223 protein-coding genes, 1 tRNA gene, 1 other RNA gene and 5 pseudogenes (2 of these 230 only partly in view) are annotated in these 227,887 nt (G+C 67.3%); 103 read left to right on the forward strand and 127 right to left on the reverse strand.

The window, feature by feature from the left end:
• From G6N25_RS02915 to G6N25_RS02945, 7 genes are all read right to left on the reverse strand, one after another.
• On the reverse strand, positions 1-65 hold the beginning of the coding sequence (locus G6N25_RS02915) for an SDR family NAD(P)-dependent oxidoreductase (RefSeq protein WP_158084895.1). 670 nt of this gene lie to the left of the window's left edge; the window shows 65 of its 735 coding nt (coding positions 1-65); the start codon lies at positions 63-65; its stop codon lies beyond the left edge, outside the window.
• 47 nt (positions 66-112) lie between these two features.
• Entirely contained in the window at positions 113-1,144 is a 1,032-nt protein-coding gene (locus G6N25_RS02920) for a phosphotransferase (protein ID WP_062906589.1), read from the reverse strand.
• Between the two features lie 70 nt (positions 1,145-1,214).
• Positions 1,215-2,714, reverse strand: a complete 1,500-nt coding sequence (locus tag G6N25_RS02925; RefSeq protein WP_083074721.1) for an aldehyde dehydrogenase family protein — start codon at positions 2,712-2,714, stop codon at positions 1,215-1,217.
• A 47-nt stretch (positions 2,715-2,761) separates the two neighbouring features.
• A complete protein-coding gene (locus G6N25_RS02930) occupies positions 2,762-3,604 on the reverse strand; it encodes an NAD(P)-dependent oxidoreductase (RefSeq protein WP_062906554.1) in 843 nt (280 codons plus the stop codon).
• The gene (locus G6N25_RS02935) at positions 3,601-4,398 is read right to left on the reverse strand and encodes an SDR family NAD(P)-dependent oxidoreductase (protein ID WP_062906555.1); all 798 of its coding nucleotides are present in this window, start codon (positions 4,396-4,398) and stop codon (positions 3,601-3,603) included. Before G6N25_RS02935 ends, G6N25_RS02930 begins: the two co-directional genes overlap by 4 nt.
• A complete protein-coding gene (locus G6N25_RS02940) occupies positions 4,398-5,213 on the reverse strand; it encodes a carboxymuconolactone decarboxylase family protein (protein WP_062906556.1) in 816 nt (271 codons plus the stop codon). The genes G6N25_RS02935 and G6N25_RS02940 overlap by 1 nt, the downstream gene beginning before the upstream one ends.
• Before the next feature lie 40 nt (positions 5,214-5,253).
• Positions 5,254-6,159 carry an SDR family oxidoreductase gene (locus G6N25_RS02945; protein WP_232065686.1) on the reverse strand — a complete coding sequence of 302 codons (906 nt, stop codon included), beginning with the start codon at positions 6,157-6,159 and terminating at the stop codon, positions 5,254-5,256.
• A 9-nt stretch (positions 6,160-6,168) separates the two neighbouring features.
• On the opposite strand from G6N25_RS02945, the gene G6N25_RS02950 reads away from it, so the two are divergent.
• Positions 6,169-6,789, forward strand: a complete 621-nt coding sequence (locus G6N25_RS02950; RefSeq protein WP_062906558.1) for a TetR family transcriptional regulator — start codon at positions 6,169-6,171, stop codon at positions 6,787-6,789.
• 173 nt (positions 6,790-6,962) lie between these two features.
• Here the strand turns inward: G6N25_RS02950 and G6N25_RS02955 are convergent, their stop codons facing one another.
• Positions 6,963-8,492, reverse strand: a complete 1,530-nt coding sequence (locus tag G6N25_RS02955) for a CoA-acylating methylmalonate-semialdehyde dehydrogenase (RefSeq protein WP_062906559.1) — start codon at positions 8,490-8,492, stop codon at positions 6,963-6,965.
• 382 nt (positions 8,493-8,874) lie between these two features.
• Between G6N25_RS02955 and G6N25_RS02960 the strand changes: the two genes are divergently transcribed.
• Entirely contained in the window at positions 8,875-10,317 is a 1,443-nt protein-coding gene (locus G6N25_RS02960) for an adenylate/guanylate cyclase domain-containing protein (protein ID WP_372506911.1), read from the forward strand.
• Between the two features lie 2 nt (positions 10,318-10,319).
• Here the strand turns inward: G6N25_RS02960 and G6N25_RS02965 are convergent, their stop codons facing one another.
• The 4 genes from G6N25_RS02965 to G6N25_RS02980 form a co-directional block, all read right to left on the reverse strand.
• Positions 10,320-11,096, reverse strand: a complete 777-nt coding sequence (locus tag G6N25_RS02965) for an SDR family oxidoreductase (RefSeq protein ID WP_062906561.1) — start codon at positions 11,094-11,096, stop codon at positions 10,320-10,322.
• A gap of 9 nt (positions 11,097-11,105) precedes the next feature.
• A complete protein-coding gene (locus G6N25_RS02970; RefSeq protein ID WP_062906583.1) occupies positions 11,106-11,621 on the reverse strand; it encodes a hypothetical protein in 516 nt (171 codons plus the stop codon).
• A 117-nt stretch (positions 11,622-11,738) separates the two neighbouring features.
• Entirely contained in the window at positions 11,739-12,956 is a 1,218-nt protein-coding gene (locus G6N25_RS02975) for a cytochrome P450 (RefSeq protein WP_071509974.1), read from the reverse strand.
• Positions 12,957-12,986: 30 nt separating this feature from the next.
• A complete protein-coding gene (locus G6N25_RS02980; RefSeq protein ID WP_232065687.1) occupies positions 12,987-14,102 on the reverse strand; it encodes a cytochrome P450 in 1,116 nt (371 codons plus the stop codon).
• Between the two features lie 350 nt (positions 14,103-14,452).
• Between G6N25_RS02980 and G6N25_RS02985 the strand changes: the two genes are divergently transcribed.
• On the forward strand, positions 14,453-15,028 hold the full coding sequence (locus G6N25_RS02985) for a hypothetical protein (RefSeq protein WP_231111495.1): 576 nt from the start codon (positions 14,453-14,455) through the stop codon (positions 15,026-15,028).
• Positions 15,029-15,038: 10 nt separating this feature from the next.
• Positions 15,039-16,106: an NHL repeat-containing protein gene (locus G6N25_RS02990; RefSeq protein WP_232065688.1), complete on the forward strand. Its 1,068-nt coding sequence runs from the start codon at positions 15,039-15,041 to the stop codon at positions 16,104-16,106.
• 14 nt (positions 16,107-16,120) lie between these two features.
• Here G6N25_RS02990 and G6N25_RS02995 read toward each other — a convergent pair whose 3' ends face one another.
• From G6N25_RS02995 to G6N25_RS03005, 3 genes are read right to left on the reverse strand one after another with little or no spacing between them, the layout of a single operon-like run.
• Positions 16,121-17,281 (reverse strand): thiolase family protein, encoded by a 1,161-nt coding sequence (locus G6N25_RS02995; RefSeq protein ID WP_062906565.1) that lies wholly within the window; start codon positions 17,279-17,281, stop codon positions 16,121-16,123.
• Between the two features lie 58 nt (positions 17,282-17,339).
• Positions 17,340-17,531 (reverse strand): hypothetical protein, encoded by a 192-nt coding sequence (locus G6N25_RS03000; protein ID WP_062906566.1) that lies wholly within the window; start codon positions 17,529-17,531, stop codon positions 17,340-17,342.
• Positions 17,532-17,562: 31 nt separating this feature from the next.
• Positions 17,563-18,690 (reverse strand): amidohydrolase family protein, encoded by a 1,128-nt coding sequence (locus G6N25_RS03005; protein WP_062906567.1) that lies wholly within the window; start codon positions 18,688-18,690, stop codon positions 17,563-17,565.
• Between the two features lie 490 nt (positions 18,691-19,180).
• On the opposite strand from G6N25_RS03005, the gene G6N25_RS03010 reads away from it, so the two are divergent.
• The gene (locus G6N25_RS03010) at positions 19,181-19,969 is read left to right on the forward strand and encodes an SDR family oxidoreductase (protein WP_232065909.1); all 789 of its coding nucleotides are present in this window, start codon (positions 19,181-19,183) and stop codon (positions 19,967-19,969) included.
• On the forward strand, positions 19,966-20,907 hold the full coding sequence (locus G6N25_RS03015) for an alpha/beta hydrolase (protein ID WP_071509973.1): 942 nt from the start codon (positions 19,966-19,968) through the stop codon (positions 20,905-20,907). The genes G6N25_RS03010 and G6N25_RS03015 overlap by 4 nt, the downstream gene beginning before the upstream one ends.
• On the opposite strand, the gene G6N25_RS03020 is transcribed toward G6N25_RS03015, so the two are convergent.
• From G6N25_RS03020 to G6N25_RS03030, 3 genes are read right to left on the reverse strand one after another with little or no spacing between them, the layout of a single operon-like run.
• Positions 20,904-22,037, reverse strand: a complete 1,134-nt coding sequence (locus G6N25_RS03020; protein ID WP_062906570.1) for an acyl-CoA dehydrogenase family protein — start codon at positions 22,035-22,037, stop codon at positions 20,904-20,906. The two genes, G6N25_RS03015 and G6N25_RS03020, sit on opposite strands and share 4 nt — an antisense overlap.
• 18 nt (positions 22,038-22,055) lie before the next feature.
• Complete coding sequence (locus G6N25_RS03025; protein ID WP_062906571.1) at positions 22,056-23,255, reverse strand: acyl-CoA dehydrogenase family protein; 1,200 nt, start codon at positions 23,253-23,255, stop codon at positions 22,056-22,058.
• A gap of 16 nt (positions 23,256-23,271) precedes the next feature.
• On the reverse strand, positions 23,272-24,942 hold the full coding sequence (locus tag G6N25_RS03030; protein ID WP_062906572.1) for a thiolase C-terminal domain-containing protein: 1,671 nt from the start codon (positions 24,940-24,942) through the stop codon (positions 23,272-23,274).
• 154 nt (positions 24,943-25,096) lie between these two features.
• Here G6N25_RS03030 and G6N25_RS03035 point away from each other — a divergent pair, with 154 nt between their 5' ends.
• Both G6N25_RS03035 and G6N25_RS03040 read left to right on the forward strand, forming a co-directional pair.
• A complete protein-coding gene (locus G6N25_RS03035; protein WP_062906573.1) occupies positions 25,097-25,861 on the forward strand; it encodes an SDR family NAD(P)-dependent oxidoreductase in 765 nt (254 codons plus the stop codon).
• Positions 25,862-25,873: 12 nt separating this feature from the next.
• A complete protein-coding gene (locus G6N25_RS03040) occupies positions 25,874-26,668 on the forward strand; it encodes an SDR family NAD(P)-dependent oxidoreductase (protein WP_062906584.1) in 795 nt (264 codons plus the stop codon).
• A gap of 21 nt (positions 26,669-26,689) precedes the next feature.
• On the opposite strand, the gene G6N25_RS03045 is transcribed toward G6N25_RS03040, so the two are convergent.
• A complete protein-coding gene (locus G6N25_RS03045) occupies positions 26,690-27,856 on the reverse strand; it encodes an acyl-CoA dehydrogenase family protein (RefSeq protein WP_062906574.1) in 1,167 nt (388 codons plus the stop codon).
• A gap of 4 nt (positions 27,857-27,860) precedes the next feature.
• Entirely contained in the window at positions 27,861-28,895 is a 1,035-nt protein-coding gene (locus G6N25_RS03050; protein ID WP_062906575.1) for an acyl-CoA dehydrogenase family protein, read from the reverse strand.
• Positions 28,896-29,126: 231 nt separating this feature from the next.
• Here G6N25_RS03050 and G6N25_RS03055 point away from each other — a divergent pair, with 231 nt between their 5' ends.
• Genes G6N25_RS03055 through G6N25_RS03070 form a run of 4 tightly spaced genes read left to right on the forward strand, consistent with a single transcriptional unit; the run spans position 29,127 to position 33,619 of the window.
• Positions 29,127-30,266: an amidohydrolase family protein gene (locus G6N25_RS03055; protein WP_372506912.1), complete on the forward strand. Its 1,140-nt coding sequence runs from the start codon at positions 29,127-29,129 to the stop codon at positions 30,264-30,266.
• A gap of 1 nt (position 30,267) precedes the next feature.
• A complete protein-coding gene (locus G6N25_RS03060) occupies positions 30,268-31,512 on the forward strand; it encodes a cytochrome P450 (protein WP_062906577.1) in 1,245 nt (414 codons plus the stop codon).
• Positions 31,512-33,152 carry a class I adenylate-forming enzyme family protein gene (locus tag G6N25_RS03065; protein ID WP_062906578.1) on the forward strand — a complete coding sequence of 547 codons (1,641 nt, stop codon included), beginning with the start codon at positions 31,512-31,514 and terminating at the stop codon, positions 33,150-33,152. The genes G6N25_RS03060 and G6N25_RS03065 overlap by 1 nt, the downstream gene beginning before the upstream one ends.
• A 23-nt stretch (positions 33,153-33,175) precedes the next feature.
• A complete protein-coding gene (locus tag G6N25_RS03070) occupies positions 33,176-33,619 on the forward strand; it encodes a pyridoxamine 5'-phosphate oxidase family protein (RefSeq protein WP_062906579.1) in 444 nt (147 codons plus the stop codon).
• Here G6N25_RS03070 and G6N25_RS03075 read toward each other — a convergent pair.
• From G6N25_RS03075 to G6N25_RS03085, 3 genes are all read right to left on the reverse strand, one after another.
• Entirely contained in the window at positions 33,616-34,113 is a 498-nt protein-coding gene (locus G6N25_RS03075) for a Dps family protein (RefSeq protein WP_062906580.1), read from the reverse strand. The two genes, G6N25_RS03070 and G6N25_RS03075, sit on opposite strands and share 4 nt — an antisense overlap.
• Positions 34,114-34,807: 694 nt before the next feature.
• The gene (locus G6N25_RS03080; RefSeq protein WP_062906581.1) at positions 34,808-35,371 is read right to left on the reverse strand and encodes a MarR family winged helix-turn-helix transcriptional regulator; all 564 of its coding nucleotides are present in this window, start codon (positions 35,369-35,371) and stop codon (positions 34,808-34,810) included.
• Between the two features lie 85 nt (positions 35,372-35,456).
• Entirely contained in the window at positions 35,457-36,119 is a 663-nt protein-coding gene (locus G6N25_RS03085; protein ID WP_071509972.1) for a TetR/AcrR family transcriptional regulator, read from the reverse strand.
• Positions 36,120-36,173: 54 nt separating this feature from the next.
• Between G6N25_RS03085 and G6N25_RS03090 the strand changes: the two genes are divergently transcribed.
• From G6N25_RS03090 to G6N25_RS03105, 4 genes are read left to right on the forward strand one after another with little or no spacing between them, the layout of a single operon-like run.
• Positions 36,174-36,776 carry a pyridoxamine 5'-phosphate oxidase family protein gene (locus G6N25_RS03090; protein ID WP_081235445.1) on the forward strand — a complete coding sequence of 201 codons (603 nt, stop codon included), beginning with the start codon at positions 36,174-36,176 and terminating at the stop codon, positions 36,774-36,776.
• Positions 36,776-37,453 carry a class I SAM-dependent methyltransferase gene (locus tag G6N25_RS03095; RefSeq protein ID WP_062906622.1) on the forward strand — a complete coding sequence of 226 codons (678 nt, stop codon included), beginning with the start codon at positions 36,776-36,778 and terminating at the stop codon, positions 37,451-37,453. The genes G6N25_RS03090 and G6N25_RS03095 overlap by 1 nt, the downstream gene beginning before the upstream one ends.
• Positions 37,450-37,590: a hypothetical protein gene (locus tag G6N25_RS03100; RefSeq protein WP_158084894.1), complete on the forward strand. Its 141-nt coding sequence runs from the start codon at positions 37,450-37,452 to the stop codon at positions 37,588-37,590. Before G6N25_RS03095 ends, G6N25_RS03100 begins: the two co-directional genes overlap by 4 nt.
• Complete coding sequence (locus G6N25_RS03105; RefSeq protein WP_158084893.1) at positions 37,580-38,074, forward strand: YceI family protein; 495 nt, start codon at positions 37,580-37,582, stop codon at positions 38,072-38,074. The genes G6N25_RS03100 and G6N25_RS03105 overlap by 11 nt, the downstream gene beginning before the upstream one ends.
• Positions 38,075-38,104: 30 nt before the next feature.
• Here the strand turns inward: G6N25_RS03105 and G6N25_RS03110 are convergent, their stop codons facing one another.
• The 8 genes from G6N25_RS03110 to G6N25_RS03145 are packed head-to-tail and all read right to left on the reverse strand — an operon-like array spanning position 38,105 to position 46,071.
• Positions 38,105-38,944 (reverse strand): enoyl-CoA hydratase, encoded by an 840-nt coding sequence (locus G6N25_RS03110; RefSeq protein WP_062906390.1) that lies wholly within the window; start codon positions 38,942-38,944, stop codon positions 38,105-38,107.
• Positions 38,941-39,765: an acyl-CoA thioesterase gene (locus G6N25_RS03115; RefSeq protein WP_081235403.1), complete on the reverse strand. Its 825-nt coding sequence runs from the start codon at positions 39,763-39,765 to the stop codon at positions 38,941-38,943. Before G6N25_RS03115 ends, G6N25_RS03110 begins: the two co-directional genes overlap by 4 nt.
• Positions 39,762-41,414 (reverse strand): AMP-binding protein, encoded by a 1,653-nt coding sequence (locus G6N25_RS03120; protein WP_071509270.1) that lies wholly within the window; start codon positions 41,412-41,414, stop codon positions 39,762-39,764. The genes G6N25_RS03115 and G6N25_RS03120 overlap by 4 nt, the downstream gene beginning before the upstream one ends.
• Positions 41,411-42,151, reverse strand: a complete 741-nt coding sequence (locus G6N25_RS03125) for an SDR family NAD(P)-dependent oxidoreductase (RefSeq protein WP_071509269.1) — start codon at positions 42,149-42,151, stop codon at positions 41,411-41,413. Before G6N25_RS03125 ends, G6N25_RS03120 begins: the two co-directional genes overlap by 4 nt.
• Positions 42,151-42,951, reverse strand: a complete 801-nt coding sequence (locus G6N25_RS03130) for an enoyl-CoA hydratase/isomerase family protein (protein WP_071509268.1) — start codon at positions 42,949-42,951, stop codon at positions 42,151-42,153. The genes G6N25_RS03125 and G6N25_RS03130 overlap by 1 nt, the downstream gene beginning before the upstream one ends.
• Positions 42,948-43,943, reverse strand: a complete 996-nt coding sequence (locus G6N25_RS03135; protein WP_231111474.1) for an acyl-CoA dehydrogenase family protein — start codon at positions 43,941-43,943, stop codon at positions 42,948-42,950. Before G6N25_RS03135 ends, G6N25_RS03130 begins: the two co-directional genes overlap by 4 nt.
• Positions 43,936-45,057: an acyl-CoA dehydrogenase family protein gene (locus tag G6N25_RS03140; RefSeq protein WP_062906317.1), complete on the reverse strand. Its 1,122-nt coding sequence runs from the start codon at positions 45,055-45,057 to the stop codon at positions 43,936-43,938. The genes G6N25_RS03135 and G6N25_RS03140 overlap by 8 nt, the downstream gene beginning before the upstream one ends.
• A 15-nt stretch (positions 45,058-45,072) precedes the next feature.
• Positions 45,073-46,071 carry a dihydrodipicolinate synthase family protein gene (locus G6N25_RS03145; RefSeq protein WP_232065689.1) on the reverse strand — a complete coding sequence of 333 codons (999 nt, stop codon included), beginning with the start codon at positions 46,069-46,071 and terminating at the stop codon, positions 45,073-45,075.
• Between the two features lie 176 nt (positions 46,072-46,247).
• On the opposite strand from G6N25_RS03145, the gene G6N25_RS03150 reads away from it, so the two are divergent.
• A complete protein-coding gene (locus tag G6N25_RS03150) occupies positions 46,248-47,009 on the forward strand; it encodes an SDR family oxidoreductase (RefSeq protein ID WP_062906319.1) in 762 nt (253 codons plus the stop codon).
• 72 nt (positions 47,010-47,081) lie between these two features.
• Complete coding sequence (locus tag G6N25_RS03155; protein ID WP_081235395.1) at positions 47,082-48,293, forward strand: CaiB/BaiF CoA transferase family protein; 1,212 nt, start codon at positions 47,082-47,084, stop codon at positions 48,291-48,293.
• Between the two features lie 17 nt (positions 48,294-48,310).
• On the opposite strand, the gene G6N25_RS03160 is transcribed toward G6N25_RS03155, so the two are convergent.
• The 3 genes from G6N25_RS03160 to G6N25_RS03170 all read right to left on the reverse strand — a co-directional run bounded on the left by G6N25_RS03160 (position 48,311) and on the right by G6N25_RS03170 (position 51,544).
• Positions 48,311-49,000: a TetR/AcrR family transcriptional regulator gene (locus G6N25_RS03160; protein WP_062906342.1), complete on the reverse strand. Its 690-nt coding sequence runs from the start codon at positions 48,998-49,000 to the stop codon at positions 48,311-48,313.
• Positions 48,984-49,778: an alpha/beta fold hydrolase gene (locus G6N25_RS03165; RefSeq protein WP_062906343.1), complete on the reverse strand. Its 795-nt coding sequence runs from the start codon at positions 49,776-49,778 to the stop codon at positions 48,984-48,986. The genes G6N25_RS03160 and G6N25_RS03165 overlap by 17 nt, the downstream gene beginning before the upstream one ends.
• Before the next feature lie 236 nt (positions 49,779-50,014).
• Complete coding sequence (locus tag G6N25_RS03170) at positions 50,015-51,544, reverse strand: aldehyde dehydrogenase family protein (protein WP_062906344.1); 1,530 nt, start codon at positions 51,542-51,544, stop codon at positions 50,015-50,017.
• 170 nt (positions 51,545-51,714) lie between these two features.
• Here G6N25_RS03170 and G6N25_RS03175 point away from each other — a divergent pair, with 170 nt between their 5' ends.
• Together G6N25_RS03175 and G6N25_RS03180 are read left to right on the forward strand one after the other, a co-directional pair.
• Complete coding sequence (locus G6N25_RS03175) at positions 51,715-52,557, forward strand: coniferyl-alcohol dehydrogenase (RefSeq protein WP_062906345.1); 843 nt, start codon at positions 51,715-51,717, stop codon at positions 52,555-52,557.
• A 23-nt stretch (positions 52,558-52,580) separates the two neighbouring features.
• Positions 52,581-53,663: an NAD(P)H-dependent amine dehydrogenase family protein gene (locus G6N25_RS03180; RefSeq protein WP_071509273.1), complete on the forward strand. Its 1,083-nt coding sequence runs from the start codon at positions 52,581-52,583 to the stop codon at positions 53,661-53,663.
• Here G6N25_RS03180 and G6N25_RS03185 read toward each other — a convergent pair.
• From G6N25_RS03185 to G6N25_RS03195, 3 genes are all read right to left on the reverse strand, one after another.
• Positions 53,638-53,880 (reverse strand): hypothetical protein, encoded by a 243-nt coding sequence (locus G6N25_RS03185; RefSeq protein ID WP_062906347.1) that lies wholly within the window; start codon positions 53,878-53,880, stop codon positions 53,638-53,640. The genes G6N25_RS03180 and G6N25_RS03185 overlap by 26 nt on opposite strands.
• Positions 53,874-54,119 (reverse strand): hypothetical protein, encoded by a 246-nt coding sequence (locus G6N25_RS03190; RefSeq protein WP_139825136.1) that lies wholly within the window; start codon positions 54,117-54,119, stop codon positions 53,874-53,876. The genes G6N25_RS03185 and G6N25_RS03190 overlap by 7 nt, the downstream gene beginning before the upstream one ends.
• Before the next feature lie 2,055 nt (positions 54,120-56,174).
• Positions 56,175-56,504, reverse strand: a complete 330-nt coding sequence (locus tag G6N25_RS03195; RefSeq protein WP_139825137.1) for a hypothetical protein — start codon at positions 56,502-56,504, stop codon at positions 56,175-56,177.
• A gap of 746 nt (positions 56,505-57,250) precedes the next feature.
• Here G6N25_RS03195 and G6N25_RS03200 point away from each other — a divergent pair.
• Positions 57,251-57,430 carry a helix-turn-helix domain-containing protein gene (locus tag G6N25_RS03200; protein ID WP_232065910.1) on the forward strand — a complete coding sequence of 60 codons (180 nt, stop codon included), beginning with the start codon at positions 57,251-57,253 and terminating at the stop codon, positions 57,428-57,430.
• A gap of 104 nt (positions 57,431-57,534) precedes the next feature.
• Positions 57,535-58,716: a tyrosine-type recombinase/integrase gene (locus G6N25_RS03205; protein ID WP_062906211.1), complete on the forward strand. Its 1,182-nt coding sequence runs from the start codon at positions 57,535-57,537 to the stop codon at positions 58,714-58,716.
• A gap of 87 nt (positions 58,717-58,803) precedes the next feature.
• On the opposite strand, the gene G6N25_RS03210 is transcribed toward G6N25_RS03205, so the two are convergent.
• Both G6N25_RS03210 and pgm read right to left on the reverse strand, forming a co-directional pair.
• Positions 58,804-58,879, reverse strand: a tRNA-Ala gene (locus G6N25_RS03210).
• A 65-nt stretch (positions 58,880-58,944) separates the two neighbouring features.
• A complete protein-coding gene (gene pgm, locus G6N25_RS03215; RefSeq protein ID WP_083074718.1) occupies positions 58,945-60,585 on the reverse strand; it encodes a phosphoglucomutase (alpha-D-glucose-1,6-bisphosphate-dependent) in 1,641 nt (546 codons plus the stop codon).
• A gap of 136 nt (positions 60,586-60,721) precedes the next feature.
• On the opposite strand from pgm, the gene crcB (G6N25_RS03220) reads away from it, so the two are divergent.
• Genes crcB (G6N25_RS03220) through G6N25_RS03230 form a run of 3 tightly spaced genes read left to right on the forward strand, consistent with a single transcriptional unit; the run spans position 60,722 to position 62,597 of the window.
• Positions 60,722-61,117 carry a fluoride efflux transporter CrcB gene (gene crcB, locus G6N25_RS03220; RefSeq protein WP_083074717.1) on the forward strand — a complete coding sequence of 132 codons (396 nt, stop codon included), beginning with the start codon at positions 60,722-60,724 and terminating at the stop codon, positions 61,115-61,117.
• The gene (gene crcB, locus G6N25_RS03225; protein WP_083074716.1) at positions 61,114-61,500 is read left to right on the forward strand and encodes a fluoride efflux transporter CrcB; all 387 of its coding nucleotides are present in this window, start codon (positions 61,114-61,116) and stop codon (positions 61,498-61,500) included. Before crcB (G6N25_RS03220) ends, crcB (G6N25_RS03225) begins: the two co-directional genes overlap by 4 nt.
• Positions 61,497-62,597: a DUF190 domain-containing protein gene (locus G6N25_RS03230; protein ID WP_083074715.1), complete on the forward strand. Its 1,101-nt coding sequence runs from the start codon at positions 61,497-61,499 to the stop codon at positions 62,595-62,597. The genes crcB (G6N25_RS03225) and G6N25_RS03230 overlap by 4 nt, the downstream gene beginning before the upstream one ends.
• Positions 62,598-62,629: 32 nt before the next feature.
• On the opposite strand, the gene G6N25_RS03235 is transcribed toward G6N25_RS03230, so the two are convergent.
• Positions 62,630-63,502, reverse strand: a complete 873-nt coding sequence (locus G6N25_RS03235) for an LLM class F420-dependent oxidoreductase (RefSeq protein WP_083074714.1) — start codon at positions 63,500-63,502, stop codon at positions 62,630-62,632.
• 17 nt (positions 63,503-63,519) lie between these two features.
• Positions 63,520-63,879: a DUF488 domain-containing protein gene (locus tag G6N25_RS03240; protein ID WP_083074713.1), complete on the reverse strand. Its 360-nt coding sequence runs from the start codon at positions 63,877-63,879 to the stop codon at positions 63,520-63,522.
• A gap of 88 nt (positions 63,880-63,967) precedes the next feature.
• Here G6N25_RS03240 and G6N25_RS03245 point away from each other — a divergent pair.
• A pseudogene (locus tag G6N25_RS03245) lies at positions 63,968-64,992 on the forward strand (IS1595 family transposase).
• A gap of 35 nt (positions 64,993-65,027) precedes the next feature.
• Positions 65,028-66,305 (forward strand): HNH endonuclease, encoded by a 1,278-nt coding sequence (locus G6N25_RS03250; RefSeq protein ID WP_083077319.1) that lies wholly within the window; start codon positions 65,028-65,030, stop codon positions 66,303-66,305.
• 18 nt (positions 66,306-66,323) lie between these two features.
• Here G6N25_RS03250 and G6N25_RS03255 read toward each other — a convergent pair whose 3' ends face one another.
• On the reverse strand, positions 66,324-67,241 hold the full coding sequence (locus tag G6N25_RS03255; RefSeq protein WP_083077317.1) for an HpcH/HpaI aldolase/citrate lyase family protein: 918 nt from the start codon (positions 67,239-67,241) through the stop codon (positions 66,324-66,326).
• Between the two features lie 114 nt (positions 67,242-67,355).
• On the opposite strand from G6N25_RS03255, the gene G6N25_RS03260 reads away from it, so the two are divergent.
• The gene (locus G6N25_RS03260) at positions 67,356-68,819 is read left to right on the forward strand and encodes a protein adenylyltransferase SelO (protein ID WP_083077316.1); all 1,464 of its coding nucleotides are present in this window, start codon (positions 67,356-67,358) and stop codon (positions 68,817-68,819) included.
• On the opposite strand, the gene G6N25_RS03265 is transcribed toward G6N25_RS03260, so the two are convergent.
• Positions 68,816-69,229 (reverse strand): DUF4267 domain-containing protein, encoded by a 414-nt coding sequence (locus G6N25_RS03265; RefSeq protein ID WP_083077314.1) that lies wholly within the window; start codon positions 69,227-69,229, stop codon positions 68,816-68,818. The genes G6N25_RS03260 and G6N25_RS03265 overlap by 4 nt on opposite strands.
• Before the next feature lie 132 nt (positions 69,230-69,361).
• Between G6N25_RS03265 and G6N25_RS03270 the strand changes: the two genes are divergently transcribed.
• The gene (locus G6N25_RS03270) at positions 69,362-70,063 is read left to right on the forward strand and encodes a TetR/AcrR family transcriptional regulator (RefSeq protein ID WP_083077313.1); all 702 of its coding nucleotides are present in this window, start codon (positions 69,362-69,364) and stop codon (positions 70,061-70,063) included.
• Positions 70,064-70,182: 119 nt separating this feature from the next.
• Entirely contained in the window at positions 70,183-70,845 is a 663-nt protein-coding gene (locus G6N25_RS03275) for a TetR/AcrR family transcriptional regulator (protein WP_083077311.1), read from the forward strand.
• Between the two features lie 11 nt (positions 70,846-70,856).
• Here the strand turns inward: G6N25_RS03275 and G6N25_RS03280 are convergent, their stop codons facing one another.
• Positions 70,857-71,108, reverse strand: a complete 252-nt coding sequence (locus G6N25_RS03280; RefSeq protein WP_372506942.1) for a hypothetical protein — start codon at positions 71,106-71,108, stop codon at positions 70,857-70,859.
• A gap of 163 nt (positions 71,109-71,271) precedes the next feature.
• Between G6N25_RS03280 and G6N25_RS03285 the strand changes: the two genes are divergently transcribed.
• The 3 genes from G6N25_RS03285 (at position 71,272) to G6N25_RS03295 (ending at position 72,800) form a co-directional block, all read left to right on the forward strand.
• Positions 71,272-71,781 (forward strand): DUF732 domain-containing protein, encoded by a 510-nt coding sequence (locus G6N25_RS03285; RefSeq protein ID WP_158084938.1) that lies wholly within the window; start codon positions 71,272-71,274, stop codon positions 71,779-71,781.
• 130 nt (positions 71,782-71,911) lie between these two features.
• Entirely contained in the window at positions 71,912-72,400 is a 489-nt protein-coding gene (locus G6N25_RS03290; RefSeq protein ID WP_083077308.1) for a DUF732 domain-containing protein, read from the forward strand.
• Between the two features lie 64 nt (positions 72,401-72,464).
• Positions 72,465-72,800 (forward strand): hypothetical protein, encoded by a 336-nt coding sequence (locus G6N25_RS03295; RefSeq protein WP_083077307.1) that lies wholly within the window; start codon positions 72,465-72,467, stop codon positions 72,798-72,800.
• Positions 72,801-72,814: 14 nt separating this feature from the next.
• Here the strand turns inward: G6N25_RS03295 and G6N25_RS03300 are convergent, their stop codons facing one another.
• Both G6N25_RS03300 and G6N25_RS03305 read right to left on the reverse strand, forming a co-directional pair.
• Positions 72,815-73,963 carry a PPE family protein gene (locus tag G6N25_RS03300; protein WP_083077305.1) on the reverse strand — a complete coding sequence of 383 codons (1,149 nt, stop codon included), beginning with the start codon at positions 73,961-73,963 and terminating at the stop codon, positions 72,815-72,817.
• A 44-nt stretch (positions 73,964-74,007) separates the two neighbouring features.
• On the reverse strand, positions 74,008-74,829 hold the full coding sequence (locus G6N25_RS03305) for a PPE family protein, SVP subgroup (protein ID WP_083077321.1): 822 nt from the start codon (positions 74,827-74,829) through the stop codon (positions 74,008-74,010).
• Positions 74,830-75,127: 298 nt separating this feature from the next.
• Here G6N25_RS03305 and G6N25_RS03310 point away from each other — a divergent pair.
• Positions 75,128-75,380 (forward strand): annotated as a pseudogene (locus tag G6N25_RS03310) (SDR family oxidoreductase); the annotation flags it as partial.
• A gap of 135 nt (positions 75,381-75,515) precedes the next feature.
• Here the strand turns inward: G6N25_RS03310 and G6N25_RS03315 are convergent.
• Both G6N25_RS03315 and G6N25_RS03320 read right to left on the reverse strand, forming a co-directional pair.
• A complete protein-coding gene (locus G6N25_RS03315; protein ID WP_142272874.1) occupies positions 75,516-76,757 on the reverse strand; it encodes a hypothetical protein in 1,242 nt (413 codons plus the stop codon).
• Between the two features lie 1,237 nt (positions 76,758-77,994).
• A pseudogene (locus G6N25_RS03320) lies at positions 77,995-78,344 on the reverse strand (hypothetical protein); the annotation flags it as partial.
• Between G6N25_RS03320 and pemK the strand changes: the two are divergent.
• Positions 78,288-78,608 carry a type II toxin-antitoxin system toxin endoribonuclease PemK gene (gene pemK, locus G6N25_RS03325; protein ID WP_083077301.1) on the forward strand — a complete coding sequence of 107 codons (321 nt, stop codon included), beginning with the start codon at positions 78,288-78,290 and terminating at the stop codon, positions 78,606-78,608. The pseudogene G6N25_RS03320 and the gene pemK overlap by 57 nt on opposite strands.
• A 54-nt stretch (positions 78,609-78,662) precedes the next feature.
• On the opposite strand, the gene G6N25_RS03330 is transcribed toward pemK, so the two are convergent.
• From G6N25_RS03330 to G6N25_RS03370, 10 genes are all read right to left on the reverse strand, one after another.
• On the reverse strand, positions 78,663-79,283 hold the full coding sequence (locus G6N25_RS03330) for a Fic family protein (protein WP_232065690.1): 621 nt from the start codon (positions 79,281-79,283) through the stop codon (positions 78,663-78,665).
• A gap of 45 nt (positions 79,284-79,328) precedes the next feature.
• The gene (locus G6N25_RS03335; protein ID WP_142272873.1) at positions 79,329-80,348 is read right to left on the reverse strand and encodes an HNH endonuclease signature motif containing protein; all 1,020 of its coding nucleotides are present in this window, start codon (positions 80,346-80,348) and stop codon (positions 79,329-79,331) included.
• 622 nt (positions 80,349-80,970) lie between these two features.
• Positions 80,971-81,912 (reverse strand): DUF6602 domain-containing protein, encoded by a 942-nt coding sequence (locus G6N25_RS03340; protein WP_083077299.1) that lies wholly within the window; start codon positions 81,910-81,912, stop codon positions 80,971-80,973.
• A gap of 90 nt (positions 81,913-82,002) precedes the next feature.
• A complete protein-coding gene (locus tag G6N25_RS03345; protein WP_083077298.1) occupies positions 82,003-82,686 on the reverse strand; it encodes a hypothetical protein in 684 nt (227 codons plus the stop codon).
• An 18-nt stretch (positions 82,687-82,704) separates the two neighbouring features.
• Positions 82,705-82,803 carry a helix-turn-helix domain-containing protein gene (locus G6N25_RS23685; RefSeq protein ID WP_232065911.1) on the reverse strand — a complete coding sequence of 33 codons (99 nt, stop codon included), beginning with the start codon at positions 82,801-82,803 and terminating at the stop codon, positions 82,705-82,707.
• Between the two features lie 64 nt (positions 82,804-82,867).
• Positions 82,868-83,305 carry a recombinase family protein gene (locus G6N25_RS03350; protein WP_232065691.1) on the reverse strand — a complete coding sequence of 146 codons (438 nt, stop codon included), beginning with the start codon at positions 83,303-83,305 and terminating at the stop codon, positions 82,868-82,870.
• Between the two features lie 670 nt (positions 83,306-83,975).
• Entirely contained in the window at positions 83,976-84,401 is a 426-nt protein-coding gene (locus tag G6N25_RS03355) for a DUF732 domain-containing protein (protein ID WP_083077296.1), read from the reverse strand.
• Between the two features lie 113 nt (positions 84,402-84,514).
• Positions 84,515-85,105, reverse strand: a complete 591-nt coding sequence (locus tag G6N25_RS24385; RefSeq protein WP_083077294.1) for a DUF732 domain-containing protein — start codon at positions 85,103-85,105, stop codon at positions 84,515-84,517.
• A 109-nt stretch (positions 85,106-85,214) separates the two neighbouring features.
• Positions 85,215-85,757, reverse strand: coding sequence for a PE family protein (locus G6N25_RS03365; protein WP_083077293.1), 543 nt, complete (start codon positions 85,755-85,757; stop codon positions 85,215-85,217).
• A gap of 55 nt (positions 85,758-85,812) precedes the next feature.
• Positions 85,813-87,447: a PE family protein gene (locus G6N25_RS03370; protein ID WP_163672346.1), complete on the reverse strand. Its 1,635-nt coding sequence runs from the start codon at positions 87,445-87,447 to the stop codon at positions 85,813-85,815.
• 362 nt (positions 87,448-87,809) lie between these two features.
• Between G6N25_RS03370 and G6N25_RS03375 the strand changes: the two genes are divergently transcribed.
• Positions 87,810-88,169: a helix-turn-helix domain-containing protein gene (locus G6N25_RS03375; RefSeq protein ID WP_083073906.1), complete on the forward strand. Its 360-nt coding sequence runs from the start codon at positions 87,810-87,812 to the stop codon at positions 88,167-88,169.
• A gap of 240 nt (positions 88,170-88,409) precedes the next feature.
• Here the strand turns inward: G6N25_RS03375 and ssrA are convergent.
• The 9 genes from ssrA to prfB form a co-directional block, all read right to left on the reverse strand.
• Positions 88,410-88,777: a transfer-messenger RNA gene (gene ssrA, locus G6N25_RS03380) on the reverse strand.
• Positions 88,778-88,867: 90 nt separating this feature from the next.
• Positions 88,868-89,713, reverse strand: coding sequence for a maleylpyruvate isomerase family mycothiol-dependent enzyme (locus tag G6N25_RS03385; protein WP_083073905.1), 846 nt, complete (start codon positions 89,711-89,713; stop codon positions 88,868-88,870).
• Between the two features lie 25 nt (positions 89,714-89,738).
• A complete protein-coding gene (locus G6N25_RS03390; protein WP_179961698.1) occupies positions 89,739-90,488 on the reverse strand; it encodes an EamA family transporter in 750 nt (249 codons plus the stop codon).
• 92 nt (positions 90,489-90,580) lie between these two features.
• Positions 90,581-91,090, reverse strand: a complete 510-nt coding sequence (gene smpB / locus G6N25_RS03395) for an SsrA-binding protein SmpB (RefSeq protein ID WP_083073903.1) — start codon at positions 91,088-91,090, stop codon at positions 90,581-90,583.
• Positions 91,091-91,092: 2 nt separating this feature from the next.
• Positions 91,093-91,986 carry a permease-like cell division protein FtsX gene (gene ftsX, locus G6N25_RS03400; RefSeq protein WP_083073902.1) on the reverse strand — a complete coding sequence of 298 codons (894 nt, stop codon included), beginning with the start codon at positions 91,984-91,986 and terminating at the stop codon, positions 91,093-91,095.
• Complete coding sequence (ftsE, locus tag G6N25_RS03405) at positions 91,987-92,676, reverse strand: cell division ATP-binding protein FtsE (protein ID WP_083073917.1); 690 nt, start codon at positions 92,674-92,676, stop codon at positions 91,987-91,989.
• A 44-nt stretch (positions 92,677-92,720) separates the two neighbouring features.
• Positions 92,721-93,197, reverse strand: a complete 477-nt coding sequence (locus tag G6N25_RS03410) for a hypothetical protein (protein WP_083073901.1) — start codon at positions 93,195-93,197, stop codon at positions 92,721-92,723.
• Positions 93,194-94,165, reverse strand: a complete 972-nt coding sequence (locus tag G6N25_RS03415) for a mechanosensitive ion channel family protein (RefSeq protein ID WP_083073900.1) — start codon at positions 94,163-94,165, stop codon at positions 93,194-93,196. The genes G6N25_RS03410 and G6N25_RS03415 overlap by 4 nt, the downstream gene beginning before the upstream one ends.
• Positions 94,155-95,285 carry a peptide chain release factor 2 gene (gene prfB / locus G6N25_RS03420; RefSeq protein ID WP_083073899.1) on the reverse strand — a complete coding sequence of 377 codons (1,131 nt, stop codon included), beginning with the start codon at positions 95,283-95,285 and terminating at the stop codon, positions 94,155-94,157. The genes G6N25_RS03415 and prfB overlap by 11 nt, the downstream gene beginning before the upstream one ends.
• A 162-nt stretch (positions 95,286-95,447) precedes the next feature.
• Here prfB and G6N25_RS03425 point away from each other — a divergent pair, with 162 nt between their 5' ends.
• From G6N25_RS03425 to G6N25_RS03435, 3 genes are all read left to right on the forward strand, one after another.
• The gene (locus tag G6N25_RS03425; protein WP_083073898.1) at positions 95,448-96,827 is read left to right on the forward strand and encodes an FAD-dependent oxidoreductase; all 1,380 of its coding nucleotides are present in this window, start codon (positions 95,448-95,450) and stop codon (positions 96,825-96,827) included.
• Between the two features lie 251 nt (positions 96,828-97,078).
• Positions 97,079-98,206, forward strand: a complete 1,128-nt coding sequence (locus G6N25_RS03430; protein WP_083073897.1) for a PPE family protein — start codon at positions 97,079-97,081, stop codon at positions 98,204-98,206.
• A gap of 82 nt (positions 98,207-98,288) precedes the next feature.
• The gene (locus G6N25_RS03435) at positions 98,289-99,320 is read left to right on the forward strand and encodes a PPE family protein (RefSeq protein WP_083073896.1); all 1,032 of its coding nucleotides are present in this window, start codon (positions 98,289-98,291) and stop codon (positions 99,318-99,320) included.
• Positions 99,321-99,328: 8 nt separating this feature from the next.
• Here the strand turns inward: G6N25_RS03435 and G6N25_RS03440 are convergent, their stop codons facing one another.
• Positions 99,329-99,658: a hypothetical protein gene (locus G6N25_RS03440; protein WP_083073895.1), complete on the reverse strand. Its 330-nt coding sequence runs from the start codon at positions 99,656-99,658 to the stop codon at positions 99,329-99,331.
• 23 nt (positions 99,659-99,681) lie between these two features.
• Here G6N25_RS03440 and hisN point away from each other — a divergent pair, with 23 nt between their 5' ends.
• The 3 genes from hisN (at position 99,682) to G6N25_RS03455 (ending at position 103,183) form a co-directional block, all read left to right on the forward strand.
• On the forward strand, positions 99,682-100,470 hold the full coding sequence (gene hisN / locus G6N25_RS03445) for a histidinol-phosphatase (RefSeq protein ID WP_083073894.1): 789 nt from the start codon (positions 99,682-99,684) through the stop codon (positions 100,468-100,470).
• Between the two features lie 79 nt (positions 100,471-100,549).
• A complete protein-coding gene (locus G6N25_RS03450; RefSeq protein ID WP_083073893.1) occupies positions 100,550-101,947 on the forward strand; it encodes an acyl-CoA dehydrogenase family protein in 1,398 nt (465 codons plus the stop codon).
• A gap of 27 nt (positions 101,948-101,974) precedes the next feature.
• The gene (locus G6N25_RS03455) at positions 101,975-103,183 is read left to right on the forward strand and encodes an acyl-CoA dehydrogenase family protein (protein ID WP_083073892.1); all 1,209 of its coding nucleotides are present in this window, start codon (positions 101,975-101,977) and stop codon (positions 103,181-103,183) included.
• Here the strand turns inward: G6N25_RS03455 and G6N25_RS03460 are convergent.
• Positions 103,160-103,699, reverse strand: a complete 540-nt coding sequence (locus G6N25_RS03460; protein WP_083073891.1) for a GNAT family N-acetyltransferase — start codon at positions 103,697-103,699, stop codon at positions 103,160-103,162. The genes G6N25_RS03455 and G6N25_RS03460 overlap by 24 nt on opposite strands.
• Before the next feature lie 48 nt (positions 103,700-103,747).
• On the opposite strand from G6N25_RS03460, the gene G6N25_RS03465 reads away from it, so the two are divergent.
• The 7 genes from G6N25_RS03465 (at position 103,748) to G6N25_RS03495 (ending at position 110,707) form a co-directional block, all read left to right on the forward strand.
• Positions 103,748-104,746, forward strand: a complete 999-nt coding sequence (locus G6N25_RS03465; RefSeq protein ID WP_083073890.1) for an acrylyl-CoA reductase family protein — start codon at positions 103,748-103,750, stop codon at positions 104,744-104,746.
• A 22-nt stretch (positions 104,747-104,768) separates the two neighbouring features.
• Positions 104,769-105,740 (forward strand): NADPH:quinone oxidoreductase family protein, encoded by a 972-nt coding sequence (locus G6N25_RS03470; RefSeq protein ID WP_071511048.1) that lies wholly within the window; start codon positions 104,769-104,771, stop codon positions 105,738-105,740.
• Positions 105,741-106,009: 269 nt separating this feature from the next.
• Complete coding sequence (locus G6N25_RS03475) at positions 106,010-107,236, forward strand: CaiB/BaiF CoA transferase family protein (RefSeq protein WP_083073889.1); 1,227 nt, start codon at positions 106,010-106,012, stop codon at positions 107,234-107,236.
• On the forward strand, positions 107,233-108,129 hold the full coding sequence (locus G6N25_RS03480; protein ID WP_083073888.1) for a hydroxymethylglutaryl-CoA lyase: 897 nt from the start codon (positions 107,233-107,235) through the stop codon (positions 108,127-108,129). The genes G6N25_RS03475 and G6N25_RS03480 overlap by 4 nt, the downstream gene beginning before the upstream one ends.
• Positions 108,130-108,150: 21 nt before the next feature.
• Positions 108,151-109,386: an acyl-CoA dehydrogenase family protein gene (locus tag G6N25_RS03485; protein ID WP_083073887.1), complete on the forward strand. Its 1,236-nt coding sequence runs from the start codon at positions 108,151-108,153 to the stop codon at positions 109,384-109,386.
• Positions 109,383-110,372 carry a phosphotransferase family protein gene (locus tag G6N25_RS03490; RefSeq protein WP_083073886.1) on the forward strand — a complete coding sequence of 330 codons (990 nt, stop codon included), beginning with the start codon at positions 109,383-109,385 and terminating at the stop codon, positions 110,370-110,372. The genes G6N25_RS03485 and G6N25_RS03490 overlap by 4 nt, the downstream gene beginning before the upstream one ends.
• The gene (locus G6N25_RS03495) at positions 110,369-110,707 is read left to right on the forward strand and encodes a DUF6285 domain-containing protein (protein WP_083073885.1); all 339 of its coding nucleotides are present in this window, start codon (positions 110,369-110,371) and stop codon (positions 110,705-110,707) included. The genes G6N25_RS03490 and G6N25_RS03495 overlap by 4 nt, the downstream gene beginning before the upstream one ends.
• 19 nt (positions 110,708-110,726) lie before the next feature.
• On the opposite strand, the gene G6N25_RS03500 is transcribed toward G6N25_RS03495, so the two are convergent.
• The 3 genes from G6N25_RS03500 to G6N25_RS03510 are packed head-to-tail and all read right to left on the reverse strand — an operon-like array spanning position 110,727 to position 113,795.
• Positions 110,727-112,265, reverse strand: coding sequence for an FAD-dependent monooxygenase (locus G6N25_RS03500; RefSeq protein ID WP_083073884.1), 1,539 nt, complete (start codon positions 112,263-112,265; stop codon positions 110,727-110,729).
• Positions 112,262-112,894, reverse strand: coding sequence for a TetR/AcrR family transcriptional regulator (locus tag G6N25_RS03505; RefSeq protein WP_083073883.1), 633 nt, complete (start codon positions 112,892-112,894; stop codon positions 112,262-112,264). Before G6N25_RS03505 ends, G6N25_RS03500 begins: the two co-directional genes overlap by 4 nt.
• A gap of 1 nt (position 112,895) precedes the next feature.
• On the reverse strand, positions 112,896-113,795 hold the full coding sequence (locus tag G6N25_RS03510; RefSeq protein WP_083073916.1) for a class I SAM-dependent methyltransferase: 900 nt from the start codon (positions 113,793-113,795) through the stop codon (positions 112,896-112,898).
• 155 nt (positions 113,796-113,950) lie between these two features.
• Here G6N25_RS03510 and G6N25_RS03515 point away from each other — a divergent pair, with 155 nt between their 5' ends.
• The 16 genes from G6N25_RS03515 to nuoN all read left to right on the forward strand — a co-directional run bounded on the left by G6N25_RS03515 (position 113,951) and on the right by nuoN (position 130,735).
• The gene (locus G6N25_RS03515) at positions 113,951-114,487 is read left to right on the forward strand and encodes a YceI family protein (protein ID WP_083073915.1); all 537 of its coding nucleotides are present in this window, start codon (positions 113,951-113,953) and stop codon (positions 114,485-114,487) included.
• A 29-nt stretch (positions 114,488-114,516) separates the two neighbouring features.
• Positions 114,517-114,918 carry an Rv3143 family two-component system response regulator gene (locus G6N25_RS03520; protein WP_083073882.1) on the forward strand — a complete coding sequence of 134 codons (402 nt, stop codon included), beginning with the start codon at positions 114,517-114,519 and terminating at the stop codon, positions 114,916-114,918.
• Positions 114,919-115,219: 301 nt separating this feature from the next.
• Positions 115,220-115,597 (forward strand): NADH-quinone oxidoreductase subunit A, encoded by a 378-nt coding sequence (locus tag G6N25_RS03525; protein WP_083073881.1) that lies wholly within the window; start codon positions 115,220-115,222, stop codon positions 115,595-115,597.
• A gap of 8 nt (positions 115,598-115,605) precedes the next feature.
• On the forward strand, positions 115,606-116,160 hold the full coding sequence (locus tag G6N25_RS03530) for a NuoB/complex I 20 kDa subunit family protein (protein ID WP_071511040.1): 555 nt from the start codon (positions 115,606-115,608) through the stop codon (positions 116,158-116,160).
• On the forward strand, positions 116,157-116,864 hold the full coding sequence (locus G6N25_RS03535; protein WP_083073880.1) for an NADH-quinone oxidoreductase subunit C: 708 nt from the start codon (positions 116,157-116,159) through the stop codon (positions 116,862-116,864). Before G6N25_RS03530 ends, G6N25_RS03535 begins: the two co-directional genes overlap by 4 nt.
• Positions 116,864-118,162, forward strand: a complete 1,299-nt coding sequence (gene nuoD, locus G6N25_RS03540; RefSeq protein ID WP_083073879.1) for an NADH dehydrogenase (quinone) subunit D — start codon at positions 116,864-116,866, stop codon at positions 118,160-118,162. The genes G6N25_RS03535 and nuoD overlap by 1 nt, the downstream gene beginning before the upstream one ends.
• Positions 118,159-118,917: an NADH-quinone oxidoreductase subunit NuoE gene (gene nuoE / locus G6N25_RS03545; RefSeq protein ID WP_083073878.1), complete on the forward strand. Its 759-nt coding sequence runs from the start codon at positions 118,159-118,161 to the stop codon at positions 118,915-118,917. The genes nuoD and nuoE overlap by 4 nt, the downstream gene beginning before the upstream one ends.
• Positions 118,914-120,263 carry an NADH-quinone oxidoreductase subunit NuoF gene (gene nuoF / locus G6N25_RS03550; protein WP_083073877.1) on the forward strand — a complete coding sequence of 450 codons (1,350 nt, stop codon included), beginning with the start codon at positions 118,914-118,916 and terminating at the stop codon, positions 120,261-120,263. Before nuoE ends, nuoF begins: the two co-directional genes overlap by 4 nt.
• The gene (locus G6N25_RS03555) at positions 120,260-122,671 is read left to right on the forward strand and encodes an NADH-quinone oxidoreductase subunit G (protein ID WP_083073876.1); all 2,412 of its coding nucleotides are present in this window, start codon (positions 120,260-120,262) and stop codon (positions 122,669-122,671) included. The genes nuoF and G6N25_RS03555 overlap by 4 nt, the downstream gene beginning before the upstream one ends.
• 112 nt (positions 122,672-122,783) lie before the next feature.
• Positions 122,784-124,043, forward strand: coding sequence for an NADH-quinone oxidoreductase subunit NuoH (nuoH, locus tag G6N25_RS03560; RefSeq protein WP_142272614.1), 1,260 nt, complete (start codon positions 122,784-122,786; stop codon positions 124,041-124,043).
• A complete protein-coding gene (nuoI, locus tag G6N25_RS03565) occupies positions 124,015-124,581 on the forward strand; it encodes an NADH-quinone oxidoreductase subunit NuoI (protein WP_232065693.1) in 567 nt (188 codons plus the stop codon). Before nuoH ends, nuoI begins: the two co-directional genes overlap by 29 nt.
• A gap of 8 nt (positions 124,582-124,589) precedes the next feature.
• The gene (locus tag G6N25_RS03570; protein ID WP_142272613.1) at positions 124,590-125,366 is read left to right on the forward strand and encodes an NADH-quinone oxidoreductase subunit J; all 777 of its coding nucleotides are present in this window, start codon (positions 124,590-124,592) and stop codon (positions 125,364-125,366) included.
• Positions 125,363-125,662 carry an NADH-quinone oxidoreductase subunit NuoK gene (gene nuoK / locus G6N25_RS03575; RefSeq protein WP_008259456.1) on the forward strand — a complete coding sequence of 100 codons (300 nt, stop codon included), beginning with the start codon at positions 125,363-125,365 and terminating at the stop codon, positions 125,660-125,662. The genes G6N25_RS03570 and nuoK overlap by 4 nt, the downstream gene beginning before the upstream one ends.
• Positions 125,663-125,673: 11 nt before the next feature.
• Positions 125,674-127,563 (forward strand): NADH-quinone oxidoreductase subunit L, encoded by a 1,890-nt coding sequence (gene nuoL / locus G6N25_RS03580; protein WP_083073874.1) that lies wholly within the window; start codon positions 125,674-125,676, stop codon positions 127,561-127,563.
• The gene (locus tag G6N25_RS03585) at positions 127,557-129,158 is read left to right on the forward strand and encodes an NADH-quinone oxidoreductase subunit M (RefSeq protein ID WP_083073873.1); all 1,602 of its coding nucleotides are present in this window, start codon (positions 127,557-127,559) and stop codon (positions 129,156-129,158) included. Before nuoL ends, G6N25_RS03585 begins: the two co-directional genes overlap by 7 nt.
• The gene (gene nuoN / locus G6N25_RS03590) at positions 129,155-130,735 is read left to right on the forward strand and encodes an NADH-quinone oxidoreductase subunit NuoN (protein WP_083073872.1); all 1,581 of its coding nucleotides are present in this window, start codon (positions 129,155-129,157) and stop codon (positions 130,733-130,735) included. The genes G6N25_RS03585 and nuoN overlap by 4 nt, the downstream gene beginning before the upstream one ends.
• Positions 130,736-131,157: 422 nt before the next feature.
• On the opposite strand, the pseudogene G6N25_RS23690 reads toward nuoN, so the two are convergent.
• The 7 genes and pseudogenes from G6N25_RS23690 to G6N25_RS03625 form a co-directional block, all read right to left on the reverse strand.
• Positions 131,158-131,685: pseudogene (locus G6N25_RS23690) on the reverse strand (PPE family protein); the annotation flags it as partial.
• 221 nt (positions 131,686-131,906) lie between these two features.
• A complete protein-coding gene (locus G6N25_RS03600) occupies positions 131,907-134,177 on the reverse strand; it encodes a PPE family protein (RefSeq protein WP_083073870.1) in 2,271 nt (756 codons plus the stop codon).
• Positions 134,178-134,363: 186 nt separating this feature from the next.
• Positions 134,364-134,813, reverse strand: a complete 450-nt coding sequence (locus G6N25_RS03605) for a hypothetical protein (protein ID WP_083073869.1) — start codon at positions 134,811-134,813, stop codon at positions 134,364-134,366.
• Between the two features lie 7 nt (positions 134,814-134,820).
• Positions 134,821-136,080 (reverse strand): DUF58 domain-containing protein, encoded by a 1,260-nt coding sequence (locus tag G6N25_RS03610; RefSeq protein ID WP_083073868.1) that lies wholly within the window; start codon positions 136,078-136,080, stop codon positions 134,821-134,823.
• Positions 136,081-136,087: 7 nt separating this feature from the next.
• Entirely contained in the window at positions 136,088-137,059 is a 972-nt protein-coding gene (locus G6N25_RS03615; RefSeq protein ID WP_372506963.1) for an AAA family ATPase, read from the reverse strand.
• A 14-nt stretch (positions 137,060-137,073) separates the two neighbouring features.
• Complete coding sequence (locus tag G6N25_RS03620; protein WP_083073866.1) at positions 137,074-137,556, reverse strand: hypothetical protein; 483 nt, start codon at positions 137,554-137,556, stop codon at positions 137,074-137,076.
• Positions 137,553-138,491, reverse strand: coding sequence for a DUF4129 domain-containing protein (locus G6N25_RS03625; protein WP_083073913.1), 939 nt, complete (start codon positions 138,489-138,491; stop codon positions 137,553-137,555). Before G6N25_RS03625 ends, G6N25_RS03620 begins: the two co-directional genes overlap by 4 nt.
• A 201-nt stretch (positions 138,492-138,692) precedes the next feature.
• Between G6N25_RS03625 and G6N25_RS03630 the strand changes: the two genes are divergently transcribed.
• Together G6N25_RS03630 and G6N25_RS03635 are read left to right on the forward strand one after the other, a co-directional pair.
• Positions 138,693-140,102 carry a 13E12 repeat family protein gene (locus G6N25_RS03630; protein WP_083073865.1) on the forward strand — a complete coding sequence of 470 codons (1,410 nt, stop codon included), beginning with the start codon at positions 138,693-138,695 and terminating at the stop codon, positions 140,100-140,102.
• Positions 140,103-140,132: 30 nt separating this feature from the next.
• Positions 140,133-140,756, forward strand: coding sequence for a class I SAM-dependent methyltransferase (locus G6N25_RS03635; RefSeq protein ID WP_158084870.1), 624 nt, complete (start codon positions 140,133-140,135; stop codon positions 140,754-140,756).
• Here the strand turns inward: G6N25_RS03635 and G6N25_RS03640 are convergent.
• Both G6N25_RS03640 and G6N25_RS03645 read right to left on the reverse strand, forming a co-directional pair.
• On the reverse strand, positions 140,743-141,267 hold the full coding sequence (locus tag G6N25_RS03640) for an SDR family oxidoreductase (RefSeq protein WP_083073863.1): 525 nt from the start codon (positions 141,265-141,267) through the stop codon (positions 140,743-140,745). The two genes, G6N25_RS03635 and G6N25_RS03640, sit on opposite strands and share 14 nt — an antisense overlap.
• On the reverse strand, positions 141,264-141,866 hold the full coding sequence (locus G6N25_RS03645) for a TetR/AcrR family transcriptional regulator (RefSeq protein ID WP_083073862.1): 603 nt from the start codon (positions 141,864-141,866) through the stop codon (positions 141,264-141,266). Before G6N25_RS03645 ends, G6N25_RS03640 begins: the two co-directional genes overlap by 4 nt.
• 58 nt (positions 141,867-141,924) lie before the next feature.
• Between G6N25_RS03645 and G6N25_RS03650 the strand changes: the two genes are divergently transcribed.
• Entirely contained in the window at positions 141,925-143,067 is a 1,143-nt protein-coding gene (locus tag G6N25_RS03650; RefSeq protein ID WP_083073861.1) for a phosphotransferase family protein, read from the forward strand.
• Positions 143,061-144,176: a hypothetical protein gene (locus G6N25_RS03655; RefSeq protein ID WP_083073860.1), complete on the forward strand. Its 1,116-nt coding sequence runs from the start codon at positions 143,061-143,063 to the stop codon at positions 144,174-144,176. Before G6N25_RS03650 ends, G6N25_RS03655 begins: the two co-directional genes overlap by 7 nt.
• Here G6N25_RS03655 and G6N25_RS03660 read toward each other — a convergent pair.
• A complete protein-coding gene (locus G6N25_RS03660; RefSeq protein ID WP_083073859.1) occupies positions 144,173-145,162 on the reverse strand; it encodes a TIGR03617 family F420-dependent LLM class oxidoreductase in 990 nt (329 codons plus the stop codon). The two genes, G6N25_RS03655 and G6N25_RS03660, sit on opposite strands and share 4 nt — an antisense overlap.
• Positions 145,163-145,239: 77 nt before the next feature.
• Here G6N25_RS03660 and G6N25_RS03665 point away from each other — a divergent pair, with 77 nt between their 5' ends.
• On the forward strand, positions 145,240-146,586 hold the full coding sequence (locus G6N25_RS03665) for a flavin monoamine oxidase family protein (RefSeq protein ID WP_083073858.1): 1,347 nt from the start codon (positions 145,240-145,242) through the stop codon (positions 146,584-146,586).
• On the opposite strand, the gene G6N25_RS03670 is transcribed toward G6N25_RS03665, so the two are convergent.
• Positions 146,581-147,546 (reverse strand): alpha/beta fold hydrolase, encoded by a 966-nt coding sequence (locus G6N25_RS03670; protein ID WP_083073912.1) that lies wholly within the window; start codon positions 147,544-147,546, stop codon positions 146,581-146,583. The genes G6N25_RS03665 and G6N25_RS03670 overlap by 6 nt on opposite strands.
• 146 nt (positions 147,547-147,692) lie before the next feature.
• On the opposite strand from G6N25_RS03670, the gene G6N25_RS03675 reads away from it, so the two are divergent.
• A complete protein-coding gene (locus G6N25_RS03675; RefSeq protein ID WP_232065694.1) occupies positions 147,693-149,033 on the forward strand; it encodes a flavin monoamine oxidase family protein in 1,341 nt (446 codons plus the stop codon).
• Between the two features lie 42 nt (positions 149,034-149,075).
• Here the strand turns inward: G6N25_RS03675 and G6N25_RS03680 are convergent, their stop codons facing one another.
• Positions 149,076-149,510 carry an SRPBCC family protein gene (locus G6N25_RS03680; protein ID WP_083073856.1) on the reverse strand — a complete coding sequence of 145 codons (435 nt, stop codon included), beginning with the start codon at positions 149,508-149,510 and terminating at the stop codon, positions 149,076-149,078.
• Positions 149,511-149,598: 88 nt separating this feature from the next.
• Entirely contained in the window at positions 149,599-150,684 is a 1,086-nt protein-coding gene (locus tag G6N25_RS03685) for a helix-turn-helix transcriptional regulator (RefSeq protein ID WP_083073855.1), read from the reverse strand.
• 329 nt (positions 150,685-151,013) lie between these two features.
• Between G6N25_RS03685 and G6N25_RS03690 the strand changes: the two genes are divergently transcribed.
• The 4 genes from G6N25_RS03690 (at position 151,014) to G6N25_RS03705 (ending at position 155,380) form a co-directional block, all read left to right on the forward strand.
• Complete coding sequence (locus tag G6N25_RS03690) at positions 151,014-153,134, forward strand: catalase (RefSeq protein WP_083073911.1); 2,121 nt, start codon at positions 151,014-151,016, stop codon at positions 153,132-153,134.
• A gap of 78 nt (positions 153,135-153,212) precedes the next feature.
• Positions 153,213-153,470 carry a DUF7218 family protein gene (locus G6N25_RS03695; protein ID WP_083073854.1) on the forward strand — a complete coding sequence of 86 codons (258 nt, stop codon included), beginning with the start codon at positions 153,213-153,215 and terminating at the stop codon, positions 153,468-153,470.
• A gap of 189 nt (positions 153,471-153,659) precedes the next feature.
• Positions 153,660-154,616 carry an acyl-CoA dehydrogenase family protein gene (locus G6N25_RS03700; protein ID WP_083073853.1) on the forward strand — a complete coding sequence of 319 codons (957 nt, stop codon included), beginning with the start codon at positions 153,660-153,662 and terminating at the stop codon, positions 154,614-154,616.
• Positions 154,613-155,380 carry a PIG-L deacetylase family protein gene (locus G6N25_RS03705; protein ID WP_083073852.1) on the forward strand — a complete coding sequence of 256 codons (768 nt, stop codon included), beginning with the start codon at positions 154,613-154,615 and terminating at the stop codon, positions 155,378-155,380. Before G6N25_RS03700 ends, G6N25_RS03705 begins: the two co-directional genes overlap by 4 nt.
• A 20-nt stretch (positions 155,381-155,400) precedes the next feature.
• On the opposite strand, the gene G6N25_RS03710 is transcribed toward G6N25_RS03705, so the two are convergent.
• The gene (locus tag G6N25_RS03710; protein WP_083073851.1) at positions 155,401-155,691 is read right to left on the reverse strand and encodes a DUF3349 domain-containing protein; all 291 of its coding nucleotides are present in this window, start codon (positions 155,689-155,691) and stop codon (positions 155,401-155,403) included.
• Positions 155,692-155,904: 213 nt separating this feature from the next.
• Positions 155,905-156,141, reverse strand: coding sequence for a microaggregate-binding protein 1 (mbp1, locus tag G6N25_RS03715; protein ID WP_083073850.1), 237 nt, complete (start codon positions 156,139-156,141; stop codon positions 155,905-155,907).
• A gap of 194 nt (positions 156,142-156,335) precedes the next feature.
• On the opposite strand from mbp1, the gene G6N25_RS03720 reads away from it, so the two are divergent.
• The 4 genes from G6N25_RS03720 to G6N25_RS03735 all read left to right on the forward strand — a co-directional run bounded on the left by G6N25_RS03720 (position 156,336) and on the right by G6N25_RS03735 (position 162,624).
• The gene (locus G6N25_RS03720) at positions 156,336-156,947 is read left to right on the forward strand and encodes a hypothetical protein (RefSeq protein ID WP_083073849.1); all 612 of its coding nucleotides are present in this window, start codon (positions 156,336-156,338) and stop codon (positions 156,945-156,947) included.
• A gap of 317 nt (positions 156,948-157,264) precedes the next feature.
• Positions 157,265-157,663 (forward strand): heme-binding protein, encoded by a 399-nt coding sequence (locus G6N25_RS03725; RefSeq protein WP_083073848.1) that lies wholly within the window; start codon positions 157,265-157,267, stop codon positions 157,661-157,663.
• A gap of 223 nt (positions 157,664-157,886) precedes the next feature.
• Complete coding sequence (locus G6N25_RS03730) at positions 157,887-159,680, forward strand: thiamine pyrophosphate-requiring protein (RefSeq protein WP_083073847.1); 1,794 nt, start codon at positions 157,887-157,889, stop codon at positions 159,678-159,680.
• Between the two features lie 16 nt (positions 159,681-159,696).
• Positions 159,697-162,624 carry an FAD-binding and (Fe-S)-binding domain-containing protein gene (locus G6N25_RS03735; RefSeq protein ID WP_083073846.1) on the forward strand — a complete coding sequence of 976 codons (2,928 nt, stop codon included), beginning with the start codon at positions 159,697-159,699 and terminating at the stop codon, positions 162,622-162,624.
• Positions 162,625-162,691: 67 nt separating this feature from the next.
• Here the strand turns inward: G6N25_RS03735 and G6N25_RS03740 are convergent, their stop codons facing one another.
• Positions 162,692-163,330 (reverse strand): UdgX family uracil-DNA binding protein, encoded by a 639-nt coding sequence (locus tag G6N25_RS03740; protein ID WP_083073845.1) that lies wholly within the window; start codon positions 163,328-163,330, stop codon positions 162,692-162,694.
• Between the two features lie 2 nt (positions 163,331-163,332).
• Positions 163,333-163,890: a hemerythrin domain-containing protein gene (locus tag G6N25_RS03745; RefSeq protein WP_083073844.1), complete on the reverse strand. Its 558-nt coding sequence runs from the start codon at positions 163,888-163,890 to the stop codon at positions 163,333-163,335.
• A gap of 198 nt (positions 163,891-164,088) precedes the next feature.
• On the opposite strand from G6N25_RS03745, the gene G6N25_RS03750 reads away from it, so the two are divergent.
• Positions 164,089-164,460, forward strand: a complete 372-nt coding sequence (locus G6N25_RS03750; protein WP_083073843.1) for a hypothetical protein — start codon at positions 164,089-164,091, stop codon at positions 164,458-164,460.
• Here G6N25_RS03750 and G6N25_RS03755 read toward each other — a convergent pair.
• From G6N25_RS03755 to G6N25_RS03765, 3 genes are read right to left on the reverse strand one after another with little or no spacing between them, the layout of a single operon-like run.
• On the reverse strand, positions 164,399-164,728 hold the full coding sequence (locus tag G6N25_RS03755; protein WP_083073842.1) for a hypothetical protein: 330 nt from the start codon (positions 164,726-164,728) through the stop codon (positions 164,399-164,401). The genes G6N25_RS03750 and G6N25_RS03755 overlap by 62 nt on opposite strands.
• A gap of 1 nt (position 164,729) precedes the next feature.
• Complete coding sequence (locus G6N25_RS03760; protein ID WP_083073841.1) at positions 164,730-166,214, reverse strand: molybdopterin-dependent oxidoreductase; 1,485 nt, start codon at positions 166,212-166,214, stop codon at positions 164,730-164,732.
• A gap of 8 nt (positions 166,215-166,222) precedes the next feature.
• Complete coding sequence (locus tag G6N25_RS03765; protein ID WP_083073840.1) at positions 166,223-166,669, reverse strand: oxidoreductase; 447 nt, start codon at positions 166,667-166,669, stop codon at positions 166,223-166,225.
• Positions 166,670-166,785: 116 nt separating this feature from the next.
• Here G6N25_RS03765 and G6N25_RS03770 point away from each other — a divergent pair, with 116 nt between their 5' ends.
• Positions 166,786-167,772 carry a sensor domain-containing protein gene (locus G6N25_RS03770; protein WP_083073839.1) on the forward strand — a complete coding sequence of 329 codons (987 nt, stop codon included), beginning with the start codon at positions 166,786-166,788 and terminating at the stop codon, positions 167,770-167,772.
• 22 nt (positions 167,773-167,794) lie between these two features.
• Here G6N25_RS03770 and G6N25_RS03775 read toward each other — a convergent pair whose 3' ends face one another.
• From G6N25_RS03775 to G6N25_RS03790, 4 genes are all read right to left on the reverse strand, one after another.
• Positions 167,795-168,562 (reverse strand): SDR family oxidoreductase, encoded by a 768-nt coding sequence (locus tag G6N25_RS03775; protein ID WP_083073838.1) that lies wholly within the window; start codon positions 168,560-168,562, stop codon positions 167,795-167,797.
• 95 nt (positions 168,563-168,657) lie between these two features.
• Positions 168,658-170,817, reverse strand: coding sequence for a glycogen debranching protein GlgX (gene glgX, locus G6N25_RS03780; protein ID WP_163672349.1), 2,160 nt, complete (start codon positions 170,815-170,817; stop codon positions 168,658-168,660).
• Between the two features lie 80 nt (positions 170,818-170,897).
• The gene (locus tag G6N25_RS03785; RefSeq protein ID WP_083073836.1) at positions 170,898-172,079 is read right to left on the reverse strand and encodes a zinc-dependent alcohol dehydrogenase; all 1,182 of its coding nucleotides are present in this window, start codon (positions 172,077-172,079) and stop codon (positions 170,898-170,900) included.
• Positions 172,080-172,150: 71 nt separating this feature from the next.
• The gene (locus G6N25_RS03790; RefSeq protein ID WP_083073835.1) at positions 172,151-172,873 is read right to left on the reverse strand and encodes a GAF and ANTAR domain-containing protein; all 723 of its coding nucleotides are present in this window, start codon (positions 172,871-172,873) and stop codon (positions 172,151-172,153) included.
• A 305-nt stretch (positions 172,874-173,178) separates the two neighbouring features.
• Between G6N25_RS03790 and G6N25_RS03795 the strand changes: the two genes are divergently transcribed.
• A complete protein-coding gene (locus G6N25_RS03795; RefSeq protein WP_083073834.1) occupies positions 173,179-174,489 on the forward strand; it encodes an NAD(P)/FAD-dependent oxidoreductase in 1,311 nt (436 codons plus the stop codon).
• Between the two features lie 6 nt (positions 174,490-174,495).
• On the opposite strand, the gene G6N25_RS03800 is transcribed toward G6N25_RS03795, so the two are convergent.
• Positions 174,496-174,879 (reverse strand): MerR family transcriptional regulator, encoded by a 384-nt coding sequence (locus G6N25_RS03800; protein WP_083073833.1) that lies wholly within the window; start codon positions 174,877-174,879, stop codon positions 174,496-174,498.
• 146 nt (positions 174,880-175,025) lie between these two features.
• Here G6N25_RS03800 and G6N25_RS03805 point away from each other — a divergent pair, with 146 nt between their 5' ends.
• On the forward strand, positions 175,026-175,472 hold the full coding sequence (locus G6N25_RS03805; protein WP_083073910.1) for an Hsp20/alpha crystallin family protein: 447 nt from the start codon (positions 175,026-175,028) through the stop codon (positions 175,470-175,472).
• Here G6N25_RS03805 and ppsA read toward each other — a convergent pair whose 3' ends face one another.
• From ppsA to G6N25_RS03820, 3 genes are read right to left on the reverse strand one after another with little or no spacing between them, the layout of a single operon-like run.
• A complete protein-coding gene (gene ppsA / locus G6N25_RS03810; protein ID WP_083073832.1) occupies positions 175,473-177,782 on the reverse strand; it encodes a phosphoenolpyruvate synthase in 2,310 nt (769 codons plus the stop codon).
• A gap of 16 nt (positions 177,783-177,798) precedes the next feature.
• Complete coding sequence (locus G6N25_RS03815; protein WP_083073831.1) at positions 177,799-179,292, reverse strand: bifunctional aminoglycoside phosphotransferase/ATP-binding protein; 1,494 nt, start codon at positions 179,290-179,292, stop codon at positions 177,799-177,801.
• A 12-nt stretch (positions 179,293-179,304) separates the two neighbouring features.
• A complete protein-coding gene (locus G6N25_RS03820; protein WP_083073830.1) occupies positions 179,305-180,192 on the reverse strand; it encodes a universal stress protein in 888 nt (295 codons plus the stop codon).
• 190 nt (positions 180,193-180,382) lie between these two features.
• On the opposite strand from G6N25_RS03820, the gene otsB reads away from it, so the two are divergent.
• Both otsB and G6N25_RS03830 read left to right on the forward strand, forming a co-directional pair.
• A complete protein-coding gene (otsB, locus tag G6N25_RS03825) occupies positions 180,383-184,021 on the forward strand; it encodes a trehalose-phosphatase (protein WP_276005525.1) in 3,639 nt (1,212 codons plus the stop codon).
• 128 nt (positions 184,022-184,149) lie between these two features.
• Positions 184,150-184,962, forward strand: coding sequence for a universal stress protein (locus tag G6N25_RS03830; protein ID WP_083073828.1), 813 nt, complete (start codon positions 184,150-184,152; stop codon positions 184,960-184,962).
• Here the strand turns inward: G6N25_RS03830 and G6N25_RS03835 are convergent.
• The 9 genes from G6N25_RS03835 to G6N25_RS03875 all read right to left on the reverse strand — a co-directional run bounded on the left by G6N25_RS03835 (position 184,959) and on the right by G6N25_RS03875 (position 195,290).
• On the reverse strand, positions 184,959-185,840 hold the full coding sequence (locus G6N25_RS03835; protein WP_083073827.1) for a universal stress protein: 882 nt from the start codon (positions 185,838-185,840) through the stop codon (positions 184,959-184,961). The two genes, G6N25_RS03830 and G6N25_RS03835, sit on opposite strands and share 4 nt — an antisense overlap.
• Positions 185,833-186,408: a GNAT family N-acetyltransferase gene (locus tag G6N25_RS03840; protein ID WP_158084869.1), complete on the reverse strand. Its 576-nt coding sequence runs from the start codon at positions 186,406-186,408 to the stop codon at positions 185,833-185,835. Before G6N25_RS03840 ends, G6N25_RS03835 begins: the two co-directional genes overlap by 8 nt.
• Positions 186,409-186,533: 125 nt before the next feature.
• The gene (locus G6N25_RS03845) at positions 186,534-188,183 is read right to left on the reverse strand and encodes a sensor histidine kinase (RefSeq protein WP_232065914.1); all 1,650 of its coding nucleotides are present in this window, start codon (positions 188,181-188,183) and stop codon (positions 186,534-186,536) included.
• Between the two features lie 238 nt (positions 188,184-188,421).
• Complete coding sequence (gene dosR / locus G6N25_RS03850; protein WP_083073824.1) at positions 188,422-189,096, reverse strand: hypoxia response regulator transcription factor DosR/DevR; 675 nt, start codon at positions 189,094-189,096, stop codon at positions 188,422-188,424.
• An 83-nt stretch (positions 189,097-189,179) separates the two neighbouring features.
• Positions 189,180-190,040 (reverse strand): universal stress protein, encoded by an 861-nt coding sequence (locus tag G6N25_RS03855; protein WP_083073823.1) that lies wholly within the window; start codon positions 190,038-190,040, stop codon positions 189,180-189,182.
• Positions 190,041-190,056: 16 nt separating this feature from the next.
• Entirely contained in the window at positions 190,057-190,827 is a 771-nt protein-coding gene (locus tag G6N25_RS03860) for a universal stress protein (protein WP_083073822.1), read from the reverse strand.
• Positions 190,828-190,946: 119 nt separating this feature from the next.
• Positions 190,947-191,924, reverse strand: a complete 978-nt coding sequence (locus G6N25_RS03865; protein WP_083073821.1) for a 1-phosphofructokinase family hexose kinase — start codon at positions 191,922-191,924, stop codon at positions 190,947-190,949.
• A 25-nt stretch (positions 191,925-191,949) separates the two neighbouring features.
• Positions 191,950-193,992, reverse strand: coding sequence for an erythromycin esterase family protein (locus G6N25_RS03870; RefSeq protein WP_083073820.1), 2,043 nt, complete (start codon positions 193,990-193,992; stop codon positions 191,950-191,952).
• Between the two features lie 311 nt (positions 193,993-194,303).
• Complete coding sequence (locus G6N25_RS03875; protein WP_083073819.1) at positions 194,304-195,290, reverse strand: Acg family FMN-binding oxidoreductase; 987 nt, start codon at positions 195,288-195,290, stop codon at positions 194,304-194,306.
• A 228-nt stretch (positions 195,291-195,518) separates the two neighbouring features.
• Here G6N25_RS03875 and G6N25_RS03880 point away from each other — a divergent pair, with 228 nt between their 5' ends.
• Together G6N25_RS03880 and G6N25_RS03885 are read left to right on the forward strand one after the other, a co-directional pair.
• Positions 195,519-196,496 carry an Acg family FMN-binding oxidoreductase gene (locus G6N25_RS03880; protein ID WP_083073818.1) on the forward strand — a complete coding sequence of 326 codons (978 nt, stop codon included), beginning with the start codon at positions 195,519-195,521 and terminating at the stop codon, positions 196,494-196,496.
• Positions 196,497-196,618: 122 nt separating this feature from the next.
• Positions 196,619-197,044, forward strand: a complete 426-nt coding sequence (locus G6N25_RS03885) for a pyridoxamine 5'-phosphate oxidase family protein (RefSeq protein ID WP_083073817.1) — start codon at positions 196,619-196,621, stop codon at positions 197,042-197,044.
• Here G6N25_RS03885 and G6N25_RS03890 read toward each other — a convergent pair.
• From G6N25_RS03890 to G6N25_RS03900, 3 genes are all read right to left on the reverse strand, one after another.
• Positions 196,995-198,407 carry a bifunctional lysylphosphatidylglycerol flippase/synthetase MprF gene (locus G6N25_RS03890; protein WP_083073909.1) on the reverse strand — a complete coding sequence of 471 codons (1,413 nt, stop codon included), beginning with the start codon at positions 198,405-198,407 and terminating at the stop codon, positions 196,995-196,997. The genes G6N25_RS03885 and G6N25_RS03890 overlap by 50 nt on opposite strands.
• An 8-nt stretch (positions 198,408-198,415) precedes the next feature.
• On the reverse strand, positions 198,416-199,600 hold the full coding sequence (locus G6N25_RS03895; protein ID WP_083073816.1) for a site-2 protease family protein: 1,185 nt from the start codon (positions 199,598-199,600) through the stop codon (positions 198,416-198,418).
• Positions 199,601-199,667: 67 nt separating this feature from the next.
• Complete coding sequence (locus G6N25_RS03900) at positions 199,668-200,159, reverse strand: flavodoxin family protein (RefSeq protein ID WP_308204607.1); 492 nt, start codon at positions 200,157-200,159, stop codon at positions 199,668-199,670.
• A 267-nt stretch (positions 200,160-200,426) separates the two neighbouring features.
• Between G6N25_RS03900 and G6N25_RS03905 the strand changes: the two genes are divergently transcribed.
• On the forward strand, positions 200,427-202,265 hold the full coding sequence (locus G6N25_RS03905) for an AMP-dependent synthetase/ligase (RefSeq protein WP_083073815.1): 1,839 nt from the start codon (positions 200,427-200,429) through the stop codon (positions 202,263-202,265).
• Positions 202,266-202,426: 161 nt separating this feature from the next.
• Positions 202,427-203,548, forward strand: a complete 1,122-nt coding sequence (locus tag G6N25_RS03910; RefSeq protein ID WP_083073814.1) for an Rv2629 family ribosome hibernation factor — start codon at positions 202,427-202,429, stop codon at positions 203,546-203,548.
• On the opposite strand, the gene G6N25_RS03915 is transcribed toward G6N25_RS03910, so the two are convergent.
• The 9 genes from G6N25_RS03915 to G6N25_RS03955 all read right to left on the reverse strand — a co-directional run bounded on the left by G6N25_RS03915 (position 203,453) and on the right by G6N25_RS03955 (position 211,234).
• Complete coding sequence (locus tag G6N25_RS03915) at positions 203,453-204,016, reverse strand: hydrogenase maturation protease (RefSeq protein WP_083073813.1); 564 nt, start codon at positions 204,014-204,016, stop codon at positions 203,453-203,455. The two genes, G6N25_RS03910 and G6N25_RS03915, sit on opposite strands and share 96 nt — an antisense overlap.
• On the reverse strand, positions 204,013-205,305 hold the full coding sequence (locus G6N25_RS03920) for a Ni/Fe hydrogenase subunit alpha (protein WP_083073812.1): 1,293 nt from the start codon (positions 205,303-205,305) through the stop codon (positions 204,013-204,015). The genes G6N25_RS03915 and G6N25_RS03920 overlap by 4 nt, the downstream gene beginning before the upstream one ends.
• On the reverse strand, positions 205,302-206,060 hold the full coding sequence (locus G6N25_RS03925) for an NADH-quinone oxidoreductase subunit B family protein (RefSeq protein WP_083073811.1): 759 nt from the start codon (positions 206,058-206,060) through the stop codon (positions 205,302-205,304). Before G6N25_RS03925 ends, G6N25_RS03920 begins: the two co-directional genes overlap by 4 nt.
• Positions 206,061-206,894 (reverse strand): FAD/NAD(P)-binding protein, encoded by an 834-nt coding sequence (locus G6N25_RS03930; RefSeq protein WP_083073810.1) that lies wholly within the window; start codon positions 206,892-206,894, stop codon positions 206,061-206,063.
• The gene (locus tag G6N25_RS03935) at positions 206,887-208,011 is read right to left on the reverse strand and encodes a 4Fe-4S dicluster domain-containing protein (RefSeq protein ID WP_083073907.1); all 1,125 of its coding nucleotides are present in this window, start codon (positions 208,009-208,011) and stop codon (positions 206,887-206,889) included. The genes G6N25_RS03930 and G6N25_RS03935 overlap by 8 nt, the downstream gene beginning before the upstream one ends.
• Positions 208,012-208,061: 50 nt before the next feature.
• Positions 208,062-209,054 carry an Acg family FMN-binding oxidoreductase gene (locus tag G6N25_RS03940; RefSeq protein ID WP_083073809.1) on the reverse strand — a complete coding sequence of 331 codons (993 nt, stop codon included), beginning with the start codon at positions 209,052-209,054 and terminating at the stop codon, positions 208,062-208,064.
• Positions 209,055-209,171: 117 nt separating this feature from the next.
• Positions 209,172-210,347, reverse strand: coding sequence for a cation:proton antiporter (locus G6N25_RS03945; protein WP_083073808.1), 1,176 nt, complete (start codon positions 210,345-210,347; stop codon positions 209,172-209,174).
• Positions 210,348-210,644: 297 nt separating this feature from the next.
• The gene (locus G6N25_RS03950; protein WP_276005534.1) at positions 210,645-210,980 is read right to left on the reverse strand and encodes a type II toxin-antitoxin system PemK/MazF family toxin; all 336 of its coding nucleotides are present in this window, start codon (positions 210,978-210,980) and stop codon (positions 210,645-210,647) included.
• Positions 210,977-211,234, reverse strand: a complete 258-nt coding sequence (locus G6N25_RS03955; RefSeq protein ID WP_083073806.1) for an AbrB/MazE/SpoVT family DNA-binding domain-containing protein — start codon at positions 211,232-211,234, stop codon at positions 210,977-210,979. The genes G6N25_RS03950 and G6N25_RS03955 overlap by 4 nt, the downstream gene beginning before the upstream one ends.
• 174 nt (positions 211,235-211,408) lie before the next feature.
• Here G6N25_RS03955 and G6N25_RS03960 point away from each other — a divergent pair, with 174 nt between their 5' ends.
• The 4 genes from G6N25_RS03960 (at position 211,409) to G6N25_RS03975 (ending at position 214,760) form a co-directional block, all read left to right on the forward strand.
• Complete coding sequence (locus tag G6N25_RS03960) at positions 211,409-211,660, forward strand: helix-turn-helix domain-containing protein (protein ID WP_083073805.1); 252 nt, start codon at positions 211,409-211,411, stop codon at positions 211,658-211,660.
• Positions 211,657-213,027: a HipA domain-containing protein gene (locus G6N25_RS03965; protein ID WP_083073804.1), complete on the forward strand. Its 1,371-nt coding sequence runs from the start codon at positions 211,657-211,659 to the stop codon at positions 213,025-213,027. The genes G6N25_RS03960 and G6N25_RS03965 overlap by 4 nt, the downstream gene beginning before the upstream one ends.
• Before the next feature lie 81 nt (positions 213,028-213,108).
• The gene (locus G6N25_RS03970) at positions 213,109-213,426 is read left to right on the forward strand and encodes a hypothetical protein (RefSeq protein ID WP_083073803.1); all 318 of its coding nucleotides are present in this window, start codon (positions 213,109-213,111) and stop codon (positions 213,424-213,426) included.
• Positions 213,423-214,760 (forward strand): helicase-associated domain-containing protein, encoded by a 1,338-nt coding sequence (locus G6N25_RS03975; protein ID WP_083073802.1) that lies wholly within the window; start codon positions 213,423-213,425, stop codon positions 214,758-214,760. The genes G6N25_RS03970 and G6N25_RS03975 overlap by 4 nt, the downstream gene beginning before the upstream one ends.
• Positions 214,761-215,670: 910 nt before the next feature.
• On the opposite strand, the pseudogene G6N25_RS03980 reads toward G6N25_RS03975, so the two are convergent.
• Positions 215,671-217,307, reverse strand: a pseudogene (locus tag G6N25_RS03980) (IS1634 family transposase).
• 224 nt (positions 217,308-217,531) lie between these two features.
• Between G6N25_RS03980 and G6N25_RS03985 the strand changes: the two are divergent.
• On the forward strand, positions 217,532-218,617 hold the full coding sequence (locus G6N25_RS03985; RefSeq protein ID WP_083077664.1) for an IS630 family transposase: 1,086 nt from the start codon (positions 217,532-217,534) through the stop codon (positions 218,615-218,617).
• A 66-nt stretch (positions 218,618-218,683) separates the two neighbouring features.
• Here the strand turns inward: G6N25_RS03985 and G6N25_RS03990 are convergent, their stop codons facing one another.
• The 4 genes from G6N25_RS03990 to G6N25_RS04005 form a co-directional block, all read right to left on the reverse strand.
• Positions 218,684-219,784 carry a Shedu immune nuclease family protein gene (locus G6N25_RS03990; RefSeq protein WP_142272529.1) on the reverse strand — a complete coding sequence of 367 codons (1,101 nt, stop codon included), beginning with the start codon at positions 219,782-219,784 and terminating at the stop codon, positions 218,684-218,686.
• 10 nt (positions 219,785-219,794) lie between these two features.
• Positions 219,795-220,355, reverse strand: coding sequence for a hypothetical protein (locus G6N25_RS23600; protein ID WP_179961645.1), 561 nt, complete (start codon positions 220,353-220,355; stop codon positions 219,795-219,797).
• Between the two features lie 229 nt (positions 220,356-220,584).
• The gene (locus tag G6N25_RS04000) at positions 220,585-221,304 is read right to left on the reverse strand and encodes an ImmA/IrrE family metallo-endopeptidase (RefSeq protein WP_158084856.1); all 720 of its coding nucleotides are present in this window, start codon (positions 221,302-221,304) and stop codon (positions 220,585-220,587) included.
• A 2-nt stretch (positions 221,305-221,306) separates the two neighbouring features.
• Positions 221,307-221,684, reverse strand: a complete 378-nt coding sequence (locus G6N25_RS04005; protein ID WP_083073113.1) for a helix-turn-helix domain-containing protein — start codon at positions 221,682-221,684, stop codon at positions 221,307-221,309.
• 242 nt (positions 221,685-221,926) lie between these two features.
• Here G6N25_RS04005 and G6N25_RS04010 point away from each other — a divergent pair, with 242 nt between their 5' ends.
• The 3 genes from G6N25_RS04010 to G6N25_RS04020 are packed head-to-tail and all read left to right on the forward strand — an operon-like array spanning position 221,927 to position 223,595.
• Positions 221,927-222,394, forward strand: coding sequence for a TIR domain-containing protein (locus G6N25_RS04010; protein WP_083073114.1), 468 nt, complete (start codon positions 221,927-221,929; stop codon positions 222,392-222,394).
• Positions 222,391-222,969, forward strand: a complete 579-nt coding sequence (locus G6N25_RS04015; protein ID WP_083073115.1) for a TIR domain-containing protein — start codon at positions 222,391-222,393, stop codon at positions 222,967-222,969. Before G6N25_RS04010 ends, G6N25_RS04015 begins: the two co-directional genes overlap by 4 nt.
• Positions 222,966-223,595 carry a hypothetical protein gene (locus G6N25_RS04020; protein ID WP_142272531.1) on the forward strand — a complete coding sequence of 210 codons (630 nt, stop codon included), beginning with the start codon at positions 222,966-222,968 and terminating at the stop codon, positions 223,593-223,595. The genes G6N25_RS04015 and G6N25_RS04020 overlap by 4 nt, the downstream gene beginning before the upstream one ends.
• On the opposite strand, the gene G6N25_RS24390 is transcribed toward G6N25_RS04020, so the two are convergent.
• Entirely contained in the window at positions 223,586-224,029 is a 444-nt protein-coding gene (locus G6N25_RS24390; RefSeq protein WP_372506901.1) for an HIT family protein, read from the reverse strand. The genes G6N25_RS04020 and G6N25_RS24390 overlap by 10 nt on opposite strands.
• Positions 224,030-224,409: 380 nt before the next feature.
• Here G6N25_RS24390 and G6N25_RS23695 point away from each other — a divergent pair, with 380 nt between their 5' ends.
• The 6 genes from G6N25_RS23695 to G6N25_RS04055 form a co-directional block, all read left to right on the forward strand.
• Positions 224,410-224,589 carry a hypothetical protein gene (locus G6N25_RS23695; RefSeq protein ID WP_158084858.1) on the forward strand — a complete coding sequence of 60 codons (180 nt, stop codon included), beginning with the start codon at positions 224,410-224,412 and terminating at the stop codon, positions 224,587-224,589.
• Entirely contained in the window at positions 224,586-224,981 is a 396-nt protein-coding gene (locus tag G6N25_RS04035) for a type II toxin-antitoxin system VapC family toxin (RefSeq protein ID WP_142272533.1), read from the forward strand. Before G6N25_RS23695 ends, G6N25_RS04035 begins: the two co-directional genes overlap by 4 nt.
• Positions 224,982-225,349: 368 nt before the next feature.
• A complete protein-coding gene (locus G6N25_RS04040; RefSeq protein WP_232065697.1) occupies positions 225,350-225,721 on the forward strand; it encodes a hypothetical protein in 372 nt (123 codons plus the stop codon).
• Between the two features lie 345 nt (positions 225,722-226,066).
• Entirely contained in the window at positions 226,067-226,888 is an 822-nt protein-coding gene (locus G6N25_RS24395) for a helix-turn-helix domain-containing protein (RefSeq protein ID WP_083073119.1), read from the forward strand.
• 6 nt (positions 226,889-226,894) lie between these two features.
• Positions 226,895-227,077 (forward strand): helix-turn-helix domain-containing protein, encoded by a 183-nt coding sequence (locus G6N25_RS04050; protein ID WP_232065698.1) that lies wholly within the window; start codon positions 226,895-226,897, stop codon positions 227,075-227,077.
• Positions 227,074-227,887 carry the 5' portion of a site-specific integrase gene (locus G6N25_RS04055; protein ID WP_142272534.1) on the forward strand. 521 nt of this gene lie beyond the right edge of the window, so 814 of the gene's 1,335 nt are visible here — the first part of the coding sequence; it begins with the start codon at positions 227,074-227,076; its stop codon lies beyond the right edge, outside the window. The genes G6N25_RS04050 and G6N25_RS04055 overlap by 4 nt, the downstream gene beginning before the upstream one ends.

Consider the following 227,887-nt stretch of genomic DNA (forward strand, 5'->3'; position numbering starts at 1 on the left):
GAGGCCCCTTCGCCGGCAAGGCGTTCCACGATACCGCGCCCGATTCCGGTGGTCCCTCCGGTCACGATCGCGACCCGGCCCCGGTAGCGCTCAATGCTAATCCGGGACGCCGTCACAGCAGAGACATCGCGTCTAGATCACGGATCGCCGCCGACGCCCGCTCGGCCATGATGGGGAACATCCGGTCGCCCCGTTCGGTGGGCTGGGCGACGGATGCGCCCAACACGGTGATGAGCGGGCCTTGGAACAACCCGTAGCGGTAGTCCTCCCAACACTGTTCGGCGCCGTAGCCGTCGACTCCGAGCGCCACGAGGCGATGGTGGTAAGCCTCGACGATCCCCTTCTCGCCGACACGACGGCTTTCCGTCGACAGACCAGTGCCAACCAGGAAGGCGACATCGCGCAGCGGGCACCCGACGGTGACGACCTGCCAATCGACCGCGACCACCGGGCGGGGCGCATCGGATCGCGCGAAGAGCAGATTATCCAGCCGGTAGTCACTGTGCAGCATGGCGAACGGCTCGGGCCGCCGAGTTGCCCACTCCACGAACCGATCAGCGAAGCCGCGCAGCGTGGCCGCGGTGTCCGGGGTTACCTCATAACGGTCCAGAAACTGCGCGGTGGCGTCCACCAGGAACGCGGCAGCCATTTCTGGGTACGCCCCGAGATCTGGTATGAGCCAGTCGAGTTCACGAACCGCCGGGTCGTTCCATGTCGGCGCGTGCAATCCGGCGACGTTGACCGCGGCCGCACGAGCCTGATCCAGAGAGCAACCGGCGATCTGGTCGCCGGCCTCGGCGGGTGAGAGGTCCTCCAGCACGAGCGTGAATCCGTCGCCGCGCTCGTTCATCCCGGCGAAGAAGCACCGAGGAGTGTCGAGATGCACCCGATTGGCGACCTCACGGTAAAACGTCGTCTCGCACCGGTAGCCGAGCTGGCCGGCGGCGCGGCTTGCCGGATCGGTGGCCGGCAGCTTCACGATCAGCCGGTCCGGACCATCACCGGCGTCATACGCAATGAACAGCCGATAACACGAACCCATCTGCCCGTTGCCGACCGGCTCCGTGATCACGCGGCAGACGGTGGTCACGATGCCGTTCTGCGCGAGGACAGCTGTCATCCACTCCGGGTTGACATCGTCCACCGACTCTAGTGCCGCAGCTTCCATCAGCTATCCAGCTCCAACGCCTTCGTGTCGCAGGTGCAGATAGACCTTAGATCCGGATGAACACATTTTTGGTGCGCAGGAACTCGAAGAGTCCTTCCCGGCCGCCTTCGCGGCCGTACCCACTCTGCTTGTAGCCACCGAACGGCGCCGCCGGTGGGAGCCCGGATGTCCCGTTGACCGAGATCGTTCCCGCCTGCAGTAGCGGTGCGATGCGGTGCACGCGGGCGATGTCGCGGGTCTGTACGAACGCGCCCAGGCCGTAGGGGGTTGCGTTGGCGATGTCGACGGCCTGGTCCTCGGTGTCGAACGGCGTGATGGCCAGCACCGGGCCGAACAATTCCTCTTGCGCGACAGGGCTTTCGGGATCGACGTCAACGAGCAGGGTCGGTTCGATGTAGTAGCCTCCGGCAATGTCGGGGGCGAGCTTATCCGGTGGCGCGGCGTGTCCCCCGCTGATCAGGCGCGCGGCGGCGCCGGTTTGTGCGCGTTGTATTGCCGTGAGCACGCGCGCGTAAGCCGCCTCGTTCACCACGGGGCCCAGGGTCGTTTCGGAGGCAAACGGGTCGCCCAGACGCAGCCCCGATATAGCTTCCGCGGTCGCTGCGACCACCTCGTCGTAAACAGATCGGTGCACCAACATGCGGGTTGCCAGGACGCAGCCCTGCCCGGCCATCGTGAAACAGGACTGCACCGACAGCGCTGCGGCCGCGTTAAGGTCGGCGTCGGGGAAAACAAGGTTGGCCGACTTGCCGCCGAGTTCGAGCACGACGGGTTTTACGGTGTGCCTGGCGGCGTCGAGGATGTTTTTCGCGGTGGCGATTCCGCCGGTGAATGAGATTTTTCCGACGTCGGGATGCCGGACCAGGGCTTCGCCGGCCGCGGCGCCGCCGGGCAACACCTGCAGCACTCCTGGTGGCACACCGGCTTCCAGGGCGATTTCGGCGAACCGGGCCACCGTATATGGGGCAAGATCGGGCGTTTTTAACACCACGCAGTTGCCCGCGGCCAGGGCGGGAGCGACCTTCATGCCCACCGAGACCATCGGTCCGTTCCAGGTCAGGATGATTCCGACGACACCGTAGGGTTCGGCCAGGGTGTAGTCGAAGCCGGCGTTGAACGCCGGGGTCAGTGGAATGGTGGCGCCCTCGATTTTGTCTGACCAGCCGGCGTAGTACCCGAACCAGGCGGCGCACATGTAGGACAGGCTCATCGAGGTGGTCAACGGGTGGCCTAATTCGGCGGTCGTGCGCCTGCCCAACTCCGGCAGGTCGGCCTCCACCAATTCCTCGATGCGCTGCAAGATGCGCCGGCGTTTGTCCGCAGACAGCGCCCGCCACCCCGGATACGCCCGTTTGGCCGCGGCGACGGCGGCCTCGACTTCCTCGGGGCCGCACATTGCGATGGTGCCGTTGACCCTTCCGGTGGCGGGATCGGTGTGGTCCACCTCGCCGAGGGACGTCTGGTCAAGCCATGCCCCGTCGATGAGTGGCCGGGCGATGCCGAGTTGGCGCCGCTTGGCCAGCGGGTCATCGATGAGTGTGGTCATAGCTGCGCGTCTCCTTTGATCCGTTGATGTGTTCGGTGCTGTCGAGGTCACACGCAGAGGTCGTGTCCCATCGCCGCCAGCATCCGGTGGGCGGCGGTCAGCAAATGATCACCGCCGGTGGCGTTTTCGGCGAGGTCTCGGGCGATGGCGACGTCTTTGCCGAGCAAGCCCGCGACGGTGCGCACGCGAGCCGACGGTGGCCGAAGGTCTCCGAGTAGCCCGGCGTACATCTGCACCGCGAAGCTGCGTCCGCTGGCGTGCTGCAGGATGCTCAGCAGGGCGGTCTCGTTCACGCCCAAATCAGCGGCGAGCTCGACAGTCTCATGTGCCAAACCGAGCGTTGCCGTAAACAGCAGGTTGTTGAGGAGTTTGGCGAGCTGGCCGGAGCCCAGGGCTCCGACGTGCACGACAGGGTTGCCGAAAGCGGACAGCACGGGCGCGACCCTGGTGTAAACGTCGTGATCGCCGCCCACCATCACGAGCAGGCGCCGAGCACGGGCCGCCCCGCCGCCGCCGCTGACCGGTGCGTCTAGTACGTCGGCGCCTCGTTCGCTGAAGCGGTCGCCCAGTTGCCGGCAGGTTGTGGGGTGCACGGTGCTGTGAATCAGCACCGACGTTCCCGGCGTGATCCCGGCCAACAATCCGTTCGGGCGCAGCGCCACCTCGACCACATCGTCGTCATTGAGCACGCAGATGCCGACCACATCGGCCAGTTCAGCGAGTTCGGCGGGGTTGGATGCTATGCGCGCGGTGTTGGCGAACGGCTCGAGGGCCTCGGGTCGGCGGGCCCACAACACGGTGTCGTGACCCGCGTCGATGAGTGCCTGGGCCATCGGCGCGCCCTGGCTTCCGAGGCCGATGAATCCGACGGTCGGCTTGGCGGCGGTCATGGGCCGGCCAACGCGGCGATCTGGGCGTCCAGGAAGGCGTCGATGTCGTCGGCCCGCTTGCGCACGATGTCGGCAACTTCGTGGTGGGTGGTGAGGAAAAAGGTGTCGTTCTTGATGGCGTCGACGACGAGCCGTCCCACTTCGGTGGCCTCAATGGGCGCAAGGCTGGGCGCCCGTATCGATTTCGGGGTGCCGAACACGGTGACCTGTTCGGCGATGGCTGTCCGCACGGGTCCGGGGCATAGGCATGTGACTCCCACCCCGCGGGGACGGGTATAGAGCGCCAGCGACTCGGACAGTGTCACGACGGCGCCCTTGCTGGCGGCATAGGGAAGACGGTCGTAGCCGTAGGGCCACAACGCCGACGTCGATGCGGTGTTGACGATGTGACCGCGGCCCTGGGCCAGCAGTCCCGGCAGGAAGACCCGCAGGCTGCGGGCGATCGACAGCACGTTGGTGTCGAAGGTGTGCGCCCACGCCGACAGCGGCAGGTCTTCAGGCGCCCCGACTGCGATGACACCGACGTTGTTCATGACGATGTCGACGGCGCCGTACTCGGCCAGCGCCGCGTCCTGCAGGCGCTGGACGTCCGCATCGCGGGTCACGTCACAGCCCACGGCGTGGGCGCTGCCCCCCCGGGAGGCGATCTGCTCAGCGGTTCCCGACGCTCGTTCGAGGTCGATATCGGATACGACTATCCGGGTCCCTTCTGCGGCCAGCGCCAACGCGCACGCGCGACCGATGCCGCTGCCGGCACCGGTGATGACCGCGACCGCGCCGGTGAGGTCACGCATTACCGTGCTGCCTCTGCGGCGCCACGCTGGATGCCCGCCCAGCTCTCACTGACCACCTCGTCGAGGAACTCGGCTTTGGCGAAGCCCGAATAGACGGCGAAATGCAGTATCAGCTCGCGCATCTCGTCGATGGTGACGTCGCCGCTTTTGAGCGCGGAGTAAAAGTGCGACCTGATCGGTCCGACGGTGTCGTCGAGACCGACACAGGCCAACGTGATGAATCGGCGGTCGCGCGTCGTCAGCCCGGGGCGTTGCCACACCTCGCCGAACACGAAGTTCAGAATGCCGGCGGTGCGGTATGCCGTCGTTCGGCCCGGATAGGGGACGCAGTTGACCGCGGCGAAACACTGCTCGCCGTTGCTGATTCGCGTCTCGGGATCCATCCCGGCACTCCAGACATCCCAGGGTCGGCCGTCGGGCCCGGGCTCTCCGCGCTCGGCGGCGACGCGGGACTGTTGGCGCCAGACCACTTCGTCGAGGAACGAGGCCTTGGGCCAGCCGCAGTAGACGGCGAAATGCAGAACGAACTCCTGCATTTGCTCGAAGGTCATGTCGCCACTGCGCAGCGCGGCGTACACGTGGGCTTCAATGGGTGCGACGGTATCGGCTGCGCCCACGCAGGCCAGGGTGATCCACCGTCGGTCCCGTCGGCTAAGGCCGGGGCGCGCCCACACTTCGGGGAAGACGAAGTCGAGCAGTCCGGCATCGCGGTAGGGGCTGGCATCCAAGGCGCTGGGGACGGTCATGACGTCGCTGAAGACCGCCTCGCCTCGTCGGCGCCGTTCCGCGCTGTCGGTGGCTAATTCTGATGTCATGTGGTTGGCCTCCCGCTGACCGTTTCCGGTATGTCGATGACTAAAAGCGCATGATCCAGCCGCCGTCGACACTGATGGTTTGGCCAGTAATCCACCCGCCGGCCGCCGACACCAAAAGCAGTAGGGTGCCAACCAGATCCTCAGGGGGACCTTCGACATGGGTTTTGAGTGGGATCGGCGCTTTGATCGATTCCCGGATCGGCCCGTCTGGGAGCGCCCGCATGCCGGCCTCGTCGGCGACCAGACCGGGCGCGATCGCGTTCACCGTGATGCCTTTGGCGCCCAGCTGAGCCGCGAGGTTCATCGTCAATCCCACCAGGGCGTACTTGCTGACTCCGTAAACGCCGGCGGGCTGGAAGGCGCCCGCCGAGACCATGTTCACGATCCGGCCGCCGCCGCGCGCAGCCATCGCCGGCGTCGCGGCCTGCGTGCACAGCAGCGGTCCGGTCAGGTTTACCGCGATGACTCGCTCCCACCAGTCCAACGGGAAGGTGTCCAGGGGGCCGAAGGGGATTTCTGCCATCAAGGCGGCGCTGTTGATCAGGATGTCCAGCCCACCCCAGCGCTCCGTCGTATCGGCGACGACCGCCTTCGTCGAATCGGGGTTGGTCACGTCGAGTCCGACGCCGATGGCCGCGCCGCCATCGGCGGCAATGGAGTCGGCCACCTTGGCCGCGCGTTCATGGTCGAGGTCTGCCAGCACCACCGAAGCGCCCTGCTCGGCGAGCGCGCGGCCGAACACCGCCCCAATACCGCCCGCACCGCCAGTGATGATCGCGACTTTGCCCGCTAGATCGGTGTGCACCCACACAGACTCGGGCATCGCAGTGTCTAATGTCAATCGAGTGCCATATTTTTCCCTTCGCAGCACATCCGGACGAGCGGCCGTTGTGCGAGGCGTCGGGACACAGCGATCGACATTGCAGACGGTGCCGGGGGGTGTCACTCTAGTGACATGTTTCCCTTGAGTGTCGTAACTGGCGAGGAGACTGCGGCCACGAGCCGACGTGACCGGAACAAGTTGCGCACCCGGTTTCGGTTGCAGCGTGCCGCACTGGAGCTGTTCGCAACCCATGGTTATGACGCGACGACCATCGCCCAAATCACCGAGGCCGCCGACGTTTCGCTCCGGACGTTTTTTCGGTATTTCGACGCGAAGGATGAGGTGCTGTTCGCCTGCGATGAGGGTGAGCCGCCGTTCTTTCAACTACTACGCGACCAACCACTTGATGTCGACGACATCGCGGCCGTGCGAGGCGCGCTTGCGGCCCTGTTGCCCCAGTCCCGCGCCGAGGAGGAGCGTACTCTGCTCCTCAAGCGCGCACTGGTCTCAACACCGGCTCTGGAAGGCCGAAACTTGGCGATTCAGCGCGACTTTCAGAACAGGATCGCCCTGACTCTTGCCCAGCGGCGGGGTCTCAGCCAACCCGACGATGCGTCGCTGGTCGCTGCAGCGATCACGCAGGCGGTGATGCACTTGGCGTTCGATCGCTGGGCCGCCAGCGGCGGACGCGAGGACCTTCAGGCAGACCTAGGCACGTTATTCGACCTGGTTACGTCTATACCGTCGGGATAGGTCAGGCGCTGAATGCCGGAAACCGAAGCGCTGCAACAGCTTATGACGTTGAGGGCGACAATATAGCCAACCTCGATACAACCCCGTCGAGCAGTCCGGCGACATGGGCCGGGGTCGAGGTTAGTTCCCCGACTGCCTCGGCAACCGAAAGTGGTTGCCCGTCAAGGGCTCGCCTAATTCATTGTGGGGATGACGAATTCGGCGCCGTCCTTGATGCCGGACGGCCACCGTGAGGTGACGGTTTTGGTTTTGGTGTAGAACTGGATCGACGCCGGCCCGTGCTGGTTCAGGTCGCCGAAGCCGGAGCGCTTCCACCCGCCGAAGGTGTGGTAGGCCACCGGCACGGGGATGGGCACGTTGACGCCGACCATGCCCACCTGCACGCGCGAGACGAAGTCGCGGGCGGTGTCGCCGTCGCGGGTGAAGACCGCCACGCCGTTGCCGTACTCGTGCTCAGACGGCAGCCGCAACGCCTCTTCGTAGTCGTGGGCGCGCACGATGCACAGCACCGGCCCGAAGATCTCGTCGGTGTAGATCGACATGTCCGGGGTGACGTGGTCGAACAGCGTGGGGCCGATGAAGAACCCGCCCTGCAGGTTGGCGTCACCGAAAGTCAGGTCGTCGCTGGCCCGCTCGCGCCCGTCGATCACCAATTCCGCGCCCGCCTCGACGCCCTGGCCGATGTAGTCGCGCACCCGGGCCAGGGCGGCCTCGGTGACCAGGGGGCCGTAGTCGGCCTTGGGGTCCAGGCTGTGCCCGACGCGCAGGTTGTTGATCCGCTCGATGAGCCGGGCGCGCAACCGGTCCGCGGTCGCCTCGCCGACGGGCACCGCGACGCTGATCGCCATGCAGCGCTCCCCGGCGCTGCCGTACCCGGCGCCGATCAGCGCGTCGACGGCCTGATCCAGGTCGGCGTCGGGCATCACGATCATGTGGTTCTTGGCGCCGCCGAAGCATTGCGAGCGCTTGCCGGTGGCCGCGGCGGTGGAATAGATGTAGTGCGCGATGTCGGAGCTGCCGACGAAGCCGACGGCCTGGATGTCGCGGTGGTGCAGGATCGCGTCGACGGCCTCCTTGTCGCCGTGCACGACCTGGAAGACGCCGGGCGGCAGGCCGGCTTGCAGGAACAGCTCGGCCAGGCGCACCGGCACCGACGGGTCGCGCTCGCTGGGCTTGAGCACGAACGCGTTTCCGCACGCCAGGGCCGGTCCGGCCTTCCACAGCGGGATCATGGCCGGGAAGTTGAACGGCGTGATGCCCGCGACCACGCCCAGCGGCTGGCGCAGCGAGTAGACGTCGATGCCCGGGCCGGCGCCCTCGCTGTACTCGCCCTTGAGCAGATGCGGAATCCCGATGGCGAACTCGATCACCTCGATGCCGCGCTGGACGTCGCCCCGCGAGTCGGCCACCGTCTTGCCATGCTCAACAGACAACAGCTCGGCCAGCTCGTCCATGTGGTCGTTGACCAGCTGCACAAACCGCATCATCACCCGGGCGCGGCGCTGCGGATTCCACGCCGCCCAACCCTTTTGGGCCTCGACGGCCGAGGCAACCGCCGCGTCGACATCGGCCTTGCCGGCCATCGGCACCTGCGCCTGCACCTCGCCGGTGCTCGGGTTGAAGACGTCGGCGGTGCGGCCGGACTGGCCCGCGGTGCGCTTCCCATCGATGAAGTGCGGGATCTGTCTCGTTAGCGCGTTCATTGTTTCGTCCTGCGTTTGTGTTTCGGGTCGAACTGGCATGACGCTTCATCATTCGGCCGCAGGACAGTGCGGCGGATACAGACTCGGCGGCATAGTGCGGCGTGTGCTCTGAGCACCCTATTGCGGCGGCGTGACCCCGTGGCGGGGGCACGGGAATGACCGAGACCACGACGGCACCATTGCAGAAGTAGAGTATCTGATGCTCAGTAGAATAGTCATTGGTCGCGTGAATAGAAGGTGATGTTCTACCTATGAATCACATGATGGTTCCTCCGGACGTCACGGAGACCGCCTGGCCATCGACCCCGCCGTTCCGGAACCAAGACGGATGACGAGCAGGCGCATCGCAGCCATTCGGACTGGAGCCAGTTATGCGGCTGCGTTGACTTCCGCGCATATCTTGGCGGCCGGCGCGGTCTCGTTGGTAGTCGTCTCGCTCACCCGAAACACCAGCGGCGACCCTTCCGCCCTCTCCACCAGCAGGAACCTGATCGCCTTGTGCGGTCTGGCCGCAATCTCGGCGACCGTCGGTGCGATGGCGGGCGTCTTGAACATGGTCCCGTCCTTCCGTTGGTTCGCCGACGGCTCCGAACCGACCCGCGCTCAACAGCGCGCGGCCATGCGCATAGCCCCCCGCCAAACCGTCGTCCAGTTCGGTATCTGGGTCGCCTGCGGGGCGGTATTTGTCGTGGTCAACCTACGTGCCGGGGCCGCCGTCGCGTTGGTGATCGGTACCGCCATTCTGTTCGGCGGTGCCGCCACCGCCTCGATGGGCTACCTGATAACTCAACGGGTCCTGCGGCCCATCCTTGCGGCATCGATGAAGACCGCAACACCGACCGGCGCAATGCCGGGTGTGCTTGCACGCCTGATGATTACGTGGATTCTCTTCAGCGCGTTGCCCACCGCCGGGATTGCGTTGATCGCCCTCTCACGCTCCAACGGCTGGCTCGTACGGAAGTCAGCGCCGATCGAGACGCCGATTGTGGTGCTCGCCGCGGTATCGCTCGCGTTGGGATTGCGGGCGATGATCCTGGTTGCACGGTCGATCTCGGACCCCGTTCGTCAAGTCGTCGTCGCGATGACCGAGGTGGAACACGGTGACGCCGGCGCGCTCGTCGAGGTTTACGAGCCCTCCGAAATCGGGCGACTCCAGGTTGGGTTCAACCGGATGGTGGCGGGACTTCAGGAGCGTGAACGGCTGCGGGACCTCTTCGGGCGCCACGTTGGTGCCGACGTGGCGCGCCAGGCACTCGAACAGGACGGTTCCCTCTCGGGTGAGGTTCGAGACGTCGCCATACTCTTCATCGATCTGGTGGGGTCCACAGCGATTGCCGCCTCCCGGCCGCCAGGGGAAGTGGCGGAGATCCTGAACGACTTCTTCCGCATAGTGGTTGCTGCCGTGCATGATCGGCGCGGCCTGATCAACAAGTTCGAAGGTGACGCCGTCCTGGCGGTGTTTGGGGCACCCATCGGTATCGATGAACCGACGTCGGCGGCGCTCGCGACGGCTCGTGTCCTCGGAACGGAACTGAGGAAGCTGCCACTCGTGGACTTCGGCATCGGGGTGACCGCCGGTGCGGTGTTCGCGGGCAATATCGGCGCGGAGAACCGCTACGAATACACGGTGGTCGGAGACGCCGTCAACGAGGCCGCGCGCTTGGCCGATCATGCCAAGAAGTGGGGCTCCAGAATCTTGGCGTCCGGCAATGCACTTGCCGGCGCCGACACCCGGGAACGGAAGCACTGGGTGACGCGGGGGTTCGCTACGCTTCGGGGCCGATCGGCGATTACCGAGCTGGCAGAACCGTTGCTGAACGACTGAGACTATTTCGGGGGCATCCTGATCCCGCCGTCCACCCGGATAACCTCAGCATTCATGTAGGAGTTGGTCACCAGTTCGACAACCATCGAGGCCAACTCTTCGGGATCGCCCAGGCGGTGTGGGAACAGCACGGACTCGCCCAACTTCGCCTTGAAGGCTTCTGACCCCTCCCCCTCACCGTAGATCGGGGTGTCGATCAGGCCGGGCGCGATGGTGTTGACCCGGATCCCGACCGCGGAGAGGTCACGCGCAACCGGCAGCGTCATGCCCACGACGCCGCCCTTGGACGACGAGTACGCGGCTTGTCCGATCTGTCCGTCGAAGGCGGCAACGCTGGCCATCGACACGATCGCGCCACGCTCGCCGCCGGCCAGCGGCTCGGTGCGGCCCATCGCGGTTGCGGCCAACCGGATACAGTCGAAGGTGCCGATCAGGTTGATGGCGATGACCTTCTTGTAGGCGTCGAGGTTGTGCGCCGAATCGAACTGACCGTCTTTGCCGATCGTGCGCTGTGCCCAGCCGATGCCGGCGGAGTTGACCAGAACGCGCAGCGGCCCGAGGTCGACTGCCTCATTCACGGCCGCCTCGATCTGCGCCGTATCAGTGACATCGACGCTGACGAACGTGCCACCGATACTTTCGGCAAGCTCTGCCCCGCGGTCTGCCTGCAGATCGGCGACGACAACCTTCGCGCCCCGCGCGGCTAACAGGCGGGCAGATGCCGCGCCGATGCCCGACGCGCCACCGGTGACTATTGCGCTAGCTCCGTTGATTTCCACGACGACAGGTTAGCTAACCGGGCCACCGGCCGGGACGAGGTCGGCGACCAAAGCGCACCCGCTCGACCGGCTGCGGAACGTCTCGGTCATGCCGACCGGCGCGTTCGGGGCCGCGGCCGCCGCGAGGGCCTGCGCCTTGAAGACCCGCGCCGCCGCGCTCAAATGATGCCGCACCGAATCCGTGGTTTCGTCGAGTTCCGCCGACCGTGCTTCACCCCACAGCGTCACCTCGGTCAGCTCGCGACCAAGTGCCTTCAGCACACCCCTGCGCACGCGCAGGTCGCTGCCGAATAGATCACTCGCGACCGCGAGGGCCTGCGGACGCGGACGGTCGTCCCGCGATATGAAGGCGGCGTCGAGGCTGAGGGTCTGGGTTCCGAGGATCTGCAACGGCCGCACGTCGGAGTGGTCGGCGACGAAAACAGTAACGTCCCACCCGGCCATCACCCGGTCGAACAACCACCCGCCGGCGTGGGTCACCACCTCGAGCACGCTCGGGGCAACGACATCGAGCCGATATCTGATATTCAGCCCGTCGGCGCCAGGTCGTGCGCGATCGACCCCGCGTGCTGCTTGAACACCCGGATCAATGGTGCCTAGGGATTGAGCGGTCATTTAGTTTCCATTCCGTTGATAGAGACCTCACTGTGGGCTGGCGCAGAGGTGGAGCTGAGCGTGCCGGCGAACCAGCAGGCTGTCCACCCACCGCGGGGGGCGGACCGGGTCGATCCAGAAGTCGCGGGTTTGCTCGAGGATTGCGGTGAGCACCGCGCGGGCCTCGATGCGCGCGAGCGCGGCGCCGACGCAGAAATGGATGCCGTGCCCGAACGCGAGATGGCGTTTAGGGGAATCGCGCGCCAGGTCGATTTCGTCCGGGTGGTCGAACTGCGCGGGATCTCGGTTCCCAGCCGCGAAGAAGAGCAAGACCGTGGAACCCGAGGCGATGTGGACGCCACCCAGCGTGGTGTCGTGCGGGACGCTGCGCATCATTTGCCGAAACGGCGACTCGAGCCGCAGGGCCTCCTCAACGAATACATCGATGTCCTCCGGCTTTTCACGCAGCCGCTGCTGCAACTCGGGATTTTCGGCGAGCATCCGGACCGCATTGCCCAGCAGGCTGGTCGTGGATTCCCCGCCGGCGCTCAACAGGGTGTGCAGGATGATGCTGGACTCGCCCATCTGCAGGTTGCCGGCGTCCAGCGCCCGGCGCACGGCTAGCAAGATCCCCTCGTCTGCGCCCTCTTCGGTGTGCGCGATCTGGTCGGCGATCCACGCCTCGACTGTCTCGGTGCGGGCGACGAGCGCGTTCAGCTGATCCAGCGACATCGTGCCGCCAATCATCGTGGTGGTCTCGAATGCCGCTTCCAGCAGCTGCATCGGGTCGATATCGCGGAAGCCGATCAGCCTGGCCACCACCGTGATTGGCACGACGTTGCCGATCGTCGCCATGAAGTCGAACCCGTCGTCACTCAGGGCCAGCTTGATGGCGGACGCGGACAGCGCGCGGATGTCGTCCTCCAGGGAGCGCATCCGCCGTGCCACCAGTTCCGGGAAGACTGCGCGCCGATGCACCGTGTGCACGGGAGGGTCCGCGGTCGCCAGTGTCGGCATGGCCGCCGCACCGAAGTCAAGGCGGGCGGGCAACCCGTCCCGGTCGCGGTGCAGCAGACAATGCATGGTGGAGGAGAAGTCCTCGGGCCGCGCCACGGCCTCCGACAACAGCTCGAAGGTACTGACCGCGACGATGTCCGTGCCGGGCACCACCCAGACCGGTGCCTGCTTCCTCAGCGTCGCGTAGAAGTCGTAGGGGTCCTGCAGGACCGCCGGGTCCAACAGCATCGAGGCCGTCAACATGGTCATCGGCCCGCGTTCACCGTGGTGTCCCCTGCACTAAGAGACCCACGCCAGTTCGATCCGTTGCCACCCGTTGAGCAGTGCCGTCGGATTGCGTTGCAGTGGCGCGCCGGTCAATTTCAGGCGGTCAAGGTAGGGCAGTAACCCGCCGATGGCCGTCCGCGCTTCCTGACCGGCCAGATGAGCGCCCAGACAAAAGTGGATGCCGTGGCCGAACGAGAGGTTCTTGGTGGCGGGACGGGTGATCAGAAATCGGTCCGGGTCCTCGAAGCGCCGGGGATCGCGATTGGCGGCGGCCATATGCAGCGCGACGATGGCACCCTTCGGGATCGTCGTTCCGGCAACCTCGGTCTCTTCGGTCGCCTCACGAAACGCGAACTGGATCGGCGCCGTAAGCCGATTCGCTTCGTCGACCGCATTGGGCAGCAATGACGGATCGTCGAGCAATAGTTGGAGCTGATCGGGGTTGGCGAGCAGTTCGACCACGGTGTTGCCGATGAGGTTGGTAGTCGTCTCGTTGCCGGCGACCATGATGGTGATCGCCATCATCAACGTTTCGACGGTGCTCAGCGACTCGTTGTCGATCGCCCCGACCATCGCGCTGACCAGGTCACTCCTCGGCTCCACGCGCCGCGCTTCGATCAACGGCACAAAGTATGTGCCGAACTCCTTGACGGTGCTCAGCATCAGCTCGTTGCGTTCGACGGGACTGCTGAACACGCCGCCGGCAGCGGCGGCGAACGCGTCGGACCAGCGCTTGGCGCGGCCGTACTCGCTTCGGTCAATGCCGAGAATGTGACAGATCATCTCCACCGGCAACGGGACGGCCAGCCGCTCGACAAGATCGAAGCTGGGCAGGTCGCGGATGCCGCTCAGGCAGCGGTCGACGATCTCGCTGATCGCGGTGGCCATCTCTTTGATTCGCGGCGGCGTGAACCCCCTGCTCACTATCCTGCGCATCCGGGTGTGTTGGGGCGGGTCCGCGGCGGCGATGGTCTTCGCGGACGCCATCTCGTTCAAATCGACGGGGATCCCCGCGGTCAGGGCCATGAGTCGCTCGATGACCTCGGGTTTCATCTCGGCATCCGGCGGCGGCGAATCCCCTTCATAGGGGTTGGGGCGCGACGAGAACGCAGCAGGGTTCGACTGCACGGCCTTCACGTCATCAAATCGGGATATCACCCAGATGTTCGAACTGGTCCGGTAGACGGGAAATCGCTCTCGCAGCGCCGCGTAAAGCTCTGGCAACCGCTCAGGCGGACCGGGACTGAACGGCTCGAACTCCAACACTCTTCCGTCGGCCGACAATGTCTCTCCTGTTCACTGGCGAATGCCGCAAGCCGTTGTCTCGCACACCGGACGGCGGCTCCCCCGGCACAGAGTATGTTCGTCATAGTAGGACGTGATTTGCGTATGAAGCAAGGATCGGTAGAGTTTTAGAGCACCTAACGTCATCAGCCGCTGGGGTCGCTCACGGGTGCAGGCGTCGATGAGGAGATGAGATGGTGTTCGCTACTCGCGTCGCGAAGGCGGTGGTCGCCCTGGCGAAGGGCGTCGAAAGCGCCGCGCCACCGCGCCAGGTAACGATCTATCGGACGCCGGTGGCGTTGCTAGGCCCGCGGATCTGGGCCGTGACCGTGGTGAATCACGGCAGCTCTTTAGCCGTCGACCTGCAGGTCTCCGTGGACGCGGTCGACTCCAGGGGCCACGGTGTGCCGGGCGGGGCCACACGCTCCACCCAGACCGTCGCCGATGTCTTCGCCAGGCTGAGCGCCGGTCGCTGGCCAGACGCGCATCACCCACTGCTCGAACCGGGCGGGGTGTTACCAACTCGGCGGCCGGCATTCCTGGCCAACCGGATGGACCTTATTGCTGCCCACAATGCGGTGAACTTCCCGCGCTGGCTACGGCCAAACCAACACGCTTCCGCCCTTTACCGGTTGGAATCCAACGCATCTCTGAACGTGCGGATCCAATACGAGGACGAGACGGGCACGGTGTGGTCCAGGGCGAACGATGCAGAGCGCGAGAGGGTTTCGTCGATATCGCCCGGCCGCCGTTCAGTAGACCGGCGATAAGGCTCGCGTCGTGACGTCAAGGACCTTTAGGCCCCCCAATATCCCGCCCTACGAGGTGGTCGGTGGTTGGGCGGATCTGTCCGCGGTGCCGGGCGCCTCGTCCTGTTGGGTGCACAACGCCATCGCCGCCACCGACGACGGGGAGATAATCGGTTTCCACGCCGGACAACTCGTCGCGTTCGACACCGAAGGCCATCTGCTCCGCGTGGCCGAGACGGGCCTCACCGAAGGTCACGGCATCACCCTCGTCCGCGAGGGCGATGACGAGTTCCTCTGGGTGAGCGATCCCGGATTCGTGTTCAGCTGCGGCGCCGACGACGGCGACCCCGACTGGGCTCCCTTGTTCGGCAAGGGAGTCCACTGCCAGACCCAGGCACCCCGCGTGGTGAAGATGACCCTGGACGGTCAGATCCGTTCCGAGTTGCCTATCCCCCCGCGGGATCCGGAAATCCCGGCCGGTCCGATGGGGCCGTACTGCCCGTGTGGATGTGCCGTGGACGAGGAGCGGTTCGGCGGACAAGGCGACGTCTGGGTGGCGGACGGGTACGGGTCGGGCGTCGTGCACCGCTTCGACAAGCATGGGAACCATCGCTCCACGCTGACCGGCGACGAAGCCGGCCAACGACTGGCGTGCCCGCACGCAATCTTCATCGATCGCCGCAAAACGGCCCCGGAGCTCTATATCGCCGACCGGGTCAGCACCCGCGTGCTCGTCTACGATCTCGACGGCCGCTACCTGCGGAGCTTCGGTGAGCAGATCCTCCACAGCCCCAGCGATTTTGCGCAGTGGGGCGACCTGCTGGTCGTCGCCGAGCTCTATGGGCGAGTGGCCGTACTCGATCCCGAGGACCAGCTGCTCGGGTACATCGGCGACGACCCGGCCGCGGTCCAAGGGTGGCCGTCCCGGCCGGGATGGCCCAATGCGCTAACCGATCACGGGCGCACCGAGCGACCCCACCTGCCCCGGCACGATCGCTTCAATTCCCCGCACGCTGTCGCAACGGACGCCGACGGAAACCTCTATGTGTCCGAATGGTTGTTGGGCGGGCGTTACACGAAGCTCACCGTCCTCCGCTGAGGCGACGGTGCGAGCTAGATCCGTTCGACGACCAACGCGGAGCCCATCCCTCCCCCGGCGCACATCGCCACCACCCCGATGCGCGAATCACGGCGTGCGAGTTCATGAACGATCGACACCACCATCCGGGCGCCCGTCGCCGCGATCGGGTGACCGAGGCTGATGCCGCTGCCGTTCACGTTCACGACTGACTCGTCCAAGCCGAGGTCACGCGTGCACGCCACGGCCATCGTGGCGAACGCCTCGTTGATCTCGAAGAGGTCCACGTCGCCCAATGTGAGACCACTGCGCTTGAGCGCCAACGGGATTGCGGTCACCGGGGCCATACCGGTGTGCTCGACCGGCACGCCGACGGATGCCCAGCCCCGGATTCGTGCCAGCGGTGCCAGGCCGCGACTGGCCGCGAAATCGGGGCTGGCGATCACCAGAGCGGCGGCGGCATCGTTGATGCCTGCGGAGTTTCCAGCGGTGACAACGGCATCCGGCATCTCCGGGTGGAGGACCTTCAGCCCGGCGAGCGTTTCGGGGGTGGTGTCCCGCGGGTGCTCGTCGGTATCAAACAGGACTTCGCCGTGGTTGAGGGGGACGGCGACGATCTCGTCGTCGAAGTACCCCTTGGCAATCGCGTTGAGCGCTCGCTGCTGTGAGCGTGCGGACCAGGCGTCGGCTTGCTCGCGGGTGACGTGGTGTAGTCGGGCGGTGTTCTCGCCGATGGTGACCGACATGTCGAAGGCCGGCACGCCCGGGGCGTCGGGGTGGCTCTGCGGCGACCATCGGCTGGGTTCCTCAGCACCGGGCAGCACTTTTGTCAGCCGCGGCATTGTGCTCGCGCTTTCCGTCCCGCCGGCAACGATCGCGTCTGCCATGCCGGCCATGATGGTGGCGGCCGCCAACTGCACGGCGGTGGCGCCCGAGGCGCAGTGCCGATTGATCGCCACCCCGGGCACGTTGGTCATGCCGAGGCGCACCGCGATGTTGCGGCCGATCACCCCTCCGCCCTGCAGGGACTCCGCCAGAAACAGGTCGTCGAGGTCTGCTACCGGGAGCTGTGACCGTTCGACGGCCGCAGTGACGGCGACCTCGGCGAGCTCGTAGGCGTCCACTGATGTCAGGGATCCCTTGCGGGCCCGCCCGATTGGCGTTCTAGCGGCCGAGAGGATGAGCGCGTCAGACATCGTTGTCGCTTCCGTCGAAGGTTTCCAGCAGTGTCAGAACAGTCACCGACCGCATCCGTCAGTCCGACGCCGGTAGCGCATTGGGCGCCTTGGTGGTGAGCTGCCGCCCGTCGGCGCTGAGTACACCCCGTCCGGCCTTGGTGCACAACACTTCTAGCCCGCTCTCGGTGTCGACGTAGCGCTTACCGAGCACGGTGTCCTTCTCGGCGGTCGACGCGCCCGAGGCCCCCGCCGTCGGGTTCTGTGTCATCGGTTACCTTTCGAGCGACGCAGCGGAATGTTCAGGTCCAGAAGTTGTACAGGGTGCGGGCGTTGAGCTCGACGATCTTGCGTGCTTCGTCGTCGGGCACGTCGACCAGGTGCTCGGCGAGCAGCTTGCGGGTGTGCGGCCAGTTGGAATCCGAGTGTGGGTAGTCGCTTTCGAACATGATGTTGTCGACGCCGATGCGGTGACGCTGCTCGATCCCGGACTGGTCGGAGATGAAGCACCCATAGATGTGCTCACGGAACAGCTCCGAGGGCAGCTTGTCGGCGTTGATGTTGCACCAGTACTTGTGCCGGCCGAACGAGTAGTCGACGCGTTCCAACAGGTAGGGCATCCATCCGATACCGCCCTCGGACAGCGCGACCTTGAGTTTGGGGAACTTGTAGAACACCTCCGACATCAGCAGGTCGACGGTGGCCATCATCGAGTTCAACCCGAACAACGCGATGCCGATGAACAGGTCGCCGTCGGGGGCGAGGCCCTGCGGCATGCCACCGGAGCCGAAGTGCATGGACAGCGGCAGTCCGGCTTCCTCGCAGACGCGCAGCAGCGGATCCCAATGGTCGGTGTGAAACGACGGCAGTCCGATCTTGTGCGGCGCCTCGATGAAGGAGATGGACTTCGCGCCCTTGGCTGCGGTGCGCTCGACTTCGGCGACCGAGGCCTCGATGTCCCAGAACGGGACCATCATCAGGGGGATCTGGCGCGCGGGAGCATAGGCGCACCATTCATCGAGGATGAAGTCGTTGTAGGCGCTGATGCACAGCTTGGCGAAGTCCTTGTCGTTGGCCTTATGGAAGGTGCTGCCGGCGAACCCGCCAAAGTTGGGAAAGCACAGCTGGGCCCATACGCCCTCGATGTCCATGTCCTTGATGCGGTCGGCGATCTCATGACACCCCGGCAGCATGTCGTCGTAGCTTCGCGGGTCCATCCCGAAGTCGCGGGGATGCTTGCCGGCGACGGCGTTGAGGGCAAAGTTGCCCGACTGGCTGCCCTCATAGAGCCAGGTGTCGTTGCCGTCGGGCAACTTGACGATGCGCGGAGCCACCTCGGCGTACTTGGCGGGCACGCGGTCCAGCCAGACGCGGGGGTGCTCGATGACGTGGTCGTCGACGGAAATGATCTTGGCGTCGTCGGGCAACATGGGGATTCCCTTCTGGAAGACCGGTACGCGAGCGATCACATAGTCCGTGATCCGACCTCTCCCCAGAGTAGAACGATAAGTTCGATTTCTGCAATGCAGGTGTGCCATTGTTGGAGCCGATGACCCTCGCGGTCAGTCCGCAATTATCCGTGAGGCCGCTGACTCCATCGCTAACGGCGGTTCCCGAAGGAGGCCGCCTAGGACGTCGTCGTCGATCAGATCGAAGACTGGGGGTGCTGCTGCCGCGCACAACGCGTGGGCTTCACGCAGGCCTGGTCGGCGATCAGCTTAACGCACCGTGTAGACGGTCACATTCTTTTTGTGACAACCTAGGTCTCTCGTATTGCGTAGCATAAGTTACTTCCGTGGCACACTTCCGTCTGTTGAATCATGCGTCAGGCGGCTGGGCCGGTAGCGATTCCACCCTGAGAGGACCCCGATAACTGTGGACAACGTTCTGGTGATCACAGGAGGTGCGGGCGGGATGGGAATGGCCTGCGCCCGTGCACTGGCCAGCCGCGGGCGTCTCCTCCTCGTAGACGTGCGCGAGGACCTACTCGACCAGGCGCGCAAGGCCCTGAGCGCGCACGGGACGCACGTCGAGACGCTGCGCTGCGACATCACCTCCCCGGCTGATGTCGCCGCGGTCGCCGATCGGGTACACGAGCTTGGCCGTCTACGCTGCCTCGTGCACACCGCGGGTGTCTCGCCGGAAATGGCCGACGCGGCCACGGTGCTCGACGTGGACCTGGCCGGATCGGTGCGCATCACCGACGCCTTGTTCCCTTTGGTTAACCCCGGCAGCTCCGCGATCCTGATCGGATCGATCGCCGGATATAGCGACGTCCCCGCCGCCGTGGAACCGTTGCTCGACGACCCGCTTGCCGATGGCTTCCTGGCCGCGGTCGAACAGGCCATGGGCGACGCCCTCGACAGTGCCACGGCCTACGTCCTGGCCAAACGCGGCGTGACCCGTCTGGCCGAACGCCTCGCCACGCCGTGGGGCAAAAGGGGCGGCCGCACGGTCGCGATCTCGCCCGGCCTGATCGACACGCCGATGGGCAGGCTGGAACTGGATCGTCAGGAGATCATCCCGGTGATGATCGAGGTGACCCCGGTCAAGCGCCCGGACCGGCCGCTGCCGGGGCGCCCAGAGGACATCGCCGCCGCGGTGGCCTTCCTGGAATCCGACGCCGCAGCGTTCATCTCCGGCTGCGACATTCGAGTCGACGGTGGACTCGTGGGGGCGGGCAAGCACCTGATGGGTGTCGGCGGATGACGGAGACCAATTCCGTGTGGATCGACCCGGAGATCTGTGAAAGTGTGCGCGGATTCCCCGATTTCGACTTCTCGCTCGACGCACTTCCGGCCATGCGCAGCGGGTCGATGTTCGAGCCGCAGTCGGCACCGGACGTCGAGCGCGTCGAGCTGGCCACGGAACGCGGCGGCGTCGCGCTGTCGGTGCTGCGACCCGTCGAATCCGCGGCCGAGCCGCCCGTCCTGTTCTGGATGCACGGCGGGGGGATGGTGATCGGCAACCGGCACATGGACGATGCGCGCCTGATCGAGTGGTGCCGCTCGTTGGGTTGCGTCTGCGTCAGCGTCGAATACCGGCTGGCGCCCGAATCGCCTTATCCCACACCGCTGGACGACTGCGAGGCCGGGCTGCGCTTCGTCGTCGAGCACGCCGATGATCTGCGCATCGACGCGCGACGGGTCGGGGTCGGCGGACGCAGTGCCGGTGGGGCACTCGCCGCGGGTCTGGCCATGCGGTGGCGTGACCACGCGAACGCCCCGCTCGCTTTCCTATACCTGGAGTATCCGATGCTCGATGACCGCGGCCTCACCCCGTCGAGCCAACTCGACGGCTTGCCGATATGGTCCCGCGAATCCAACACGTTCGGCTGGCGCAGTTATCTCGGCGACCGGTACGGCACGGACCACGTGCCGGGGGATGCGGCACCGGCGCGGGCGACCGAATTGGGCGGCCTGCCATCGACATTCATCGGCATCGGCACGGCGGACTGCCTGCGCGACGAGTCGATCGATTTCGCCGCGCGGCTGTGCCGGGCGGCGGTACCCACCGAACTGCACGTCTACGCCGGCGCCGTGCACGGCTTCGACATGTTCGCCGACACCTCGGTCGCCCGGACCGCAGCGCGCGACAGCGCGGACTGGCTGGCTCGCCAGTTCGGCTTGCCCACGGTCAACTCTTAGGCGGTAGCCGCTTCCAGCGCCGCCGCGAGTCGCTCGTGGTGCAAATAGGGATCGCCGAACAGGACCTGGTTCGCCTTGGCCCGGCGGTGATAAAGATGCAGGTCGTGTTCCCAGGTGAAGCCGATACCGCCGTGCACCTGAAGAGCTTCACTCGTCAGAGCGGCGATCGCCGACGACGTGTAAGCCTTCGCGACGCTGGCGGCTTCCTCGGCGTCGTCCGCATCGGCCGCCACCGACATCGCGGCGTAGTAGGTGGCGGCCTTCGAGGCTTGCAGCCACATTCGCATCGTTGCGCATTTGTGTTTGACGGCCTGGAAGCTGCCGATGGCGCGCCCGAACTGGACCCGCAGCTTTGCGTACTGAACGGTCATCTCCAGCACGGCCTCGCCGACGCCGATGTCGTCGGCGCTGACAAGCACAGCGCCGCAACGGTTCTGGTGTGCGAGCGCGGCTTCGGCAGCTTCGCCGACGTACAGCAGCGCCGAAGGCGCCACCACCACATCCTCCAGGGCAACCTCGTCGAGGCGCCTGGTGATGTCGAGGGTGCGCTGTCGGCGCACAAGCAGTCCTGGGGCCCGCCGGTCGACAAGGAACTGCGCCAGGCGGCCTCCGAGGCGCGTGGTGACCAAGATCCAGCGAGCGTTATCGGCGTCTTGCACGGCGGTCTTGATGCCCTCCAGCCGGTAGCCGTCGGCGTGGTCACGGGCTGCCGTGCAAATGGCGTCGGCTTCCCACGGCTGGCGCGCCTCGGCGAATGCCCATCCTGCGACGGCCTCGCCGCCGGCCAGTAGCGGCAGTACCTGCGAGCACAGGTCGTCACGTCCCGATTGTGAGATCGCCACAGCCGCAAGGGTGTTGCCGATGAGTGGCCCCGGCTGCACCGTCCTGCCGTGTTCTTCGGCGATCAGGGCGACGTCCACCAGATCGCGCCCCAGACCGTCGTATTCCTCGGCGATAAGCAATCCCGCCCACCCCAGTTCCGCGCCGCGCTGCCAGACGCGCTCGTCGTAGCCGCGGTCATCATCGGAATCGGCGAGTTCGCGCACGCGGCTGATCGGCGATTCGCGTGCCAGCAATTTGCGGCTGCTTTCGACGAGCATCCGTTGTTCGTCACTCACGGTGAAATCCACGACTTACCTCCGAAGACGTCAGGAACCGCGCGGTTCCCTGGGCAATCCGAGCGAGCGCTCGGCAATGATGTTGCGCAACACCTCGTTGGTGCCACCGGCGATCGTCAGAGCTCGCGAATACAGGAACGCGTCCTGCCACCAACCGCCGGCGATCGCCTCGGGGTCGTCGTCGGTGAGCAGCGCGTCGGTGCCTTGGAGTCCGAGTCCGAACTCGGTGAGCGCGAGATTGCTTTCGCTGTAGAGCACCTTGGCCAAAGGGGCGTCGCCGGGATCGGCCTCGCCACTCAACGCGCGCGACAGGTTGTATTGGCCCAGCCGAACGTTGACCCGCGCGGCCGCGTAGAGCCGGCCGATGTCTTGGCGGACCGCATCGTTGTCCAGCGCGGCGCGGGATCCGCGCCGCAGTGACCGCGCCATCGTTACCGCATCGCGCACCGCGCGCAGCATGACGATGCCCGCGGTGCCCACACTGGAGCGCTCCTCGACGAGGCTGGTGGTGGCGACCTTCCAGCCTTCGTCGACTTCGCCGAGCACGTTGTCCTTCGGTATCCGGACGCCGTCGAAGAAGACTTCGTTGAAGTCACTGGTGCCGGTGATCTCGCGGAGCGGCCGCACGTCGACGCCCGGACTGGTCATGTCCAGGATGAACGCGGTGATGCCCGCGTGCTTGGGAACATCGGGGTTGGTTCGAGCCAACAGGTAGCCGAGCTGGGCGTGTTGGCCGTTCGTGGTCCAGACCTTTTGGCCGTCGACGACGAAGTCATCGCCGTCGCGACGCGCGCGGGTGGACAGGCCGGCCAGGTCGCTGCCCGCGCTGGGCTCGCTGAACAGCTGGCACCAGATGTCCTCGCCGGTCCGGATCCGGGGCAGGTAGCGCTGCTGCTGGTCGTGGCGCCCGCAGTGGATGAGGGCCGCGGCCGCCAGCAGGCCGGCGCCGATCGGCGTGGGCACCCGCGCCCGCGCCATCTCCTCACCCACGACGGTCGCGCGGAGCGCGTCCTTGGCGCCGACACCGCCCCATTCGGAGGGCCAGTCAGCACCCACGTATCCGGCTTCGAAAAGCCGGGCGGTCCATGACCGGAGGGCGGGGATGTCCTCGGCTTCGGGTGCGCGGGTCCCAGCTCTGCCCTTCGTGCGCACCGCTGGGCGGTGTTTCTCGAGGAAACCTCTGACCTCCGCGCGGAACTGATCGATCTCAGGATCCTGTTCCAGCTTCATACGTCCGTCCTTCGCATCAGTGCGCCCGTCGCAGCAGCAATGCGCCCCCGGGGGTGCCGCCGCCGGTGGTGACGACCGCAACCCGGGCGTCGGCGACCTGGCGCTCGGCCGCCTCGCCGCGCAATTGCGCGATGGCCTCGGCCACGAAGCCGAAGCCGTGGGTCCGTCCCGCCGACAGCTGACCGCCATGGGTATTCAGCGGTAACTTCCCGTCCAGCGCGATCGTCCTTCCGCCGTCGAGGAAATCCGCGGCCTCTCCGAGACCGCAGAAGCCGAGCGCCTCCAGCCACGACACGGCGTTGAAGGTGAATCCGTCGTAAAGCTCGGCGACGTCGACATCGTCGGGCCGCAGGCTGGTTCTGGTCCACAGATGCGCGGCGGGTCCAAAGACCTGCGGCTCGTGCGTGAGAGTGTCCTGGTCCCAAGAGATTCGGTCGAGCACCTGGGTGCCGACCGCTTCGACCAGCACCGCGGGTTTCGGTCGGTCCGCTGCCGTGTCGATCGACGACACGATCACGGCGATCGCCCCGTCGCACGGCACGTCGCAGTCGTAGAGGCCGAACGGCGAGCTGATCATCCGCGCCGACAAATAATCGTCCAGGGTGAGAGGGTCGCGGTAGATCGCGGCCGGATTTCGCGACGCGTTCGCGCGCGCGGTCAGGGCGATGGGTGCCAACGTCGAGGCGCGGTCGCCGCCGTAGCGCCAAAAGTAGTGTGAGGCGTTGACCCCGATCCAGTTGGCGGCCGACATGGCGCCGAACGGTGCCCGCCATTCGAACATGCCCGACGCCCGGCCCGCCCCGGCCGCGGACTTCGCGCGCCTGGCGAGGGTCGTGTGCGTCGATTCCCACACGGTCCGAAAACACAACACATGCCGGCACAGCCCGGCCGCGACGGCGAGCATGGCGGACACGACACTGCCGCTGGGCCCGGGCACTTCAGCCCCGCCGCAGATCCAGGTGGGTCGAATGCGCAGCGCCTCCTCGACGGCGGTGACCCCGCCCTCCGACATCCCGCCGGCGAGTCCTCCCGGATAGGTGGCCAGGCCGTCGATGTCGGCCAGGCTCAGCCCCGCGTCCGCGACGGCGCGCAGGCACGCCGTCATTGTCAGTGACAGCGGATCTACCATCAGGCGACGCCCGATCGTCGAGCTGCCGACCCCGGTGAGCGCCACCTTGTCTTCGAATTTGTGGGGCGACGACATGGGCCGCACGTGGGAAGTTAGGTCACCCGGGCCTGGGACCGGTCCGGGCCCGGATGCCTCGGAATCCGGTTCGAACAGTGGGATCCAGATGTCGTCGTGCGGCTCGAACACCACCTTGACCCGCAGGCCGATGGCGACGTCGTCGGGTTCGCAGCCAACGATGTTCGTGGTGAGCCGGGCCGAGGGGTCTTCGGCGATGGCGACCACGGCGACGACGTAGGGCGGCGGGAAGCCCGGCAGCCACTGCTGGTGGTTCACGGTGAAACCGGCGACCGTGGCGCGTCCGGATACGGGCGTCATCGCCACCTCGATGCTGCGGCACTGCGGACAGATCGGGCTCGGTGGGTGGTGGAATCGGCTGCACGATTGGCATTGGGCGACCCTGAGCCGGCCGTCGGCTCCGCTGGTCCAGAACGACTCGGTGCTGATGCTCGCGTGGGGCAAGGGACGCGCAACCGGCTCGGCGTGCCCGCGCACTGTCATCGCACCTCCGGGTCGCAACCGACGAATAAACAACACGAACCGTAGCAGATTACGAATATTAGATCCGCCGTTATGGTAGAGGGAGACTCTACTTATGTGTACTGTGATGACCTCGTAACACGACAATCCGTCATCGCAGCAGACAGGGGTTCGCGTGAGGGTCAAGGACAGCGCCGCCGTGGTCGTTGGAGGCGCCTCGGGCATGGGACGGGCGACCGCCGAGCGGCTGGCCGAGCGTGGCGCAAAGGTCGCCGTGCTGGACCTACCGAGGTCGGACGGAGCCGCCGTGGTCAGGGAACTGGGCGCCGGTGCGTCGTTTCACCCATGCGACGCGACCGATTGCGACGGCGCGGAGGCCGCGTTAGCGGAGGCCGTCGAAAACCTGGGTGCCCTGCACATCGCCGTCAACACGGCCGGGGGCGGGGTATCGGCGCGAACGCTGTCCAAGAGCGGACCACACCCTTTGGACGCCTTTCGGTCGGTGATCGAGCTCAACCTGATCGCCACCTTCAACCTGAACCGGTTACAGGCTTGGCACATGAGCCGAAATGAGCCCGTCGACGACGAACGCGGCGTCATCGTCAACACGTCCTCGATTGCCGCGTTCGAAGGGCAGATCGGCCAGGTCGCCTACAGCGCCGCCAAGGCCGCGATCGCCGGCATGAGTTTGACGATGGCACGTGATCTCGGCAGCCTCGGCATCCGGGTCACCGCCGTCGCGCCTAGCCTGTTCGCGACCGGGATCACATCGCGGATTCCGGAGAAAATGGCTGGTGAGCTGACCCGCGACGCGGCCTTCCCGCGTCGGATGGGAAAGCCCGACGAGTACGCCTCCTTGGCGCTGTCCATTGTCGAGAACCAGATGCTCAACGGGTCGACCATCCGACTCGACGCCGGCCAACGGTTCGCGCCGAAGTAGCCGGTGACCATCGTGGACCTTGGATTCGCCGACGCGACCGCGGTGATTGCCGGGGGCACCCGCGGCATCGGACTTGCGACCGCATTGTGCCTGGCCGAACAGGGCGCCCGGGTCGGCGTCATCGGCAGGAACGAAGCCCGGCTGACGGAGACCGCAGCGAAATTGGCAGCCGCCGGCAGTCCGGAGGTGCTGCCGTTGAACGCGGATCTGGGCTCGGCGTCGGACGTCGAGGCCATCTTCGCGACGGTTGGTGTGCGGTGGGGCGCACTCAACGTGCTGGTCAATGCCGCCGGTCCAACGGGGGCCGGTTGCTTCGAGGACCTTGGCGACGCGCAGTGGACAGCGGCGTTCGACGATGGGGTGTTGTGCGCAGTGCGCTGCGTGCGTGCGGCGTTGCCGCTGCTGCGAGCCGCGGAGTGGGCCCGGGTGGTGAACGTGACGGCGATGTCGGTGCAGCACCAGTCGGCGGGGTTGGTGAGCTACACCGCGGCAAAGAGCGCGCTACTGAGCGTGACGAAGAACCTCGCCCGCAGTCTGGCGAGCGACGCCATCTTGGTCAACGCCGTCGCCCCGGGGCCGATCCTCACCGATTGGGCGCGACCGGTGCTCGCCTCCGCCGGGATTGCGACGGATGACCCAGTGGGTGCCTTCGCATTGCTGGGGCGCGGCCACGGCATGTCGGTGGACCTGGGTCGGCTCGGGCTGCCTCACGAGGTTGCCGCGGTCATCGCGTTCTGCGCCTCACCCGACAACACGTACATGACCGGAGCCCACATCAACGTCGACGGTGGCAGCGACTTCCTCTGAGGGCGTTGCCTTCTCAGTGTGTCACCGCCGTGGACGGCTGCGCGGCAACCCCAGCCGGTTCTCCACGATGAGGCTGCGCAGCACCTCGCTGGATCCACCGTAGATTGTTGTCGCGACGGCACTCCGATAGTGCGCGTCCAGGCTGCCATCCACCGCGCTCTGCGGATCGGTCCAGTCGATCATGCCCGCGGCCCCCGCGATGTCGATCGCCGCGGCTGACGCGCGCACGTAACTTTCCGGCCCGAAGAGCGCCGACACCGGGCCCGGCTTGTCCCCTTCCGCGTCAAGGAAGGCCACTCGCAAATCCAGCAGGTCGGCCACCTCGGCTTCCATTGCCATCCGGGCCAGGCGTTCGCGGACCAGGACATCGGTGATCAGCTCGGTGCCGTCGGGTCCGCAGTGCGTGCGCGCGAACTCTAGCGCATCGTCAGCGACCCACCCGGTGCGTGAACCGGGGGCAACATTCTGTTCGGCCTCGAGCGCCGCCCGCATCACGGCGAAGCCTTGGTGTGCCTCGCCGACTCGGTTCGCATCGGCCACCCGCACGTCGTTGTAGAACACGATATTGGTGCGCTCGTGACCCATGGTGCGCACCGCCTGGATCTCGATGCCGGGCGTGTCCAGCGGTACCAGCAGCATCGTCAGGCCCCGCGGCCCCGCCGACCCGGACTGCGAGCGGGTGAGCAGGAAGCAGTAGTCCGCGAGATGCGCGAACGTCGTGAAGATCTTCTGCCCGTTGACGATCCACTCCTCGCCGTCGCGCTGAGACCGGGTCGCGCAGGCGAACACATCCGAGCCCCCTGCCGGCTCGGTGTAGCCCAGACAGATCAGGATTTCACCGGCGGCGACGCCTGGCAGGATTCTGGCCTTGAGTTCAGCGGAGCCGGTGGCGCGGATGGCGTTCGCCGGCAGCATGGTCGTTCCCGGGCCCGCGGTCGGCACGCCTCCCTTGCGCAATGCGTTCCACAGCGCGGCCGCCTCGAACGGATCCAGTCCGGCGCCACCCTCGACGACCGGCCACCCCGACGCGATCCAGCCGCGCTCCCCCAGCTTCCGGGTCAGCGCTCGATCAACGCCGTCGCCGGTCCGGCGCTCATGCTCGATCACCTCGCGAGTGACGTGTTCGGCGGTGAAGTGCTCTGCCTCGCGGCGGATCCGGGCCCAGTTCTCGGGTTCGCTGAAGTCCATCGAGTCACCGACCTCCGGTCGTCACGGGCCCGAACCGTCGGTCGGCGACAGTGAGCAGCTCGCGTCGCGGGTCGGCGAACGCCGCCGCCCACGCTTTGGCTCTGCGGTAATACAACTGGATGTCGTATTCCTCCATGAACCCGTATCCGCCCTGGACATGCAGGCTGTGCGTCGCCGCGTGATAGGCCGCTTCGGAGGCGAACACGAACGCCATCGCCGCCAGCGCGCCGGCATCGTCCTGCGCGGAATCCATTGCCCAACAGGCCTTGCGGACCAGCAGCTGGGAACCATCCAGGGCGGTGATCGCGTCGGCGAACGGATGCGCGACCGCTTGGTACATTCCGATCGGCTGGCCGAAGGCCTCGCGAACGATCGCGTACCGGGAACCGATCCCTACCGCCTCGGAGGCCAACCCGACGAGCGCGGCCGCGCGCAGCACCCGTACCTCGTCGACCGCGGTGTCGAAGATCGCGCGCGCTTCACTGCCTTCGGCGAGCACGGTGGTCGGGCCCGGCGCGTGCCACCGGGCCAGCGAAAGCCCGCCGAGGTTGCGGTGCGCCGTCTTGGGCAGGCCAGCCGGGCGGTTCACGTATACGAGGGAGTCTCCGTCGAGGGCCAGCACCGCGTCAGCGATTGCGCCGTCGACCAGCAACTGCTGTGCCGCCGGGCCGGGCCGCGTGGCCAGTGACACGATGACCGATCCGCTCAGAACTGGCACCAGCAGTTCTTTTTCGCGAAGGCGACCCAGCAGTCGGGCTGCGGCCGCGGTCTCGGCGACCGGGATCGGGGCGAGACGTCGGCCGGCTTCCTCAGCCACCAGCGCGACTTCGAGGAGACCGCCGTCCCCACCCCCGCAGTCCGAGGGCACGCCAATACCCAGCGCACCGATGTCGGCATAGTGCTGCCAGAGCAGCTCGTCGAAGCCTATGGACGGGCCCTGCTCCGCTCGGCGCACCCGTTCTGGCGTGGCCTGTTTCCCGAACAAGGCGGCGAACGCGTCGCGGACCGCGCGTTGCTCCCTGGTCAGCGATAGATCCACCTAGTTCCTCCTCACAGCCGCCACAGAAGGCACGTTACCCGTAAACGGATTGATGCACGACGAAAAAGTAAACCTATATCCTCTTTTCTAGCACTCGATGCTAGAGTCAGCCGCATATATGATTGTCGCACTGTGGAGTAGCGGCCGTTCTGCGATGCAGCTATGGCCGGCAGGAGGAGGAGTTCAATGACATCGCGGTTGGGATTTCCGGTCTTCGATGGTGATAACCACATGTACGAGACACGCGATGCCCTCACCAAGTTCTTGCCGCCCGAGTACCACGGCGCCATCCGCTACGTGGAAGTCGATGGACGCACCAAGATCGCCACTTTGGGACAGATCAGCGAGTACATTCCCAACCCGACGTTCGACAAGGTCGCCGCTCCGGGGGCCCAGGAGGACTACTTCCACAACGGCAACCCCGAAGGCAAATCCCATCGCGAAATCCTTGGTAAAGCGATCGAGGCAACTCCCGCGATGCGTGAACCGGCGCCCCGCCTGGCGCTCCTCGACGAGCAAGGCATCGACAAGTCGATGATGTACCCGACGCTGGCAAGCCTGGTGGAAGAGCGCTTCCGCGAGCACCCCGAGGCGACTCACACGATCATCCACGCGCTGAACCAGTGGTTACACGAGACGTGGCAATTCGACTACAAGGGCCGCATCTTCACGACCCCGATCATCACCTTGCCCATAGTGGACAACGCCATCGAGGAGCTGAACTGGGTGGTCGAGCGCGGCGCCCGAGCAATTCTCATCCGCCCGGCTCCGGTGCCCGGGCTGCACGGCCCGCGGTCATTCGCGCTGCCCGAATTCGACCCGTTCTGGAAGCGGGTCGTCGAGACCGGGGTGCTGGTCATCATGCACGCCTCCGACAGCGGGTACTCGCGCTACGCCAACGACTGGGAGGGTTCCGGCGAGTTCCGGCCGTTCCAGCCGTCGCCGTTCCGCTCCTATTACAGCCTGGCGCGCAACCCGGCAGAGGATGCGGTTGCGGCGCTGGCCTGCCACGGACTCCTGACGCGGTTTCCCGAGCTGCGGATCGGCATGGTGGAGAACGGAACGACCTGGCTGCCGCGGCTGCTGGAGAACCTCAAGGACACCCGCAAGAAGATGCCGCAGCTCTACAGCGAGGATCCGGTGGAGGCCATCCAACGGTGCATCTACTTCAATCCCTTCTGGGAGGAGAACGTGGCCGAGCTCGCGAAGCTGGTGCCCATCGATCACCTGTTCTTCGGCTCGGACTACCCGCATCCCGAGGGTCTGGCCGATCCGCTCAGCTACCCCGAGCGGCACCCAGAGCTGAGCGACGACGAGATCGCGATGGTGATGGGCGGCACGCTGTCGAGCATGATGCGGATCGACGCCTGACATGTCGACTGATCATGGGGCGGTATCGGCCACCAAACCGCGCGAGGACGGCTCCCCGATGGAGTTCAATCCGTACTCCGACAGCTTCTTCGACGACCCGTACGAGACCTACCGCTGGATGCGCGACGAGGCGCCCGTGTATTACAGCGAGCGGTGGGATTTCTATGCCCTGAGCAGGTATGAGGACGTCGTGGCCGCCCATCGGGATTGGGAGACGTTCAGCAGCTCCTATGGGGTCACCCTGGATGCGTTGTCAATGCGCCGGAAGTTCGACGAACTCAATATGTTGATCCTCCTGGATCCTCCCGAACACGAGCGGCTGCGCAAGCTGGTGCGCCAGGTGTTCACCAAGGCGGCGATCGCCAACCTCGAGCCACTGGTGACCGACGTCGTGACCTCTTACGTCCAGGCCTTGGCGGGCAAAGAGGACTTCGACGTGGTGGCCGACTTCGCGGCGCTGTTCCCGGTGGAAATCATCTCCTCGATGCTCGGTGTCCCTCCGGGCGAGCGCCAGCAGATCCGGCTGTGGACCGATGCGTTCCTGCACCGCGAGAAGAACAATCCCTTCGCCACCGAGAGCGGAGTGGCTGCCTCGATGGCGATGGGCGAGTACTTCCTGGACCTGGCCCGCGAGAAGCGCCGCCGGCCCGACGACCTGATCATCAGCCGCCTGGTGACCGCGAGCTACGAGGACGAGACCGGTGTGACGCACCGGCTCACCGACGAGGACATCGCCACGTTCGCGGTGCTGATCGCGGCGGCGGGCAGTGAAACGGTGACCAAGCTGGTGGGCAACGGCGTCATGGCCTTCCACCACAATCCCGATCAATGGGAGCTGGTGCTCGCCGATCCCGGACTGATCCCCGGCGCGATCGAGGAGATGCTGCGGCTCAACCCGCCCTCGCAATATCAGGGCCGGTTCGCCACCCGCGACGTGGTACTCGACAGCGGCACCATCCCGGCGGGAAACCCGACGCTGCTGGTCACCGGCGCGGCGACCCGCGACCCGCGCGCCTACGACCGGCCCGACGCTTTCGACATCAGGCGGGGCGGCGCCACCACCCTGGCCTTCGGGTACGGCGCCCACAGCTGCCTGGGTTCCTGGCTGGCGCGACTCGAGACCCGGGTCGCCCTGCACGCGATCCGCGAGCACTGGCCGCGTTTCGCCGTCAACCCCGACGGTTTGCAGCGGGTGACGATGTCCAACGTGGCCGGCTATTCGCACATTCCGGTGCACGTCGGCTGATGGCCGCGGCGCCGACCGCGTCGGACAAATCGGCACCCGCCGACCTGCCGGGCAGTGTCCCCGAACTGCTGTCGCGGCGGCGCGCGCAGCCCGACGGCGAGTTCCTGGTCACCGACGACGAGCGGCTGAGTTTCGCCGAGGCCGACGCGCAGTCCAGGACACTCGCCGATGCGCTGTTGGCCTCGGGCGTGGGCAAGGGAACCCGTGTCGGCATCCTGTTCCCCAACTGCGCCCAGTGGCTCATCGCGTGGTTGGCCGCGGCACGCATCGGCGCGCTCACGGTCCCATTGTCGACCTTCGCACCGGGCGCCGAACTCGCCCGGCTGCTGCGCCACACCGACACCCAGGTGCTCCTGATGGGCCGCTCGATCGCCGGCCGCGACCTCGTCGCCCGAGTCGCCGACGCCCTGCCCGGCCTGGCCGACGGCGACCCCGCGATCGCCCTCCAGGCCGTCCCCTACCTGCGGCGGGTGCACGTGTGGCCCGACTGCGACCGGGAGTGGACGACGCCCTGGCCCACCAGCTTTGGTCCCGTCGCGCCGCTGACCGGCTCGGCTGAGCAAGAGGTCCGCCCCGCCGACGAGCTCGTGCTGGTCACGACGTCCGGGACCACGGCACTCCCGAAATCCGTCGCGCACACCCACGGCAGCCTGGTGCGCCATGCAGCCATCCTGGCCCGCCACCGCGGCGTCACCGCCACCGACCGCATCTACTCCCCGATGCCGTTCTTTTGGGTGGGCGGACTGACCATGGTGGTGTTGCAGGCGCTCTCCACCGGAGCAGCGATCCTGGCCCAAGATGTCTTCGACGCCGGTGCCACGCTGGCGCTGTTGGAACGCGAGCGGGCCACGTTCATCTCGTGCTGGGCGCAGGCCAGTCAAGCCATGGCCGACCATCCCGACTTCGCCAAGCGCGACCTGTCCAGCGTCAGGGGCGGCACCATGCTGGAGGCGCTGCCGCCCGAACGTCGGCCCAGCGAACCCGAGTTGACCCCCAACCTGCTCGGCATGACCGAGACCGGCGGCCCGCACACCATGGTCGAGGTGCCCGACACCCCGCTACCGCCAGAACGCCGCGGCTCGTTCGGGATCCCACTGCCCGGGGTCGTGCAGCACCGGATCGTGGACGCCGCAGGCCTCGAGGTTGCGCCGGGGCAAGAGGGCGAGATCCAAGTGCGCGGCCCGATCGTGATGAGCGGCATCTACAAGCAGGAACGCCACGAGGTGTTCACCACCGACGGTTGGTATGACACCGGGGACCGTGGCTGGTTCGACGACGCCGGGCATCTGCACTTCACGGGCCGCGCCAGCGCCCTGATCAAAACCGCTGGGTCGAATGTCTCACCGGCCGAGGTCGAATCGGTACTGGACGCCATGCCCGGCGTGCTGCACAGCTTCGTCGTCGCCCTGCCCCATCCGGTGCGCGGCGAGATCGTCGCCGCCGCCGTCGTACCCGCACACGGGGCCCAGCTGTCCACCGAGGCCGTCGCCGCCCACGCCCGCGCCAATCTCTCCGGGTTCAAGGTGCCGACCATCGTCACGGTTCTCGCCGAGAACGAACTGCCGATGCTGCCCACCGGCAAGCTCGACCGCCAGGAGCTGGTCCGGGTGTTGGCGGCGGACCGGCTTCGGCGCGACTAGGACTTGACGAGGAAGGGAAAGCCATGGATTTCACGGCCTTCCGACTGACTGATGACGAGCGAACGCAACTGCTCGCGGTGCAGACCGAGTGCGCCGTCGGGTGGCTCAACAGCGACGGCTGGCCGGTATCGACGTTCCTCACCTACGTGTTTGAGCGCGATGCCTTCTGGGTGACGTCCTTCCGCGACCGTCCCCGGGTCGCCTGCCTGGTCGCGGACCCCCGAAGCACGGTCGCAGTGTCCAGCGCAGGTAAACCACTCGGCCATGGCCGGATGATCAGTGCCCGGACGTTGGCGGTCGTGCACGACGACGTGTCCACAGCCGAATGGTTCTACCCGCGGTTCTGCCAAATGGCGGGCCTGGACGCCGCGGCGTTGGCCCGGCAGGACCGCGTCGTCATCGAGCTTCGTCCGCGAGCGTGGAACAGCTTCGACGCCAAGCGAATGCTCCACCCTCTCAGTTATTAAATCTTTCGATTCTCGGACCTGATCATCCACGCGAGCTTCTCCAGTGAGTGGATGATCTCGTGGAGCAGATCGCTCGTGCTGGGCTCTTCGGCGTCGACGGCGTCGTGCACGTCACGGATGGTGTCGACCGTTGCGTACGTCCGCGCGGTCACCAGATCGACGACGTCACCGGTGTTTACCTGGTCGGCCGGGAATTGCGGCAGGCTTGTCGTCGCTGCGACCGTGTCGGACCGGCCGTCGGGAACGGCGTCGAGGGCACGCATCCGCTCGGCGATGGTGTCGCTGGCGTCGCGCGCGGCGTCAACGAGCTCGTCGAGCTGCAGGTGCAGATCGCGGAAGTTTGAGCCGATGACGTTCCAGTGTGCTTGCTTGCCTTGCAGGTGCAGTTCGATGAGGTCGACTAGCACGCGCTGCAGATTGGCGGCCAGCCGTGGGGACGCCGTGAAGTTCACGATGTCGTCGGCAAAACGACGATTGCCTCGCCGATCGGTCATGGGGGCTGCGGTCATGGGTCACCTATTCTTCCCGATAATTTGCTTGCGCTCGCAAGTTTATGCTTGCTGGCGCCAACAAACAAGGGCTAATGCCGGAGGCCGATCGGTGACGTCGCTTACAGTCAACGAAGCGCGAGCGATGCCAAGAAGGCCCGCAACGACCCATGGTGAGCGCTGGTGGCCTGCTCACGACCCGGCTACAGAAGTCGAAGCCTGCTCGGCGGCACATGCTTTCGAGTGCCGTGGCGAGGGATGCGCAGATCGAAGCATGGCATGCCTGCTGACCATCGATTGCTTGTACGCGCAAGCAAGTATAGGCTGGCGTAGGCAAGTCAGACGGTCACCGCGACGAGGCGTCCGTTTTCATCTCGAGGAAAGAGGACGACATGACGACTCAGCACCGCCGAGTGATCACCAAAATAGCGGTCAGCGCCGCGATTGCTCTCGGCTCCATTGTTGGGGCGGCAGCACCGGCCAACGCCGACTCGAACGCGGTCGGCGGCGCCGGCCCGAACCCGTTTGGCGGCCTCAGCTGTAGCTGCCAGAAGACCACCCCACCCGCTGGCAGCCCGGCGGCAGGGATAGAGGCGGGGATCCGGGAGGGTCTCGCTGCGCGGGTGCCGGGACTACCGCCACCGCCCCAGCCCGGGCAACCACGTCGAAATTGAAGTCTCCAACGCGGCGTCGCTGCCGTTCAGCCCGTGATGTATCGCCCAACCGGGGTGTCTGGTGATGGTTGATCGGGAACCGCGTGAGGGTCTCCACTAGCGGCGGCCGCGATGCTTGCGAATGCATTGCCGATGGCTTTGAGGTCGACGCCGTCGAGGTGATCGAATAGGTGGCGACGCAGACTGACGACGTGGGTTGGGACGGCTTGCTCCAATCGGGTGAGCCCTTCATCGGTGAGCACAGCGTTGTAAGCGCGGGCGTCCTGCGATGACTGCTCACGGCGGACCAACGCCTGGGCCTCCAACCGCCCGATGGTGCGGCTGATCGCGCTCAACGACTGCTGGCAGCGCCGAGCCAGTTCGCTGAGCCCCAGCGTGCGGTCGGAAGCCTCGGACAAAAACATCAACGCGACGAATTCCGCGTGCGACATACGATGCTCGCGCTGCAAGTCAGCATCGAGCTGCCGCATCATGGTCACAAAACCCGGGTGCAGTGCTCGAATCACCTTGACTTCACCCGCGGTAAGCGGAGTTACCCCTTCTTGCTTCGTCCTTCGTGCTCTCTTGCCGCCCGGCTTCCCAGCTGCCACGAGGCTTACATTACGGAATATCTGTTCGCGCGAGCAAGTAAAGCAAGCTGGCTCCAGCCCGGCCGCGCCGACTGCCACGCGGGTATCAGCCGGCGGCTAACCCCGGCAGCAGGATGGCGACCAATCCGTCGGCGTGAGCCCGAATCCAGGTGGCGCTACTGGGATCCCGCCCGGTGAGAAGGCGGACTTCAGGGGCATTCACGTAGGGCAGCGATGCCGCGCCAATGAGCACGTAGTACAGGATCTCGCTGTCGATGGGTGCAGCAACGCCGGCTTTGCGAAGCACTCGCCAGGCCGGTCGGATACCGTCGAAGAACGGCTTTACATGCGTTTCGATCATCCACTTCAACCGGTCGGTCTCTGCGGTGCCCTCATGAACCATGATCTGGTTGAGCTCGGGGTGCTCGGCGGCAAATGCTACGAATCGACGTATCCCGTCGGCAAAGGCGGTAGCCAGTGCCGACACTTCAACGCCGGTGGGCGTCGCAGGGATGGCGCCGTCGAATGCCTCGCGCAACAGCGCGAACAGGTGATCCACCGCGGCGGTCCACAGGGCCGTTTTCGACTCGAAGTGATAGTTGATCTGCGGCTGATGCGCCTGCACGCGGGATGCGATCGTCCGCGTCGACGCGCCGTCGAAGCCCTTGGCCCCGAACTCGACTAGCGCCGACTCCAGCAGCGCCTGGCGGATGTCGGTCCTCGCCCGGCGCAGGCGCACCGTGGTCGGCGTTGGGGCCTTGCGTTCCATCGCTGAAAGTGTACCGTTATTATCAGTCGATAATAACGGTGAAAGGCCCGATCCATGAGCACTGCCCGCGAGACCCACGACGGAGTCGCCGCACCGGCGCGTCTGTTGCCGCTGTCGAAGGCCCCGTTTCAAGCGCCGACGGATCGCGACATGCTGCCCTCGGAGCGGCGGGAATTCGTCCGGACCCACCGCACCTGCGTATTCGGCTACGGCCGCCGAGCGGACGGCCCGGCGATGTCGATCGTCTATTACGTCCCAGATGGCAACAACGACCTGCTGGTGGCGACCATGGCCGGTCGCGCCAAGGCGAAAGCCGTGGCCCGCAACGGCAAAGTCAGTCTCTGTGTACTAGACGAGACCTGGCCGTTCGCCTACCTGCAGGTCTATTGCGATGCGGTGATCGACGACGACGAGGAAACCCTGATCGACGTGATGATGGCAGTGGCCGAACGCATGTCGGGTGAGCCAGTATCCGCCGAGCTACGCCCCGCGGTCAAAGCTGTCGCAGAGCAGGAAGGCCGGGTGCTGGTGCGCTGCCGACCGTACGCGACGTTCGTGACGCCGCCACGACACTTGCACAGCAACGAACAGCAGGAACTGGCCCACTGGGTCTCGGGGTCGCTGCCCTGGGACGCTCCCGACACGCACGCCGAGTGATGACCGACGTCACCGAGAAATGGCGCTCTGATCGTGTCACAGCGGCCATTTACGACGCCGGCGTCAAGCACGACAGTGTCGCAAGGCTCGGCGCCTGGGCGATGTGGGGCGCCGACCTGCGGCGGATGTTCACCGACATCGCGCGACTCGCCGATGCCCCGGTCGGCGCCTCGGTACTCGACATCCCGTGCGGGGGTGGCCTGGCCTTCCGCGGTCTGCGAACCGGTCAAGCCGTGCATTACGTCGCGGCCGACATATCGCCGTACATGCTCCAGCGCGCGCGCCGGGAGGCGGACCGACGGGCGGTACACGACGCGATCGAGTTCGTCCAAGCCGATGTGACCGCACTTCAATTCGCCGACGCCAGCTTTGATCTGTGCCTGACCTACAACGGGCTGCACTGTCTGCCGGATCCGCGCGCGGCGCTGGCCGAACTTGTTCGAGTGCTGCGGCCGGGCGGGACCCTGCGGGGAACGTCATGCGTTATCGGTCGGGGTCCGCGCCAGGATGCCCTGATCGCGATGCTGCGTCGCGCCGGTGTGTTCGGAAACACTGCGCGCACAGGCGAAATCGAGGAATGGCTAAAGGAATTCGGCCTGGATGTCGTCACACTTGAACGCAGCGGAGCGGTCGAGTTCTTCGAGGCGCGGTTGCCATTTCGCAACGAGGCGCATTGACGGGCGGCCGTGTTGTCGGCGGCCCACACACCGTCGAGGCCACCGTGGCAACCGATGACGCGGCAATCGACCTCGGCGGGCAGCGCACCGTCGTCAAGTACGCGTCAAAGGAGAGGATGGTGCGTTGTGAACCCTGAATTGAGCGTCGGCGAGTGGATCTTGGATAGCGCGGCGACGTCAATCGGTTTTCGGGCTAAGGCGGTCTTTGGCATAAAGGTGAACGGCCGGTTCGACCGCTACGAATCGGTGATCACCGTGGGGCCCGCGGTGGCCGCATCCGCGATCTCGGCCGTGATATGGACCAACAGCGTGGACACCGGCATGAAGCTTCGCGACGAGCACCTCAGGGCCGATAACGTGTTTGCGACCGCACGGTTTCCTACCATGAACTTCCGCAGCACCGCCATCGTCGAAACGCCCACCGGGCTCAACGTCACCGGCACCCTCCGCATCCGAGACATCGGCCAGTCGGTCACCTTTCACGCGACGCGGTCGACTACAGCGGGACCGCCCCGCTACAAGGCCACGGTGGTCCTGTCGCCCATGGACTACGGGATCAGCCGACGGGGCACCACAAAGCCCGTCAAGGTCATCCTCGACGTCACCCTCAAGCGGGCCTGACAGACCGCTGGGCCTTGCCGGCAAACCATTTCACTTTCCGCGGCCCGCGGCCTTCATCCGTTCCAGGTCGGCCATCACGACGGTCTGCCCGTTGGTCGCGGCCAGCGCCCGGGTGTGGCCGAGATGATGCATGTCGAAACATGACGCGATCGCCGTCGAGAAGCCCATGGTGTCCAGGGTGTGGTTGACCGCGCGCTTGGCCATGCGCAGCGCCCAGGGGTCGGTCTGGGCGATGCGATGAGCGAGCGTCATGGTGGCCGACCGTAAATCCTCAAGCGGCACAACGTGATTGACCATCCCGCAGCGCAGCGCCTCTTCGGCGGTCACCGAACCGGCAGTGAACAGCATCTCCTTGGCCTTGCGGGGCCCGAGTTCCCAAGTGTGCGCGTGGTATTCGACGCCCATGATGCCCATCAGGCCGACCGGGTCGGAGAATTGCGCGTTGTCCGCGGCGACGATGAGGTCGCATGGCCAGCACAGCATCAGCCCGGCCGCGATGCACTTGCCCTGAACCGCGGCGATGGACGGCTTGGGGATGTCGCGCCAGCGCTTCGCGTACTCCAGGTAGCCGCGGGTCTCCCAGTCGTAGTAGGTGTCCGCGAGGAGCTTGCCGTCGGTGCGCCGCGGGCTCAGGCTGCGCCCGTCAGCCGACGGATCGGTGCCCGACATGTCGTGCCCGGCGGAGAAGTGCTTGCCGGAGGTCTGTAAAACGATGACCCGCACCTCGGGGTCCTCGTCGGCGTGCCGCCAGGCCTCATCGAGATCCTTCAAGATGCCCGGTGTCTGGGCGTTGGCGGCGTCGGCGCGGTCCAGGGTGATGACCGCGACCCGATCCTCGACGTCGTAGCGGACGAAGTGTTGCGCTGTCATGGCTGCATTCCTTTCGGTGGGGTCCGTATGACACTTTCCTGCGCGAAGGACGCGACATGTGTTCCGGACTGGGTGTAGACGTTGCCGGTGCCGAAGCCGCGGCCACCGACCAATCGCACGCCGTGGATTTGCACCAGCAGCCACTCCGCGACGTCGAACTCTTGGTGAAACCACACCGAATGGGTCACCACGCCGGTTTGGACGCTGACGTGGGCGTCGCGCTGGCTTACCCCAGGCACCGCTTTGAGCAGGGTGCCTATCAGGGGCCAGTCCGAGATGTAGGCGATGACGGGTTGGGCAAGCGCGGTATCGGTGAAGTCCGGGCAGCGCATCCAGAACCCGAGCTCCGCGGACACCGCATCCTCGACGTCCAGTCCGTCGCCGATCAGGCGGGCTTCGCCCGGGATCACAGCGAAGTCAATTGGCTTGCCCGCCATCGGATCACCGGCCTCGGCGGTGCTGTACTGGTAGTCGTAGCTGTCGTCGGCGCGGTCGAGAAGGATCGACGCGGTCGCGACCACGCGGCGGTCGGTCTGCTGGCCCTGCCACGCCACGGCACGTCGATGTCCCAGCGAGCGCCCGTCGTGGGTTTGCTCCAGGTCCAGGTACAACGGCTCGGCGGCGCGTCCGGCGCGAGGGAACGCGATTTGCAGTGACTTCACCGTTTTGGCCGATCCCGGCGGCGCGGCGGCAACGATGAGCTGCGCCATGATTTGCCCGCCGAAGATCCGCTCGACGCTCGGGTCCGGAACCGGCAGCACCGTGCGGCCCTCGGCGTCGCCACCCAGGGTGAGCATGGCGCGAAATTGATCGAGATTCATCGTTGCCTTCCCGCGGCGGCGACGGTATCGATGGTTGCGGCCAGCTCGAACTTCTTGACCTTGCCCGACGGTGTCATCGGTAGAGCGTCCACGAAATGCCATGCGACGGGGGTCTTTTGGCGTGCCAGACCGGTGGCGCGCAGGTGCCCCGACAGCTCTTCGGCGGACGCCTCACCCGGCCGATCCAACACAACGAACGCCACCGGAACCTCACCGAACCTCGCGTCGGGTCCGGGCACCACGGCGGCGTGGCGCACCGCGGGGTGTTTGACGAGCAGGTCTTCGATGTCGCGGGCGGAGAACTTCTCGCCGCCCCGGTTGATCACATCCTTGACACGCCCGGTGATGGTGACGAAGCGCGCGCCGTCGACGAGACCGACGTCTCCGGTTGAGAACCATCCTGCGTCGTCGATTGCGGCCCGGTTGGCCTCAGGGTCAAGGTAGCCGAGCATCTGCTCGGGTCCGCGCACCAGCAGTTCGCCGGCGCAGCCCGCGGGCAGTGGCTCGCCGTCCGACCCGACGACGCGGACCTGCACTCCCGGGGCGATCGCGCCGTCGGTCTCCGCCCGCAGGTCGAACGGATAGGCGCGGTTCATTACCGTCGCGGTTGGAAGCTCGGTCATGCCGTACACCCGCGCTGCCGGAATTCCTTGTTCTTCGCTGCGTTCCATCACTGCGCGTGGGACCGCCGCCCCGCCGCAGGCGAACATGCGCAGCGGCAGGTGAACGTGGGCGGCGCGGGCAGCGTCGGTCAATTCCTGCAGGAACACCGTCGCCCCGGCCGAATAGGTCACGCGGTGACGCATGATGTCGGTCACCGCGACATCAGCTTCCCACCGTTCGGCCAGCACCGCGGAGGCGCCGACCAGCAGGGGGATGGTCATCGCGTTGAGCACGCCGGTGATGTGTTGCAAAGGGGCGGCCATGTATGCGACGTCCTCCCAGGACAGGCCCCACGCATCGGCGAGCTGCCGGGTTTCGGCGAGCAACGTGCGCGACGAGTGCACCGCGGCTTTGGCACCCGACGTAGTCCCCGAAGTGAAGAGGATCAGGCACGGATCATCGGCCTCGACGACGGCGGATTCTTGGCGGCGACCGTGCGCGATGACCGCATCGAACGGTGCCCAGCCCCGCGGGGTTCCCCGCAGCACGATACGGGCGACGTCACCGAGACCGGCTTCGGCGAGGACGTCGTCGAACGCTTCGGCGTGGGCGAAGCCGCGAAACGACTCGGCGGTCACCACAGCGGCCGGCCGTACCTGCTCGATGACTTGGCGCAGCTCGTGTTCCCGGTAGAACGGGGCGATCGGGCAGCTCACCGCGCCGGCATGCCAAATCGCCAGACCCAGCACGTGGGCCTCCCACCAGTTCGGCGTCTGCCAGCAGACCACGTCACCCGGGCCGATACCGGCTCCGCCCAGCCACGCGGCAGCACGTTCGACCACCTCGAGCAGCTCCTGGTAGGTCAGCTGGTGGCCGCCCTGGATGACGGCCGGCTGTGAGCCCCACTGACAGGCGGCGCGGACGACCGAAGCCGACATCGTCTGGTCGCTGACGTAGCCGAAGCGGCGGTATTCCGCGAGGCGATCCGGGGCCACCGGCGGCGCCACGATATCGGCCGCGGTGAGTCGGGTTCGGTTTATCCTCATCCACCCATGCTCATTCCGCCGTCGACGGTCAGGACCGCTCCGGTGACGTAGGACGCGAGGTCGTCGAGCAGAAACGCGACGGCGTGCGCCAGCTCCTCGGGCCGACCCCACCGCCCAACCGGGATCATCGACGTCACCGCGTCTCGGTCCGTGTACACCAATTCGGCGGACAGATCGGTGTCGAAGCTGCCGGGGATCACGCAGTTCACGGTGATGCCCTTGCGGGCGACGGCGCGAGCACAGGATCTGGTCAGGCCGACGATGCCGCCCTTGGCGGCGCCATAAGCGACCTGCACGGGGCTGCCCAGCAGCGCCGTGACCGAGCCGATGTTGACCACTCGGCCGAAACGCTGCTGGGTCATGTGCGCCAAGGCCGCCTGGCTGAGGAAAAATGCCGCAGACAGATTCACTGCGAGCTGGCGGTGCCAGTCCTCGGGGCTGACCTCGGCGAGCCGTTGCTCGTTGACCATCCCCGCGTTGTTGACCAGATAATCCAGCCGCCCGTGCTGCTCGAGGACCTCGGCGACCAGCCGCTGGCAGGAAGCCGGTTCCCCGACATCGGCCTGGTGCGGGGTCACGGTCGCCCCGCACCGCGCGGCGTCGTCGCGCACCGCGTTCGCCGCCGCGTCGTCGCGGGCATATGCCGCGGCGACCACGACGCCGGATCCGCTCAGCCGGTCGGTGATAGCACGACCGATCCCCCGGGTTCCGCCCGTGACCAGTGCGACACGGCCCATCACGGGGTGCTCGCGTTCTTCGCCGCCACCCGTGCGCTCAGACGTTCCAGCAGCGCGCGGTGCTCCTCGGTGTCAAAACACTCGATTTCCGCGCGGGCGCACTGTGGCAGTAACGCGGCGACCCGATCGATGTGAAAGTTCAGCAGCTGGCGCGCCTGCCGGGCGGCCTGCGGCGGGAGCGCGCCGAGGCGCTTAGCCAGCTGCAGTGCCTCCTCCAGCACGTCGGATGCCGGTACCGCTCGGTTGGCCAGCCCCAGGCGATGGGCTTCGACGCCTCTGACCCGGTCTCCCAGGAGTAGATGTTCCTTGGCGGCGGACAGGCTGGTCAGCAACGGCCAGAGCAGCAACCCGCCGGCGCCGTCGAGCAGCCCGAGCGACACCCGGGGATCGCTGAGGAAGGTGTCTTCGGCCATCACGACCAGGTCGCACAGCAGCGCCACCGTGACGCCGGCACCGACCGCGGGGCCATTGACCGCGGCCACGGTCGGAAAAGGCAGTTGCGTCATTGCCCAGAACAGTTCCTGGTGGGCGGCCAAGACTTTCTCGCGCAGCTGGCGGTCGGCACGCATCGCGCGGATGGTCTCGAAGTCCCCGCCGGCGCTGAAGGCGCCGCCCTGACCGGTGAGCACCATTGCGCGGACATCGGGGTCGTCATGCAGCGCCAGGACCGCCGCGAGTAGGGCATCGGTGATCTCGGCATCCATGGCGTTGGCCTTCTCGGGCCGGGCCAAAGTCACGCACGCCACCGGCCCGTGCCGGTCGACGACGACGGCCGGGTGCGCGTGGGACGGGTCGCTCACAGGTCCACCAGCCGCGGTATCTTCCCCGCCGAGATGAGGTGGGCGCCGATCACTGCGGGCAGTTGGCTGGCCGAACCCAGCACCGAATCCAGCACCATCGCGCGCGCCAAGAATCGGTGGAAGGGATGCTCGGCGGTGAAGCCGATGCCGGCCAGCACCTGCTGGCAGTGGGTGGCGGCGATGCGGGCCGCGCGCCCCGCCAACGATTTCGCCAGCAGACCCGCCAGAACGGGGTCGTCCGCGGCCCAGGCCGAGGCGAGGGCCGCGGCGGCACCCTCGCGGGCGACGTGCGCGTCGGCCAGGCGAGTTCGAACGGCCTGAAACGAGCCAATGGGCCGGCCGAATTGCACTCGGCTGCGGGCATGTTCGACGGCAAGGTCGATCATCTGCCCGACTGCACCGATGATCTGATATCCCAGTGCCAGCCGGCCCCCCGTCGCCACCGCTTCCCAGGCGGCGACGGCCGGCTTCCCCGCTACGAGCATGTCGGCCGTCACGTCGACGCCGGTGACTTCGGTGATCGCCAACGCCGGATCAAGGCCGTCGACCCGCCGCGTCGAGATCCCCGAGGACTCCTGCAGGTCGATCCAGGCCAGCTCACCGCGGATCGCGACCGGCGCCAGATACCTCAGGGCCGGACGCGCCCCGATCACCAGGCCGTGCACCGCCAGCGGCTCGCCGTCAGTCGCGCCAACCAGGTCGGCGCCGATGCCGGGCAGCACGACGTTGCAGTCCGTCGTCGCCGCCGGCAGGTACGCGGCCAGCGGTTGCAGCAGGACGTCCTGCAGAGACGTCGACATCGAGCCGGCGCGACCGAGCGCGGTGAACAGCGCCGACACCGCATCCCGGGGCGCCTCGGCGAGCAGCTCGGCGAATCCGAACGCATCGAGTGCCTGCGCGAGCTCGGTCCCGTCCAGCTCCTCGGCCAGTCCGCGGACCGTCGCCGCCATCAGGGCACGCTCCGCGGCGTCGATAGTGCGGGCCTCAGTCACGCGCTCTCGGCAATCCGAGCAGCCGCGACGCCACGATGTCCTTCTGGATCTCACTGGTGCCTCCGTAGATGGTGGCCGCTCGCGAGTACGCCCACTCGCGCCGCCATGCCCGGCTGCGCGCGGTGTCACTGGTTTCCATGTCGCCGCGCAGCAGATCGCGCGCCGCATCGAACACGGCCTGGTCGGCGGCAGCGATCATGATCTTGTCCACCGAGGCTTCGGGCCCGGGCAGATCACCCGCAGCGATGCGCTCCTGGGTGCTCTTCGATGTGGCGCGAAAGGCCCACAACAGTTGATAGGCCTCACCGAGCGCCGACATGGACGCTCCGTCGCCTGCGGTGCCCAGGAGGAGGCCGAGATGGTGAGCGAGCCAGGCGCCGCGCTGCCAGAAGATCGGGCCGCGTTCACAGGCCAAGATGAACTGCGCGACGCGCCAGCCGGCGTCGAGCTCACCGAGCAGACGCCGCGCGGGGACCTCGACGTCGACAAACGACGTCGAGCAGAATTCGTCGACGCCGGCCATGGTTTCCAATGGGCTCGCGGTCACCCCCGGTGTGTCCATGTCCACCAGAAAGGCGCTGATACCCCGTGAACCGGGACCGGCGGTACGGGCCAACACAACGCACCGGGTGGCGTGGTGAGCCCAGCTGGTCCACAATTTCTCTCCATTGATAACCCAACCGTCGTGGATGGGGCGCGCGGTCGTCCGCATCGATCCCAGATCGCTGCCCGCGTCGGGCTCGGAGAACCCCTGACACCAGAATTCGTCGCCACGCAACAGCCGCGGGAAGATGTCCTCGACCAGGTCGGGCCGGCCGAATTCGGCCACCGCCGGTCCGAGCACCTCGTGCATCGACCAGGACGTGGTGTGCACCAGCGCTCGACTGGTGAGCTCCTCGCCGAGGACGGCGCGCAGGATGGGCGAGCCCCCCAGACCACCGACACGAGCCGGCCATCCCCAGCGCATCCAACCGGCGTCGAACAGCAACTGCTGCACGCGACGTTGGTGATCTAACTGCGCCTCGACACTCTGGTCCTCGACCGCCGGGACCAGCGACGCTCCGAACTCGTCGATCCAGGCCCGTACCCCCGCGCGAAATTCGCGCACCTCCACGACAGCCGCCCGTTCTTAAGATTCGATGAACCCAGAGGCGACGTAGGCCTGACGGATCGGCGGCTTCAGATCGTCGGGGAACGCAGTCTGCGGGGGTCGGGCGGGGTGGTCGCCGACGGGCAGTCCGAGCAACGAGGCGCCGAATTTGAATCCGGCTCCCCAGTGGGTGAACATTCCGGGCCGGGCGGGATGCGACTGATAGCGGCGGCTTGCCTCACGCATGGCGGTCAAGCCGGTCTCGGCGGCGAAGCTGTCGGCGCGCTCGAAATCGCCTTGCACCAGCAGTTCTCGCCATTCTCTGAACAGCAATGCGCCCGGCTTCTCGTAAAGGTAGAGCGCAGAACCGAGCGCCCCAGGATGGGGTATCCCCAACCGGATCCCGGCCTCGTCGGCCGCTTCCCAGATGACCATTTCCGGGGCCAGCTGATGGATCGCCAGACTGTGCTGCGCGTCGAGCAGCCCGTTCTTGAGCCCACACAGTGCCGGAACTTCGTGGTAGAGCTCGACGCATTCCTCGGGGGTTAGTACCAGCCCTGTCGAGTGGGAGTTGAAGAAGCCCAGCGGCATGTCGGTGCGGTCGGCGACGTAGCGGATGTACTCCAGCACGCCGGGCTTGCCGGAGCACTCGAAGTAGGGCGTCAGAATGTAGCAGATGTCGGCGCCCAACTCTTGGGCGTTCAGCGTGAGCTCGACGGCCTGCTTAGCCGTGTCGGTGCTCGACATCACCTGCAGCAGCGCGCCGGGTTTGATCCGTCGGGCCTCCTCGATGGCAACCCGGGCTACTTCTTTGAGTTCGTCGGTGGTCAGCGACCAGAATTCGGCGATTCCGCCGGTCAGCCAGATGCCGTCCTGATCCAGGTCGATCAGGCAGTGCCGCACCAACGCGCGAAGCGCCTCGTAGTCGATTTCGTCGCCGTCGAGACCGCGGAACGGGGTGTAGAGCGAGCTGCAGTTGCCCCACAGGTGTTCTGACGCCCAGTCCTTCGCTTCTTTGCCGGTGACACCGGTGACCACAAGCGACTCCTTCAGCACTGTTACCGGACACGAGCTTCTCGGGACCAGGTGATGACTATCACGTACGCGTCATGGTAGAACGATATGTGCATTGATTGCAAGGAACGAGTGCACTGCGCACGCACGACGATGGCGGATGTCGATATGGCCGCGCCTGGCAAAACACGAGGAGCTTGATGTCGCAGAGCATGGGGGGCCGGGTCGCCGTGGTCGCCGGCGCATCGATGGGCGTCGGCCGGGCCACCGCAATTCGGCTCGCGCAGGATGGCGCGACGGTTGTGCTGCTCGCCCGCCGCAAACTGCTCCTCGACGAGGTCGTGGAGATCATCGGGCCCAGCGCCGTCCCGATCGTCACCGATGTCACCAGCAGCCACGATGTGCACGCCGCGTTCGATCAGATCGCAGCGCAGTTCGGCCGCATCGACGTCCTGATCAACTCCGCAGGGGCTAGCCGGATTCGGCTGATCGAGGAAGCCAGCGACGAAGACATCGCCGTCACGATCAACACCAACCTGGTGGCTCCCATCTACACCACGCGCTCGGCGATTCCGCTGCTGCGCGCGGCCGGCGGCGGCGACATCATGAACATCTCCTCGGAGATCACCCTCGACGACATGCCGATGATGACCCTCTACGCCGCCACCAAGCGCGGCCTCAACGGGTTCACCGGAGCCATGAGCAAGGAGCTGCGACGAGACGGCATCCGGGTGACCCTGGTCATCCTCGGCGCGGTCGGAGATACCGGAATTCACGAGAACTTCGGCCCGGGCGACCTCGAAAAGGCCTGGCCCCTTTGGGAAGCCGACGGCTACCTGACCCGAATGAGTGGCACCCACCTCCTCACCTCGACGACCGTCGCCAACGTGCTGCACGACGTCATCACCCGGCCGCGCGAAGTGATGATGGACGTGATCCACGTCCGTCCAGCAAGCAGCTGACCCGGCGCCGACGCGAATGAGCTTCTCCCAGGCCAACATTGAAATTGCAGAGGAGGAATAGTGATCCGACCGATGGACGGCGTCCGGGTACTGGAGGTGGCACAGTTCACCTTCGTCCCGTCCGCGGGTGCGGTCTTGGCCGACTGGGGCGCCGACGTCATCAAGGTCGAACACGCCGAAAAGGGCGACGCCCAGCGTGGCCTGAGCGCCCTGATGGGCATGCCGGTCGGCAGCGGATCCTTCGCACCGTTGATGGAACACCCCAATCGGGGCAAGCGCAGCCTCGGCCTGGCGCTCGAGCAGCCCGGGGCGATGGAGGTCCTACACGAACTGATCCGCACCAGCGACGTGTTCCTGACCAACTTCCTGCCCGCGGCGCGCCGGCGGCTGGGCATCGAGCTCGACGACGTCCGCTGCGTCAACCCCGACATCATCTACGTGCGCGGATCGGCTTTCGGCGCCAACGGGCCCGACAGCGAAAAAGGCGGGTATGACAGCACCGCCTTCTGGGCTCGAGCCGGCAGCGCGGTGGGCACCACCCCGGTGGACTACGACGGCCTGTGCAAGATGCCGGCCGGCGCCTACGGTGATTCGCTGGGTGGCATGACCATCGCCGGGGGTATCGCCGCCGCTCTGTTCGCCCGGCAGCGCACCGGTGAGACTTCTGTCGTCGACGTATCCCTGCTAGGGGTCGGCGCCTGGGCCAACGCGCTCCCGGTGGGTTTCGCATTGTTAGAGGGCGGCCCGCCGGCGCCCCGCGCCCCCGGCAACTCGGCGCCGACGAACCCACTGGTCGGCAATTACCGGACCGCCGACGACCGTTGGCTCGTCCTGGCCATGCTCCAACCCGGCCGGTACTGGCCCGAGTTCTGCCGGCACATCGACCGCGAGGACCTCATCACCGACGAGCGCTTCGCCACCGCCGAGGCGCTGATGGGCAACGCGGCGGTAGCGGCCGAGGTCGTGCAGGGTGTGCTCGCCACGCGGCCCCTCGCCGAATGGGTTTCCCGGTTCGCCGGCATGGAAGGCCAGTGGGCCATCGCGCAGGATGCGTGGGAAGTGGGCCATGACCCGGATTTACGGGCCAACGGCCTGATCTCCGAAGTGCTCGACAGCGAGGGCACTGCGCGCGAACTGGTCGCCAACCCGGTCCAGTTCGACGAGAAGCCGGTACAGCTCACGCGGGCACCACAATTCGCCGAGCACACCGACGACATTCTGCGGGCTCTCGGCAAGTCCGACGACGAGCTGATCGACCTCAAGATCAGTGGCGCGGTGACCTGAGGGAGCGCCCTCGCGCGTCAGGACGTCGTGCGCAGGATCGCCGCCGAGCAAAACGCCCAGAGGTGGTCCACGCTGGTCGACCGCCCGCCGGACAAGACCGCGGAGTGCGCGGTCGCCAGCAGCAGTTCCTGAAGTAGCGCGGCCTGGCTGGCGAGCGGGACATCGTCCCGGAGCAGGCCGGCGTCGGCGACGTCTCCGAGCAGCTCAACGATGAAGGAGTGCAGCGGTTCCAGGGCGTAGGCCAGGTCATTGGGCCGGGACTCGGCCAGCCGCAGGTGCAAGACGCTGAGCCCGCGCGCCAGTCGGGCCGGCATCGCGGTGATTTCGGAGAGGGCCTCCATGAGGGTCCGCAGCCGCAGCACCGGATCGGTGATGCCTTCGCACCGCTCGCGCATCATCGGCATCGCTGTGGTCCGCAGGATCGTCTCGTACACCGCCAACAGCAGGCTGTCCTTGCCGTCGAAGAAGGTGTAGAAGGTCCGCTGGGACATGTTGGACTTGTCGACGACATCCTGGATGGTGAAGTCGCTTTCGTCTCGCTCCCCGAGGAGTTCTATTGCAGCTGAGACGAAGCGGTCGCTGCGGGCCTGGGCGCGCGCGCGGGCGTTGCGCAGCGACCGATCGACACTGTCCCTCTGCCAACTCGGTACGGGCGCCTCCGCCGGCTCATGATTTTTTTTCGCCTTCAGCTCAGTTGACCGCGCCATGACGCTCCGCTCTCTCAAGGTCGACTTCGGCCAGGAATTCACCGATAACTCCCCTGACCGTATCTGGGCACTTCTGGTGGGCCGAATGCGCCGCGCCCGCGATCTCGACGAAGCGGGCTCGCGGATTGACTTGCGCGAACCGCCGACCCTGCTGCCGACGCGTCGCTTCGTCCCGCTCGCCTGCCATCAACAGAATCGGGCACGCGACGCCGGCCAACGTGTCATCGCTCAATTCGGGCCAAGACACGCTGTCGTCATGCAGCGCCGTGACAAGGTCGCGCCAGTGCTCGAGCCCATGGGCGGCCTCGTGCAGGCGTCGCAGCGCGAAGGGCCACGTGCGGTGTAGATGCTCGAGCCGCGGCGCGCGGTAGTCGTCGGGGCGTCCCGTCCCGGGAGAAATGAGGATCAACGACTGCGCCGTTCCCGGGTTCTCCAGCTCCAGGGTCAGGGCGATCTCCGCGCCGTAGGAGAACCCCACGATGTGCGGGGGCCCCAGGTCCAGGTAGTCGATGAGATAGCGCAGGTCCGAGCGGACCGCGGCCCCCGTCATGGCCGTCGGCCGGAATTCCGACCGACCATGGCCGCGTAGATCGGGCAGGATGCAGCGATAGTCCGGCCCCATGGCGGCGGCCAGGTCGGCCCACTCGAATTCGCCGGTCGCGGTCGCGCCGTGGACGAACAACATCGGCTGAGGCCCGTCGCCGACCACTGCATAGGCCAACGTCAACCCGTCATGTTGATAGGTGAAGGCACCGGGCATGCCCAGGTCCTCAGTCATGCGCTCCCCTCAACAAGGTTGTTCTCGTTCACTGGCAGACGATAGGTCCGTTCGGAGACAGATGAATGCAATTGAGCGCTCATTCGTCTCCCTCACGCCGTCGGCTGCCGGGTACCGAGTTCTTGCGTTACGGGCATCACGTTCTCGGAGGACGAAACGCTTAGGTGCCGTGGTACGAGGTTAACATGCTAAAGGCAGGCCAGCGTGCCGATCGGATGTGTGACGGTCATTGCCACTCAGCTCCAGGCAATGGATTTGAGCTCGGTGAACTCCTCGATCCCGTGGTGCCCCCACTCCCTGCCGATGCCGCTCTGCTTGAATCCGCCGAAGACACCCGTGATGCCCACCCCGCTGGGCTGTTCGGCCGACCAGCCAGGACCGGAGCTGCCCAGCGCCTCGGCGTTGACGGTTGGCGAGCCCGCCGTCTGCACCGAAACATTTCCGGCCCGGATCTGACGGGCGACGTTGAAGCCACGCGCGGTATTGCCGGCGAGGACGCCGCCCCCAAGTCCGTAGATCGAGTCATTGGCGATGCGAATCGCTTCCTCTTCGGTCTTGTAGGTGATCACGGTGAGGACCGGACCAAAGATTTCCTCCTGAGCAATCCGCATGTCATTGCGGGCGTTGATGAACAGCGTCGGCTCGTAGAAGAACCCCTTGGTCAGGTGCCCGGGACGCTTGCCCCCGAATACCAGCTCCGCCCCCTCATCGAGACCGGACCGCACGTACGCCTCCACTCGGGCTCGCTGCTGCTCCCGGATCAACGGGCCGATGAGGGTGTCGGGCTCCCGGGGATCGCCCACCTTGAGCGACAATGCCGACTTCTTGGCGCCGTCGACGTACGCGTCGAGCAGGTGCTCGGGCAGCAACAGCCTCGTCTGTATGGCGCAGCCCTGGCCGGCGTGGATCATCGAGCTGATGATTCCCATGTTGGCGACGTGGTCTTCGGGGACATCGTCGAGGACGATCGATGCGCTTTTGCCGCCGAGCTCGAGCTGCAGGCGTTTGACCGTGGGCGCCGCGGCCGCCATGATCGTTCGTCCGGTCGCGGTGGAACCGGTGAAAGTCACCATGTCGACCATGGGATGAGTGGTCATCTCCTCGCCGACTTCAGGGCCCCCGGCGATCACGTTGAGCACGCCGGGCGGAAGGCCGGCATCCTCAGCGGCTTTGGCGATTTCGAAGGCGTCCAGCGGCGTCCACTGGTGCGGCTTGAGCACCACGGTGCAGCCGGCCGCCAACGCCGGCACGACCTTCACAATGTTGAGGAAGAACGGGAAGTTGAACGGGGTAATGGCGGCCACCACGCCGACCGGTTCCCGGACCACGGCGTGCCCGGCCATGCCGGTCGGACCCCCGGCCGGCGGCGACACTTCGGTCCAGCGCACCGCGAGTTCCATGGCCTCGGCGATCCACTGCGCGATGTCGATCGCGCCACGCACCTGGATGATGTCGGCGAGAAAGCCGACCGACCCCGACTCGGCCATCACCAGCTTCTTGAGGAAATCGTGGCGCTCATCAAGGATTCCGGCGAATCGGCGTAGCACGACGGCGCGTTCCCGCGGCGAGGTCCGCGGCCACGGCCCGTCGTCGAAGGCCCGTCGGGCGGCCGCGATCGCGGCGTGAGTGGCCTTGAGGCCCGCGTCGGGAACCGTGCCGATGACCTCCTCGGTGGCCGGGTCGATGACTTCGATGACCCCCACCGTGTCGTCCGCCGTCCAGGCGCCGTCGATGAACACCGCGTCGTAATCCCACCGGTCACTCACCGCGCACTACCTCCAATTCCCAGATTCGACCCCGCTGCACCGCGTGGGTCCAGATGTCAGATGACGCTAGCAGCCTATTCCTATAGCGAGGACGTTATGTTTCGCTTACAGCACCTGTTATATCTTCAGATAGCAGACAGCATCATCGCTACATCATGGTCGGAGGAAGCATGGAAGACGTACTGGGATATGCGGGGCGCCACGTGGTGGTCACCGGTGCCGCGTCCGGAATGGGCGCAGCGACGGCGACGATCCTGACCAAGCTGGGGGCTCGGGTCACCCCGCTCGACGTCCGCCCCACCGCGGTTCCGGTCGACCGGGTGCTCGAAGCGGACCTGCGCGACCGCGCATCCATCGAGCGGGCCGCCGAGTCCATCGACGGGCCGGTCCACGCCTATTTCGGCTGCGCGGGCCTACCGGGGCCGCCGTTTTCCGGTCTGGACGTGATGCTGGTCAACTTCGTGGGCGCCCGGCACCTGGTGAACCTGATCCTGCCCAAGATTCCCGCCGGCGGAGCGATCGCGGTGGTCGCATCCAACGCCGCCATGGGCTGGCAGCTGGAGCTCGAGCAGCTGATGGAACTGGTGTCCACCGACGGATTCGACGAGGGCAAGCGATGGTGTGAGGCCCATGACGACATCGGGGCGGTCGGCGCGTACCCGTTTTCGAAGAAGGCGATCAACGCCTGGGTCGCGTCGCGGGCGGCCACGCTGATCACCGATGGCGTCCGGCTCAACTGCATCAACCCCGGACCGACGGACACCGCCATGCTGCCCCACTTCGTGGAGTTCGCGGGACAGAACATCATCGACGCCTTCGTCGGCCCGATCCGGCGGCGCTCAACCGCCGAGGAACAGGCGTGGCCGCTGATCTTCCTCAACAGCCCCCGCTCGAGCTACATCAACGGCGAGGCACTTGTCACCGACGGCGGATTCTTCGGCGCCGTGCAGTCCGGCCAGCTCGACCTGACCAAGTTGTTCGACACCTCGGACAGCAGCGCCAGCGGATCGTGACCAGTCGACAAGGCGCTCCCGCCTTGCCCTATCGAGTGATCCAATGGGGTACCGGCAACACCGGGGCGCACACGCTGCGCTTCCTGCTCCAGGACACGGCTTTTGACGTCGTCGGGGTATGGGTGAAACGGGAGCAGAATGTGGGGCGCACCGCCGGCGAGCTGGCCCGGTTGGTGACCGGTGGCCCGCGCGCCACCCATGACATCGATGATCTCGTCGCCCTGGACGCCGACTGCGTCGTGTACATGGCTGCGGAGCCCTCCGGGTCTCCCAAGGAGGCCGGCACCGACGGGTGGGAAAGCGTCGACACGATGTGCCGACTCCTGGCCAGCGGCAAGAACGTCGTGGCTACCGGCATCTCCGGGCTGACCAACCCGCGGGCGTTCGGCGACGACGTCTACGAACGCCTGCGCCTGGCGGCCGAATCCGGGGGGACCACGTTCTTCGGCACCGGCATCGAACCGGGCTTCATGTGCGATGCGCTGGCGCTCAGCTTGAGCAGCATCTCCCGCGGCATCAGGTCGATCCGCGCCCAGGAGTGCCTCAGCTACGCGACGTATGACCAGCCCAACTACCACGTCTCGCACGGCGGGATCTGGGGGGCGCCCTGTGACCCGAGCTATGGCGACGCGTTCGCCGAACACATCCTCGCCGCTGGCATGGGCGGCCCGGTGCTCCTGCTCGCCGACGCCCTCGGCGTGACACTCGACGACCTGACGGCCGTGGTCGACCTCGCCGCCGCCGACGAGGACTTCGAGGTCCCCATGGGACCGATCGGGAAGGGCACCGTCGCCGGATACCGCTTCGAGCTACTCGGCATCGTCGGCGCGGAGACCAGGATCGCCGTCGAACACATCACCCGGATCCATCGGGACGTGGCGCCACAGTGGCCGTCGATCGGTTCCGGCGGCTTCCGGGTGATGGTCGAGGGCACGCCATCGTTCACCGCGGAAGTCATCTTCGACGAGGACGACCCGACCACGGCGGGTTGCGTGGCCACGGCGGCGCGCGTCGTGAACTCGATCCCCATCGTGTGTGCCGCTCCGTCGGGCGTCTGCTCGTTTCTGGATCTGCCCACAATCAGCGCCGCAGGGTCGTTCGCCTGAATCGGGCGGTGCGCATGTCGGCAGCCGTCAGAGCAGGCCGCGCACCGTGCGGCGGAAGATCCAGGTAGGTCAGTACCCCGGCAGGCGCCGCGCAGACCGCGGGAATGGCGGTGGTGACCTGCGTGACAGCGACGACGTAGCCGGCGTGGGTGCTGTCGCCGAAGTCCGAGGTGAGCGACATGTCGACCCTGATGTTGGGCTCACCGTCGATCACCACCCGGTAACAATCGTCAAAGCCGTGCTCGGGAAAGGAAAGTCCTCACGACGTAATTTGGTGATGTGCTCGATCACGACGCGTGCCTCGCCGTCGACCATTCCCCTGATTTTGAACGACATGCCTGACACGGTCCCCTTGGCGATGCGCCCCGAAGCGATCTCGACGTCCTCTTTGGCGTGGATGAGGCGATGCGCCTCGTCGATGCCGTCGAGCGTCACGCCAATCGCGTCGGCCAGCATGGCCACGGAGGGTCCCCAAATCCTGGCCGTCACACCGGGCATCAGAATCATCGGGAAAGAGACGGCCAAGCATTCCCGGTGCTGCAAACGCTGTAACCGGCCACGCCGGCAATCGGGGCCGGCCAGTTCGCCAATCAACGGGGCGGCCGGGCCCCCTTTTCTTCCGCTACCCCGGCGCCCGGCCGCCAGACCGCCACGGCCCGCTACCCGGGCGACACTCCTCGCCAAGCCAGCGATCCCGTCGCCGCGGACCGCCATGGTCGCCCCTGAAATCATCCCAATTCCCCACCAGCGCCCCGGCACGTCGACAGCGCCCGTGAGCGCGCCGCCACGGCCCCGCGCCTGATGCCCGCCCCAGCCGCGCCGACTACCCCGCACCGCACACCACCATGTGGTGCTCCGCCAGCACACGCCAGGTCATGACAATCGTCGACCCCAACAACCGTGGCGCGCGCGCTTCGCGCAGCGCCACCGCACGGGCCCTCGCGCCTTCACATGGTTATAGCCACGGCGTACCGCCACGCGACCGCGCCCGCGGCCCGCTCGAGCCATCGTCTCCATGCCGTCGCGCGCTGCCAGCCGGGCACAACAGAATGCGGACCCATCCGCTCCCACCAATCTCACCCGAACGCATGCCGTGTTATTTGCAGCCGTGCAGCGCTATCACCGACTGCTCCAGCGGAGCACCATCCGCGGCTGCGGCCAACGCATAGCGGTTGGGCTGCATCATGATCCGCACGCCACCCGGGTAGAACCAAAATCGACCGTACCCATAGGCACCCAGGGCCGACCTCCAGACCGCGAAAGCATTTGCCTGTGATCCGCGAACCATGTTGGCCTCAATACGCCGCCACTCCTCGGCGTGCAGGCGCCTCTAGCATCGACCACGCATCCAAAGCCAGCGCGACTTAGGGAACCCTAATTTCACACCCTCCCCGAACATCACACCTCTTGCACACAGGTCTCGGGATGGCAACATTTCGTCAGGACGATTTAATATGGGCGGTATGGATGCTGAGGGCGCGGGGCCTGCGTGCCCGCGCTGTGGTCTGCCGGTACCTACGTCACTACCCGGCGACAGTCCGCGCCGAGGTCGGCGCAGAATCTGGTGCTCAACTGCCTGCCGGCGGGCGGCACACGCCGAGCGCACTGCCGCTGCACGCACCGGAACCGCGATCCGCGTCGTCGAGGTTCCCCGGCTCTCCCCGGCGGTTGTTCGGCCGGTGATTGTGCCTCGCCCACCGACGACTGAAGACATCGAAATACACGTACTCAACGACCCCGACCACTGCGCCTGGGTGCTCGCTCAGATCACTGCCAGAGCCCGCAGAAAGGAGCTCGATAAACGAGTGTTGCGAGCGGCCAGGGAGCTCGCGCAGGTAATACTTCCGAACGCCACAAGGTACTAAAACCCGCGTCGGGCCCAACGCCTCAGGGACGGATTCGACAGGATCCGCATGCAAGCTGCGGCACTGCTAACGAGTACCTTGCTCGGCGCGTGTTTCGGTCGGCGATCCGCATCGTGGGAGATGCCGCGGCTTGACCTCGCAACACAGCAAAGCAAGCCAAGCAGGCGGCAAGAAAACCACATTCGCCGCGGGCAGCAGCGCCCATTGGCGCACACGGCGCAGACCTCGAGCGAACACCGGCCGACTGACCGGAACGCCAGGCCTACCGCACCGCGAGCGAGTGCTGACACGCACTGGATGACCGACTCAAGAAACCAGCCCTCGGCGACCCGAGCAGTCAGCCCCAACAACGAGCCACGCTTCGCCGCGCACGCGGCGTCGCAGTGATGCTCAGGATCCACTACTACGGGGCTAGCACAGCCGATGCCGCAGCGCAGAAGAGATCGCCAATGCGGCCGCCCATCCGCTGCGGACGAAAGCACCGATGCGACACCCCGGAAGAGGTTCAACTCCTTCCAATTTGGAATTGAACGCTTGTCGTTAGCGTGGTGGCTGGCCTGGCTCCGTGGCCATAATGGCCGCCGAAACAAGCCTCTCGAACATCATGCTCGCAGGATTGCAGGGCTTTCGGGCGTTTCTGTCGAGATCAGACTTCAGGCAACCTGCACTGCTCCGATTCGCTTAGCCCACGCAGGTTGACCCACCCCGCATGAGCATCATCGGCATCGATACTGAATTGATTTGTGGGGTTATAAAGCGAGAGATAGATGTCTTCCAAATCGGCAGCCCGCTCAACGCTTTCATGACGACGTTCGAAGTCTGCCAACGCCTTCAGCGCGATCCGGTACCTGGCGAGGTGAGATACCACGTCGGTGAGGAGCACGGCCCGCTTGCGCGCAGTCTCGACAACGTTCGGCAGAGGCGAAACTGGGTACGGCCGCCGGCGCGGATCCAGCTGTTCTGCTTCCCTCGCCACCTTCCGAATGTAACGACTGTCGCCACAGTTATGCCGCAGTCAAGGCTTAGCATTTCGAGACGCAATCGAGCCTCGCGTTCCGGATCTCTCACGAGGTGCCGCCAGACCGGGAAACAGCGGGAAATACTGGTGGGCAGCGATTTAAAGTCTGTGCTGCACGCCTCGACACGCAGGCGAAAAACTTTCCTCTGACCGTCGCCTTAGCTCTTCAGCCTTCGTACAGTGAATCAATGAGCACCTGCATTAGTCGGCATGACCCAGTCGACCCGGTCAACCCGACCGCCCGCGCACAACTGCTGACTGTCAAAGACGTCATCAACGCAAGACTTGCACACACCTGTGCAAATGTGCCATGCAGAATCTTGGGGTGGCGATACATAAGGGACACAGTGATGCGCGTGAGTGTAAGTGAAACGGGAACAGTGCATTTGAGATGTTACGGAAAGAATTGAAACTGTGGATAGCAGAGAGGTTGGGAAGGGCGGAGTGTTCGAGTGCGCCGGGGGGTTCCACCGGTTTGCGCGAGCGCATTGAAGCGCGCAGAGCCAGCGCCGAGCGAACTCATAAGGCGGAACGCAAAAGTATTGCACGAAGCGTCACCGCAGAGAATTACAGTGGTGTTGGGACCCTCCGTGAGACCGAGGCGATCAACGGCCCTCCGAAGCGCGAAGCCGACCGGGCTCGACAATCTCATAGATCCGACAGCGCCCCATCCCAACACGATCCCTCGGAGGGTGGTGATGAAAATGGAAGACAACGCGTTCAACGATCTGCCCCTTCTGCTCGCAGTACCACGGGCCGCGCAGCTGCTCGGGATAAGCCGGGCGGCAGCCTACCGACTGGCGGCCTCCGGCGACCTGCCAGTCCGCCGGCTCGGCGGCCGCGTCTACGTGGTAACCGCCGGCCTTCGTGAACTAGCCTCATGAAAGGCTCTGTGTACCAGCGGGGTTCCAAATAGATGGATGGCCGAGGCCAAGCGACGCGGCTACCTTCGCCGCGACTGGAGCACGACCACCGAGGAGACCGGCCGATGAGCACCGACACCCCACTGGCCGAGCACCCCAGGAAGCGCGGCGAGCGTACCGACAGCTCAATCAAGAAGCTGCCCAACGGGAAAGGGTGGCGCGCCCGGCCCACTCTTGGCACCGATCCGGTGACCGGCCGACAGGTCCGGCCAACCAAGGTGTTCGCCACCAAGAAGGCCGCGCAGGACTGGGTGACCGAGCAACGTCAGCAGTGGAGCACCGCCACATGGGCGCCGAAGTCCGCGCGCACGTTCGATGAGGTCGCCGACCATTGGATGACGCTGCGCGAGGCCGACCCGTCCCTCGGCCCGAATACCGTTCGCGCTGACCGCGAGTCGCTGGCCTACGCACGCAGAGCGTTCGGTGCGTTGCCGGTGCAGAAGCTCACGCCCGCCGCGCTGGCGAACTGGTCGGCCAAACTGACCGGCAAGGGTGGCGCGACGCTAGCGCCGGCCACCAAGCGCCGCGCGATCGTCCGACTCAAGTCGGTCCTGGCGCACGCGCGCAAGATGCGCTGGCTGACCTATGACCCCTCGGCCGATCTCGAATCACCCGAACAGAAGGCCATCACCGCCACCGCAGCCGATGACATCTGGACCCCCGAGCAGATGAGCACGTTCCTCGATCACGTCGCGGCTCATCGCCTCGGCGGGTGCTTCGGGCTCACCCTGCTCGGCCTTCGCCGCGAGGAGGTCGGCGGGCTGCGCTGGTCAGACGTCGCCCTGGAGGCCGGCACGTTGCGTATCCGTCAGGCCCGTGTTGATGTGAACGGCCGCGACACCATCGTGGCGACCAAGACTGAACGCAGCGCCCGCGATCTGCCGTTGCCGCCCCGCGAACTGGCGATGCTGAAGGCGATGCGCACTGCCCACCTGCGTGAGCGCCTGGCGGTGGGCCGACCTTTCGCCGACGATGACCTGTTGCTTTCGCGGGTCGACGGCACTTGGTTGCCGGTTCGCGAATACTCCCGCGAGTTCACCGCTCAGCGCAAGGCGGCAGGGCTCAAGGCAATCACGCTCGGCAAGCTGCGGCACTCGAATATCTCCCGGATGCGCGCGGCGGGTATCGCCGCCGATGTGGTCGCTGCCTGGCATGGCCACACCGAACGCATGACACAGGCGGTCTACGGGCGGGTCACCGACGACCGCCTGACCGCTGCGTCGGCGGTGTTCTCGGCAGCGTGGTAGGACAAAGTTAGGACAAATGGCGTTCGCCTCGTCAACATCCGCAAACGACAAAACCCGCTCTGACACCAGTTCAAAGCGGGTTTCTCCTGGTGGAGCTAAGGGGACTCGAACCCCTGACCCCCACACTGCCAGTGTGGTGCGCTACCAGCTGCGCCATAGCCCCGCAAAGTTGTGCCCATCGAAGCTACACCACCGGCAAGATCCGTTCAAAGCGCCTGGTCAGGCGCCTTACCCGATGACCTGGCTCACCACCTCGCGGGCGGTCTTTTGCACCTCGGCCAGATGCTCGGGCCCGAGGAAGGACTCCGCGTAGATCTTGTAGACGTCCTCGGTGCCCGAGGGCCGTGCGGCAAACCACGCGTTGGCCGTCGTCACCTTCAGTCCACCCAGCGGCGCCCCGTTGCCCGGCGCGGCGGTCAGCTTCGCGGTGATCGGCTCCCCGGCCAACTCGGTGGCGGTCACCTCGTCGGGCGAGAGCTTGGCCAGCCGGGCCTTCTGATCGCGGTCGGCGGGCGCGTCGACCCGCGCGTAGAACGGCGTGCCGTATTCGTCGGTCAGCTCCTGGTAGCGCTGCGAGGGGCTCAAACCGGTGACGGCCAGGATCTCGGACGCCAGCAGCGCCAGGATGATGCCGTCCTTGTCGGTCGTCCACACCGATCCGTCGCGGCGCAGGAAGGACGCGCCGGCCGACTCCTCGCCGCCGAAACCGATGGTGCCGCCGATCAGCCCGTCGACGAACCACTTGAATCCGACCGGCACCTCGACGAGCTTGCGGCCGATGCCGGCGACCACCCGATCGATGATCGACGAACTGACCGCCGTCTTGCCCACGGCGATGCCGGCCGGCCACGACGGCCGGTGGGTGTACAGATAGTCGATCGCCACCGCCAGATAGTGATTCGGATTCATCAGCCCCGCATCGGGTGTGACGATGCCGTGGCGGTCGGAGTCGGCGTCGTTGCCGGTGGCGATCTGGTAGCGGTCCGAGTTGGCGATTACCGTAATGAGCCCCGCCATCGCGTCCGGCGAACTGCAATCCATCCGGATCTTGCCGTCGTGGTCGAGCGTCATGAACCGCCACGTCGCGTCGACCAGCGGATTGACCACCGTCAGGTCCAGCCCATGGCGCTCGGCAATAGCGGCCCAGTAGTCCACGCTGGCCCCGCCGAGCGGGTCGGCGCCGATGCGCACCCCGGCCCCGCGGATCGCGTCGACGTCGACCACATTGGGCAGGTCGTCGACATAGTTGCCCAGATAGTCGTGACGCTGGACGGTCCCCAGGGCGCGCGCCAGCGGCACCCGCCTCACCGCCGAAACCCCGTCGCGCAGAATCTCGTTGGCGCGCTTGGCGATTGCGTTGGTGGCGTCGGTGTCGGCCGGACCGCCGTTGGGCGGGTTGTACTTGAAACCGCCGTCGGACGGCGGATTGTGCGACGGGGTCACGACGATCCCGTCGGCCAGGGCTTCGGCGCGGCCATGATTATAAGTCAGGATGGCGTGGCTGATCGCCGGCGTGGGCGTGTAGCGGTCGCGCGAGTCGATCATGGCGACCACATCGTTGGCGGCCAGCACCTCCAGCGCCGACACCCAGGCCGGCTCCGAAAGGCCATGCGTGTCACGGCCGATGAACAACGGCCCGGTGGTGCCGTGGGCGGCGCGATATTCGACGATGGCCTGGGTGATGGCCAGGATGTGGGCCTCGTTGAACGCCCCGGCCAGGGCCGAGCCGCGGTGACCCGACGTGCCGAACGCCACCTGCTGGGCGACGTCGTCGGGGTCGGGTTCGATCGAGTAATACGACGTAATCAGATGGGGCAGGTCGACAAGGTCTTCGGGCTGGGCCGGCTGACCGGCACGCGGGTGGGCCATGGTTACCAATTCTGCCCGCGCCGCGCGTCGCTGACTTCTCAGGTATTTTTCTGACGTCTCGGGTTTACCGACCTGTAAGTGACCCCGACGCCGCGACGCGCATCCCGGCGAAGGGCGCAAAGCGGAAGGATCACGCGTGGCGCACGACTATCGCGAGTTGGCCGCGGTTTTCGCGGGCGGGGCGCTGGGGGCCCTGGCCCGTGCGGTCCTGAGCGCGCTCGCCGTCGATGACCCGGCGAGGTGGCCCTGGCGGACGTTCACGGTCAACATCGTCGGCGCCTTCCTGGTGGGTTACTTCACGACCCGGCTGCTGGAGCGGTTGCCGCTGTCAAACTATCGACGCCCCCTGCTCGGCACCGGATTGTGCGGCGGATTAACCACTTTCTCCACGATGCAGGTCGAGACGCTAAAGATGGTCGAACACGGCCACTGGGGCTTGGCCGCCGGCTACACCGTGACGAGCATCGCGCTGGGGTTGCTGGCGGTGCACGTGGCCACCGCGTTGGTGCGCAGGGTACGGGTGCGCCGGTGACGGTCACGACGGTCTTGGTGTGGGCCGGCGTCGTGCTCCTCGGCGGCGTCGGTTCGGTGGCCCGTTTTGTGGTGGATCGCGCGGTGGCCCGACGGGTGGCCCGGCCGTTTCCGTTCGGGACGCTGGCGGTGAACATCAGCGGCGCCACGGCGTTGGGCGTGATCGGCGGCCTGGCGCTGAGCAAGGACGCGGCCCTGCTGGCCGGCACCGCGTTCGTCGGCGCCTACACGACCTTCTCCACCTGGATGCTGGAAACGCAGCGGCTGTCCGAGGAGCGCCAAACCTGGGCGGCGCTCGCCAATGTCGTCGTCAGCGTCGCGCTGGGCATGGCCGCGGCTTTTCTCGGACAATGGGTCTCGCAATGGGTCCTGGTGCAGATATGAACCAGCCGTGCTTGAAGCTGACAGCATACTTCGGCGAGCGGCAACGGGCCGCGGGCGGCGGCGCTCGGTTTCTGGCCGACGCGATGTTCGATTTGTTCGGCGGGGCCGACGTCGCAACCAGCGTAATGCTGCGTGGGATCGCCAGTTTCGGGCCGGGCCACGAGCTGCGCAGCGACATCTCGCTGACCCTGTCCGAGGATCCGGCGGTGGCGATCGCCGCGGTCGACGTCGAGCCGAAGATCCGTTCCCTGCTCGACGACGTCGCCGCGATGACCGGCCACGGGTTGATGACTCTGGAGCGGGCGCGGCTGGTCACCCGGCCGCTGGGCGCCGACGCGCTTGACGACGCGCACGGACCGGACGACGGGGATGCCGCGAAGCTCACCGTGTATGTCGGCCGGCAGGAGCGCATCGCCGGGAAGCTGGCGTATTACGCGGTCTGCGACCTGCTGCATCGACGCGGATTCGCCGGTGCCATAGCGCTTCTCGGCGTCGACGGCACGGCGCACGGGCAGCGCTGCCGGGCCCACTTCTTCGGCCGCAACGTCAATGTGCCGCTGATGATCATCGCCATCGGGTCGGCCGCGCAAGTAGCCGCCGCCGCAACCGAACTCGCCGCCGTGGTGCCCAACCCGTTGCTGACCGTCGAACGGGTGCGGCTGTGCAAGCGCGACGGCGAACGATACGCGCGCCCGCCACAGCTGCCGATGACCGACGGCCAAGGACGCGCCCTGTGGCAAAAGCTGATGGTGTACACCGCCGAAGCGACCACGCACGACGGGTTGCCGATCCACCGCGCGCTTGTCCAAAGGCTGCTGCGATCCGGGACGGCGCGCGGGGCGACGGTGCTGCGCGGCATCTGGGGATTTCACGGAGACCATAAACCGCACGGCGACAAGCTGTTTCAGCTCGCGCGCCGGGTTCCGGTGACCACCATCATCGTCGATACGCCGGATTCGATCGCGCGCAGTTTCGACATCGTCGACGAGATCACCGAACGGCATGGGCTGGTGACCAGTGAAATGGTTCCGGCGGCGCTCTCGCTCGAGGGGACACAGCGGCTCGGCGACATCAGGCTGGGGCAGCACGACTACTGAAGGGCGGGTTCGCGTTTGGGCAGCCCACCGTTCTAGCCGAGCGCTCCCCTCCACGTGTCGGCCAGCGCCGAGACCCACCCGGTGGCGGCGTCCGGGCGATCCGGTGGCGCCCCCACAAGGACCAATTCGTCGACGCCCGACTCGGCGAGCGCGCCGATATCGCCGACGCTCGGTTTTCGCAGCGCCACGCAGAGCCGCAACTCGGCACGGTCGCGCCCCGACTCGGCGCACAGCCGTTCCAGCGTGTCGATCCGCTCGCGCACCGCGGCCACCCCGTCGACGTTGAACCCATACCAGCCGTCCGCCCAGGTGGCCACGCGCCGCAGCGCCGCATCGCTGTTGCCCCCGACCACAATCGGGATGCGACGGTCGCGCACGGGTTTGGGGTTGACCCGGATCGCCTCGAAGCCGACGAAGCGCCCGTCGAACGAGGCGACGTCGTCGCGCCACAACGTGCGCATCGCCGCCACATATTCGGCGGTGCGGGCCGCTCGGTGCTCGAATGGCACCCCGAGAGCGTCGAATTCGTCTTTGGACCACCCGACGCCGACGCCGAGCGTCAGCCGACCGCCGCTCAGCCGATCCAGGCTCGCGGCCTGCTTGGCCACCACCACCGGGTTGTGCTCGGGCAGCAGCAGCACGCCCGTCGCGACGCCGATCCGCGACGTGGCCGCGGCGGCGAAGCTCAACGCGACCATCGGGTCAAGCCAATCCGCCTGTGCCGGAACGGCAATGACGCCGTCGTCGGAGTATGGGTATTGCGACGCGGGCCGGTCCACCATGACGACGTGTTCGCCCGCCCATAGGGTGGCGAAGCCGCAGCGGTCGGCGGCCGACGCGACGGCGTCGATCACCGCCCGGTCGGCGCCCGCCCCGATTCCGAGCGCGTGCAATCCCAGCCGCATCGCACGATCGTCTCACGCTAAGCGGAGGCGCTCAGGACCTTTGCGAGGACGGCCGCCTGGCTGATGTCGAGTTCGCGGGTCGCCGTGACGAGGGTGACGACGCCGCGTTTGGTCAGCTTGCGCAGCTCCTCCAGCGCGGGGCTGTCCCGCAATTCGGCCTTGTAGCGCGACGCGAATTCGTCGAACCGTTCGGGCTTGTGCTGATACCACTCGCGCAGTTCCTTCGACGGCGCCACGTCCTTGCACCAGATGCCCACCCGCGGGTCGTCCTTGCGGAGCCCACGCGGCCAGATGCGGTCGACGAGGACGCGCTGGCCGTCGTCGGGGCTGGCGTCGTCGTACACGCGCGCCGTCCGGATCCGGCTTTTGGCGCTCATCCCGTCAGGGTAGCGGGAGTGTCGGTGGGCCTGTTATACTCGAACAGATGTACTGCTTATCTGCTTAAGTGGACTTATGCTGGTCAGCATGTACTTAGCTGACGAGAGTCCGGTCGGCGGAGTGGACTATCCCCGGACGTATCAGGAATTTCGGGCGTGGTTTCCCGATGATGCATCGTGTGTGGCATATCTGGCGCTTTTGCGCTGGCCAGAGGGCTTCCGGTGTCCGGTGTGTGGCGGCGAGCGGGCCTGGCAGACCTCGACGGCACATTGGAAGTGCGCCGGCTGTGGGCGCAAGACGTCGGTGACAGCGGGAACGATCTTTCATCGCACGCGTACCCCGCTGAGCACGTGGTTCGCCGCGATCTGGTTGGTGACCTCGCAGAAGAACGGGGCCTCGGCGCAGAACCTGCATGACATGCTCGGCCTGGGCTCTTACGAGACGGCCTGGGTGTGGCTGCACAAGCTGCGCCGGGCGATGGTGCGTCCAGAGCGCGAGTTACTCTGCGGCGTGGTCGAAGTCGATGAGTCCTTTGTTGGCGGACGCGCCGCGGGCCGAGACGGAGCTTCCACTGAAAAAGTACCTGTGATGATCGCGGTGGAAAATGTTGGTATACAGGTGAATCGGAAACTAAAGCTGGGTCGGGTGCGACTTGGTGTTGCTGATGCCCCAGGTTCCAAACAACTGGTGGAGTTCGCCCGCACGACCGCCGAGCCAGGCTCGCTGATCCGCACCGACGGCGCTCGGATGTTTCGAGTGCTGGCCGATGAGGGTTACCGCCACGAATACACCTCGGGTTACAGCTCGCCGGAGCCTGGGCACGTGACCCTGCCCGGCCGCACCGCGTGGCGTCCCTGCTCAAACGGTGGAACGCCGGCACCCACCACTACCGCGTGGAACGCGAGCACCTGCCCTACTACCTCGACGAGTTCACCTTCAGGTTCAATCGCCGCAGGTCAAAGGCACGCGGAATGCTCTTCTACCGGCTCCTGCAACAAAGCATGAACACCGATCCTCACCCACTGACCGAAATCATCGGCGGCAAACCCCGCCAGCAAACTCAGCTATTGACCGCTCAATCACTGCCTAGCAACACATTCGACGAATTCTAAGGAATCAAGTCCACTTAAGCAGATAAGCAGTACAGATGTTCGATAGATTGGTGGGGGTCGACCCCCTGGCCGACGAATCGGCGCTGATCGCGCGCATCACCGAGCTCGAGCGACTCAAATCCGCCGCGGCCGCCGCTGGCCAGGCGCGGGCGGCCGCCGCACTCGACGCGCTGCGCCGCTCGAACGAGGCCGACGCTGGAGTGCCCGCCGCCCAGCGGGCACGTGGTCTAGCCAGCGAGATCGCCCTAGCGCGGCGGGACTCACCCACCCGGGGCGGCAGACACCTCGGCTTCGCCAAGGCCTTGGTGCACGAAATGCCCCACACCCTGGCCGCCCTGGAATCCGGGGCGCTCTCCGAATGGCGGGCCACCCTGATCGTGCGCGAAAGCGCCTGCCTCGACGTCGAGGACCGCCGCACCCTGGACACCGAACTATGCGCCGACCCGGCGGGGCTGGACGGCATGGGCGACGCGCGGATCACCGCGGCCGCCAAAGCCATCGCCTACCGGCTCGACCCCCGAGCCGTCGTCGACCGCGCCACCAAAGCCGAAAACGAACGCACCGTCACCATCCGCCCCGCACCCGACACCATGACCTACCTAACCGCGCTGCTACCCGTGGCCCAAGGAGTATCGGTCTACGCGGCGCTCCGCCGCCAGGCCGACACCCGCTGCGACGGGCGCTCGCGCGGGCAGGTGATGGCCGACACCCTCGTCGAACGGGTCACCGGCCACGACCCGGCGGTTCCCGTTCCGGTCGCGGTCAATCTGGTCCTCTCCGATGAAACGCTGCTCGGCGGCGACAACAGCCCCGCCGAAATCCGCGGCTACGGCCCCATCCCAGCGGCCGTCGCCCGCGCCATGGTCGCCACCGCCGTCACCGACCAACGCTCCCGAGCCACACTGCGCAGGCTCTACACCCACCCCCAAGCCGGGGCACTGGTCGCCATGGAATCACGGGCACGGCTCTTCCCACGCGGCCTGGCCAACTTCATCGAATCGCGAGACCAACGCTGCCGCACCCCCTACTGCGACGCCCCGATCCGCCACCGCGACCACGCCCAGCCGTGGGCCCAGGGCGGCGCCACCACCGCGGACAACGGTCTCGGCTTGTGCGAGCGCTGCAACTACACCAAAGAAACCACCGGATGGCGAGTCACCACAGGCGTCGACGACACCCACACCCACACCGCCGAATTCACCACGCCAACGGGCACAACCTACCGGTCGGCGGCGCCGCCGCGCGCACCCACAATCGCCTTCAGCCGCGTCGAACTACGAATCGGCGTCGCGCTCGCAAAGCACGCCGCATAGGCGGTCTTGATCCTCGACTCAGTAGTGATAGGTGTCCGACGGCGCCGGCGAGTGGACCCGTTCGTCGTCGAAGTCGGACGCCTCGATGCCGTAAGCGCGGGCCAGCTCGAGGATCCTGGTCGCCCGGGCGATGCGCGGCAGGTCGGAGCCGTTGCGGATCTCTCCCCCGTCACGCTCGAACTCGGTGAAAAACTCTTTGGCCCAAGAGATTTCGTCCTGGGACGGGGACAGTCCCTCGTTCACGACGGCGCACTGGTCCGGCGTCAGGCAGATCTTGCCCGTCATTCCGAACTCGACGGAAACGGCGGTGGCCTCGATGAGCTTCAGCGCGTTGGAGCCGATCGTCGGCCCGTCGATCGCGCTGGGCAGGTTGGCCGCCTTGGCCGCGATCGTGAAGCGCGACCGCGCGTAGGCCAGCGTCGTCGGATCTTCGCCGAACCCGGTGTCGCGGCGGAAATCGCCGATGCCGAAGGCGAGCCGGAAGGTGCCCTTGGCGGCGGCGATTTCGGTGATGCGCTCCAGGCCCCGGGCCGTTTCGACCAGCGCCACGACGGGCACGTTCGGCAGCCGCCGCGCGGTCTCGGTGACGTGGTCCACCGATTCGACCATCGCCAGCATCACCCCGCCGACCGGCGTGCCGGACAGCGCCGCTATGTCGTCGGCCCACCACGGGGTGCCGAAGCCGTTGATGCGGACCCAGTCGGTGTTTTCGGCGCCGAGCCACCGCACGACGTTGTCGCGGGCGGCCTGCTTGTCCTTCGGCGCGACCGCATCCTCGATGTCGAGAACGACGATGTCGGCGCGGGAATGCGCCGCGGGCTGGAACCGGTCGGCGTGCGCGCCGTTGACCAACAGCCAACTGCGGGCGAGGACAGGATCGATGCGCGAGCCGATGTCGGCGGGATCCGGCGCGTGGCCGTCGACCTGTTCATACATTGCGTGATCCGCCGTCATCGTCGTTCCGTGGGTATAGCTCACCGTAGCGGCATCGCACAGCGGGACGCCCGCAGCTCCGCCGCGATCGACCGGACCTTCCGTAGTCTCGGTGAAGTGAGCGTTACCCCGGATGTGACCGTCGCCCTGCACAACCGGTTTTTCCGCGAGCTGCCGGAGCTGGCTGCCCGCTGGCAAGCCGAGGCGGCCCCCGATCCGCGACTGCTCGCCCTCAACGAGCGGCTGGCCGCCGAGCTCGGCCTCGACGCCGCCTGGTTGCGCAGCCCGGACGGCTTGCGCTTCCTGGTGGGCAACCTGGTCCCCAGCGGCGCGGCCCCGGTAGCCCAGGCCTACGCCGGGCATCAGTTCGGCGGGTACGTCCCGCGATTGGGCGACGGGCGCGCACTCCTGCTGGGCGAACTCGTCGACGACGACGGGCGGATGCGCGACATCCACCTCAAAGGCTCCGGCCCCACGCCGTTCGCTCGCGCCGGCGACGGCCTGGCGGCGGTGGGACCGATGCTGCGCGAATACGTTGTCAGCGAAGCGATGCACGCCCTGGGAGTCCCGACGACACGGTCCCTGGCCGTCGTGGCCACCGGTCGCCCCGTGCAGCGCGAGACGCCGCTGCCCGGCGCCGTGCTCACCCGCGTCGCCAGCAGTCACCTGCGCGTAGGGACCTTCCAATACGCCGCATCCACCGGCGACATGGACCTGCTGCGGCGCCTCGCCGACCATGCGATCGCCCGCCACCATCCGCGTGCGTCCGACGCCGAGCGGCCCTACCTGGCGCTGTTCGACGCGGTGGTCGCCGTCCAGGCGTCGCTGATCGCCCGATGGATGCTGATCGGGTTCGTCCATGGCGTGATGAACACCGACAACATGACGATCTCCGGCGAAACCATCGACTACGGACCCTGCGCCTTCATGGAGGCCTACGACCCCGACACCGTCTTCAGCTCGATCGATTCCTGGGGGCGCTACGCCTACGGCAACCAACCGCCCGTCGCGGGGTGGAACCTCGCCCGGTTCGCCGAGACGCTTCTTCCGCTGCTTTCCGACGACGTTGAGGAGGCGGTCGCGCTGGCGGAGGAGTCGTTCGGGGCGTTCCGGCCCACGTACGACGCCGTGTGGTCGTCCGGCATGCGCGCCAAGCTCGGGTTATCCGCGGACGTCGAAGCGCGAGCGGTCACGCCGTTGGTCGACGAGTTGCTCGTCCTGCTGAAGAAGAGCCGCGTCGATTACACCTCGTTCTTCCGCCATCTCGGCCAGGCGGCACGGGGCGACTCCGAACCCGCGCGCGGATTATTCGTCAACCTCGCCGGATTCGACGACTGGATGTCGCGCTGGCGAGCGCTGAGTCCGGACGCCGAATCGATGGACCGCACCAACCCCGTCTACATTCCGCGCAACCACCTGGTCGAGGAGGCCCTGACCGCGGCGACGGCCGGCGACCTCGATCCGTTCGAACGACTCCTTGACGCCGTCACCTCCCCATACGAGCGACGACCCGGCCTGGAGCGCTACGCCGGTCCCGCCCCGGAGGACTTCGGCGCGTACCAGACCTTCTGCGGCACTTAGCCTTTCGCTAGTCTCGCGAACTCCGCCCGCCTGTCGGGTCTCCCCCGCCGCCGCGCCGCGCCCCAGAGCCCGACACCGATCCCGACGGCGGCGCCGCCCAGGCCGATAAGCCGCTGGGCGGGCTTCAGCTCGTGATGAACGCTCAGGCCGCCGAGCAGGTCGGCCGCGTCGGCGCCGCCGGAGGCGAGGAACCAGCCGCGGGTGTCCTTGCCGCGCAGCGCCGCCGCCGCAAGCAGCCCGCCGATCAGCGCATCGCGGTAACCCATCGACCGCAGCAACAGTCGCGCCGTCGGCGTCGGCTCGTCCGGATCGCCCCAGAGCCGGTTCGCCCGAAGGGGGTCGACGAGAAAGGAGATACCCGACACGAGTCGAATAGCGCCCGCGAGGAACGCAGCCCGATCGATTGACATGGCCTGCAGCCTAAGGGAAAACCGCGGCGAACTGAAAGCGTCGTTCTCAGATGACGGGCCTCACAGCCCGCCGCAAAAAAGGCTTCACGAAAGGGGTGTGGACGAACGGCTAACGCATTATTTTGCTTAACTATGACGGAACAGGGGGATCCGCTCGCATACGCGCGCGCATACGTCGACTATCAGGTCACAACACGACGAAAAAAGCTTGCTCCCGACCCAGATGTTCGCCGCGCCATCGTGGATGCCGCGTCGAAATCTGTTCGCGAGCAGGGCGTTCGAGGTCTCAGCGTCGCGGCGGTGCTTGAGCACGCCCAGCTGAGCACCCGCGCGTTCTACCGACACTTCGAATCGAAGGACCACCTGGTCGCGGCGGTGTTTCTCGAGATCACCCGCGCGGAGGTGCGGCGGCTGAGGCAAAGGATGGCCGAAGCCACCGACCCGATTGAGGCCGTGGCGGCTTGGATCGATGAACGACTCGACCTGGCATTCGACGAGGAGATCAAAGCGGAGCTGCGCCAGGTGTCGCTCGAGGCCGAGTCGACAGCGTTGTCCACCCGGGAGATGGTTGCGCCCGCGTGCGGCGCGATTCTCGAACCACTCGTCGAGCAGCTTCAGCGTGGGCTGGACGTCGGGGTGTTCAAAGACATCGTTCCCATGACCGCGGCGAAGTCGATACACGGCGTGGTGTGGGCCGGCACTCAGCGGCAGTGGACAACGAATCATTGGAACCGCGACGAGGTTCGCGAGCGCGCGGTGCGGTTCTGCCTGCGGGGACTGGGCGTGGCACCAGGCACGATCGAACAGGCCACGGGGGACCCGCCCGCGGGCTAGGTCCGGATGCCGCCTTCCCGACAGCGACTTGGCGGCAAAGAGTTTTCGCGACCGGCTTCGCGGGGTACCTAGGCTGCTATGACACACCTGTATAGGCCGATCGTCCGCGGGGGACACACATGAGCGGCCCATTATCGCGTCGACGGAACAAGCTCGCTCCGGATCCGGACGTTCGTTGCGCCATCTTGACCGCGGCATCTCAGTCCGTGCACGATCAGGGGGTTCGGGGCCTCAGCATCGCGACCGTCCTCGAACGCGCCCACCTGAGCACTCGCGCGTTCTACCGACACTTCGAATCGAAGGACCACCTGGTCGCGGCGGTCTTTCTGGAGCTGGCCCGCCTCGAAACGCAAAGGCTAAGAGGCAAAATGGCGGACACCACCAGCCCCGTGGAAGCGGTGGTCGCGTGGATCGACGGGCGACTCGACCTCGTATTCGGCGAGAACACCGGGTTTGATCTACGCCGGCCGTTCCTGGAGGCGCAATGGAGCGCGTCGTCCGCCCCCGAGTTGGTTTCGCCCGCCTACAGCGTGATACTCGAGCCGCTCGTCGAGCAGCTTCGGCGCGGCCTGGAACTTGGCGTGTTCCAAGACATCATGCCGGTGGCCGCGGCGAAGTCGATACACGGTGTGCTGTGGGCGAGCACCCAGCGGCAATGGGCAACGCGTCATTGGGACCGAACCGAAGTCCGCGAACGTGCGCTCCGGTTCTGCCTTCGAGGGCTGGGCGTGGCGCCGGAAGCCATCGAAGAAATCACCCGATGCGCGGTCGTGGGCCTCTAGCCGGCTGACCGTCACGCCGGTGGGCACGCGTCGGCGATCTGGATCAAAGCCGGCCACAACGCCGCCGTCAATCCGAAGGCCGCGAGGTCGGCGCCCGCCGGTAATACGTTTTCCAGCCGCGCCTGAATTCGCTGAGTCTGTTCGGTGTGCAGGAGCGCCCAGACGAAGCCGATGGACAGGTAGGGAATCGCGAGCCACAACGCCATCTCGATCAGCGCCCCGATACTGACCCGGTGTTGCAGCACGCGGCGAAGCAGATTCATCGCGCGACCCATTAGGTTTGCACCGTCGTCGGGGTCGCGGGAACCGGACATAGTGGCAACTCCCCAACAAGGCAGAGACTTTCAACGGCGCAGCGATGTGAGGCTCTCACATCGCCGTCGGGAAATGCAATGGTCAGCGCGGCCCATCGCTACCATGATCCTCATGGCCGAGCCGTCCCCGGCTGCCGCAGCCGATCACGCGGCTTCGCACGACGCTGAACCGGCGGCCGAACGCCAATCGTGGAGCGCTACCTGGCGCAAGGCCGGCGCGCTGCTCCTGGGCGGTCTGGCGCTGGCGGGGGCCATCGTTCTTGGTTTTTGGCTGTTAAGCCCCGACACCAAGGGCCCGCAGGCGGCGCCTCCTCCGACCACCCCGTCGTCGGCCTCGGCGCCGGCCGCCGCCCCGTCGTCCATCGCGTCCACACCCGATCAGGACAACAAGTACGTCCAGGACCTCAACGACCACGGCATCTCGTTCGCCAACCCCGAGGCCGCGATCTACAACGGCAAGATGGTGTGCGACGACATTCGTCAGGGGATGACGGTGCCGCAGATAGCCGCCGCATTCCGCGCGAGCAATCCGGCGCTCGCGGGCAACGCCGACACGTACGTGGCCATCTCCGTTCGCGCGTACTGTGCGCAAAACGGCAATCTGGTCAGCGGGGGGTCGTGACTTGCGGTGCGCGGCCCCTGACGTCGCCTGGCCCGCTCGCGTATCGTCATAAGTCGGCGACGCCTAGCGAACTGCGAAAATCGCAATCGTGGCGGCGTAGCGGCCATCCGGGAGTCAAAGGAGGCAGCCCATGACTGTCGAGGGCCGCGCTGCCCCGCCCGGATCGGCGAGGCGGACGCCCGTCGGGGTCCTTGTCGTGGCGGCGGCCTTCGCGGTGACCGTCCTGGCCGGGCTCAGCGGGGTCGGCATCTACTTATCGCGGGATAAGACCGCGACATCGCCCGGGCCGCAAACGATAACGGTCAGCGCATCGACGAGAGCGGCGAATCCGGCCGACGGAGCCGACGGTCTCTTCCTGTCCACGTTGACCAGCTACGGCATCGCGGACAACGGCGCCGAGGCCGTCCGCCAGCGGTTCATGGAATTGGGCCATCACACCTGCTTTCTGCTGCTGCCGCCGCGGCCGCAGTCGCTCGAGTCGACGGTAGGCAACATCCTGGCCGCCGAGAATCACGACATCGCGGCCGGCAATCCGTCGTCGCCGCGATTCACTCATGACGACGCCGAGCATCTGGCACAAGCCGCGATCACCGCCTATTGCCCCAATGCGTCGAAGTAGGAGCGCGGTCGCCGCGGCCGTAGTTGCGATAGCGGCGGCCGCACCCGCGTCCGCCGCACCGGAGATGATCGGCGACTACGTCTTGACCGAGACCGGCCCAGCCGGCCAAACCCACATCACCAATTGGAACGTCAATCCCTGCGGCGAGGGATGCATCGACATCAAGGCTGGCGCCGGAACCAGCCGAGCGCAGCTGATCGATGGTCAATGGGTGATCGACATGTTCGAGAACATACGTTGCTCGGACGGCACTCGAATTCCCTACGCCGCGAACGCCCACATCACGTGGGATCCGAATACCCTTGCGGGCACGGATCAACAGGTTTACACGCAGGCGGCCTGCGGAAAACCGGCCGGATACACGCTGACCAATCAGATACAGCTCAGACGGGCATCTTGACCCCTTCGCGCCCGTCATACGAAGACCGATTTGGGCATCACGGTGGGTTTGAATCCGTACCGCGGCCCACCGAAGCCGAGGGATTTCCCGGCCGTGGCCATCGACATCCCCGCCGGCACCGCCGTCACCGGCGCCGTCTCCTCCGGGGCAACGGCCCAGCCCGAGCCCGCTAACGCCGAAGCGCCAGAACCCACCGCCGGGGTGGCCGCAGACCAACCGGCCGGCACGGACAAACCACCGACCGTGGACGCCTGGCCCAAACCCGCCAGCACCGACGCCCCACCGAATCCGGCGGAGCCGGCCGGCCCCACCGCGCCGGCCAAGCCCCCCACGACGCTCTGGGCACCGGCGGCTGCGGCAATAGTCGCCGGGGCGCTGTTCATCGCGTGGCCCAGCAACACCGAGGTCGGGATGCCGTTCATCACCCACCAGGCGACGGCGTCCACTGCCCCGTTGATCGCGTTCGTTACGAACGGGATGCTCAGCAGGTTGGGCGGATCGGCGGCCGCGGCAAGCGGAGAGGCAAGTGCGGCAACCGCATTGGGCAAGTTCGAGATCGTCTGTATCAGCCCCGCCTGCGTGCCGGTAGTGGCGCCGGCTTGGGTGACCGCGGCGGCCTGGCCGGCTAGCCCGGCCGGGTTGGCGGTCGGCGCCGGGGGCGTCATCGGGGTCAACGTCCCGGCACTCGCCGAGGAGGCCGCGTAGCCGTACATGGCGGCGGCGTCTTGGGCCCACATCTCGCCGTAGTGGGCCTCGGTGGCCATGATCGCGGGCGTGTTGATGCCCAGGAGGTTGGTCGCGACCAGTGCCGCGAGCTGAGCTCTGTTGGCCGCGATCGCCGCCGGGGGCACCGTCGCCCCGAAGGCCGCCTCGAAAGCGGCCGCGGAAGCCGTGGCCTGCGCGGCCGCATGCTGGGCGTGCGCCGCGGTGACGTTCATCCACGCCACGTACGGCTGGACCGCCGCGGCCATCGATGCCGACGCCGAACCCAGCCACTGCTCGCCGGTGAGCTCGGTGATCACCGATTCGTATCCGGCTGCCGCGGAACTCAATTCGGCGGCCAGGGTGTTCCACGCCGTCGCGGCGGCCATCATCGGTTGCGCGCCCGGACCCGCGTACATGCGTCCGGAGTTGATCTCTGGGGGTAGTGCTCCGAAATCCATTTCTGTATCCCTGTCCTTTGAGGAAATCCCGCTTGTTTGCTTGCCTAGACCACCGTCGGCCGTCCCATCACGGTGGGCTTGACGCCGTACCGCGGCGCGCCCAGGCCGGCCGCCTTCCCGGCCGTCGCCACCGCGGGCATCCCGGCCGGCACGGTTGTCACCGGCGCGCTTTGCGGCGCCGGGGCGGTCCAGCCCGCCGTCGTGAGTGCGCCGGGGCTCGCCGCAGGGGCAGGCCCCACGGCCCAACTGGGGGGCACCGACAACCGGCCGATCGAGGGCGCCTGGCCCAGTCCCCCCGACATCGGAACCCCGCCGAGGCCTGAAGGGCCCGTCGCGCCCGTCAGGACCGTTCCATCCAAGCCAGCCGCCGCTCCGCCGGCATCGGTGACGTCGCCGGCCTCGTTGGCGGCGGGAAGGATGCCGCCCTGGGCCATATCGAGCAGGTCCGACGCGGCGGCCGACCAGTTCCCGCCGCCGATGTTGATGAGGTTGGCAAGGTTGCCACCCGGCGGGTCAGCGCTGGCGGCGGCGGGACTGAGCAGACTCGAGATCATCCCCGTCAGTGGCGAAGAAGTGGTCGCGGAGTTGGCGGACTCAGTGGCCGCGTACGAACCCGCGCTGGCCCCCAAGGTGTGAACGAAGAGCTCGTGAATCGCTGCGGCTTGGGCGTTGACCGACTGGTACAGGCTGCCGTACGCCCCGAAAATTGCCGCCTGCAGCGCCGATACCTCGTCAGCGGCCGCGGGGACCACTCCCGTGGTCGGCTCGGCCGCGGCCGCACTCTCGGCGGCCATCGCGGAGCCGAGAGTCTGCAGCTTGCCCGCCGCATAGGCCAACGCTTCAGGTTGTGCGGTCACGAAAGACATGGACGTCTCCTTCAGGCGTGTGTCGGGGTTGTGTGTTCTTTCCCGCCCCGTGGGCGTGAAAGCCAATCGAGCGCAGACGTCGCCCGGCTGACTCGGCTCGTGGGTCATGCCAGACGCTCACGTTTGAGTCCTTTGGCGAGGGACGTTAGGACGGCTCTGATTTCATGCTCTAGTGCGCCACAACCGCACACAAGGGGCTTTGCGCCATCCAGGTCGACCTGCGTGATCCGGCGTCGATCGCCGCCGGGGTGGCCGAGGGGCCGGACCTGATCTACGGCTTTTCCAAGCAGGCGGCCAACCGCTGGCCCAATCCAACGCCCACTTGTGGCTCACCTTCGCCCAGGATTATCGCGAGGAGACCGGCCCCCAGGTGCATACCCCCGAGCAGATGGGCGATGTCATGGCGTTCCTGAACAGTGCGGCCGCGTTCGGCATCAACGGGGATCGCGCTGCTGGTGGACTACGGACACACGATGGTCTCGCTCACCGGGGCATACCCACCCGGCAAGCCCATCATCGATCTGATCATGGGGCGGGTCTCGCTGAGCTAGACACCCGTTACCGACACCAACTTCGGTGGGCGACAATCGAAGTCACCAACAATCGGCCCCCTCCGCCAAATAACGCGCGAAGGGGGCCAATCGCCGTTGGCGGTCGCCGGCTCGCATCGGCGACCGTTAGCGGACTCAGAGCAACCTGAGCAGGGCGGCGATCCACGACCCGATCTGACCCGCTACCAATCCGCCCGCGTTGCTCAACACCGACGGAATACTCGACAGGACCGTCGGGATGTTTTGCAGCACCTGGGTCAATGCGCCACCCAATTCGTTGACAACAGGAGTCAGCGACGGCCACCCGTTGATGAGCTGGTTACCAAAGTTTTGGACCGCGGTCGCCAGGCTGCCACCATTTCCGATGTTCTGGGCACCGTCCGCGACCATGCTCTCCGCGACTTTTGCGTTGACGACGTTAAGCAATTGGCTGACCAGGCCTCCGCCGGACGTGCCTAAGGCGGTCTTATAGCTGAGCAAGCCGCCACTGTAACCAGTGACACCTCTGACAGTCGCTGGCCCCCCGTTGAGGAAATAATTCGCCATGATGCCAGGGGTGTTGAGCAAGTTGGTCACTGCTCCCAACTGATCTCCGGCTTGCCACGAGTTATACGCTGCTTGCAGACCTTTACCGAGCCCATTCTGGATGAGCTCGAGCGGCAGCTCAACACCCGCATATTGACCAATTGTTATCAGGCCGGGGCCAGTGAGATAATTTGTTGCCCCCGCCAGGTTGGTTGTCCAGCCGCCGAGAAGATTCCCCGGGATAGATTCTAGTTGAAAACCGATATCTTCGAGTGGATTTGTGTAGAGGGCCTGGAACCACTGCGTCACCCCTGTGCTGATCTTCCCTGCCAGCATGCTGCTCCAACCCTTTTGCATTAGGGGCACAAAACTGGTTGCCGTGGTTCCGCCGAAGAAATTGACGCCGCTCATCGCGGCCTTTTGATATGCCCCGACATAGTCGCTGGCGTATTGCGCCCAGTTCGCGGCGACTTGTTGCGGGATCACGAATGGAGTCTGGGCCCATTCACTGGCAATTCCTTGGGCTTGAGTTGCCGCAAGTTCGAAAGTGTTAAGCCATGTTTGGACAATCAGGTTCTGCGTGGGGTCAATAGCGGCGCTTGCCACGCCCGCCGGCACTGCGGCGGCGCTCGCCCCGCCGGCGAGTGAAGCGAGTGAGTTTTCCACGCCGGCGAACAGGTCGACCATGCTGCTGGCGGCGTCGGTGAGGTTGATGTCGGACACACTCGCCGTGGGCCGGTGTTGGGACAGCCGAAGGTCGGGTAGGTGTTGGGCCATCGGGCCGGCGGCCAGGACGGCGGCGCTGGCCAGGGCGACTGCGGCGGTGATGTGGGGGCGGGCTGCGAGGTCCACGACCATCTCCTTCATACAATTCTGGATAACGACGAATTGAATGTACCTGCGAAATATTGCGAACCAATCGTGACAACAAAGATCGACAATTCACCCCGGCGATATACATACACAGCAAAAACCTGCGCGAAATACACAAACACCATTATCCGAACTGGGATAAATAGAAGGTCCCGCCAAAATCATTTATCGACAGCATCGAAGTAGCGCGACAAAGTGTCGTTGCCGGGTGTGGACACGCCATGATGTGAACGTCTCGATCCGTTCCTGTCCGGGCAGTCGGCCCTGCTTCAACGTGCCGGTGGATTCACCGCGCGGCGCCACAGCGGGGGTGAGGCAAGCGGGTGGGAAAACGGTCGTGCGGCTTGTCCGCACCGCCGCAGCACAAGCAGGAACCCGAGGTGGATTCGCAGACAAGCCTGGCGGGTCAGCGCCCGCCAGACCGGATAGTGCCGGTATACGCTTGGGGCACAAGCCAATACCGACCATGCCCGGTGACCGGGCACACCACATCCACCCCTTTCTTGGGGTGGGCCGTAAAACGGTGCGCACGGGGGCGGCCCCGGCGATCACGGCGGGGTGGCAGTCGGGCGGGTCAGCCACCTCGAAGCAGCAGTGGGGCCCGGTGGGTGCGGGACGGGTTGTCCTGGCCGGCGGCGACCTGGCTGTGGCGGATCAGGTGGGCTGCAGGTCGAGGTGCCTCGCGAGGTCATCGTGGCATGGCACATTGGGGGCGGTGCCGCGGCGACAAACGCGGCCTGGCCGCGTCGGTGTCGGCGGTGAAGCGCTATCCGTCAGCAAACACAGGAGTGTCCACTATGCGCTGGCAAACAATTGGATTGCCGCGGTAATAGCTATCCTAGGTATGAGGGTGAATGCAGACCGGCCTGTTACTGATGGGTAGTTTCGTATTTAACTATTATTCCGCCGTATCGCGTTTGCTATGCAACGTGCTTTCAGCATAGTTAGCAGGGATTCTTGGGCTCCACGACGATTGCGGAGCCATACATTCCTGAAGCGATCGCCCAAAACCCCGCGAAAGTGCCACGGGCTCAGGTTCTTCGCAGGTACGTCCAGCTCATCGACCCTCTGACGTCGACTCCACACCGCGGTCACATCCGACGTCAGCCGGGCAAGAGCGTCACCTCGGGCATGGAAGCGTGGCGATTGCCTTCAGAGCACGACCGCCCCGCAGTATTGGGCGATTCGTGAGACTAAGGCCCTCCACAGCCTCGACGTCAACAAGGAATGCGGCGGCGAACGCAGCCGTCGGAGCGCCGATGGCATGTCGAACAATTGCTCGACGATTGTGCAACATCGGCGTACCTTCGTACTCATGACTGCGACCATCGGCTTCCGACCTACTGAAAAAGATGAACAGATCATCAGGGCCGCAATGCGCAGCGGCGAGCGCAAGAGCGATGTCATCCGGCGGGCACTACAGCTGCTCGAACGGGAAGTGTGGATCAAGCAGGCTCGCACCGACGCTGAGCGGCTTCGAGACGAGGACGTCTCCACCGAACCGGACGCGTGGTGATTCGGGGAGCGGTCTACAGGGTCGACTTCGGCGATGCGAAACGAGGGCACGAGCAACGCGGGCGGCGCTACGCCGTGGTCATCAGTCCCGGCTCGATGCCGTGGAGCGTCGTAACTGTAGTACCGACCTCGACAAGCGCCCAACCTGCGGTCTTCCGCCCAGAGCTGGAAATCATGGGAACAAAGACACGGTTCCTGGTCGACCAGATCAGGACGATCGACATCGTCTATGTGCACGGCGATCCGGTCGACTACCTGGACCGTGACGAAATGGCCAAGGTGGAACACGCCGTGGCGCGATACCTTGGTCTGTGATGGCTGCCAGACCGCAGTCAGTTTCCGTGATTTGGCTCTATATGGCGACAGCGGTCAGCCTCGCCGCCCGGCGCGTTCGGCGAAAGCGTCGAGCGCGGCGAGCACTTCAGGGGAACGCCACACCCGGTCGCGGGATCCACTGGTCGTCTCGACGAGGATTCCCGCTTCGGTGAGCGGGTTGAGGTAGCGGTGAGCGTTGGTGGACTCGATGCCCAGCTCCTGCGCCAGGAGCGCGGCGTTCACGACCGGACGGCGGATCAACAAATCGGCGACCTTCCACACCGCCGAGTCGGACCGCGCGGTGATCACGTCGTTCCAGTGCTTTCGGATATCGCGAAGGTCGGCGACCAGCTGACGCCCGTTTGCGATAGCCAGGACGCTGGCCTGCGAGAAACGCTCGACGATTGGCGCGGCGTCACCGTCGCGATAGCTGGTCAACGCGGCGAAGTATGTGCCCGTGTCGGCCAGCAGCCCCGCCGAGACCGGCACCATCACCTGGCGCGTTAGGCCTTTGTTGCGCAGCATGGCTTGTACCAGTGCGCGGCCCGTGCGCCCGTTCCCGTCGGTAAAGGGGTGAATGGTTTCGAACTGTGCATGGGCCACCGCGATCTGCGGCAGCGCTGGAACGTCGGCGCGCTGCGTGAAGGCGATGAGGTCGCCAATCGCGCCGGGCAAAGACCCATACCCGCCTAAAGGATGGCCCTGGCACGCCCTATCGCTTCAGATTGGGTCGGCCCTGTGAAACCTTTGGTTTCGCGCGATTGACGTATAGGCTCGAGATTTGCCGGTTCCAATGGCCTTCATAATATCAACGTATTCCTCTTCATTGCCTTTAACGGCAGCGAGCTTCTGCAGCAAGAGGACATCATTGCTAGCACGGATTTCGGCTTCGTTCCCTAGTAACAGTTCTTGTGCACTGCCATCCCAGCCAAGTTCTTCGTAGCACCTAAGTTGCCACCAAAGGTCTCCTTCGGCGGCGAATTGATCCAGCGATTGCATAAACAGATCCTTTACTATCGCAGATAAGCGATTTTTTATGTAATAGGCCGCAGCAAATGGATTGGATCTTTCAAGCGCTTCAGTGATACCCGAGAGCAGAGTCCGAGTCGCCTCTTTGACGTCTCCGGTCTCATAGAGAACGCCCGCTTTCACCGTCCAGTCTTGAGATGCCTGTTCAACGGCAGCAGCTTTAATCTCGTCTGGTAATTCGGAAGCCTTACCCTGCATCCGTCGAAGTAATACCTGATAAAATGGGCTGGGGTCCTCGGCCAGAGTGAGATCGATGTATTTGTCGCGAAGCTCCATTTCGCCGGCCCGGTGATACAGCAACGCGACTTCGTACCAATCCCCATTTTCTTTCGCGATCTCGAGTGAGACCAAGGCCCTCCGGAGTTCCTTTCCCGCGGATCCGTCCAAGTCGGCAAGCCCTTGGTTAAGGCCGCTATCGCTCTCCATGTTTGCACGGTAGCGTCGGACGCGCTCAAGCCAGTCATGGCGGTATAATCTCACTTGCTCATGATCTAGCTTTCTGCTAAATCCGCCTTTGATCTGAGTTCCGTCGTGACATTCTAGACAGAGAACTGCAAGATTCTCAAAGCTGTTATTACTCGGATCCTCATCAATATGGTGAATTTGTATTGGGTTTTTTCTTTGGTGGCACACACAGCAGGTGCGATCCGATTCGAATTGCACCCTCCCCGCCAATGAATCTGGTATCGGTATCCGCAGTTTTTTAACCATTTCCTCGCCTACCCTTGTGTTATTAAAGAGCACTCTGCAGCTCATCCCAATCCGATAGGCGCTCTCCGGCATTGTTGGCACGTAAGCGTTTTACCAGTCAGGATGTGTTCGTACCAGCATGACGGCCGACTGTCGTCGGTCATTCCTTGTCGGGCTCTGCATGTCCCATGGCACTACGCCTTCCAGCGGCATACCGCTCGGAGATCCGCAGGGGCGGCATGTCCGTCGGCGCCGGAGCGCTAGGAACCAGGTGGTCCGGATTGGATAAGTGCGTCAAGTACCTTCGGTACTTGTAGCGGCCACACCGCTGCCACGTCCATCCTCTGGGCGCGGTAGGGCCGAAGCTGACCTCTGTGGCCGAATCGGCCCGCGTCAACTCAGTCATGGTGGCGGCCTTCTTTGCTGTGTGGTCGTCATCATTATCACCCGGATCTCCCGGGGATCCACGGTTGCATTAGGTGGCGCACGCTCAGGGTGTTCGCCGCTTCGGGGGTCGCTGTGGCTCGTTGAGAGGCCGCATCAATTCATCGTCAATCTCGTTAAGGTCGACTCGGCCACAGATCTCCCCAGTTCATCGCATGATTGTGCATGACCAGCCGTTAGGCGGACGGACTACGCGCAGCTAGTAATACCACGGCCCCGAATTCCGGTATTGGCTCGCGATCTGCGCAGTTGTCACATCGGCAAGTTTGTATGAGCGCATCCCGAAGCTACCCGTTGTGCCAGTCGTCTCCGTGATACGAAATCCATCTGCGAGTGGCTTCAGCGAAAGATCGTTGATTGCCAGCTTGCCCCACAACAAGCCAATGAAGTTGGTCAGCGGGGACAAGTTTTCCTGTTTGTAGTCGTGCCGCATGCCAGACAAGACAAGAGATTCCTTGCCGGAGGTTCCGGTTGCTAATGCCATGAGAGGTGTGACGTTTAGATTTTGCGACAGAAATCGTTCAGTCAAAACTGTAGTGACGCGACCCCAAATTCCAAGATCTGCAACGCATATGAAATCGAGCCCTTCGCGTGGAGCATTTACCAGATCTCGATCAAACTCCTCCGTCATCGCCTTGATGTTGCCTTTCGGCGTGCTGCCAGGAGCCTTCCAGTCATGCGATTCCCCGAGGAGGCCATAGAAAACAGGGGGCACCAAATAAGCCTGTTGGGTCCCTTCACGGATCTTCATTCCTCGGCGAAGAGTGATGGCGTCCTCATACGCCTCTCTGATGTCTTCCCGGCCAATCGTCCGCCGAGAACTGAACGCTACCGCGACGCCTGATGCGAGGACAGATTCTTTGACCCGTAGCTTCTCCGGATAATGTGGATGGAAGACGACGAGGTCGGTTTCTTTCGTCAGCGTCGGACCGTCATCGGTTTCAAGTAACAGGTACTTCTGCTTGCCAATCTCGTACTGCGGCGGCAGCCAGTCACGCAAGACGTCATCCCAGCGTGACTCAACGCGATGCCCCGTCCGTTGAGTACTGCCCGGCTGACGTGCCATCTCCTGGTCGCGCTCGTACGATTCCACGATCGATCTGTTCACGTCTGCGAGCCACTGGTGGTGTTCGTGGGTCATCCATCGAGCGTAGCCAGGTGGTCTGACATCAGCCTCAGGGCGCGACGCGGGGATTATATGACTTGTTTCTACAGTTAGGACGACCTGGGACTAGTCGTGGTTCTTCGTCGCAGGATGCCGGATCATCCACCACGCATACTTTGAATTTGATCGCCAACCGGAGATTACCTGCGATGGCGTGCGTCGGTACTCCCGACGCCTTTCCCATAGCCCGCGGTAGTATCTAATCTGCTTCAGCTTGTGCCGTCGCTGCCCCTGTCCCCCGTTATCTATTACGATCGCCCATCCGTAAGAGTTTGTGTCAATGAATGCGACTCTCAGCCGATAAATATTACTCATACGGTTGTTTTTGAACTCTTGCTCAAACTTTCCGCCGGGACCGATAATCTGACGACCACCGTCGAAGGGGAGATACTGTATGTCTTGCGCGTCTTCCCATTCCCGTTTGACGTCGGGAAGTAGCTGGTAGATCACCGTGCCCGCACTACGAAATATGGTTTCGTAAAAGGACTTTCGTACAAGCTCTGCCTCCACGTCGCGGATCTCAGCAGCCGAATTATTGGTGATCTCCAACTGCATCAGCCATCGCCCGTGCTCCTCGCCCGCCAACTTGACGCGGTGCTCACCAACCTTCACAGCGACCATCAGTGCTTGCTTCCGCTTATCTGCGCGGTGTTGAAATATGTAGTAGGCAACGGCAGTGATAGCAGCACCACTTGTGCCTATCGCGCCGACCCAGCTCGCGACGGTCCCCCATATGTCGACGTCAAACACAGGCAGATCATGCCATGGTCAGGGAGAGTCGATGTCAGCTAGATACCTGTAGGCGGTTGCCCTGCTCACTCCGAGGTATTTAGCGATGTCCTTGCCGTTATGTCCGCCTGCTCGCATGCGCTTTGCGGTCGCGATATGCCCCTCGTCCAACACCTTCTTAGGACGACCGAATTTTGTACCATTAGGCTCGAGACACGTTTCGCTTCAACGCCGTCCGCTCCTTGACCAGCTCGCGCTCGTATTCGGCGAGAGATCCCAACACCCCGATCATCATGCGGCCAGCCGCAGTTGAGGAGTCAATGCCATCGCTGGTGGAGATCAACGTGACACCACGACCGGTCAAAGCCTTCACGGTTTCGAGGATGTGCAAAGTGTTGCGGCCCAGCCGGTCTAATTTCCAGACCACCACGATGTCACCCTCCCGAACGTAATCCATCAGCGCCGCCAGGCCGGGGCGGTCATCCCGAGCGCCGGACATGGTGTCCGAAAAGGTCTTCAACACTCCGGCCTTGGCGAGAGCATCGTTCTGCTGCTCGAGGGTCTGGGCAACTGTGGAGACACGGGTGTAGCCGATTCGCTGCCCAACGAGGGGTAGGTCAGCGTCATTGTGATGACTCATAAGTATGGGAATCGCAGTTTTGCGAAAGTTATTTCAGAGACGGATTTTTGAGACAGATCGACCTCGGAGAACATGGCCGGTTCGGGCCATCGGCCCGGTGTCTCGAATGCGGGGTCTCTTTCGAGACTCCCCAATGGTCGACTCGATGGGCTGTGAAGTCGCCGTCGCTGAGGTGGCTAGGTCGCCATCGGGATAGTCGGGATCGGCTCCTTTCTCAACTCCGGGGCCGTTGGGGAACCTCGTCAATGGCATCAGTAGCGTGGGTGGGCAAGAAATGGGATCCGTGTTCAGTTCCACCATCCTGGGCAGAATCGGGGGTCGACGCTGTTGCATGGGGGGAACTGTCGTGGTGGCGGGGGGTCGGGGTAGCAGCCTCCAACGCCGGAATAAGGATTTTGCGGTGGTTGCCAGTGCCAGCCCTGGAGACAGGTACCTGGGGGCCACGCGTGGGCGGCACCCGCCCCGACGATGATGGCGGCAGCGGCGAGCAGCATAAGCAGTAAGACGGTGCAGAGTTGTTTTCTCATCGCTGTTTCCTTCCTTGTCGGGCGGCGCAGTAGTTCGGGTCATATGTAGGTCCATATGGGTTACAGCCCGTAGCCACCGACGGATGTTGGGCGTGATCCTTTCTTGAGGTGCTTGGTCGTCTTTGGTCTTATTAGGAAGAAGCTCAACTCACAGGGAAACTCGGAGCGTGCCAGTAGGTAGCGCCCGGGCTGTTGGGGCAGTAGGTGCCGATAGCGTCGTTAACCAGGATGCCCGCTTGGCTGCTGGTGATCGGATTGTGGGCGTTGCCAAACGTGGTGTAGAACCGGCCCCCGTATAGTGATCCTCGAATTACGTAGTCAGCCACCATGGCCGGGCTGGTATTAGGGCTAAGGAATCCGCAGACTTGGTGGCCGGCATAGATCAGGTCGCTGGGGCCTCCGATGGAGTGGATGTTGTGAGCGGCCAAGGCATTGAGGTAGGCGTCGTCGCCGGTATCGGCCGTCGCCGCCGGTGCCAGAATCGGCCATGTGGTGAGGATGAGGGCGACAAGCAAGCTCCCGCCCGAGAATCTCACCCTGGCGAGCACTGGGTGCTGACTTTTGCCCATTGATCCTCCTGGAGCAGATCCCGACACCGCTGGCCAGTGCCGGTCATGAAACGCCTCGCAACGGGGTTGTTGGTCCGGTAGGCACTCCTTTTCTTCGTGGGTGCTTGTAGGTACTACAGCGTCGGGCAATAGAATTGGCGTGAAGTTTCCACCAAGAAGATGGCGTTATCGGGGGTCAGCTGCGGCGACGCCGTCAAGACTTTTTCGGCTTCCTGGTTATAGGTGCTTCCTTTAGCGAGGCCCGAACAGATCGCGTGGCCCATCTGAATCAGTACCTGCGGGCCGCTTGGTGAGCCGATTCTTGGCGTCACGGCGGCTAGGAAGTTCTGGTCGGGGCTGGCGCCGGGGCATCCAGAGAACCTGGGATCTGTACTACAGGGCAGTCCGTGGCCCCAGTCTTGACCGCCGTTGGGCCCCATCCGAGAGGGAAGTTGTGAGGAGTCGACTGTGGGTCCACACGTGAGCCCCTGTCCTCCACAGATGAAGCCTTGTCCGGGCTTATCTTGGCAGTCAAATGGGTTCCCGGAGTAGCCGGGACCGGAACAGTCGACTGGGGCCGCCCTGTGAGCATTGCTAATGAGATCGGCGGGAGCCGCAATGATGCCGACGTTGTTCGCCTTCTGGGCGAAGTCGTCGTCGTTACCGTCGGCATGGGCAACTCCTGTCGATAGCAACGCCAGGGGCACGGTCATGGCCGAAGCCATTAAGTGTCTCACACGGTTCACTTCTGTATTCCTGATCAGTTAATCGGCGGCGGTAAATTAAGTTAATTAAGGTTCCCCGTCGGGACGGGAAACAGGTTCGATACGTTACCTAGAAGGGTGTTATGGCGCCGGTATAAACCTCGTATAAGTAAAGGACAAGAAAATATACTAAAATGGGACTCAATAATACTGCAATGGGACTCAACAATATAATGACAAGCGTATTACCGACGGTGTTCCCCAGGTTCGTCAATACATTGATCGACTGGTCCGCGACGGTGTTAAACACGTTGAGCACCGGTCCCTGGACCGCCCCGATCGTGCTGGCAGCCGCGCTTCCAATGGCCGCCAGGGGGCCGAACGACGCGGCGTTGGCTACTTCGGCGCTCGCATACGAGCCCGCACTTGCCGTCAAGTGCTGCACAAACTGCTCATGAAACACCACCGCCTGCCCCGCCAGCGCCTGATAGTCCTGAGCGTGCAGGGAGAACACGTGTGCGATACTCGCCGACACTTCGTCGGCGGCCGCGGGTAGCACCGCGGCAGTTGGGCCCACCGCCACCATGTGCGCCACGCTCACCGTCGAACCGATAGCCGCCAAATCCGTTGCTGCCTCAGCTATCAGCTCCGGCGCCGCGATCACAGCCGACATGTTTGCCCTCCCAGCTGATCCTCATCAACGCATTTAGACAGCAAAAGCATCTGTGTCAGCCTTGCGAGCCAGGCACGCCTGGGCTGCCGTACAGCGACCCACCGTTGCCGGCGAGCCCACCCGCCGCATCGGCCCCTAATGGGTCGCCACCGGACCCACCGCCGCCACCATCGCCACCATTGCCCATCAATTTGGCGTCACCGCCGCCACCGCCAGTTCCCCCGGCCCCACCGCCTACGACACCGACAGTGCCGTTCCCACCGTCGCCACCGGCTCCACCGTTACCCCCGTTGCCATACACCGAGCCGCCGTAGCCGCCGGCCCCACCGGACCCGCCGTCGCCGGGGACCCCGTCAAGACCACCGGACCCACCATTGCCGCCGGCACCACCGCCCCCACCATTGCCGAACAGGCCGGCATTGCCGCCCGCACCGCCGTCACCGGCAGCCCCACCGCCTAGGACCTGGGCGGTGCCAGCACCTCCGCCCCCACCGCTCCCACCATCGCCGCCAGCACCGTAGATCAGCCCCCCGGTTCCACCAGTGCCACCATTGCCGCCGGCGGCACCCGCGACGCCAACGCTGTCCGTTCCATTGCCGCCGTCACCGCCGCTACCGAACAAGCCAGCGTCACCGCCTGCACCGCCATTCCCGGAGGGACCGTCATAACCGGCGCCTCCGCTACCCGCATCCCCGCCGTGACCGCCATCGCCGTAAAGCCAACCGCCGTGACCTCCAGCCCCGCCCGATCCGCCAAACAGGCCATCCTGCGACGACACGACGCTTCCACCATCGCCTCCGGTGCCACCCGAGCCGATCAGCCCAGCGCTACCGCCATTGCCACCGCCACCGGCGGCGCCTACTATCCCGGTGCCCCCGCCGTACCCACCGCCCCCGCCATTGCCATACAGCCAGCCACCATGACCACCAGTCCCGCCCTGGCCGCCTTCGCCGGGCTCGTCAAGGTAAGCAGCGTTGCCGCCGTTTCCACCCGATCCACCCGCGCCTATCAGTCCGGCGTTACCACCCCCACCGCCATTTCCCGTGGAGCCGCCATAGCCGATAGTGCCGTCTCCGCCGTTTCCTCCGGATCCGCCGTTGCCCCATAACCAACCGCCGTGGCCGCCAGTTCCACCGGCCCCACCCAAAAAGCCGCTCCCCCCGGACCCGCCGTTGCCGAACAACCCGGCACCACCACCGTTACCGCCAGCCACGGTGGTGGTGCCGGTGGTGCTGCTATAGCTGAACCCAGTGCCCCCGTTCCCGTACAACAAACCACCGGCCCCGCCGTTCGGATTTGTCGCCGTCCCGTTAGTACCATTACCGATCAGCGGGCGCCCCAACAGCAGCTCGGTCGGCGTATTGATCACACCCAGCACGTCTTGCTCCAGCGTCTGCAACGGCGACGCATTAGCCGCCTCAGCCAACGCATACGAGCCGCTGGCACCACTCAACGCCTGCACAAACTGCTCGTGAAACACCGCCGCCTGAGCGCTAAGCGCCTGGTACTGCTGGGCGTGGCTGGAAAACAGCGATGCGATCGCCGTCGACACCTCATCCCCAGCAGCAGCGATCACCGCCATAGTCGGAGCCGCCGCTGCCGCATGGGCCGCGCTGATAGCCGAACCAATACCGGCCACATCCGTTGCCGCAGCCCGCAGCACCTCCGGCACAGCGATTAAAAGCGACACGCCACACTCCTCCTAACAGGCAGAAACCGGCGAGACTGTCGGTCCTTACCGAAGATCACGGTCACGATGGAGTTGGTCCAGTCATTCGTGCCAGCACGTAGCTTGGGCCCCGTCGTGCTGACTCCCTATTTGGTCCTTCCCATCAGTTGCAGGTGGTCACGCAGTGTTCTCCGGTGTTGCCGCTGTCATAGCACTGGGTCTGGCAATCAGCCCTGGCCGTGCCGGTACCCAGCAGAAACACCGCAGCTGCGGCCGCAATAAGTACCGCAATAGCCTGCATGCCTTATCCCCTTCGGAAGATGCTGCGACGTTGTCCAGTTGGCTCTCGCCAGCGGACCGTCCTGACTGCGGTGATTGAGTCAATGCCGCAACTTTATAGGCCGATTAGACATGGGGTCAATAAGCATGCGTACATCACGCTCTGGCCGATTCCGCGTGGGCCGTATGTGGTTGCCCTCGTGTCAGACGACCGATCCAAGCCAGCCCTTAACGAGACCACCCGGGAGTTCGGAGAACGGGTCCGTGACCGTCGCGTAGCGCTGGGCCTCAGCCAGGAAGCTGCAGCTGTCCGCTGCGGCATCCACTGGACACAGCTCGGCAAAGTAGAGCGCGGCCAACGCAGCCTTCGCTTGGAGACCATCGTCAAAATCGCTGACGGCCTCGATATCGATGCTGGAAACCTTGTCAGCGGATTGCCTTTACCGCCGGGTGAGTCCGACTGAGGTGGTGCAACCCATCGTGAGGGCTGTCTACAGCGCCACGTTGACTATCCCGACAGCCGCGGCCATCAGGGCAACCGCACGGCTCGGTAGCACGGTTGCAACCGCGGTCCGCGCGACCTCGGCACAGCCACTCGACGGTGGTAGCGTTTCTGCCGGTCGGGAAACGAACAGGGGGAACTGCAATGACAGCCGAGTTCGGCTCAGGTTGTCCGTTATTTACCGCTTCTACCAGTACTTTCTCAGTGGAGCTGCCGGGAATCGAACCCGGGTCCTACGGCATTCCCTCAAGGCTTCTCCGTGCGCAGTTCGCTAGGCCTCTACTCGGATCTCCCGGTCACGCGAACCAGCCAGGATGACGATCCCAGTCGCTGTGTATGTCCCGATGAGTCCCGCGACCGGACTCACCGGTGGATCCCTCTAGGCGACGCCAGGCTCCGGGTCGAGGGCGTTCCCGGTCTGACGGACTAGCTGTCGCTTAGGCAGCGAGAGCGTAGTCGCGCTGATGTGAATCGGCGCTTATACATTTGCAACGACGCTTACGGTGGTCTCTTGCCTGCACCGGCACGCTTCCCTTGATTCGATGCGCGAAGTCGAAGCCGTTCAGCCCCTCGCACCCCCGCCGATTTTCGGCAGGACAACCAATGGTACGCCTGCATCAACACGCGGCAACCGAATTACCTTCCCCTGCCAGGCCGCGGTCAGATCACAAAGTTCAGGTGCTCGACGACCTGACTGGCCAGCTCTTTGTCGCCACCCAGTTCGACGTCCTGGGAGCGGGCGGGGCTCATGGGTCGCCCGCCGGAGAGCCTGGTGAACTGCAGCCCGTCGAGCCGGATCGACGCCGTCGGCTCCAGCCCTCCGAAGTCGTCGACCAGCCGAGCCCGGCCGTCGACGCCGACGCGGACGCTGCGGGCCAGCGGGCCGGTCAGCTCAAACAGGATGCGTGCACCGTCGGGCGCCTTGGCGAGCTTGCCCACCACGTACCCGATGGTGGCCGCGATCTCGTCGAGGGCCAGTCGCGACGCGATCCCGTCGAGCTCGCCGTCGGACGACGGCCGCGACAACGCCTCGCGCACGTCTTGCTCGTGCATCCAGCAGTCGAACACCCGGACCCGCATGAAGCGCCCGTAACTGTCCGGGCCCACCGGCGTCGGCGTCACCGCGTTCCACTCCTCGTCGGACAGGCCCGTCAGGGCGGCGCGACGATCGCTGGTCACCGCGCGGAAACGCTCCAGAACCCCGGCTCCCGGCTCCCCGCTGAGATGGCGCACCCAGCACTCGTTCATCACGCCGACGTCGTTGCGCACGTGGTCGAGGGCCGAGACGTCGATATCGGGATCCGGCGCGGCGACACCGGCCAGGAACGATTCGGTCCCGATCATGTGCGCAACCACGGCCTTCACGTCCCACGCGGGCAGCGGCGTCGCCGCCCGCCAACCGGTCTCGGGCAGCCCGTCGAGCAGCGCGTCGATGGCGTCCCACACCGCGAAGAGGCCGGCCAGCACCTCGGACTTGTCGAGTTGCGTGAGGGGTCGAGCCGTCATGGTCGGATCCTAGGCCGATCCGGACCTAACTTGCCGCGATCATCGCCACGGAACCCATGGCCATCACCATGCCGACCCCCTGCCAGCGGCTCACCCGCTCGCGCAGCACCACCATCGCCAGCACGACCGTCGCGGCCGGATACAGCGAGATCAAGATGCTGGCCAGCGAGAGCAGCCACGTGTGCAGCGCCAGCAGCATCGTCACGTTGGCGCAGATGTCGAGCAGGGCGACGGCCAGCGCCAGCTTCAGCGGCTTCCCGCTCGGCATCCGCAGGTTTTTGCTCATCGCGGCCATACCGATCACCACCGTGGTGGCGGCCAGCCGGGCGAACACCAGCGGCCAGAGCTTGCATGCGTGCGGCGCCTGGTGAAGGAACACCATGTTCATCCCCATCGCCGACCCCGCCAGGACCGTCAGCCAGGCCACCTTCGGCGTGAACCGATACGGCGTGACGCCCTCGACGGTGGCCTCGCGGCTGACCAGCAGCACCGCGGCCAGGGCCAGCACGACGCCCACGGAGGCCGCCTGACCCGGACGCTCCCCGAGGGCCACGCCGACCGCCACCGGCACCGCGGCATTGAGCACGGCCGCCAGCGGTGAGACCACCGAGATCGGCCCGGCGCCCAGCGCGGCGAAGAACGCCCACATGCCGAACGCCATGCCGACGCCGTACAGGCAGCCCCAAAAGATCGCGCCGGACTGTATCGGCCCGCCCACGGCGATGGCCAGCACGCCGAGCACCAGCGTCTCGAGCGGGTAGGCCACGAGCATCACCCGCAGCGCGGCCACCCGCCGGGCGGCGACACCGCCCACAAAATCGCTGACGCCGTACGTGACGGCAGACAGCTCGGCGTAGGCGGCCCCGATCAGTTCATGCCCTTGGCCCGGCGACCCAGTTCGCGGTGCAGTTCGCGCTGGGCGTCGCGGCGAGCCATGTCCTGGCGTTTGTCGTACGCTCGCTTGCCGCGGGCCAGCGCGAGCTCGACCTTGACCTTGCCCTCGGAGAAATACAGAGACAGCGGCACGAGGGCGAGGTTACCATCTCGTATCTTGCCGACCAGTCTGTCGATTTGTTGCCTATGTAACAACAGCTTTCGATTGCGGCGAGGATCATGGTTGGTCCAGCTACCGTGCTCGTACTCCGGAATGTGCAAGTTACGCAACCACACTTCGCCGTCGTCAACGGTTGCGAACGCGTCGGCCAACGACGCATGCCCTTCCCGCAGGCTCTTCACCTCGGTGCCCTGTAAAGCCACCCCTGCCTCGAAAAGTTCGATAATCGAATAGTTGTGCCGCGCTTTGCGATTGGTGGCCACGATCTGTTTGCTGCCGCGCTTGCCGCCCGCCGCCTTGGCCGCACCGGAGTTGTTGGCCACAGCTACCGCCGCACGTAGAGCCGCAACGTCGCGTAGGCGGTCAGCCCGGCCATCGACACGCCGAGCAGAAATAGCCAGGGAGAGATGTACAGGACGTCGGCATAGTCGACCCGCGCGATCAGGTTGGCTTGGTAGAACTGGTTCAGCGCGTTGTCCAAAAACGTTGCCCTAACCAGGATTAGGCCGGCGACCGCGATGGCCACACCGACGGCCGCGGCGACCATCGCCTCCACCAGGAAGGGCAGCTGCGTATACCAGCGGCTGGCCCCGACCAGGCGCATGATACCGATCTCCGTGCGCCGCGTGTACGCCGCGACCTGGACCATGTTGGCAATCAACAGGATTGCCCCGACGGCCTGCACCAGGGCGACGGCGAACGCGACGGTGCTCAAGCCGTCCAGAACCGCGAACAGCCGGTCGATCAGATCCTTCTGGTTGAGCACCGAAAGCACGCCGGGCTGGCCCTGCATCGCGGAGTCAAAGTCCTTGTGCTGCTCGGGATTGTTCAGTTTGACGATGAACGACGCGGGGAAGGAGTCCTTTCCGGCGACGTCCTTGTACTGCGGGAACTTTCGAATGGCGTCCTCGTAGGCGTCCTGACGGTTGAGGAACCGCACCGATTTGACGTCTTCGCGCCCTTCGATCTTTTCCCGCAGCGCCTTGCACGGATTGGCGTTGCAGGCCGGGTCGTTGGCGGAGACGTCGTCGGTCAGGAAGACCTGCGTCTCGACGCGGTCGAGGTAGATGGCCCGCGAGTTGTCCGCCAGCCGAACCACCAGCAGGCCGCCGCCGAACAGACCGATCGAAATCGCGGTCGTCAGGATCATCGCGGCCGTCATGGTGACGTTGCGACGAAGGCCGGTCAGGACCTCGTTGATCAGGAAGCCGAAGCGCACTTAGCGATCCATCCCGTAGATGCCGCGCTGCTCGTCGCGCACCAGCCTGCCCAGCGACAGCTCGACGACCCGCTGCCGCATCGAGTCGACGATGTGGTGGTCGTGCGTCGCCATCAGCACCGTTGTGCCGGTGCGGTTGATCCGCTCCAACAAATCCATGATGTCCTTACTGGTGTCCGGGTCGAGGTTGCCGGTGGGCTCGTCGGCCAGCAGCACCAAAGGCCGGTTGACGAACGCGCGGGCGATCGCGACCCGTTGCTGTTCACCACCCGACAGCTCGTCGGGCAGCCGGTTGGCTTTGCCGGACAGGCCGACCGTCTCGAGCACGTCGGGGACCACCCGGTTGATCTGGTCGGCGCGTCGGCCGATCACTTCCAGCGCGAAGGCGACGTTTTCGAACACCGTCTTTTGCTGCAGCAGCCGAAAATCCTGGAACACGCAGCCGATGACCTGACGCAGCTTGGGGATGTGACGGCCGGGCAGTTTGTTCACGTGGAACTTCGAGAGCCGAATGTCCCCGGTTGTCGGCGAGTCCTCGCCCAACAGCAGCCGCATGAACGTCGACTTGCCCGAACCCGACGGGCCGATCAGGAAGACGAATTCACCCTTGTCGATTTTGACGTTGATGTCGTCCAACGCCGGACGCGCCGACGCTTTGTACTTCTTGCTGACACGGTCGAGGGTGATCATCACGGCACGCCAGTGTAGCGGTGAATTTCGCTGGCAAGCGAAATTCAGCCCGCCGGTGGGGGTGCGGCCGGCGCCGGCCCCGGCTGCGGCGGCGGTGGCGGCGGTGTTGCCGGGCTTGGGCTCGGCGGGCAGAAGGGCGGCGGCAGCAGGCACGGCGGCGTCGGCAGCACGAATGGCGGGGGCGCCGTGGTGGTGGTCGGCGCGGGCGACGGCACCGTGGTGGTCGGCATGGTGGTAGTCGGCGTCGGCGTGATCGTCACCGTGGCCGGCGGCTGCTGCAGGCGGCTGCGCGGCACCCAGGTGTAGTTGGGGTCGGGCACGAAACCCGGCGGCACCACCTGAGGGGCGGGTGGCTTGGGAGCCGGCTCCGGGCGGTAGGTGTCATAGGTCCACCACAACGCCAGGAACGCGACGATCAACACGAAGGTCGAGGTGCGGAGCCGGCCGCCGAAGATGTAGCTCGGCCACCGTCGCTCCCCGTCGTCGCCGCGCTTTTCGAGGATGTTCAGCGTGAACTTCACCGTTGCTGCACCGGATCGGCTTCCGTGGCGGCCGGGAGGGCGGCGTCGTCAACGATGCCCACCTTCGCGTCGGCGGCGGTCACGATGCCGGCGCGGGCGAGCGCCCGTAGCACCAGCACGCGCAGCTGCCGGCCGGCCTCGAACTGCTTGCCGGGCAGCGTGCGGGCGACCAGGCGCAGGGTGACGGTGTCCACCGCGATGCTTTCGACGCCCATCACGGTCGGCGCGTCCAACAGCAACTCCCCCAGCACCGGGTTGTCCTGCGCCCGCTCGCACTCCTGGTGCAAGACCTCGTTGACCCGGTTCAGGTCGGCGCTGGTCGACACGGGGACGTCCACCACCGCCCGCGCCCAGTCCTTGGAGAGGTTCACCGTTTTGACGATCTGGCCGTTGGGGATGATGAACACCTCCCCGTCCGACGAGCGCAGCCTGGTCACCCGCAGCGTCACGTTCTCGACGGTGCCGCGCGCCTCGGCGGCGACCCCCGTCACGGTCAACGCGACGAGATCACCGAAGCCGTACTGCTTCTCGACGATGATGAAAAACCCCGACAACAGGTCCTTGACCAGCTGCTGGGCCCCGAAACCCAGCGCCGCCCCCAGCACGGCGGCCGGCGCGACCAGCCCGCCGACGGAGAACTGCAGGACGTCACTGATCTGGACGATGGCCCAGATCGCGATGACCACGATCGACACCCACTGGATCACCGACGCCACGGCCTGCCGGTGCTTGGTCGCCTCCGAGCGCACCAGGGCGTCGCTTTCGGCGAAGCCCTCGTCGAGTTGCCGGGTCACCTGCTGGGCCACCCAGGTGACAAAGCGGACCGCCAGCACCGCCGCGATCAGCAGCATGACGACCCGCAGCCCGCGGGTGATGATCCATTGCCCGACGTCGCCGCGCCAGAAGTCGTGCCAACCCAGCGCCCTCAACGAGGCGGTCGAGGCAAGAACGGTGGTGTTAGTCGTCATCTTTCCGGTTACGCCACCGGATCCCGGCTTCCAGGAACCCGTCGATGTCCCCGTCCAGAACGGCCGCCGGATTGCCCACCTCGTACTCGGTTCGCAAGTCCTTGACCATCTGATACGGGTGCAGCACGTAGGAGCGCATCTGGTTGCCCCAGGAGCTGCCGCCCTCGCCTTTCAGTGCGTCGAGCTCGGCGCGCTCTTCTGATCGCTTGCGCTCCAACAACTTTGCTTGAAGAACGCGCATCGCCGAGACCTTGTTCTGCAGTTGTGATTTTTCGTTCTGGCAAGTCACGACGATACCCGTCGGGATGTGGGTTAAACGAACGGCGGAGTCGGTGGTGTTCACCGACTGGCCGCCCGGCCCGCTGGACCGGTAGACGTCGACCCGCACGTCGCCCTCCGGGATGTCGATGTGATCGGTGGTCTCCACCACGGGGAGCACCTCGACCTCGGCGAACGACGTCTGGCGCCGGCTCTGGTTGTCGAAGGGGCTGATCCGGACCAGCCGGTGGGTGCCCTGCTCGACGGACAAGGTGCCGTAGGCGAACGGGGCGTGCACGGCGAAGGTGGCGCTCTTGATGCCCGCCTCTTCGGCATAGGAGGTGTCGAACACCTCGACCGGATACTTGTGCTGCTCGGCCCACCGGACGTACATGCGCAGCAGCATCTCGGCCCAGTCGGCGGCGTCGACCCCGCCGGCGCCGGAACGGATGGTGACCAGGGCCTCGCGCTCGTCGTACTCGCCCGAGAGCAGCGTGCGCACCTCGGTGGCCTCGATGTCGGCGCGCAGCGCCTTGAGTTCGGCGTCGGCCTCGGCCAGGGTATTGGCCGCCTCAGCTCCGTCTTCTTCGTCAGCGGCCAGTTCGTAGAGCACCGGCAGGTCGTTCAGGCGCTGCCGCAGGTCCTCGACGCGGCGCAGCTCGCCCTGGGTGTGGGACAACTCGCTCGTCACCCGCTGCGCGCGGGCCTGGTCGTCCCACAGCTTGGGGTCCGACGCCTCGTGCTCGAGCTTTTCGATGCGGCCGCGCAGACCGTCCACGTCGAGCACCCGCTCCACCGTGGTCAGGGTGGAGTCGAGGGCGGCTATCTCAGCTCGGCGATCGGCTTGACGGTCGGGTTCCACAGCCGCCCACGTTACCGGCGCCGCGCCGAGGGCCGAATGCTCAGGTCATAGTCGGCGGCGCATTGTCTAGCATCAGGTGACCACTATGTGCAGTCCGTGCCGCGACGCTCAGCCCCTTCAGCCCCCCTGCGCCACAGCCCGGCATCAACAGAAGGCTCGAGTATGCGCCCGCACCACCGGTATCACATAGCCATCGTCGGCTCCGGGCCGTCGGGGTTCTTCGCCGCGGCATCCTTGCTGAAGGCGGCCGACTCGTCGCAGGACATCGATGTCGCCGTCGACATGATCGAGATGCTGCCGACGCCGTGGGGTCTGGTGCGCTCCGGTGTCGCGCCGGACCACCCGAAGATCAAGTCGATCAGCAGGCAGTTCGAAAACACCGCCGAAGACCCGCGCTTCCGCTTCTTCGGCAACGTGGCGGTGGGTGAGCATGTCGAGGCGGCCGAACTCGCCGAGCGCTACCACGCCGTCATCTACGCCGTCGGGGCGCAGTCCGACCGCGCGCTGAACATTCCCGGTGAGGACCTGCCGGGCAGCATCTCCGCCGTCGACTTCGTGGGCTGGTACAACGCCCATCCGAACTTCCAGCACTGCACTCCCGACCTGTCCGGCAGTCGCGCGGTCGTCATCGGCAACGGCAACGTGGCCCTGGACGTCGCGCGCATCCTGGTGACCGAGCCCGACGCGCTGGCGCTCACCGACATCGCCGACCACGCCCTGGCGTCGCTACGGCCGTGTGGCCTCGACGAAGTCGTGGTCATCGGCCGGCGCGGGCCGCTGCAGACGGCGTTCACCACGCTCGAGCTGCGCGAGCTGGCGGATCTCGAGGGCGTCGACGTGGTCGTCGATCCGGCGCAGCTGGAGGGCATCACCGACGAGGACGCGGCCGCGGTGGGCAAGACGACGAAGCAGAACATCAAGGTGTTGCGCGACTACGCCGTGCGCGCGCCGCGGCCCGGGCATCGTCGAATCGTGTTCCGGTTCTTGACTTCTCCGATCGAGATCAAGGGCGACGACAGCGTGACGTCGATCGTGCTCGGCCGCAACGAACTGGTCACCGACGAGAGCGGGCGGGTCGCGGCCAAGGACACCGGTGAGCGCGAGGAGCTGCCGGCCCAGTTGGTGGTGCGGTCGGTCGGTTACCGCGGCGTGCCCACCCCGGGGCTGCCGTTCGACGACAGGAGCGCGACCATCCCGAACGCCGGCGGCCGGGTGGAGGGCAGCCGCAACGAATACGTCGTCGGGTGGATCAAGCGCGGGCCGACCGGCGTGATCGGCACCAACAAGAAGGACTCCCAGGACACCGTCGACACCTTGTTGGGCGACCTGGCCGGCTCTCAACAGCAAGACGAACTCGCCGGCTTCCCCGAAGACCACGCCGAGCGGCTGGCCGACTGGCTGGCCTCGCGCCAGCCCAAGCTGGTGACCTCCGCGCACTGGCGGGTCATCGATCGCCACGAGCGGGCGGCCGGCGAGCCACACGGGCGTCCCCGCGTCAAGCTGCCGAGCCTGGCCGAGCTGCTGCGCATCAGCCACGGCTGACCGGACCGCCGCCATGCGGTTGACGATCCGCAATTACGCCTCGGATCGACCCGAATTCACGCAAATGCGCTACGCATCACCGTTGGCCTTGTAATTTCGGGGCTCTAGGAATCTCCATCACCGGAGGCCGTCCCCGATGCCCCGTGCGCATGCCCCGCCGGCGACTCATGTGGTGCGACGCCGCCTTCGATGACGGCCGCGACGCCGCCGATTGAATCTATTCAGGTACCAATCAAAGGAGATGTGATACAATGGATTTCGCCTTTTTGCCGCCGGAGATCAACTCCGCCCGGATGTACACCGGGCCCGGGTCGGGCTCGCTCTTGGCCGCCGCGGGAAGCTGGGACTCGCTGTCCGCCGAGTTGGGCACCACGGCCGAGTCCTACGAATCGGTGCTGTCGACCCTCACCAGCTGGCAGTGGCGCGGTCCCGCGTCGGAGGCGATGACGGCCACCGCCGCCCGCTATACGGCGTGGCTGCAGACGGCCGCCGAGCAGACCAAGCAGACGGCCATGCAGGCCCGGGCGGCCGCGGCGGCCTACGAGCAGGCGCACGCGATGACCGTGGCCCCACTGGCGGTCGCGGCCAACCGCACCCGGTTGGCTTCCCTGACGGCGACGAACTTCTTCGGCCACAACACCGCGGCGATCGCGGCCACCGAGGCCCAGTATGCCGAGTACTGGGCCCAGGACGCCGCCGCGATGTCCGGCTACGCCGCCTCCTCCGCGGCGGCGGCGCGGTTGCCCGGGTTCGCCTCCCCGGGGCAGACCACCGACGCCTCGGGACTGACCGCCCAGGGCGCCGCGGTCAACCAGGCCAACACCGGCGCCGCCGCGTCAAGCTCGGTGTCGCAGGCGGTTTCCGCGGCGGCCCAGCCGCTGCAGGCGGCGGCCGACACGCCGTCGATCGTCCCCGACGACCTCACCGTCCTCGACATCATCCAGGCCACCGGGCAGTCGTTGAATTCCACCTACTACATGGAGGCTTTCGCGTCCGGTGTCATTGGCGCCGAGAACAATTTGGGCGTGTTGCCGAAGCTCGCGGCGGCGCCGGCCACGGCGGCGCCCGCGCTCACCGCGGCGCCCCCGTTTGGTGGCGGCGCGGGCCTGGGCACCGTGACCGCGACCCTTGCCCGCGGCGGGACCATCGGACCGATGTCGGTGCCGGCGGGCTGGTCGGCGCCGGCGACCAGCCATGTCGCGGCGTTGCAGCCCGCCGGCTTGACCACGCTCCCGGGAACCGAGGAGGCGGTGGCATCCGGTTACCCGGGCTACCCCGGCATGCCGGCGGAGAGCGTTTCACGGGGCTCGGGCGTCGGCGTTCCGCCCCGGTACGGCGTCCGGCTCACGGTGATGCCGCGCCCGCCGGCGGCCGGGTGACGGCCGGCGTCGCCTATCAGATCTCGTCTCCCGCGCCGCAATGCGGTTCGCCGCATGTGCCGGGCTATTGAGATGTGACGCAATGGATTTCGCTTTTTTGCCACCGGAGATCAACTCCGGCCGGATGTATACCGGCCCCGGGTCGGGCCCGCTCTTGGCCGCCGCGGGAAGCTGGGATTCGCTGTCGGCCGAGCTGGGCATCACGGCCGGGATCTGCGAATCGGTGCTGTCGGCCCTCACCGGCCTGTACTGGCACGGCCCCGCGTCGGACGCGATGGCGGCCACCGTCACCCGCCATCTGGGTTGGTTGCGTGCGACCGCGGAACAAGCGACGCAGACGGCGATGCAGGCCCGGGCGGCCGCGGCGGCCTACGAGTTGGCGCACGCGATGACGGTGCCCCCGGCGGCGGTCGCGGCGAACCGCACCCAGCTGGCCGCGCTGATCGCGACGAACTTCTTCGGCCAGAACAGCGCGGCGATCGCGGCCACCGAGGCGCAGTACGGCGAATATTGGGCCCAGGACGCCACCGCGATGTCCGGCTACGCCGCGGGCTCGGCGGCGGCGAGGCAGTTGACGCCCTTTTCGTTTCCCGAGCAGACCGCCGACCCGGACGGGCCGGCCGCTCAGGACGCCGCGGTCACAAGCCCTGTGTCACAGTCGATTATCCCCACGGACTTGACCGTCCTCGACGTCATTCAGGCTACCGGCACCACGTTCAGCGGCATCTGGAAAATGGAAGCCACCCCCACCGGGATCATCGGGGCCGACAAGGATTTGGGCATATTGCCCAAACTGGGCACGGCGACAGCCGAGGTCACGGCCGCGCCCCCGCCGAGCGGTGCCGCGTCGGGCGTTGGCACCGTAACGGCCACCCTCGCCCGCGGCGGCGCGATCGGGTCGATGTCCGTGCCGAGCGACTGGGCGGCGCCGCCGAGCAGCCCCGGTGCGACTGTGTCGAACGGCGGAGCACCGACCCCCTCGGGGACCGGCGAGCCGGCCCGAATGCCCGGCATACCGGGGATGCCTGGAGGGGCGGTCTCGCGAGCCACGAGCGTCGTCCCCCGCTACGGCGCCCGACTCACGGTGATGTCACGCCCGCCGGCCGCCGGGTGACGCGGGCGCTAGCCACCGGCGGGCTCGGGCGGGGCCAACCTCCAATTGTCCGGATTCTTCGGCGAATACAGCACCGGCATCAGTTGGCCCATGGTCGGCCACGCGTCGACGTTGACCACCATGCGCTGATACACGGCGTGCTCGCTGACGGTGGGCCCGTTGATGACGCCGGCGATGGTGACGTATTGCTCGCCGTCGGCGTCCGGTCGCGGGCTGACGCCGGTCACCAGCAGCGTCCCCCTCGCCGGCTCGCTGCGCGGGCCGCGCGGGATGAACCGCTGGGCAAGGAACACCCCCAGGACCGCCACCAGCAGGACCAGCACACCGATTTCCCACACCCAGCCATGGTAGGACTGCTCCCATGAGTCAGGACGATCTGACGCTGGCGCTCGCGCTGGCCGACCGCGCCGACGCGCTGACCGCCGCCCGGTTCGGGGCGCTCGACCTGCGCGTCGATACCAAACCGGATCTGACGCCGGTCACCGATGCCGATCGCGCGGTCGAGGCCGACCTGCGTGACGCGCTTCGGCGCGAACGGCCGGCGGACGACGTCGTCGGCGAGGAGTTCGGCGGAACGCCGACGTTCAGCGGACGCCAGTGGATCATCGACCCGATCGACGGCACCAAGAACTTCGTGCGCGGCGTGCCGGTGTGGGCCAGCCTGATCGCGTTGCTCGAAGACGGCGTCCCCTCGGTCGGCGTGGTGAGCGCGCCGGCCCTGCGGCGGCGGTGGTGGGCGGCGCGCGGCCGGGGCGCGTTCGCCGCGGTCGGCTGCGGCCCGCCGCGCCGGCTGTCGGTGTCGTCGGTGGCGCGGCTCGATTCGGCCAGCCTCTCGTTTTCCAGTCTGTCGGGATGGGCGCAGCGCGGCTTGCGCGACCGCTTCATCGAGCTGACCGATGCGGTGTGGCGGGTGCGGGCCTACGGCGACTTCCTGTCCTATTGCCTGGTCGCCGAGGGGGCCGTCGACATCGCCGCCGAACCGGAGGTGTCGGTGTGGGACCTGGCGGCGCTCGACGTCTTGATCCGCGAGGCGGGCGGGGCGTTCACCGGCCTGGACGGCGCCGCGGGCCCGCACCGCGGCAGCGCCGTCGCGACGAACGGCCTGCTGCACGAACGCGTCCTCACCAGCCTGCGGGCGGCGTCCCTGTGACTTAGTTAACAAGGCCGACCTATCTTACTCCGGAGTAAGATCAGGTCATCCGCATCGCCCAACGACCGAGGCTGCCGAAATGACCGACACAGTCAACACGTCACAACGCTCTCGCTCGCGGTGGAAGCGGCGCGGCCGCAAGACCGGGGTCGGGCTGCAACCGCACAAACGGACCGGGATCGACATCACCCTGGCGCTGCTGACCCCGATCGTCGGCCAGGAGTTCCTGGACAAATACCACCTGCGCGACCCGCTCAACCGCGGCCTGCGCTACGGGACGAGGACGATATTCTCCACCGCCGGCGCCGCTTCCCGGCAGTTCAAGCGGGTCCAGAACCTTCGCGGTGGACCGACCCGGCTCAAGTCCAGCGGCAAGGACTACTTCGACCTGACGCCCGACGACGAGCAGAAGATGATCGTCGAGACCCTCGAGGACTTCGCCGCCGAGGTGTTGCGGCCCGCGGCTCACGACGCCGACGAGACGGCGACCTACCCGCCCGACCTGATCGCGAAGGCCGCGGAGTTGGGCATCACCGCCATCAACATTCCCGAGGACTTCGAGGGCATCGCGGCGCACCGCTCGAGCGTGACCAACGTGCTGGCGGCCGAGGCGCTCGCCTATGGCGACATGGGGCTCGCGTTGCCGATCCTTGCCCCCGGCGGTGTGGCCTCCGCGCTGACCCACTGGGGCAGCGCCGACCAGCAGGCCACCTACCTGCCCGAGTTCGCGGGCGACAACGTCCCGCAGGCCTGCGTGGCGATCGCCGAACCGCAACCGCTGTTCGACCCCACCCGGCTGAAGACCACCGCGGTGCGCACGCCGAGCGGATACCGGCTCGACGGCGTGAAGTCATTGATCCCCGCCGCGGCCGACGCCGAGCTGTTCATCGTGGGCGCGCAGCTCAACGGCAAGCCGGCGCTGTTCATCGTCGAGTCGTCCACGAAAGGCCTTGCGGTCAAGGCGGATCCGAGCATGGGGATTCGCGCGGCGGCCCTGGGCCGGGTCGAGCTCTCCGGCGTGTCGGTCCCGCTGAACGCCCGCCTGGGCGAGGACGAAGCCACCGACACCGACTATTCCGAGGCGATCGCGCTGTCCCGGCTGGGCTGGGCGGCGCTGGCGGTCGGCACCTCGCACGCGGTGCTCGACTACGTCATCCCGTACGTGAAGGAACGCCAAGCGTTCGGCGAGCCGATCGCCCATCGTCAGGCCGTGGCGTTCATGTGCGCCAATATCGCGATCGAATTGGACGGGCTGCGGCTGATCACCTGGCGCGGCGCGGCCCGCGCCGAACAGGGCCTCCCGTTCACCCGGGAGGCGGCGCTGGCCAAGCGGCTCGGCGCCGACAAGGGCATGCAGATCGGCCTGGACGGCGTGCAGCTGCTGGGGGGCCACGGCTACACCAAGGAACACCCGGTCGAACGCTGGTACCGCGACCTGCGGGCCATCGGCGTGGCCGAGGGCGTCGTGGTCATCTAACCGGACTTCTGAGGCGAAAGATCAATCATGGCAATCAATCTGGAACTGCCCCGCAAGATGCAGGCGGTGATCGACAAGGCACACCAGGGCGCCGCCGAGATGATGCGGCCGATCGCCCGCAAATACGACCTCAAGGAACACGCCTACCCCGTCGAGCTGGACACGTTGTCCAACCTGTTCTCGGGGGCCGCCGAGTCCAATGCCCTGGGGCTCACCGGGGCCGAGGCGTTCCGCGGCGGCGACGGCAAGGAAGAAAACCGCAACGGCGCCAACATGGCCGCGGTGCTGCAGGCCTTGGAGGCCAGTTGGGGCGACGCGGCGATGCTGCTGTCGATGCCCTATCAGGGCCTGGGCAACGCGGCGATCTCCGGGGTGGCCACCGACGAACAGCTGACGCGGTTGGGCAGGGTGTGGGCGGCGATGGCCATCACCGAGCCGGGTTTCGGATCCGACTCGGCGGCGGTGTCCACCACCGCCACGCTGGACGGCGACGAGTACGTGATCAACGGCGAAAAGATCTTCGTCACGGCGGGTTCGCGCGCCACCCACATCGTGGTGTGGGCGACGCTGGACAAGTCGCTGGGACGCCCGGCGATCAAGTCGTTCATCGTGCCGCGCGAGCACCCCGGTGTCACCGTCGAGCGGCTGGAGGACAAGCTCGGGATCAAGGGCTCCGACACCGCCGTCATCCGGTTCGACAACGCGCGGATACCCAAGGACAACCTGCTGGGCAACCCCGAAATCGAGTCGGGCAAGGGGTTCTCCGGCGTGATGGAGACCTTCGACAACACCCGGCCCGTCGTGGCCGCCATGGCCATCGGCATCGCCCGGGCCACGCTGGAAGAACTGCGCAAGATCCTGACCGAGGCCGGAGTCGAGATCTCCTACGACAAGCCGTCACACGCCCAAAGCGCCGCCGCGGCCGAATTCCTGCGGATGGAGGCCGACTGGGAGGCCGCCTACCAGCTCACCCTGCGCGCGGCATGGCAGGCGGACAACAAGATCCCCAACTCCAAGGAAGCGTCCATGGCCAAGGCCAAGGCCGGCCGGGTGGGCAGCGACATCACCCTCAAGGCCGTCGAATTGACCGGCACCACAGGCTATTCCGAGCAAACCCTGTTGGAGAAGTGGGCACGCGACTCGAAGATCATGGACATCTTCGAGGGCACCCAACAGATCCAACAGCTCGTCGTCGCCCGCCGCCTGCTGGGCCTATCCTCGTCCGAACTCAAGTAACGGCGGGTCTTCGTCGTCGGGCCCGACAAGGTCGAGCTGCCACCACTCGACGTCGTGCCACGCCCCGTGTTTCCAGCCGACGCGCCGGTAGCGGCCCACCGGGCGGAAGCCGAACGCCCGGTGCAGCGCGTTGCTGCCGTCATTGGGTTGGGCGATACCGGCGAATGCCCGCCGGAAGCCGCGTTGGGTCAGCCTTTGCAACAATTCGGCATAGAGCATCCGGCCACCGCCGTGGCGCTGGTGATCGCGGGCGACGTAGACGCTCGTCTCCACCGACCATTGGTACGCCGCACGCGGATTGAATTGGTGGGCATAGGCGTAACCACCGATGTCGCCGTCGAATTCGAGCACCAGCCATTCGTGCGTCGCGAGGGCGCCCTCGATACGCCCCGCCATCTCCTCGGCCGTCGGGACATCCGTCTCGAACGTGACCGCGGTGTCCAGCACGTACGGGCGGTAGACGTCGACGCACGCCGCGGCATCGGCGGCGCTGGCGCGACGGACGTGCGCTGGCATCAGCGACCAAGCGGAAGGCTCTGCATCGACCAAGGCTAGCGTCGTGTCATGGACACGTTTCGAGCGCTGGTAGCCCGTCAGGATGGTGACCGGGTCACCGCGTCGGTCGAGACTCTCAGCCCGTCAGACCTGCCGCCGGGCGACGTGACGATCCGGGTGCTGTATTCGAGCGTCAACTTCAAGGACGCGCTGGCGTTGACACCGGGCGGCGGCGTGGTGCGCCACTACCCGATCGTGCCGGGCATCGACCTGACCGGCGAGGTGGTCGAGTCGCAATCCCCCGACTTCGCCGTCGGCGACACGGTGCTGGCGCACGGGTACCAGATCGGCACCGGCCACCACGGTGGCTACGCCGAATACGCTCGGCTGCCGGCCGGCCAGGTGGTGCCGCTCGGCGCGCTGAGCCCGCGCGAGGGCGCCGCGATCGGGACCGCCGGCTTCACCGCCGCGATGAGCGTGCGAGCGCTGATCGACTGGGGTGTCGAGCCCGGCGCCGGGTCGGTCGTCGTCACCGGCGCCTCCGGCGGTGTCGGCTCCGTCAGCGTCGACCTGCTGGCGGCCGCCGGCTATCGGGTGGTGGCCTCGACCGGCAAGGAAACGGCGGCCGAACTGCTGAAAGGGCTTGGCGCCGCGGAGGTTATCGGCCGGCTGCCCGCCGACCCCGACGCCAAACCGCGGCCACTGGCCACGGCGCGATGGGCGGCGGCGGCGGATTGTGTGGGCGGCGCGACACTGGCCGACGTGCTCAGCGCCGTCGACTACGGCGGGGCGGTGGCCTGTAGCGGCCTGACCGGCGGTGCGGCGCTGCACACCACGGTGATGCCGTTCATCCTGCGCGGCGTCGCGCTGCTGGGGATGGACTCGGTGCAACTGCCGATCGGCCCACGCCGCAACCTGTGGGCACTGCTGGGCGATTCGTTGCGGCCGCGTCACCTGGACTCGCTCACCAGCGAGGTCGACGTCAGGGAGGTCGTCGACGTGCTCGATCAGGTGCGCGCCGGGGCGCACCGCGGGCGGGCGGTGGTGCGGGTCGCCGGCGGATTCTGAGCTGGCAGTAGGCTATTCGACCATGCGCGCGATACGGGTGACTCGGCTCGATGGGCCCGACGGGATCGAGGTGGCCGACGTCGACGAACCCACCGGCGACGGCGTGGTGGTCGAGGTGCACGCCGCCGGCGCGGCATTCCCCGACGCCCTGCTGACCCGCGGCCTCTATCAGTACCGGCCGGATCCCCCGTTCGTCCTCGGAGCCGAGGTCGCCGGGGTGGTTCGATCGGCGCCGGACGGCTCCCCCGTGCGTTCCGGCGACAGGGTCGTCGGGCTGACCATGCTCACCGGCGGCATGGCCGAGGTCGCGGTGCTCTCCCCCGACAGGGTGTTCAAGCTGCCGGACAACGTGAGCTTCGAGGCGGGCGCCGGGCTGCTGTTCAACGACCTGACCGTGTACTTCGCGCTGACGGTGCGCGGCCGCCTGCAGCAGGGCGAGACGGTGCTGGTGCACGGCGCGGCCGGCGGGATCGGGACGTCGGCGCTGCGGCTGGCGCCGGTGCTCGGGGCGTCGCGCACCATCGCGGTGGTCAGCACCGACGAGAAGGGCCACATCGCCACCGCGGCGGGCGCGACCGATGTGGTGCTGACCGAGGGCTTCAAGGACGCGGTCAAGGAGTTGACCGACGGCCGCGGCGTGGACATCGTCGTCGACCCGGTGGGCGGCGACCGGTTCACCGACTCGCTGCGCTCGCTTGCGCCGGGCGGGCGGCTGCTGGTGGTCGGCTTCACCGGCGGAGAGATTCCCACCGTGAAGGTAAACAGGCTGCTGCTCAACAACATCGACGTTGTCGGTGTCGGCTGGGGTGCCTGGGCCGGGACACATCCCGGCGCGCTGGCCGAGCAGTGGGCCGCGGTGGAGCGGCTGCTCAGCTCGGGCCGGCTGCCTCCCCCGGAGCCGGTGGTCTATCCGCTGGACGAGGCCGCCGCGGCGGTCGCGTCCCTGGAGAATCGCACCGCCAAGGGAAAAGTCGTGCTGCGCGTCCGCGATTGAGGGGGGCGCTGGCGGTCGCCTTGTGACCGCGTCAGGTCGCAACAGCCACACCAGCCTCAGCGCAGAACCGATCGACGGTGTGCCCGGCTCCGAGCGACAATCTCGCTGGGCGACGACCCGCACAGGTGATTGTCGCGCGGAGGCGGGCACATCGGGTGTCCCCTTCCGCGGAGAGACGCCTGTGGCGGATGTGACCACGTCTCGCGGCTCGGGTGCGGCACAAAGTAGTGTCACTTTCAGCTTTCTACGGCGCAGCCCAGGAGTCAGCCATGGAATCCGTCATCGAGCTCGGCGACAATAGCGGCCCCCTGGACGGCATCCGGGTACTCGAGCTCGGCACCCTGATCGCCGGGCCGTTCGCCGGCCGGCTGCTCGGCGACCTGGGCGCCGACGTCATCAAGGTGGAACCCCCCGGCGCCCCAGATCCGTTGCGAACGTGGGGCCAGGCCGAACTCGACGGCCACCACGTCTTCTGGACCGTCCACGCGCGCAACAAGAGGGCCGTCACGCTCGACCTGCGGAAGCCACGCGGCCGGGAGCTGTTCTGCGAACTCGTCGAGAAATCCGACATCGTGGTGGAGAACTTCCGCCCGGGCACCCTGGAGAAATGGAACCTGGGCTACGAGGTGCTCAGTGCGCGCAACCCGGGCATCATCCTGGTCCGCGTCTCCGGCTACGGGCAGACCGGACCCGACGCGCACAAGGCCGGCTACGCCTCGGTGGCCGAGGCGGCCAGCGGGCTGCGGCACCTCAACGGTTTCCCGGACGGGCCGCCGCCCCGGCTGGCGCTCTCGATCGGCGACAGCCTGGCCGGCATGTTCGGCGCCCAGGGCGCGCTGGCCGCGCTGTACCGCCGGAGCGTCACCGGCCGCGGCCAGGTGGTCGACGTCGCGCTGACCGAATCCTGTTTGGCCGTACAGGAATCCACGATTCCCGACTACGACGTCGGCGGGGTGGTGCGCGGGCCGTCCGGCACCCGGCTGGAGGGCATCGCGCCGTCCAACATCTACCGCAGCGCCGACGGCTCCTGGGTGGTGATCGCCGCCAACCAGGACACCGTGTTCGCCCGGCTGTGCAAGGCCATGGGGCGTCCGGAGCTGGCCACCGACGACCGGTTCGCCACGCACGGCGCCCGCGGCCGCAACCAGGACGAACTCGACGCGATCATCGGCGCGTGGGCCGCGCAGCGGCAACCCGGCGACATCATCGAAACCCTCAGTGGCGCGGGCGTTATCGCGGGTCCGATCAACACCGTCGCGGAAGTGGTCGACGACCCCCAGCTGCGGGCCCGCGGCATGCTGGTCGAGCACTTCGATGAACGCCTCGGGCGCAACGTCTTAGGGCCGGGAATCGTACCGGTACTCTCCGAATCCCCGGGCCGCGTCCGCAACGCCGGCCCCGCGCGCCCGGGACAGCACAACGACGAGGTCTACCTCGGGTTGCTGGGCAAGACCGCCGAGGAGCTCGACGAGTTGCGCGCCGAGGGGGTGCTATGACCCGGCACGTGGACATCCGCGAGGTGTCGCTGCGCGATGGCCTGCAGATCGAGGCGCCAATCCCGTTGGCCGCCAAGCTGGAACTGCTGGCGGCGGTAGCCGCCACCGGGGTGCGCGAGGTGGAGGCCACCGCCTTCGTGTCCCCGTCGAAGGTGCCGTCGATGGCCGACGCCGCCGAACTCGCCGCGCGGCTGCACGACTACCCGGACATCGAGTTCTCCGCCCTGGTGGCCAGCCCCAATGGCGCCAGGCGGGCCGTCGCCGCGGGTCTGCGGTCGATCGAGTACGTGGTGTCGGCCAGCGACGCGTTCAGTGAGGCCAACGTCGGGCGGACCAGCGCCGAGGCCACCGACCAGATCGACCAGATCGTCGCCATCGCGCACGACGGCGGCGTCACCGTCGAGGTCATCGTCGCCACCGCGTGGGATTGCCCGTTCGAGGGCCCCACCCCGTCCCGGCGGGTGCTCGACATCGCCGCGGCCGCCCGCGACCGCGGCGTCGACCGGTTCTGCGTCGCCGACACCATCGGTACCACCACCCCGGGACGGGTGAGTTCGCTGATCGCACAACTGCGTCCGGTGATCGGCGACCTGCCGCTGGGCGGGCATTTCCACAACACCCGCGGCGCCGGGCTGGCCAGCGCCTACGCGGCGGTCGGCTCCGGGGTCAGCCGGTTGGACGCCTCGGTCGGCGGCCTGGGCGGCTGCCCGTTCGCGCCGGGGGCCACCGGCAACATCGCCACCGAAGACCTGGTGTACCTGTTGCGGGACAGCGGTATCCATGTCGACGTCGACCTGCGGGCCGCCATCGCCGCCGCGGAAGTCGCCAAATCGGTCGTCGGCCATGATCTGCCGGGCGCCCTGCTGCACGCCGGCGACCGAATCAGGGCGTGACGCCCGCTCAAGGAGATCAACGTGGATTTCACTCTGCCAGAACATCTTCCGGGTCTGCTCGCCGAAATGGATCGGTTCATCGAGGCCGAGATCAAACCGCTGGAGCGCGAACACATCCAGTACTTCGACCAGCGCCGAGAGCATGCCCGCACCGATTGGGCCAACGACGGTATCCCGTCGCGAGAGTGGGAGGACCTGCTCGCCGAGATGCGCAGGCGGGCCGACAGGGCGGGCTGGCTGCGCTACGGCTTACCGGCGTCGCTCGGCGGCCGCGACGGCACCAACCTCGACATGGCCGTGATCCGGGAGCACCTGGCGCACAAGGGCCTTGGGCTGCACAACGACCTGCAGAACGAGTCGTCGATCGTCGGCAATTTTCCGCAGGTGATCATGATGGAACGCTTCGGCACCGACGAGCAACGCCGCGCCTGGTCGGAGGCGCTGATCACCGGCGAGCGCTCCCTGGCGTTCGGCCTCACCGAGCCGCGGCACGGCTCCGACGCGACCTGGCTGGAAACGCGCGCCGAACCCGACGGTGACGGCTGGGTGATCAACGGCGCCAAGCGGTTCAACACCGGCGTGCACCGCGCGACCCACGACCTGATTTTCGCCCGCACCTCCGGCGAGCCGGGGGCGGCCGTCGGCATCACCGCCTTCCTGGTCCCCACCGACGCGCCCGGGTTCACCGTCCCCTACTACTGGTGGACGTTCAACATGCCCACCGACCATGGCGAAGTCGAGCTGGCCGACGTGCGGGTGCCCACCGGCGCGGTGCTCGGCGAGGTGGACCGCGGCCTGGAGGTCGCGCAGACCTTCCTGCACGAGAACCGGATCCGCCAGGCGGCCAGCAGCCTGGGCGCGGCGCAATACTGCATCGACCGGGCCGCCGAATACGCCGGCCAGCGGACGGTGTTCGGCAAGCCGCTGTCGGTCAACCAGGCCGTGCAGTGGCCGCTGGCCGAGCTGCAGACCGAAGCCCAGATGGTGCGGCTGCTGGTGCAGTACGCGGCCTGGCATTTGGACCGTGACCACCACATGGAGGTCTCCGACAAGGTGTCGATGGCCAATTACCGCGCCAATCGACTGGTCTGCGACGCCGCCGACCGCGCCATGCAGGTCTTCGGTGGCCTCGGCTACAGCCGGCACGAGCCGTTCGAGCACATCTACCGCCACCACCGCCGCTACCGGATCACCGAGGGCGCCGAGGAGATCCAGATTCGCCGAGTGGCGCAGCGGCTGTTCAGGTTCGGCACGTGACGCCGACCGGGGAACTGGCCGCCAAGCTGGCCGCGGTGCTGGCGCCGACGCTCGGCGGCACCGTCACGGTCGAGAACCTGCGCGCGCTGACCGGCGGCGCCAGCCGCGCCACGTGGGCGTTCGACGCCGTCACGGGCGGGCAGCGCCGCAAGCTGATCGCGCGCACCGGGCCGCCCGACGACGTGCACGCCGGCATGGAGCTCGAGGCCCGGGCCCAGGCCGCGGCCGCGGCGGCCGGCACGCCGGTCCCCCAAGTCCTGGTCGCGTCGGATTCCGTTGCTGCGCTGGGCAATCCGTTTCTGATCTGCGAGGAGATCGAGGGCGAGACCATCGTCCGGCGCATCCAACGTCAGCTCGACGCCACCGACGGGCACGCGGGCCGCACGAGGCTGCTGCGGCAGTGCGCGCAGGCGCTGGCCGCCATCCACCGGGCCGACACGCGCGATCTCGGCCTGACCCGCGAGGACCAACTCGCGCAGTGGCGCGAGCGGCTCGACGCCATGGGCGATACCACCGCCACCTTCGAATGGGCGTTTCGCTGGCTCGCCGCCCACCGGCCACGGCCGTCGCCCACGGTCCTGGTGCACGGGGATTACCGGATGGGAAACCTCATCGTCGACGGGTCCGACCTGGCCGCAGTCCTCGACTGGGAGCTGGTGCACGTCGGCGAGGCGTGCGAAGACCTGGCCTGGTTCTGCATCCGGGCCTGGCGGTTCGGCGCCCCGGCCAGCCTGGGAGCCGGGGGACTCGGCAGCCTTGAGAGCTTCGTGCGGGCGTACGAACAGGCCAGCGCGACCACCGTCGACCGAGTGGCGTTTCACTGGTGGCTGGTGCTGGCCACGCTGCGTTGGGGTGTCATCTGCCGCCACCAGGCGGAGCGGCATTTGAGCGGTGAATTCCGCTCGGTGGAGCTGGCCACGATCGGCCGGCGCGTCTGCGAGACCGAGTGGGACCTGCTGGATCTGCTCGACGGGGCCCGCCCATGATCGGCGCCTACGGCCGCCCGCTCGCGGCCGAGCTCGTGGCCGCGGTGGCCGAGTTCCTGGAAACCGATGTCCGGGCGGCGACCAGCGGGCAGGTCAACTTCCATGCCAGGGTGGCCGCCAACGCGTTGCGCATCGTCGAGCGCGAACTGCTCGACGAAAGCGAGGCGGAGTCCCGCGCGGCGCTGGCCGGATTGGGCTTCGCCGACGAGGACGGGCTCGCGGCCGCCATCCGGGCCGGCGAGATGGACGACCGCGCCGACGAGGTCACCGCCTGCCTGCGCACGCTGGTGCGACACCGATTGGCGGTTGCCCACCCCGGATACGACAGCGAATAGCTCGGCGACGGCGTCTTAATCAGCGGCGCGGCGCGCCGAACCACCGGCTCAACGCCGCCTCCAGATCCGTCCGCCGTTGGGAGACAACGTCGTCCGTCGCCCAGGCGACGTAGCCGTCGGGCCGAATCAGCATGGCCGCCGCGGGCGGCTCGGGCATCGACGCGGTGACGGCGTCGATGCGATCGGACCATCCGCGCGCAGCGGCCGCCGCGGCGCCGTCGGCCAGGTCGAGCAGGACCGCGCGCCCATCATGCAGCAGCGCGGCCACCCGGCGGCCGTCGTCGAATCTGAGGTCCGGGACCAGCCACCCGGCCAAGGGGTGGTCGTCGCCGACGTCATAGCGGACATCGGTGCCGGCGAGCAATTCGGCGATGTGCCCCGACACCTCGGGCATGGCGATCAGCTCGCCGAAAAGCTCTCGCAGGGCGGCGACTTCGGGTCCGGGCGACACGAGCGCGATCTGGGACATCGAGTGCATCATCACGCGCTGTCCCAGCGGCTTGCGTTCGGACTCGTAGGTGTCCAGGAGCCCCTCGGGCGCCCAGCCGTTGATCTCGGCGGCCAGTTTCCAGCCGAGGTTGAGGGTGTCCTGCAATCCCAGGTTCAGTCCCGGCCCGCCTATCGCGCTGTGGACGTGGGCCGCATCACCCAGCAACAGCACCCGCCCCGCGCGGTACCGGTCGGCCTGCCGGCTGTTCTGCCCGTCGATCCGGCGCAACGCGTGCGGGCCCGGCCCCTGGGGTTCGGCGAGCGGAACGTCGACGCCGAGGATGCGCTGCAGGCTTTTCCGCAGTTCGGCAATCGTCATCGGCCAGCTTTCGGCCGACGGACCGAATTCCATGGTGCCCAACAGCGCCGGCCCCGGCCCGAATTCGCCGAACACGACCATTCCGCGATCGAACCGGTTGTGCCCGTGGGAAATCCGGCCAAAGCCCGGGATCTGTAGGCTCCCGTCGGTGGCACGCAGACTCTCCGGGATCCGCACGTGCGCCAGCCGGGTCATCGTCGGCGACGTGGCACCCGGAAACCCGATTCCCACCGTCTTGCGCACGATGCTGCGGCCCCCGTCGGCGCCCACCAGGTAGTCGGTCTTGAGGGAATAGTCGCCATCGACGGAGCCGACCGTCAGGGTCACCGCATCGTCGCGCACGTCGAGCCCGGTGAGTTGATGGCCCCAGTGCACCTGCACGCCAAGCTCATTGGCCCGCTCGAGCAGCAGCCGCACCAGTCGCGGCTGGGGCATGAGCATGGCATACATCGGATTGGCCCGCGCGCCGGTGAAACTCAGCGACAGGTCCAGCGCCATCCCGGCGAACATCCACGCGGGGACGGGCTGCGGTGGGCCGCCGTCGCCGCTGAACCTGTTGTACAAACCGCGCAGGTCCAGCATCCGAACCACCTGCCCGACAAGGCCGTTGGCCTTCGGCTCGGAACTGGGGCCGGGCAGCGCATCGAGCACGACAGGCCGGATTCCGGCCAACGCCAGCTCGCACGCCAGCATCAGCCCGTTGGGTCCCGCGCCGGCGATGACGACGGGACCGGTGGCCGGAGCGGTCATGCTCGCACCCCCTGATCGTTGGGCGCCGGAAGCCCGGCGGCGGCGTCGGTGAGCGCTGCGCGCAGCAGCCTCGGGTAGGCAACCGGCGGGTCCGCGGTCGCGTAGATGTCCATGGTGGTCTCGACCACCGCGCGAATGACCGCCACCACCAACCGCGGATACATGTCGCGCTGAGGGTCGGTCCCGGTGCGCTCGGCGATGGCCGCGGCGAGGTCGTCGAACAGAACGCCCCGGGTCAGGGCGCTACGAACCTCGCTGTGCGCCAGCAGATTTCGAATTTCGGCCAGTCCGGCAGGGGTCGGCAGCGCGTTCTTGTCACCGGTCGCCTCGGCGAAATCCTCTTCGATTGGCCCGACAACCGCCTCGATGATCGAGGTCCACAGCGCATCCCCGGCCGGGCGCTGGCGCAGTAGGGCGACGCCGCGGTGCAGGCGTTCGGTCTGCCGGTACACCAGCGCGTCGTACTTGGTGGCGAAGTAGTTGCTGAAGGTGCGCGCCGACACCCCGGCCAGCGCCGCGATGTCTTCGCGGGTGACGTTGTCCATGCCGCGATCCAGGGCCAGCCGCATAGCTGCGTCAGCCAACGCGCGACGGGTATCGGTCTTCTTGCGTTCCCGCAGCCCGGTCATGTCAGCGGCCCAGCATCGCGGTGAGGTATCCCGGCCCGGCCACCGCGGCCAGTTCGTGATCCGGTGGCGCAAAGCCGTTGGCGGCGTAGGCATCCGCAATCGACAGCACCGAAACGCGCCAGCCGTGTGCGGACAGGTAATCCCGGGCGCTGGTGCGCTCGCCCGAGTAGAACAGTCCGGTGGCATCGATGTCGCTGCCGGCCCGGCGCGACCGTTCGGCGAGTTGCCTGGCCCAATCACCGCTCATGACCGCGGCATCGATGTCGTCGGTCGCCAGCCGGCTGCCCGGCGCCGACAGGGCGGCGATGCTGTCCAACAACCGATCCTGGGCATCCGGCGGCAGGTACATGAGCAGGCCCTCGGCGATCCAGGCCGCCGGCCGGGCCGGGTCGAATCCGTTGGCGCGCAGCGCTTCGGGCCAGTCGCCGCGCAGGTCGACGCTCACGGTGCGCCGCTCGGCGGTCGGCGCGGCTCCGAGGTCGGCGAGCGTGGCGGTCTTGAACTCGATGACCTGCGGCTGGTCTATTTCGAAGACCACGGTGCCGGCGGCCCAATCCAGCCGGTAGGCCCGGGTGTCCAGGCCGGAGGCCACGATGACCGCCTGGCGGATGCCCGCCCCGCCAGCCTCGATAAAGAAGTCATCGAAAAACCTGGTGCGCACCGCGATCCGCTCGCATATCCGACGCTTGTCCAGCCGTGGATCGGCGCCGAAATCCAGCGCGCCGTCGGCCATCCGGTTGCAGAAGTCCAGGCCGACCGCCTTGACCAGGGCGTCGGCGTACGGGTCGTTGATCAGCGGATCGGGTTGTTTGGTGGCCAGCGCCCGCCCGGCGGCCACCCACGTCGCCGTGCTACCCACGCCAGACGCCAGGTCCCAGGCGTCGTCGTCCGTTCGCGCCATCTTCTCTCCCGACTCGACCACGTCGCCAGGGTATGCGATTGTTGCCTAGTAGGCAACTATGCCTATTAGGCAAGTCCACGGCTGGTGGTGTTCGACGGCGGGTCCATCGGCGGCTTCGATTAGCTTTAAGGGCGACCGAAACGGACGGAGTGACGATGACGACTCTGGAAACTCTGCTGACCGATCCCGACATGTCCGGCGTATGGAGCCTGGTTCCGGATCGCTCGGCCATCACCTTCAAGGTCAAAAACATGTGGGGCCTGCTCAGCGTCAAGGGCCGCTTCACCGAGTTCGGCGGCGACGCGCAACTGACCGGCAACGGCGCGGTCTTCGGCCGAATCGACATCCGGGCCGCATCGATCAGCACCGGCATCGGCCGTCGCGATCAGCATCTGCGCTCGGCCGACTTCTTCGACGTCGAGCGCTTCGAAAAGATCGGCGTCGCCGTCACCGAGGTGCACCCGACCAAGGGCAAGGCGGCCGACCTCCGCGCCGAGTTCACCGTCAAAGGCATCACCGCGCCGCTGCCGCTGCCCGCCACGATCACCGCGCTCGATGACGGCTCGATCCAGATCTCGGGCGAAACCAAGGTCGATCGATCCCAATTCGATCTCGGGTGGAACCGGCTCGGCATGATGGGGGCCACGGTGACGGTGGCCGGGGACGTCGTCTTCGTTCGGGCGGCCCGGTAAGGCCGGCGCGGCCCCAGTACCATCTGACCGTGCCCGACTCCAGCAAGGCCCTGCGGATCCTTGTCTACAGCGACAACGCCGAAACCCGCGAACAGGTGATGCGCGCGCTGGGCAAGCACCTGCATCCGGACCTGCCGGAGTTGAGCTACGTCGAAGTGGCGACCGGCCCCATGGTGATACGCACGATGGACGAGGGCGGCATCGACTTGGCCATCCTCGACGGGGAAGCCGCCCCGACCGGCGGCATGGGAATCGCCAAGCAGCTCAAAGACGAACTCGAGACGTGCCCGCCGATCGTGGTGCTCACCGGCCGCCGGGATGACGCGTGGCTGGCCAGCTGGTCGCGCGCCGAGGCCGCGGTGCCGCATCCCCTCGATCCCATCGAGCTGGGCCGCGCGGTGCTCGGTCTGCTCCGCACCCCCGCCCGCTAGGTTCCACCGGCCGGGCCATCTGCGGCGATTGCCGTCCCCACCTGCGGTGACGCCGAAACGCCGGCCCCTGCCGCGCGATGGCGCCGTCGGCCTCGGCGCGCCGCCGCGATGCGCCCGGATGCCGCGACGTTAAAACCGGGCAAATAGCAGCACCCCGGGCACGTGCGCCGTGCGCAACGACGCTATGTTGAAAGTCACTGTGACGGGCCACAGACCCGGTTCGTCACAGCAGCCCGGGTTACCGCCTGGCCGCCCGCTGAGTTTGAGAAGGCGGCCACATTACGACGGATCATGGAGCGAATTGAACGTCTACATACCCATCCTGGTGCTAGGCGCGATTGCCGCCGCCTTCGCCGTGGGCTCGGTGGCGATCGCGAGCCTGGTCGGCCCGTCGCGCTACAACAAGTCCAAACTGGCCGCCTACGAGTGCGGGATCGAGCCCACCGAAACGCCGGTGAGCGGCCCGCACGCGACGGCCGGGCAGCGGTTTCCGGTGAAGTACTACCTGACCGCGATGCTGTTCATCGTCTTCGACATCGAGATCGTGTTCTTGTATCCCTGGGCGGTCAGCTACGACGCGTTGGGCACGTTCGCGCTGGTCGAGATGGTGGTGTTCATGCTGACGGTCTTCGTGGCCTACGCCTACGTGTGGCGCCGCGGCGGCCTGACGTGGGATTGAGGTAAGACGTGGGCCTGGAAGAACAGCTGCCCGGTGGCATCCTGCTGTCGACCGTCGAGAAGGTGGCGGGCTACGTCCGCAAGAACTCGCTGTGGCCGGCGACGTTCGGGTTGGCCTGCTGCGCGATCGAGATGATGGCCACCGCGGGCCCCAGGTTCGACATCGCACGGTTCGGCATGGAGCGGTTCTCGGCGACGCCCCGGCAGGCCGACCTGATGATCGTGGCCGGGCGGGTCAGCCAAAAGATGGCCCCGGTGCTGCGGCAGATCTACGACCAGATGGCCGAGCCGAAGTGGGTGCTGTCCATGGGCGTGTGCGCGTCGTCCGGCGGGATGTTCAACAACTACGCGATCGTGCAGGGCGTGGACCACGTCGTTCCGGTGGACATCTACCTGCCCGGCTGCCCGCCGCGCCCGGAGATGCTGCTCTACGCAATCCTCAAGCTGCACGAGAAGATTCAGGAAATGCCGCTGGGCGTCAACCGGGAACACGCCATCGCCGAGGCCGAGCAGGCGGCGCTGGCGGCCCGGCCCACGATCGAGATGCGCGGACTGCTGCGATGAGCTCACCCGACCAGGACCCGCGGGAAGCGATCGCCGGCCCCGACGAAGAGGTGATCGACGTTCGTCGCGGCATGTTCGGGGTCTCCGGCACCGGCGACACCTCCGGATACGGTCGGCTGGTCCGGGAGGTCACGCTGCCGGGCGGCAGCCCCCGCCCCTACGGCGGCTACTTCGACGACATCGCCGACCGGCTGGCCGAGGCGCTGCGGCGCGACGGCGTCGAATTCGACGATGCGATAGAGAAAGTCGTGGTCGACCGCGACGAGCTGACCCTGCACGTCCGACGGGATCTGCTGCCGCGCGTCGCCCAGCGGCTGCGCGACGAACCGGACCTGCGCTTCGAGTTGTGCCTGGGCGTCAGCGGGGTGCACTACCCGCACGAGACCGGGCGGGAACTGCACGCCGTCTACCCGCTGCAGTCGATCACCCACGGCCGCCGCCTGCGGCTGGAAGTGGCCGCCCCGGACGGTGATCCGCACATCCCGTCGCTGTTCGCGATCTACCCGACCAACGACTGGCACGAGCGCGAGACCTATGACTTCTTCGGAATCGTCTTCGACGGCCATCCGTCGCTGACCAGAATCGAGATGCCCGACGACTGGCACGGGCATCCGCAACGCAAGGACTATCCGCTCGGCGGCATCCCGGTCGAATACAAGGGCGCGCAGATACCCCCACCCGACGAGCGCAGGGGCTATAACTGATGACCGAACCCGATACCGTCCTGGTCGCCGGCGGGCAGGACTGGGACCAGATCATCGACGCGGCGCGCAGCGCGGATCCCGGCGAACGCATCGTCGTCAACATGGGCCCCCAGCACCCGTCCACCCACGGGGTGTTGCGGCTGATCCTGGAGATCGAGGGCGAGACCGTCACCGAGGTCAGGTGCGGGATCGGCTACCTGCACACGGGAATCGAGAAGAACCTCGAATACCGTTACTGGACCCAGGGTGTCACCTTCGTAACCCGAATGGATTATCTGTCACCGTTTTTCAACGAGGCCGCCTACTGCCTGGGCGTGGAGAAGCTGCTCGGCATCACCGACGAGATACCGGAGCGGGTCAACGTCATCCGGGTCCTGACGATGGAGCTCAACCGGATCTCGTCGCATCTGGTCGCGCTGGCGACCGGCGGCATGGAACTGGGCGCGATGACCGCGATGTTCATCGGCTTCCGGGCCCGCGAGATCATCCTCAACGTCTTCGAATCGATCACCGGCCTGCGGATGAACCACGCCTACATCCGCCCCGGCGGCGTGGCGCAGGACCTGCCGCCCAACGCGGCCAGCGAGATCGCGAAGGCCCTCAAGCAGCTGCGGCAGCCGCTGCGCGAACTCGGCGAGCTGCTCAACGAGAACGCCATCTGGAAGGCCCGCACCGAGGGCGTCGGCTACCTGGACCTGACCGGGTGCATGGCGCTGGGCATCACCGGCCCGATCCTGCGCTCCACCGGGCTGCCACACGACCTGCGCAAGAGCGAGCCCTACTGCGGCTACGAGAACTACGAATTCGACGTGATCACAGACGACGGTTGTGATGCGTACGGGCGCTACATCATTCGCGTCAAGGAGATGTGGGAGTCGCTGAAGATCGTGGAGCAGTGTCTGGACAAGTTGCGGCCGGGCCCGACGATGATCTCCGACCGCAAGATCGCCTGGCCCGCCGACCTCAAGGTGGGCCCGGACGGCATGGGCAACTCGCCCGAGCACATCGCCAAGATCATGGGCAGCTCGATGGAGGCGCTGATCCACCACTTCAAACTGGTCACCGAGGGCATTCGCGTTCCGCCGGGCCAGGTTTACGTCGCCGTGGAATCGCCCCGCGGCGAGCTCGGCGTGCACATGGTCAGCGACGGCGGCACCCGCCCCTACCGGGTGCACTACCGGGATCCGTCGTTCACCAACCTGCAGTCGGTCGCCGCGATGTGCGAGGGCGGGATGGTCGCGGACCTGATCGCCGCGGTCGCCAGCATCGACCCGGTCATGGGCGGGGTGGATCGATGACGGGCCCGCAGGGTCAGCCGGTCTTCATCCGGCTGGGCCCACCGCCCGACGAGCCCAACGCGTTCGTCGTCGAGGGCGCCCCCCAGTCGTACCCGCCGGAGGTGCGGGGGCGGCTGGAGGTCGACGCCAAGGAGATCATGGGCCGCTACCCCGACAAGCGTTCGGCGCTGCTGCCGCTGCTGCACCTGGTGCAATCCGAGGACTCGTACCTGACCCCGGCGGGCTTGGAGTTCTGCGGCGAGCAGCTGGACCTGACCGGCGCCGAAGTGTCTGCGGTGGCAAGCTTTTACACGATGTATCGCCGCGGGCCCACCGGCGACTACCTGGTCGGTGTCTGCACCAACACGCTGTGCGCCGTCATGGGCGGCGACGCCATCTTCGACTCGCTCAAGGAGCACCTGGGCGTCGGCAACGACGAGACCACCTCCGATGGGTCCATCACGTTGCAGCACATCGAATGCAACGCCGCCTGCGACTACGCGCCGGTGGTGATGGTCAACTGGGAGTTCTTCGACAACCAGACACCGGAATCGGCGCGCGAGCTCGTCGACTCCCTGCGCTCCGGTAAACCCGCGGCGCCCACCCGCGGCGCCCCGCTGTGCGCCTTCCGCGAGACGTCGCGCATCCTGGCCGGCCTCCCCGACGAGCGCCCCGACCAGGGCCAGGGCGGCGCGGGCGCGGCGACGTTGGCCGGCCTGGAAGTGGCGAGGGAACTGGGCATGCAGGCGCCGGCCGGGCCGGAAGGCCAATCATGACCACCGCGCAGGCGACGCCGTTGACACCGGTCATCAGCCGCTTTTGGGACGATCCTGAGTCGTGGACGCTGGAGACCTACCGCCGCCACGACGGGTACAAGGCGATGCAGAAGGCCCTGGCCATGGAGCCCGACGCGGTGATCGGCACCGTCAAGGACTCCGGCCTGCGCGGCCGCGGCGGCGCGGGCTTCTCGACCGGGACGAAGTGGTCGTTCATCCCGCAGGGCGACACCGGCCCGGCCGCCAAGCCGCACTACCTGGTGGTCAACGCCGACGAGTCGGAACCCGGTACGTGCAAAGACATTCCGCTGATGCTCGCGACGCCGCACGTGCTCATCGAGGGCGTCATCATCGCCGCGTACGCGATCCGGGCCAGCCACGCCTTCATCTACGTGCGCGGCGAGGTGCTTCCGGTGTTGCGCCGCCTGCAGAACGCGGTGGCCGAGGCCTACGCCGCCGGTTACCTGGGCCGCGACATCAACGGTTCCGGCTTCGACCTGGAGCTGGTGGTGCACGCCGGCGCCGGCGCCTACATCTGCGGCGAGGAAACCGCGCTGCTCGATTCCCTGGAGGGCCGGCGCGGCCAGCCGCGGCTGCGGCCGCCGTTCCCCGCGGTGGCCGGGCTGTACGGCTGCCCCACGGTGATCAACAACGTCGAGACGATCGCCAGCGTCCCGTCGATCATCCTGGGCGGCGTCGAATGGTTCCGGTCGATGGGCAGCGAGAAATCGCCCGGCTTCACGCTGTATTCGCTGTCCGGGCATGTCACCCGGCCGGGCCAGTACGAGGCGCCGCTCGGGATCACGTTGCGCGAGTTGCTCGCCTACGCCGGCGGCGTGCGCGCCGGGCACCGGCTGAAATTCTGGACCCCCGGCGGGTCGTCGACGCCGCTGCTGACCGACCAGCACCTCGACGTGCCGCTGGACTACGAGGGCGTCGGCGCCGCCGGCTCCATGCTGGGCACCAAGGCGCTGGAGATCTTCGACGAAACCACCTGCGTGGTGCGTGCGGTGCGCCGCTGGACCGAGTTCTACAAGCACGAATCGTGCGGCAAGTGCACGCCCTGCCGGGAGGGCACGTTCTGGCTGGACAAGATCTACGAGCGGCTGGAAACCGGCTCGAAAACCAACCCAGCCACGAGCGAGGACATCGACAAGCTGTTGGACATCTCCGACGCCATCCTGGGAAAGGCGTTCTGCGCGTTGGGCGACGGCGCCGCCAGCCCGGTGATGTCGTCGATCAAGCTCTTCCGCGACGAGTACGTCGCCCACATCGACGGAGGCGGCTGCCCGTTCGACCCCCGAGACTCGATGCTCACGCCCAACGGAGGGGAACGGCGCTCATGACCCAGGCGGCCGACACCGAAAACCGCGTGACCCAGCCGGAGATGGTGACGCTGACCATCGACGACGTCGAAATCAGCGTCCCCAAGGGAACTCTGGTGATCCGCGCGGCCGAGTTGATGGGCATCCAGATCCCTCGGTTCTGCGACCACCCGCTGCTGGACCCGGTCGGCGCGTGCCGCCAGTGCCTGGTCGAGGTCGAGGGGCAACGCAAGCCGATGGCGTCGTGCACCACCGTCGCCACCGACGACATGGTGGTGCGCACCCAGCTCACCTCCGAGGCCGCCGACAAGGCCCAGCACGGCGTCATGGAGCTGCTGCTGATCAACCATCCGCTGGACTGCCCGATGTGCGACAAGGGCGGCGAATGCCCCCTGCAGAACCAGGCAATGTCCAACGGGCACGCGGATTCTCGCTTCACCGACGAAAAGCGCACGTTCGCCAAGCCGATCAACATCTCGTCGCAGGTGCTGCTGGACCGCGAGCGCTGCATCCTGTGCGCCCGCTGCACGCGGTTCTCCGAGCAGATCGCCGGCGACCCGTTCATCGACATGCAGGAGCGCGGCGCGCTGCAGCAGGTCGGCATCTATGCGAACGAGCCGTTCGACTCGTACTTTTCGGGCAACACGGTGCAGATCTGCCCGGTGGGCGCGCTGACCGGGACCGCGTACCGCTTCCGGGCCCGCCCCTTCGACCTGGTGTCCAGCCCGAGCGTGTGCGAGCACTGCGCCTCGGGGTGCGCGCAGCGCACCGACCACCGCCGCGGCAAGGTGCTGCGCCGGCTGGCCGGCGACGACCCGGAAGTCAACGAGGAGTGGAACTGCGACAAGGGCCGGTGGGCGTTCAATTACGCCACCCAGCCCGACGTGCTCACCACTCCCCTGATCCGGGACGCCGACGGCGCGCTGCAGCCGGCGTCGTGGTCAGCGGCGATGGTGGCGGCGGCCCAGGGGCTCGAGGCGGCCCGCGGGCGCGCCGGCGTGCTGGTGGGCGGCCGGGCGACCTGGGAGGACGCCTACGCGTACAGCAAGTTCGCCCGAATCGCGTTGGACACCAACGACGTCGACTTCCGCGCGCGCCCGCACTCGGCCGAGGAGGCCGACTTCCTGGCCGCCCGCGTCGCCGGCCGGCCGATCACCGTCAGCTATTCCGACCTGGAATCGGCGCCGGTGGTGGTGCTGGTCGGGTTCGAGCCGGAAGACGAGTCGCCCATTGTGTTCCTGCGGCTGCGCAAGGCCGCCCGCAAACACGGGGTGCCGGTGTATTCGATCGCGCCGTTCGAGACCCGCTCGCTGACGAAGATGTCCGGCCGGTTGCTGAGGACGGCGCCCGGCGACGAGCCGTCGGCGCTCGACGGGCTGGCCACCGGTGAAATCGGTGACCTGCTAGGCAAACCCGGGGCCGTCATCATGGTCGGGGAACGCCTGGCGACGGCGCCCGGCGGGTTGTCCGCCGCGGCACGGCTCGCCGACGCCACCGGCGCCCGGCTGGCGTGGGTGCCGCGCCGGGCCGGCGAGCGCGGCGCGCTGGAGGCCGGCGCGCTGCCCACCCTGTTGCCCGGTGGCCGTCCGGTCGCCGACGACGCCGCCCGGGCGCAGGTCGCCGAGGCCTGGAACGTCGACGAATTGCCCTCCGCGACAGGGCGCGACGCCGACGGCATCCTCGCCGCGGCCGCCGACGGCTCCCTGGGTGCCCTGCTGGTCGGTGGCGTCGAACCCGGCGACTTCGCCGATCCCGACGCGGTGCTGGCCGCGCTGGACGCGGCCGGCTTCGTCGTCAGCCTGGAGCTGCGGCACAGCGCCGTCACCGAACGCGCCGACGTGGTGTTCCCGGTCGCGCCGACGACCCAGAAGTCCGGCGCGTTCGTCAACTGGGAGGGCCGCTACCGCCCGTTCGCGCCCGCGCTGCATGGCACCACGCAGCTGGCCGGCCAGTCGGACCATCGGGTGCTCGACACGCTGGCCGACGAGATGGGCGTCTACCTCGGCGCGACCACCGTCGAGGAGGCCCGCGAGGAGTTTGCCGGGCTGGGCGCCTGGGACGGCGAACGCGCCGCCTCCCCGCGGGTCGCGGCCCAGGCCCGGACAGGACCGGACAAAGGAAAGGCCGTGCTGGCCGGCTGGCGGCTGCTGCTCGACGAGGGCCGAATGCAGGACGGCGAACCGTATCTGGCCGGAACCGCGCGCAAGCCCGTCGTCCGGCTGTCGGCCGACACCGCCGCCGAAATCGGCGCCGCCGACGGCGATGACGTCACGGTCAGTACGGAGCGCGGGTCGATCGCCCTGCCGCTGGCCATCACGGACATGCCCGACCGGGTGGTGTGGCTCCCGTTGAACTCGCCGGGTTGCGCGGTGCACCGGAAATTGGGCGTGACCATCGGCAGCATCGTCAACATCGAGGTACCCACATGACCCATCCCCGCGAGACCCCTTGCCCCCGCGAGCGTGCGTGTCTGCACGCCGACACGCCGGTATTGACGTACAATTGCACACCCTCGCGCGATGCGGCGGCATCATGACCACCCTGACTGCGTTCGGGCACGACACCTGGTGGCTGGTGCTGGGCAAGGCGCTGGCCATCTTCGTCTTCCTGATGCTGACGGTGCTGGTGGCGATCCTCGCCGAACGCAAGCTGCTGGGCCGGATGCAGCTGCGGCCCGGACCCAACCGGGCGGGCCCGAAGGGCGCCCTGCAGAGCCTGGCCGACGGGATCAAGCTGGCACTCAAGGAGAGCATCACTCCCCGCGGCATCGACCGGTTCGTTTACTTTGCGGCGCCGGTCATTTCGGTGATCCCGGCGTTTACCGCGTTCGCGTTCATCCCGTTCGGCCCGGAGGTGTCGGTGTTCGGCCATCGGACGCAGCTGCAGCTGACCGACCTTCCCGTCGCCGTGCTGTTCATCCTGGGCCTGTCGGCGATCGGGGTCTACGGCATCGTGCTGGGCGGCTGGGCGTCGGGGTCGACCTACCCGCTGCTGGGCGGGGTGCGCTCCACTGCGCAGGTCATCTCCTACGAGGTCGCGATGGGCCTGTCGTTCGCGACCGTGTTCCTCTACGCCGGGTCCATGTCGACGTCGCAGATCGTGGCCGCGCAGGACCGGGTCTGGTACGTGTTCCTACTGCTGCCGTCGTTCGTGATCTACCTCATCTCGATGGTCGGCGAAACCAACAGGGCGCCATTCGATTTGCCCGAGGCCGAGGGTGAGCTGGTCGCGGGGTTCCACACCGAGTACTCGTCGCTGAAGTTCGCGATGTTCATGCTGGCCGAGTACGTCAACATGACGACGGTGTCGGCGCTGGCGGCCACGATGTTCTTCGGCGGCTGGCATGCGCCGTGGCCGCTGAACATGTGGGCGGCGGCCGACACCGGCTGGTGGCCGTTGATCTGGTTCACCGCCAAGGTGTGGACCTTCCTGTTCATCTATTTCTGGCTGCGGGCCACCCTGCCGCGGCTGCGCTACGACCAGTTCATGGCGCTGGGCTGGAAGTTGTTGATCCCGGTCGCGCTGGTGTGGGTGATGATCGCGGCGGTCGTCCGCACGCTGCGCAACCAGGGGTACGCGCATTGGACCCCGGTTCTGGTGATCAGCAGCATCGTCGTGGCCGCGGCGCTGGTGCTGCTGCTGCGAAGGCCGTTCACCGCACCCGGCATCCGGGCGATGGAGCGCCAGCTGCGCCGCGACGCCAAACGGACGGCGGGCCCGGAGGGCACCGCGCCGGCATTCCCGACACCGCCGCTGCCGGGGCCGAAGGTCGATGCCAGCAAGGAGAAAGCGCGTGCCTAAATTTCTCGATGCCGTAGCAGGTTTCGGCGTGACGCTCGGTTCGATGTTCAAAAAGACCGTCACCGAGGAGTATCCGGAGAAGCCGGGCCCGGTGGCGCCGCGCTACCACGGCCGTCATCAACTCAACCGGTACCCGGACGGCCTGGAGAAATGCATCGGCTGCGAGTTGTGCGCCTGGGCCTGCCCGGCCGACGCGATCTACGTCGAGGGCGCCGACAACACCGAGGAGCTGAGGTATTCGCCCGGGGAACGCTACGGCCGGGTGTACCAGATCAACTATCTGCGGTGCATCGGCTGCGGCCTGTGCATCGAGGCCTGCCCCACCCGGGCGCTGACGATGACCAACAACTACGAGATGGCCGACGACAACCGCGCCGACCTGATCTACGAGAAGGACCGGCTGCTCGCGCCGCTGCTGCAAGACATGCTCGCGCCGCCGCACCCCAGGGCGCCGGGCGCCACCGATAAGGACTACTACCAGGGCAACGTGACCGCGGACGGGTTGCGGGAATCCGAGCATGCCGGAGACGCGAGGTGAACGCCACGCTGGCCTCAAACCTGGCCTCGGAGACCATCGTTCGCACCTCCACCGGGGAGGCCGTGACGTTCTGGGTGCTCGGGGCGCTGGCGCTGGTCGGCGCGCTCGGGGTGGTGCTGGCGGTCAACGCGGTGTACTCGGCGATGTTCCTGGCGATGACGATGATCATCCTGGCCGTGTTCTACATGATCCAGGACGCGCTGTTTCTGGGCGTCGTTCAAGTCGTGGTCTACACCGGCGCGGTGATGATGCTGTTCCTGTTCGTGCTGATGCTGATCGGCGTGGACTCCGCGGAATCGCTGAAGGAGACGCTGCGCGGGCAGCGGGTCGCGGCGGTGGTCACCGGCATCGGGTTCGGCATCCTGCTGCTGGCCGGCACCGGCAACGTGGCGACCGGGGGTTTTGTCGGGCTCACCACCGCCAACGCGGACGGCAACGTGGAAGGCCTGGCGGCGCTGATCTTTTCGCGTTACCTGTGGGCGTTCGAGTTGACCAGCGCGTTGCTGATCACCGCGGCGGTCGGCGCGATGGTGCTGGCGCACCGGGAGCGTTTCGAGCGCCGCAAGACGCAGCGGGAACTCTCCGAGGAACGCTTCCGGCCCGGCGGGCACGCCACCCCGCTGCCCAGCCCGGGCGTCTACGCGCGGCACAACGCGGTCGACGTGGCCGCGCTGCTGCCCGACGGCTCCTACTCGGAGCTGTCGGTCTCGGCGATACTGCGGACCCGCGGCGCGGACGGTCTGGAAACGCCCCCCGCGGAAGCCCTCAAGGGAGGTGCGTCATGAATCCGGCTAACTACCTTTACCTTTCGGCGCTGCTGTTCACCATCGGGGCCGCGGGCGTGCTGTTGCGCCGCAACGCCATCGTGATGTTCATGTGCGTCGAGCTGATGCTCAACGCCGTCAACCTGGCCTTCGTCACGTTCGCGCGGATGCACGGCCATCTGGACGGACAGATGATCGCGTTCTTCACCATGGTGGTGGCCGCCTGCGAGGTCGTCATCGGCCTGGCCATCATCATGACGATTTTCCGTGCCCGCAAATCGGCGTCGGTCGACGACGCGAATCTACTCAAAGGCTGAAGAACGCCACCATGACTCACTACACGTGGCTGCTCGTGGCACTGCCGCTGGCGGGCGCCGTCGTCCTGCTCTTCGGCGGCAGGCGCACCGACGCGTGGGGGCACCTGCTGGGCTGCGCCACCGCCCTCGCGGCGTTCGGGGTGGGGGCGACGCTGCTCGCCGACATGCTCGGCCGGGGCGAGGCCGACCGCGCCATCCACCAGAAGCTGTTCACCTGGATCCCCGTCGGCGGGCTCCAGGTCGACCTCGGGCTGCAGATCGACCAGCTGTCCATGTGTTTCGTGCTGCTGATCACCGGCGTCGGGTCGCTGATCCATATCTATTCGATCGGCTACATGGCCGACGACCCCGATCGCCGCCGGTTTTTCGGCTACCTCAACCTGTTTTTGGCGTCGATGCTGCTGCTGGTGGTCGCCGACAACTACGTGGTGCTCTACGTCGGCTGGGAAGGCGTCGGCCTGGCCTCCTACCTGCTGATCGGCTTCTGGTATCACAAGCCGTCGGCGGCCACGGCGGCCAAGAAGGCGTTCGTGATGAACCGGGTCGGCGACGCCGGGCTGGCCCTGGGCATGTTCCTGATGTTCAGCACCTTCGGAACCCTTTCTTACGCGGGCGTATTCGCCGGGGCGCCGTCGGCGTCGCGTGGTGCGTTGACCGCGATGGGGTTGCTGTTGCTGCTGGGCGCGTGCGCCAAGTCCGCGCAGGTCCCGCTGCAGGCCTGGCTGGGTGACGCGATGGAGGGCCCCACCCCGGTGTCCGCGCTGATCCACGCCGCCACCATGGTGACCGCCGGCGTGTACCTGATCGTGCGGTCCAACCCGCTGTACAACCTGGCGCCCGGCGCGCAGCTGGCCGTGGTCATCGTCGGCGCCGTCACCCTGCTGCTCGGGGCGTTCATCGGCTGCGCCAAGGACGACATCAAGCGCGCGCTGGCGGCGTCGACGATGAGCCAGATCGGCTACATGGTGCTGGCCGCCGGCCTGGGCCCGGCCGGCTACGCGTTCGCGATCATGCACCTGCTCACCCACGGCTTCTTCAAGGCCGGCCTGTTCCTCGGCTCCGGCGCGGTGATCCACGCCATGCACGAGGAGCAGGACATGCGCCGCTACGGCGGCCTGCGCGCCGCCCTGCCGGTCACCTTCGCCACGTTCGGACTGGGATACCTGGCGATCATCGGCGTGCCGCCGTTCGCGGGCTTCTTCTCCAAGGACGCCATCATCGAGGCGGCGCTGGGCGCCGGCGGCGTCCGGGGCTACGCGCTGGGCGGGGCCGCGCTGCTGGGCGCCGGCGTCACCGCGTTCTACATGACGCGGGTCATGCTGATGACGTTCTTCGGCGAAAAGCGTTGGGCGCCGGGCAGTCATCCGCACGAGGCGCCGGCCGTGATGGCGTGGCCGATGATCCTGCTCGCCGTCGGCTCGGTGTTCTCCGGCGGCCTGTTCGCCATCGGCGGCACCCTGCCGCGCTGGCTCGAACCGGTCGTCGGGGCCCACGAGGAGGTGACCCACGCGGTCCCCGGCTGGGTCAACACCACCCTGGCGCTGGGGGTCGTCGCCGTCGGCATCGCGGTGGCCTACCGGATGTACGGCGGCAGGGCGGAGATCCCCAGGGTGGCCCCGCTCGCGGTCTCGCCGCTCACGACGGCCGCGCGCAACGACCTGTACGGCGATGCCTTCAACGAGGAGGTGTTCATGCGCCCCGGCGCGCAACTGACCCAGGCGCTGGTCGAAGTCGACGACGCGGGGGTCGACGGTTCGGTCAACGCGCTGGCGGCACTGGTAAGCCGCACGTCGAATCGCCTGCGGGGACTGCAAACCGGCTTCGCCCGCAACTACGCCTTGTCCATGCTGGCCGGCGCGGTCCTGGTCGCCGCCCTGATCCTGGCGGTGCGCGCATGGTGAACGGAACTTTCCTCAACGACGTTCCCTGGTGCAGCGTGCTGTGGCTCGTGCCGCTGGCGGGCTCCGTGCTGATCATCCTGATGCCCCCGGGTCTGCGTCAACTCGCCAAGTGGACCGGCCTGGTCTTCGGCGCGCTGACGCTGGCGGTGGCGATCGTCATCACCGTGGGCTTCAAAACCGGCACGGCCGGCTACCAATTCGTCGAAAGCCACCGATGGATACCGGCGTTGGGGGCGGGCTACTCCCTGGGCGTGGACGGCATCGCGGTGGTGCTGGTGCTGCTGACCGCGGTGCTGATTCCGCTGCTGCAGGTGGCCGGCTGGAACGATGGTGGCGAGCGCAGCGCCCGCGGCGTGCACGCCTACGTCGCCCTGACGTTGGCCATCGAGTCGATGGTGCTGATCTCGCTGGTCGCGCTGGACGTGCTGCTGTTCTACGTGTTCTTCGAGGCCATGCTCATCCCGATGTACTTCCTGATCGGCGGCTTCGGTCACGGTCCCGGCAAGTCGCGCGCGGCGGTGAAGTTCTTGCTGTACAACCTGTTCGGCGGTTTGATCATGCTGGCGGCGGTGATCGGGCTGTATGTGGTGACCGCGCAACACGGTTCGGGCACGTTCGACTTCCGTGACATCGTCGCCGGCGTCGCCTCCGGCCGGTACGGCGCGGACCCCGCGGTGTTCAAGGCGCTGTTCCTGGGCTTCATGTTCGCCTTCGCGATCAAGGCGCCGCTGTGGCCTTTCCACCGCTGGCTGCCCGACGCCGCGGTGGAGGCCACGCCGGCGACCGCGGTGTTGATGATGGCGGTGATGGACAAGGTCGGCACCTTCGGCATGCTGCGCTACTGCCTGCAGCTGTTTCCCAGCGCCTCAACGTATTTCCGCCCGCTGATCGTCGTGTTGGCCGTCATCGGGGTGGTCTACGGCGCGATCGTGGCGATCGGCCAGGCCGACATCATGCGCCTGATCGCCTACACCTCGATCTCCCACTTCGGGTTCATCATCCTGGGCATCTTCGTGATGACCAGCCAGGGACAGAGCGGTTCGACGCTGTACATGCTCAACCACGGCCTGTCCACCGCGGCGGTGTTCCTCATCGCGGGCTTCCTGATCTCGCGGCGCGGCAGCCGGGCGATCGCCGACTACGGCGGCGTGCAGAAGGTGGCGCCCGTCCTGGCGGGCACGTTCCTCGTCTCGGCCATGGCCACCCTGTCGCTGCCCGGCCTGGCGCCGTTCATCAGCGAATTCCTGGTCCTGCTGGGAACTTTCAACAGGTACTGGCTGGCGGCGGCGTTCGGCGTCACGGCGCTGGTCCTGTCGGCGATCTACATGTTGTGGCTCTACCAGCGGGTGATGACCGGGCCGGTGGCCGACGGCAACGAGCGCATCGGCGACCTGCGGGCCCGCGAATTGCTCGTCGTCGCACCGTTGATCGCGCTGCTGATCGGGCTCGGGGTCTATCCCAAGCCAGTACTGGACCTGATCAATCCGGCCGTCGAGACCACCATGACCACCATCGGCCAGCACGACCCCGCGCCGAGCGTGACGCGTTCGGTTTCGGGTGGCGCCCCCGCACCAGCCGAAGGACCGCACCGATGACCCTGCCCACCCCCAGCGTCGAGTACTTCCTGCTGTGCCCGATGCTCATCGTCTTCTCGGTCGCGGTGGCCGGCGTGCTCGCCGAGGCGTTTCTGCCCAGGCGGATTCGCTACGGCAGCCAGGTGACGCTCGCCCTCGGCGGCCTGGTCGCGGCATTCGTGGCGGTCATCGTGGTGGCCCGTTCGCTCGAGGCGTCCGGCCGCAGTGCGGTGCTGGGCGCGGTGGCCATCGACCGGCCGACGCTGTTTCTGCAGGGCACCGTGCTGTTGGTCGCGGTGCTGGCGGTCATCTTCATCGCCGAACGGACGCAAGCCAGGACGGAAGGCAAGGTTGCCGTCTCGGCCGGACCCGCCGGCCTGGATTCCTTCACCCCGCAGGCGTCCGCGGTTCCCGGCAGTGACGCCGAGCGCGAGGCGGAACGGGCCGGCGCCGCGCAGACGGAACTCTTCCCGCTGCTGATGCTGTCCGTCGGCGGCATGATGGTGTTTCCCGCGTCCAACGACCTGTTGACGATGTTCGTTGCGCTGGAAGTCCTTTCGCTGCCCCTGTACCTGATGTGCGGGCTGGCCCGTCATCGCCGCCTGCTGTCGCAGGAAGCGGCGATGAAGTACTTCCTGCTGGGCGCGTTCTCGTCGGCGTTCTTCCTCTACGGCGTAGCGCTGCTCTACGGCGCGACCGGCACGCTCCTTCTGCCCGGGATCCGTGGTGCGCTCGCGGCCCACGGCGACAGCTCGATGGCGTTGATCGGCGTCGCGTTGCTGTCGGTGGGCCTGCTGTTCAAGGTGGGCGCGGTTCCCTTTCATTCGTGGATTCCCGACGTCTACCAGGGCGCGCCGACCCCGATCACCGGGTTCATGGCGGCGGCCACCAAGGTGGCGGCGTTCGGCGCGCTGCTGCGGGTGGTCTACGTCGCGCTGCCGCCGCTGCACGACCAGTGGCGTCCGGTGCTGTGGGCGATCTCGATCCTGACCATGGCGGTGGGCACCATCACCGCGGTGAACCAGACCGACGTCAAGCGGATGTTGGCCTATTCGTCGGTCGCGCACGTGGGTTTCATCCTCACCGGCGTGATCGCCGACAATTCGGCGGGCCTGTCGGCGACGTTGTTCTATCTGGTCGCCTACAGCTTCAGCACCGTCGGGGCGTTCGCCATCGTGGGCCTGATCCGCAACGCCGACGGCTCGGAAGACGCCACCCTGGCGCACTGGGCGGGGCTGGGTCAGCGCTCACCCATTGTGGGCGTGATGTTTTCGATGTTCCTGTTGGCCTTCGCCGGCATCCCGCTAACCAGCGGGTTCGTCAGCAAGCTGGCGGTGTTCAAGGCCGCGGCCCAGGGCGGCGCCGCGCCGCTGGTCATCATCGGTGTGATCGCCAGCGGTGTCGCCGCGTACTTCTACGTGCGCGTCATCGTGTCGATGTTCTTCACCGAGGCCACCGACGACACCCCGCAGGTGGTGGCGCCCGGCTTCTTGGCCAAGGCCGCGATCGCGGTATGTGCTGCCGTCACAGTGGTTTTGGGTATCTTCCCGCAGCCGCTGCTCGACCTGGCCGATCGCGCGGCCCAGCTGCTGCACTGAGCGGCGGCGTCCGGCTACGCGCCCGTGAAGAAGCCGACCAGGTCGGCGCCGGCGGCGAGGCTCTGGTCGACAGCGCCCAGGAGGCCGCCGATCTGGCCGCCGTTGAACACCTGCTGCGCGGTACCGGTCAGCAGGCCCGAAGTGAAGTCCGGCCCGGGCAGCGCGCCGGTGACACCGTTGACGGTTTGTTGGGCGGTGCCCCACAGCAGGTTGCCGACGTTGAAGCTGCGGTTGACGAAACCGTTCAGCGCGCTGTCGGTGCCGAAAATGCTTTGCTCCCACGCCACCTCGTTGTTCACCAGCGAGTGATTGAAGGTGAGTTCGCTGTTGACCAGGTTGGCGTTGAAGTTGATCTGTCCCGCCTCGAGTTGCTGCAGGAAATTGCCGACCGGGTTGCTCGTGGCCGCGCCGGCCAGCTGACCCGGCAGGCTCTGCAGCGCCGCCGGCAGCGACGTCAACTGGGTGGCCGCCGCCGAAACCCCGCCGTGATAGCCCACCATCGCGGCCACGTCGGCGGCCCACATCTGCTCGTAGTTGGACTCGACCGCCGCGATCGCGGGGGCGTTCTGCCCGAACAGGTTTGACACCACCAGCTGCACGAGATCGGAGCGATTGGCCGCCACCGCCGCCGGATGCACCGTCGCCGCGAACGCCGACTCGAACGCGCTGACCACCGCCTTGGCCTGCGCGGCCGCCCCCGACGCCCGCGTCGCCGCCGCGCTCAGCCACCCCGAATACGGCGCGGCCGCCGCGACCATCGCCGCGGACGCCGGACCCTGCCAGGCCTGGCCCGCCAACCCCGACGTCACCGACGAAAACGACTCCGCCGCGGAACTCAATTCCGCGGCCAGCCCGTCCCAGGCCGCCGCGGCCGAAAGCATCGGCGCCGAACCGGCACCCGAGAACATCAACAGCGAGTTAATCTCTGGCGGAAGCGTCAAGAAACTCATCAGCGTGCCCTTTCCCCGAGTCGCGACGCGACATTCATCCCCCGGCCGCACGCCTGCGCCGACACCGTCAAGCGCTGCGCGTCATCGGCCCGTCGCAACAGACTCTATGAAGAATGCCCGATGAAAACGGCGGTTTTCGCGAACTCCTATGAAACTCAAGCCGATCCGGCTCGATATCGAGACGGAGGCCCGAGCGGGCAGCCGAGCGGTTTATCCCCGGTTCAGTTAAAGAAACCCGACTGGTGGTTGCTCCGGTTGAAGACGCCCGAGTCGTTGTCGCCCGTGTTCCCGAAGCCCGAGTTGTTCACACCGGCATTGGACAGACCCGAGTCGAAGCCGCCCGAGTTGCCCCAGCCCGTGTTCTCGCCGGCGCCCGAGTTATTGAAGCCGACGTTGTAGGCACCGTTGCTGGAGGGTCCGGAGTTCTCGCCGGTGCCCGAGTTGAAGAAGCCCACGTTATTGCCGGTGCCCGAGTTGAAGAAGCCCACGTCACCGCCGTTGCCCGAGTTGTAGAAGCCCGAGTCACCGCCGGCGCCCGAGTTCCCGACGCCCGACACGATCGACGTGCCCTGCGCGTTGTCGAAGCCCGAGGCGTTCGTGGCGGCGTTGCCATAGCCCGAGGTGTAATCGCCCGAGTTGAAGAAGCCCGAGCTGTGGGCGCCCGAGTTACCCCAGCCCGAAACCGTACCGAGGTCGGCCGCGCTGCCGAAGCCCGTGACGCCGCTTCCCGCGTTCCAGAAGCCCGTGTTGAAGTCTCCGGAGTTCCCAATGCCGGTGTTGACGGTGCCCGAATTGAAGAAGCCCACGTTGCCGGTGTACGAGTTGAACGCCCCGCCGCTACCCGCGTGAGTGCCGCCGGAGTTGAAGGCGCCCATGTTCAGGAAGCCCGAGTTGAAGCTGCCCGTGTTGACGGAGCCCGAGTTTCCGACACCGGTGTCGTAGTAGCCGGCGTTCGCGTAACCGACGTTCTGCAGGCCCGCGTTGAGGTAGCCCATGTCGTAGTTTCCGGCGTTCAGCGCGCCCGCGGTGTGGGCGCCCGCGTTCGCCAGGCCCATGTCGTAGGAGCCCGGGTTGAGGATGCCGGTGTCATAGCTGCCCGCGTTGAACAGGCCGGTGTCAAAGGTGCCCGAGTTGAACAGGCCGGTGTTGAAGCTGCCCGAGTTGAAGATTCCCGAGTTGGCCGCGCCGGTGTTGAACAGGCCCCAGTTTCCGCCGCCGCCCAGGCCCGGGATTCCGCCGCCCGAGTTGAAGAACCCGGAGTTGTTGACGCCCGAGTTGAAGAGGCCGACGTTGCCGCTGCCGGAGTTGAACCCGCCGAAACCTATCTGGTTGTCGCCGGTGATCCCGATGCCGATGTCGTGGCTGCCGGTATTCGCCAGGCCGAAGTCGAAGCTGCCGGTGTTGGCCAGGCCGAGGTTGAAGCTGCCGCTGTTCCCGAAGCCGATATTCCAGCTGCTGGTATTGAAGTTCAGCCCACCGATGCCGATCTCGTTGTTGCCGGTCAGCCCGATGCCGATGTCCCCGCTGCCGTTGTTGCCAAAGCCGATGTTGTTGTTGCCGACGTTCGCGAAACCGAGGTTGCTGCTGCCGGTGTTTGCGGAGCCGACGTTGCCGCTGCCCAAGTTGCCGCTACCCAGGTTGTAGCTGCCGACGTTCCCGTTACCCAGGTTGTAGTTGGACGGCGTGCTGATGTGGGTGCTTCCGTCCCCGCCCAGCGGACGGCTCCAGGCGCTCCCGTTACCGAAACCGAAGTTGTAGTTGCCGAAGTTGCCGGAGCCGATGTTGCCGCTGCCGGAGTTGCCGGCGCCCACGTTGACGGTGCCGGTGTTTCCGCTGCCCAGGTTGTAGCTGCCGGTGTTGCCGGTCCCCGCGTTGGTGTTACCGGTGTTTCCGCTGCCCAGGTTGAAGTTGCCGATATTGCCCAGGCCCAGGTTGATGCCGCTGAGCTGGGCGCTGACCTGAGCCGGCAGGCTCTGCAGCAGCTGTGGCAGCGACGTCAATTCGGCGGCGGCCGCGGACGCCCCGCCGTGATAGCCCACCATCGCGGACACATCGGCGGCCCACATCTGCTCGTAGTCGGACTCCGCCGCCGCGATCGCCGGCGCGTTCTGCCCGAACAGATTCGACATCACCAACTGCACAAAGCTGGAGCGGTTCGCCGCCACCACCACCGGATGCACCGTCGCCGACAACGCCGACTCGAACGCGCTCGCCACCGCCTTGGCCTGCGCGGCCGCCCCCGACGCCTGCGTCGCCGCCGCGCTCAGCCATCCCGAATAGGGGGCGGCCGCCGCGGCCATCGCCGTGGACGCCGGACCCTGCCACGCCCCGCCCACCAGATTGGACGTCACCGACGAAAACGACTCCGCCGCGGATCCCAGCTCGGAAGCCAACCCGTCCCAGGCCGCCGCGGCCTCCAGCATCGGAGCGGAACCCGGCCCCGAGAACATCAGCAACGATGTGATTTCCGGCGCAGCCGTCAAGAAGCTCATCAGCTCGTCCTTTCCATCCGTGACGACGCGAGTATTTCGTCGCCCCGGGGACCGCGCGTCCCAATCCGCACATCATCCACCGGCGACAACAAACTCTAGGAAATCGCGGCAGAAATATCCGGGGTTTCGCAAATCCTTTTTGAAAAGTTCAGCCAGAACTCGGGTAATCGTTGCGTCGGACAGGCGTCAACTCAGAAACGGGCGCGCCGCAAAGACGTAGATCGCCAGGACCGCGAGCGGTGCGGCGAGAGGCAGCCAGGGTAACTGCAGCGGGAACGACGTCGCAACCAACCCCGCGGACGTAAACCCAACGGCGGCAACGACTGTCGGCCAGCTCCAGATCACGGCGCCGACGGGCGCGGCGGCCGCGTGGCGGCACACCAGATAGGCGGCGGCGCAAAGCCCGGACCAGGCGGCGAACACGGGCGAGGGGTCGGACAGGGCGATCGTGATCACCGACAGCAGCACGGCAAGCGTTGCGGCGCGGCGAAATGCGAGCCCGGCACCCACCGTGATGGCCGAGAGCGCGCCCGCGACGACGGCCGGCCCGTGCGAGCCGACGACGGCCAAGCCGACCATCAGCAGACCGAAAATGGTCGAGAGAACCAATGGCGACGAACGCGCGATCGAATTCATGCCGCCGCTATCCCCTCAGCCGTCCCCGCACGCGATGGCGGCGGTCCGGCAGCACGCCCAGCGACTGCTCCAAAGTGCTGTCCCCACGCCAGGACACGATGTCGACACCGACGGTGGCCATGTCGCGATACATCGCCGCGCGCTGCAGCGACCACATCCGATCCACGAGGGCGTCGCGCCGGCCCTCGAACGGCGAGCTGTCGAGGACGTCGGCCGCGAGCACGACATGGCCGCGTTTGCGAAGGTCGATCAACGCCAGCGCGAATTCGGTGTCGAGCAGCGTGGAGAACGCGATGACGATCGCCCCCGCGGGGACGGCCGCGCGCGGCGCCAGTGTGCCGGTCGTGTTGTCGAATCGGTCGCCGGCGCCGAGCACGGTGTCGAGAACCCGGTAAAACTGGCGCTGTCCAATGTCGGCGCCAAGCCATCGCGGGCGGTTGCCGCCGAGGGCGACGATCCCGGCACGATCGCCGTGCCGCAACGCGGTCTGCACCACCTGCGCGGCGCCGCGCACGACTCGTTCGGTGGCCTGGGTCGCCGGACCCGCGGGCTGCCGATAGGCGTCGATCAGCACCACCACGTCGGCGGCGCGATCGGTGAGTCGCTGCGTCACGTGCAACCGGCGGCGGCGCGCGCTCACCGACCAGTTCACCGCCCGCAGCTGGTCGCCGGGCACATAGGGCCGAATGTCCGCATACTCGACGCCCGGGCCGATGTGCCCGGTGAGGTGGGCGCCCAGGCGATCGAGCAACTCGGTCCGCGGGATGGGCGTCGACTGCGGCGGCGTCACCGGAAACACGAGGACGTCGGCGGCGTCGACGGTCGCCGTTCCCGCCAGCAGTCCGCCGCGGGCGATCACGTCGACCCGGGCCCGGACGGGATAGCGCCCCCAGCGTCGCGCGCTGGCCGCGACCGTTTTCGCGCGGCGGGAATCCGCATCGAGCACGTCGAACTCCATGCCGGCGACGGCCGGAACCGTCAGCTCGACCGCCGCGGGCCCAGACTCTTCCGTCGCCCACACCGTCAGCCGGGCCCGCTCGTTTTCGAAGCATCGCTGTACGTCGGGCTTCCCGTGCACCCGGATCTTCGGCACGGGCCGCTGCCAGCTGATCGAACACAGCACGCCCAGCAGCGGTGCCGCAAAGGCGATCAACTGCCAGCGGGCGCCGATCACGCCGGCGGCCAGCGCGACCCCGGCGCCGGTCGCGATCGCCCGGGCCAGTCCCGATGCGCGCCAGCGGAACTCGGCCTCGCGGCCCTCGATCACGGCACGCTCATTCGGCACCCTGATGGCCCCCGCCGGTTCGGGGAACCGGCAAGCGCCGCAACAGCTCCCCGACGATGTCGGCGCCCTGGATCTTTCGCACCCACATCTCCGGCCGCAACGTGATCCGGTGCGCGACCGCCGCTACGGCGAGCGCCTTGACGTCTTCGGGGATCACGTAATCGCGACCGAACAACAGGGCGCGGGCCCGCGCGAGTTGAACCAGGTCGAGTTCGGCGCGCGGGCTGGCGCCCACGGCGACCTGCGGATGGTGCCGGGTCGCGGTGGCCAGTGACACCACGTAGTGCAAGACGTCTTCGTGCACGGTCACCTGCTCCACCGACTCGCGCATCGCCAGCAGATCGTGGGCGTCCACCACTTGATTGATCGTCGGTTCGGCCGAGCCGCGCTCGAGGCGGCGGCGCAGCATCGCGGTCTCGTCCCGCTCCGAGAGATAGCGCAGTTCCAACCGGATCGCGAACCGGTCCAGCTGCGCCTCGGGCAGGGGGTAGGTGCCCTCGTACTCGATCGGATTGTCGGTCGCCAGAACGATGAATGGCGCTGACAGCCTATGGGTTTCGCCGTCGATGCTTACCTGGCCTTCGGCCATGGCCTCCAGCAACGCCGCCTGTGTCTTGGGCGGCGTGCGGTTGATCTCGTCGGCAAGCAACAGGTTGGTGAAGATGGGCCCGGCCCGGAACGCGAAGCGGCCCGACTGCATGTCGTAGATCGTCGAGCCGAGCAGATCGGCGGGCAGCAGGTCCGGCGTGAACTGCACCCGGGTGAATCGAAGCCCCAACGCGGCCGCGAAGGACCGTGCGATCAGCGTCTTGCCGAGGCCGGGCAGGTCTTCGATCAGCACGTGGCCACGCGCCAGGACGGCCGTGAGGATGAGGGTGAGCGCCGAGCGCTTCCCCACGACCACCCGTTCGATTTCGTCGAGCACCGCCTCGCAGTGCGTGGTCGTCTGACCAGCTGGCATAGCCGCCGGCAATGTCATACCTGCTCCAACTTTCGCAGAATCTCTTCCAGCACCGCGCGGCCGGGACCGGGTGCGTGGTCACCGGTGCGCGTGACGTTGTTGGGATTGACCCATTCCCACAGTTCGGCGCCGAGAAGCATTCGGCCGCTTGCGTGATACGCCACCGGGTCCTTGGATTGCCTTTGACCCGTTGCTATTTCATACCGGCGCGCGAGCATCGGACGCAGGTGGCGGTCCCAGTCCGCCCGGGTGGAGTCCGACCACCGGATCGTCGTCTCGGTGACGGATAGCCAGCGGCGCAACGAGTCCCCCAGGTCGCCGTGGTCCGGCTCGGCCGCGGGTTCCTTTCCCTGCCCCAGGTAGCGACGGACATTGAGCAGCACCAGGGCCAGGGCGACACCCGACGCGGCCAACAGGAACCGGCGATGGTGCAGCATCAGCGCCAACAGCTCAACCCCGGCGATGAGGCAAACACCCAGGGCGATAATTCTTTTCACGTGTGGCTCCGCAATTCGCCGAGGACGAGCCGCAGCATCCGCACCGCCACCTCGCGATGCCGCTCATTCATCACATGCGGGCTGAAACGCGCCTCCTCGAACAGGTTCACCAGCTGCACTGCGGAATCCGCGTGCAGCGCTTGGCGTTCGACGGCCCGGACCAGCACCTCGGTCGGCGTGTCGAATTCCTGCGGGGCGGCCCCCGGGACGCCGGCGAGCTCACGCTCCATCGCGGCATAGCATGCGATGATCGCCTCGCGGGGTTCCCGGTTGAGGTCGCCGATCTCGGCCAGCCCGACTTCGGCCGCGCGGGCCAGCGATTCCGAACGCGGCGGCGCGGATTCGAGGTGCTCGTCGACGAGGGCGGGCGGCGTCATCGCGCGCCACCGTCGCCGCGAGACGATCACCGATCCGGCGACGAGCAGCAGCAGCATCGGGATCGTGCTGCCGAGCAGGATCCCGAACATGTCGCCCGTGTTGTTGTGCGGGTGTGGCTGCGGCGGCGCGGCGGGGGGATGCTCCGACGGCGGCGCGGCCGGAGCCGGGGTCGGCGATCGAGGCCAGCCGCCGTGGGGCGCCCACAATCGGACCAGAAGCATCACGATCAGCAGCCACGCCGCGATCACCACGAGCCCGATCAGCAACGCGCGCCAACCCGGGCGGCCCTTGCCGGTTCCGAGCATCTCGGACAGGTCGCCCGCTTTGGGTGCCGCCGCACGCGGATCCCGCAGGCGCGCGATGACCGCGATCGCCAGCAGCGCGAGCGTGGCGCTCAGGGCGGCGATGACGAATATCAGCGCCGCTCTACCGCCGCCCGGCGCGGCGCGCATCGCACGGTCTTGGGCCGGCAGGTATCCGCGCAGGGCGGCGGCGACAAAGATCATCAGCACGATCAGGGCAATGACGCGCCCCGTCGACTTGTCAATACCGGGCATCGGCACACCACTCGACCGGTTTGCCCGCGCCGTTGCGGCACGGGCTAGCTTCATACTGGCACGTCAGGCGGCCGTCCCGCCAGGAACGGCGCCCGCGCGGAGTCCGGGTGACTTGTCCACAGTTGGGGTTTTGTGCACAGGTGGGGCGGTGGGATTGTCGGGGCCTCCTGGATTCGCACAGGCGTTCGATAGCGTGGGGGTGTGGGGATCCCGATCAACGCCGAGCAGGCACGCGAGCGGATCAGCGCCGCTCTGGACGCGATCGACGCCGCCCATGACGTGTTGCGCCAGACCTGCTCGGATGTGGTGGGCAATGGTTTCCGGGTCGGGGTCGCCGAGCGGCTCGAAACCCAGGAGCGCACCAACCGCGGGCTGATGTACCGGTTCTTCGGTGAGATCGCCGAACCCCCCGACGGCAGCCAGTGCCTGCCCGCGGTCCGCGAGATGCTGTGGGCGCGCCTGCGGGTGCCCCCCAAAGAGGTCCTGCGCCGCTTTCGGCTCGCCGCCCGTATCCGCCCGCGGCGCTCCCTGACCGGCCCCCCACTACCCCCGGAACTCCCGGAATTAGCGGCCGCCGTCGAGGCCGGCGCGGTCGGCGAAGACCACATCCGCGCCATCTGCACCGCCATCGACGTACTACCCGCCTGCGTCTCGGGCGCCGATGTCGCCGGGGCCGAACACACCCTGGTCACCCACGCACAAAAACTCGACGCCGGCGTCGTAACCAAACTCGGCCAACGCATCGCCGACTACCTCAACCCCGACGGCCGGTTCACCGACGCTGACCGCGCCCGACGCCGCGGCCTACGCCTAAGCCCCCAAGGCCCCGACGGCATGTCCCGACTCACCGGACTCCTGGACCCCGAAACCCGCGCCTACCTCGAAACCATCGACGCCGCCGTACGACCCGGCCGCCACCAACCCGAGGGTGTGGACCCCGAGGGTGTGGACAAGGATCCCGAAGCGCGCGATGAACGCTCAGCCGCCCAACGCAGCCACGACGCCCTCAAACTCGCCCTGCACACCGCGATCGCCTCCGCCAAGCTGGGCACCCACCGCGGCCACCCCGTCACCGTCATCGCCACCACCACCCTGACCGAACTCAACCAAGCCGCCCACGCCGCCACCAACCCCACGATCCCCATGCCCACACCCGCTCACACCGGGGGTGGCTCCCGGCTACCCATGTCGGATCTGATCCGGATGGCCGCCAAGGCTATTCACTACCTGGCAGTCTTCGATGATCACACCGGCCGGCCACTGTATCTGGGCCGGCAAAAGCGCCTCGCCACCGCCGACCAACGACTCATCTGCTACGCCCGCGATCGCGGCTGCACCCGCCCCCACTGCCTCCAACCCGGGTACTACTGCGAGGTCCACCACTGCCCCGACTGGGCCAACGGCGGACAAACCGACGCAGACAAACTCTACTTCGCCTGCGACTGCGACCACGACGGCGCCACCCGCGGCGACTGGCACACCCACATCACCGAGAATGGCCGACTCGCCTGGACCAACGGCACCGGCCCACCGGAAATCAATCACGCCCACCACCCCGAAGAACTCCTCCACAACAACAACCCCGACCCACCCGAGGAGGACACCGGCTGAACACGAGCCGGCCTGTGGGACACTCAGCGTGTGTCGCAGCGTCGTGGCCGGGCCGCGTTCGACGACCGGGCGCCTCGGTATGACGGCGGCTGGCGCGGTCGGCTGCACCATGAGATCGCCGACCGGACCGCCGATCTCGCCGTGGCGACCGCCGGCGCTCCCGGCCACGTGCTGGATGTGGGGTGCGGGACCGGTTACCTGTTGCGCACCCTGGCCCGCCGTTACCCGGAGGCCCAACGGCTTTGCGGTATCGATGCCGCGCCCCAAATGGTCAAAACCGCACTGGCTTTCGCCGATGACGATCGATTGAGCTTCACCGTCGGGGTGGCCGAGCGGCTCGGCTACCCCGACGCCACGTTCGACCTCGTCGTCAGCACGACATCGTTCGACCACTGGACCGATCAGCAAGCGGGACTGGCCGAATGCGCCCGGGTGCTGCGTCCCGGCGGCCACGTGGTGCTCGTCGACCGGTTCTCGCGGTGGTTGTGGCCGACCCTGGCCATCGGCCGCCGGGGTAAAGCCCACACCAAGAGCCACGCCACCGGTCTTGTGCTCCGCGCGGGCTTTGTTTCTCCGCAATGGCACGGGTTGTACGCCGTGATCATCAACGCCGTGACGGCAACCAAGCCGCGGCCCACGGCTAGCTCAGCGTGAACGGCCGGAAGCTGCCGTCGAGCACCTGCAGATGGCCGATCGTGCGCCCGGTGACCACGGCGGGGTCCACCAGCGCCAATTCCACTGCTGCGTGGGCGAATTCGTCGGCCGGGGCGGTATCCACGAATTCCCGGGCGTAGTAAGCCAGGCCCGGCGTAAGAATCGGTTTGGACGGCGACAGCGCGTTTACGGCGACATTGTGGCCGGCGAGATCGAACGCCGCGCACTGGGTCAGGTGCTCGAGGGCCGCTTTGGACCCGCCGTAACCGGGGAGGACTCCGCCGCTGCGGTCCGGGTAGGGCCCGTCGCCGGGCATCCTCGACGCGACCGACGTGATGTTGACGATCGAGCCACCGCCCGCGTCGATCATGTCGGGGCACACCCTTTGCATCAGCTCGTAGGCCACGGCCACCGCCGCCCCCTCCGCGGCGAGGGCCACCGCGATCGCCCGGCCGAGGCCGCGGCTGGCGCCGGTGACGATCGCCGCCCTCCCCGCGAGCCGCTGGGTCATCCCGTCACCCCATGCACGACGATCGCGGTCGTCTGCTCCACCCACGCTTCGTCCAGCTTTTCCTGCGGGCGCAGCAGCATCCGCAGCATCGTCGCTCCCCCGATCAACTCGATCAACCGATCCGGGTCCACGCCTCGATGCGCCTCGCCCCGGTCGACGGCCTCGCGCAGGCGCACCCTGACCGCGGCGAACACGCCGGCGAAGCGCGACATCACCCGGTCGTTGAGGGCGGGATCGGCCGTCATGTCGGCGACCAGACCGGGCAACGCGGCGCGCACCACCGGCGTGGTGAACACGTCGCGGGTGGCCTCGATCATCATCCGGACGTCGGCGGCGATGTCGCCGGCCGGAGTCTCCAACGCGGAAGGCGCCGTCGGGAACACCGCCTCGTGCACCAGCTCGGCCTTGCTCGACCACCGGCGGTACAGCGCCGATTTCGTGGTGCCCGCCCGCTCGGCGACCGCGGCCAGGCTAAGGTTCGAATAGCCGATTTCCACAAGAAGTTCCGCGGTCGCCGACAGGATCGCCGAGTCGATGCGGGGATCCCGGGGGCGGCCGGCGCCGGGGGCCTTGTCAAGGTCGGACGGGTCTGCTTTCATAACGCTACCTACCGTATCGTAATTGCCTCGAAGAAGTCCCGACGAATGGAGGCACCCCGTGGCCACCGAACCGGCGCTCGACAATGTCGAGCGACTTCAGCGCTCCAGCCGCGACGTCACGACGGTGCCGGCGGTGATGTCGCAATGGCTGTCGACCGTGCTACCCGGCGGGGCGAAACCCGAGGTGACCGTGGAAAGCGGCGTCGACTCCACGGGCATGTCGTCGGAAACCATCATCTTGACGACCCGCTGGCAGCGGGACGGGCAGCCGGTCGAGGAAAAGCTGGTGGCCCGGGTCGCGCCCACCGCCGAGGACGTGCAGGTCTTCCCGACCTACCGGCTTGACCACCAGTTCGAGGTGATACGCAAGGTCGGCGAGCTCACCGACGTCCCGGTCCCGCGCGTGCGCTGGCTCGAGACCACCGGCGACGTCCTGGGGACGCCGTTCTTCCTGATGGATCACGTCGACGGTGTGGTGCCCCCCGACGTCATGCCCTACACCTTCGGCGGCAACTGGTTCGCCGACGCGCCCCCCGAGCGCCAGCGCGAATTGCAGGACGCCACGGTCGGGGTGCTTGCGACGCTGCATTCAATCCCCCACGCGGAGAAGACGTTCGCCTTCCTGTCCGAAGGTCAGGACGGCGACACCGCGCTGCGCAGGCACTTCAACTGGGTGCGGTCCTGGTACGACTTCGCGGTGCCCGACATCGGCCGATCGCCGTTGCTGGAGCGGACTTTCGACTGGCTGGAAGACAACTGGCCCGCCGAGACGGCCGCGCGCGAGCCGGTGCTGCTCTGGGGCGACGCGCGGGTGGGCAACGTGTTGTACCGCGACTTCCGACCGGTGGCGGTGCTGGACTGGGAGATGGTCACGCTGGGGCCACGCGAGCTGGATGTCGCGTGGATGATCTTCGCGCACATGGTGTTTCAGGAGTTGGCCGGTCTGGCGACGCTGCCCGGGCTGCCCGGCGTGATGCGCGAGGACGACGTGCGCGCCACCTATAAGGCGCTCACCGGCGTCGAGGTGGGTGACCTGCACTGGTTTTACGCCTACTCGGGGGTGATGTGGGCGTGCGTGTTCATGCGGACCGGCGCCCGACGGGTGCACTTCGGCGAGACCGAGAGACCCGATGATGTCGAGTCGCTGTTCTACCACGCCGGATTGATGAAACGTCTTATCGGAGAGGAAAGTTCATGCTAGGCCCGCTCGACGAGTTCCCGGTACATCAGGTTCCCCAGCCGATCGCGTGGCCCGGTTCGTCGGACCGCAACTTCTATGACCGCTCCTACTTCAACGCCCACGACCGCACCGGCAACATCTTTTTGATCAGCGGCATCGGCTACTACCCCAACCTCGGCGTCAAGGACGCGTTCGTGCTCATCCGGCGCGGTGACACGCAGACCGCGGTGCACGTGTCCGACGCCATCGACCAGGACCGCCTCAACCAGAACGTCAACGGCTACCGGATCGAGGTCATCGAGCCGTTGCGCAAGCTGCGGCTGATCCTCGACGAAACCGAGGGCATCGCGGCCGATCTCACCTGGGAGGGGCTGTTCGACGTCGTCCAGGAGCAGCCGCACCTCCTGCGGTCCGGCAACCGGGTGACGCTGGACGCGCAGCGGTTCGCGCAGCTCGGCACCTGGAGCGGCCGCATCGCCGTCGACGGGGAGGAGATCGCCGTCGACCCCGCGACGTGGCTCGGCAGCCGCGACCGGTCGTGGGGCATAAGGCCGGTCGGCGAGCCGGAGCCGGCCGGTCGGCCGGCAGACCCGCCGTTCGAGGGCATGTGGTGGCTGTACGTGCCGATGGCGTTCGACGACTTCGCCGTCGTGCTGATCATCCAGGAGGAGCCCGACGGGTTCCGCTCGCTCAACGACTGCACCCGGGTGTGGCGCGACGGCCGCGTCGAGCAGCTGGGCTGGCCGCGGGTCACCATCCACTACCGGTCCGGCACCCGCATCCCCACCGGGGCCACGATCGACGCGACCAGACCCGACGGGACCCCGGTCCACTTCGACGTCGAGTCCAGGCTGCCGGTCCCCATCCACGTCGGCGGCGGCTACGGCGGCGACTCGGACTGGTCGCACGGCATGTGGAAGGGCGACAAGTTCGTCGAGCGGCTGACCTATGACATGACCGACCCGGCGATCGTCGCGCGGTCCGGCTTCGGGGTGATCGACCACGTGGGCCGCGCGCTGTGCCGCGACGGCGACGGGAGCCCGGTGGAGGGCTGGGGTCTCTACGAGCACGGCGCGCTGGGCCGCCACGACCCGTCGGGCTTCAAAGACTGGTTAACCGTCGCGCCCTAGCTCGGCCCTAGCGCGTCAATGATCTCTGACAGGGTCGCAAGCCCGATCGGTGACGGCTGATACAGGCACACCGTGTCGGAGACGCCGTCGACCCGATCGCGGATGTGCGCGGCGATCTCGGCGGGCGTGCCGCAGGCGGCCAGGGTGTGCATCATCTCGTCGTCGATCAGCCCGCCCATCTCCTGCCAGCGGCCCTGCTTGGACATCGCGTTGAGCTCGGGCTGCAGGTCCTCCCAGCCGTGCGCGGCCAGGACGGGCCGGTAGGCGGGGGTCGATCCGTAGAACGCGAGCAGCCGCCGGGTGCCCGCGTCGGCGTCGGCGTCGCCCGCCGACACGATGATCTCGGGAATGATCGCGAACTCGTCGGGCGTTCGGCCGCCGGCCCGCAGGCCGTCGCGCACCGCCGGCATCGTGGCATCGTGCAGGAACCGCTTGGAGCCGAACGGCATCACCAGCAGGCCGTCGGCGTGCTCGGCGGCGGCGCGGGTCAGCCGCGGCCCGAGGGCGCCGACATAGATCGGTGGCGGACCGTAAGGGTTTGGGCCGGGGCTGAAGGCCGGCGTCATCAGCGTGTGCCGGTAGTAGTCACCCCGAAAGTCCAAGCGGCCACCGGAATTCCAGGCCTCGAAGATGGCGCGCAGCGCGGCGATCAGCTCGGTCATGCGGGCCACCGGATGGTCGAACTGCGCGCCGAACCGCTTCTCGATCTGTGGGCGGATCTGGGTGCCCAGGCCGAGGAAGAAGCGCCCGCCGCTGAGCAGCTGGTGATCGTTGGCCTGGTGCGCCAGGTGGATCGGATTGCGCGGAAACGCGATGGCCACGTTCGTCATCAGGTCCAGGCCGCCCACCGTGGCCGCCAGCGTCAGCGGGGCGAACACGTCGTGCTGCCCCTCGAACGTGGCAACGCCGCTGGCACCGGCGTCGCGCAGGGCCCGCGCGCGCTCGGCGGCATCGGTGGGCCCGTACAACGCGGTGAAGACTTTCATGTACCTGCTTAACCGTTGCGGGCGGGCGATCGAAAACTTACCTTACGAAACCGCCGAAATGCGGTTGACTAGAGGACGTGACAAAGCCGCCGCGGACCGTCGACGTCGTCGTGGTCGGCGCCGGCTTCGCCGGGCTGGCCGCGGCGCGGGAGCTGGCCCGGCAGGGCTATGACGTGCTGGTCCTCGAGGGCCGTGACCGGGTCGGCGGGCGATCATTCACCGGCAGCGTCGCGGGGTTGCCCGCCGATCTGGGCGGCACGTTCGTCGGCCCGACCCAGGACGCCGTCCTGGCGCTGGCGGCCGAGCTTGCGGTCCCGACCACGCCGACCCACCACGACGGCAAGAACGTCATCCAGTGGCGCGGCTGGGCGCGCCCCTACCACGGCACCATTCCGAAGCTGTCGCTGACCGGATTGCTCGACATCGGCCGGCTGCGTTGGCAATTCGAACGGATCGCCCGCGGCGTCCCGGTGGCGGCCCCGTGGGACGCGCGCCGCGCGCGCCGGCTCGACGGCATGTCGCTGGGCGAGTGGTTGCGCTCGGTGCGCGCCACCGCCTCGTCGCGCGACCTGATGGCCATCGTGGCCCGGGTGACCTGGGGATGTGAACCCGACGACGTGTCGATGCTGCACGCCGCCCGCTACACCCACGCCGCCGGCGGCCTGGACCGGCTGCTCGACGTCGAAAACGGTGCCCAGCAGGACCGATTCCCGGGCGGGACACAGCAGATCGCCGAGGCGGCGGCCGCCGCGCTGGGCGCCCGCGTGGTGCTGGGCGCGCCGGTCCGCCGCATCGACCGCCACGGTGCGGGGGTCACGGTGACGAGCGACGCCGGCTCGGTCGAGGCCGGGTTCGTCATCGTCGCGATCCCGCCGGCCCATCGCGCGTCGATCGAGTTCGCTCCCCCGCTGCCCGCCGAATACGACCAACTCGCCCGGCACTGGCCGCAGGGCCGGCTGAGCAAGGCCTACGCGGCCTACGAGACGCCGTTCTGGCGGGCCGACGGGTTCTCCGGGCAGGCGCTGTCCGACCGGGGCCCGGTGTTCATCACCTTCGACGTCAGCCCGCACGCCGACGGGCCGGGCATCCTGATGGGCTTCGTCGACGCCCGCGCGTTCGACTCGCTTCCCACCGAGCAGCGCCGCCGCGACGCGCTGCGCTGCTTCGCGTCGCTGTTCGGCGACGAGGCGCTCAAACCCCTCGACTATGTCGACCACCGTTGGGGCGCGGAGGGTTTCGCGCCGGGCGGTCCGACCGCGGCGGTGCCGCCGGGATCGTGGACGCGATTCGGGCGGTGGTTGCGCGAGCCGGTCGGTCCGATCCACTGGGCCGGCACCGAGACCGCGGACGAATGGACCGGGTTCCTCGACGGAGCGGTCAGGTCCGGCCAGCGGGCGGCCGCCGAGATCACCGCCCTGCTATGAGCTGATCCGGCGGACCCGGACGTCGCGGCTCACCGATTCGGCGAGTTCCCGCAGCCGGCGGCTCACCTCGCCGGGATGCTCCAGCATCGAGCAGTGGCCGCCGGGCAGCTCGACCAGGCCGACGACGTTGGGCGCGGTCCGGGCGATCCTGCGGGACTGGCCGATCGGCGTCAGCCGATCGCGCTCGCTGCCGATGACCAGGGTCGGCACCGTCAGGCCGTCGAGGTCGAGGTGCCGTGACCCCAACGCGTCGACGAGCATCTTCGCGCAGCCCCCGCGCCCGGCCGGTGGCGTCTGCGCGAACAGCTCGTTGACGACGCGCGCGGCGCCCGGGTCGGCGTCACGCCCGACCGCGAGCATCGCGACCAGGTGGCGGCTCGGGATCCGGGCCGCGGGCGGTAGGGGAAACCCGCCGAACGCGTTGATCAGGGCGCGCGCGGCCAGGACCCGCGCCGGCGAGAACTCGCGCGGCACCGACAGCAGTTTCACCTCGCGCACCAAATCCCCGGTGGTGGTGTTGATCAGCGCCACCGCGTCGGCGCGCCGGCGCACCTTGTGGCGGTAGTGCGCCGACCAGGCGGCGATGGCGATGCCGCCCATCGAGTGTCCGGCCAGCACCGCGCGTTCCCGCGGTGCCAGCGTCGCGTCGAGCACCGAATCCAGGTCGGACGCAAGGTGTTTCAGGCTGTAGCCGCCGCGCCGCGGAACGCCGCTGCGCCCGTGGCCGCGGTGGTCGAACGCGATCACCCGGTAATCGGTGGCCAGGTCCGCGATCTGGTGCGCCCACACCCGGATCGCGCAGGTGATGCCGTGGGTCAGCACGATCGGATAGCCGTCGGGCGGGCCGAATACCTGGGCGTGCAACGGGGTTCCGTCGGTTGCGCGCACGGCCAGGGTGCGGCTTGGCGGTGGTACGTCGGGGAACCACTCAGCCGTGCCAGTCGATCGCCGAGCACCCATCGTCATTCCCCCTCGAACACGGCCGCATCGCCGCACTCCGGTTGGACGCGAGTTTAGCGCGACTTCGACGGTGAATCGGGCCGATTCGGCGAATACACGCCGCGAGTTTCCCGCGGCACCGGGTGCGATGTGAGACGCTGACAGCCGTGTCCCCGATGTCTCGTCGGGAGTTCTTCGCGGCAACGACGGCCGTGGCCGGCGGCGGGTTGGCGGCCGCGTGCGCGCCCCCGGACACCAAGGCGGTGCTCGTCGTTGGCGCCGGCATGGCGGGCCTGTCCGCCGCGCGCAGCCTCGCCGACGCGGGCTGGCCGGTGCGCGTGATCGAGGCCCGCGATCGCATCGGCGGCAGGGTGCACACCGACCGCGAGTGGGGTGTGCCGCTCGAGATGGGCGCGTCCTGGATCCACGGGACGACCGACAATCCGCTGATGGAGCTGGCGCGGAAGGCGCGGGCGCGGCTCGCCCCGACCGACTACTACGGGTGGGCGAAGCTTGCGGTCGATCCCCGACTGGCGCCGCTGCGCTACGACCCGAAAGCCTGGCGCGAGTTCGTGGAACGGGCGCGTGGCCGGGTCGACGGCGGGAGTCTCGGCGCCGCCGTCGACGCCGCGGCGGCCGGGGCACGGCTTTCCGGCGCCGACCGCGCCCAGTTGGCCTTCTATCTGACCACCGAGATCGAGGACGAGTACGCCGCCGACGCGGATCGGCTGTCCGCCACGACATTCGACAAGGGCGATTACGCCGGCGGCGAGCAGGACGTCGTCCTCAGCGGCTACGACGCCCTGCCGCGGCTGCTCGCCGACGGCCTTCGGATCGTGCTGAGTACGCCGGTGACCGCGATCGTGCGACGCGACGACTCCGTCACGGTGCGGGCCGCGAACCGGTCGTTCGAGGGAACCGCCGCGATCGTCACGGTCCCGCTCGGCGTGCTGAAATCCGGTGCGATCGCCTTCGACCCGCCGCTTCCCGACGGGCACGACCGCGCGGTGCATGCGCTGGGCTTCGGCGTGCTGTCCAAGAGCTACTTCCGTTTCGACCGGCGGACGTGGGACGTGGAGAACGCCTTTTACCAGTTCCTCGGCGCCGAGCCGGGCGCCTGGTCGCAGTGGTTCACCCTGCCGGGCGCCGCGGGTCCAATCGTGTTGGCGTTCAACGCCGGTGACCGCGGCCGGTCGGCGGAGACGTCCTCCCCCGGGGATCTGATGGCCGGCGCGCTGCCCGTCGCCCGCCACCTGTTCGGCGACGACATCTCCCCGGTCGAGGTCCGGACGTCGAGTTGGAGCGTCGACCCCTACGCGCGGGGCGCCTACTCGTTCCACGCGCCCGGCTCGGGCCTGGAAGATCGGCGCCGGCTGCAGGAACCGATCGGCGACCGGCTTTACCTGGCGGGCGAGGCCGTCGGCGTCAACAATCCGGCCACCGTGACCGGCGCCGTGGTCAGCGGCCGATTCGCCGCCGGCCAATTGATGCGTCGACTGACTGGGTGACGGCCCGCTCATGGGTTGCCCCACAGCGGGATTCGCTCACCGCTAGCTCTCCAGCTCCCGCGCGCAGGCCTCGAGGATCGCAAGGAAGCCGGAGCGCAGCAGCCGATAGCTGACCGCCTCCAACAGCTTGCCCCCGGCCCAGGCCGGATGGGTGTAGTTGCTCACCCAGTCCACGTGGGTGCCGTCGCCCGACGCGGTGAAGGTCAGGGTGCCGCCCTCGTGGTTGAACGGCGGGAACGACCGGAGGATGAGGTACGAGTAGCTGCGCGGCCGGTCGTAGGCCGAAATCTCTTCCCGGAACCACGTGCCCACCGCGATCAACTCGCGCACCGCGCCCGCGCCGGGCCCCGGCGAATCCTTCGCGTACCCGGCCTTCAGGGCCAGCGGGGCGGCGGTCAGGTTCGCCGGGTCGGCCAGCCAGTCGAAAACCCGCTCGGCCGGTGCGCCGATCGTGCGCTCCACGTGAATCTCGACCATGCGATCTCCCCCTTCGCGGTAACGCCGTTATCCACGTCCATGCTAGGCGCGCCCGACCGCCGCCGTCGTCCGGTGCGCGGACCGCCGGCTACGTGGCCTGCCTGAGGGTGGTGTGGGGGCTCTGGCCGTAGGTCTGTCGGTAGAGCACCGCGAAGCGGCCGGTGTGCGCGAAGCCCCACCGCCGCGCGATCTCGGTGACCGTCGTGCCGGACCGCTCACCGGCCACCAGTTCCTGATGAGCGCGATGCAGCCGGACGCGACGCATGTACTCCGTCGGCGTCGTATCGAGCTGGCGCCGGAAAAGGTACTGCACCGCCCTGGGGGTCAGGTGCACCGCCGCCGCGACATCGTTGATGCCGACTTCGGCGGCCGCGTGGCGGTGGATGAAATCCACGGCGTCCCTGAGCGTTTCCGGGAGCGCGGCGTCGGCGGCCGGGTCCTGCTCGGTCACATTGGACGGGTAACACTCGAGCAGGGCGCCGGCCAGCAACGGGGCCATCGCCGCGACGATCAGCGGCTGCTGGGCGGTGTCCGCGGCGGCCAGGGTCGCGGTGACGTAGTCCAGCGCCCGATGCCACGCGCGCACGGCGCCGGGCGAACGCGGGCGCCAATTCAGGAACCGGATCTGTCGCGGCAACGGCGCGTGCCAGGACGCGGCGACCTTGCCCAGCACGTCTGCCGCGAGGGTCACGACGTCGAACCGCGCCCCGTTCACCCGCAGCAGGCAGGACATGCCGTGGGCGACCAGCACGGGGCAATCCACATTCGGGAACGGCGCCCCCGTCACGGTCAGCGATCCCGCGCGGGGCTGGACCACGACGACCGTGTCGGCGGGAGGAATCTCGAACCCCAATCGGCCCCGGATCAGCACTTCGTCGACGGTCAGCGAACCCGCGGCGCGGCGCCGATGGGTGACGACGGAGCCGCCGGTTAGACCGCTGACCCGCCAGCCCGGCGTGTAGGCGCCGGCGAAGAACCGGCGCGTGGCCTCCGGGTCTACGGTGTGGAATTGCTCGTACCGAAGCGCCGCCGGGCCGTTCGCCTGCCCCGCGTCACACGGCGGCGGCTTACGGGCCGGGCGAAGGTCGACGTGGATCGCGTCGGGGCCACCGGCGATGCCCACCAGCGCGCCGGGCGCGGTGTCCCGGGCGACGCTCGTCAGGGTTGAAGGCATCACCCCGCCTCCGTCGACTGCAGCTCCGGTGGCGCCCAGCACTGAGACACCAGCTGTCGATAGACGCTCACCGGGAAGGTCGTCGCCGGTCACGTCGCTGCCTCCCGAGTCGCCGCGCGCCGCGGCCAACTAAGGGGCTTTACCCGGCTCGATGACGACGAAACGCCGGAGGTCGCCCTGTGCGTTGGTCGCGACCTCGCCACCCTCGACTACCCGCTGTCAGGGGTAGGTAACCGTGCAGGTCGGGGTCAGGTCGGTTTGCGCAGACTGTCCGGTGGTATCCGACTGACTGGACAGCCAGCGCCGTGACGAACAGCGAAGGACAGGCGATGAACACCGACCACAACCCCGATCCAAAGCAGCGCGATCTCGAGCGGTCGCGGGTGCGCCGCGACACCGGATACCTGACCACCCAGCAGGGCGTGCGGGTCGACCACACCGACGATTCGCTGACCGTCGGCGAGCGGGGACCCACGCTGCTGGAGGACTTTCATGCCCGGGAGAAGATCACCCACTTCGACCACGAGCGCATCCCGGAGCGCGTGGTCCATGCTCGGGGGGCCGGCGCCTACGGCTTCTTCGAACCGTACGACGACTGGCTGGCCGAGTACACCGCGGCGAAATTCCTGACCACGCCGGGCACCCGCACCCCGGTGTTCGTGCGGTTCTCCACGGTGGCCGGGTCGCGCGGCTCGGCCGACACGGTCCGCGACGTGCGCGGGTTCGCCACCAAGTTCTACACCGAACAGGGCAACTACGACCTGGTGGGCAACAACTTCCCGGTCTTCTTCATCCAGGACGGCATCAAGTTCCCCGACTTCGTGCACGCCGTTAAACCCGAGCCGCACAACGAGATTCCGCAGGCGGCCTCCGCGCATGACACCCTGTGGGACTTCGTCTCGCTGCAGCCCGAGACGCTGCACACCATCATGTGGCTGATGTCGGATCGCGCGCTGCCGCGCAGCTACCGCATGATGCAGGGCTTCGGGGTGCACACGTTCCGGCTGGTCAACGACGGCGGCGAGGGAACTTTCGTGAAGTTCCACTGGAAGCCGCGGCTGGGCGTGCACTCGCTGATCTGGGACGAATGCCAGAAGATCGCCGGCAAGGACCCGGACTACAACCGGCGCGACCTGTGGGAGGCCATCGAGTCCGGCCAGTATCCGGAATGGGAGCTCGGGGTGCAGCTGGTGGCCGAGGCCGACGAGTTCAGGTTCGACTTCGACCTGCTCGACGCCACGAAAATCATTCCAGAGGAGCAGGTTCCGGTTCGGCCGGTGGGCAGGATGGTGCTGAACCGCAACCCCGACAACTTCTTCGCCGAAACCGAGCAGGTGGCTTTCCACACCGCCAACGTGGTGCCGGGGATCGACTTCACCAACGATCCGCTGCTGCAGTTCCGCAACTTCTCCTACCTCGACACGCAGCTGATCCGCCTGGGCGGGCCCAACTTCGCGCAGCTGCCGGTCAACCGGCCGGTGGCCGAGGTGCGCAACAACCAGCACGACGGCTACGGGCAGCACGTCATCCCGCAGGGCCGGTCCAGCTATTTCAAGAACACCATCGGCGGCGGATGCCCGGCGCTGGCCGACGAGGGCGTGTTCCGGCACTACACCCAGCGGGTCGACGGCGTCGCGATGCGCAAGCGCGCGAAGTCCTTCGAGAACCACTACGGCCAGGCGCGGATGTTCTGGAAGAGCATGTCGGCGGTCGAGGCCGAGCACATCGTCGCCGCGTTCGCCTTCGAGCTCGGCAAGGTCGAGGTCCCCGAGATCCGGTCGGCGGTGGTGGCCCAGCTCGCCCGCGTCGACCACGAGCTGGCCACCCTGGTGGCGGCGAAGCTGGGGCTTCCCGAGCCGCCCGACGAGGCGGTCGACGGTGCGGTGGTCGCGTCGCCGGCGCTGTCGCAGATCGGTGTCGGTGTCGGTGTCGGTGACACGATCGCCTCGCGCAAGATCGCGGTGCTGGCCGCCGACGGCGTGGATGTCGTTGGGACGCAGCGGTTTATCGAACTGATGCGACAGCGCGGCGCGGTGGTCGAAGTCCTGGCCCCAGTCGCCGGCGGCACCCTGCGGGGCGGGTCCGGCGGGGAACTCCCGGTGGACCGGGCGTTCACGACGATGGCGTCGGTGCTCTACGACGCGGTCGTGGTGGCGTGCGGGCCGGAGTCGGTGTCCACGCTCTCCGGCGACGGCTACGCGGTGCACTTCGTGGTCGAGGCCTACAAGCACCTGAAACCGATCGGCGCGTACGGCGCCGGGATCGACCTGCTGCGCGATGCGGGCATCGAGAACCGCCTCGCTGACGGCGCGGACGTCGTCAGCGACCAGGCCGTCGTCACCACCACGGCCGCCGCCGACGAGTTGCCGGATGAGTTCGCCGAGGAGTTCGCCGCCGCGCTGGCCCAGCACCGCTGCTGGCAACGCCAGACGGACCCCGTGCCGGCATAGCGGGCCGCCGGCACGCCGGGGTTTTGACCGTTCGCGGGCGGGGCATTCTCGCAACGTCTGTCCACAGGAGGGTGAATCATGCCGAATCCGTCGATCAAGAACGAGAAGCTGTACGAGGACCTGCGCAAGAAGGGCGACTCCCAGGAAAAGGCCGCGCGTATTTCCAACGCCGCCGCCGCCCGGGGCAAATCGTCGGTCGCCCGCAAGGGCGGCAAGTCGGGGTCCTACCAGGACTGGACGGTTCCGCAGCTGAAGAAGCGGGCCAAAGAGCTTGGCATCTCGGGATATTCGGGCCTGACGAAGGACAAGTTGGTCGCCAAGCTGCGCAACCACTGACTCGGGCGGTCAGCCGGTGAGGCCGAGCCGGCACGCCATCGCGGGATTTGTCATCTGTTTAAGTACGGTCAGAGTGGGCAAGTCATGTGTTATGTCAGGCCCTGCGTCCCGCGCCCACCATGCCTACGACCGGGTGGCCGTCGCGATCCCGACCGCGGCCCGGGGGAATTCGTCGGCGGGTGATGGCGCGTGACGGCGGGATTGGTCAAGCACTGGCTGGAGTCCGGGCGGCTCGAGTTGCCGTTGCCCGCCTCGGGACGCACCGCCGAACGCTGGCAGCGCCTGACACACCTGGCCGAGGACGACATCGTGGCGGCCCGGATCGCCGAGGCGCACGTCGACGCGGTCGCGACACTCCACGAGCTGGGCGGCAAGCCGCCCGATTCCGATCAACTGTGGGGCGTCTGGGCGGCCGAGTCCCCCGACGCGGTGGTGACCGCCACCAAGATCGCCGGCGGCGCAGTCATTCTCAGCGGCACCAAGGTGTGGTGCTCGGGGGCCGGGTTCTGCACCCATGCACTGGTGACGGCCCGGCTCGACGACGGACGGCGGGGGCTGTTCGCCGTGACGGCCACCGACCCGGCGGTCAAAGCGCTGCCGACCACGTGGTGGAACGTCGGGATGGCCGGCAGCGACACCAGGGCCGTGCAGTTCACCAACGCCCACGCCGTCGCCGTCGGGGATGCGGACGACTACCTGAATCGGCCGGGCTTCTGGCACGGTGCGATCGGCGTGGCCGCGTGCTGGCTCGGCGGGGCGCGCAGGGTCGCCGAGCCGCTCTATCGCTGCGCCACAAGCACATCGGCCGACGCATACTCGCTGGCACACCTGGGCGCCGTGGACGCCGCGCTCGCCGCCGGCGACGCGATCCTGGCCGCGTCGGCATCGCGGATCGACTCCGACCCGTTCGACCGCACCGATACCGCTCAACTGCTGGCCCGTCGGGTCCGCACGGTCGTCGAGCACGCGGCCGATGAAGCCATCACCCGGACGGGCCGCGCTCTGGGGCCGGGCCCGCTGTGCCAGGACGGCCGGCACGCGCAGCGGGTGGCCGACTTGACGATCTATATACGACAAAGCCACGCCGAGCGGGATCTCGCCGAACTCGGCCGGCTCGCCGGGCGCCAGCCATTGGGGGCCGGTTGAAAACCGCGCCGGCAGGCGACTGCGCCGCGTTCGAGGCCGAGCCGTTGACCCGCGGCGGCACGCCGCTGCCGGTGTGGCTGGCCGCGCTCGACAGGCAGCCGCCGCCGGCACTGGATCTGACCGGATGCCGCGGGCTGGTCGTCGTTGCGCCGCACCCCGACGACGAGACCCTCGGCCTGGGTGCGACGATCGCGCACCTCGTGGCGTCGGGCGTCGACGTCCGGGTGGTATCGGCCAGTGACGGCGGCGCGGCCGGCGCCACGCCGTCGGACCGGACGCGTCTGGAAACCATACGAAGATACGAACTACGGAGGGCAACAAGCGTTTTAGGGGTTCCTCCGCCCGTGTCGCTGGGCCTGCCCGACGGCCGGCTGACCGACCACGAGGACAGGATCGCCGAGTCGCTCGCCGAGATCCTCCGGGGTGCCGCACCGGGGACCCGCTGCGCCGCCACCTGGCGCGGCGACGGTCATCCCGACCACGAGGCCGTGGGACGTGCCGCGGCGGAGGCGTGCGCGCGCACCGACGTCGAGCTGCTGGAGTATCCCGTGTGGATGTGGCACTGGGCCCACCCCGCCGACCCGGCCGTGCCGTGGGACCGGGCTCACTCGGTGTGCCTGTCCGGCTGGGCGCTGGATCGCAAACGCCATGCCGCGCACTGCTTTCGCAGCCAGCTGGAGCCGGGCGCCGGCGGCACGGCACCCGTGTTGCCGGCCTTCGCGCTGCAGCGACTGCTCGCGGTGGGGGAAGTGGTATTCCGGTGACCGAGTCCGATCACCGGCGCTTACCCGTGGTGGCCGCCGGCCCTTGCCTCGAGCCGATGCCGGACACGCCCGATGTCGTCCAATGAGGGCATTTCGTCAGTGATCCGGGTGATCTCGACCCCGACGTCCGCGTTGTCGATCGGCCGCCGCCCGCGCCCGATGAATTTGCTCGTGACGACCGCGACCTCGTCGTCGGATATCCGCCGCGGCAACAGCGCCAACAGCGCCACGTAACCGGTGGCGGGCACTCCGCGCGGGTAACCGGCACGCAGAAACGCAACGATGCTCGACAGCCCATCGCGCAAGCGCATATTTGACCTCGCTAACCTCGCCGCCCGCCAGCACCGCGGGACGTCTCTGCCACGGATAACCGGGCGTCGCGGTTTAAAACCACGCCCGGGTGGATTCCTTCTCGTGCGTGACACCCGGCCGAGGTGGCCAACGCCTCACCGTACCTGTTGGCGCGGGCGCAAAGTGAAGGGGCCCGGCCCGTCAGCGGCGCCGGACCCCTTCGGGGAATCGGATTACTGGTTCTCCTTCTGACGCTGCTCGGCGGCCTTCGCTCCCGCCCGCGCCGACTCGGCTTCGGCCTCCTTCTTGCCGGCGTCACGCTGAGCGTCGGCCTTGTCCTGCTGCGCCCGGCCCTCCTTGATCAGGTCGTCGCGACCGGCGATGGTCCCGCCGACCTCCTTGGCCTTGCCTTTGATGCCCTCGACGGCACCCTTGACGGCCTCTTGCGGTCCGCTCTTCTGATCCCCCATGAATTGACCTCCCTCGGTGGTTACTGAGCTTGCGCCCAATGTGGTTTTGCGAATCCCGTTCGCACCTACTGGCTTCCCGCACGGCGCCCGGTCAAACACTCCCGGCACTTTTCCCGCCGGTCGCTGCCCGCGGTGGACGGGCTTGTTTGGGTTGCGTTTTTCCGGGTAGGCCAGCCGGCGACGAGGGAAAGCGGGTGAGGTCACTGAGCACTGTCGGTGTCATCGGGGCGACCGGTACGGCGGGATCCCGCGTCGTCGCCAGGCTGAGGGCGCGCGACGTCGCGGTGGTGGAGATATCCCGCGCCCACGGCGTCGACCTGGTCTCGGGGCAGGGCTGTCCCGCGCGCTGGCGGGTGTCGACGTCGGAGATCGTGCTCGACGGTCCGGTGCCAGCGACGATCGTGAGGTCCACCCAGTGGTACGAATTCGCCACCCATCCCGCCGCGGTGACGTGCGACGACGGTGAGGTGGTCGTCCAGGACTGGCTGATTCAGCCCATCGCCGCCGACACCGTCGCCGACGTGCTGGTCGAGGCGGCCCTGGGGCAGACGCACCCGCCGCGCACCATCACCGGCCCGCAGACCATCCGGTTACCCGAGCTGACATCGAAACTGCTTGCGCAGCAAGGCGATAGCCGTCGGGTGCGCGCCGCGCAACCCGCGCTCGGCGCGCTTGCCACCGGCGCGCTGCTGGCTTCCGGTCAGGCGATAGTCATCGGCCCCGACGTCGACACCTGGCTGCACACCCTGGCTCCGGCCGACACAGACGGCGGTTCGGCCGGCGAGGCCGCGACCCCGCCCCGCTGACGGGTCCTACGCTCGGGCCGGGTTGAGCTGCGGCCGCCCGCGCGACGGAGCCCCCTTCAGGTCACGGTTGCGTCACGATTGACATCACGATTGCTTAAGAAACGGTCCCGTTTTCTAAGGATCCTCAGCGTTGGCGGGCGAATTTGGGGGGCTCGCTTGGCGAAAACCCCCGCCCAGGCGGTGTGTCGAGGGCCGCGCGGTGCGGGCGTTCGTTGTGAGCGAACACCGCCACTGTTGGCTTTCGCTACTTTGGTTTTCGAGGACCGGGAGCCTCTGTCGAAGAATCAATCGATCTATTTCGAAGGACAACACTCATCATGAAAATCAGCAGTATCGTCGCGCGCCGGCGAGTGGCCGGCATCAGCGCGGGCTGTCTGCTCGGGGGATTGACCGTGGGGCTCATCGGTGCGCCAACGGCGGCCGCGGCACCCGACTGCAGCCCGGGCGGTGTGAACGCCACCGTTTCCTCGGTGACCGGCGCGGCGCAGCAGTACCTGGCCGCACATCCGGACGCCAACCAGGTGGTCACGGCCGCCTACGGGCAGCCGCGCCCGGAGGCCGAGTCCAGCCTGCGCGGCTATTTCACCGCGCATCCGCAGCAGTACAGCGACTTGCGGGGCATCCTGTCACCGATCGGCGACACCGAACGGCAGTGCAATGTCACGGCCCTTCCACCGAATCTGGAATCGGCCTACCACGAGTTCATGGCCGGCTGATCCCGCCGGCGAACGACCCGCCCCAGCGCCGTGGCGGGTCGTTCGTCGCTTTCCGGGGTGGCTGTCGCGCGTAGGCGGGCACATCGGTGTATGCCGGCCGGCGAGTGACTGATGCGACGCATGGGGTTAACGCCCGCGAGCCAGGAATAACAACGGCGATTGCGGGTATCACGACTCCTGCGGGAAGTGCCAAAGCCGCACTTCGGTCGAGGAGGGCTGGTTGATGTCGAAGCAGAACGTCGGTGATTATCTGCTCGAACGGCTGCGGGCGTGGGACGTGCGGCACGTATTCGCCTATCCCGGCGACGGCATCAATGGGCTCCTCGCCGCGTGGGGCCGCGCGGACAACAGGCCCCAGTTCGTCCAGTCGCGCCACGAAGAGATGAGCGCGTTCGAAGCGGTCGGCTACGCCAAATTCGCCGGCCGCCTCGGGGTGTGCGCGGCGACGTCGGGACCCGGCGCGATCCATCTGCTCAACGGCCTCTACGACGCCAAGCTCGACCATGTGCCGGTGCTGGCCATCGTCGGCCAGACCAACCGCAGCGCCATGGGCGGGTCCTACCAGCAGGAGGTCGACCTGCTGAGCCTGTACAAGGACGTCGCCAGCGACTACGTCCAAATGGTCACGGTCCCAGAACAATTGCCCAACGTGCTCGATCGCGCCATCCGGGTGGCCCTGACGCAGCGCGCCCCGACGGCGTTGATCATCCCCGCCGACGTGCAGGAACTGCCGTATTCGCCGCCCACCCACGCGTTCAAGATGGTGCCGTCCAGCCTGGGCATCGAATCGCCGGCGATCTCCCCCGACGACGCCGCCATCGCGCGGGCGGCCGAGGTCCTCAACGACGGCGAACGGGTCGCGATGCTGGTGGGCACCGGCGCGCGCGGGGCACACCGGGAGCTGACCGAGGTCGCCGACCTGCTCGGCGCGGGAGCGGCCAAGGCGCTGCTGGGCAAGGACGTGTTGTCCGACGAATTGCCTTGGGTCACCGGGTCCATCGGCCTGCTGGGGACCCGGCCCAGCTACGAGTTGATGCGCGACTGCGACACCCTGCTCACCGTGGGATCCAGCTTCCCGTACACCCAGTTCCTGCCGGAGTTCGGGCAGTGCCGGGCCGTGCAGATCGACGTCGACGGCCGGTTCATCGGGATGCGCTATCCCTACGAGGTCAACGTGGTCGCCGACGCGAAGGCCGCGCTGAAGGCGCTGATCCCCCGGTTGCGACGCAAGGAGGACAGGTCGTGGCGCGACGGCATCGAGGCCAACGTGGCGCGCTGGTGGGAAACCATGCATAAGGAGGCGATGGTCGGCGCGCACCCGATCAACCCGCTGCGGCTGTTCGACGAGCTCTCCCCGCAGCTGCCCGACAACGCCATCGTCACGGCCGATTCCGGTTCGGCGGCCAACTGGTACGCGCGAAACCTCAAGTTTCGCGGCGATATTCGCGGCTCACTGTCGGGGACCCTGGCGACGATGGGTCCCGGCGTGCCGTACGGCATCGGCGCCAAATTCGCGCAGCCGCAACGGCCCGTCGTCGTGTTCAGCGGCGACGGCGCCATGCAGATGAACGGCATGGCCGAGCTGATCACGATCAAACGGTACTGGCGGGAATGGGACGACCCGCGCCTGGTCGTGGCGATCCTGCACAACAACGACCTCAACCAGGTCACCTGGGAGATGCGGGCCATGGCCGGGGCGCCGAAATTCGTGGAATCCCAGGAGCTTCCCGACGTCGACTACGCCGGCTTCGCGGCCGGGCTGGGCCTCAACGCGATGGCCGTCAAGGACCCGGAGGAACTGTCCGACGCCTGGCGCAACGCGTTGTCGGCCGACCGCCCCACCGTCCTGGACGTCTACACCGATCCCGACATGCCGCCCATCCCGCCGCACGCCACCTGGGAGCAGTTCAAATCCACCGCGGCCGCCGTGCTCGCCGGTGACAAAAACCGGGTCGGATTCGTCAAGGAGGGACTCAAGGCCAAAGCGCAGGAGTTCCTGCCGCACAAGAACAGTTGAGGGGTGACCGGACGGCATGACGGGGGACCGAACGCCCACGCTATTCGACGCCGCGGCCGCGGACCTGCGCGACACCGTTGACGGCGAGATCCGGTTCGATCCGGGTTCGCGCGCAACGTATTCCACGGACGCCTCCAACTACCGGCAGGTGCCCATCGGCGTGGTGGTGCCGCGCACCCCGGAGGCCGCCGCCCAGGCCGTCGCCGTGTGCCGCGGCCACGACCTGCCGGTGCTGTCCCGCGGTGGCGGCACCAGCCTGGCCGGGCAGTGCTGCAACGCCGCGGTGGTGATCGACTGGAGCAAGTACTGCACCCGGGTCGAGTCCGTCGACGCCGAGGCCGGTGTGGCCGTGGTGGAGCCGGGCATCAAGCTCGACGCGCTCAACGACCGCCTGCGCCCGTCGGGCTGGATGGTGGGCCCCAAACCGTCCACCCACGTCAGCTGCACGATCGGCGGGATGATCGGCAACAACTCCTGCGGTTCCAGCGCCCAGGCGTACGGCAAGATGGTCGATTCGGTGCGCCGCCTCGAGGTGCTGACCTACGATGGGGTGCGGATGTGGGTGGGCCAGACCGACGACGACGAGTTCGCCCGGATCGTCGGCGGGGGCGGCCGGCGGGCCGAAATCTACGACGGCCTCAAGACCCTCGCCGATAAGTACGCCGACGACATCCGGTCCACCTACCCAAAGATCCCGCGGCGGGTATCGGGCTACAACCTCGACTCCTTGTTGCCGGAGAACAACTTTCACGTCGCCAAGGCGCTGGTCGGCTCCGAGAGCACGCTCGTCACGGTGCTGCGCGCGGAGCTGACGCTGGTGCGCGTGCCGGCGGCCACCGCGCTGGCGGTGTTGGGCTTCGACGACATCGGCTCGGCCGCCGACGCGGTGCCCGCCATCCTCGAGCACCACCCCTCGGCTTTGGAGGGCCTGGATCACCGCCTGGTGGAACTCGAGCATTCGCGGCGGCTGGCCGAAAAGGCGCTGCGCCAGCTGCCGGACGGCGCGGCCTGGCTGATGGTTCAGTTCGACGGCGACGACCAGCACGCGGCCGATCACAAGGCCAAGTCGATGATCGACGCTCTGCAGAGGCGGGTGCGCACCGACGCCGCGGTGCTGGACGACCCGAGCCGGAAGAAGGAGGTCTGGGCCGCGCGCGAGGCCGGGCTGGGTGCCACCGCGTATCCGCCCAACGAGCCCGAGACGCATGAGGGATGGGAAGACGCGGCGGTGCCGCCGGAGCGGCTGGGCGATTACCTGCGCGATTTCCGCCGCCTGCTCGATCGCTACGACTACGGAACCGCCTCGCTCTACGGGCATTTCGGCCAGGGCTGCGTGCACACCCGCATCCCGTTTGTCCTGCGAACCGCGGACGGGGTGGCCAAATACCGCGCCTTCGTGGAGGAGTCGGCGCGGCTGGTGGTGAAATACGGCGGGTCGCTGTCCGGCGAGCACGGCGACGGCCAATCCCGCGGGGAGCTGTTGCCGATCATGTTCGGCGAACGCATGGTCGAAGCGTTCGAACGGGCCAAGGCGCTGTTCGACCCGGACAACCGGATGAATCCCGGCAAGGTGGTGCACCCCTACAAGCTCGACGAGAACCTGCGCTACGGCGTGGATTACCGTCCGGCCGAACCGCGGGTGCTCTTCGCCTACCCCGGCGACGACCACCGCTTCTCGCGCGCGGCGGCGCGCTGCGTCGGCGTCGGCAAGTGCCGCGGCGACGAATCGGGCGTGATGTGCCCCAGCTACCGCGCCACCCAGGAAGAAGAGCACTCCACCCGGGGGCGCGCCCGGCTGCTGTTCGAGATGGTGCAGGGCGACGTCATCACCGACGGATGGCGCTCCACCGAGGTTCACGACGCACTCGATCTGTGCCTGGCGTGCAAGGGCTGCCTCAGCGACTGCCCGGTCAACGTGGACATGGCCACCTATAAGGCCGAGTTTCTGTTCCATCACTACCGGGGCCGTTTCCGGCCGATGGCGCACTATTCGATGGGCTGGATCCCGTTCTGGGCGCGGCTGGCCGCCGCCGCGCCGAGCCTGCTCAACGCGGTGATGCACTCGCCGGGATTGTCGACGCTGCTCAAGAAGGCCGGCGGCATCGACGCCCGGCGCGAGCTGCCCCGCTTCGCCGACGAAAGGTTCACCGCCTGGTTCGCCCACCGCCCCGTCGGGGGCACCCCGCCGTCGCGGGGCCGCGTGGTGCTGTGGCCGGATTCCTTCGTCAACAACTTCGAGCCCGACGTCGGCAAGGCCGCCGTCGCGGTGCTGGAATCGGCCGGCTTCGAGGTCGAGGTTCCCCGCCGAGCCGTGTGCTGCGGGCTGACCTGGATCTCCACCGGTCAGCTTCGCGTCGCCAAACGCGTTCTGCGCCGCACCCTTACGGCGCTGGGGCCGGCGTTGCGGACGGGTACGCCGGTGGTGGTGCTGGAACCCAGCTGCGCCGCGGTGTTCCGGTCCGACCTGCCCGAACTGCTCTACGACGACGAGGACGCCCACCGGTTGGCCGGCCAGACCTACACCCTCGGTGAGCTTTTGGCGGCCAAGGCGCCGGACTGGGAGGCGCCCCCGATCGCCGGCCGCGCCGTCGTTCAGCAGCACTGCCATCAGCATGCGGTGCTGGGCTACACCCACGAGCGCCAACTGCTCACCGGCGCCGGAGTCGACACCGAGGTCCTCGACGCCGGATGTTGCGGCCTGGCCGGCAATTTCGGCTTCGAAAAGGGGCACTACGACGTGTCGGTCGCGTGCGCCGAGGACAAGCTGATGCCGGCGCTGCGCGACGCCCACCCCGACGCACTGGTGCTGGCCGACGGGTTCAGCTGCCGCACCCAGATTCGTGACCTCGCCGGCGACCGCCGGCCGATGCACGTCGCGCAGGCCCTCGCCGACGCCCTCACCGCGGCCGGCCGGGGCGATCGTGCGCGCCGAAATTCACGGTAGCGCGGGAAAGTTCGAGTAGACCGCACGCCCGCGTCGATCTCGGCGCACGAAGCTCCCGGCGGCGGCCTCACTCGTACGCGTCGCGCGCGCCGCACAGGTCGTCGACAAACGAGCGGTAGGCCGCGTCGTGGCCGGCGCTGCGGTCGCGCAGCACCGACGACGGGTGCACGGTCGGCACGACGACCGGCTCGGGCGTCAGCCGGACGTCGACCGCCGAGGGCAGCTCGACGACCCGGCCGCGCTGGGTGGACACCCGAAACGCCGCCCCGAGAAGCGATTGCGCGGCGGTCGCGCCGAGGCAGACGATTACCCGCGGCCGCACCGCCTCGATCTCGGCGATGAGCCAGGGCCGGCACGCGACGACCTCGGTGCGGCTGGGTTTCTGGTGGATCCGGCGCTTGCCGCCCTTTCGGGTGAACTTGAAGTGCTTGACGGCGTTGGTCTGGTAGGTCAGCGCCGGGTCGATGCCGGCCTCGTCGAGCGCCCGGGCGAGCAGCCGCCCCGCGGGCCCGACGAAGGGCAAGCCCGCGCGGTCCTCCTGATCCCCGGGCTGCTCACCCACCAGCATGAGGGCCGCGCCGGGCGGTCCGTGACCGAAGACGGTCTGGGTGGCGTCGGCGTACAGCGGGCAACCCCGGCAGCGGTCGGCCGCCGTTTCCAGCGACTCGAGGCCACGGTCTTCGGGTAGGTACCGCGTGGCGCTCAGTGCTAGCCCTTGCCGACGATGGCGTCGCGCGCCCGGTCCAGCATCGCCGCGAACGGGCCCGCGGCCAGGTTGGCCACCTGGGATTCGACGCCGGCATGCGGCCGGGTGGGCGCGATCGCCTCGGCAAGCTTGGCGGCGCGGCCCATCTTGTCCAGCTCGTCGCCGCTCAATTGCTCGCCCAGCTTGGCGAACTCGTCCTTCTCCTCGTGCTCGGCGTGATCGAGGACGGCATCGCGGAGCTGCGTCAGCTCGCGGGTGAACTCCTCGCTGTCGACGTCGAGCTTCTCCAGCTTCTGCAGGACCGTCTTGGCCTCGTGCTCCTCCTTCAACCGCTGGTCGACCACCGCGGCACCGCCGGCGATCTTCCGCTTCGCCCGCGGGTGGACGATCTCCTCTTCGGCGGTTTCGTGCACGGCGAGCAGCCGCCGAAGTTCGACGAAGGCTTTCTCCCGTTCTTTCCCGGCGGCCGACAGCGTTTCGGCGAACAGGGACTTGATCTGCTCGTGCTGACCGACCAGGAACTCGACGACGTCGGTGGGCGACTTGATGTGCTGAGCCATGGTGTGATTCCCATCTGCATTGTCCGTCGGCGCGCGGGCTGTTGCGCGCTGCTCAGTGGGCTACCCGACCGTCGCGGCCGCCAAACGGCGGGCGCCGTCGCGGGGAAAACAGGTGTGAGGCGCGCCGGTCGGGGTAATTCTCCCGGAAGTACACGGGCGAAAGGACGGTGAGCGATCGTGGCCGGCCGGGAGAACCCGATGAGCGCACCACCACAGCAATCCCGCGCGACGGTCGCGATTGACGACGACGTCGAGGTGATCACCGGACAGATCGAGGCGCTCAGGCGGCTCGGGAAAAAGGACGACGAGGCGCCGGTAACCGAGGGGCAGCGCTACGACTTCAGCATCCGGTGGGGCACGGTGCTCGCGGGGCGGCTGCGGCGGCTGGTGCACTACAGCTCGCTGGGCATGCTCGACGACGCGGACGAGCGCAGATTCCGCGCCCTGCGCGACGAGCTGCGCATGCTGGCGCACCTGATCGACCGATTCCGGCTCGCCCGCCCGAATTTCACCGACGCGCCGCCCGCGACGGCCAAAGCGCTTTCGTCCCGCACGCACACCCGTCGCTGAGAAAGTCCTTCTCCGGCAACACGATTGCGGTCCGCGGCGCGGCGCACCCCGGATTGCGACAGGTCAGCGCGATCATGTAGGCCTCGCGATCCTCGTCGAGGAACAGGAAACCCAGGAACAGCGCGTCCCCGACGTCGAAGTCCTTCGCGCCGCAGCGTTCGCAGTGTCCGCCCTTGGCGGCGATCTGTGCTTGCACCCGTCCGCGGGCGGTCGGGTCCAGCGCGATCAGCTCCGGGCGCGCCATCGCGTCGTCGGCGGGGCCATCCATGTCAGATCTCCACGTCCTTGTCGTAATGGACGTTGTCCTCGCGCCAACCGCCCAGGCCGTAGCCGACGCCGCGATGGTCGTCGATGAACTCGATCCGGTCGATCCACTTGGCCATCTTGAAGCCCACCTGGGTCTCCACCCGCAGCCGCAACGGCGCACCGTGCTTGATGGGCAACGGCTTTCCGTTCATCTCGTACGCCAGGATGGTTTGCGGCTTGTAGGCGAGTTCGAGGTCCACCACCTCGTAGAACTGGCCCTCCCCCTCCGCGGCGGGTTCGTCGCGGCCGGTGTCCTGCATGGTCAGGAAGCACACGAAGCGCGCCTGCGGAAGCGGCCGCACCAGGTCCGCGAGCGACACCAGCGGGAGCCCCTTCCACTCGCCGATGCTCGACCAGCCCTGGACGCAGTTGTGCAGCACCCGTTGCCGTTGCGGTTCGGCCAGCGCGCGCAGCGCGGCCAGGTCCAAGGTCACGGGCCGCTCGACGAGGCCGCCGACCCGCAGCCGCCAGTCGACGAAGTTGTGCACGGCCATCACCTTGTACGCGGTCGAGCACGGCGGTTTGCCGTTGACGCGGTGTTGTTCCGACAGCATCCGCTCCGGATAGTCCTGCCGGGAATCCAGCGGGCGCAGCAGGATGAGCCGGGCGCGCGTGACCACCGCACCGAGGACGCGGCGGACCTGGACCGGGCGGCGCAGGCTCCACACCGTGGCCGCGACGTGGACCGCGACGATCGCGCCGATGATCGCGAACGACAGCGCGGTCGCCGCGGTGACGTTGCGGACGGATCCGAAGATCATCGAGGCGTTGAGCCGACCCCAGCCCCAGAAGAAGACCATCGACAGGTGGACCGCGATGAAGGCCACGAACGCGACCAGGCCCAGGAAGTGCAGGCTGCGCGCCGACTGCCGGCCGCCCCAGAGTCGCACGAACCACGGGAACCGGGCCTCGATCGCCGGGGACTGCGCCGCGCCCGTGAGGATCTGGAACGGGGCGAGCGCGAAGACGACGCCGGCGTAGGTCAGCTTCTGCATGGCGTCCAGCGGTTCGCCGGGGAGCAGCGGGGGCAGGTTGAACGTGGCGTAGGTGACGGCGTCGTTCCACGCCTCCGGGAAGATCGACCACGAGTAGGGCCAGTACCGGTGCCACTGGCCGGTGGCAAACAGCAGGACGTAGTAGGAAAGCCCGACCAGGATCCAGCCGATCACCGAGACGAAGTGCCAGTGGCGCCCCATGCCCAATTTCTTGTGGCCGGGCAGGGCCACCAGCGAGCTGTAGTCCTCCTCCTCGTCGAGGGTGTCGTAGAGCTTGTCGGTCGGCATTGTCTTGGGGGTGAAGCGCGCCCATTCGGTGCCGGGCCTGCTGTCGTCGCGCCAGTACAGCTTGGGGTGGGTGGAGAGGATCTCGATGCCACTGCGCAGCAGCAGCGTCAGAAACAGGACGTTGAGCCAATGATCGAGGCGCAGCCACGCCGGGTAGTCGAACACTGTCCCGGTCAGTCCTCCCAGTGCCGCCGTTGCGGATAGGCGACGTTGATGCCCAGCAGCACCGACGCGTGCACGCCGAGGAAGGCGCCCGCGCAGGCGAGCACGCAGGTGGCGGGCGCGAAGTCCCAGCGTCCCGTCATCGTTGTCAGGGACGGCACGCTGGCCCACCGGGTGCCGACGTCAACCCCGAGGATGACGACCGAAAGCAAGCTGCCGAGAAGCCAACCCGCTTGGGCCACACGGGGATTGCGGCCGAATTCGATGCCGCCCGCCGCAAGCAGGCAGCCGGCGATCACGGCGGCGGCGTACACCACGAAATATCGGGGCAGCGGCTCCCGGCCGCCCAGCAGATAGGCGTGCGTCGCGGCGATACCGAGGAGCAGGGCGGCGCCCAGACCCGCCACCACCCTGGGCAGGTCGAAGGCGACATACCCGCCAAGGCCGAGAAAACCCACCGTCGAGAGATACCCCGCGGCGTCGGTCCCAAACGAAATCGGCGATGAGCCGCCTCCCGCGCGCGATCGTCGTCGGGCTACATTTTCGGCAGGATTCCAGGGAAGGAGGCACCCGCGTGACCGATCCTCAGGATCCGTTCGGGTACAACCCGTTCACTTACGATCCGCTCGGCCGGGTGCCACCCGCCGGCCCGCCGGTGGAACCGCCGCCGCCCGCACCGCCCTACCGCCCGCCCGTCAACACCGTGGCGACGCTGTCGCTGGTGTTCGCGTTCGTGTTCCCGCCCGCGGGCGCGATCCTGGGGCACCTGGGGCTGGCGCAGATCCGCCGCACGGGTGAGCTTGGCCGGGACCGCGCGCTGGCCGGGGTGGCGCTGTCCTATGCGTTCATCACGCTCACGGTCGTCGCGCTGGTCGCATGGGCCGCCCTGGCGACCTTCACGTCCACGTCCGGTCGGACCGCGGCGCCCGCGACGACCACTACGGCACCCGCGGGGCCGACGGTCGAGCCGGCCGCCATGGCGACGCTCCTGCCCGGTCTCGACGACCTGAAGACCATCACCGGCGACCAGAACCTCGAGGCCGGTCAGACGTGGGACCATCCGGCCAGGTCCGACAGGGAGGGGACCATCGACCGTCCGGAGTGCTGGGGAAGCATCCTGCCCGGGACCCCGGACGCGTACACCGTCGACGCGATTTTCGGATACCGCGCGCAGGAATTTTCCGACTCGCGCAGCCTGTTCACGTCGATGCAGGTGATCCAGGCCGCCTCGGCCTTCCGCGATCCGGCCGCGGCGCAGTCGCAACTGGCGAAGCTGCTGGCCGGCTGGCGCCAGTGCGGCGGCCTGACGGTCAGCGTCTCGGCTCCCAACGGGGAAACGATCCCCTTTGTGCTGGGGGTCGCGTCCAATGCCGGCAACGGCGTCACGACGATGGACCTGGCGCCCAAGGGCCTGCAGGTGCGCTCCGCCCGCGCCATCGCGGCGAAAGCCAACGTCGTCATCGACCTGTACGTGTCGGCCAGCGGCACCACCGACGGCGGCGGCCCCCGGCAGTCTGTCGTGGGCATCGCCGACTACATGCTCAACAAGATTCCCGGCTGACGGCCCAGTCGGGTGACCGGCGTTACGGCTGCGCGGGGTCCGCGAACGCCGCGGGGCCGGCCGGCGCTCCCCGGGCCACCACGACCGGCAACGACGTCGCCGCGTCGGTGCGCAGGATCGCGTGCACCACGTCCACGAGGTCCTCGACCGGCATCAACTTGCCGGGCATGCAGCCGCGGGACGCCCACAGCGGGACGGCCTTCATGGCGAGGTCCATGTCCCAGCCGGCGTTCATCCCGGTTTGGCCGTCGCCCTCGCCGCCCGCGCACTCCCCCACGATGAGGCAGGTGAAGCCGATGTCGGGGTGCTCGGCCCGCCACGCGTCGACGAGCCGCTCGAGGGCCGCCTTGCTGACGCCGTACGCCCCGAGGCCCGGCCAGGGCGGCCCGAAGGTGCCCGCGTCGGAGGAGAGGTAGACGGCCTTGCCCGCGGAGGCGGTCAGGTGCGGGACGGCCGCGGCGGTCACCAGCGCCGCGCCGATGACGTTGGTGTCGAAGATGCGCCGCCACGTGTCGGCGTCGGTGTCGACCATGCGGACGAGCGGCCCGACGGCGGGCGTGTAGACGAGGTTGTCGATGCCGCCCAGGGCGCCGGCGGCGTCGCCGATCGCCTTGCGGCACGAGGCCTCGTCGGTGACGTCGCATTCGATGGCGATCGCGTCGGGGCCGGCGTCCGTGGCCGCGGCCTCGATGCGTTGGCGGCGCCGGGCCAGCAGCGCCACCCGATCGCCGCGCCGGGCCAGGCCGACACCTATGCAGCGCCCCAGCCCGCTGGAGGCGCCCACCACCACCGTCCTTGACATATTCGCCCTCTCCTGTAACGAGCCCGCCGCAGGCCCAGCGTATCGGCCGGGGGCCGGGCCCGTGACGATCGGGCGGATTTGTGTCAACCCGCCGGGGTCTCTCCCACGGCTTGCAGCACCACGGCGGTGTGCGCGGCCACGGTGAGCGCGGCCTCCGCGGGCAGTTCCTCCGGCGGCGCCGGCCCCGCGGATCCGGTGTGCACCACCGTGCGCCACGCGGCGCCGAATTCCGTTGGCGGAAGGCTGAATTCGAGCGGCTCGTGGTGGGCGTTGAAGCACAGCAGGAACGAGTCGTCGACCACCCGCTGGCCCCGCGCGTCGCGGTCGGGGATGCCGTGGCCGTTGAGGAACACCGCGACGGACTTCGCGAAGCTCGCGCCCCAGTCCTCCTCGGTCATCTCCGCGCCCTCGGGGGTGAACCAGGAGATGTCGGGCAGGCCATCCTGGCCGCGCCGGCCGACCGGCTTGCCGTTGAAGAAGCGGCGCCTGCGGAACACCGGGTGGGTGGCGCGCAGCGCCGACACCGCCCGGGTGAACTCCAGCAGGCCGGCGTCGGCATCGGCCCAGTCGATCCAGGTGAGCTCGTTGTCCTGGCAGTAGCCGTTGTTGTTGCCCTGCTGGGTGCGGCCGAGCTCGTCGCCGTGGCAGATCATCGGCACGCCCTGGGACAGCAGCAGCGTGGTGAGGAAGTTGCGCTGCTGGCGGGCGCGCAGTTCGTTGATGCCGGCGTCGTCGGTCGGGCCCTCCGCGCCGCAGTTCCAGGACCGGTTGTGGCTCTCGCCGTCGTTGTTGTCCTCGCCGTTGGCGTCGTTGTGCTTCTCGTTGTAGGACACCAGGTCGCGCAGCGTGAATCCGTCGTGGGCGGTGACGAAGTTGATGGAGGCGACCGGCCGGCGCGCGGTGTGCTCGTAGAGGTCGGCCGATCCGGACAGCCGGTAGGCGAACTCGTCGAGGGTGGCGGGCTCGCCGCGCCAGAAGTCCCGGACGGTGTCGCGGTACTTGCCGTTCCATTCGGTCCACTGCGGCGGGAAGTTGCCGACCTGGTAGCCGCCGGGCCCGACGTCCCACGGCTCGGCGATGAGCTTGACCTGGCTGACCGTCGGATCCTGTTGCACGAGTTCGAAAAACGTGGCCAGCCGGTCGACGTCGTAGAACTCGCGGGCCAGCGTGGCGGCCAGGTCGAAGCGGAAGCCGTCGACGTGCATCTCGGTCACCCAGTAGCGCAGCGAGTCCATGATCAGCTGCAGCGCGTGCGGATGCCCGACGTTGAGGCTGTTGCCGGTGCCGGTGTAGTCCATGTAGTAGCGCTGGTCGTCGTCGACCAGCCGGTAGTAGGCGGCGTTGTCGATGCCACGCATCGACAACGCCGGGCCCAGGTGGTTGCCCTCGGCGGTGTGGTTGTAGACCACGTCGAGGATGACCTCGATGCCGGCCTCGTGCAGGGCGCGCACCATCGCCTTGAACTCCTGCACCTGGCCCCCCGCCGAGGCGGCGCTGGAGTACTTCGGGTCGGGCGCGAAGAACGAAATCGTGTTGTAGCCCCAGTAATTCGACAGGCCCTTGTCGATCAGGGTGGAATCGTTGGCGAAGTGGTGCACCGGCATCAGCTCGACCGCGGTGACGCCGATGCTCGTGAGGTGCTCGATGATCACCGGGTGCGCCACCGCGGCGTAGGTGCCGCGGAGCTGTTCGGGGATGTCGGGATGCGTGCGGGTCAGGCCCTTGACGTGCGCCTCGTAGACGACCGTGTCGGCGTAGTGGTGGTCGGGCGGGCGGTCGTTGCCCCAGTCGAAGTACGGGTTGATCACCACCGACTTGGGCATGCTGGCCGCCGAGTCGTCGTCGTTGCGGCTGTCGGGGTCGCCGAAGTCGTAGCCGAACAGCGACTGGTTCCACTCGAAGGTGCCGTCGATGGCCTTCGAATACGGGTCCAGCAGCAGCTTGTTCGGGTTGCACCGCAGCCCGGCCCCGGGCTCGTACGGGCCGTGGACGCGGTAGCCGTAGCGCTGGCCCGGTTCGATGTTCGGCACGTAGGCGTGCCAGACGAAGCCGTCGACCTCGGGCAGGGTGACGCGGCTTTCGGTGCCGTCGGCGTCGAACAGGCACAGCTCGACGCGCTCGGCGACCTCGCTGAACACCGCGAAGTTGGTGCCCGCGCCGTCGTACGTCGCCCCCAGCGGATAGGCCCTGCCGGGCCACACGTCACCGGTGGGCGTGGGGGCGACGGCGCCTGGGCTGGTCATGGCGCATGTGATACCCGACCGGCGCGGCGGTCAAACCGCCGTCCGGGCCGCAAACGGAAAGCGTTGCAGCCCAGTGATTTTCAGGGTTTCAGGATGACCTTGACGGCTCCGTCCTGCTTCTTCTGGAAGATCTCGTAGGCGTGCGGGGCCTGGTCGAGGGGCAGCACGTGAGTGGCGAACCCGTCGACGCCGAGCGGGTCGTCGTCGGTCAGCAACGGCATGATGTCATCGACCCACTTCTTGACGTTGGCCTGCCCCATCCGCAGGGTCACTTGCTTGTCGAACAGCTTGAGCATCGGCAGGGGATCGGCGGCCCCGCCATAGACGCCGACCAGCGAGATCGTTCCGCCGCGCCGCACGATCTCGATGGCGGAGTGCAGGGCGCCGAGCCGGTCCACGCCGGCCGTCTGCAGCAGCCGCCTGGCCACCGCGTCCGGCAGCATCGTGCTCGCTTGTTGGGCCAGCCGGGCGGCCGGGGAACCGTGCGCCTCCATGCCCACGGCGTCGATCACCGAGTCCGCGCCCCGGCCGTCCGTCAGATCCCGGATCGCGTCACCGAGCGAGGCATCGAGGCGCCCCAGGTCGACGGTGTGAATGCCGCGCTGGGCGGCGCGGGCCAGGCGTTCGGGCACCAGGTCGACGGCGATGACCCGGTAGCCGAGGTGGTCGGCGATGCGCGCGGCCATGTCCCCGATCGGGCCCAGGCCCAGGACGGCCACCGTTCCGCCGTCGGGGATGTCGGCGTACGCCACCGCCTGCCAGGCGGTGGGTAGCACGTCGGACAGATACACGAATCGCGAATCCGGCGGTCCGACAGGGACTTTGATGTGGGTGAACTGGGCCTGCGGCACGCGGAGCAGTTCGGCCTGGCCGCCGGGGACTTCGCCGTAGAGCTCCGAATAGCCGAAAAGCGCCGCCCCCATGCCCTTCTCGCGCACCTGGGTGGTTTCACACTGGGTGAAAAGCTGCTTGTCGCACATGAAGCAGTGGCCGCAGGAGATCTGAAACGGGATGACGACGCGGTCCCCGACCCGAAGGTCGCCGGTTTCTCCTCCGACTTCGCGGACGATCCCCATGGGTTCGTGGCCGAGGATGTCCCCCGGTTTCATGAAGGCCCCGAGGATTTCGTAGAGGTGCAGGTCGGACCCGCAGATGTTGGTCGAGGTGACCTCGACGATGGCATCGGTGGGTTGTTCGATCTTCGGGTCGGGCCTCGACTCCACGCGCACGTCGCGCTTGCCGTGCCACGTCACAGCTCGCATAAACACTCCCGCTTGGACTGTCGACGGTGATAGCCGGCTGATACCCGTCTCAAACCCGTTGAAACGCCGGGCTACGCGCAGCCGTCGCTTTCCCGGCGGCGCTTGAGCGGATGTTCGCTGTCGATCAGCGCTTTGGCGATGTCGATCAACTTGGTGTTGGACTGTTGCGACAGCCGCCCGAGGAGCTCAAACGCTTCGACGGCGTCGAGATCGAAGCGTTCCATGATGACCCCCTTGGCCTGGCCGATGAGGTCGCGCGACGCCAGGGCGCTGCGGAACTGATCCTGGCGGCGCATCATCGACCAGGCCAAGGCGACGTGGGTGGCGAAAACACCGCCAAGCTCCCGCGATTCGTCGGTAAAGGCGTGTGGACGGTCGGCAAAGAAATTCAGCGCGGCCATGCCGCTGCCGTCGACGAACAACTCGTACGACAGGACCGAGCGGATCGGGGTCTGCTCGAGCGCGCACCGCCGATAGAGCGGCCAGCGGCGGTCGACGGTCAGGTCGTTGACGTGCATCATGTGGTGTTCCCACACCGCCGACAGACAGGGCCCTTCGCGGTACTTGTTCTGGACCGCGTCCAGCAGCATCGCGTAGCGATGTGTGGCGGCCACACAGGTGACCGCCTTGCCCTTGTCGGCGAGGGTGATCCCGGCGTACCGGCAGCCCGGCACGTGTTGAGCGCCACTGTCGAGGAGTTCGCGCAACCCCACGTTCGTTTCCGTGCCGTGGCGGTCGAGGCTGGCCACCAGTCCCGCCAGCTGCGCAACGATGGTGTTATTGCCATCCGGCACGACATCACCCCCTCGAGGGCTTCCGGGCCGCCCGGCGCTGCGCCCCGGCGGATACCTACTGCACTTGTGTCATCGTGGCGGCGACAAAATCAGCCACCAAACGAAGTCTATGAGCCAGGCAACGAAGTGCAAAGCACAGAACGGATGCCCGGGGCGGCCCGAACCGGGGCACGAGGACGTCCGCACCTTCGAATCGGTGCCGAGGCAGGTAAAGAGTTGGCGACCAACAACTTTCATGCCCGCCATCTCGGCGACGCCCGCGCCGACCCGGGACCGCCCGCCGAATCCGCTCTACACTCGGGACGGTGACCTCGATCGCGATAGTGGGCAGCGGCTTCACCGGATTCACCTGCGCCCGCCGGCTGGCCCGAATCCTCGGCCGGCGGCGCGCGCCGGTCGACATCACGATGATTTCTCCGGTCGATTACATGCTCTACACGCCGCTGCTGCCGGACGTCGCCGGCGGCGTCGTCGACGCCCGCTTCGTCGCGGTGCCCCTTGCCAACACGCTCGACGGTGTCCACACGGTGCGCGGCCGTGTCGACGGTGTCGACTTCGCGCGGCGCACCCTGACGTATTGCGATCCCGAGGAACGCAGCCACAGCCTGTCCTGGGACCGCCTGGTGCTGACCCCGGGATCGGTGACACGGCTGTTCGACGTGCCGGGGCTGGCGACGCACGCGCGGGGCCTGAAGACCACCGCCGAGGCGCTCTACCTGCGCGACCACTTCGTCGAGCAGCTCGAGCTGGCCAACATCGAGGACGACCCCAGGGCGGCCGCGGCGCGGCGCACCGTCGTGGTGGTCGGCGCCTCGTATTCGGGCACCGAGCTGGTCGCGCAACTGCGGGCGCTGGCCGACGCGGCGGCCAAGCAGATGGGATTCAAGGCCGCCGACGTCACGTTCCTGTTGCTCGATCTTGCCGACCAGGTCATGCCCGAGGTCGGCCAGAAGCTCGGCGATGCCGCGCTGAAGGTGCTGCGCCGCCGCGGCATCGACGTCCGGCTCGGCGTCACGCTCAAGGAGGCACACGCGGATCACGTTGTGCTGAGCGATGATTCGCGTATTGGCACGCACACGATCGCCTGGGTGACGGGGGTGACCGGCGCCCCGTTGATTCAGGATCTGGGGTTGCCGACCGAGCGGGGCCGCCTCAAGGTCCGGGCCGATCTCCAGGTGCCGGGGCACCCCGACGTCTTCGCGGCCGGTGACGCGGCCGCGGTTCCCGACCTGACGCAGCCCGGAAAGATCACGCCGCCCACCGCGCAGCACGCCACCCGCCAGGGCAAGGTGCTCGCCCGAAACGTCGCCGCCAGCCTCGGCTACGGCACGAACAAGCGATACAAGCACCGCAACCTGGGCCTGGTGGTCGACCTGGGGCCCGGGTATGCCGTGGCCAACCCGCTCAACGTGCACCTGTCGGGGCTGCCCGCGAAGGCCGTGACCCGGGCCTACCACCTCTACGCGATCCCGCGGCCGGTCAACCGGTGGGCGGTGTCGCTGGCCTACCTGACCGACGCGCTGTTCGACCGGTCGGTGGTATCGATCGGCCTGTCCTCCGAGGAGGGCGCGCAATTCGCGGCCAGCGAGGGCATCCCGATGCCGAAGACCAGCTGACGCGCATCAGGTCGCGTCCGCCTCCCGCCGCTTGGCGGCCCCCCTCGACGGGGTCACCTTCGCCGAGTTCCGCAAGGAGCGGTTGGTGGACCGCAGGTCGGTATTGGCCGCCGATAGGGCGGCGTTGTCGTCTTCCAGGCTCAGGATGCGGGCAATGCCGGCCAGGTTGACCCCGGCGTCGACCAGCGCGCTGATGCGCTGCAGCCGGGTCAGGTCGTCGGCGCTGTAGCGTCGGGTCCCGCCGCCGCTTCGGGCCGGCCGCAAAAGCCCATGCCGTTCGTAGAGGCGCAGTGACTGCACCGCGACGCCGGAAAGCTCGGCGGCCACCGAGATTCCGTACACCCCCCGATCGGGCGCCGGCGCACCGCTGTCGCCAGTGTTGTCCGTCATCGGGCGTCTCCTTAGCAAACAGACACAGAAAACCTGTTTATCACAGTTGCATCCTACTGTCGATAGTGCTATATAAAACCTATGTCGCTTGACATAGAAAAATAGCAGGCTTTCACACGATCAGATTGGAGTGAGACGTGACCGCCATGCTGATGCGTACCGACCCGTTCCGTGAGCTGGACCGCTTCGCCCAGCAAGTGCTGGGCACGGCCGCCCGGCCCGCGGTGATGCCGATGGACGCCTGGCGCGAGGGAGAACAGTTCGTCGTCGAGTTCGACCTGCCGGGCATCGACGCCGACACGCTCGACATCGACATCGAGCGCAACGTCGTGACCGTGCGTGCCGAGCGGCCGGCCGTCGACCCCGACCGCGAGATGCTGGCCACCGAGCGGCCGCGGGGGGTGTTCAGCCGCCAGCTCGTGCTCGGCGAAAACCTCGACACCGAAAGGATCGAGGCCTCCTACCGCGAAGGCGTCTTGAGCCTGCGCATCCCGGTTGCCGAAAAGGCCAAGCCGCGCAAGATTTCGGTCGCCCGCGGCAACGGACACCAGGCCGTCGACAGCGCCTCGAAGCGGGAGGTCATAGACGCCTGATCATCCGGCGGGGTGGGGCCGGCCCAGCGCCGCCTCCAGCAGCAACCGGCGTTCGGCGGCGGCGACCGTCCGCCGGGTGGCCGCCGCCGCGTCCGGGTTGACCGACACCGAGGTGATACCCATGCGAACGAGATGCTCCGCGAAGCTGGGATTGGTCGACGGCGCCTGACCACACAGCGACGACGTGATGCGGTGTTTGCGCGCGATCGCCACGATGCGAGCGAGGGCATCGAGGACGGAGCCGTCGGATTCGTCGAATAACTCGGCGCAGATATCGGAATCGCGGTCGACTCCGAGGATCAGTTGGGTGAGGTCGTTGCTGCCGATGGAGACGCCATCCACGCCCAGCCCGATGTATTCGGGCAGCCAGTACATGACGGAGGGCACCTCGGCCATGACCCAGCGATGCAGGCCGCGCTGGGCGCCCAGCGGGCTCCGGTCGACGAGCGACAGGCAGGCCTCCAGTTCCCATCGCGTCCGCACGAACGGAATCATCAGGTGCACGTTGGGATTCCGCTCGCGCACCCGAGCCAATGCCTCGAGTTCCAGGGCGAACAGATGCGGGTCGGTGATGTAGCGGTAGCACCCGCGGTAGCCGATCATCGGGTTGTGCTCGACCGGCTCGTAGGCGGCGCCGCCACGCAGGCCGCGGAACTCGTTACTGCGGAAGTCGGTGGCACGGTAGACGACCGGCCGGGTCCCGAAGGCCGACGCGATGCGCCCGACGGACTCCACCATCGCATCGACGAGATGGGCCTGCTCGCCGTGGGCGATGAGGTCGCGCGGGTGCCTCCCCGAAAGCGCCTGGGTCAGCATGAATTCGGCGCGCAGTAAACCGACGCCGTCGACGTCCTGCGCGGCGACCGCTTCGGCCGTGTCGGGCATGGCCAGGTTGACGTAGATCTTGGTGCCGGTCGTTTCGCCGCCACCCGACGGGGCCGGTGGCTCGACCACCGACAGCCCGGCGGCGCGGGCCTGCGGGCCGAGAGCCCCGGCGCTGACGCTTCCCCGCCCGCCGTCCACGATGACCGTTTGGCCATCGTGCAGGACCGTGGTCGCGTCCCGGGCCCCCACCACGCACGGAACCCGGAGCTCGCGCGCCACGATGGCCGCGTGACAGGTCATGCCGCCGGTCTCGGTCACCAGCGCCGCCGCGCGGCGGATCGCCGGCAGCCAGTCCGGATTTGTCATCGGGGCGACCAGGATCTCGCCGTCGAGCAACCGGCCGCCCTCGTCGGGAGAGTGCAGGACGCGCACCCGGCCGGACGCCGAACCGGGCGCGGCCGGCAGCCCGCGAACGAGCACGCCGCCCGCCTTCGAATCGTCGGACGCGGTGGCGCCCAACGTGGTGATGGGCCTGGCTTGCACCAACCACGTCTTGCCGGCGGCGATGGCCCATTCGACATCCTGCGGGCAGCCGTGGTGGGCTTCGACCGCGATCGCCAATTCGGCGATGCGGCGCAGCGACGCGTCGTCCAGGACGCGCGCATCGGCCTGTGCCGGGTCCAGCTCCACGATGACATCGCGTCCCTGCCCACCGCGCTCGATCTTGAACGCCTGGTGGCCGACCTTGACGTCGACGACCTGCAGCGTCTTCTTGTCGACCACGTAGGTGTCGGGCTGGACCTTTCCGGACACCACGACCTCACCCAGGCCGAGCGCGGCCTCGATGACGATGTGCCCCGACTCGCCCGTGCTGGGGTCGGTGGTGAACGCGACCCCGGCCCGTTCGGAGGCGATCATCTGCTGGACGACGACGGCCATCGCGGGATCGGCCGTGAAGCCGCGGCTGGCGCGGTAGGCGATCACCCGGGGGCTGAACAGCGAGGCCCAGCATTGCCCGACGGCGTCGACCACCGCGTCGTCGCCCGTCACGTTCGTCAGCGTCCGGTTCATCCCGGCAAACGATGCGTCGCGGCCGTCCTCGCCCGTCGCCGAAGACCGCACCGCCACAACGCAGTCGGCGCCGAGCCGGCGGTACGCGCTCAGCAGCTGGCCGCGAACGTCCTCGCCGACACCGGCTTTGGCCACCAGGTGCTGCATTCGCCCGCAGAGCTCGGAGAGGCGGGCGCCGTCGTCGACGCTCGCCAGCGCCTCGCGGTGCAGGGCGGCGAGTTCGGCGTCCACCCCGCCGGCCCGCATCGAGGCGAGGTAGCCGCCCCGCAGCAGCACGAAGCCGGCCGGGACCGGAAGGCCGGCGGCGACCAGCTCGCCCATGTTGGCGCCCTTGCCGCCGGCTTCCTCGGCGTCGGCCAGGCGCAGGGTCGATATGTCCGCGACGTAGTCGCTCACCCGGGTTTCCGCTGACATGCCTTCTCCTTCTCGCCTAGGCCGCCCGACGCCAGGCATCGAGGGCTTCTCGCACTGAGTCGCGGACGGGCCGCGAGGTGTCGATCCGGTGCGCGGTGTCCCAACCGGCGCGCCGCTCGGCCAGGGCCGCGGCGATCTCGGGGGTCACCTCCGAGTTGCCCCCGCGCCTCGTCGCTATTCGGCCGGCCGCCGTGTCGGCCGTCGCCGAGCACGCGAATTCCACGATCGCCGAGTGCGTTTGGGAAGCGAGGCGATGGGCGTGGGCGCGCGCGTCGGGATCCCGCCAGGTGCCGTCGAGGATGACCGATCGCCCATCGCCCAGCAACGGGCGCGCCCGGCGCAGGACGGCCTCGTAGACCGTCGCGACCTTGTCCGGGCTGTACAGTCCCCGATCCAGGACTCCGGCGTCCCCGCTGATGACGCCCGACTCCCGTAGTTCCCGGCGTACATCATCGGTTGAAATGATCTGTGCCCCAGTCTGTTCGGCGAGCGCACGCGCCAGGGTGGACTTGCCGGTGCCCGGGTTCCCGCCGACCAGCGCCAGGCGGACGGCGCCGCCGCGGAGGCGCCGGGCCGCGATGTCCAGGTGCCGCGCGGCGTCCGCGGCGGCCTCGGACTTGCCCTGGGACAGCCGCACGCAGTCGACCTTCGCCCTGACGACGGCGCGGTAGGCGATGTAGAAGTCGCGCAGCGCCGGCGGCGTCGGATGGCCCGAATGCGCCGCGTAGCGTTGCAGGAAATGGTCGCCGAGGTCCTCGCGGCCGAGGAACTCCAGGTCCATCGCGAGGAAGGCCGCGTCGTCGACGCAGTCGACGTAGCGAAGTTCGTCGTCGAACTCCAGGCAGTCGAGCAGCGCCGGTTCGCCCTGCGCCCAGAAGATGTCGTCGGCGAGGAGATCGCCGTGGCCGTCGACGATGAACCCGTCGTCGACGCGGCGCCGGAACAGGGCCGCGCGGCCCGAGAGGAATTCGTCGGCGAGGCGCCCGACTGACGCCAGGGATTCGGCCGACAGGGTGCTGCCCGCGTAGCGGTCGAGCTCCGCCAGGTTCTCGCGCCAGCGTTCGCGGATCGCGCCGGCCTCGCCCTGGGCGCTGATCACCGGGCCCCGCTCGGCGCGCTCGTGAAAGCGGGCCAACACCGCGGCGATGGCGTCGAGCACGCCCGCGACGGACCCGTCGCGATCGCGGGTCACCATGGACGCCAACCGCTGGTTGTCGTGGTAGCGGCGCATGACGACGATCGGTTCCTCCGGCCCCCCGGCGGGGTCCGTGAGATGGGCGACTCCGAGATAGCTGTCGGGCGACAGCCTGCTGTTCAACTCGACTTCCCGACGGCAGGCGCGCTCGCGCCGTTCCGGCGTGCGGAAGTCGAGAAAGTCGGTCAATACGGGCTTCTTCGCCTTGAACGCCCGGTCGCCGACCAGCACGACCACACCGGTGTGAGTCTCGTGCACGTCGACGTACGGCGCCGCGGTCATCGTCGCGGGCTCAGCGTCGGTCGCCGTGGACATTTCCCATGGGCCCTAGGCCGGCCGCGCCACGATGACGGGCATCCGGACCGAGTGCACGACGGCGTTGCTGACCGAACCCAGCAACGTCCTGGCGATGCCGCCGCGGCCGTGACTGCCGACGACGACGAGTTGCGCGGATTCCGATTGTTCGATCAACTGGCGAGCCGGCCGGTCGCACACGAGGAGTCGCCGCACCGTGACGTCGGGGTAGCGTTCTTGCCAGCCCGCCAGGCGTTCGGCGAGGCTGCGTTCGGCTTCGTCCTTCACCAGCGCCCAGTCGAACCCGGGCATTTCGAGCACCTGAACGTCGCTCCACGCGTGCAGCGCGTTGAGTTCGACCCCGCGGCGGGACGCCTCGTCGAACGCGATGGCCGTCGCAAGCTCCGAGGCGGGCGAGCCGTCGATGCCCACCAGCACGGGTGCCTGCAGGGGGTGGGGCATCAGCGGGTCTTCGTCCCGGATCACCGCGACGGGGCACTTCACGTGCCGGACGACGCCCGAACTGACCGAACCCAGCAAGGCCCGGCCCACCGCTCCGCGCCCGTTGTTGCCGACGACGATCATTTCCGCCTCTTCGGACAGGTCGGCCAGGGTCGGCACCGGGGGTGAGCACCTCAGCTCGGTGTTTATCGCGACCTTGCGAGCCGCCTTGACGGCGTCTTCGGCGATCTTCACCGCCTGCGCGAGAACCTGCCGGCCGTCCTCTTCCTGCCAGAGCGCGACCCCGGCGGGAAGCGGTATCTGGGGAAACGTCGGCACGTACGCGCTGTACATGTGGACCAGCGTCAGCGGCACGTTGCGCATCGCCGCGTCGCGGGCCGCCCAGCAGACGGCCGCATGCGATGGGGCCGATCCGTCGACTGCGGCGACGATGCCATAGCGCTTCGCGGATGTGGTCATGTGAATCTCCCTCGGTCACCGAAAACGCTATTGCCCGAGGCGTCGTCGATCATGAGGCTTTAGTCCCCAACCGCGTGGACCTGAGACCTTCCCGCGCCGGGCCGGGGTTGACCGCGGCCCGCGACGTGGCATCGTCACACGGGTGACCGAATGGCCCGCCACCATCGACCGGCGCTACCACGATGCCGTGCTGCTCGGGCCCGACACCGTCGTGACGCGGACCGCCCCGGGTGTCTCGGAGATCCGCGATTCGGCCGTCCCGTTGTTGCGGCGGCTGCGGGACGTGGGCGTCGCCACCGCCATCTACCGATCCACCCCGGACGCCGCGCGGGCCGTGCGGGCCGCCGGGATCGACGAACTCGTCGGCGTCCTCGCCGGCGACGACGCGAGCGCCGCAACGCTCACCGCGGCGGACCTGACCGCAACCGCAAACCGCATGGGGGCCAGCCCCGTCCGTTGCGTGGTCGTCGCGCGCGATCAAGCCGGGGTAAGGGCCGGCAGCGACGGCGGCTTCGGCCTGGTCATCGGGCTCGAGCGCGACGGAAACGCCGACGAGTTGTTGTCGTGCGGGGCCGACACCGTGGTGGGCGACCTCGCCGAGATCTCGGTGCAGCGCGGTGGCGGTGCCATGTCGGCCATCGCCGATGCGATGCAGGCCTACAGCCAGCTGAAGGAGCTGGTGGCGACGCGACGACCGGCGGTGTTCCTCGACTTCGACGGCACGCTGTCCGACATCGTCGACCGGCCGGACTCGGCCACACTGGTCGACGGCGCCGGGGAAGCGTTGCGCGCGCTGGCCGCGCGGTGTCCCGTCGCGGTGATCAGCGGCCGCGACCTGGGCGATATTCGCGAACGGGTCGGGATCGACGGGGTGTGGTATGCGGGCAGCCACGGCTTTGAGCTGCTCGCCCCGGACGGGACCCACCACGAGAACGCGGCCGCTGCCCGCGTCACCGGCACCGTCGCGCGCGCGGCCCGCCGACTGGCGGAGGCGCTGAGCGACGCCCCGGGAATAACGGTGGAGCACAAGCGCTTTGCGGTCGCCGTTCACTACCGCAATGCCGACCCCGACGACGTCGACCGGGCGGTCGTCGCGACCCGGGAGGTCGGGCGCTCCGAGGGCCTGCGGGTGACCCCCGGCCGCAAAGTCATCGAGCTTCGCCCCAGCATGGACTGGGATAAGGGGACGACGCTCAGTTGGCTGATCGAACACCTCACTGACACCGGAGACACCGGTGCGGTGCTGCCGATCTACATCGGCGATGACATCACCGACGAAGACGCCTTCGACGCCGTGCTGTTCGACGGCGCGGGGATCGTGGTGCGCCACGACGAAGACGGTGATCGCCCGTCCGCCGCGCTGTTCAGCCTGCGGAGTCCGACCGCGGTCACCGAATTCGTCGGGAGGTTGGCGAAGGATCTGGGGCGGGCGGCCGCGGCGCCGGGCGACGGCTGGGAACTCGTCTACGAGGGCTACGACCCGAGCGGCGAGCGGCTGCGCGAGGCGCTGTGCACCGTCGGCAACGGCTACGTCGCGACCCGTGGCTGCGCCCCGGAGTCGGCGGCGTCCGAGGCGCACTACCCGGGCACCTATGCGGCCGGCGTGTACAACCAGCTCGCCGACCGGGTCGCGGGCCGCGCCATCGAGAACGAGAGCCTGGTCAACCTGCCGAACTGGCTTGCGCTGACATTCCGCATCGACGGCGAGGCGTGGTTTGACGTCGACGACACCGAATTGCTGTCCTACCGGCAGACATTCGACCTGCGGCACGCGACGTTGACCCGCCAACTGCGATTCCGGGACGGCTCGGGCCGGATCTCGGCGCTGACCCAGCAACGGTTCGCCTCCATGCACCAGCCCCACGTGCTTGCCATGCAAACCACGATCTGCGCCGAAAACTGGTCGGGCACAGTCGAGTTCAGGTCGCTGATCGACGGGACGGTGCGAAACACCCTGGTGGACCGCTACCGCTCGTTGTCGAGCGCTCACCTCACCGGGGCGGTGATAGCCGACGTGGAACCCGACACGGTGATATTGCGGACCCGAACGTCCCAGTCACGCATCGCGATCGCGGTGGCGGCGCGCAGCACCGCCTGGTGCGGCGACGTCCGGGCCGACGCGCGGTACGCGCCCGTGCGCGAAGGCAACCGGGGCGGTCACGACGTCCAGGTTGCGGTTTCCGCGGGGCAGCCCATCACGCTGGAGAAGGTCGCGACCATCCTCACCGGCCGGGACACCGCGATATCCGAACCGGCCGACACCGCGCGGCAACACCTCGACGCGGCCGGTCGATACGCCGAGCTGCACCAGCAGCACGCCCGCGCGTGGGCCCGGCTGTGGGAACAATTCAACGTCGGCCTGGCCGACGGCGCGGCGGCGGAGCGGGTGCTGCGGCTGCACCTGGTGCACCTGCTGCAGACCATCTCGCCGCACACCGCCGAACTCGATGCCGGGGTGCCGGCGCGGGGCCTGCACGGTGAGGCCTACCGCGGCCACGTCTTCTGGGACTCGTTGTTCGTCTCCCCGGTGCTGAGCGTGCGGATGCCGAACGTGGCCCGGTCGTTGCTGCTTTATCGGCACCGGCGGCTACCGGAGGCCCGCCGCGCGGCCCGCAGCGCGGGGCATCTCGGCGCGATGTATCCCTGGCAATCGGGCAGCGACGGCCGTGAGGCGAGCCAGCAACTGCATCTCAATCCGCGGTCCGGCCGGTGGAATCCGGATCCCAGCGCACGCGCACATCACGTCGGGCTCGCCATCGCGTACAACACGTGGCAGCACTACCAGGTGACCGGCGACCGGCAGTGGCTCGTCGACTACGGGGCCGAGATGCTGGCCGAGATCGCGCGTTTCTGGGCCGGTCTGGCCAGCTTCGACGACAGTCGCGGCCGCTACACGATCCGGGGGGTCATCGGCCCCGACGAGTTCCATTCGGGCTACCCGGGCCGGGAATGCGACGGAATAGACAACAACGCGTACACCAACGTGATGGCGGTCTGGGTGATCCTGCGCGCGATGGACGCGCTGGACCTGCTGCCGCTGCGGGATCGACTCGACCTCGTCGCGAAGGTCGATCTGACGGCGTCGGAGCTCGATCGGTGGGACCACGTGACGCGGCGCATGTTCATCCCGTTCCATGACGGCGTGATCAGCCAGTTCGAGGGCTATTGCGAACTGGCGGAACTGGATTGGGAGCGCTACCGGCAGCGGTACGGGGACATCCGGCGCCTCGACCGGATCCTGGAAGCCGAAGACGACAGCGTGAACAAGTACAAGGCGTCCAAGCAGGCCGACGCCCTGATGCTGTTCTACCTGCTGTCGTCGGACGAGCTGCTGGGCGTGATCGGCCGGCTCGGTTACCGCTTCGCGCCCGAGCAGATCCCGAAAACGGTCGATTACTACGTGTCGCGCACCTCGCACGGATCGACGTTGAGCGCCGTGGTGCATTCGTGGGTCCTCGCCCGCGCCAACCGGCACCTGGCCATGGAGTACTTCCAGCAGGTGCTGGATTCCGACATCACCGACATCCAGGGCGGGACCACAGCGGAAGGGATACACCTGGCCGCGATGGCCGGCAGCGTCGACCTGCTGCAGCGGTGCTTCACCGGGCTGGAGACGCGCGACGACCGGCTGATAGTCGGCCCGCACTGGCCGGAAGCGCTCGGCCCGATCGAGTTTCCCCTGGTGTACCGCGGCCAACGCCTTCACCTGCGAGTCAGCGGACGGGCGGGCGCGCTGACCTCCGAGGCCGGAAACGCCGCACCGATCACGGTGGAATGCCGCGGCCGCGTGCAGCGGCTGCCGCCCGGGCGCACCATCGAGGTCGCCTGAAGGTTCCCCGGCAGGTGACCCATTGCCCCGGAACGGGGGTCCAACGGCCCTGATCGATGCCGCCGTCACCCAATAACGTTGGGGCCCGGGGATGCCCCGTTACCCAGCCATCGGACCGGGAGGACGCGATGAACCATCCACAGCCATCGGAGCGGATCGTGGTGGGCATCGACGGCTCGGACGCCGCGATCGACGCGGCCAAGTGGGCGGTCGTCGAGGCCACCAGCCGCGATATTCCGCTTCGGGTGATCCACGCGATCCCCGAGCGCCGGCCGGCCGAAAACGCCGGCGACGAGAGCCTGGACATCGAATACGGCGAGGCGGCGCTTCGGGTCGCCTACGCCGAACTCCATGCCACGGGCGAGCCGGTCAAGATCGAAACCGAGCTCGTGCAGGGCCCACCGGACACCGCCTTGATCAGGGAATCAGGCCGCGCGGCAATGATTTGCCTCGGTTCGGTTGGGATCGGGCCGGTCGCCCGCAAGGTCCTCAGCTCCACCGCCGAGGGCGTCGCGAAGAATGCGCGTTGCCCGGTGGCCATCATCCGCGGCGTCCACCATGGCGACCGGCCACCCTCGGGATCGATCGCCGTCGTCGTCGACGATTCGGCCGGCAACGACACGGTGCTCGAGCACGGCTTCAGGGAAGCGCGACTTCGCCACGCACCGATCCTGGCGCTGGGAGCCTGGCGATGGGGTCTCGGTGAAATCCCCTACGATCAGCTGAATCGTCGGCTCGGCCGGTGGGTGAACGAGCACCGCGAGGTGCACGTCCAGCCGGCCGCCGCCAGGCTGGGGGCCGCCGAATTCCTGGCGAACACGCAGGAGCCCGTGCAACTCGCCGTGGTGGGCGATGCGGACGCCGGCGACGTCGCGCGGATGGTCGGTCCGCTTCATCCCCGTTTCGGGCACACCGGGTGTTCGGTGCTCATCGCGCGCTAACCACGAACGACGATCACCGGGACCCGCGCCGATTGGGCCACGGCGGAGCTGACCGAGCCCAGGAGCATGCCGGGAAAGCCGCCGCGGCCACGGCTGCCCACCACGACGAGCTGAGCGCGTTCGGACTCCTTGAGCAGCCACTGGGAAGGCTTGTCGCAGAACAGCAATCGCTCGACGTGCACGTCCGGGTACCGTTCCTGCCAGCCGGCGAGGCGTTCGGCCAGGACCTCGTGCCCCTGGCTCTCGCGGTCGCGCCAGTCCATCCCGAGGACCGGAAAGACCCCCACGTCGCTCCACACGTGTACCGCCACGAGCGTCACCCCTCGGCGTGCGGCTTCGTCGAACGCCAGGGCGGCCGCCGCCTCCGATGCCGGGGATCCGTCGATGCCCAGCACGACGGGCGCCCCCGGATCCGGACCCCCGCCGCCATCGGTATGGATGACCGCGACCGGACAGTGGGCATGGTGGACCAGGCCCGTCGTGACCGAGCCGAGCAGCAGGCGGCCCAACGCGCCGAGCCCCTGGCTGCCGGCGACGACCATCCAGGCGTCCTTTGACGCGTCAATCAATGCCGGCGCGACGGCCGAATAGGGTGTCAGGGCGCGTATCTCGGGCGTCTCGGAACCGGCAAGGGCGGCGGCGAGCGCCGCGCGGGCCCGATCGATGACGCGCCGGCCGTCCTCTTTCTGCCACTCGGGCATGTCCGCGTACAGCTGACCCACCGGCCAGCCGACGACCACGGGCGGAATCGCATGCATCAGCGTGATGGGCAACCGGTGCATGACGGCCTCGCGGGCCGCCCACGCCACGGCGGCGTCCGATGCCGCCGACCCGTCGACGCAGACCAGGACCCCGTGTGTCGTTGTGGCTTCAGGCATGTTGCCCTTCCCGCCGCGGGACGTCGGCGGTGCCGGTCGGTGCTTCCCGCAGAATCCCTGGCAGGTCGATCTCCACATGGCGAACCGACCCCTCCGGCAATCGCTCACAGCGCCAACCGAAGTCGGATATCACCTGGAGCATCAGGTGGTTTTCGGTCAAGACATCGGCGACGAATCGCCGTATCCCGCGGGTTGCGGCGATCTGGGCGAGGTGTTCGAGCAGGGCCGTTCCCACGCCGATCGAATGGTCCTCGTGTGCAACGACGACCGCGATTTCGGCGGCGGTCGGGTCGGCGGTGACCGTGTAGCTCGCCACGCCGATGAGCCGATCCCCGTCGAACGCGCCCAGCGCGTACCGCCCGGGCCCGGGTCCGATCATCGTGCCGGCCAGCTGGTGCAGCCCCACCGCGCCCAGCGTGAAAAAGCGCAGGTAACGATCGCGGTCGCTGAGGTGTTGGTGAAGCGCGACAACGGCTTCGGCGTCGTCGGCGGTGAGGCGGCGCAGGGAGACGACGCGCCCGTCCAGCAACCGACACGTTGCCGCGTACCGCACCGGCGGACCGTCCATCACCCTCCTCGATGCCATCCCGACCCGGCCATTCGGCCTGCGGAAGACGTTATCCCGGCCGCCGGCGACGCGGGAGGGCCGTTGGGCCTTGCGCCCGCGCCACTGGTCCCACCCGGGTCACGGCGTCAGCGATCGGTCAGCGGGGCGGTCCAGTGCACCCGGGTGCCGCCCTCCGGTGGAGTGGTGATCTCGCAGGTGCCGCCGAGTTGTTCGGCGCGGTGTTTCATGTTGGCCAGGCCGCTGGTGCGCGGATTGTCGGCGGGAATGCCGCGGCCGTTGTCGCTGACGTCGAGGGTGAACATGTCGGCGACGCTGACCTCGACGGTCAGCCGCGACGCCCCGGAGTGGCGAACGGCGTTGCTGACGGCCTCCGCGGTGACCGCCTCGGCGTGCTCGGCGAGTTCCCCGTCGACGGCGGTCATCGGCCCGTGCGTGCGGATCGTCGTCACGATGTCGCGGTTTTCGGTCAGGTCGGCGATGATCCGTTGAATCCGCTGTCGAAAGTCGAGATCCCTCCCCAAGGGGGATTTGAGCTGGAAGATGGTCGCCCGGATCTCTTCGATGATGGTTTGGAGATCATCGAGCGTGCGGTTGAGCCGGTCGGCGACCTCCGGCGAACGCGCCCTGGCCAGCGTGCCCTGCAGGTCCATGCCGGCGGCGAACAGCCTCTGGATGACATGGTCGTGCAAGTCGTGCGCTATGCGCTCGCGCTCGGCGAGGATGGTCAGCCGGCGCGCGTCCTCCCGGGCGGACGCCAGCACGAGCGCCATCGCGGCGTGCGTGGCGAAATCGCTCACCAGGTCGAGATAGCTCTCGTCGAAGGGCGGTTGGTCAGCGCCGCGCGCGATCGCGATCACGCCGGCGACCCGATCGTGGGCGCGCAGCGGCATGACGATGGCCGGGCGCTGCCCGACGTCGGTGAACGCCTGAATCGGGTACTTCAGCAACTCGGTGATTAGCGGTTTGCCAGAACGGAAGACGGCGCCACTGGTGGAACCGTCGACCGGGACTCTCCGACCGATCACCTCGGAGGCATAGACCCCCACCGCCGCGGACACCACCAGCGTGTCGATCTCGTCATCGGGCAGCTCGGGGTCGGCCGGAACGAGCACGATCGCCTGTTCGGCGTCGGTCACGGCCCGCGCGCGTTCGGCGATCAGCTCGAGCGGCCGCACGTGCGGCCCGGCGCTGGACAGCAGGGCGGTGGTGATTTCACGGCTGGCCTCCATCCATTTCACCGACGTCCGCTCGCGCTCGAAGAGTTGCGCGTTGTCGATGGCGACCGCCGCCGCGAACGCCAGCGCGCGAGCGGCAACCTCGTCGGATTCGGAGAACGCCAGGGCGGGATCGTCGTGGGTGAGATAAAGGTTGCCGAACACCGTCCCACGAATGGTGATCGGCACCGCGAGAAAGGCCCGCATGGGGGGGTGGTGCTCGGGAAATCCGACGGCGGCCGGGTGCGCGGTCAGGTCGTCCATGCGCAGGGCCGGCGTGTCGAGGAGCGACAGGCTCAGCACCCCCTTGCCGACCGGTAGGTGCCCGATGAGCCGGGCCGTGTCCTCGTCGATTCCCTGGTGAACAAATCGGAGCAGGTCACCCTCGGGATCGCGAACGGCCAGGGCGCCGTAGGGGGCGGAGGTCAATTCCCTGGCCGCGGCGATGATCCGGCGCAGCGTCGTGTCGAGGTCGAGGTGCGCGCCGATCTCGACGATCACCCGGAGCAATTGCTCCATCTGGTCGCGCGCCGCCAGCAGCTCGTCGAGCTGCTCATGCATCCGGTTAACGAGTCCACGCCGGCCGAGCCCAGCAAACGCCGAGCCGCTTTCGTCGCTGGCCACCCGACCCGATACCTCCACGAGGCTTTCAGTCATGTGGCGCCCTGCGTCGGGCGAGACGCGGGTGCCTGCGGCCAGCTTAAACCCATTTCGCCGGGCGCCCAAGGTCGCCGTCCCGCTCGGCCCAGCTAACGGGCCGGCCCCGACCAGCAAAACGGGACCGGGTGGTGTGGGCGGTCTATCCGCGCGCGGCCGGCCAGTCCGGGCCGGCGACCTGGCCGGGCCGTTGATCCAGTTTGGAGGCGAACACGGCCGCCTGCGTCCGCCGTTCCATGCCCAGCTTGGCCAGCAACCGCGACACGTAGTTCTTCACCGTTTTCTCGGCGAGAAACATTCGGGCGGCGATCTGCCTGTTGGTCAGGCCCTCGCTGAGCAGCCCGAGCAGGGTTCGCTCCTGATCGGTCAGCCCGGACAACGGGTCCTCGCGTTCGGCCGTGCCGCGAAGCTTTGCCATCAGGGCGGCGGCGGCCCGGTTGTCCAGCAGCGATTTACCGGCGCCGACCTCTTTGATCGCATGGGCCAGCTCCATGCCCTTGATGTCTTTGACCACGTAGCCGCTGGCGCCGGCCAGAATCGCCTCGAGCATCGCTTCGTCGGAGGTGAACGACGTCAACATCAGGCACCGCAGGTCGGGATGATCGGAGACCAGGTCGCGGCACAATTCGATCCCGTTCCCATCGGGCAGGCGCACGTCGAGGACGGCGACGTCGGGCCGCAACGCCGGTATCCGCGCTTTCGCCTCGGAGATGGAGCCGGCTTCCCCGACGATTTCCAGTTCGGGGTCCGATGCGAGGAGATCGGCGAGGCCGCGTCGCACCACCTCATGGTCATCGACGAGGAAAACCTTGACCATTACGGGCCCTTCCTGCCGGGCGTGCGAGGCAAGAGTCATTGGACGACCGCCCCAATATCCCATATTTTCCGCCTTGCCCAAACTCATAAATGTCGTTGATTGACGATCAACAGTGAGCAGTCGGCGTCCTGCAGTATCGCGCTGCCGGCGGGTCCGACGAGTTCGCTCACGTGCTGGCGGTCGTGGGCGCCGACGATCACCAGACCCACCGACCGGTGCTGGTAAGCCAGGTACTCCAGCAGGCTGCCGCGCACCGCCGTCGACTCCACCCGCAGCTGCGGATGGTGTCGCTTCCAGCGGGCCAGCCGGCGGTCCAGGTCGGCGAGGGCCCCGCGGTCGCCCTCGCTGTCCGCCGCTCCCCTCCCGCCCGGCGGGGTCGGGCGGCAGACGATCACCTGCAGGGCGGCGTCGCGCACCCCGGCCTCCTCGATGGCGGCGCCCAGCAACACGCCGTTGTCGGGAAACCCGTCCACCTCGACGAGGATCCGGCCCGCCGGCCGGTGCGGCGGGCCGTCGCGGGCCCGGACGATCGCCACGGGGCACCGCGCCGAGGTGGCCAGGGCCGCGGCGGTGGAACCCACCCGACCCGGCCGGAAATGACGTAACCCGACCGCGCCCACGCACACCATGGCCGCCGACGCCGACGCGCTGACCAACGATGCGGTCGCGGGCCCGTAAGCGATCTCGGTTTCTATTTTCACCGGCCTGCCCACGGCCTCAATGGCCATGCGGGCGTGGCCAATTGCGGTGTTCGCGGTGACCGGCCCGCCCGCCGCGTCATCGCGCCCGGTTTCCCGGTTGTCGTCCGGCTCGACCGCGCACACGAGACGGAGGGGGGCGTCACGACCGATCGCCTCGTCGACCGCCCAGACCGCCGCCCGGGTCGCCGCCTTGGAGCCATCGACACCGACGACGACCGGCCGGGGCGTGGCTGACTCTTTCATCGGTGCGCCTTCGGCTTTAGTGGCGGACCACCAGCACCGAGCAGTCCGGGAAGCCAACGATCGGATGGCAATTCGGCGTGGCAAGCCCGGCCATCTCCTCGGCGTCCGCGCTGCCGACGACGGCCAGTTCGATCGCGCCACCCTGCTTGTCGCCCGACGTCACCCCGGTGCCCGCGGCAACCGTCTGCACCCGCACGTCCGGATAACGCCGGACCCAGCTGTTCAATCGCCGATCGATCTGCCGCACGGTGGCGTGGCGCCGCCGTCCCTCCTCCATGGCGTGCCGCACAACGTCGTCGTTGTCCGGCTCGTCGTTGAGCACGACGGCGATCACACCGAGGTCCGTCGGCGATCCGTCGGGATTGGTGCGGATGATCGCAACCGGACACGGCGCGTGAGCCACCAACGCCGCGGCGGTCGGACCCAACAGCCCGTCGCAGGCCCACCCCCGCCGGGCGGTGCCCACGCAGACCAGAGCCGCGTCCTGCGATTCGTTGGTCAGCACTTGCGCGGGATCCCCCGAGAGGACGGCCGTTTCGACCTCGACCGGCTTTCCCACGCTCTGCACGGCGCAGTCGGCCTGGGACAGCGCGATCTCGGCGCGTTCGAGCTCCCACTCCGAGGTGGGCGCCGACGCGGTGTGCGCGCCCGGGCGCGGGATGACATAGATGAGGCGAAGGGGCATCTGCCGGCTCAGCGCCTCGTCGACCGCCCACTTGGCGGCGTTCACCGCGGCGCGCGAGCCGTTGATACCCACGATCACCGACTTCGCGTCCAGCTGGTTCATGTCGGCTCCTGACTCGTTCGATCGCTCGATGTCAGGCTATTGCGCCGGCGCGGTTGGCGGAGGGGTCGTTAGGCCTCATCTGGGAAGCCGTTCGTCCCCAAGCGGCGATCCGGGTGCTTTCAGGGGCGGGGAACGTCGCAGGGTTCCGCGGATCGGGCGAACAACCTTTCCACGTCCGCGCGCTCGCAGGCGGCCGTTCCCGGCGTCATCAGCATCGCCGCGCCCGCGGCGATGCCCAACCGAACCGATTTGGAAAGCGGCCAGCCGCGACCGAGCCCGACGGTGATGGCGGCGACCATCGCGTCACCCGCCCCCACCCCGCTCCCGCCCGCCATCGGAATTGCCGAAAAGCGCTGGCTCGCACGCCGTGTCGTAAGCAGCGCGCCATGGGATCCCAAGGACACCAGCACCACGTGCGCGCGGCCGCTGTCCACGAGTTGGTGTGCGGCGGCGATTTGGTCGGCTTCGGTGGCCAGCGACCGTCCGACGCATTCCCGCAGTTCTCGCACGCTGGCCTTGAGGAGGAACACCCCCGAGGACACGTGCTGCAGGCCGCCGCCGGAGGTGTCCAGGATGAGTCGGGCGCCCCGGTGCCGGCAGATGTCGGCCACCCGCTGGTAGAAGTCGGCGGTTACGCCGGGCGGCAGGCTGCCACTGGCCACCACGAATTCGGCCGATTCCGTTGCCGCCCGTAGCTGCTCGAGGCAGTGCGCCTGTTCGCGGACGGTCAGCCGCGGCCCCGGCAGGACGAACCGGTACTGCTGGCCGCTGCTGGTTTCGTTGACGGTGAGGCTCTCGCGCGTCGACGCGGCGATCGGGACTTTCCGGAACGGCACGCCCGCATCGCCGAGAAGGCTCACGAGAAGATCCCCGGTCGGCCCGCCGGCGGGAAACACCGCCACGACCGACGCACCGAGCACGCGCGCGACGCGAGCGACGTTGATGCCACCGCCACCCGGGTCGTAACGCGTTGTCTGGCAACGCAATTTTTCGGTCGGCCGCACGAGGTCGACGCTCGTCGTGATGTCAAGCGCCGGGTTCATCGTCAGCGTGGCGATCTGCGCTTGGCCGGGAGCCGGCTCGGCTGGCGTCCGCATGCTTCTCGTGGCCCCGCGTCCGCGGTTACAAGCCGCTCGGGTACGTCTCCGGCGTTTCGCCGGCGATCCACAGGCTCGTGGGTTCGAGCGGTTCGAGCGCCCGCGTCGTGTCGATGTGGATCATCGCGTCGAACTGGTCGGCCGCCCGGACGTGGAAGTAGTGGCTCTGCCGTTCGGTCTCGGGCCGGTAGATCACGCCGATGGCGCGCCCCAATCGAACGGTGCCGAGCGGCTCCGCGGCCTCGGGGCTGAGGAGCGCCGACACGCAGAACGCGTCCCTGCCGGTCTCGTGGAGCAGTTCTTCGATGCTGCCGTTCAGCGCCGGGCGCACGGCTTTTCGTTCGGCGGCGCCGCCCCACTCGCTGGCGGCGGTCACCGTGCCGGCGTAGGTGCTGAACCCGATGAGGCGGCACTTCTCGCCATACCGCTGGCGGACGAGCTGGCCGAGCGTGAGCTGTCCGTCGGCCCACACTTCCGTGGCCCGCGCGTCCCCGACGTGAGAGTTGTGGGCCCACACCACAATTCGTGCGGTCGGCACGTCGTGGTGGCGGTCCAGGTGGTTCAGCAGCGCCTCGAGGGTCTGCGCCATGTGCTTGTCACGCAAGTTCCACGAGGTGACCCGCCCGCTGAACATCGCGCGGTAGTACACCTCCGCGTTGCGCACCGTTTGCGCATTCTGCTGGGCGTAGAACGCTTCATCCTCGGAGAGCAGGCCATCCCTGCGCGCGTAGGCCAGCCCCTTGCGCCGGATCTCGACCAGCTGCTCGACCACTTCGTTCTCGCAGGATGGGCCGGCGCCGAACGCCGCCGAAAAGCCGTACGCCTGACCGTCGTCGGCCGACGCGTGGTCGAAGCAGGCGTAACGCTCCCGCGCCCGCGCCGCGGCCGCCGGGTCGACCCTGTCGAGATAGGTGATCACTTCGTGCATGGACCGGTGCAGGCTGTAGAGGTCCAGGCCGTAGAAGCCGGCCTGCCGCTGATCGCTCGACTCGTGCAGTCGGTTGTGGGCGCGTAGCCATTCGGCGAAGTCACGAACGACGGTGTTGCGCCATATCCACGCCGGGAAGCGCTCGAATCCGCTCAGCGCTTCGTCGGCGTCGTTGTCGTCGCCGAGGCCGCGCACGTAGCGATTCACCCGGTAGGCGTCGGGCCAGTCGGCCTCCGCGGCGACGGCGCAGAAACCCTTCTCCTCGATCAGCCATTTCGTGATGGCGGCCCGGGCCTCGTAGAACTCGTGCGTGCCGTGGGAGCTCTCGCCGATCAGCACGATCCGCGCGTCGCCGATCAGCGCCTCCAACGTCGTGCGCGGCGGGATGCCCTGCGGCGCATCGATGGCCACGCTGCCGACCACCTCGGCCGGTGTCCGCGCCGCGGGCCCGCTTGGCGGGGCCTCGGTCGTCGGGGTGGCCAGCAGCCGACGAACCTCTTCGTCGGTGACCTGGCGGAAGTCCCAGAACGACTCCCCCACCGCGAGGAACGGGGTGGGCATCGACGCGCACACGACGTCGTCGACGAGGCCGGCGAATTCCCGGCAGGTGGATTCCGCGGCCGCCGGCACCGCTATCACGACATGCGCGGGCCCGGCTTCGCGCAGCGCCTGCACCGCCGCGAACATGCTTGCGCCCGTGGCCAAACCGTCGTCGACGAGGATGACCGTCTTGCCGGCCACGTCGACGGGCGGACGCCCGTCGCGGTAGGCGGCTTCGCGCCGGACCAGCTCCCGGCCCTCACGGTCGGCGATGGCGCGCAGGTCCTGCGGCGTGATCCGCAAACCCCGCACGACATCGTCGTTGATCACCACGCGACCCCCGCTCGCCAGTGCCCCCACCGCGAACTCCTCGTGGCCGGGGGCGCCGAGTTTGCGCACGATCAGGGTGTCCAGCGGGGCGTGCAGCGCGGCCGCCACCTCGAACGCGACGGGGAGCCCACCCCGGGCCAGGCCCAGGACGATCACGTCCTGTCGGTCGCGGTAGGCGCCAAGGAGGTTTGCCAGTACCCGGCCGGCCTCGCGGCGGTCGCGGAACACGCGCCGGGGGGCGTGGCGGGTGGCATCGGCTGCTCTAGTCATCACGCACCACGATTACTGTCCGCCGGCGGGCTGGACGTGCACATGCCGCCCGGCCGGCGCTGAACGGGAAGAGTGCTCATCGGTGTCTCCTAGAGCTCGATCTTTGTCGTATTTGACACTGTCCATCCGAGTCCATCCGACCAGTCGGCCGCAATCGGCGATAGGGACAGAAGTCCCGGGCTCGCGGGCCATTCGTCGGCTTCGTGATCGGCGCCCTGCGTTCACTGACGCGTCGAGACTGCCCTGGGGGCGACGGAAAGCCGAAAAAGCTGGCTCTGAGCGCAGACTCGGTGCCGGCAGCGTCCGACCGGCTAGCCGCGGATCTCCAATACCTCGGCCAACGGCCGACGCGGCGTCGGCTTGGGAGTCAGCTCGCCCTCGGGTTCGATGCCGACCCGGACCAGCACCTGAGGCACCGCCGCCGCACCGGCCGCGAGGTCCCGGATGATGTCGCGACTGGATTCCAGCTCCGTGACGTGCGTGACCGGGCACGTCGCGAGGCCGACCATCGTGCACTCCAGCAGGATCGCCGACAGCGCCTCACCGCAATTGAGGGCGTCGACGCGGGTGTCACCGGGGGTGGACAGCACGAGGATCTTCGCTTCGTCGTACGTGCCGGCGGAGCTCCGCTCATCCAGCGGGTCGACGGGGAACCGACGGTTCACGTCGACCCTGCGGGCATCCGACTCCGAGACCAGCGCGCTATCGGGTATCCCTTCCGCCTCCCGCAACGGCGATGTCCACCAAAGCAATTCATGCTGATAAGAATCGTCGTAGCGGCGCAACGCGTCGGTGAGCCGAGACGCCTCCGCCAACCGCGGTCGCGCATCGTCGGCCAGTACGTCGAGGGTGACCACATCGTTGTCGAATGAGCTGCGTAACACGGGTTCGAACGACGCCCAGTGCTTGGGGGCGCGCAACGGCAGCCGGTTGGTCCGGCGTTGCAGGATCGCCTTGGCGCGGTCCCGCCGCGCCTGCGCCACGTAGTCGACCGGAGCGAAGTCGGTCGAGGCGAGGTGGTCGAGGTTGTTCGGGTTGGGAAACTGGTCGACGTCGGTGTCCCAGCCCGCCGCGGCCATCGCGACCCGGAAGTGGTCGAGCGCGGCGCCGCAGCTGATGATCGCTTCCCGGCCCGACTTGTCGGTCGATGTGACGGTTCGGTGCGGGTCGACGAACAGGTCGACGCTCGCGCGGCCCGCCACCCATCGCCAGGGCTGGATGTTGTGCAGGGAGGGAGCCCGGCACGCCAGCTCCACGGCGCCGGTGATCACGCCGGTGTCCACCGTCGTTTGGGTCATTGCGCTCACCCGCTTCCTGTCTCACGTCGACCCTCGGGCATGCGCGCACACCGACGCCAGGGTCCTTGGTCCCCAGCGTCGGGCCGTTGGGCACCGCGAAACCGCGGTCCATTTCCGAAAAGTCGGCAACCGCAGCGCGCCGCCTCCTGCGACAAACGGCCCTAGTCACCGACTCCGGTGCCGCCTAGTCTCGATGGTGAACCGAAGGCTCCCCGAGGGATTGGCACCATGAACGCGACGCTGGACACCCAGACGCTCAAGGATGCGGTGCAGCTCGCGTGCCGGGCCCCGTCGCTGCACAACAGCCAGCCGTGGCGGTGGGAGGCCGAGGGCGGGGTGTTGCGCCTGTTCGTCGATCGTGACCGGACGGTGCCCGGCGCGGACCCTTCCGGCCGGGAGGCGATCATCAGCTGCGGCGCCGCGCTCGATCACCTCCGGGTCGCCATGCTCGCCGGGGGCTGGCTCGCCGAAATCGAACGGTTTCCCAACCCGAATGACCCCACCCATCTGGCATCGATCGAATTCACTCCCGTCGACCACGTGACCGGGACCCAGCGCGACCGCGCCAAGGCGATCCTGCAACGCCGGACCGACCGGCTTCCGATGGGACAGCCCACGTATTGGGGGCTGTTCGAACCCGTGTTGCGGAGCACGTTCGACGAGAGCCTGGTGCGGCTCGACGTGCTGTCCGACGACGTGCGACCGCAGCTCGTCGAAGCCTCGCAGCTCACCGAGGCGCTTCGCCGTGACGATGCGACGTATCACGCCGAACTCGAATGGTGGACCTCGCCGTTCGTATCGACCGAGGGCGTGCCGCCGAGCGCGCTGGCGTCCGACCGGGAAAGCCGCCGGGTCGATGTGGGACGCGAATTCCCGGTCCGGGGCCGCCAGGATCGGCGGCCCGAGATCGCGGTGGACTGGTCGAAAATCCTCGTGCTGTCGACCCCGGAGGACACCAGGTCGGATCTGTTGCGGTGCGGTGAGGTGTTGTCGACCGTGCTGCTGGAGTGCACGATGGCCTTCCTGGCGACCTGCACGCTGACCCATCTGATCGAGCTGGACGAAAGCCGCGAAATCGTCCGCGGCATGCTGAAGGACGGCGGCCGGCCACAGGTGCTGATCCGCGCCGGGATAGCGCCGCCGATGGAAGCCGTTCCTCCGCCGACGCCGCGGCGACCGCCCGACGACGTCCTGCGGATCCGCTAGTCGCACCGATGGCTAAGCGGTCAAACAACTTTGGTCCCTGCCGGGCGGGACGTTCGGCCGGCGCCCGCGCGCGCCTTTCGTCACTAGGCTTAGCGCCATGACCCATCACAGAGGGGTGTCTCGTGTCTTTCACCGATGACGGGGTGACCATCCTGCCGGAGCACGAATGCTGGGACCTGCTGGCCGGCGTGGCGCTGGGGCGGCTGGTCACCAGCGTGGACGGGCAACCCGAGATCTTCCCCGTCAATTACGTCGTCCAGCGCCGCACGGTGCTGTTTCGCACCGCGGAAGGCACCAAGCTGGTGAGCACCGCGATCAACAATCGTGTGCTGTTCGAGGCCGACGACCATAACGTCGCCGAGGGCTGGAGCGTGATCGTCAAGGGCTGGGCGCGCTCGCTTCGCACCGATGAGGAGATCGAAGACGCCGAGCGCGCCCAGCTGTTGTCGTGGACGACGACGGAGAAGACGCACTATGTCCGGGTGATCGCCGAGACGGTCACGGGCCGCCGCTTCCGGTTCGGCCCACCGCCGCTCGCGAAGTCCTAGCCCGAGGGCCCCGCCGCGCTTGCCGGTGCAGCCGGCGCGGGCGCGGCACGAACTCCAGCGACAGCAACACCAGCAGCGCGGCCGGGATGTGGTGGGCGCACAACACGACGTAGCGCCGCTGCGCCAGCGCATGGAACTTGGACAGGTAACGGTAGAGGGACTCGAGCCGGATCAGCGGGTCCAACAAATGGATCAGCCGATACGCAACCCACTGCAACGGGCCCCGGCGATCGGCGTCGAAGATCTCCGGAAACGCCGCGAACGCCAGCGAAAGCCGCAGCGCACCAGTATCTTTGGCATAGGCAATCATGTCGACGGTGAGCCGCTCGTCGATGCCGTTGGGGGCGCCCGGGCGCCGGAACGGCACGTCAAGGCTGACCTCCGCGCCCTCGTCGGCCGTCGCGTATCGGTGAAACGCCACCACCCGGCCGCGCCGGTCTCGCGCGACGGCCAGCTTGATGCCGGGGTAGCGACCCTCCAGCGCCCCGTCGAGATTCATGCAGAACCCGCGGTCGGTGCGCGCGGCACGGTGCGCGGCGTACAACACCTCGGTCAGCTCGCCGGCCAGCGCGCCGTCGAGCCGCTGCTCGTCGACGATCTCGGTGGTGACCCCGCGGTTGTGGGTGCGCTGCACCGCCTGCCGGACGTTGCGATAGCGGCGCCCGGCCAGGGTGAAGCGGCGGACGTCGACGACGACGTCGCGCCCGATCGGCACCGCCAGCATCGGCTGGCCGACCGTCTCCTTGCGCCACAGCCTCAGATGCCGTTCGCCGCCGGCCAATACGATGATCTGCCGGCCCCGGCCGCGGCACATGCGGACGAAATCGGCGACGAGGTCGTCGAACTGGGCGGCGTCGCCGATCGGGTCGCCGCTGACGACGGCGAACCCGAGCCGGGTGCGGTACGCGATCGCCGCGGACCTGTCGGCGTTGAAGTGATAGCTCTTGGTCGAGTGCATGGCGAAGGGCGCCAACGGATCCTCGCGGGTGGCGCTGACCAGCGCCCACACCTGCTCCAGGAGCTCCGGTTGCGGTCGCGCCGTGGTGGGCGACATGAGCGCGAGGCCGCTGCCGGCGATAAGGACGTCGCCGAGCACCCCGAACGATAGGAGGTGCGCGCACACCCCGGCGCCCGCCGCGGCGGCGGCGTACAGCGCGTGCCGGGTGGTCACCGGTCGGCCCAGCAGGATGCCGCGCGCGATCAGCGCCACGGCGGCAAGCAACGCCAACGTCCAGTGCAGCCGGTGTTCGCGCACCGCCAGCAGCGCCGCCAAGCCCGCGACGCCGAACAGCGTCACCGCGCTGGCCAAGCGCGCCGCGCCGACCTGTACCGCACTCCGGATCGGGAACGTCAGCCGAAACATCGTGGCCGTCAAGACCGTTCGCGTGCGCGGTTCGCGGCCACGATCGCCGCGGGCAGGCCCGGTCCGGGGTGGGCGAGCCGGTAGACCTCGATCAGCCGCGCCAGATCGGCCGGCGTGACCATCCCGACTACCCTGCCCTCGTCGATGACCAGCGCGCGACCGCCGCCGTGTCCGGCGGCGGCCAACCGCTCGATCAGCGCGCTGAGCGGCTCCGACGGCGCCGCCGTCGGCACGGCGTCCAGCGGTAGGGCGATTTCGCGCACGGTGGTCGTCGCGCGTCGGCCGGGCGCAACATCACGCAGCTGCCTCAGCGTGACCAGCCCCACGATCGACCCGTCGGGATCGGCGACGGGGTACGCCGAGTGGCGGTCGCCCAGCAGATAGCGCTCGATGAAGTCCTGCACGGTAAGCCAGCCGGGAGCGGCATGCGGGTCGGCCGTCATGGCGTCCGTGACACGCACCCCGGCGAGGGCCTGCCGCGTCGTCACCTGCATTTCCTCCTCGCGCGCGGCGGCGAAGATGAACCAGCCGATAAACGCCAGCCAGACGCCGCCGACAAGGCCGCCCGCGAGAAACTCGGCCAGCCCCAACACGATCAAGACGATCGCGACCACCCGTCCGGCATGCGCCGCGCCGACCGCCGCGCGGACGCTGTCGCCGTGGCGGCGCCACAGATAGGCGCGCACCAGCCGGCCGCCATCCAACGGGGCGCCCGGCAGCAGGTTGAACAAGCCGAGCGCCAGGTTGATGACGGCCAACCACCACGCAACGTTGACCGCGATGGGCGCCGCGCCCACGGCGGCGAGCGCCACCGCCAGCCCGGCGAACGCCGCCGACAGCACCAGGCTGGTGGCCGGACCCGCGAACGCGATCCGGAAGGCCGCCCGGGGTGTCTTCGCCTCGCCCTGGAGGCTGGTAACGCCGCCGAACAGCCAGAGCGTCACGCTGCCCACGCTCACCCCCATGCGACGGGCGACGACCGCGTGCGCGAGTTCGTGTGCCAGCAGTGACGCCAGCAGCACCACCGCGCCGCAGGCTCCGGCCAGCCAATAGACGGGTCGCGAATAACCCGCGACGGCGCCGGGCAATGTGGTTGCCAAGCTCCACGTGAACAACCACAGGATCACGATCACGCTCCAGTGAACCTTCACTTCGAACCCGGCGATTCGACCCAGCGGGACGCCATCACGCACTTTGATACCTCCAAAGATGTTGGCAAGCGGTGACTTCCGCTTCGACGACGATCCTGCTACTCATGACTCAACACGCGGGCTGGGCGCCCCCGACCCGTTCGCGAAGGCGCTCCGCGAATTCCGCGGCCCGATCGAGGTCCAGGTCGTCAGGCCGTCCCCTGTTGATCCCGCCGATGAACCCGAACGGCCCGACCGTGTCGAACCCTCGGCAGGAGAACGAACCGATCACCTCGAAGCCTTTCTGCTCGAGCCGCTCCCGAACGGGTTTGTTGTAACCCAACAGCGGAATCTCGCGGGCGCCGCTGGTGAAGAATGTGAACGCCCGGATGTGCCGGTCGACGGCCGGGAGGCGGCGGATCAACTTCCGCAGCCTCGCATCCACCATCATGTAGTAGATACCCGAGCCAAAACCGACGAGGTCGTACCCGCGAACGATTTCGGGATCGACCGACTCGGGTGTGACGACCTCGGCGGCAAGCACCTCGGCTATCCGGTCGGCCACGCGGCGGGTGTTGCCGTGCGATCTCGAAGCGCAGACGACAAGCGACTTCATGGCCATGGCCAACTCCTTGAGAATGCGGCTCCGACGGGTCCATGCTGGGCGGCGACCCGCGATCGGGTAAGGGCGCAAAGGCACAGATGCTCGGGGCCTTAGTCACTTTCGTGCGTCCCACGCGTCATCACCTGGGTCCGCGTTGGCCTGCCGATGAGACCCGGGTGAACGACCGGACGACTTTCGTCTCTACCGGTGACCCGCGAAGCCCGCCAGAGTGTGTTACAGGCCACCGGCCGGCGGCTACTTGGTCCAACATCCGCGGATACCAACATGAACGCATCACTCGCCTCGCAGGAGAGGCCCGACTTCGGCAAAATCGAGCGCCGCGCGCCGTCGGTGGCGCGCATGCTCCTCGACCGCGTTTCGGCCAGCCCGCACGCGGAAGCCTTTCGATACCCCCAGGATCACCACTGGGAGAGCGTGACCTGGCGGCAGGTCGGGGAACGCGTCGAGAACATCGCCGGCGGGCTGATCGCATTGGGAATCGCACCAGAGGATCGGGTCGCCCTGGCCTCATCGACGCGCTACGAATGGGTGCTCGTCGATTTCGCGGTCATGTGCGCCGGCGCCGCGACGACGACCGTGTACTCGACGACGAAGGCCGGCGACGTCGCCTATATCGTGTCAAACTCGGGAAGCCGAGTGGTGGTGGCCGAGAACCGAATCCAAGTGGACAAGCTGCTCGAACACCGGGACGAACTGCCCGAGGTGAGCAAGGTCGTCGTCATCGACGGCAACGGCGACGGCGACTGGGTGATCAGCCTTGCCGAGCTCGAACAGATGGGTAGGCGGTTGCTCGCCGGCTCGCCCGATGCGGTCGAAAAGCGTGTCGCGTCCATCGGCCCGGGCCAACTCGCCAGCCTCATTTACACCTCGGGGACCACCGGCCGACCGAAGGGTGTACGGCTGACACACGAAGCGTGGACGTACACCGCGGCGGCCATTGATGCGCTCAACATCCTCGGCCCTGACGACCTCAACTATCTGTGGCTGCCACTGGCTCACGCCTTCGGCAAGGTGATGCTGGCGCTCCCCCTGCAGATCGGCTTTCCGACTGCGATCGACGGCCGCGTCGAGCGGATCATCGACAACCTGGCGACCCTGCGTCCCACCATCATGGGTGCGGCGCCACGCATCTTCGAGAAGGCCCATGCGCACATCGAGGGGATGGTCGCCGAGCGCGGCCGGCTCACGAAAAGGTTGTTCGACTGGGCGATAGCGGTCGGCGTGCAGGTGTCGGCCGCCCGCCAGGCGGGGAAGAGACCGTCGTGGGCGGCGTTGCTGACCTACAAAGCGGCCGACCGGATGGTGTTCTCCGGCATCCGGAAGCGCTTCGGTGGCAGGTTGCGGTTCTTCGTCTCCGCGGCCGCCGCCCTCGACAGTAATGTCGCTCAGTGGTTCGACGCCATCGGCATCATCGTGCTCGAGGGCTACGGCCTGACAGAGAGCGCCGCCGCGTCATTTATCAACCGCCCCAACGCTTATCGGTTCGGGACGGTCGGCTGGCCATTCCCGGCCACCGAGGTGAGGATCGCCGGCGACGGCGAAGTTTTGATCAGGGGGCCGGGAGTGATGACCGCCTACCACGACCTGCCGGACGCCACCGCCGAGGCGCTCGACCGGGACGGTTGGCTCCACACCGGTGACATCGGAGAGCTCGATGCCGACGGCTTTCTGCGAATTACAGACCGCAAGAAAGACATGTTCAAAACCTCGCAGGGCAAGTACGTGGCGCCCTCGGTGATCGACGCCAGGTTCAAGGGCCTCTGCCCGTACGCGAGCGAGTTCCTGGTCTACGGGGAAGGCAAGCCATATTGCGTGGCGCTGATCGGCCTCGACAAGGAGGCGCTCACCGACTGGGCCGATAAGCATGGCCTGGCGGGTAAGTCCTTCGCTGAGATAGCCACCGATGACAGGACCCACGAACTGATCGCCGGCTACATCGACGCGCTGAACTCGGAGCTGAATCGCTGGGAGCAGATCAAGAAGTTCACGATCGCCGACCGCGAACTCACCGTCGAAGCCGGCGACTTGACGCCGAGCATGAAGCTCCGCCGCAAGGTCGTCATCGACAGCTTCGCCGACCGCCTGTCGGCTCTGTATGAATGAGGCGTTCGGCGCGACGGCGCCGCAACGAGCCGACCCAGCCCGCGGGATTTATCGACCGGGACCTAAGACCCCAATCGGAGGGCCAACGACCCTCGCGGTGCCGCGGGTGACTTTCATACGGTGGGAAGGCGAACACAAGACGAAACAACGGAAGGCATGGCATGCGATCGGAACGCCTCCGGGGGCTGGTCACCGCACAAGGCCCTTTCGCCTCGGTGTATTTCGACGACTCCCACGACACTGCGGATGCCGTCGGCCAACTCGACGCGAGATGGCGCGATATCCGCAAGCACCTCGAGGACCGGGACGCGGACGCGGAAATCATTGGCAGGCTTGAGCAAGCCGTTCTGAACCATCGACCCGCCGTGGGGCGGCGCGGCCGCGCGGTGATTGCCACCAGCGACCAGGTCCTGGTCAATGAGGAGCTGGCCAGCCCGCCACCGGCCACGGTGGTTCGCCTTTCGGACTACCCGTACGTCGTGCCGCTGATCGAGCTGGCGACGCCGCGACCGACCTACGTGTTCGCCGCGGTTGATCACACCGGCGCCGATGTCACCCTGTACCGGGGCGACACCGTCAGGTCCACCACCGTCGAGGGTGACGGGTATCCGGTGCATAAGCCGGGCACCGCCGGCTGGAAAGGCTATGGCGACCTGCAGCACACGACCGATGAAGCCATCCGCATGAACTGCCGCGCCATCGCCCACCACCTCACCCGGCTGGTGGACGAAGCCGATCCCGCAGTGGTATTCGTGTGCGGCGAGGTTCGTGCGCGCACCGATGTGGTTTCGGAACTGCCCGAGCGGGTCGCCGAACGGGTGTCGCAGCTCCATGCGGGGACCCGACGAACCGGTCTCGACGAACAAGCGATCCGCGAATTCACGTCGACGGAATTCGCGCGGCGCCGCGCCATCGAGATGGCTGACGTCGCTGACCGATTCGAAACCGAAACCGGTCGCGATTCCGGATTGGCGGCCGAAGGGCTCGCCGCGGTATGCGCGGCGTTGCGGGGCGGCGACGTCGACACGCTGATCGTCGGCGAGCTGGACGATATGACCGTGGTCACCGGGGAAGCCCTCACCACCGTCGCGCCCGATCCCGACGTGCTGTCCGAGCTTGGCGAACCGGCGGTACGGGTCGCACGGGCCGACGAGGCCCTGCCGTTCACCGCAATCGCGATTGGCGCGTCATTGGTCCGGGCCGACAACCGGATCGCCCCTACGGACGGGGTCGGTGCCCTGCTGCGATACGTCGCGGCACCCGGCCACGCCACGCGACATTGACGGAAGCCCCTGGGCCGCTCGCTGCCTGCAATTGATTTCGGCCGCTACCATGCCGACCACTTCCGGAACGGCGCGCGCGACCCGCGGGGTCAAACCGATGCCATGACCGGTGTCCGCCGCCTCGATGGTGAACACCGCGAGCGTGCCGGGCACTCGTCCCAGCGCCTGACCCAGCGCATGGGTGCGGCCGATGTCGACCGTGTGCGAGCTCAATCCTTCCGGTTGGGCGGGCACATCGCGGACGTCGCAGCGACGGATCCGGCCCGGGGTTGACGGGGTGACGATCGCGGCATCGACTATCAGGGCCAGCTCGGCGCCCGTCCACGCGTCGAGCAGGCCCATCGGATCCGAGATGCCCGTTCGCACGGCAACATTCGGCAACGTGAGGTCGTCCAGCGCGGCGGCGACGGCCACGCCCACGCCGTCGTCGCGCCGGTAGCGGTTGCCGAGGCCGACGACGACGATCATCCCCGCCGCACCGTCAGCGTCAGGAAGTGCGCCGAACAGGAAATGCACGGGTCGTAGCTGCGAATCAACCGCTCGCACAGCGCGGTCAGCGCGCCGTCGTCGAGTGAGAGGTTGTTCGACAGGAGGCGGGCCAGGTCGGCCTCGATCGCCGCCTGATTCTGCGACGTCGGCGGGACGATCGTCGCCGCCGAGACCAGCCCGTCCTCGCCGATCCGGTAGCGGTGGTACAGCAGGCCGCGGGGCGCCTCGCTGACACCATGACCCAGGCCGGCGCGGGCCGGAACGTCGACGAACGGGCGCGACGGACGCCGGTATTCGTCGATGATCCGCAGCGCCTCTTCGACGGCGTAGACGACTTCGACGGCGCGCACGACGATGCTGCGGAAGGGGTTTCGGCATTCGGACGACAGGCCCGCGTTGGCGGCGGCCTGCGCGGCGATGGGCGATAGCGCCGGCGAGTTCAGCGAGTACCGCGCCAGCGGTCCGGTCAGGTAGCGACCGCCATCCAGCGTCGCGTGCAGGGCGGTGGAGTAGGGCACCTGCGACTCGTGCACGTGCTCGATGAAGTCGGCCACGGGAAACGGCGGGCCGGCGCTGCGCGCGATGGCGCCGTTCTCGATCGGGTAGCGGCCCGGCGCGGTGAGCGCCAAGAACTCGTGGTCGAGCTCGAGGTCGGGGAAGTCAAACCCGGACACCCACTCGACGGTCGCCAGCGCGTCGTCCAGCGCCCGACGCAGCTGTTCGGCCACCGGGGTGAAGTCCGATCGGGTTGGCACGGAATAGAATCCGCCCAGCCGCACGTTGACGGGGTGGATGGCGCGCCCGCCGACGAACTCCATCAGCCGGTTGCCCGCCTTCTTCAGCGCCAGTCCACGCTCGACCGCCGCGGCATGGTCGCGGGCCATCCCGATGATGTCGGGGTAGCCGAGGAAATCCGGGGCGTGCAACAGGTAGATGTGCAGGGCGTGGCTGTTGATCCATTCGCCGCAGTACAGCAACCGCCGCAACGCGACGAGCTCCTCGTCCACGTCGACCCCGCAGGCGTCTTCGATCGCGTTGCAGGCGCTGACCTGATAGGCGACCGGGCAGATGCCACAGACGCGTGCCGTCAGGTCGGGCGGCTCGGTGTGGGCGCGTCCGCGCAGGAACGCCTCGAAGAACCGCGGCGGCTCATAGATGTTGAGCCGCACGCTTTCCAGCGCCCCGTCCTTCAGCGTGACATGAAGCGCGCCTTCACCTTCCACCCGCGTCAGCGTGCCGACGCTCAGCGTGCGGGTCTCCGGAGTCACCGCTGGCTCCGCTCGGCGGTGAAACTGGCCACGTTGAACGTCGAGAACACCCGGTCGACGTCGCCGTCGGACATGCCGTCGCGGCGCAGCAGCGGGATCAACGTCGCGGTTCGGGGCGCCGCGGACGGGCCGAAACAGCCATAGCAGCCGCGGTGATGCCGTGGGCACAGTGCCCCACAACCCGCGTGGGTGACCGGGCCGAGGCACGGAATCCCCTCCGCCACAACCAGACACGTCACACCATGGTGTTTGCACTCGGTGCACACCGTCTTGGCCGGAATCCGGGGTTTGCGCCCGATCAGCAGCGCCGCGAGGGTGTCGAGCAGCTGACCGCGGTCGATCGGGCACCCCGGCAGCTCGTAGTCGACCTTGACGTGCGCCGACGCCGGCGTGGAAGTCGCCAGCGTGTCGATGTATTCGGGTTTGGCGTACACAACGGAGGCGAACTCGGTGACGTCGGCGAAGTTGCGCAGCGCCTGCACTCCCCCGGCCGTGGCGCACGCACCGATGGTGACCAACAGCGTCGACTGCTCCCGGATCTCGTGGATGCGTTGCTCATCGCGGCGGGTGGTGATCGAGCCCTCGACCAGCGACACGTCGTAGGGACCCCCGACCGCCGCGCTGGAGGCCTCGGCGAAGGTGGCGATCTGCGCGTGGTCGGCGAGGGTGAGCAGCTCGTCCTCGCAGTCCAGCAGGGTCAGCTGGCAACCGTCGCACGAGGCGAACTTCCACACGGCCAGGGTGGGCCGGCCCATCTAAAGCTCCTTCACCGTCAGCAGCGGACCCGCGACGTCGTAACCGACGACGGGCCCGTCCCGGCACAGCAGCAGCGGACCCAGCTGGCAATGGCCACACCAACCGATCCCGCACTGCATGTTGCGCTCCAACGAGACCCGAATATTTTGAGCGGCAACGCCTTTCGCCAGCAAGGCCTCGGCGCCGAATCGCAGCATCGGCTCGGGCCCGCACAGGAACGCGGTGGTGCGGCCGGGGTCGAGCGCAAGCCGCCGCAGCGGCTCGGTGACCAGGCCGACCTCGCCGCGCCAGCCCGGCGCCGGGGCGTCAACGATCAAATGCAATTCGATCTGCGGGTCGTCGGCCCACTTTTCGAGCTGGGCGGCGAACACGAAATCGGCCCGCGAGCGGGCGCCCACGACGAGCGTCACCGTGCCGTAGCGCGATCGCTGGGCCAGCGCGCCCAGCACCGCCGGCCGCAGCGGGCACAAACCCACCCCGCCGGCGACCAGGACCAGGTCCCGGCCCACGGCCTCGGCCAGCCCCCAGCTGGTGCCGAATGGGCCTCGCACCCCGACGACGCTGCCCGGTTCGGCGTCGTGCAGCGCCCGGCTCACCGCGCCGACCGCGCGGATCGTGTGGGTGATCGACCCGTCGGCGACGGTGGGATCGCCGCTGATCGAGATTGCCGCCTCGCCCACCCCGAACGCGTAGAGCATCATGAATTCCCCCGGCTGCGGTGCCCGCAGGGGCGCGTCGAGCGGTTCGAGGGTGAGCGTCGCCGAATCCGGGCTCTCCACGACGCGGTCGCGCACCCGGTACGGGACCGGCGCCATGGGAGAGTGGTCAGTCATCGCCGGCCATCTTGGTCATCTCCGCGGTGATGTCAATCCCGGTGGGACACCAGGCGATGCATCGCCCGCAGCCGACGCAGCCCGACATGCCGAACTGGTCGTGCCAGGTGCCGAGTTTGTGGGTAAGCCAATGCCGGTAGCGCGAGGCGCCGGACTGGCGGACGCTGCCGCCGCCGTGGATGAAGGTGAAATCGAACTCGAAGCACGACGCCCAATGCCGCCAGCGCTCGGCGTGCTCGCCGGTGAGGTCGCTGACGTCTTCGGTGCTGGTGCAAAAGCACGTTGGGCACACCATCGTGCAGTTGCCGCACGTCAGGCAGCGACCGGCGACCTCCTCCCACTGCGGCGACTCGCGTGAGCGAATCAGCAGGTCCCGCAGGTCCGCGTCCGGCATCCGGCGGCCCATCTTGTCGACCGCGGCCTCGACATCGTCGCGCGCGCAACGGATTTCGTCGGTGCCGGCCGCCCGGTGCGGGACCGCCGCGAGCACGTCGGCGCCCTCCTGACTGCCGACGTCGACGAGGTACGTAGACGCGTCGCCGTCGAGGCGCTCGGTCAGGGCAAGGTCGTAGCCCGGCCCGACCGCGGGGCCGGTGCCCATCGACGCGCAGAAGCACAGCCCACCCGGCTCGGTGCAGTTCACCGCCACCACGAAGGCCCGCCGCCGACGGCCGACAAAGGCGTTGTCCGGATACTCGGAACGGCCGAGCACCCGGTCGAGGGTGGCGATCGCGGCCAGGTCGCAGCCGCGCACCCCGAGGAACGCGTACCGCGGGACCTCCTCGTCGGGTTGCGCGCCGCCGGGCCCGTCGCGCGTGCCGGCCCACAGGCGCTGCCGCGGGGGGTGGAGGAACTGTTTCCAGGACTGCGGCCCGGCCGAATGCCCGAACGCCGCGTCGTCGCCGCGACGGCGCACCCGATAGTGGCCGGGGCCCACGTCGACACCCCAGCCGCGCGGCAGGTCGGCCGCCGACTCCAGTTCCGCCAGCACGATCGCGTTGTCCCGCAACGTCGGTCCGACCACGCGATAGCCGCGCTCGATCAGCACCTCGACGAGGCGGTGCAGCCCGGCCGCATCGAACGACGCGACGTCGGAGTCCTTGCCGTATCCGCTCATCGACACATCATCCGCCTATTCGGGTGTGCGGCATAGCGGTTCGGGTCGCCCTATCGGTGAATGTTTTGCTCGTTCGCCCATTCGACGACGTCGGAGAGTTCGCGACGGGGTGTCGCCGGCAGCGGGTCCGCATTGATCGGCGCCCAGCCCACCCGAAGCAGCATCTGCGGGTAGTCGCCGCCGCCGAAGATGTCGGAGCGGACCGACTCGCGTGTTTCGGCGATCTCCAGCGGCTCGGTGACCGGGCAACTGGCCAACCCCATCGACGTCGCGCTGAGGAGCACGATGCTGGTGGCCTCGCCGGCGCGCAGCCGTGCCAGCCGGTCATCGGCCCGGGTTCCCAGGGCGAGGACGACGGCATTCTCGTCGGCGGATGACGAGGCCGGTGCCATGGGCAGCACGGGACCGGCGAAGAACCGGCCCGGTATCTTCGCCTCCGGGTCCGAAACCGGGGTATTGCGCGCCGGAACGCCCGCCACCGATGCGTAGCGCCCGCTCCACGCCGTGAGCTCCGCGAGATAATCGCGGTTTAGATGATCCCAGACGGATTGGGCGACAATCTTATGCAGCTGGTCGACGTCTTGAACCTGGCACAGCGTCACGCCGTTTCGGGCCGCCCGCGCGGCCATCAGCGCGATGTCGCCCACCGGTACCGGCCAGGAACTGTAGTAGCGCCGGTCGGTGCGGCGCCGCGGTATCGCCGCCGCGAGCGCTATGTCGACGGAATCGGCCGGATACGAGGACAATTCGATCGCCGCAAGGTGGTCGGGGTCGGCCGGGTTCGGCAGCCGGGTCACCTTGGATCGCCACCCGACGGCCGCCAAGGCAACGACACAGTGATGCAGCGCCGCACCGCAACTCAGGATCAGGTCCCGGCCGTCCGGGTCGGTGTTGGGCAGTTGCCGGGCCTCGTCAGCGTAGAGGTGCAGGCTCGCCGCGTCCACCCGCCACCGCCACGGCTGCGTGTTGTGCACCGAGGGCGCCCGAGACGCCAGGCTCAGGACCGTCCGGAGTGTGCCGGCATCCGGAAAGCGCACGTTCATGGCTCGCGTTCCCTTCGGTAATGCGTGGTCGCATCCACGATCGCGCAATCGCGCCGGGCCGCACGAGGGCACGACGGCTCTAGCAAAAGGGACTTTGTGCCAATTCCTCGGGTGCGCTCACGTGGACTTGTCGGCGGCGGGCTGTCCCGCCTCTCGGGCGGCCTGGCCGCGCGCCGCCACCGCGCCCGCGATCGACGTGCAGGCGATCGTCAGCAGGGCGCCGAACATCAACGCGGACGCTTCGCCCGCGACGAGGAGGTGCCCTTCGGTGCCGATAGTGGCCGCGGCCACCGGCACCCCGAGCTGCGCGGCCGACAGCACCGCGAGCGTCAGCGGCTGGCCCAGCAGCCGTCCCACGCAATGCGCCAGCACGGCACCCAGCCCCAGGCCCACCCCCAGCAGAATGAGCTTCGGGTGCGAACCCAATTCGCGCACCTGCAGCGAGGCGCCCAGCCAGACGAAAAACAGCGGGCTGAAGAACCCCTCGGTGATGCCGAACAGCTGGCGCGCCAGCCGCCGCGGTTCGCCGACCAAAGCGATCACCAGACCCAGCGCGAAGCCGGCCAGCATGATCGACACGTGGGTGCTGGCGGCCAGCGCCGCCAGCGCGAACAGCACGACCAGGTTCGTGCGCAGTTCCAGCGCGAATCGTCGCCGCTGGGAATAGGTGTGCACGCGCCGACGCCATCCCCGGCGGTCCACCGCGCGCAGAAGCACGAACAGCAGCCCCGCGCCGCCCGCGATTGCCAGCGCGCCGAGCGCCGCGGTCGGCGCCCGTTGGATGTCGATCACCAAGGGCAGCAACACGATACACGCGGCGTCCGCGATGGCGATCTGCGTGGTCGCGGAAAGCACATGCGGTCCGCGCAGCCGCAGCGAATCGATCAGCGGCAGCGCCACGGCCGCCGACGAGGAGGCCATCAGGACGGCGTAGAGCGCCGCGTGGCCGGTCCCGAACTCCGCCGCCAGGCCGGCGCCGAGAACCGCCGCGACGCCGCCGGCCAGGACCGCCCGCGCCAGTGCCAGGGGCACCGCCGAGCGCAGCCCGCCGCCGCGGATCGGAACGTGGGTGCCCACGACAAACATGACCAATGCGAAGCCGATGTTCGCGAATAGCTGAAACGTTGGGTCGGCGACGTCGACGACGCCGAAGCCGGTCTTGCCGATGACGAGCCCGGCGGTCAGCTCACCGATGACGACCGGTAGCCGCAGGCGCGGCAGTGAGGCCAGCAGCGGCCCGGTGAAGCCCACCGCGGTCAGCAGCGCCAGGGTGTGGAAGCCGAAGCCCTGCACGTCAGCGGCCCTTCCGCGGCGGCGGGCCCACTAGCCTTCCGGCCACTCGATCGCGATGTCCGCAGTCAGCACGGTGTCATTGTGCATTGGAGTTCGCGAAAGGCAAGGGAAGCGGCCCTCATCGACGAAGCCGTCGCGGCGTTTCTGGCTCGTCACCGCTCGGCCCAAGTGGATCAGAGGACAGGCCGCCCCTCGGAAGAGAAATCTCCGAGGGCCATTCCGCTGGCAGCGGGGACAGGATTCGAACTGCGACCTCTGGGTTATGGGCTACGGGCCAGGGAATTTTGTTGTTCGCGCTCACTCAAAGACAGTGGCAAGCTTGGCCAGTACTTCGCCCAAGACCGCGGGCGGCACACGTTCGACTCTGCGGCCGTCACGCGAGCCAATATCGATTGCGCGTGGCTGATCGCAGCGAACCACGCCGGTCGTGCGGGTGCCCGCATCTGCCAGCGATACCGCGAAGCCCGCTGTACGGGCAAAGTTTCCGCCGCGCGTTATCGGTAGCACCACCGGCGTTTTCGTCAGACGATTAAATGCGGCTGGCGACACGATCAACACCGGGCGCGTGCCACGCTGCTCATGGCCCGATGTTGGATCAAGCGAAACAATGTAGATTTCGCCGCGCTCAATCAGAGCAACTCACCGCCGACCGGTTTGCCATCGAGCCATTCCCGATCTTCAACCGTGGGGTCGGCTGAGGCGTCACACTGAGCCAGCAGTTCATCCAGCGTGTAGCGAGGGCGCACCTGCGGTTCGACAACCAGCTGGCCCTCGTCGACCGACAGGGCGACCGCTGCCCCAGCGTGAAGGCGAAGTACGTCGAGGAACGCGGGAGGTATCGCCAGCATCACCGAACCGCCGACTTTGCGAAGCTTCGTTGTGTACACGTCACATCACCTCCACCGAGTTATATCTGAGTATAACTTCCTCGGTGCGCGCGGGGAAAAGCCATCTGTCCGCCATCGGCCGACCTAAATGTTGGGAAAGACGAACATTAGCCCGGGTATGGCGCAATATAATGATTTCTTGACATCAACGGGGACACTGCCTAATGTGAGGAAATGCCAACATCCGGCGGTCGCGAGATGACGGCGCGCTCAGCGTCCGCGCTGGGGCGTGCGCTGCGCGCTGAGCGCCAGGCTCAGGGACTGACCCAGAGCGAACTTGCCGAGCGATCCCGAACCAACCGATTCTCCATCGCCCAACTCGAAACCGGCGAAGCTACCAAGGCCATCGAGAAGCTGTTCGACACGCTCGCCGCGCTCGACCTCGAACTGGTGGTTCGCCCTCGCCAAGGCTGGAAAGCCCGATGAGCCTGGACATTTGGCTGCACGGAGTGCTCACAGCCCGAGTCACCCCGAAATCACGAGGACGCAACGTCGTGATCGAGTACACCGACGAGGGGCGCCTCGGCTACAGCGGTGGCGCACCAATCCTGTCCTGCTCCCTCCCCTCGATCCCGGGAGCGAACGCACCCTCAGTTTCACGGTCCTTCCTCGAAGGACTGCTTCCGGAAGGTCGCGCGTTGCAGACCGCTGCCGCGCGGCTGCGGGGTGTAGAACTCGATCTGTCGGGAGCTCCGGCAACCCCCTCCGATGTCCTGGCACTCCTTGCCGAATATGGGCGGGAATGCGCCGGGGCGGTTGTCGTCGTGCCTGCCGGAGAAGGGTTGCCGACCGAGGGGCATCCGTCGTCTCCGCTGAGCGAGCAGGAACTTGCCGACCTCATCCGCAACCTGCCGACCAGACCTCTGGGTGCCGACCCCGCCAGGGGAATCCGGATGTCACTGGCGGGCGCTCAGGACAAACTGCTGCTGACCCGCGTGAACGGGCGGTGGTGCATGCCGGTCGATGGGTATCCCTCGACACACATCATCAAGCCCACCACCGTGTGGCCCCACAGCGCCGAGAACGAGGCACTGGTGCTCGCCCTGTCCCGGGAATGCGGCCTGTCGGATAACGCGGTGTGGATCGAGCGGATCGGCGATGCGACCGCGCTCGTCGCCGAGCGCTATGACCGCAACGTTCGCAGCGACGGAACAGTACAGCGCCTGCACCAGGAGGACATGTGCCAGGCCGTCGGGCTCCGCCCGAAAGACAAGTACCTGATCGGTCGGCCCTCCGAACGCATGACCCGCGTGCTGCGCGAATTCGCCGACTCCCCGCAGCGGGAAATAACGACCATCTACCAGCAGGTCGCGTTTCGCGCGGTCGTCGGCGACGAGGACGGCCACGGCAAGAACTACTCACTGATGCTGCACGACGGGGTGGTTAGGGTAGCGCCCCTTTACGATTCGCTATGCACGCTGGAATACCCCGAGCTGTCGGGGATCATGGGCACCAGGATCGGTGCGCAGCAGTCGCTTGCCAAGGTGGATCGACAGGCGCTTCTCGACGAGGCGAAGGCCATGGGCCTCCCCGCTCGCGAAGCCGAGCGGGCGCTCGACGAACTTTCAATGCGCGTCCGCTCAGGTATCGAGAGCCTGCCCGCCGAGATCACCGAAGGCTGGCCGTCCGAACACTTGATTGAGACGGTGATGGCGCGATTGCACAGGCTCGAAACCGGACAGCCGCTCGGCGGCGTCAAAGAATCATCACGACCGAGCCGAACGCTGGATACGATCACCGCCAATAAACGCGGTGCCGCCCCCGCCCGCGGCGGGACGACGTCTATGCCGTGAGTCGACCAGAATGCCGGGCGAAATCAATTGCCTGAATTACCTTTGTGTCATCGTGGTCCTTCTGGATGAGAGGCTGAGCAGATGGGTGGATCGCGTAACGCGACGCTGGATGCCTTGATCGCGCAGGCGACCATCGACTGCTACAACGACAGCGAGTGCGTGACCGGCTTGTACACCGCACTCGACGAGCATCTCGCCGTGCCGTTTCAGACCGTGGTCCTCGGCGTGGACGTGACCGTGGCGGGTGTCGACCTGACCGACAACGAGCAGATCGTGGCCGTTTGCAGGCGCGGCCCGTCGACACAGCGCATCCCAATCCTGAACCTTCCCTTGCCTACACCGCACCCCGAGGGCGCGGAATGGATTGAGGCGTACCGCCGCTGGGTGAAAAGAGCGTGAACACCGTGGGCCCCCTGCACGATGTCGACGAACACCGGGTGCGGTTGACATCGCCCGAAGCCCTTGCCAACCTGCGCACTGTGCTCGAGCTGTGCGCGGCCGGCGAAATAAAGTGCAGCGGAAAGACCGGCCGGCCCTCGGCAGCGACCATCCGCATCGTCGAGACGCACCTTGCGGACGGCGACTTCTACGCAGGCGAACCCATCGCCGGCTTCGCCTGGCCGCTTCTGATCCAGGCCGGCGGACTAGCCAGACTTGACGGCACCCGGCTCCAACCGACACCGAAAGGCCTTGCGGCGCTGAGCAAACCAGCGGCCAACGTCATCCGCCACCTGTGGCAGCGTTGGCTCACCCACGCGGTGATCGACGAGTTCAGCCGGATCGACAACATCAAGGGTCAGCGCTCCCGCAATGTGCTCACCGCGGCCAAGACCCGCCGTCAGTTGGTCGACGAGGCGCTGACCGGATGCCCGCTGGGCGAGTGGATCGGCGTGGACAATCTGTTCAGCACCATGCGCCGCGGCAACATGAGCCCCACCATCGCCCGCAACGAGATGGCGCTATGGAAGCTCTACCTCATCGATCCGCAGTACGGCAGCCTCGGCTACGACGGCTACCACAATTGGAAAATCCTCGAAGGTCGCTACACCATGGCCGTCCTGTTCGAGTACGCGGGAACCCTGGGCCTGGTCGACCTCGACTACATCCATCCCGCCGGCGCACGCGAGGACTTCAGGGAAAACTGGGGCAGCGACGACTTAGATGCCCTCAGCCGCTATGACGGCCTGCAGTCGATCAGGCTCAATGCGCTCGGCGCTTACGCGCTCGGTTTGACCGATACTTACCAGCCGGTCGACTCCGATGCCACCGACGCTGCACCGCTGAAGGTGCTGCCCAACCTCGACATTGTCGCCACCGGGGACATCCCAGCCGCAGACCGGCTCTTCCTCACCGCCTATGCCAAACAGACCGCCGATCGAGTCTGGACGGTCTCGACCACAAGCCTGCTCTCGGCGATCAATTCCGGCCGCCAACTTTCCGAACTCACCACGTTCCTGGGTGAGCGCACCGGGCACGAACTGGTCAGCGCGCTGAACACCATGATGGCGGACGTCCACCGCCGAGCCGGGCAGCTCGCCGACCTTGGACACGCCCGCGTGATCGAATGTGCGGACCCTGCCACCGCCGCACTCATCGCCCGAGACCGTAATCTCCGCCCGTTATGCCGCCTAATTGGCAACAAACATCTCGCCGTCCCGCTCGATCAAGAGCTGAAGTTCCGCAACGCCCTGCTCAAACTCGGCTACGTGGTGGCCGGACAACCCACGACCTGACACCGGCGCCCCGGCCAGCTCCCCCTCACGCGGACAGATCCGCGATGTGCCCGCCGAAGGTTCTTTGCGGCGCATTTCCGAGTCCCAACCCGTCCTAATCGAGTGTGCGGCGCGATTGTCGTGCATGTCGATAGGGTTTACCGCGTGGCTTGATCGTCGTCAGGCAGGGAAACCAGTTGATCCCGGGGTGTGTGCTGCTGCCGACGCCCTTGCCGAAGTGCGCGCCGTTGGCGTGGCGTGACCCCGGTCGTCGTCGACGCCCCCGCTGGGGTCGAACTGGCCGCCGAGGCGTGAAGATGGCCCCCAGGCTTATGCCTGAGAGCCATTTCCGCTGGTAGCGGGGACAGGATTCGAACCTGCGACCTCTGGGTTATGAGCTACGGGCCAGGGGTTTTCAGGTGTTCGTGTTGTCTCGTTTGTGCAGGTCAGTGGGGGTTGAATGTTCGGGAAGTTGCGTCGTGTTGCGCTGATTCGGGGTAGTTTCGCAGAGTTTTGTTCCCAAATTTGTTCCCAAATCTGGCAGTCAGAGGGCCGACTCAAAACCCCTCCCTACACAGGAGACACGCTCTAGATCCTTCTTCCTGTTGCCGGAAACAGTAAAGACGCTGTCCGGCGACGGGTTACCGAATATTGGTGGATAAGATTGATTATCAATTGTTTTATCGGCAGTGGGCAGGTGTCACGTCGAAGCCGTGGGTGGCTCCCATGCTGGCGCGCTGACCTAGATGGGCTGTCGGCGTCGGGACACGAGAACCACCTGTCGATCGTTTGACGCACAGCGGCACAGGAATTACTGATCGCAAGTCGCGGAGCGAGCCGGTGGGCTTCGTCGAGCGTACGGACGAACTCCTGCGACAACAGGAAGCAACGCTTGCTCCGTGGCCGTCAGGCCTGAGTTTGGACATTTGGCTTAGTACCCGGGTTTGAAGCCGAGGTCGGTGAGGATCCTGCGCTCGGGGTCGGGGATGTCCGGTGGGAAAGTCTGGGTGGCGCCGTTGATGTTGATGGTGGCGCTGCGCAGCGGTCGCAGCGCCTTGACGGCTTTGGCGATGGATATGCCGGTGCGCGACTGGATGACGTGAGAGACGGCCAGGGCGGCGAACACGACGGTCAGGTGCGCTTCGATCGCGTCACGCACCCGGTTGAACATCGGCCGCGCCTGCAGGTCGCTCTTGGACATCCGAAACGACTTCTCCACGTGCCACAGGTCGTGGTATTTCGCGATGATTTCGCTGGCCGTCATCACGGTGACCGGCACATTGGTCACATACCCCTTCAAGCCCACCAGCGATTGGGCACGGGCCAAGCTGGCCTCGTCGATGGCCCGGTCATCGCCGCGGACCTTCACGAACCGGGCGGTCTTGGCCTGCTTGGAGCCGTCGACGATGGCTCGCGCGCGGGTTTCTTGGGCGGCCAGGGTTTTCTGGTCGCGGCGGGCCCGTTTGGCCGAGTACGCCCAGACCGCCCGCCAGGCGCCCGGGTGGGCTTCGGGGTCCCAGACCGGCTCAGCACGTTTGTTGCAGTCGTTGACGGTGCTGTTTCCGTGCCGGGGTGTGACGGTGTCGATGATCTGCCCGTCGGTGAAAACATCGCCGTTCCAATGGAAATGGGACTCCAGATCCCCAGGCGCCTTGGTCATTCGGGAGCCGACGATGAACGACAACTCCAACTCATCGAGGGCTTTGAGGTTGGCCGCTGAGAGCATCCCGGCATCAGCGGCCACCACCATCGGCGTCCCTTGCAGTTGGTGGCGTTCGACGAATCCGCGGATGATCGGCACGATGGTGGTCGTCTCGGCGGTGTTGCCCTCGAAACAGCCGATCTCCAAAGGCATCCCGGTGCGGTCCACCAGCAGTCCGACGACGATCTGAGGGTCGACCTTGCGGTCCTTGCTATAGCCAACCCGGCGCAGCGTGTCTTCTTTCTCGGCTTCCCAATGCAAGGTCGTGACGTCATAGAGCAGCAGTGACAGACCGCCGCAATCACGGGAATGCGCAAAGCATTTCGCGGCGAGCACATCCCGGCCGGGCCGGCATGGAGGCTGCGGACGTGGCGGTCGATCGTCTTGTACGACACCAGTGTTGCTCCGAGGTCGGCCAGCACTCGCAGCGCGTCGATCTTGCTGGTCGGCTCCACGATCCGGGCGATCACCAGGTCCCGCAACACTTCATCGCCGACCTCGCCGAAACCGAGCCAGTCATACACGTGGGCCAGCACGTCATAGAGCAGTCGTGAACTGGTGCCCAGCGTGCGCCCCGGTGCCACCACCGCTGCTGGGTTGCTGGGCCGGACCGGCGCAACGAGCAACGCGCGCTCCCGGAAGTCGGCCACCCGAGCCATCGACTGAGCGCGAGCACCGACCTCAAAGTCAAGAGCGGCCTGACCGTCAAGCACCACCTGGTGGGCCACATCGAGCAGAATGCCCAGCTCAGCATCGGTATGCGCCGAGCCCAGATCCGCCAGGATCACCACCTTGCCCTGGTCCTTGCGCGCTACCTGCACCGCCACCGCACCCGAGGCAGTGCGCACCTTCCGCACGTACGCCACCGCACGAACCTACCCGGTTAGTACCCCAAAACACCCACCCGCGCGACAGAAACAGCAGGTCAGAGAACTACGCCACGTCAGAATCGCCGAGGGTGTCCAAACTCAGGAGGAAGCAACGCTTGCTCCGTGGCCGTCAGGCAGCGCTCAATGTGCTGCCAGACCCGAATAGCAGTCCAAGCTAGTGTTGTGAGTCATTAATTATGATCTAGCTGTTAGACTGGGTTGTGCCTGCTCCCCGTGCTGCCGAGATCGTGTTGACCGCCGACGAGCGGACCGAGTTGGAGGGGTGGGCACGACGGCGCAGCAGTGCGGCGGGGTTGGCGATGCGGTCGCGAATTGTGTTGGCGGCCGCCGAGGGCGGGACGAATACCGAACTGGCCCAACGGTTGGGATTGTCGATCACGACGGTGCGCCGGTGGCGCAATCGGTTCGTCGTTGACCGTTGTGACGGCTTGCTAGACGAGCCGCGTCCTGGCCGGCCCCGGGTCATCGGCGATGAGCGGATCAAAGACTTGGTCACCGCGACGTTGGAGACCACTCCACCTGATGCCACGCACTGGTCGACCCGGTCGATGGCCGAGCATCTGGGCTTGAGCCAGTCGATGGTCTCGCGGGTCTGGCGGGCATTCGGATTGGCTCCGCACAAACAAGATTCGTGGAAATTGTCCAAGGATCCACTGTTCGTCGAGAAGGTCCGCGACGTGGTCGGGCTCTACCTGGACCCACCCGAACGCGCGGTCGTGCTCTGCGTCGACGAGAAGACCCAGATCCAGGCCCTCAACCGCACCCAACCGGTGTTTCCGATGCTGCCTGGCACTCCGGTGCGGGCCAGCCACGACTACATCCGACATGGCACCTCAAGTCTGTACGCCGCCCTGGACCTGGCCACAGGCAAAGTCATCGGATCCCTGCACGCTCGCCACCGCAGCCGGGAGTTCCTGGCGTTCCTCAAAAAGATCGACGCCGAAGTCCCCGCTGACCTGGACTGCCACGTCGTGCTCGACAACGCCTCCACACACAAGACACCGGCGGTGAAGCGGTGGCTGACCAACCATCCCCGGTTCGTGCTGCACTTCACCCCGACCAGCTCGTCATGGCTCAACCTTGTCGAACGCTGGTTTTCCGAGCTGACCACCAAAAAGCTGCGTCGCGCCACCCACACCTCGGTAAGACAACTCAACACCGACATCCGCGCCTGGATCCAAACCTGGAACGACAACCCCCGCCCCTACGTCTGGACCAAGACCGCCGACCAAATCCTGACCAGCATCGGCAACTACTGCACCAGAATTAATGACTCAGGACACTAGACTCGGCTGCCGGTGATGGCGCACGGGCCCACTGTCACCCGATGATTAATCAAAAAATGCGTGTGCTCATTCACCGCGTAGAACATCGAGAGTCTTCCTCAGCCTGATGAACAGCTCGTCATATGTGACGATCGAGACTCCGTTGAGTGAGGACCGATAGAGCTCGAAACTTCGCCGCTTCTCGGGGGAATCAAGCTCGATCGCATAGTTCCCGATGAGCACCACACACGAAGGGACGAATACCTCCAATGGCAGGCTGAGGTGGCTCTTTTCGGCGACCACGGTGTCGCGGTAGTTCAGTATCTGTGAGACTGACCCCACGAGTTCGCTTGTTGGCGCGTAGATGTCGTTCCTGTACGGGGTGGCCGCGAGCAGCTTGCTCGCGGGGCGCTTTATCTCCAACAGCGCGGCATCGCCGCCGATCGAATTCTCGAGTAGGAAGTCCACGATCTTTCCGCCAGTGTTGTCAACTGTTTTCCCGCCGAGGTACGCCTTGCCTTGGTGGATCGCTACTGGGCCTGGGAAGATGAGGCCGATGAGGTGGGGCCGTTCTTGTAGAAATGTCTGCCAGTGCTCTTCGGATTCACCTTTGTCGCTTTCATCCCAAGCGGTGAGCGCGTCGGAAAGTGCGTCGGCGCCGAAGTTTTGGTAGCCGCGCCAGACGAGTTCTTCAATATTCCTGGTGAACAAGAACATTGCCCATATCTTGCCGAGCCACCACACGATGCCCTCGCGGCGCTCAGCGTCCAGGGGAGGGTCTCCGTCCTCCAGCAGCAATGACCCGTAGCCGACGAACAGGCCGGCCCACTTCCTGGGGGATCCGTCTTCGATAGCGACTCTAGCTACGTAGTTCTCAAGGGAGGGGGGCTCACCTATGAATTCGGCAAATTGTTCGTCTGCTTCGATAAACCGTTGTGCCTCAACGAATTTAGTGCGCAGCGTGTCATACAGCTCAAGCTGTGTCGGTGGCGTTGCCGGCCCGTCGACGTCTGAGAACATAAGCTGGGTAAGTAACCAACTCACCCCCGCCCTGCTAAGTTTCACCGGGCCGCCGGGTGTCAGGGTGATGGGCGGAATGTAACCGACGTGGGCTTTAGCGCCCGCCTCAGCCTTCTCAGGCAGAATCTCTTCTCCCCCAACTGATGAGGGGTTTGCAACCTCGCTCACGACATACCTCTCAGGTGTGGATCTTCCAGCCGACTTCGACGACGCCAAACGGTTGGGCGTATGGGTTTTCGGTGTCCGGATCGATCATCTTGACATACAGATCGCCTTCGTCTTGCAAACCATAGCCGATGAACCCATGGGCGGACTGGCCGTTCGTGACGCTGCCGGTTCGCAGTGGCGGCATCTTGTTGATCGCCCGATAGTCGATGTGGTACGAGCCGCCCAACCAGTGATCGACGTTGGGATGGGTGAACGGCTGTTCACCGCCTCCATAGCCAGCGACCACGTAAATCTCGTCGTACTTGAATGGCATCGCGGATGTGCCCGTGATGGTCAATTCGATGAGGTTGCACGACCAGCCGCCAGCGCAGCCCGGCGGGAACCACGCAGCGCTGTTGAGCGTCACGTCTGCAGTCGCCCCGCCGGCGGCTTTTGCATGCATCAGAGTGCCGAGCTGGCCGACCGGGAACGGCGTCGGCTGGGGGTCGGCGGCGACGCGGGGTGCCGGTGACGAGCCGGCCCCGACCATGGCGGCCAGCGCCACCATCGAGGCGCTCAAACCAATCCTCATCGCCGAAGTAAAGCAGACCGGGCCGACGGCCTCCGACGCGCAAGCCCGGCTGCTACAAGCAACGGTCCTCGCGCGCAACTGGGAGCGATGATCCAGAATTCACCAGCACGTCCGCCGCGAACCTATTGGCACAGTTCAGCGTTGGCCGTAACAACCGAGATCCAGTCCCCTCTAGCAGATCGGTGATCGGCCCGCCCGCGATCACAGAGCCCGAAAGCCTGACCAACTATTAACGCCGCGTTAGCAAACCCTCCGAATCGAGTCGGATACGCACTGCCTGCTTCGATACCGAGAAAATTGGCGCGAGCACGTTGGCCAGTCTTTGGACATCGGACTCCGCGATTGGGGGGAGACCTAAACCTAGTTGGCGCATTTCACGAACAACGATTCGCTTAAAGGTTCGGCGCGGCATCAGTAGTGCCGCCATCGCTTTATTGGCTTGAACCTCACGCCAGTCCGGTCGCCGGCGCACCGACCGCCAGTCGGCTGCTTCGGGCGAGATGTCGCGATGCAAACATCGCATGAGCCCACCCTCGCTAGGCCTAGGGACACTGCTACCCCCGGCCAGTGGCGCCATGCTCGGGTCAAATAAGTAGCGGTGCAGAAAAATATGTGATGCCTCGTGCGCAAGAGTGGCCCGCCACCGACCAATTTCCGCCACGGTCGCGTGTTCGGCATCCCTGGCCTCGGTCAGAGCTCGATCGATTTGCACGATCGGGGCGCCACGAACAGGGAACTCAGTCAGCCCAAGCACTGCGTCCGGGAGGTCCGCGTAAAGGTCGAGTTCGGCACGAAGGTGGCCCTCAATCAATCGCTCGAGATCGGTGACTGGGCGGTCTAGTGTCGGCGAAAGCTTGGCTACGCGAAGCTGTTCCACAGCGATCTGCTCGATGTCCTCCGGTTCATACCAGATGCGCTGATCACCCTCAGGGCCGGAATACCACTGCACCGCTATCGCTCCGTGTCGCCGTCCCGCATTCGGTCGACTTGCTCGAGGAGGGTTTTGAGCTGTTCGTCCGTCAACCGGTCGCGGGCTACGCGCCGGAACAGCATTCCGGCACGAGGGGTTTCGCGGATGTATTGCTCAGCCTCTTTGGCGATACCAACACGTCCCGCCGCCGCTAACAATTCGTCGAGGTTGAGGTCGAGTCTGTCCGCGAGTCGTCGGAGTACGTCATCCGATGGCACTCGGCGGTTGTACTCGATGTCATTCATGTAGGACGGAGACAATTCCATTTCGCTTGCAAAGCCCCGCAGCGACTTCTCGGCGGCAACTCGTGCAGCTCGGATGCGTGTCCCGAGCGATTTGTCAGTGCCTTGCCTTGCCATGTTCGCAACTTAGCGTACGCCGCTGGGCTGCGGATACCCAGCAGGACCGAGACCCATGTTACTATTTTTGATGCGTCCGCGTACATGCGGACACGCGTACAAGCAAGAGTCGGAGGTAGGCCTGACGGCTATCGATGAAAGGCGACGCGGAATCGTCCGCATCCACGATCCCGGCCACCGCGCGCCGAGCGTGGAGATGACCCGCCCAGTCCGCTTCCGCTACATCCGAAAGGAAGGCAACAATGGCAAAGACGGTGTTTTACAGTTTTCATTACGAGCGCGATGTCCATCGCGTGCAGCTTGTCCGCAACATCGATGCCCTAGAGGGACAGCCGCTCTTGAATTCGCAGGCCTGGGAAACGGTACGCAGTCGAGGCCGCCATGCCATCGAGAGATGGATCGACGATCAGATGCGTTACAAGCGGGCCGTGGTAGTGCTGGTCGGGCAGGAGACGGCTGACCGGCCGTGGGTCCAGTACGAGATCCAAAAGGCTTGGCGCGACCGCAAACCACTGCTAGGCATTTGCGTTCATGGCTTGTCTTCGTTCGGCGACGTCGACCAACCCGGGCCCGACCCATTTAAGGCCGCCGGCCTCGGGTACGTAGGCATTCCCATCTTCGATCCAACCCGTACCGACTCCCAGGCCACTTACGCCGCTCTTCGCACCAACCTCGCCGCATGGTCCGACAGGGGGATTACTCGAACATGACCTACTACAGCGAGGAGTTCTTTCGCCGCAGGGCCGGCAGTTTGACGGCGAGTGCAGCAGCGAGTCAGCTACGCACGGCTTCGAAGTCGGCGACAGGCAGTTTCGACGTCTTCCTCAGCCATAGCATCCGAGACGCACGGGTGATACTCGGCGTCCGCGACTGGCTCGTCGCGCAAAATCTGCGCGTATACGTCGACTGGATCGACGATCCTGAATTGGACCGCAATGCGGTCTCCGAGGCCACCGCGGATCGCCTCCGCAAGCGAATGCAGTGTTCGCGCCGCCTGATCTATGCAACTTCGCGAGCCGCGCGGCAATCACGCTGGATGCCTTGGGAGCTCGGATATTTCGACGGCCTGCATGACGGCGAGCGAGTCGCGGTTATGCCGCTTGAGAGTCCTGATAGCAGCGCCTTCGTCGGCGAAGAATATCTCGGCTTATACAAGCTTATAGAGCAAGTCGAAGCAGACGGTCGATTACGGCCTTACGCAGTGCTCCCCAAAGGCACGCGAGCCGAGCCACTCCGCTCGTTCATCGAAGGCGCAAACGAGTTCGTGGGGTTGATGACCCGATGACCAACGTCGACCGCAGCGATCACCACAAACACATGGACTACGTTCAAGACGTCATTAGCCGGCTGGCGAACAACTCCTTCCTCACGAAGGGCTGGGCGATCACGTTGGCCTCAGCGCTTCTCGGCTTCGCAGCCACGCAGAAGCAGGCCGGGTTGGCTCTTGCCGCTTTTGTTCCGACGATTGCGCTCTGGTTTCTCGACACCTACTTCCTGCGCTTGGAACGCGCATTCCGCGACATGTATGACGATGTCGCAGCAAAGAGGGTGCGTGACTTCAAGATTCACCCAGGGCCCTACCTCAAAAAGCAGCCATGGACAGTTGCTCTGGCCGTAAGCCTTCGGATCTTTTACCCCACCATTCTTGCCTTGGCCACCGCCGTGGCGATAATCCTGGCCGTCGCAACGAATTCCCCTGCGGCCAAGGAGCACCCGCCATCACCCGGAGGGCCCGCTGCGACCTCTGGTGCGCCATCTGCACCCGGCTCCAGTTCTCCTCCACCGAGCCAACCGCCAACACCCCCTGGTACCTCCGAAACAACGAGGATTGGCCAACCCTCACCGACTCCGGCCGCCCCTAATTCGGCGCCCGAAACGAGCCGCGAGGTAGCCCCAGCACCTCAACGGTGATGCTCGATCGCAAGTCGGAGCCGATCCGTAATCGAATCCAGCTGCGCAGGTTGCCACTCCGCGTCTTCCGGCCAGAGTCGGGGCATGCGATCCCCATCACTTCGTGGAACTACGTGGACGTGCAAGTGAAAAACGGTTTGACCCGCCGCCGCCCCGTTGGACTGGATGATGTTTAAGCCCTCAGCATTCGTCGCTTCTGCCACGGCTGCCGCCACACGGCGAGTGATACTGGCGAGCTCGCATGCCAGCTCCTCGCCGACGGCCCAAATATTGGGCAGATGCGCCGTTGGTACGACTAGCGTGTGGCCGAGCACTGCGGGAACGTCGGGTTGGAAAACTAATACAGAGTCAGTCCGAAAGATCTCGCGCGCCCGCACGCTTCCGACTGCAATCGCGCAGAACGGGCAAGGATCGGGGCTGGAACAAGCGGCCACTAGCCGACACGCAGAATCGGCCGATATTCTCCCATCAGGCAACTCTACTGAATTCAGGGCGTCCAACGGGTAATCGCGCCAGCCGCAAGACCCGATGTATATCTACTTTCTTGAGCAGGTAACCACCAGTCTCGTAAATCGCCAAAGGTACAGCTGGTGGGTCACGGTGATGGCCTTCGTCGAACATCTTCGGGGACTAGGTCAGATGGGCCAGCGGTTGGATTCGGCCACTGATCGACTGACGAGCAGTGTGAAAGATGGATAACCGGGATTATCAATTAAGCGCGCCGGACGCATCCTGTTCCGAGAGTGCGCAAATATTCGCCTACAGACTGTCGCCACATTCGTGCAGGTTCATGCAGGTCGATAGATTGGAGATCGTGGCTGGCTTCCCCGATATCCCGTCCGACCCCGCCGTGGTCGTCCTCAACCCACATGAGGAGATCACACCGGAGTCTTTCGTCGCATGGCTTGATCGTCGTCAAGCCGGGGAACCCATTGATCCCGGAGTGCGGGCAGCTGACACCCTCGCCGACCTGCGCACCGCTGGCGAGGTGTGAACCCGGTCGTCGATGCCTCCGCTGGCGTGGAGTTGGCTGCTGGCACGCTTCGCGGGCGCGCTCTGCGAACGCTGTTACCCGCCGACGTGGTGACATGGGTGCCGGAGCTGTTCTTCGTGGAGTGTGGAGCGGCGCCGCGAAGATGGAACTTGAACCGGATCCTGACACCCGCGCAGATCGATCATGCCATCGACGCGCTGACAGGCTGGCCGTTGCGCGTCACCGAGGTACGCGGGTTGTTCGCCGACGCGTGGCGGTTACGGGCAAACGTCACATTCGCCGACACAGTGTATGTGGCGCTCGCCAAGCACATTGGCGCCGACCTGCTTTCTGATGATGGCCGATTAGCCAACACTCCCGGCCTGCCAGTCCGGGTGCTGCGCCTCCCCTAACGTCGAGGCTGCCCGGTCCGCTTGACCGCCCAAGACTCGGCAAGTCCATCAAGCACATCAACGACACCACCGACTGACGCGCGAGTGCCAGCCCGCCATGCGCCTCTGTGGTTCGTTTCGAGTCGAGCGAACCAACCTCATCGTCAAGCTGCGGGCCTCCTCACGGAGGATCGGGCACCCATTGGCCGACCCGCCACGCCGTCCCCAAGGTACCCGTAGATGCACTAACTTCACTGCATCACCGAACATCAAACCTCTTGCACTCAGGTCAGCAGCTGTATACGCAATTTCGTCCGTATCTAATTAATTAGGCACCCCTTATGATCGTTCTCATGCCAGCTAGACGCTGCCCCCGATGTGGCGCAGAGATGCCGAGCAACACCTGGCCGCCGAAGCCCGGACGCCCGTCGATGTGGTGCTCACAGCAATGCCGGCGAGCCGCTTATGAAGAGCGCCGCGCAGCGAGGAACGGCGCCGTAGCGGTGCGGGTTGAGGTGGTCGAGAAGCCCGTCGACCGAATCGTGGAACGCGTCCGGATCGAGACAAAACAGGTTCAATCCAGCCCGGCCGAGGCCGCACAGATCGTGCTGGCATCGCCGCGCGCATGCCGCACCGTGTTGGAGTCCCTAGCCGCCGATGCGGATTCCGGACGGCTGAATGCCGGCGCGCACGCCCCAACGCTTCGGGCGGCTCAGCGCCTGCTGACGTCACTCAGACGCGCACGACTCATCAATGGCTGAAGCCGCGCTCATTGACGCGATCTGAGTCAACGTTGTAGCCCGGAGTGAAATCGCCTGCGGCCAGCACAGTCGGCGCACCGATCCACCGCCATCCACCGACGTACGCATCGCAACAAGGTATGCCGTTGCGATGCAGGGTGTTTCGCGATGTTTCACTGCGCTCCGCCAATCATCGGTAATCACATGCGCTGCAGGGAGATTCGATCAAACGAAATTCGCGTGACCGTCGCGCAGCGCCGTTAGCCGTGGTTACCGTTTACCCATGGAACGACGCGAGACGGATCGCCGCACGGCGCAGCCCGCTGAAACGGGCGTCGTTAAGCCGTTTTTTGTCGGAGCGTCGGAATGAGCTGGGAAGCACTCGCGTGGGCGAAGGACTTGGACATCAGCAACCCGGTCGCCAAGTTCATCCTCGTCCTACTGGCAAATAAGGCGGATGAAGACTTCTCCTGCTATCCCTCAATCCGCACTCTAATGGCTGAATCCGGCGCCGGCAGAAGCACCGTCTTGCGCGCGCTGAGCTATCTAGAAACGCAGGCCTTCATGACCCGGCGTCCGCAATTCCACGACTCCGGGGCTCGCCGTTCAACCCGGTACTACCTAAATCACCCTCGAACACAACATCTTCCAACCGGTCTCGATCCGGGACCCCCCAGTCCCAATGCGGGACGGGGGCCGTCCCACAGCGGGACGGGGTCGGTGTCAAATCGACACCCTACGGGGGTCCCAGATCGGGACCCCTTGAATCCATCAACCGAATCACCATCCGATCCGGACGACGCCGCGGCACTGATCCTGGGGACAGTGATCGATTCATGGAAACTGGGGACCCGCAACGCGAACAGTCTCTTGCCGGCCATCAAGTCCGCACTGGCGCGCGGTTGGCTTGCCTCAGACCTCACGGACCATCTGATCCGAAACCCGAATGGGGCGCGTGATCCGGTTCGAGTGCTGGCCCGCCGACTCAACGATGCCTGGCCGGTGCGAGACCCGCCCATGACAGCGGTGCCTTGGTGTGGTGAATGCGAGGACGAGCATTCTCGCACAATCACGGTCACTGAGCCCGACGGAACCGAAGCCGCGCGCTTTTGTCCACAATGCAGCCCGCAAGTCCACAGGGCATGCCCCTCCGAAGAAATATCCGTTCAGCATATGGAAAGGTGGTGAATTACCTTGGAGAGCAACGTGTTCAATGATCTTCCCCTACTGCTGGCCGTACCCCACGCCGCGCAGTTGCTGGGAATCAGTCGGGCCGCAGCTTATCGGTTGGTGGCCTCCGACGAACTACCCGTTCGTCGGCTCGGCGGCCGCATTTACGTCGTGACCGCAGGACTGCGCGAACTGGTGGCATCGTGAAAGGCACGGTGCACCAGCGCGGTTCGTCCTGGTACTACAAATTCCGCCTGCCAGAACGGGACCCGTCGACCGGCAGATACCCCTGGATCACCAAGGGCGGCTTCGACACCGAACGCGAGGCATGGAAAGCCTGCCGAGATGCCATGCGCGACGCCGACCGCGGCCGCGTCGTCAAGCCGTCGACCCGGACGGTGGCGCAGTTCCTCACCGAGTGGCTCGCCGCGGTCGAACCGGCGCTCGACGCCACGACGTGGCGGAGTTGGAGCGACTACGCCCGTACATACGTCCTACCCCACATCGGTGCCGAGCGCTTGCAACGACTCGACGAGCCCCAGCTGCTCAAGCTCTACGGCAAGCTGCTCACTGAGGGCCGCGTCAAGCGTGACAACGACTCCGTGATGTACGCATACTGGTCGGAGCGCAACGCCGCTGGCGACCCGCCCACACCACGGCAGCTATCGGAGGCGTGCAACACGACGATCCACGCGGCCCGCACGGCTGTGCGGCGCTATCGGGTCGGCATTGTGCCCAAGCCGATTCCGCCGGGCCTGGCACCCAAGACCGTCCGCAACGTCCACGCCTTCCTCCACCGCGCACTGGTCGACGCGGTGGCCTGGAAGTACATCACCGACAACCCCGCGAGCAACGTGAAGCCGCCGCGTCGGCCACGAACCCGCCGCATGGTGTGGAAGCCGGAGGAAATTCGGACATTCCTCACGTCGATCCGCAACGATCGGTTCGCAGCGCTGTTCCTGTTGGAACTCACCACCGGGATTCGGCGCGGCCAGGTGTGCGGTTTGAAGTGGTCCG

Source organism: Mycobacterium heidelbergense (assembly GCF_010730745.1).
GTDB classification, from domain to species: Bacteria; Actinomycetota; Actinomycetes; order Mycobacteriales; family Mycobacteriaceae; genus Mycobacterium; species Mycobacterium heidelbergense.

Coding starts and splice junctions, on each gene's coding strand:
- G6N25_RS02925 (WP_083074721.1), bottom strand. CDS start 2,714: ATGACCACACTCATCGATGACCCGCTGGCCAAGCGGCGCCAACTCGGC.
- G6N25_RS02930 (WP_062906554.1), bottom strand. CDS start 3,604: ATGACCGCCGCCAAGCCGACCGTCGGATTCATCGGCCTCGGAAGCCAG.
- G6N25_RS02935 (WP_062906555.1), bottom strand. CDS start 4,398: ATGCGTGACCTCACCGGCGCGGTCGCGGTCATCACCGGTGCCGGCAGC.
- G6N25_RS02940 (WP_062906556.1), bottom strand. CDS start 5,213: ATGACATCAGAATTAGCCACCGACAGCGCGGAACGGCGCCGACGAGGC.
- G6N25_RS02950 (WP_062906558.1), top strand. CDS start 6,169: ATGTTTCCCTTGAGTGTCGTAACTGGCGAGGAGACTGCGGCCACGAGC.
- G6N25_RS02955 (WP_062906559.1), bottom strand. CDS start 8,492: ATGAACGCGCTAACGAGACAGATCCCGCACTTCATCGATGGGAAGCGC.
- G6N25_RS02975 (WP_071509974.1), bottom strand. CDS start 12,956: ATGACCATGTTGACGGCCTCGATGCTGTTGGACCCGGCGGTCCTGCAG.
- G6N25_RS02985 (WP_231111495.1), top strand. CDS start 14,453: ATGGTGTTCGCTACTCGCGTCGCGAAGGCGGTGGTCGCCCTGGCGAAG.
- G6N25_RS02995 (WP_062906565.1), bottom strand. CDS start 17,281: ATGTCTGACGCGCTCATCCTCTCGGCCGCTAGAACGCCAATCGGGCGG.
- G6N25_RS03000 (WP_062906566.1), bottom strand. CDS start 17,531: ATGACACAGAACCCGACGGCGGGGGCCTCGGGCGCGTCGACCGCCGAG.
- G6N25_RS03005 (WP_062906567.1), bottom strand. CDS start 18,690: ATGTTGCCCGACGACGCCAAGATCATTTCCGTCGACGACCACGTCATC.
- G6N25_RS03010 (WP_232065909.1), top strand. CDS start 19,181: ATGGCCTGCGCCCGTGCACTGGCCAGCCGCGGGCGTCTCCTCCTCGTA.
- G6N25_RS03015 (WP_071509973.1), top strand. CDS start 19,966: ATGACGGAGACCAATTCCGTGTGGATCGACCCGGAGATCTGTGAAAGT.
- G6N25_RS03025 (WP_062906571.1), bottom strand. CDS start 23,255: ATGAAGCTGGAACAGGATCCTGAGATCGATCAGTTCCGCGCGGAGGTC.
- G6N25_RS03030 (WP_062906572.1), bottom strand. CDS start 24,942: ATGACAGTGCGCGGGCACGCCGAGCCGGTTGCGCGTCCCTTGCCCCAC.
- G6N25_RS03045 (WP_062906574.1), bottom strand. CDS start 27,856: ATGGACTTCAGCGAACCCGAGAACTGGGCCCGGATCCGCCGCGAGGCA.
- G6N25_RS03055 (WP_372506912.1), top strand. CDS start 29,127: ATGTACGAGACACGCGATGCCCTCACCAAGTTCTTGCCGCCCGAGTAC.
- G6N25_RS03060 (WP_062906577.1), top strand. CDS start 30,268: ATGTCGACTGATCATGGGGCGGTATCGGCCACCAAACCGCGCGAGGAC.
- G6N25_RS03065 (WP_062906578.1), top strand. CDS start 31,512: ATGGCCGCGGCGCCGACCGCGTCGGACAAATCGGCACCCGCCGACCTG.
- G6N25_RS03070 (WP_062906579.1), top strand. CDS start 33,176: ATGGATTTCACGGCCTTCCGACTGACTGATGACGAGCGAACGCAACTG.
- G6N25_RS03075 (WP_062906580.1), bottom strand. CDS start 34,113: ATGACCGATCGGCGAGGCAATCGTCGTTTTGCCGACGACATCGTGAAC.
- G6N25_RS03085 (WP_071509972.1), bottom strand. CDS start 36,119: ATGGAACGCAAGGCCCCAACGCCGACCACGGTGCGCCTGCGCCGGGCG.
- G6N25_RS03090 (WP_081235445.1), top strand. CDS start 36,174: ATGAGCACTGCCCGCGAGACCCACGACGGAGTCGCCGCACCGGCGCGT.
- G6N25_RS03095 (WP_062906622.1), top strand. CDS start 36,776: ATGACCGACGTCACCGAGAAATGGCGCTCTGATCGTGTCACAGCGGCC.
- G6N25_RS03110 (WP_062906390.1), bottom strand. CDS start 38,944: ATGACAGCGCAACACTTCGTCCGCTACGACGTCGAGGATCGGGTCGCG.
- G6N25_RS03115 (WP_081235403.1), bottom strand. CDS start 39,765: ATGAATCTCGATCAATTTCGCGCCATGCTCACCCTGGGTGGCGACGCC.
- G6N25_RS03120 (WP_071509270.1), bottom strand. CDS start 41,414: ATGAGGATAAACCGAACCCGACTCACCGCGGCCGATATCGTGGCGCCG.
- G6N25_RS03125 (WP_071509269.1), bottom strand. CDS start 42,151: ATGGGCCGTGTCGCACTGGTCACGGGCGGAACCCGGGGGATCGGTCGT.
- G6N25_RS03150 (WP_062906319.1), top strand. CDS start 46,248: ATGTCGCAGAGCATGGGGGGCCGGGTCGCCGTGGTCGCCGGCGCATCG.
- G6N25_RS03155 (WP_081235395.1), top strand. CDS start 47,082: ATGGACGGCGTCCGGGTACTGGAGGTGGCACAGTTCACCTTCGTCCCG.
- G6N25_RS03160 (WP_062906342.1), bottom strand. CDS start 49,000: ATGGCGCGGTCAACTGAGCTGAAGGCGAAAAAAAATCATGAGCCGGCG.
- G6N25_RS03165 (WP_062906343.1), bottom strand. CDS start 49,778: ATGACTGAGGACCTGGGCATGCCCGGTGCCTTCACCTATCAACATGAC.
- G6N25_RS03175 (WP_062906345.1), top strand. CDS start 51,715: ATGGAAGACGTACTGGGATATGCGGGGCGCCACGTGGTGGTCACCGGT.
- G6N25_RS03190 (WP_139825136.1), bottom strand. CDS start 54,119: ATGCTGGCCGACGCGATTGGCGTGACGCTCGACGGCATCGACGAGGCG.
- G6N25_RS03200 (WP_232065910.1), top strand. CDS start 57,251: ATGGAAGACAACGCGTTCAACGATCTGCCCCTTCTGCTCGCAGTACCA.
- G6N25_RS03205 (WP_062906211.1), top strand. CDS start 57,535: ATGAGCACCGACACCCCACTGGCCGAGCACCCCAGGAAGCGCGGCGAG.
- pgm (WP_083074718.1), bottom strand. CDS start 60,585: ATGGCCCACCCGCGTGCCGGTCAGCCGGCCCAGCCCGAAGACCTTGTC.
- G6N25_RS03230 (WP_083074715.1), top strand. CDS start 61,497: ATGAACCAGCCGTGCTTGAAGCTGACAGCATACTTCGGCGAGCGGCAA.
- G6N25_RS03235 (WP_083074714.1), bottom strand. CDS start 63,502: ATGCGGCTGGGATTGCACGCGCTCGGAATCGGGGCGGGCGCCGACCGG.
- G6N25_RS03240 (WP_083074713.1), bottom strand. CDS start 63,879: ATGAGCGCCAAAAGCCGGATCCGGACGGCGCGCGTGTACGACGACGCC.
- G6N25_RS03250 (WP_083077319.1), top strand. CDS start 65,028: ATGTTCGATAGATTGGTGGGGGTCGACCCCCTGGCCGACGAATCGGCG.
- G6N25_RS03255 (WP_083077317.1), bottom strand. CDS start 67,241: ATGTATGAACAGGTCGACGGCCACGCGCCGGATCCCGCCGACATCGGC.
- G6N25_RS03265 (WP_083077314.1), bottom strand. CDS start 69,229: ATGTCAATCGATCGGGCTGCGTTCCTCGCGGGCGCTATTCGACTCGTG.
- G6N25_RS03270 (WP_083077313.1), top strand. CDS start 69,362: ATGACGGAACAGGGGGATCCGCTCGCATACGCGCGCGCATACGTCGAC.
- G6N25_RS03275 (WP_083077311.1), top strand. CDS start 70,183: ATGAGCGGCCCATTATCGCGTCGACGGAACAAGCTCGCTCCGGATCCG.
- G6N25_RS03280 (WP_372506942.1), bottom strand. CDS start 71,108: ATGAATCTGCTTCGCCGCGTGCTGCAACACCGGGTCAGTATCGGGGCG.
- G6N25_RS03285 (WP_158084938.1), top strand. CDS start 71,272: ATGGCCGAGCCGTCCCCGGCTGCCGCAGCCGATCACGCGGCTTCGCAC.
- G6N25_RS03290 (WP_083077308.1), top strand. CDS start 71,912: ATGACTGTCGAGGGCCGCGCTGCCCCGCCCGGATCGGCGAGGCGGACG.
- G6N25_RS03295 (WP_083077307.1), top strand. CDS start 72,465: ATGATCGGCGACTACGTCTTGACCGAGACCGGCCCAGCCGGCCAAACC.
- G6N25_RS03300 (WP_083077305.1), bottom strand. CDS start 73,963: ATGGATTTCGGAGCACTACCCCCAGAGATCAACTCCGGACGCATGTAC.
- G6N25_RS03305 (WP_083077321.1), bottom strand. CDS start 74,829: ATGTCTTTCGTGACCGCACAACCTGAAGCGTTGGCCTATGCGGCGGGC.
- G6N25_RS03335 (WP_142272873.1), bottom strand. CDS start 80,348: ATGGTTAAAAAACTGCGGATACCGATACCAGATTCATTGGCGGGGAGG.
- G6N25_RS03340 (WP_083077299.1), bottom strand. CDS start 81,912: ATGACCCACGAACACCACCAGTGGCTCGCAGACGTGAACAGATCGATC.
- G6N25_RS23685 (WP_232065911.1), bottom strand. CDS start 82,803: ATGCGAGCAGGCGGACATAACGGCAAGGACATCGCTAAATACCTCGGA.
- G6N25_RS03350 (WP_232065691.1), bottom strand. CDS start 83,305: ATGAGTCATCACAATGACGCTGACCTACCCCTCGTTGGGCAGCGAATC.
- G6N25_RS03355 (WP_083077296.1), bottom strand. CDS start 84,401: ATGGGCAAAAGTCAGCACCCAGTGCTCGCCAGGGTGAGATTCTCGGGC.
- G6N25_RS24385 (WP_083077294.1), bottom strand. CDS start 85,105: ATGGCTTCGGCCATGACCGTGCCCCTGGCGTTGCTATCGACAGGAGTT.
- G6N25_RS03365 (WP_083077293.1), bottom strand. CDS start 85,757: ATGTCGGCTGTGATCGCGGCGCCGGAGCTGATAGCTGAGGCAGCAACG.
- G6N25_RS03375 (WP_083073906.1), top strand. CDS start 87,810: ATGCCGCAACTTTATAGGCCGATTAGACATGGGGTCAATAAGCATGCG.
- G6N25_RS03385 (WP_083073905.1), bottom strand. CDS start 89,713: ATGACGGCTCGACCCCTCACGCAACTCGACAAGTCCGAGGTGCTGGCC.
- ftsE (WP_083073917.1), bottom strand. CDS start 92,676: ATGATCACCCTCGACCGTGTCAGCAAGAAGTACAAAGCGTCGGCGCGT.
- G6N25_RS03415 (WP_083073900.1), bottom strand. CDS start 94,165: ATGACGACTAACACCACCGTTCTTGCCTCGACCGCCTCGTTGAGGGCG.
- G6N25_RS03425 (WP_083073898.1), top strand. CDS start 95,448: ATGCGCCCGCACCACCGGTATCACATAGCCATCGTCGGCTCCGGGCCG.
- G6N25_RS03430 (WP_083073897.1), top strand. CDS start 97,079: ATGGATTTCGCCTTTTTGCCGCCGGAGATCAACTCCGCCCGGATGTAC.
- G6N25_RS03435 (WP_083073896.1), top strand. CDS start 98,289: ATGGATTTCGCTTTTTTGCCACCGGAGATCAACTCCGGCCGGATGTAT.
- hisN (WP_083073894.1), top strand. CDS start 99,682: ATGAGTCAGGACGATCTGACGCTGGCGCTCGCGCTGGCCGACCGCGCC.
- G6N25_RS03450 (WP_083073893.1), top strand. CDS start 100,550: ATGACCGACACAGTCAACACGTCACAACGCTCTCGCTCGCGGTGGAAG.
- G6N25_RS03455 (WP_083073892.1), top strand. CDS start 101,975: ATGGCAATCAATCTGGAACTGCCCCGCAAGATGCAGGCGGTGATCGAC.
- G6N25_RS03460 (WP_083073891.1), bottom strand. CDS start 103,699: ATGCCAGCGCACGTCCGTCGCGCCAGCGCCGCCGATGCCGCGGCGTGC.
- G6N25_RS03465 (WP_083073890.1), top strand. CDS start 103,748: ATGGACACGTTTCGAGCGCTGGTAGCCCGTCAGGATGGTGACCGGGTC.
- G6N25_RS03470 (WP_071511048.1), top strand. CDS start 104,769: ATGCGCGCGATACGGGTGACTCGGCTCGATGGGCCCGACGGGATCGAG.
- G6N25_RS03475 (WP_083073889.1), top strand. CDS start 106,010: ATGGAATCCGTCATCGAGCTCGGCGACAATAGCGGCCCCCTGGACGGC.
- G6N25_RS03480 (WP_083073888.1), top strand. CDS start 107,233: ATGACCCGGCACGTGGACATCCGCGAGGTGTCGCTGCGCGATGGCCTG.
- G6N25_RS03495 (WP_083073885.1), top strand. CDS start 110,369: ATGATCGGCGCCTACGGCCGCCCGCTCGCGGCCGAGCTCGTGGCCGCG.
- G6N25_RS03500 (WP_083073884.1), bottom strand. CDS start 112,265: ATGACCGCTCCGGCCACCGGTCCCGTCGTCATCGCCGGCGCGGGACCC.
- G6N25_RS03505 (WP_083073883.1), bottom strand. CDS start 112,894: ATGACCGGGCTGCGGGAACGCAAGAAGACCGATACCCGTCGCGCGTTG.
- G6N25_RS03510 (WP_083073916.1), bottom strand. CDS start 113,795: ATGGCGCGAACGGACGACGACGCCTGGGACCTGGCGTCTGGCGTGGGT.
- G6N25_RS03515 (WP_083073915.1), top strand. CDS start 113,951: ATGACGACTCTGGAAACTCTGCTGACCGATCCCGACATGTCCGGCGTA.
- G6N25_RS03535 (WP_083073880.1), top strand. CDS start 116,157: ATGAGCTCACCCGACCAGGACCCGCGGGAAGCGATCGCCGGCCCCGAC.
- nuoD (WP_083073879.1), top strand. CDS start 116,864: ATGACCGAACCCGATACCGTCCTGGTCGCCGGCGGGCAGGACTGGGAC.
- nuoE (WP_083073878.1), top strand. CDS start 118,159: ATGACGGGCCCGCAGGGTCAGCCGGTCTTCATCCGGCTGGGCCCACCG.
- nuoF (WP_083073877.1), top strand. CDS start 118,914: ATGACCACCGCGCAGGCGACGCCGTTGACACCGGTCATCAGCCGCTTT.
- G6N25_RS03555 (WP_083073876.1), top strand. CDS start 120,260: ATGACCCAGGCGGCCGACACCGAAAACCGCGTGACCCAGCCGGAGATG.
- nuoI (WP_232065693.1), top strand. CDS start 124,015: ATGCCAGCAAGGAGAAAGCGCGTGCCTAAATTTCTCGATGCCGTAGCA.
- nuoK (WP_008259456.1), top strand. CDS start 125,363: ATGAATCCGGCTAACTACCTTTACCTTTCGGCGCTGCTGTTCACCATC.
- nuoL (WP_083073874.1), top strand. CDS start 125,674: ATGACTCACTACACGTGGCTGCTCGTGGCACTGCCGCTGGCGGGCGCC.
- G6N25_RS03585 (WP_083073873.1), top strand. CDS start 127,557: ATGGTGAACGGAACTTTCCTCAACGACGTTCCCTGGTGCAGCGTGCTG.
- nuoN (WP_083073872.1), top strand. CDS start 129,155: ATGACCCTGCCCACCCCCAGCGTCGAGTACTTCCTGCTGTGCCCGATG.
- G6N25_RS03600 (WP_083073870.1), bottom strand. CDS start 134,177: ATGAGCTTCTTGACGGCTGCGCCGGAAATCACATCGTTGCTGATGTTC.
- G6N25_RS03605 (WP_083073869.1), bottom strand. CDS start 134,813: ATGAATTCGATCGCGCGTTCGTCGCCATTGGTTCTCTCGACCATTTTC.
- G6N25_RS03615 (WP_372506963.1), bottom strand. CDS start 137,059: ATGCCAGCTGGTCAGACGACCACGCACTGCGAGGCGGTGCTCGACGAA.
- G6N25_RS03625 (WP_083073913.1), bottom strand. CDS start 138,491: ATGCCCGGTATTGACAAGTCGACGGGGCGCGTCATTGCCCTGATCGTG.
- G6N25_RS03640 (WP_083073863.1), bottom strand. CDS start 141,267: ATGACCCAGCGGCTCGCGGGGAGGGCGGCGATCGTCACCGGCGCCAGC.
- G6N25_RS03645 (WP_083073862.1), bottom strand. CDS start 141,866: ATGAAAGCAGACCCGTCCGACCTTGACAAGGCCCCCGGCGCCGGCCGC.
- G6N25_RS03655 (WP_083073860.1), top strand. CDS start 143,061: ATGCTAGGCCCGCTCGACGAGTTCCCGGTACATCAGGTTCCCCAGCCG.
- G6N25_RS03660 (WP_083073859.1), bottom strand. CDS start 145,162: ATGAAAGTCTTCACCGCGTTGTACGGGCCCACCGATGCCGCCGAGCGC.
- G6N25_RS03670 (WP_083073912.1), bottom strand. CDS start 147,546: ATGGGTGCTCGGCGATCGACTGGCACGGCTGAGTGGTTCCCCGACGTA.
- G6N25_RS03680 (WP_083073856.1), bottom strand. CDS start 149,510: ATGGTCGAGATTCACGTGGAGCGCACGATCGGCGCACCGGCCGAGCGG.
- G6N25_RS03685 (WP_083073855.1), bottom strand. CDS start 150,684: ATGCCTTCAACCCTGACGAGCGTCGCCCGGGACACCGCGCCCGGCGCG.
- G6N25_RS03690 (WP_083073911.1), top strand. CDS start 151,014: ATGAACACCGACCACAACCCCGATCCAAAGCAGCGCGATCTCGAGCGG.
- G6N25_RS03695 (WP_083073854.1), top strand. CDS start 153,213: ATGCCGAATCCGTCGATCAAGAACGAGAAGCTGTACGAGGACCTGCGC.
- G6N25_RS03710 (WP_083073851.1), bottom strand. CDS start 155,691: ATGCGCTTGCGCGATGGGCTGTCGAGCATCGTTGCGTTTCTGCGTGCC.
- mbp1 (WP_083073850.1), bottom strand. CDS start 156,141: ATGGGGGATCAGAAGAGCGGACCGCAAGAGGCCGTCAAGGGTGCCGTC.
- G6N25_RS03725 (WP_083073848.1), top strand. CDS start 157,265: ATGAAAATCAGCAGTATCGTCGCGCGCCGGCGAGTGGCCGGCATCAGC.
- G6N25_RS03730 (WP_083073847.1), top strand. CDS start 157,887: ATGTCGAAGCAGAACGTCGGTGATTATCTGCTCGAACGGCTGCGGGCG.
- G6N25_RS03735 (WP_083073846.1), top strand. CDS start 159,697: ATGACGGGGGACCGAACGCCCACGCTATTCGACGCCGCGGCCGCGGAC.
- G6N25_RS03745 (WP_083073844.1), bottom strand. CDS start 163,890: ATGGCTCAGCACATCAAGTCGCCCACCGACGTCGTCGAGTTCCTGGTC.
- G6N25_RS03750 (WP_083073843.1), top strand. CDS start 164,089: ATGAGCGCACCACCACAGCAATCCCGCGCGACGGTCGCGATTGACGAC.
- G6N25_RS03755 (WP_083073842.1), bottom strand. CDS start 164,728: ATGGATGGCCCCGCCGACGACGCGATGGCGCGCCCGGAGCTGATCGCG.
- glgX (WP_163672349.1), bottom strand. CDS start 170,817: ATGACCAGCCCAGGCGCCGTCGCCCCCACGCCCACCGGTGACGTGTGG.
- G6N25_RS03785 (WP_083073836.1), bottom strand. CDS start 172,079: ATGCGAGCTGTGACGTGGCACGGCAAGCGCGACGTGCGCGTGGAGTCG.
- G6N25_RS03800 (WP_083073833.1), bottom strand. CDS start 174,879: ATGACGGACAACACTGGCGACAGCGGTGCGCCGGCGCCCGATCGGGGG.
- G6N25_RS03805 (WP_083073910.1), top strand. CDS start 175,026: ATGCTGATGCGTACCGACCCGTTCCGTGAGCTGGACCGCTTCGCCCAG.
- ppsA (WP_083073832.1), bottom strand. CDS start 177,782: ATGTCAGCGGAAACCCGGGTGAGCGACTACGTCGCGGACATATCGACC.
- G6N25_RS03815 (WP_083073831.1), bottom strand. CDS start 179,292: ATGTCCACGGCGACCGACGCTGAGCCCGCGACGATGACCGCGGCGCCG.
- G6N25_RS03820 (WP_083073830.1), bottom strand. CDS start 180,192: ATGACCACATCCGCGAAGCGCTATGGCATCGTCGCCGCAGTCGACGGA.
- G6N25_RS03830 (WP_083073828.1), top strand. CDS start 184,150: ATGAACCATCCACAGCCATCGGAGCGGATCGTGGTGGGCATCGACGGC.
- G6N25_RS03835 (WP_083073827.1), bottom strand. CDS start 185,840: ATGCCTGAAGCCACAACGACACACGGGGTCCTGGTCTGCGTCGACGGG.
- G6N25_RS03840 (WP_158084869.1), bottom strand. CDS start 186,408: ATGGACGGTCCGCCGGTGCGGTACGCGGCAACGTGTCGGTTGCTGGAC.
- G6N25_RS03845 (WP_232065914.1), bottom strand. CDS start 188,183: ATGCATGAGCAGCTCGACGAGCTGCTGGCGGCGCGCGACCAGATGGAG.
- dosR (WP_083073824.1), bottom strand. CDS start 189,096: ATGGTCAAGGTTTTCCTCGTCGATGACCATGAGGTGGTGCGACGCGGC.
- G6N25_RS03855 (WP_083073823.1), bottom strand. CDS start 190,040: ATGAAAGAGTCAGCCACGCCCCGGCCGGTCGTCGTCGGTGTCGATGGC.
- G6N25_RS03860 (WP_083073822.1), bottom strand. CDS start 190,827: ATGAACCAGCTGGACGCGAAGTCGGTGATCGTGGGTATCAACGGCTCG.
- G6N25_RS03865 (WP_083073821.1), bottom strand. CDS start 191,924: ATGCGGACGCCAGCCGAGCCGGCTCCCGGCCAAGCGCAGATCGCCACG.
- G6N25_RS03870 (WP_083073820.1), bottom strand. CDS start 193,992: ATGACTAGAGCAGCCGATGCCACCCGCCACGCCCCCCGGCGCGTGTTC.
- G6N25_RS03875 (WP_083073819.1), bottom strand. CDS start 195,290: ATGACCCAAACGACGGTGGACACCGGCGTGATCACCGGCGCCGTGGAG.
- G6N25_RS03880 (WP_083073818.1), top strand. CDS start 195,519: ATGAACGCGACGCTGGACACCCAGACGCTCAAGGATGCGGTGCAGCTC.
- G6N25_RS03890 (WP_083073909.1), bottom strand. CDS start 198,407: ATGTTTCGGCTGACGTTCCCGATCCGGAGTGCGGTACAGGTCGGCGCG.
- G6N25_RS03900 (WP_308204607.1), bottom strand. CDS start 200,159: ATGGCCATGAAGTCGCTTGTCGTCTGCGCTTCGAGATCGCACGGCAAC.
- G6N25_RS03905 (WP_083073815.1), top strand. CDS start 200,427: ATGAACGCATCACTCGCCTCGCAGGAGAGGCCCGACTTCGGCAAAATC.
- G6N25_RS03910 (WP_083073814.1), top strand. CDS start 202,427: ATGCGATCGGAACGCCTCCGGGGGCTGGTCACCGCACAAGGCCCTTTC.
- G6N25_RS03915 (WP_083073813.1), bottom strand. CDS start 204,016: ATGATCGTCGTCGTCGGCCTCGGCAACCGCTACCGGCGCGACGACGGC.
- G6N25_RS03925 (WP_083073811.1), bottom strand. CDS start 206,060: ATGGGCCGGCCCACCCTGGCCGTGTGGAAGTTCGCCTCGTGCGACGGT.
- G6N25_RS03930 (WP_083073810.1), bottom strand. CDS start 206,894: ATGACTGACCACTCTCCCATGGCGCCGGTCCCGTACCGGGTGCGCGAC.
- G6N25_RS03935 (WP_083073907.1), bottom strand. CDS start 208,011: ATGAGCGGATACGGCAAGGACTCCGACGTCGCGTCGTTCGATGCGGCC.
- G6N25_RS03940 (WP_083073809.1), bottom strand. CDS start 209,054: ATGAACGTGCGCTTTCCGGATGCCGGCACACTCCGGACGGTCCTGAGC.
- G6N25_RS03960 (WP_083073805.1), top strand. CDS start 211,409: ATGCCAACATCCGGCGGTCGCGAGATGACGGCGCGCTCAGCGTCCGCG.
- G6N25_RS03965 (WP_083073804.1), top strand. CDS start 211,657: ATGAGCCTGGACATTTGGCTGCACGGAGTGCTCACAGCCCGAGTCACC.
- G6N25_RS03970 (WP_083073803.1), top strand. CDS start 213,109: ATGGGTGGATCGCGTAACGCGACGCTGGATGCCTTGATCGCGCAGGCG.
- G6N25_RS23600 (WP_179961645.1), bottom strand. CDS start 220,355: ATGAGGATTGGTTTGAGCGCCTCGATGGTGGCGCTGGCCGCCATGGTC.
- G6N25_RS04005 (WP_083073113.1), bottom strand. CDS start 221,684: ATGGCAAGGCAAGGCACTGACAAATCGCTCGGGACACGCATCCGAGCT.
- G6N25_RS04010 (WP_083073114.1), top strand. CDS start 221,927: ATGGCAAAGACGGTGTTTTACAGTTTTCATTACGAGCGCGATGTCCAT.
- G6N25_RS04015 (WP_083073115.1), top strand. CDS start 222,391: ATGACCTACTACAGCGAGGAGTTCTTTCGCCGCAGGGCCGGCAGTTTG.
- G6N25_RS04020 (WP_142272531.1), top strand. CDS start 222,966: ATGACCAACGTCGACCGCAGCGATCACCACAAACACATGGACTACGTT.
- G6N25_RS04040 (WP_232065697.1), top strand. CDS start 225,350: ATGCCGAGCAACACCTGGCCGCCGAAGCCCGGACGCCCGTCGATGTGG.
- G6N25_RS24395 (WP_083073119.1), top strand. CDS start 226,067: ATGAGCTGGGAAGCACTCGCGTGGGCGAAGGACTTGGACATCAGCAAC.